The sequence below is a fragment of the Chryseobacterium aahli genome (assembly GCF_022699665.1).
Lineage (GTDB): Bacteria > Bacteroidota > Bacteroidia > Flavobacteriales > Weeksellaceae > Chryseobacterium > Chryseobacterium aahli.
This window is the reverse complement of record NZ_JALDNB010000014.1, coordinates 1-165,382: the sequence shown is the minus strand read 5'-3', so window position 1 is coordinate 165,382 and position 165,382 is coordinate 1. Positions and strand designations below refer to the sequence as shown.

At 33.9% G+C, this 165,382-nt stretch carries 158 protein-coding genes, 9 tRNA genes and 2 pseudogenes; 58 read left to right on the top strand and 111 right to left on the bottom strand.

Going from position 1 to position 165,382, the window contains the following annotated elements; translation table 11 throughout:
• On the top strand, positions 1 to 181 hold a 181-nt coding region (locus MQX03_RS18680), incomplete at its 5' end, for a hypothetical protein (RefSeq protein WP_242804891.1).
• A 531-nt stretch (positions 182 to 712) separates the two neighbouring features.
• Here MQX03_RS18680 and MQX03_RS18675 read toward each other — a convergent pair.
• The 19 genes from MQX03_RS18675 to MQX03_RS18585 form a co-directional block, all read right to left on the bottom strand.
• Positions 713 to 1,996 carry an ATP-binding protein gene (locus MQX03_RS18675; protein ID WP_242804889.1) on the bottom strand — a complete coding sequence of 428 codons (1,284 nt, stop codon included), beginning with the start codon at positions 1,994 to 1,996 and terminating at the stop codon, positions 713 to 715.
• Positions 1,997 to 2,038: 42 nt separating this feature from the next.
• Positions 2,039 to 3,682, bottom strand: a complete 1,644-nt coding sequence (locus tag MQX03_RS18670) for an eCIS core domain-containing protein (protein WP_242804887.1) — start codon at positions 3,680 to 3,682, stop codon at positions 2,039 to 2,041.
• A 9-nt stretch (positions 3,683 to 3,691) separates the two neighbouring features.
• Positions 3,692 to 5,092, bottom strand: coding sequence for an eCIS core domain-containing protein (locus MQX03_RS18665; RefSeq protein ID WP_242804885.1), 1,401 nt, complete (start codon positions 5,090 to 5,092; stop codon positions 3,692 to 3,694).
• Positions 5,093 to 5,098: 6 nt separating this feature from the next.
• Entirely contained in the window at positions 5,099 to 5,773 is a 675-nt protein-coding gene (locus tag MQX03_RS18660; protein ID WP_242804883.1) for a chitosanase, read from the bottom strand.
• A gap of 13 nt (positions 5,774 to 5,786) precedes the next feature.
• Complete coding sequence (locus tag MQX03_RS18655; protein WP_242804881.1) at positions 5,787 to 7,211, bottom strand: contractile injection system tape measure protein; 1,425 nt, start codon at positions 7,209 to 7,211, stop codon at positions 5,787 to 5,789.
• Positions 7,212 to 7,214: 3 nt separating this feature from the next.
• Entirely contained in the window at positions 7,215 to 7,763 is a 549-nt protein-coding gene (locus tag MQX03_RS18650) for a hypothetical protein (protein ID WP_242804879.1), read from the bottom strand.
• A 4-nt stretch (positions 7,764 to 7,767) separates the two neighbouring features.
• Positions 7,768 to 10,764 carry a hypothetical protein gene (locus tag MQX03_RS18645; protein WP_242804877.1) on the bottom strand — a complete coding sequence of 999 codons (2,997 nt, stop codon included), beginning with the start codon at positions 10,762 to 10,764 and terminating at the stop codon, positions 7,768 to 7,770.
• A gap of 11 nt (positions 10,765 to 10,775) precedes the next feature.
• Positions 10,776 to 13,817 (bottom strand): hypothetical protein, encoded by a 3,042-nt coding sequence (locus MQX03_RS18640; protein ID WP_242804875.1) that lies wholly within the window; start codon positions 13,815 to 13,817, stop codon positions 10,776 to 10,778.
• A 2-nt stretch (positions 13,818 to 13,819) separates the two neighbouring features.
• Positions 13,820 to 17,131 carry a hypothetical protein gene (locus MQX03_RS18635; RefSeq protein ID WP_242804872.1) on the bottom strand — a complete coding sequence of 1,104 codons (3,312 nt, stop codon included), beginning with the start codon at positions 17,129 to 17,131 and terminating at the stop codon, positions 13,820 to 13,822.
• 4 nt (positions 17,132 to 17,135) lie between these two features.
• Positions 17,136 to 17,552 (bottom strand): GPW/gp25 family protein, encoded by a 417-nt coding sequence (locus tag MQX03_RS18630; protein WP_242804870.1) that lies wholly within the window; start codon positions 17,550 to 17,552, stop codon positions 17,136 to 17,138.
• A 12-nt stretch (positions 17,553 to 17,564) separates the two neighbouring features.
• On the bottom strand, positions 17,565 to 17,855 hold the full coding sequence (locus MQX03_RS18625) for a PAAR domain-containing protein (RefSeq protein WP_242804868.1): 291 nt from the start codon (positions 17,853 to 17,855) through the stop codon (positions 17,565 to 17,567).
• Position 17,856: 1 nt separating this feature from the next.
• Positions 17,857 to 19,554: a phage baseplate assembly protein V gene (locus MQX03_RS18620; RefSeq protein ID WP_242804866.1), complete on the bottom strand. Its 1,698-nt coding sequence runs from the start codon at positions 19,552 to 19,554 to the stop codon at positions 17,857 to 17,859.
• A 6-nt stretch (positions 19,555 to 19,560) separates the two neighbouring features.
• Positions 19,561 to 20,331: a CIS tube protein gene (locus MQX03_RS18615; RefSeq protein ID WP_242804864.1), complete on the bottom strand. Its 771-nt coding sequence runs from the start codon at positions 20,329 to 20,331 to the stop codon at positions 19,561 to 19,563.
• Positions 20,328 to 20,501: a DUF5908 family protein gene (locus tag MQX03_RS18610; RefSeq protein WP_242804862.1), complete on the bottom strand. Its 174-nt coding sequence runs from the start codon at positions 20,499 to 20,501 to the stop codon at positions 20,328 to 20,330. The genes MQX03_RS18615 and MQX03_RS18610 overlap by 4 nt, the downstream gene beginning before the upstream one ends.
• Before the next feature lie 11 nt (positions 20,502 to 20,512).
• Positions 20,513 to 20,971, bottom strand: a complete 459-nt coding sequence (locus tag MQX03_RS18605; protein WP_242804860.1) for a phage tail protein — start codon at positions 20,969 to 20,971, stop codon at positions 20,513 to 20,515.
• A gap of 12 nt (positions 20,972 to 20,983) precedes the next feature.
• Positions 20,984 to 21,421, bottom strand: a complete 438-nt coding sequence (locus tag MQX03_RS18600) for a phage tail protein (protein WP_242804858.1) — start codon at positions 21,419 to 21,421, stop codon at positions 20,984 to 20,986.
• A gap of 24 nt (positions 21,422 to 21,445) precedes the next feature.
• Positions 21,446 to 23,452: a phage tail sheath C-terminal domain-containing protein gene (locus MQX03_RS18595; protein WP_242804856.1), complete on the bottom strand. Its 2,007-nt coding sequence runs from the start codon at positions 23,450 to 23,452 to the stop codon at positions 21,446 to 21,448.
• A 28-nt stretch (positions 23,453 to 23,480) separates the two neighbouring features.
• On the bottom strand, positions 23,481 to 24,179 hold the full coding sequence (locus MQX03_RS18590) for a DUF4255 domain-containing protein (protein WP_242804854.1): 699 nt from the start codon (positions 24,177 to 24,179) through the stop codon (positions 23,481 to 23,483).
• A gap of 187 nt (positions 24,180 to 24,366) precedes the next feature.
• Positions 24,367 to 25,026, bottom strand: a complete 660-nt coding sequence (locus MQX03_RS18585; RefSeq protein WP_242804852.1) for a 4'-phosphopantetheinyl transferase family protein — start codon at positions 25,024 to 25,026, stop codon at positions 24,367 to 24,369.
• Between the two features lie 238 nt (positions 25,027 to 25,264).
• Here MQX03_RS18585 and MQX03_RS18580 point away from each other — a divergent pair, with 238 nt between their 5' ends.
• From MQX03_RS18580 to MQX03_RS18560, 5 genes and pseudogenes are all read left to right on the top strand, one after another.
• Positions 25,265 to 28,333: an amino acid adenylation domain-containing protein gene (locus MQX03_RS18580; RefSeq protein WP_242804850.1), complete on the top strand. Its 3,069-nt coding sequence runs from the start codon at positions 25,265 to 25,267 to the stop codon at positions 28,331 to 28,333.
• Positions 28,334 to 28,935: 602 nt separating this feature from the next.
• Positions 28,936 to 29,142, top strand: coding sequence for a hypothetical protein (locus MQX03_RS18575; RefSeq protein ID WP_242804848.1), 207 nt, complete (start codon positions 28,936 to 28,938; stop codon positions 29,140 to 29,142).
• Complete coding sequence (locus MQX03_RS18570; protein WP_242804846.1) at positions 29,118 to 29,279, top strand: hypothetical protein; 162 nt, start codon at positions 29,118 to 29,120, stop codon at positions 29,277 to 29,279. The genes MQX03_RS18575 and MQX03_RS18570 overlap by 25 nt, the downstream gene beginning before the upstream one ends.
• A 20-nt stretch (positions 29,280 to 29,299) precedes the next feature.
• Positions 29,300 to 29,536 (top strand): hypothetical protein, encoded by a 237-nt coding sequence (locus MQX03_RS18565; protein ID WP_242804844.1) that lies wholly within the window; start codon positions 29,300 to 29,302, stop codon positions 29,534 to 29,536.
• 389 nt (positions 29,537 to 29,925) lie between these two features.
• Positions 29,926 to 31,128: pseudogene (locus tag MQX03_RS18560) on the top strand (IS256 family transposase).
• A gap of 45 nt (positions 31,129 to 31,173) precedes the next feature.
• Here the strand turns inward: MQX03_RS18560 and MQX03_RS20610 are convergent.
• From MQX03_RS20610 to MQX03_RS18345, 46 genes are all read right to left on the bottom strand, one after another.
• Complete coding sequence (locus tag MQX03_RS20610; RefSeq protein ID WP_394801758.1) at positions 31,174 to 31,440, bottom strand: IS1 family transposase; 267 nt, start codon at positions 31,438 to 31,440, stop codon at positions 31,174 to 31,176.
• Positions 31,441 to 31,444: 4 nt separating this feature from the next.
• A complete protein-coding gene (locus MQX03_RS20640) occupies positions 31,445 to 31,651 on the bottom strand; it encodes an IS1/IS1595 family N-terminal zinc-binding domain-containing protein (RefSeq protein WP_449508583.1) in 207 nt (68 codons plus the stop codon).
• A complete protein-coding gene (locus MQX03_RS18555; RefSeq protein ID WP_242804842.1) occupies positions 31,644 to 31,913 on the bottom strand; it encodes a hypothetical protein in 270 nt (89 codons plus the stop codon). The genes MQX03_RS20640 and MQX03_RS18555 overlap by 8 nt, the downstream gene beginning before the upstream one ends.
• A gap of 21 nt (positions 31,914 to 31,934) precedes the next feature.
• Positions 31,935 to 32,660 carry a hypothetical protein gene (locus MQX03_RS18550; RefSeq protein WP_242804840.1) on the bottom strand — a complete coding sequence of 242 codons (726 nt, stop codon included), beginning with the start codon at positions 32,658 to 32,660 and terminating at the stop codon, positions 31,935 to 31,937.
• Between the two features lie 2 nt (positions 32,661 to 32,662).
• Positions 32,663 to 34,054: a peptidoglycan recognition protein family protein gene (locus tag MQX03_RS18545; RefSeq protein ID WP_242804838.1), complete on the bottom strand. Its 1,392-nt coding sequence runs from the start codon at positions 34,052 to 34,054 to the stop codon at positions 32,663 to 32,665.
• Positions 34,041 to 34,772: a hypothetical protein gene (locus MQX03_RS18540; RefSeq protein WP_242804836.1), complete on the bottom strand. Its 732-nt coding sequence runs from the start codon at positions 34,770 to 34,772 to the stop codon at positions 34,041 to 34,043. The genes MQX03_RS18545 and MQX03_RS18540 overlap by 14 nt, the downstream gene beginning before the upstream one ends.
• A 154-nt stretch (positions 34,773 to 34,926) precedes the next feature.
• Positions 34,927 to 35,949, bottom strand: a complete 1,023-nt coding sequence (locus MQX03_RS18535; protein WP_242804834.1) for a hypothetical protein — start codon at positions 35,947 to 35,949, stop codon at positions 34,927 to 34,929.
• A gap of 9 nt (positions 35,950 to 35,958) precedes the next feature.
• A complete protein-coding gene (locus MQX03_RS18530) occupies positions 35,959 to 37,392 on the bottom strand; it encodes a C40 family peptidase (protein ID WP_242804832.1) in 1,434 nt (477 codons plus the stop codon).
• A gap of 9 nt (positions 37,393 to 37,401) precedes the next feature.
• Positions 37,402 to 37,743: a hypothetical protein gene (locus MQX03_RS18525; protein ID WP_242804830.1), complete on the bottom strand. Its 342-nt coding sequence runs from the start codon at positions 37,741 to 37,743 to the stop codon at positions 37,402 to 37,404.
• A complete protein-coding gene (locus tag MQX03_RS18520) occupies positions 37,733 to 38,905 on the bottom strand; it encodes a DUF6402 family protein (RefSeq protein ID WP_242804828.1) in 1,173 nt (390 codons plus the stop codon). Before MQX03_RS18520 ends, MQX03_RS18525 begins: the two co-directional genes overlap by 11 nt.
• Before the next feature lie 4 nt (positions 38,906 to 38,909).
• Positions 38,910 to 39,512: a PAAR-like protein gene (locus MQX03_RS18515; RefSeq protein WP_242804826.1), complete on the bottom strand. Its 603-nt coding sequence runs from the start codon at positions 39,510 to 39,512 to the stop codon at positions 38,910 to 38,912.
• Positions 39,513 to 39,523: 11 nt separating this feature from the next.
• On the bottom strand, positions 39,524 to 41,446 hold the full coding sequence (locus tag MQX03_RS18510; RefSeq protein ID WP_242804824.1) for a type VI secretion system Vgr family protein: 1,923 nt from the start codon (positions 41,444 to 41,446) through the stop codon (positions 39,524 to 39,526).
• A gap of 85 nt (positions 41,447 to 41,531) precedes the next feature.
• A complete protein-coding gene (gene tssD, locus MQX03_RS18505) occupies positions 41,532 to 41,918 on the bottom strand; it encodes a type VI secretion system tube protein TssD (protein ID WP_242804822.1) in 387 nt (128 codons plus the stop codon).
• Positions 41,919 to 42,125: 207 nt separating this feature from the next.
• Positions 42,126 to 42,521: a type VI secretion system tube protein TssD gene (gene tssD / locus MQX03_RS18500; RefSeq protein WP_242804820.1), complete on the bottom strand. Its 396-nt coding sequence runs from the start codon at positions 42,519 to 42,521 to the stop codon at positions 42,126 to 42,128.
• Between the two features lie 179 nt (positions 42,522 to 42,700).
• Positions 42,701 to 43,087, bottom strand: a complete 387-nt coding sequence (gene tssD, locus MQX03_RS18495) for a type VI secretion system tube protein TssD (RefSeq protein WP_242804818.1) — start codon at positions 43,085 to 43,087, stop codon at positions 42,701 to 42,703.
• Positions 43,088 to 43,689: 602 nt separating this feature from the next.
• On the bottom strand, positions 43,690 to 45,057 hold the full coding sequence (locus tag MQX03_RS18490; RefSeq protein ID WP_242804816.1) for a DUF5458 family protein: 1,368 nt from the start codon (positions 45,055 to 45,057) through the stop codon (positions 43,690 to 43,692).
• A gap of 11 nt (positions 45,058 to 45,068) precedes the next feature.
• The gene (locus MQX03_RS18485; RefSeq protein WP_242804814.1) at positions 45,069 to 45,533 is read right to left on the bottom strand and encodes a hypothetical protein; all 465 of its coding nucleotides are present in this window, start codon (positions 45,531 to 45,533) and stop codon (positions 45,069 to 45,071) included.
• Between the two features lie 64 nt (positions 45,534 to 45,597).
• Positions 45,598 to 47,424 (bottom strand): type VI secretion system baseplate subunit TssF, encoded by a 1,827-nt coding sequence (locus MQX03_RS18480; protein ID WP_242804812.1) that lies wholly within the window; start codon positions 47,422 to 47,424, stop codon positions 45,598 to 45,600.
• 17 nt (positions 47,425 to 47,441) lie between these two features.
• Positions 47,442 to 47,870, bottom strand: coding sequence for a GPW/gp25 family protein (locus MQX03_RS18475; protein ID WP_242804810.1), 429 nt, complete (start codon positions 47,868 to 47,870; stop codon positions 47,442 to 47,444).
• Between the two features lie 5 nt (positions 47,871 to 47,875).
• Positions 47,876 to 48,565 (bottom strand): hypothetical protein, encoded by a 690-nt coding sequence (locus tag MQX03_RS18470; RefSeq protein ID WP_242804808.1) that lies wholly within the window; start codon positions 48,563 to 48,565, stop codon positions 47,876 to 47,878.
• Entirely contained in the window at positions 48,543 to 49,136 is a 594-nt protein-coding gene (locus MQX03_RS18465; protein ID WP_242804806.1) for a hypothetical protein, read from the bottom strand. Before MQX03_RS18465 ends, MQX03_RS18470 begins: the two co-directional genes overlap by 23 nt.
• Before the next feature lie 8 nt (positions 49,137 to 49,144).
• The gene (gene tssO, locus MQX03_RS18460) at positions 49,145 to 49,657 is read right to left on the bottom strand and encodes a type VI secretion system TssO (protein WP_229986058.1); all 513 of its coding nucleotides are present in this window, start codon (positions 49,655 to 49,657) and stop codon (positions 49,145 to 49,147) included.
• A 31-nt stretch (positions 49,658 to 49,688) separates the two neighbouring features.
• A complete protein-coding gene (locus MQX03_RS18455) occupies positions 49,689 to 50,720 on the bottom strand; it encodes a type VI secretion system baseplate subunit TssK (protein WP_242804804.1) in 1,032 nt (343 codons plus the stop codon).
• Positions 50,721 to 50,767: 47 nt separating this feature from the next.
• Positions 50,768 to 51,097 carry a site-specific integrase gene (locus MQX03_RS20565; protein WP_394801759.1) on the bottom strand — a complete coding sequence of 110 codons (330 nt, stop codon included), beginning with the start codon at positions 51,095 to 51,097 and terminating at the stop codon, positions 50,768 to 50,770.
• 120 nt (positions 51,098 to 51,217) lie between these two features.
• Positions 51,218 to 51,865, bottom strand: a complete 648-nt coding sequence (locus MQX03_RS20560; protein ID WP_317225045.1) for a phage integrase SAM-like domain-containing protein — start codon at positions 51,863 to 51,865, stop codon at positions 51,218 to 51,220.
• 369 nt (positions 51,866 to 52,234) lie between these two features.
• A tRNA-Asp gene (locus MQX03_RS18445) sits at positions 52,235 to 52,308 on the bottom strand.
• 34 nt (positions 52,309 to 52,342) lie between these two features.
• Positions 52,343 to 52,416 (bottom strand) — tRNA-Asp (locus MQX03_RS18440).
• A 37-nt stretch (positions 52,417 to 52,453) separates the two neighbouring features.
• A tRNA-Asp gene (locus tag MQX03_RS18435) sits at positions 52,454 to 52,527 on the bottom strand.
• Positions 52,528 to 52,659: 132 nt separating this feature from the next.
• Positions 52,660 to 52,977 carry a thioredoxin gene (gene trxA / locus MQX03_RS18430; RefSeq protein ID WP_047445614.1) on the bottom strand — a complete coding sequence of 106 codons (318 nt, stop codon included), beginning with the start codon at positions 52,975 to 52,977 and terminating at the stop codon, positions 52,660 to 52,662.
• 70 nt (positions 52,978 to 53,047) lie between these two features.
• Positions 53,048 to 54,223 (bottom strand): cysteine desulfurase family protein, encoded by a 1,176-nt coding sequence (locus tag MQX03_RS18425; RefSeq protein ID WP_242804802.1) that lies wholly within the window; start codon positions 54,221 to 54,223, stop codon positions 53,048 to 53,050.
• Positions 54,224 to 54,226: 3 nt separating this feature from the next.
• Positions 54,227 to 54,685, bottom strand: a complete 459-nt coding sequence (locus MQX03_RS18420; protein ID WP_242804800.1) for a hypothetical protein — start codon at positions 54,683 to 54,685, stop codon at positions 54,227 to 54,229.
• Between the two features lie 24 nt (positions 54,686 to 54,709).
• Positions 54,710 to 55,297, bottom strand: a complete 588-nt coding sequence (locus MQX03_RS18415) for an HAD family hydrolase (RefSeq protein ID WP_242804798.1) — start codon at positions 55,295 to 55,297, stop codon at positions 54,710 to 54,712.
• A 6-nt stretch (positions 55,298 to 55,303) separates the two neighbouring features.
• A complete protein-coding gene (locus tag MQX03_RS18410; RefSeq protein WP_242804796.1) occupies positions 55,304 to 56,029 on the bottom strand; it encodes an SDR family NAD(P)-dependent oxidoreductase in 726 nt (241 codons plus the stop codon).
• A 1-nt stretch (position 56,030) separates the two neighbouring features.
• Positions 56,031 to 57,347 (bottom strand): FAD-binding oxidoreductase, encoded by a 1,317-nt coding sequence (locus MQX03_RS18405; RefSeq protein ID WP_242804794.1) that lies wholly within the window; start codon positions 57,345 to 57,347, stop codon positions 56,031 to 56,033.
• Positions 57,348 to 57,432: 85 nt separating this feature from the next.
• Positions 57,433 to 58,317 (bottom strand): decaprenyl-phosphate phosphoribosyltransferase, encoded by an 885-nt coding sequence (locus tag MQX03_RS18400; RefSeq protein ID WP_242804792.1) that lies wholly within the window; start codon positions 58,315 to 58,317, stop codon positions 57,433 to 57,435.
• A gap of 113 nt (positions 58,318 to 58,430) precedes the next feature.
• Positions 58,431 to 59,120: an OmpA family protein gene (locus tag MQX03_RS18395; protein WP_242804790.1), complete on the bottom strand. Its 690-nt coding sequence runs from the start codon at positions 59,118 to 59,120 to the stop codon at positions 58,431 to 58,433.
• Positions 59,121 to 59,143: 23 nt separating this feature from the next.
• Positions 59,144 to 59,635: a lipocalin family protein gene (locus MQX03_RS18390; protein ID WP_242804788.1), complete on the bottom strand. Its 492-nt coding sequence runs from the start codon at positions 59,633 to 59,635 to the stop codon at positions 59,144 to 59,146.
• Positions 59,636 to 59,796: 161 nt separating this feature from the next.
• Positions 59,797 to 61,470 (bottom strand): S8 family serine peptidase, encoded by a 1,674-nt coding sequence (locus MQX03_RS18385; protein ID WP_242804786.1) that lies wholly within the window; start codon positions 61,468 to 61,470, stop codon positions 59,797 to 59,799.
• Between the two features lie 10 nt (positions 61,471 to 61,480).
• Positions 61,481 to 62,089, bottom strand: a complete 609-nt coding sequence (locus MQX03_RS18380; RefSeq protein WP_242804784.1) for a WbqC family protein — start codon at positions 62,087 to 62,089, stop codon at positions 61,481 to 61,483.
• A gap of 66 nt (positions 62,090 to 62,155) precedes the next feature.
• Positions 62,156 to 63,802 carry a signal peptidase I gene (gene lepB / locus MQX03_RS18375; RefSeq protein WP_242804782.1) on the bottom strand — a complete coding sequence of 549 codons (1,647 nt, stop codon included), beginning with the start codon at positions 63,800 to 63,802 and terminating at the stop codon, positions 62,156 to 62,158.
• Between the two features lie 98 nt (positions 63,803 to 63,900).
• Positions 63,901 to 64,602, bottom strand: a complete 702-nt coding sequence (dapB, locus tag MQX03_RS18370; protein WP_242804780.1) for a 4-hydroxy-tetrahydrodipicolinate reductase — start codon at positions 64,600 to 64,602, stop codon at positions 63,901 to 63,903.
• 12 nt (positions 64,603 to 64,614) lie between these two features.
• Positions 64,615 to 65,250 (bottom strand): DUF5683 domain-containing protein, encoded by a 636-nt coding sequence (locus tag MQX03_RS18365; RefSeq protein WP_242804778.1) that lies wholly within the window; start codon positions 65,248 to 65,250, stop codon positions 64,615 to 64,617.
• Positions 65,251 to 66,141 (bottom strand): ParB/RepB/Spo0J family partition protein, encoded by an 891-nt coding sequence (locus tag MQX03_RS18360; RefSeq protein WP_129536435.1) that lies wholly within the window; start codon positions 66,139 to 66,141, stop codon positions 65,251 to 65,253.
• 65 nt (positions 66,142 to 66,206) lie between these two features.
• Positions 66,207 to 66,980, bottom strand: a complete 774-nt coding sequence (locus MQX03_RS18355; RefSeq protein ID WP_129536434.1) for a ParA family protein — start codon at positions 66,978 to 66,980, stop codon at positions 66,207 to 66,209.
• A gap of 166 nt (positions 66,981 to 67,146) precedes the next feature.
• On the bottom strand, positions 67,147 to 67,980 hold the full coding sequence (locus MQX03_RS18350) for an energy transducer TonB (protein WP_242804777.1): 834 nt from the start codon (positions 67,978 to 67,980) through the stop codon (positions 67,147 to 67,149).
• 584 nt (positions 67,981 to 68,564) lie between these two features.
• Complete coding sequence (locus MQX03_RS18345; RefSeq protein ID WP_242804775.1) at positions 68,565 to 69,851, bottom strand: adenylosuccinate synthase; 1,287 nt, start codon at positions 69,849 to 69,851, stop codon at positions 68,565 to 68,567.
• Positions 69,852 to 70,009: 158 nt separating this feature from the next.
• Here MQX03_RS18345 and MQX03_RS18340 point away from each other — a divergent pair, with 158 nt between their 5' ends.
• Positions 70,010 to 70,798 (top strand): GIY-YIG nuclease family protein, encoded by a 789-nt coding sequence (locus tag MQX03_RS18340; RefSeq protein ID WP_242804773.1) that lies wholly within the window; start codon positions 70,010 to 70,012, stop codon positions 70,796 to 70,798.
• A gap of 128 nt (positions 70,799 to 70,926) precedes the next feature.
• Here MQX03_RS18340 and MQX03_RS18335 read toward each other — a convergent pair whose 3' ends face one another.
• Positions 70,927 to 72,513, bottom strand: coding sequence for an ABC-F family ATP-binding cassette domain-containing protein (locus MQX03_RS18335; protein ID WP_242804771.1), 1,587 nt, complete (start codon positions 72,511 to 72,513; stop codon positions 70,927 to 70,929).
• A 489-nt stretch (positions 72,514 to 73,002) separates the two neighbouring features.
• Between MQX03_RS18335 and hpt the strand changes: the two genes are divergently transcribed.
• The 6 genes from hpt (at position 73,003) to MQX03_RS18305 (ending at position 78,042) form a co-directional block, all read left to right on the top strand.
• The gene (hpt, locus tag MQX03_RS18330) at positions 73,003 to 73,557 is read left to right on the top strand and encodes a hypoxanthine phosphoribosyltransferase (RefSeq protein WP_129536427.1); all 555 of its coding nucleotides are present in this window, start codon (positions 73,003 to 73,005) and stop codon (positions 73,555 to 73,557) included.
• 123 nt (positions 73,558 to 73,680) lie between these two features.
• A complete protein-coding gene (locus MQX03_RS18325; protein ID WP_242804770.1) occupies positions 73,681 to 74,259 on the top strand; it encodes an adenylate kinase in 579 nt (192 codons plus the stop codon).
• Between the two features lie 79 nt (positions 74,260 to 74,338).
• Entirely contained in the window at positions 74,339 to 75,322 is a 984-nt protein-coding gene (obgE, locus tag MQX03_RS18320) for a GTPase ObgE (RefSeq protein WP_129536425.1), read from the top strand.
• A gap of 84 nt (positions 75,323 to 75,406) precedes the next feature.
• Positions 75,407 to 76,045 carry a porin family protein gene (locus tag MQX03_RS18315; protein ID WP_242804768.1) on the top strand — a complete coding sequence of 213 codons (639 nt, stop codon included), beginning with the start codon at positions 75,407 to 75,409 and terminating at the stop codon, positions 76,043 to 76,045.
• Positions 76,046 to 76,122: 77 nt separating this feature from the next.
• Positions 76,123 to 76,611 (top strand): DUF6438 domain-containing protein, encoded by a 489-nt coding sequence (locus MQX03_RS18310; RefSeq protein ID WP_242804766.1) that lies wholly within the window; start codon positions 76,123 to 76,125, stop codon positions 76,609 to 76,611.
• Between the two features lie 162 nt (positions 76,612 to 76,773).
• Positions 76,774 to 78,042, top strand: coding sequence for a DEAD/DEAH box helicase (locus MQX03_RS18305; protein WP_242804764.1), 1,269 nt, complete (start codon positions 76,774 to 76,776; stop codon positions 78,040 to 78,042).
• A 36-nt stretch (positions 78,043 to 78,078) separates the two neighbouring features.
• On the opposite strand, the gene MQX03_RS18300 is transcribed toward MQX03_RS18305, so the two are convergent.
• The 8 genes from MQX03_RS18300 to MQX03_RS18265 form a co-directional block, all read right to left on the bottom strand.
• Entirely contained in the window at positions 78,079 to 78,876 is a 798-nt protein-coding gene (locus MQX03_RS18300; protein ID WP_242804761.1) for a class I SAM-dependent methyltransferase, read from the bottom strand.
• Between the two features lie 3 nt (positions 78,877 to 78,879).
• Complete coding sequence (locus MQX03_RS18295; protein WP_242804759.1) at positions 78,880 to 79,644, bottom strand: TatD family hydrolase; 765 nt, start codon at positions 79,642 to 79,644, stop codon at positions 78,880 to 78,882.
• 5 nt (positions 79,645 to 79,649) lie between these two features.
• On the bottom strand, positions 79,650 to 80,177 hold the full coding sequence (locus MQX03_RS18290; RefSeq protein WP_242804757.1) for a DUF4269 domain-containing protein: 528 nt from the start codon (positions 80,175 to 80,177) through the stop codon (positions 79,650 to 79,652).
• Between the two features lie 6 nt (positions 80,178 to 80,183).
• A complete protein-coding gene (locus MQX03_RS18285; protein ID WP_242804755.1) occupies positions 80,184 to 81,134 on the bottom strand; it encodes a GSCFA domain-containing protein in 951 nt (316 codons plus the stop codon).
• 75 nt (positions 81,135 to 81,209) lie between these two features.
• The gene (locus tag MQX03_RS18280; RefSeq protein ID WP_242804753.1) at positions 81,210 to 82,181 is read right to left on the bottom strand and encodes a polyprenyl synthetase family protein; all 972 of its coding nucleotides are present in this window, start codon (positions 82,179 to 82,181) and stop codon (positions 81,210 to 81,212) included.
• A 106-nt stretch (positions 82,182 to 82,287) separates the two neighbouring features.
• Positions 82,288 to 83,430, bottom strand: coding sequence for an inorganic phosphate transporter (locus tag MQX03_RS18275; RefSeq protein WP_242804751.1), 1,143 nt, complete (start codon positions 83,428 to 83,430; stop codon positions 82,288 to 82,290).
• Positions 83,431 to 83,452: 22 nt separating this feature from the next.
• Positions 83,453 to 84,091 (bottom strand): DUF47 domain-containing protein, encoded by a 639-nt coding sequence (locus MQX03_RS18270; protein ID WP_129536417.1) that lies wholly within the window; start codon positions 84,089 to 84,091, stop codon positions 83,453 to 83,455.
• A gap of 244 nt (positions 84,092 to 84,335) precedes the next feature.
• On the bottom strand, positions 84,336 to 86,060 hold the full coding sequence (locus MQX03_RS18265; RefSeq protein ID WP_129536416.1) for a DEAD/DEAH box helicase: 1,725 nt from the start codon (positions 86,058 to 86,060) through the stop codon (positions 84,336 to 84,338).
• 279 nt (positions 86,061 to 86,339) lie between these two features.
• Between MQX03_RS18265 and MQX03_RS18260 the strand changes: the two genes are divergently transcribed.
• The 3 genes from MQX03_RS18260 (at position 86,340) to MQX03_RS18250 (ending at position 89,411) form a co-directional block, all read left to right on the top strand.
• Complete coding sequence (locus tag MQX03_RS18260) at positions 86,340 to 87,017, top strand: DUF2461 domain-containing protein (RefSeq protein ID WP_242804749.1); 678 nt, start codon at positions 86,340 to 86,342, stop codon at positions 87,015 to 87,017.
• 117 nt (positions 87,018 to 87,134) lie between these two features.
• Entirely contained in the window at positions 87,135 to 87,929 is a 795-nt protein-coding gene (locus tag MQX03_RS18255; RefSeq protein ID WP_242804747.1) for an FkbM family methyltransferase, read from the top strand.
• Positions 87,930 to 87,935: 6 nt separating this feature from the next.
• Positions 87,936 to 89,411 (top strand): lipopolysaccharide biosynthesis protein, encoded by a 1,476-nt coding sequence (locus MQX03_RS18250; protein ID WP_242804745.1) that lies wholly within the window; start codon positions 87,936 to 87,938, stop codon positions 89,409 to 89,411.
• Here the strand turns inward: MQX03_RS18250 and MQX03_RS18245 are convergent.
• The 4 genes from MQX03_RS18245 to MQX03_RS18230 form a co-directional block, all read right to left on the bottom strand.
• On the bottom strand, positions 89,404 to 90,474 hold the full coding sequence (locus tag MQX03_RS18245) for a hypothetical protein (RefSeq protein WP_242804743.1): 1,071 nt from the start codon (positions 90,472 to 90,474) through the stop codon (positions 89,404 to 89,406). The genes MQX03_RS18250 and MQX03_RS18245 overlap by 8 nt on opposite strands.
• A gap of 79 nt (positions 90,475 to 90,553) precedes the next feature.
• The gene (locus MQX03_RS18240) at positions 90,554 to 91,408 is read right to left on the bottom strand and encodes a glycosyltransferase (protein ID WP_242804741.1); all 855 of its coding nucleotides are present in this window, start codon (positions 91,406 to 91,408) and stop codon (positions 90,554 to 90,556) included.
• A gap of 79 nt (positions 91,409 to 91,487) precedes the next feature.
• Positions 91,488 to 92,888 carry an aspartate ammonia-lyase gene (gene aspA / locus MQX03_RS18235; RefSeq protein ID WP_242804739.1) on the bottom strand — a complete coding sequence of 467 codons (1,401 nt, stop codon included), beginning with the start codon at positions 92,886 to 92,888 and terminating at the stop codon, positions 91,488 to 91,490.
• A 74-nt stretch (positions 92,889 to 92,962) separates the two neighbouring features.
• Positions 92,963 to 93,988 carry an N-acetylmuramoyl-L-alanine amidase gene (locus MQX03_RS18230; protein WP_242804737.1) on the bottom strand — a complete coding sequence of 342 codons (1,026 nt, stop codon included), beginning with the start codon at positions 93,986 to 93,988 and terminating at the stop codon, positions 92,963 to 92,965.
• Positions 93,989 to 94,122: 134 nt separating this feature from the next.
• On the opposite strand from MQX03_RS18230, the gene MQX03_RS18225 reads away from it, so the two are divergent.
• The 7 genes from MQX03_RS18225 to MQX03_RS18195 all read left to right on the top strand — a co-directional run bounded on the left by MQX03_RS18225 (position 94,123) and on the right by MQX03_RS18195 (position 95,721).
• Positions 94,123 to 94,209, top strand: a tRNA-Ser gene (locus MQX03_RS18225).
• 15 nt (positions 94,210 to 94,224) lie between these two features.
• A tRNA-Pro gene (locus MQX03_RS18220) sits at positions 94,225 to 94,299 on the top strand.
• A gap of 31 nt (positions 94,300 to 94,330) precedes the next feature.
• Positions 94,331 to 94,404: transfer RNA gene (locus MQX03_RS18215), tRNA-Arg, on the top strand.
• Between the two features lie 51 nt (positions 94,405 to 94,455).
• Positions 94,456 to 94,710: a GIY-YIG nuclease family protein gene (locus tag MQX03_RS18210; protein ID WP_242804735.1), complete on the top strand. Its 255-nt coding sequence runs from the start codon at positions 94,456 to 94,458 to the stop codon at positions 94,708 to 94,710.
• Positions 94,693 to 94,763, top strand: a tRNA-Lys gene (locus tag MQX03_RS18205). The genes MQX03_RS18210 and MQX03_RS18205 overlap by 18 nt, the downstream gene beginning before the upstream one ends.
• A 313-nt stretch (positions 94,764 to 95,076) precedes the next feature.
• Positions 95,077 to 95,280 (top strand): hypothetical protein, encoded by a 204-nt coding sequence (locus tag MQX03_RS18200; protein WP_129536408.1) that lies wholly within the window; start codon positions 95,077 to 95,079, stop codon positions 95,278 to 95,280.
• Between the two features lie 138 nt (positions 95,281 to 95,418).
• Positions 95,419 to 95,721 (top strand): hypothetical protein, encoded by a 303-nt coding sequence (locus tag MQX03_RS18195; RefSeq protein WP_129536407.1) that lies wholly within the window; start codon positions 95,419 to 95,421, stop codon positions 95,719 to 95,721.
• 18 nt (positions 95,722 to 95,739) lie between these two features.
• Here the strand turns inward: MQX03_RS18195 and MQX03_RS18190 are convergent, their stop codons facing one another.
• Complete coding sequence (locus MQX03_RS18190) at positions 95,740 to 97,023, bottom strand: cryptochrome/photolyase family protein (protein WP_242804733.1); 1,284 nt, start codon at positions 97,021 to 97,023, stop codon at positions 95,740 to 95,742.
• A gap of 337 nt (positions 97,024 to 97,360) precedes the next feature.
• On the opposite strand from MQX03_RS18190, the gene MQX03_RS18185 reads away from it, so the two are divergent.
• Complete coding sequence (locus MQX03_RS18185) at positions 97,361 to 98,416, top strand: 3-oxoacyl-ACP synthase III family protein (RefSeq protein ID WP_242804898.1); 1,056 nt, start codon at positions 97,361 to 97,363, stop codon at positions 98,414 to 98,416.
• A 61-nt stretch (positions 98,417 to 98,477) separates the two neighbouring features.
• Here MQX03_RS18185 and MQX03_RS18180 read toward each other — a convergent pair whose 3' ends face one another.
• Positions 98,478 to 99,170 carry a phosphatase PAP2 family protein gene (locus MQX03_RS18180; protein WP_242804731.1) on the bottom strand — a complete coding sequence of 231 codons (693 nt, stop codon included), beginning with the start codon at positions 99,168 to 99,170 and terminating at the stop codon, positions 98,478 to 98,480.
• Between the two features lie 164 nt (positions 99,171 to 99,334).
• Between MQX03_RS18180 and MQX03_RS18175 the strand changes: the two genes are divergently transcribed.
• Positions 99,335 to 99,538 carry a hypothetical protein gene (locus tag MQX03_RS18175; protein ID WP_242804729.1) on the top strand — a complete coding sequence of 68 codons (204 nt, stop codon included), beginning with the start codon at positions 99,335 to 99,337 and terminating at the stop codon, positions 99,536 to 99,538.
• A 256-nt stretch (positions 99,539 to 99,794) separates the two neighbouring features.
• Complete coding sequence (locus tag MQX03_RS18170; RefSeq protein WP_242804727.1) at positions 99,795 to 100,493, top strand: DUF1826 domain-containing protein; 699 nt, start codon at positions 99,795 to 99,797, stop codon at positions 100,491 to 100,493.
• A gap of 184 nt (positions 100,494 to 100,677) precedes the next feature.
• Here the strand turns inward: MQX03_RS18170 and MQX03_RS18165 are convergent, their stop codons facing one another.
• The gene (locus MQX03_RS18165; RefSeq protein ID WP_242804725.1) at positions 100,678 to 102,027 is read right to left on the bottom strand and encodes a serine hydrolase domain-containing protein; all 1,350 of its coding nucleotides are present in this window, start codon (positions 102,025 to 102,027) and stop codon (positions 100,678 to 100,680) included.
• A gap of 662 nt (positions 102,028 to 102,689) precedes the next feature.
• On the opposite strand from MQX03_RS18165, the pseudogene MQX03_RS18160 reads away from it, so the two are divergent.
• From MQX03_RS18160 to MQX03_RS18150, 3 genes and pseudogenes are all read left to right on the top strand, one after another.
• Positions 102,690 to 102,980, top strand: a pseudogene (locus MQX03_RS18160) (DUF1826 domain-containing protein); the annotation flags it as partial.
• Between the two features lie 279 nt (positions 102,981 to 103,259).
• On the top strand, positions 103,260 to 104,693 hold the full coding sequence (locus MQX03_RS18155; protein ID WP_242804723.1) for an MBOAT family O-acyltransferase: 1,434 nt from the start codon (positions 103,260 to 103,262) through the stop codon (positions 104,691 to 104,693).
• An 11-nt stretch (positions 104,694 to 104,704) separates the two neighbouring features.
• A complete protein-coding gene (locus tag MQX03_RS18150) occupies positions 104,705 to 105,742 on the top strand; it encodes an alginate O-acetyltransferase AlgX-related protein (RefSeq protein ID WP_242804721.1) in 1,038 nt (345 codons plus the stop codon).
• A gap of 149 nt (positions 105,743 to 105,891) precedes the next feature.
• Here the strand turns inward: MQX03_RS18150 and mnmE are convergent, their stop codons facing one another.
• Positions 105,892 to 107,277, bottom strand: a complete 1,386-nt coding sequence (gene mnmE / locus MQX03_RS18145) for a tRNA uridine-5-carboxymethylaminomethyl(34) synthesis GTPase MnmE (protein ID WP_242804719.1) — start codon at positions 107,275 to 107,277, stop codon at positions 105,892 to 105,894.
• A 494-nt stretch (positions 107,278 to 107,771) separates the two neighbouring features.
• On the opposite strand from mnmE, the gene MQX03_RS18140 reads away from it, so the two are divergent.
• The 3 genes from MQX03_RS18140 to MQX03_RS18130 are packed head-to-tail and all read left to right on the top strand — an operon-like array spanning position 107,772 to position 109,710.
• On the top strand, positions 107,772 to 108,023 hold the full coding sequence (locus MQX03_RS18140; RefSeq protein WP_242804717.1) for a hypothetical protein: 252 nt from the start codon (positions 107,772 to 107,774) through the stop codon (positions 108,021 to 108,023).
• Positions 107,968 to 108,507 carry a hypothetical protein gene (locus tag MQX03_RS18135; RefSeq protein ID WP_242804715.1) on the top strand — a complete coding sequence of 180 codons (540 nt, stop codon included), beginning with the start codon at positions 107,968 to 107,970 and terminating at the stop codon, positions 108,505 to 108,507. Before MQX03_RS18140 ends, MQX03_RS18135 begins: the two co-directional genes overlap by 56 nt.
• 39 nt (positions 108,508 to 108,546) lie before the next feature.
• The gene (locus MQX03_RS18130) at positions 108,547 to 109,710 is read left to right on the top strand and encodes a hypothetical protein (protein ID WP_242804714.1); all 1,164 of its coding nucleotides are present in this window, start codon (positions 108,547 to 108,549) and stop codon (positions 109,708 to 109,710) included.
• Between the two features lie 89 nt (positions 109,711 to 109,799).
• On the opposite strand, the gene MQX03_RS18125 is transcribed toward MQX03_RS18130, so the two are convergent.
• Complete coding sequence (locus MQX03_RS18125) at positions 109,800 to 110,330, bottom strand: NAD(P)H-dependent oxidoreductase (RefSeq protein ID WP_242804712.1); 531 nt, start codon at positions 110,328 to 110,330, stop codon at positions 109,800 to 109,802.
• Between the two features lie 90 nt (positions 110,331 to 110,420).
• Here MQX03_RS18125 and MQX03_RS18120 point away from each other — a divergent pair, with 90 nt between their 5' ends.
• Positions 110,421 to 110,804, top strand: coding sequence for a winged helix-turn-helix transcriptional regulator (locus MQX03_RS18120; RefSeq protein ID WP_242804710.1), 384 nt, complete (start codon positions 110,421 to 110,423; stop codon positions 110,802 to 110,804).
• 20 nt (positions 110,805 to 110,824) lie between these two features.
• On the opposite strand, the gene MQX03_RS18115 is transcribed toward MQX03_RS18120, so the two are convergent.
• The 5 genes from MQX03_RS18115 to MQX03_RS18095 all read right to left on the bottom strand — a co-directional run bounded on the left by MQX03_RS18115 (position 110,825) and on the right by MQX03_RS18095 (position 117,066).
• The gene (locus tag MQX03_RS18115) at positions 110,825 to 112,402 is read right to left on the bottom strand and encodes a DHA2 family efflux MFS transporter permease subunit (RefSeq protein WP_242804708.1); all 1,578 of its coding nucleotides are present in this window, start codon (positions 112,400 to 112,402) and stop codon (positions 110,825 to 110,827) included.
• A 269-nt stretch (positions 112,403 to 112,671) separates the two neighbouring features.
• The gene (locus MQX03_RS18110) at positions 112,672 to 113,775 is read right to left on the bottom strand and encodes an HlyD family secretion protein (protein WP_242804706.1); all 1,104 of its coding nucleotides are present in this window, start codon (positions 113,773 to 113,775) and stop codon (positions 112,672 to 112,674) included.
• A gap of 19 nt (positions 113,776 to 113,794) precedes the next feature.
• Complete coding sequence (locus tag MQX03_RS18105) at positions 113,795 to 115,108, bottom strand: TolC family protein (protein ID WP_242804704.1); 1,314 nt, start codon at positions 115,106 to 115,108, stop codon at positions 113,795 to 113,797.
• Positions 115,092 to 115,718 carry a TetR/AcrR family transcriptional regulator gene (locus MQX03_RS18100; protein WP_242804702.1) on the bottom strand — a complete coding sequence of 209 codons (627 nt, stop codon included), beginning with the start codon at positions 115,716 to 115,718 and terminating at the stop codon, positions 115,092 to 115,094. Before MQX03_RS18100 ends, MQX03_RS18105 begins: the two co-directional genes overlap by 17 nt.
• Positions 115,719 to 115,947: 229 nt before the next feature.
• Positions 115,948 to 117,066, bottom strand: coding sequence for a DNA polymerase III subunit (locus MQX03_RS18095; protein ID WP_242804700.1), 1,119 nt, complete (start codon positions 117,064 to 117,066; stop codon positions 115,948 to 115,950).
• Positions 117,067 to 117,287: 221 nt separating this feature from the next.
• Between MQX03_RS18095 and MQX03_RS18090 the strand changes: the two genes are divergently transcribed.
• Genes MQX03_RS18090 through MQX03_RS18080 form a run of 3 tightly spaced genes read left to right on the top strand, consistent with a single transcriptional unit; the run spans position 117,288 to position 120,219 of the window.
• Complete coding sequence (locus MQX03_RS18090; RefSeq protein ID WP_129536390.1) at positions 117,288 to 118,565, top strand: hypothetical protein; 1,278 nt, start codon at positions 117,288 to 117,290, stop codon at positions 118,563 to 118,565.
• A gap of 1 nt (position 118,566) precedes the next feature.
• Complete coding sequence (gene lptC / locus MQX03_RS18085; RefSeq protein WP_242804698.1) at positions 118,567 to 119,160, top strand: LPS export ABC transporter periplasmic protein LptC; 594 nt, start codon at positions 118,567 to 118,569, stop codon at positions 119,158 to 119,160.
• Positions 119,161 to 119,172: 12 nt separating this feature from the next.
• On the top strand, positions 119,173 to 120,219 hold the full coding sequence (locus MQX03_RS18080) for an anhydro-N-acetylmuramic acid kinase (protein ID WP_242804696.1): 1,047 nt from the start codon (positions 119,173 to 119,175) through the stop codon (positions 120,217 to 120,219).
• 29 nt (positions 120,220 to 120,248) lie between these two features.
• On the opposite strand, the gene MQX03_RS18075 is transcribed toward MQX03_RS18080, so the two are convergent.
• Entirely contained in the window at positions 120,249 to 120,638 is a 390-nt protein-coding gene (locus MQX03_RS18075) for an SRPBCC family protein (protein WP_129536387.1), read from the bottom strand.
• A gap of 31 nt (positions 120,639 to 120,669) precedes the next feature.
• Here MQX03_RS18075 and MQX03_RS18070 point away from each other — a divergent pair, with 31 nt between their 5' ends.
• Positions 120,670 to 121,281: an NUDIX hydrolase gene (locus MQX03_RS18070; RefSeq protein WP_129536386.1), complete on the top strand. Its 612-nt coding sequence runs from the start codon at positions 120,670 to 120,672 to the stop codon at positions 121,279 to 121,281.
• On the opposite strand, the gene MQX03_RS18065 is transcribed toward MQX03_RS18070, so the two are convergent.
• Positions 121,274 to 122,545, bottom strand: a complete 1,272-nt coding sequence (locus MQX03_RS18065) for a UDP-N-acetylmuramoyl-tripeptide--D-alanyl-D-alanine ligase (protein WP_242804694.1) — start codon at positions 122,543 to 122,545, stop codon at positions 121,274 to 121,276. The genes MQX03_RS18070 and MQX03_RS18065 overlap by 8 nt on opposite strands.
• A gap of 138 nt (positions 122,546 to 122,683) precedes the next feature.
• Positions 122,684 to 124,285 carry a gliding motility lipoprotein GldJ gene (gldJ, locus tag MQX03_RS18060; RefSeq protein WP_129536384.1) on the bottom strand — a complete coding sequence of 534 codons (1,602 nt, stop codon included), beginning with the start codon at positions 124,283 to 124,285 and terminating at the stop codon, positions 122,684 to 122,686.
• Between the two features lie 165 nt (positions 124,286 to 124,450).
• Between gldJ and porU the strand changes: the two genes are divergently transcribed.
• From porU to MQX03_RS18045, 3 genes are all read left to right on the top strand, one after another.
• On the top strand, positions 124,451 to 128,347 hold the full coding sequence (gene porU, locus MQX03_RS18055) for a type IX secretion system sortase PorU (RefSeq protein ID WP_242804692.1): 3,897 nt from the start codon (positions 124,451 to 124,453) through the stop codon (positions 128,345 to 128,347).
• 56 nt (positions 128,348 to 128,403) lie between these two features.
• Entirely contained in the window at positions 128,404 to 129,564 is a 1,161-nt protein-coding gene (gene porV, locus MQX03_RS18050; RefSeq protein ID WP_129536382.1) for a type IX secretion system outer membrane channel protein PorV, read from the top strand.
• Positions 129,565 to 129,762: 198 nt separating this feature from the next.
• The gene (locus MQX03_RS18045; RefSeq protein ID WP_242804690.1) at positions 129,763 to 132,024 is read left to right on the top strand and encodes an FUSC family protein; all 2,262 of its coding nucleotides are present in this window, start codon (positions 129,763 to 129,765) and stop codon (positions 132,022 to 132,024) included.
• On the opposite strand, the gene MQX03_RS18040 is transcribed toward MQX03_RS18045, so the two are convergent.
• Together MQX03_RS18040 and MQX03_RS18035 are read right to left on the bottom strand one after the other, a co-directional pair.
• A complete protein-coding gene (locus tag MQX03_RS18040) occupies positions 132,005 to 132,619 on the bottom strand; it encodes a 4'-phosphopantetheinyl transferase family protein (protein WP_242804688.1) in 615 nt (204 codons plus the stop codon). The genes MQX03_RS18045 and MQX03_RS18040 overlap by 20 nt on opposite strands.
• 235 nt (positions 132,620 to 132,854) lie before the next feature.
• Entirely contained in the window at positions 132,855 to 133,379 is a 525-nt protein-coding gene (locus tag MQX03_RS18035) for a HugZ family pyridoxamine 5'-phosphate oxidase (RefSeq protein ID WP_242804687.1), read from the bottom strand.
• A 164-nt stretch (positions 133,380 to 133,543) separates the two neighbouring features.
• Between MQX03_RS18035 and ahcY the strand changes: the two genes are divergently transcribed.
• The 3 genes from ahcY (at position 133,544) to yiaA (ending at position 136,384) form a co-directional block, all read left to right on the top strand.
• On the top strand, positions 133,544 to 134,860 hold the full coding sequence (gene ahcY / locus MQX03_RS18030) for an adenosylhomocysteinase (protein ID WP_242804686.1): 1,317 nt from the start codon (positions 133,544 to 133,546) through the stop codon (positions 134,858 to 134,860).
• A gap of 112 nt (positions 134,861 to 134,972) precedes the next feature.
• Positions 134,973 to 135,779, top strand: a complete 807-nt coding sequence (locus MQX03_RS18025) for a hypothetical protein (protein WP_242804684.1) — start codon at positions 134,973 to 134,975, stop codon at positions 135,777 to 135,779.
• Positions 135,780 to 135,991: 212 nt separating this feature from the next.
• Positions 135,992 to 136,384 carry an inner membrane protein YiaA gene (yiaA, locus tag MQX03_RS18020; RefSeq protein WP_129536377.1) on the top strand — a complete coding sequence of 131 codons (393 nt, stop codon included), beginning with the start codon at positions 135,992 to 135,994 and terminating at the stop codon, positions 136,382 to 136,384.
• Between the two features lie 80 nt (positions 136,385 to 136,464).
• On the opposite strand, the gene purE is transcribed toward yiaA, so the two are convergent.
• Complete coding sequence (purE, locus tag MQX03_RS18015) at positions 136,465 to 136,968, bottom strand: 5-(carboxyamino)imidazole ribonucleotide mutase (protein WP_242804682.1); 504 nt, start codon at positions 136,966 to 136,968, stop codon at positions 136,465 to 136,467.
• Positions 136,969 to 137,110: 142 nt separating this feature from the next.
• On the opposite strand from purE, the gene MQX03_RS18010 reads away from it, so the two are divergent.
• The 4 genes from MQX03_RS18010 to MQX03_RS17995 all read left to right on the top strand — a co-directional run bounded on the left by MQX03_RS18010 (position 137,111) and on the right by MQX03_RS17995 (position 141,403).
• Positions 137,111 to 138,019, top strand: coding sequence for a DMT family transporter (locus tag MQX03_RS18010; protein WP_129536373.1), 909 nt, complete (start codon positions 137,111 to 137,113; stop codon positions 138,017 to 138,019).
• A 109-nt stretch (positions 138,020 to 138,128) separates the two neighbouring features.
• Positions 138,129 to 138,698 (top strand): hypothetical protein, encoded by a 570-nt coding sequence (locus tag MQX03_RS18005; protein WP_242804680.1) that lies wholly within the window; start codon positions 138,129 to 138,131, stop codon positions 138,696 to 138,698.
• A 6-nt stretch (positions 138,699 to 138,704) separates the two neighbouring features.
• The gene (locus tag MQX03_RS18000; RefSeq protein WP_242804678.1) at positions 138,705 to 140,825 is read left to right on the top strand and encodes a cation:proton antiporter; all 2,121 of its coding nucleotides are present in this window, start codon (positions 138,705 to 138,707) and stop codon (positions 140,823 to 140,825) included.
• Between the two features lie 65 nt (positions 140,826 to 140,890).
• Entirely contained in the window at positions 140,891 to 141,403 is a 513-nt protein-coding gene (locus MQX03_RS17995) for a hypothetical protein (RefSeq protein ID WP_242804676.1), read from the top strand.
• Positions 141,404 to 141,446: 43 nt separating this feature from the next.
• Here MQX03_RS17995 and MQX03_RS17990 read toward each other — a convergent pair whose 3' ends face one another.
• Positions 141,447 to 142,556 (bottom strand): 5-(carboxyamino)imidazole ribonucleotide synthase, encoded by a 1,110-nt coding sequence (locus MQX03_RS17990; RefSeq protein ID WP_242804674.1) that lies wholly within the window; start codon positions 142,554 to 142,556, stop codon positions 141,447 to 141,449.
• A 30-nt stretch (positions 142,557 to 142,586) separates the two neighbouring features.
• Positions 142,587 to 143,138, bottom strand: coding sequence for a DUF1543 domain-containing protein (locus MQX03_RS17985; protein ID WP_242804672.1), 552 nt, complete (start codon positions 143,136 to 143,138; stop codon positions 142,587 to 142,589).
• 87 nt (positions 143,139 to 143,225) lie between these two features.
• Between MQX03_RS17985 and MQX03_RS17980 the strand changes: the two genes are divergently transcribed.
• Positions 143,226 to 144,056, top strand: a complete 831-nt coding sequence (locus MQX03_RS17980; protein ID WP_076450442.1) for a sulfite exporter TauE/SafE family protein — start codon at positions 143,226 to 143,228, stop codon at positions 144,054 to 144,056.
• On the top strand, positions 144,053 to 144,436 hold the full coding sequence (locus MQX03_RS17975) for a DUF1634 domain-containing protein (RefSeq protein WP_242804670.1): 384 nt from the start codon (positions 144,053 to 144,055) through the stop codon (positions 144,434 to 144,436). The genes MQX03_RS17980 and MQX03_RS17975 overlap by 4 nt, the downstream gene beginning before the upstream one ends.
• A gap of 35 nt (positions 144,437 to 144,471) precedes the next feature.
• Here the strand turns inward: MQX03_RS17975 and gloA2 are convergent, their stop codons facing one another.
• The 5 genes from gloA2 to MQX03_RS17950 all read right to left on the bottom strand — a co-directional run bounded on the left by gloA2 (position 144,472) and on the right by MQX03_RS17950 (position 147,795).
• Positions 144,472 to 144,849: an SMU1112c/YaeR family gloxylase I-like metalloprotein gene (gene gloA2, locus MQX03_RS17970; protein WP_242804668.1), complete on the bottom strand. Its 378-nt coding sequence runs from the start codon at positions 144,847 to 144,849 to the stop codon at positions 144,472 to 144,474.
• Between the two features lie 8 nt (positions 144,850 to 144,857).
• Positions 144,858 to 145,295 carry a nuclear transport factor 2 family protein gene (locus tag MQX03_RS17965; RefSeq protein ID WP_242804666.1) on the bottom strand — a complete coding sequence of 146 codons (438 nt, stop codon included), beginning with the start codon at positions 145,293 to 145,295 and terminating at the stop codon, positions 144,858 to 144,860.
• A 271-nt stretch (positions 145,296 to 145,566) separates the two neighbouring features.
• Positions 145,567 to 146,145 carry an NAD(P)H-dependent oxidoreductase gene (locus MQX03_RS17960; RefSeq protein ID WP_242804664.1) on the bottom strand — a complete coding sequence of 193 codons (579 nt, stop codon included), beginning with the start codon at positions 146,143 to 146,145 and terminating at the stop codon, positions 145,567 to 145,569.
• A complete protein-coding gene (locus MQX03_RS17955) occupies positions 146,142 to 147,170 on the bottom strand; it encodes a saccharopine dehydrogenase family protein (RefSeq protein ID WP_242804662.1) in 1,029 nt (342 codons plus the stop codon). Before MQX03_RS17955 ends, MQX03_RS17960 begins: the two co-directional genes overlap by 4 nt.
• A gap of 58 nt (positions 147,171 to 147,228) precedes the next feature.
• Positions 147,229 to 147,795 (bottom strand): Crp/Fnr family transcriptional regulator, encoded by a 567-nt coding sequence (locus MQX03_RS17950; RefSeq protein WP_242804660.1) that lies wholly within the window; start codon positions 147,793 to 147,795, stop codon positions 147,229 to 147,231.
• A 424-nt stretch (positions 147,796 to 148,219) separates the two neighbouring features.
• Between MQX03_RS17950 and MQX03_RS17945 the strand changes: the two genes are divergently transcribed.
• On the top strand, positions 148,220 to 149,302 hold the full coding sequence (locus MQX03_RS17945) for an endonuclease/exonuclease/phosphatase family protein (RefSeq protein WP_242804658.1): 1,083 nt from the start codon (positions 148,220 to 148,222) through the stop codon (positions 149,300 to 149,302).
• Positions 149,303 to 149,458: 156 nt separating this feature from the next.
• On the opposite strand, the gene MQX03_RS17940 is transcribed toward MQX03_RS17945, so the two are convergent.
• From MQX03_RS17940 to MQX03_RS17905, 8 genes are all read right to left on the bottom strand, one after another.
• Positions 149,459 to 150,514 carry a diphosphomevalonate/mevalonate 3,5-bisphosphate decarboxylase family protein gene (locus MQX03_RS17940; RefSeq protein WP_242804896.1) on the bottom strand — a complete coding sequence of 352 codons (1,056 nt, stop codon included), beginning with the start codon at positions 150,512 to 150,514 and terminating at the stop codon, positions 149,459 to 149,461.
• Entirely contained in the window at positions 150,514 to 151,224 is a 711-nt protein-coding gene (locus tag MQX03_RS17935; RefSeq protein WP_242804656.1) for a hypothetical protein, read from the bottom strand. The genes MQX03_RS17940 and MQX03_RS17935 overlap by 1 nt, the downstream gene beginning before the upstream one ends.
• A 36-nt stretch (positions 151,225 to 151,260) precedes the next feature.
• Entirely contained in the window at positions 151,261 to 153,021 is a 1,761-nt protein-coding gene (locus MQX03_RS17930; protein ID WP_242804654.1) for an AMP-dependent synthetase/ligase, read from the bottom strand.
• A complete protein-coding gene (locus tag MQX03_RS17925; RefSeq protein ID WP_242804652.1) occupies positions 153,021 to 154,037 on the bottom strand; it encodes an NAD-dependent epimerase/dehydratase family protein in 1,017 nt (338 codons plus the stop codon). Before MQX03_RS17925 ends, MQX03_RS17930 begins: the two co-directional genes overlap by 1 nt.
• Before the next feature lie 218 nt (positions 154,038 to 154,255).
• Positions 154,256 to 155,044: an alpha/beta fold hydrolase gene (locus tag MQX03_RS17920; RefSeq protein WP_242804650.1), complete on the bottom strand. Its 789-nt coding sequence runs from the start codon at positions 155,042 to 155,044 to the stop codon at positions 154,256 to 154,258.
• A 91-nt stretch (positions 155,045 to 155,135) separates the two neighbouring features.
• The gene (locus tag MQX03_RS17915) at positions 155,136 to 155,855 is read right to left on the bottom strand and encodes a pyridoxine 5'-phosphate synthase (RefSeq protein WP_242804648.1); all 720 of its coding nucleotides are present in this window, start codon (positions 155,853 to 155,855) and stop codon (positions 155,136 to 155,138) included.
• Complete coding sequence (locus MQX03_RS17910) at positions 155,852 to 156,772, bottom strand: hypothetical protein (RefSeq protein WP_242804646.1); 921 nt, start codon at positions 156,770 to 156,772, stop codon at positions 155,852 to 155,854. The genes MQX03_RS17915 and MQX03_RS17910 overlap by 4 nt, the downstream gene beginning before the upstream one ends.
• A 75-nt stretch (positions 156,773 to 156,847) precedes the next feature.
• Complete coding sequence (locus MQX03_RS17905; protein ID WP_242804893.1) at positions 156,848 to 158,110, bottom strand: mechanosensitive ion channel family protein; 1,263 nt, start codon at positions 158,108 to 158,110, stop codon at positions 156,848 to 156,850.
• Positions 158,111 to 158,274: 164 nt separating this feature from the next.
• On the opposite strand from MQX03_RS17905, the gene MQX03_RS17900 reads away from it, so the two are divergent.
• From MQX03_RS17900 to MQX03_RS17890, 3 genes are all read left to right on the top strand, one after another.
• A complete protein-coding gene (locus tag MQX03_RS17900; protein WP_242804644.1) occupies positions 158,275 to 159,447 on the top strand; it encodes a carboxypeptidase regulatory-like domain-containing protein in 1,173 nt (390 codons plus the stop codon).
• A gap of 74 nt (positions 159,448 to 159,521) precedes the next feature.
• On the top strand, positions 159,522 to 160,016 hold the full coding sequence (locus MQX03_RS17895) for a DUF456 domain-containing protein (RefSeq protein ID WP_129536354.1): 495 nt from the start codon (positions 159,522 to 159,524) through the stop codon (positions 160,014 to 160,016).
• Positions 160,017 to 160,022: 6 nt separating this feature from the next.
• Positions 160,023 to 160,514, top strand: coding sequence for a hypothetical protein (locus MQX03_RS17890; RefSeq protein ID WP_242804642.1), 492 nt, complete (start codon positions 160,023 to 160,025; stop codon positions 160,512 to 160,514).
• Here the strand turns inward: MQX03_RS17890 and MQX03_RS17885 are convergent.
• Positions 160,501 to 161,142: a uracil-DNA glycosylase gene (locus MQX03_RS17885; protein WP_242804640.1), complete on the bottom strand. Its 642-nt coding sequence runs from the start codon at positions 161,140 to 161,142 to the stop codon at positions 160,501 to 160,503. The genes MQX03_RS17890 and MQX03_RS17885 overlap by 14 nt on opposite strands.
• A gap of 54 nt (positions 161,143 to 161,196) precedes the next feature.
• A complete protein-coding gene (locus MQX03_RS17880; RefSeq protein ID WP_242804638.1) occupies positions 161,197 to 161,709 on the bottom strand; it encodes a GNAT family N-acetyltransferase in 513 nt (170 codons plus the stop codon).
• Positions 161,710 to 161,939: 230 nt separating this feature from the next.
• Here MQX03_RS17880 and MQX03_RS17875 point away from each other — a divergent pair, with 230 nt between their 5' ends.
• From MQX03_RS17875 to MQX03_RS17855, 5 genes are all read left to right on the top strand, one after another.
• Positions 161,940 to 164,087 carry an endonuclease MutS2 gene (locus MQX03_RS17875; RefSeq protein ID WP_242804636.1) on the top strand — a complete coding sequence of 716 codons (2,148 nt, stop codon included), beginning with the start codon at positions 161,940 to 161,942 and terminating at the stop codon, positions 164,085 to 164,087.
• Between the two features lie 68 nt (positions 164,088 to 164,155).
• Positions 164,156 to 164,581, top strand: a complete 426-nt coding sequence (locus MQX03_RS17870; protein WP_242804634.1) for a YcxB family protein — start codon at positions 164,156 to 164,158, stop codon at positions 164,579 to 164,581.
• Between the two features lie 185 nt (positions 164,582 to 164,766).
• A tRNA-Pro gene (locus MQX03_RS17865) sits at positions 164,767 to 164,841 on the top strand.
• 139 nt (positions 164,842 to 164,980) lie between these two features.
• Positions 164,981 to 165,054: transfer RNA gene (locus MQX03_RS17860), tRNA-Arg, on the top strand.
• Between the two features lie 51 nt (positions 165,055 to 165,105).
• Positions 165,106 to 165,360, top strand: coding sequence for a GIY-YIG nuclease family protein (locus MQX03_RS17855; RefSeq protein ID WP_129536348.1), 255 nt, complete (start codon positions 165,106 to 165,108; stop codon positions 165,358 to 165,360).
• Positions 165,361 to 165,382: the final 22 nt, after the last annotated feature.

Below are 165,382 nucleotides of genomic sequence, written 5' to 3'. Positions count from 1 at the left end.
GGATGGGGGGCGGGGTTTTGTGTTGGGAAGAGTTGATGTGTCGAGGGAGCGGAGCGGTCGGGAGGGGGTTGAAAGGTGGTGTGAATGTTTGAAAAAGACATGGGTTGAGCAGCAGGGAGGGATTATGGAATTTATATATCTACTAAAGTATAAGGTTTTTGATGGGGCTTCATTGTTGTAATGTCATGTTGCGCTCCTACGGAGCTCATGCTCTTTATTGTAAATTACACTACAAACAGGGTGCTCCTACGGAGTTCTGCTTTATCCGCTATACTTTATACTACAAACATCACGCTCCTACGGAGCCTAAGATTTAATGTTTGAACGTGATGCTATAAACATAGAGCTCCTAATGGAGCTTATGAGTGATTCGGGATTTTTTTTAATTTGTTTCTTTAAGAGTATACAATTTTTTAAATTTTGGAAGAATAAGTCTTACAGGATACAAAAACATTCTTCATTTAGAAATGTAAGTTTTACTTTGACAAGTTTTGATATAAGGACAGCCATCCTAGCCCCGATAAGAGCGGCATCCTTTTTCTGAAATGGCTTTGAAAAAAAAGCGCTGGAGAAAAAGATACAGCGGTGAGCGGGATTAAGCTACTCAAGATAAAACTCTTCCTTATATAATAAAGAAAGATAGTTGTACTATAATATAATACTAATCAGCTTTTATCAATTTAAAAATATCTGTCCACTGAAGAATACAATATTATATATGATTAAATGTTTTTTCTTCTTTCTGATATTCAGTTTCTATACCTTTTAATAGGAAAGCATTTTTGAGAACCGAATCTTTTTCTTCAATTGCCTGTAGGCAAGCGTAAGTAATGACGGAAACAATTTGAGCTCCGGTTAAATCATAATTTATAGCAATTTTACGTAAAATATCAGAATCTTCTAAAGTTATATTTGCCGGAATCATTTTTTGCCATAATAGAAATCTGTCGTCAGCATCAGGTTTACTATAACTGACTAAGCAATTGAATCGTCTGAGAAAAGCATCATCAATATTATTTTTAAAATTTGTAGTAAGAATAATTAATCCATTGAAATTTTCTACCCTTTGAAGCAAATAACTCACTTCCTGATTCGCATAACGATCATTTGAAGATTTGGTTTGGGTACGTTTTCCAAAAAGTGCATCTGCTTCGTCGAAAATCAATATCCAATTTTTGTTTTCTGCATGAGTAAAGATTTTTTCAAGATTTTTTTCTGTTTCTCCGATATATTTAGAAACAACCTGTGACAAATCGACACGATACACTTCGCGTTGAAATTCTTTCCCTAATAAATTCGCTGTCAATGTTTTCCCCGTTCCTGAAGGACCATAAAATAATGCTCTGTATCCCGGAAGAAGATGTTTACCGATTCCCCAGTTTTCCCGCAATGTCTGATGATGCTTTACCCAAAGTCTCATTTGATGAATTTGGTTCTGAACGGTAGCATTTACCACCAAATCCTGCCATTCTAATTGGGTAGAAACTTCTTTAGCCGGAAAATCAGGACTAAATTTTGGCTTTAGCTTTTCTCCGTATAACAATAAATGTACGATTTCAGGTTTTAAAATAAGCCTTCCGCTCATTAAAGGTTCGCCTTCTTTTACAGAATCTATGGTAATTATCTGTTCTTTGAAAAACCAATGGGATGTTTCGAAGAATTTCTGAATTTTTAAACGCTGTTCAATATTTTCTTTTGCTAAAATATATTGTGCAGTTTCGCCTGTTGGTAACATTCCTCTATGATTTTCTAAACGAATGCCTCCCAATTCGGGAAATTCTCCTCCTTCTGGGTGTACTTCTCTAATTATATCATCGAAAAAATTTGGCAATACATGAGGAACTAATGCTAATAATAAAATCACAGCTTCTTCATGTGTTGTTTCTCTTTGCAAGATTTCTGAAAAAGTATTTTGGAAATTGTGGGTTTCTTGTACTTCTTCGGTTTGAGGAGTAAGAGAATTTATAATGAAAGATTTTATGTTTTGGAAAAGCATAATTGATTTGCTATTGTATTTAAGGCATTCTTATTATTACAACTATTTTGTTGCTTTTATCAATTTAAAATGTTTTACAATCCCAGCTATATAAAGAGTTTTTATTTTAGGCCAATAATTTGTCTCCCAATAGTTGTTTATGATTTTTGCGACTTCTATTGGGTGATTTGGAGTGGCTTCCGCTAAATTTCTTTCATTATATTTCAATTTATCATTTGCTTGAGCATAACATCTATAAAAATATTTACGGAGATTTTTAAATTGATAGCTTGTTAATTTTGCAACATCAATAACCGTAGAATCAAACCCATCAGTTGTCAATTGCTTTATAACTTCCTGTCTTATTAAATATTCATCATACGACGTAAAAACATGTTCACTTACATAAGATAATCCTTCTGTACCTTTTGCATCTGATTTAAAATACCGGAGAGCAAAATTGGTTGTCACATGTCCAACAGTTGTATGCCCCCAAACCTTACCTGATGTTATTTTTTGATCAAATAGTTCATCTCTAACACCCGCAGCCATTGAATCTTTTCCGCCTGCGTCCATAGTACCTTTATCCCAATCATCATGAGTCGCAGAAGGAGAATTAGCTACGCTACAAGCATATATAATAATATTAACATCATTTTTAAGTGATCCTGCAATATTTTTTACTAATTTTTTTCCTTCATTACCTGATATAGGAGTGATACTGCACCACCCTTCTGTGCCATGTGCAAAAAAAGCTAACGTCTTAATTTTATATTGATCTCCTGATGTTACTCCACTAAGTTTATTTGCTTTATCAACGCAGGTTTTTGCGATAGTAGAAATTGCGTTTATAGTTTTCCCACTATCATTTTCATCAGAAATTGCTTTTCCGAAAACAAGATTAGTTAGTTTAATGGACGGTTTTACTCCTTCAAACCCGATAGCATTTTCTACCAATGCCCAATCATTTGACTTACGTTTCATTTCTCCTTCATTATGATCATAAATGCCAATTTTTAATCCATCTGGAGCAGAAGTAATAATTTTTTTTCCCATTTCGGTTTCGGGATCAAGGGTGTTTTTATCATCATCTTTTTGCATTATTAAATTACGTTGTTGCAAAGTATGCGTTAATTCATGAGCCAATAAATGTTTTCCCGAATCAGAGGTTGGATTGTATTTTCCTTCATTAAAATAAATATCATTTCCAACAGCAAAAGCCTGCGCATTAAGCTCCCGGCTCATTTGTACAGCTTCATTTCCCGTATGTATTTTCACGTTTGAAAAATCAGTTCCAAAGCGATTTTCCATGAAGTTCTTAGTTCCGTCATCCATAATATTGCCGTTTCCTCTGCTTGAATTAATCTTACTTTCTATATGGCTTGGAGCATTAGATTCTCCTGCATTTTCTAATGAGGAACGCTGAATTAACGGAGTTATGCTTTCTGATAAAGGTTTCATCTGAAGTTTTTCATCCTGTTCACAAGCTGCACATTTTCTTTGTACCAAAGACCCTGTATGTGTAACTACTTGTGGGGATGGTTCGGACATTTTCATTACTTTGTCTGCCACTCTATCTGCTTCTACCTCGTAGGAATCGTTGGCAGAACCAACGCTTAATTTTTTTTGAATGATGGGTTTGAAAAAAGGAGTATTATTCTTTTTTGATGATATTTTTTGCTCTTTTTGTAATATTATAGTTTCCATTATTTTAATTTATCTAAATAATGAATTAATCCATCCTATTACTCCACCACCGCCAGAAGATTGCGTTGTTGGAGAAGGAGAAGGAGAAGGACTGGTAGAAGATGGTAGTGTTGCGGTAACAGTTGCATCAGCCATTGAAACTACATTTGTATTATTCCAAACAGGAGTATTTATCTTAAAATGCCTAGCTCTACCTGCATTTTCGAGACAGCATAAATCATTATCTGTTGCACCTGGAACACCAATTCCTTTACCTGGATCCCAGTTATAACAATCGAAAGCTTGAACACTCCAATTTGTAAAATGAAGGGTAAACCTGTCTCCTCCTAACGCTACTGCACTAACTGTTACTTTAGAACATATAGTGTATCCTCCTACTGCGATACCCAAATCTGTTCTGTTAAAAATACTAAAAGCATTTGCTGTATTTGTAAATACCATATCTACAGTACCTCCTGGAGTTAGCCTGCCGTCTCCTAAGCGTCTTGTTGCACCGTCAATAAATCTCTGGCGATGCCTATTTAATGCCGTATTTGTTTCTGGTTCTGAAATGAAAATTGCACTACCCATAGTTAATTCAGTACCAGTCCCATCTAAAAAATGGTTTAGATTAACTGCCGCTTGTGGATAAGCTGCTGCTTGTGCTACTGCTCCTGCTATTGCATTGCTATATAACGTATTCATTGCATTAGTATCTGGATAATTGGAAGAACAATATCCTGCCACACTTTGACATGTATTTGCTGCACCATTACACTCCCTTTCTATATGAGCCGTATCGCAGTCTAATTTTTGCACCTTCCTCCCTACACCTCCATTTTGTTGCACCGTATGCGTTAACTCATGCGCTAATAAATGTTTTCCTGAATTAGAATTGGGACTATACTTTCCTTCATTAAAATAAATGTCATTTCCAACAGCAAAAGCCTGTGCGTTAAGTTCTCTGCTCATTTGTACGGCTTCACTTCCTATATGGATTTTCACATTTGAAAAATCAGTTCCGAAACGGTTTTCCATGAAGTTTTTGGTTCCGCTGTCCATGCTGCTTCCGCTTCCTTTGCTGGAGTTTATTTGGTTTTCTACATGATTTGGAGCGTGAGATTCTCCACCGTTTTCTGGTGATGAACGCTGAATTAATGGAGAAATTGTTTCCGCCAAAGGTTTCATTTGAAGTTTTTCTTCCTGCTCACAATGGGCACATTTTCTTTGAATTAATGCTCCGCTGTGAGTAATGGGTGAAGCAGGCTCAGGCATTTTCATCACTTTATCTGCAACACGGTCTGCTTCTAATTCATAAGCATCATTGGCAGAACCTACACTCAATTTCTTTTGAATGACAGGCTTGAAGAAACTTGAATTATTTTTTTTAGGCTGTATTTTTTGCTCTTTTTGAGCTTTTAATGTTTCCATGATGTGCTAATTTATTTTTATACCATTAGCTATGATCTCTTTGGATAAATCCCAATTATTATTCGTAATCTGATTTTTAAAACATTCTGTTCTATAAATTGTATTTCGCAATATTTTTCTGGAATGGTTGGCCAGCCAGAGATGTCTAGTATTGACATACTGTGTAATCCATTTTTTTTCATCGCCTCCGTTTACAGGTATTTTTTCAGCAAATCTTTCTCTTAAAAAAGAAGGAACACCTCCGGAATGTATAAAACTGTCATAGATTACCAACAGACTCAGAGCAGTGGTAAATCGATTGCTTTGAAAAAACTGGAAAGCCGGTTTGTAATACAAAATGTCAAAAAAATCATCCTGACAGGTTCTCATAATAATGTCTTCACGAGCCGATCTTCTGAGTAAATTTTTGAAAGCCGTATTATCTACCAGACTTTCTTGTCCTATTTTATTTACAAATACTTTCAGTTGTGTAGCAAAAATTCCGTTTCTGGTAATGTACATTTGTATGAGAGCCTTTAGATTGCCTTGTTCTGTAGTCTGGCTTCTTCCATATGTAATTTGTCGGCTTCCGTTTTTACCGTCGGCATAGATTACCAACGTATCATATTTTCCGTCTTTACTTCCTGTTTCAAAAACATTAATAACTTGTAATATTTTTGTTTTCTGTTTATTTGTTATCATGATAATTAGTTTTTTAGTTCCAATAACAATGTAAAAAATTGTTCATCCAAGGTGTTTGTACTAAGCCTATTCCCCAAGGCAAACTGGCTAATAAGACATCTACTCCCTTTTCCTCTACCCAAAGTTCCGAAGGATGAGTTTCTGAAAGTGATAATTTTCCCGCTCTTTGTAAAAAAGTTTCCCTGAGAGCTTCTACTGATGAATTTTTCATGACCGACCAATATTCTAAAACGACTAAGAGCAGATCATTACAGATTTCTTTTTCTTCTTTGCTGATTTTTTGCTTGGTATTGATCACACTTTCAATCGGAAAGCCGCATATAAGTTTATTTAAAATCAATTCATTTTCAAAAAATACTTCCTGACCTGTGACTAAATATTGAGTCAACAATACAGCTTTGTGCTGACTTTCTTTATCAATCCAAACTTCATTATTACATAAATTTAGTTTTTGAAAAAGATTTAAAAGAAACGGGTGCAGAATGACAAGACCTGCATTGTCAATGTAAAGTGATGAAATTTGCAATTCTGAAGTATTTGTTTTTAAATTTTCATGAATATTTTTATCATTCACTTCATTAAAATTAACACTATTTTCCATTTCTCTTTCAGGGTTTTTCCCCTTTTTTATAGAAAGTTTTTTTTCCTCAACTTCATTGGAATTTTCTTGATTTAAAACATTTTTATCAGATTTAGAAAGCTTTCTTTTTGGATAATTTTCATTAAAATCATCTCGTTGGTTATCTCTACTTTGCAAATCTTTATTTTCAGGAAAAACATTCTGATTTTCTAACCAGTTTTTCAAATCTTCAATAGAATTAAATTTAATTTTAGAATTAAAAAAAGCTTTTACCAATTGAGAAATCGGTTGACTTAAGGTTGAAATTTTTAGGATTTCAGAATTTATTTGTTGTTTAAAAGATTCCTCGCAATTAAAATAAAATCTGATTAACGCAATTGTGCTTTCATTAAAAATAGTAATGATTTTTTCGATAAAAACTTCTGTAATTTCTATTGCTTCATTTATTTCATCTATATTTTTCGAGTATGAATTTTCTGCAATAATTCCTGTTTTTAAATATTCAAAAAATAACTTTTCTGCAAATTTTGCTTGTGATTCAAAACCGAAATCCTCTAATTTTTCTTTGTTTTTATTTAATTCTAAAACTGGAAAATGATCTTTCAAATACTCTTCAATTTTGAGCAATGTCTGATTTACAAACTCTTTTTTCCAGTCTTTTTGAGAAATTTCCGGTAAATCAATCAACAGATTTTCAATTTCCCATTGGTAATTTTCTATTGAATATTGATCTAAAATGAGTTCCAATTTCGTATAAAAATCTTTCTCCAAAACATCAGACAATGTATTTTGTATCTCTTTTCCCAAAAGCTGAGAAGAGCAATGAACATCGACAATATGTTGCTGGAGAAGATGCATGGTTTATTTTTTATCAAAATTAAACGGTGGACAATGGAACTGAATAGATGTAAAAATTTCATCATCTACTCTTATTGTATCATTTGTTATTCCTCCTTCTTTTTTCAACATTACCCTTAAAGCATTATCTCTAAGCTGAAGACTCATAATCCAGACTCTTGGTACTTTTTTTCCAAAATCTGTTACAGCGACAACAAAAGACATTAATGCATTGTCATATTGCTGAAAAAAACTATTCAACGTTTCGGAAATTTTAGGATCTATTCTAAATATAAAACTTGTAACATTTGCTTCTCTAATAACTAGTCTGAAAGTAAAGTTTACAGAAGTCTTTTCAATACCACGAAATGAATACCATAAATTTCCCGTGTCTTTTTCAGATAAAAGAGCACCTTCTTCCCAGAATTCAAATAGTGGTAACTGCACGTTGACATCCGTATTCTCTGTATAATCTAATAAGTCAGTGAGTACATCACGCATTTCTGCCGCGGAATTGTTTCCTCCGTCACTAATTTCATTTATTTTTTTCTCTATTACATCTCTTGTTGCCATGATATTAAGGTTTTATTGGGTTATTATTTTGAGCATCAAAGTCATTTCCATCAAAATCAGGATTATTAAAATCTCCGACTCTCACGATGATTTTCTGTGTATTTTGACAGATTCCAGCTAACTGTTTTATATTTACAGTAAATGATTTCACTTTTTCATTGAATGGGAAAGCATGTCTGATTGATTTTTTATCAGTGATGATTTTTTCAGATTTATCTCCAAAATCAATTTCATATTCACTTTTATCTTCCTGATTAGAATTGATAAATTCAAAGGCAGTAATATCTCTGGAATTTCTCACAGCGCTCCAATTAGAAATTTCTTTCGGTTCGGAAGTTTCAAATTCTAAAGTATTGCTCAATTCGCCTTCACTTTCATATTGTAAAGTATATTTTCCAGCTTTTTTAACGGATGCGTGATTTGGTTTTAAGAAATATTTATCACTTTTCTGAACGATTGCATCTTTCGCCGTTCCCGAAAAAGTTCCGCCGGATTTTCCTTTTATAACGACTTCATATTCTTTATCATCGGTATTGCAATATTGTAAAGTTTTCAGTGCAATAGACAAAGGTTCGGCTTTTTCTATTTTGATTTCAATTGTATTTCCTTCGCCACAACATAAATAAGGAAGGAAAAAATCTGCGATAACTAATTGCTGATTAGGAATATCGGTCACTGTACTCACCTGAAATTGCATAGCCTGAGAAAGATTTCCCAACAAATAAGATTTCATTTCTTTGGTATACGTCGGAGACATATTAAAATCTGCTAGTTTCAGGATGTTTGCTTTGATGTTTTCTGTTTCCTGTTTGCATTTATCAAGTTCTTCGATCGGCGGAGTGATAATTTGTGTTGTATAATCTTTAAAATTTATACTTGCTTCAATATCCTGTTTTACGCTTACCGGAACCTGAGTAAAATTATTCTGATAATTCGTAAGTAAAGTCAAGATTTGAGTGTAAGGTAAAAGTGGTTTTACGGCTTTAAAAATCGTAGAATCTACATACACTAAAATAAATGTTCCGCCTTTGGTAACGCCCGCTTTATGCTCTATTCCGGGATGTTTTTGGATAAAAGTCGAAAAGAAAATATCTTTGTAAATCTTCTGCCAACGAATCTGAGTTTCCTCATAAATTACCGCAAACGGATCTTCCAAAAAGAGTTCATTAATATCATCAAATCTGTCTATCAAATCTTCGGCAGTCGTTGACAACTGAGGTTTTGTAAACTGAATACACCATCTGTGAATCAGAAAAGTTTGATTTAATTGTTTGAAAACCTGATTGAAACTAACGAAATTCGGAAGAAACTCTTTCAAATCATTCGGCAATAAGTTTTTGATTTGGCTTAGAATATTTTTTAAATTATCAATACTTTCCGCTGCTAATAAATTTTGCTTAACGATCTCTGCTTTATTATTTGTAATCCAGTTCACTACAAATTCAGTGATGTTGTATAATCTTTTTCTTGCTAAATCGTAATCGGTTTCCAAATCGTCCCATCTTCCTTCAAATTTTGAGATATCCAGTACTTTTCCTACAAAATTGGTTGCATTCAGAGCGGTGATTTTAAACGGAAGATTGTAACTGTTTTTTATAATATTCAGCTCTTCAACCACATCTGTGTATTTTTTGCCTAAATGCCCTTCAATATTAAAGAAATTAAACTTTTCAATATCATACAGCAAAGGTTTTTTCACCACATCTAAATTTGTATAATTGGCTGTTTCTGAATGATAAGAAAGGATTTCGTTATTTTTATTTTTTCCTGTTTTTTTAGGATTCCATTTTCTGTTCAATTCTAAAATCTGATCATAATAATAAGGAATCGATTTTTTAGAAAGCGGAACATCTCCGTAAACAGAAGGTGTTACTTTGATGCCATTATTCTGCACTTTCCAGAATTTAATCAGATGAACCAGTCTTTCAAACAACAAAGACAGTTCATTTCTTTTCTGATTGTTTTTTAACGAACTATTTTGAGTGGAGAAAAACGGAGTTCTGTAATTAATATCATTGTCATCCACTTTTCCTAAAACGACGTGAAAAGGGAACATCGTTTCATCAACACAGCACAAAGAAGGATTTCGCTCATTAAATTCTATAATTTCGTTGTAAGCGGAAGAAATATCCGACATCCAATCCCATAAATATTGTACATTAATACTGTTTTTATTGGCATTAATCACTGTTTCAAGAGCTATTTTCGGATTATTCAATACATTAAAATCAACAGTATTGCTGATAATCGATTTATAACTTTTGTAAGCCAGACTTATTTTCTCTGAAACATTACTGATAACAGAATCCGACAAATTCTTTTTAAATTCATTTAAAACATCAGAACCTGTTATCAATTGATTATGAGGAACATTATATCTCGGTAACGAAATTTTTTCAAAATTCACCACTTTCGGATATTCCGGAAACAGATAAGAATTTAACTGATTTACGGAAATCAATAACGGTCTTATTTTAAACTCAATTCTTTTCCCTTTATCATCGCAATTGGTTGTTACACAGTTTTTTTCGTCAATTAACGAAGTTTCCAACAGCAGAATGACGATTTTATCTTTGAAAAAATTATTCGGGATCGCAATTCGGTCAACTTCCAGCGTATTGGTCGTTAAAAGCTCAATGGAATTTTTTAACGGCTCATATTTTTTGGAGTGAGGTAAAGTAAGGTCAAGATATTCGCCATCGATAAATTTCGGAGCGAGAAAATCAGCAGATAATTCGATCTGATGATAATAACTGAACGTTTTTTCTTCCCAATTGATCTGATAACCCAAAGAAGTAATGGCCGTTCCACAGCTTATGGTAATCTGGTTCGGCTGCGGATGAGAAATTTCCAAACCACAGACAATACCAATGCCGATGCCTCCGACACGGGTAAGCCGATCTTGCTCTTCAAGGTAACTTATAGCGCGGTTCAGATGTTTCTGACTTAAAACCTGATCGGCTTCAAAAACAGGATATTTGGATGGATTTTGAGTTTTCATGGTTGTAAATTTTAAAGAGTTCCTAATGAGGTGTTACCTAGTACAATCGGATTGGTGGTTTCGCTGAGCTGACAATCGTATAAATTTCCTTCAGGATAAATCGTGTTGAGTTCTTCGAGCCTTTTTATCAGTTCTTTATGATACTGACTAAAAGTTGTACAATCTTTTTTAATTAAAGTTTTACTGCAATATTTAAGTCTGAAATGTCTGTAGTTTTCCAGCCAGTTTTTATAAGCATTTTGGAAATTCATAATATCTTCATATCCTACCCAGCAAATTTTCAGTAAAACGTGAGCCGGAGCTTCCTGACGGAAAATCTGCTCTGCATATCTTCTGAAAGTAATATTTTTGAATCTTGATAAATATCCCGGTAAAACGATGGTTGCTTTAAAGGAATAAGGATCATTATTCGCTCCGTCTTTGCAGTCATCCTTGAGACAAACCGTTAACAAATCTTCTGTATCATTGTCAAAAGGTGGAAAAGGTCTGATTAAAATATGTTCCAGACAGTAGAAGTTTTCATACGCTTCATTTAATAATTGAATCAGTTGATACAAAAATTCTGAGGCTTCTTCATAGCTTTTGAAATTTTTATCTATTGTTGATATTTTTTTAGGATTTTCGCCTAAATAAATGAAAAACTTACTGCCTTGTTTATGAATGAAATACACACTTGGATTGAGTAAATTTTGCTGAGTCCATTTCCATTTTTCGCCCAAATCAATTAAAGGCTGCACAATTTTGCAGATAACAGATTGATTATTAATCTTTACAGGCAACGTCCATTGTGTCTGAACCTCATCTTCTGTTACAATATCTCTTAAACCGATATTGTTGATTCCCAATAATTTTGCGGTTCTTTTTTCGTAACCTCCTCTGTGATCTGTTTCCCAGAAATCCTGAAAATCAAACTTATTATTGTTGATTTTTGTGTTGAGATAATCTATTCCTAAACCTCTTTCCAAGCTTATTTCTGCATAATTTTTTAAAAATGCTTCTTTATCATGAATCAGATCATGAGGCTGAAAAGTCATCTCTCCCAAACCTCCGGAATCCTGACTTACTTTGTACATCATAAAGACATAATCGTTAAAACTTTCGCTGAAACGAGCCATCAGATGATCTAAAGCCCGATTTCGTCTGTCATTGAAAACAGATTGTGATTCCTCCAGAGAAACATCAAATTCTGATTCGCCGTTTAATAATGCATTTTTAAAGTCGTTTCTGTAAATTTCTTTTGAATAAAAGTCTTTTCCTGTTTTCGGGTTTTTATCCAGATAATTAGGGAAATAGGTATATTTTACAGGTTCAATATCAAGAATATTTTTAGCGTTATATAATTGACTGAAAAAATCTGCTAGCAACTGATCGTAAAAATGCAGATACGCTTTCAGTTGTTTCACCTGAGCTTTTCTTTTTTCGGAAGCTTTATCAGAAATTTCGTTAGCTCCTAATCCATAATTCACAGGAAATTCTTCCTGAACGCTGTAATATTCATCCAACTGATAAAATTGACCTTTCGGAACAGGCAAATCACTTTGAACTGAATATAATTTGTAATTTTTTATCTGAGCTTTAAGCTGCTGAACTTTCTGATCCACCAGCATTTGGCTATTTTCAGACAAAAGGAAAGGAATGTTTTTCTGAAACAGTAATATTTTTGATTTTTCAGCAGAAAACAAAGGTTTTTCTTCGCCGGATAAATGCAGACACCATTTTTGGTTCATACTTCCTGTGATCGGTTGTCCCAAAGAATTATAAGCCGTCATCAGAAGATTTTCAACAGAAACAATTCCTTTAATTTCCATAATCGCAGCAATAATATCTGAAGCATGAATGCTATTTGGAAGCTGTGCTTTTTCAAGTTCTTCGTCATTCAGAAAACCGTGTTTTAGTTTTGGTCCTAAAAATATTTCTGTAGACCTTAAACCCTGCTCCAATAATTGTGAAAGAGTATAAAAACGAACCGGAGGATTCAGGATTTTTTCAATCGCCATTTGAATCTGCGCCATTGCTTCTACAGAATCGGTTTCAGGTGCTAATTCTACCTCGACGCAGAAACTTATTTCTACACTTTGGATGGTTTCCACACAAAGAAAATCTTCGGTAAGATTTCTGTTTTGATGCAATTTTTGCTGAACGGTTCTGAAAATCTTTTCAATTCTTATTTTTTTATTTTTTTCTTCTGTGCTTTTATCTTTTAATAATCTAATAATATCACAAATCGGTTTTTCTGTACTAAAATGATCTTTTACCTGTTGAAGTTCGTTCTTATCAGAAGGTTCAATGATAAATTTTAAAGTATCATTGATCTGAGTGGTTCTTTCAACAACAATAACCACTGTATTATCTTTTATCTCTACTTTTTTATTTTTTATTTTAGAAGGCTTATCCATTTTACTCAGAAGAAGGACTTTAGGATCGTTCCATGAAGAAAATTCAGGAATAATTTTCACTTTTACCCATCTTCCAAGAGTTAAGAATAGAAATTCTAGTTTTGTTGTAGAATCTTCAACAAGATCTTCATCCAGTTCGATGATAATTTTATTCAACCCCCTTACAGAAAGCTTTTCTAATGATGTATTATTTTTATCTTTAGAATCAAAACTCAATTTATCTTCTAAAACATTGATGTATAATTTTTGTTCTGCGGGATGTGGTGTATTGTAATCAATTTTGGTGGGTGCTTTTTGGGTTGCTAAGTACCAAGCATTTGTAACGCCCTCAATATCAATTAAAATTTTTCTGTAATCCAGTTCTGTCAAAGCAGCATTCGTCATTATATCTCTTGCAGTGAAAAATGAACCGTTCAGGATTTGTCCGTTTGCGTTGGTCAAAAGATCTTTAGTCTCAAAATCTGTTCTGTATCCCAATTCTGTAATCACATAAGAAAGTGCTTCCAGGGTTGTAATTCCAGGATCGTGAGCATTGTAATCTGTCCAGAAAGTGTTTCCTAGTTTCTCGATATATTTTAAACCTTCTTTTCGCAAAAAATTATAATCCTGCGAAGGCTTCAATATTCTTTCTGACGGTATGTAATATTCGGGATTCATGGTTAACAGTTGTTTTTGAGTTCTTCAATTTCATGAGTATCATTAGGAATAAACAAAGTGTAATCTGTCTGCGGAACAATTTCCCTTACATCTGCCATTGTTTTTACGACTGTATTTTCTTCATCATCCAGAATAAGCTGATTGACTTTAAAATCAATAATATAATCTACAAAAGACTGATTATCGATCAACTGAATCAATGACGACAATTCTATTTTCTTTGCAAAATCAATATCAAGATCGCTGTAAGCCCACGGACTGATATATCGGTTGATCGTTTCTTTTAAAAAATCTGCATACAAACGAGTATCTGCACCGGGAATTTCTCTGTATTTTACTTTACAGGTGATCTGTATTTTCTCTAAAACAGGAGGTTTTATACATAAACGAACATGCGGAGAACACAATCCCATGATTCTGTTTTTGATGCGTTGTAAAGTACTTAAGCTTAACAATGGTTTCCATTCCCGAACAGTGGATGAACTGAGCGATTTTGCAACCGGAATCAGCGTTACATATCCCGCAGAAACATTCGAAACACTTCCCGAATCGTATCGGTAATGGTTTAAACATTTTACTCTGTATACTTCCGGAAATTCCTGTAAAATCAGTCTTTCATAATCCCACGAAGTGATCGCTCTTTGTTTGTGTCTCAGTCTTTCGCTGCTTCGTTGGTACAATTGCGTATCTTCTTCCAGTTTTCTTCCTCCAAAAGAAGGATACGGCTGTTTTACTTTTTTAACAAAAGAATTAGGTTGATATAGTTTTGAAACGGTTTCTTTTGGCGTAACCTCCAGAAAACCGTTTCCGTTATTTTCAAAATCAAATAAAACGGCTTTTAAAGCCTGTTCGTGAATGCCTACAAAATAGCAGATTCTGTCTAGTTCATCCACTGAAATTCTTAACCAGAAAAGATTTTTAGGTAATACAACAGTTTGCCTATTATCAAATTCGGGAACGGTTACATTGATGATTCCGGATTGCAATAAACCAAGCGTTTCATCTCCTATATCGTGTGAATCTATTGATGTCCATTGATTTCCGGATAAATATTCCCATGAAATCTTTGCCGGCTCTTTTCTCGGATTCGCTGTTCCTTCTGCCATTTGAAAAAGGATACTTAATCCGTTTCCGGGTTGTGCATTTTCAAATCCGATATAAATTTCTCCTTTTTGTGGTAAATCGGGAATTAATGATAAAGAAGATTTCGGACTTAATTTTTCATATCCAAAAGGCAAAAGATGGTAATATTCCAAAACATTAAGAGTATCATCTGAAGCATTGAAATTATATTTTTGAGTGACAGAATAATCCATCACCAAAGACTGAATAACTGGAATTTTCGGCAAAACCGGAGACTCTAATTTCGCTGCTTTTATATAATCCTGCAAAAATTTTTCACCTTCATATTTAGGATCTTCCAACTGAATTCTGATATATCCGGAAACAGTTTCCTTGTTAGGAATTTCGTCTTCCAAATATTCTTTTACAGGATTATTGTTGGTGTAAACAGAATCAAAAATTTTATTTCCTTCATTACTAAATTTTCCATTCTTCATTTCAAATAACAAAGAATTGTCTAAAAGATCACGATGAGAATAAGCTGAAACATTGATTCCCTGAATATTCAGATTTTGAAATAACGAAGCTGTATTTATGTCTGTAAATGATGGAATTGCTGAAACTTTATTAGAAATTTGAGCGCTGTTCGATGTTATATTTGAATTTACCAAGCTTGAATTTACCGTACCTGTAAACAAAGAAGACGACAGCGCATCCGATTCGATTGAAAATTTTGCGGTTGCCCCTTTTTTCAGAAAAAATTCGTTGCATCCGATGATAAATCCGTTTCCGTTTTTAGGAAAATCTCCGAAAGGTTTGAAAGGTTTATTGATGTCTACAACTCCAGTATCTGTTGCAACAATCAGGTTTTTCAGTCCGTTTACAGTGATTCCGATTTCGAGAGTTTTACAGTCAATTTTTTCTGTATTGTTTTTAGGAATTATTTTAAGAACAGGATGTATTGTTGCAATAATTTCTCCCGTATGAATTTCTTTATTAAACGGAACAATCGCTTTTTCAGAAGCTGGAATGGTAAGTTTAATATATTTATCCTGAGTTAATTCTTTATTTTCCTCAGTAATTTCTACCCATTTTTTTTCTCCTGTAATCCAAAAATCAAATGCATTCGGATCTAAAATCTGAGGATCAAATTTCAATGTAATGGTTCTTGTTCCGCCTTTCATGTAAAATAACGGACTTGCCAAAAGCAGACCTGTTTCCGTATTTTCTGAGAAAGATGGGAATGCGAAAAAAGGGGTATTTGTAGCATTTAGAGGAAATAAATCTGTTTTTTTCCAGCTATTCCGATCAATGTGATGGCTTAGAAATGATTTAATTTTTACAGAATTAATCGCCTGATCTGAAGTAGAAGCGTAAAATTTATTTTTCCCCAACGAATTTTTCCCTGCTGAGAAAATAGTGTTTTTTGGTAACAGAAATGAATGTTTGTTGGCAGCAGGCTCTATCAATACATGAACAAAATCCGGTTGCGCTTTTTGAGGAAGCAATTGTAAAATATCTTTGTAATAAAAATCGAGATGTCTTTTGGTAAATTCATTCAGGTGATTTTTTGCGATACCCAAAAGCTTTAAAAAAGCCAGAAACAAAGCATAATGCGGAGTGTGAGAAGGATAGCTTTCTAACTGTTGTGTGAATGCTTTTTCGGTACTGTTTTTCCAATACAAAAGCAATCCGAAAAGATTCTGAATATTTTTATTAAATTGATAACTTTGTAATAAAGTTATGATTGAATCTTCGTGTGAAATCTTTGAAATAATTGCATTCAATTGATTTTCAATCGCTGTTTTAGAACTTAGCAAAAATTCCTTTATAGAGATGCTATTATCTAAACTCGCTACTTTATCTCTAAGTTTAATAAAATCATCTTGAATTTTTTCAAAGACTTCTTTTATGATTTTTTTCTGCTCTCCATTATCACTGGTTAATGCAATATATTTTTTATCATTTTCGTATTTTTTCTCGTAATCTTTGATATTCCATTTGAAGATCTGAGCTAAAATTGCTGTAGATTCCCAAGCAAAAAATGGCGACCAATCGCTTTGTGCATTATGAGAATCTGATTCATTAAAATGGTTTAAGTATTGAGACATTTTCTGAGCCAATACAACATAATCTATCTCTTCTCTTTCGTCCAGGAGAAAATAAGAGGGTTGTAAGGCAGATAAAAACCTTGCATTTTGGGTTGTTCCCATTCCCTGGTGGATTGATATTTTTGAAGAACAATTTTCCATGATGTCAGATTTTAATATGAGTTCCTTCTTCTAAATAATACGGGAATACATAATTAAGCCTTGAGTTGGTTGCACGAATGGTGTATTCAATCTCAATTCTAATAATTCCCTGTGTATCATTGGTTTCTGAGCCAAAATAAATATCGTTTACATCTATTCTTGGTTCATACGTTAAAATGGCGTTTTCAATAATGCCTTTAATTTTTGTGAGGAGCGTTACGGTTACACTTTCAAACAGAAGCGGTGTGAGATCACAGCCGAAGTCGGAACGCATGATTCTTTCCGTAAGTTGTGTACTCAGTAAAATCTGCAGACTTTCCTGAATATCTTTCTCACCGGAAACCGTTTCAACCGTTCTTGTAACCGTATTGAAAGTCGGAGGAAATCCCCATCCTTTTCCTAAAAAGTCATCTGTTTTCATAATTTTTAGTTTTTACCCTCCAATGATCACTGTCGGACAACCTAAAACGATCGTTCCTCCATGTGCTGTAGAATCTCCCATTCTTGCGGCGGGAGTTCCGCCAATGAGTACCGTCGCTGAACCTTTTACAATCGCATCTGGCGGTCCTGTACAAACACAACTGTCTCCTACTACCGAAGCCGGCATTCCGCCGATTAATACGGTAGAATTTCCTCCAGGTAAAATAGGGCCACCTACATGGGGTACTGTTCCTGTAACTATCGGACAAACGTGCATATCGCTAGTTCTTGCTGCTGCAGGCATATTAATTGAGTTTTATGATTGATCCTTTTACATCCATTGTTGCAGACGCCGTAAGCGCCGCTTTTGCTGAATCCATTTTGAAATCCATTTTGGCTTTAAGAATAAGATCTTTGCTGCTGTCTAATGTGATTCCGTCTGCATTCATCAATATTTTATTTCCATTTTCGTCTTCGAGTACAAAGCCTTTTTCATCATCACTTATCAAAAGTTTATTTCCTTTCTTTGTACTGAGCTCAATAGATTTTTTCTCGTCGTCTAGCTGTATTTTTGTACCTTCTTTGGTTACAAAAGCTTTCGTATAATTTTCTTTTTCAATAGGAAACGGCATCGCATTTTGTGAACTGTAAAGACTTCCCAAAATAATTGGCGTATCGGGATTATTTCCCAGACATCCTACAATCACCTCATCATTTACATTGGGAATAAAAAAGCTTCCCATCTCGTTTCCTGAAAATACATTGGCTAATCTTGCCCAGACCCCTTCTCCGCTTTCAGAAAGTGTAGGTATTCTTACTTTTATTCTGAATTGATTATCAGGATCTTCTTCGATTTGAGTCACAACACCAATCTGTAATCCGCTCACCGAATTGGTTTGTCCGGTTTGCGCCTGTTGAGCAGGAATGGAGGGCGAATTAGCTTCAGTAAAAGATTGTTCTGTTTCTACACCCAAGGTATACTCGGTTTTCCAGCAGGCATTTTCGAAGATGTGATATTCTTTGCTGATTAATAATTTCTTTTTATCAATTTCCTTATTGACTTTATTACAGCTCAAAAAATCTCCTGCTTTCGCTTCCAGATTCCCGAAGGTTGAAAGTTCCCCTTGAATGACAGCGTGGTTACTTCTTTTAAGAAATGTCTTTGCAATTCTTGTCATTGTGGAAGTTAAAAGACGGCTTTCGTTAAGCGTCAATGTTTTTATATTTTTTTCAGCTTCTTGTTCGGCTTCTATTTTTTCCATCGACTGAGAAGATGGATTCCAATATTCGATTGAAGCTTTGCTTAATTTTTTTGATTCGTCTTCTCTGCCTGAAAATGCGAATACATTGATTCCGTTTTCTGCTGTATATTTTTCTTCCGGAACGGCTTCTAAAATATCCAAAGTATTGAATTCTCCGTTTCTTACATTCACCATCATCCCGATTGAGTCTAAAAATCCGACCAGATAATCCCACGGAATTGTATGAAGATTGCGGGTGATGTATTCTTCTTCCCAGCTTTGTTCTTTTGGTTGTTCTTTTTTCGGTTGTTCTTTTGATTTGATATTATTGATAATATTAGCCTTGGTCAAAAATCCATCTAATTTTGCTTTGAATGTTTCGGTACTGTCATCAGATTCCTCAGATGGTGTCGTGAGTTTAAAAGCCTGATCTTTACATTCTATTTTTACAGTAGTACAGTTTTCGCTGATGCTTTTTTCAATTGATTTAATAAATCCTTTGAACAAAGTCTGAGGTTTTTTATTTACCGTTACTTTTACTTCTATTTCCTGCCCTTTCTTAAGCAAATCTGTTGGTAAATCTGCTTTTGCATCTACATCAGGATTTGAAGCAATAAAAGTAAATTTGGCAAAAGGTATTTTATTAAGCTCAAAAGTAACCTGTGCTTCTTTAAGTAAAGCATCGAGACCATTATCTTTTTCGTCTGTTAAAAATTCCAGCTTTAGAAGATCATCAGTCGATATATAAGGTTGAACAGGCATATCATTTTATTTAATAGGCGGAAACGAAATGTTTTGCCCGGTTTCTATTTTTCTGAAACTTAATAATTGATTGGTTTGAGCTACATCAATGTAATATGAAGGGTTTTCATAAATATTTTCTGCCATTAAAGCCAGCTTGTCATTCATATTAACCGTTCTGAGATGAGTTAAATCAGGAGACATTTTATTTTGTTTGGCTACCATCACATCATACGTCGCGGTACCTTTAAAAATACATTTTGCCTTTGCTCTAATCGGTCTTCCATCTTTCCTGAAAAGCATATACTCTATATCCATACTTTTTAGGCGACATTGCAACTTGTAACCTCCCCAAAGAATCTGTAAATAGGCAGTCTGATGGGTTTTCCCGTTATAGCCCATTACAAGATTTTTAAACTCTTCTACGTCTTTTTCCACCGTTTTAATTTCTGCAAAAGGATTTACGATTGCAGGCGATAAAGCATCAAGAACATCTCCTGCTTTATCTAGCAAAGACATTTCTCCTTTTCCGTCTTTTATTTTTCCCGGAGGCACAACTCCCGAACTGTCAAAAACAAAATCAAAAGTGACTTCTTCCCCTTCTATTCTGTTAAAACTTAAATTATTAGAAGAAGCTCCCATCGGCTGCCCATCACAAAACATTACATTATGTTTAAGACTGTATTTTTCGGGATTAAGCTGAACAAAAATGGTTTTTTTAGGAGTCTTTTTATAGTCGTTGGTTTCATATACTTCTATCCGCATTTTGTCTATAATCCCTAATGCTGCTTGTATCATCTTTCTTTTCTTTCTTTAAGTTTTTCCAATACTTCACGGGTACACTCTTTAATGAGCTGCGATTTTAGTTCCTGTATTTTTGAAGGATCTATTTGCTGAGAACGGGCAGAATTTACCGGCTCTTCTTCAATCTTTACTTTGATGTGTAATTCTTTAATCTGAATAGCCATTTTTTCAATTATTAAAAATTAGGAACTAGAAGTTCTTTAAAAAAGTTATATTTCAGCGTTATAGTTTCGATAACAATTTTATTCTGTTCGGCATCAAAATCACTGAATTCATAACTCAACGGAATGGCGTGTGATACATACCAGACTTTCAGAGGGTTTCCTTTTTCGTTTAATAAAGAAATAATCAGATTGGCAGGATAAAAAACAAAATCTTCCAACGCCTGACTGCACCACATCGACAAACCAGACATATCTGAAGTTAATCCTCTTTTCAGAACCAAATCCTGATATCCGGAACGTAAGGGCAAATTATGCTTGAATTTATTTTGCCCGCCTTCCGTGTAAGGTTCGGTTTCCATGGTAACTTTCAGTCCGTTAACGCTTTGAAATTTTGTATCGACACTAAATTGCGGCAATAGTTCAAAGATTACAGAAAAGTGAAAACCTGGGATGGGATTGCTGTCAGACATAATGTTTTAGATTTATACGTGTTCCATTGTAAATCCGTGATTGGCTATTTCTACCGTGTCTATAGCTGCTTCATTCGCATCAGATTTCATATCTGTACATTTTAAAGAAACTATAAAACAGTCTTTTACTTTCCAGACCACTTTTGGTTCGTGGTTTTCGTCTAATAAAGAGATGGTAATATTTCGACGTTCAACGGTATTTAATGCAACCGTATTGTACCATTCATAGAACTCATTATCTCCTGCAAAGACTCCTCTTTTGAGCGTAATATTGCTAAGTTTCAGCATTCCGGGCATTTTCTTTTTAAAGAATTCGGGACTTGATCCTACGCGATGTTCAATAACATCCATTTCTTTATTTAATCCGGAAACTTCTGTAAAAGCCATTTTGCTACCGCCCCATTCTACACTGAAGTGAAACTTTGGTAGTGGAAAATCTGTATTTGGCATGATGTATAGTTTTAGAGTTAATAATTAAGATTTTTGTTGCATTTGTTTGAATTCCAAAATGATAAATTCTGCGGGTCTTGAAGGAGCGTATCCTATTTTCACAATCATTTTACCATCCAGAATATCCTGTGCAGACATGGTTTGGTTTAATCCGACTGCTACAAAAAATGCGTGTTCTGGTTTTGCTCCTGCCAAAGCACCATCGTTCCAAAGAGTGGTAAGGTAGTTTTCTATCATCCCTTTTACATTTACCCATGTCTGTGCAACATTAGGCTCAAACACAAACTGCATACAGGCTTTTTTCACAGATTCTTCAATCATATTGGCTAATCGTCTTACATTAACGTATCGCCAATCGTTGCTGTTTCCTGCTAAAGTTCTTGCTCCCCAAACAAGAGTACCTCTTCCTGTAAATTTTCGGATTGCATTGATGGATTTTCCTGTTTCATGGATGTTCATTTCCTGTTGATCTTTATCGTTGAGATCGTCTGTTAAACCTACAATTCCGTTTACGCTTACATTAGCCGGAGCTTTCCAAACGCCTCTTGTAGCGTCTGTTTGTGCATAAATTCCTGCAATAGCTCCCGAAGGTGGAACAGTGTTCAGTTTTTGGGAAAGTTTGGAAATAACTGCTGGGTATATTGGAATATTGGAGGTTAAAGTGTTTTCAGTTTCCAATACATAATTTTCAATAGATTTTAAAACCAATTCCATAGATTGGATGATACCAGATTGAATTTTTTGTACTATTGACTGAACTAAAGCATAATCTGCCTCTTTATGTTGTGGTATCTCGTCTACAGGATCTGGTCCAACTACTTCATCTACTTTTGGGACATTTTTTATGATATGCAAATAAGGATTAGGATTATTTTCTGCCAAATCTCCAATATCTTCCCAAGGAGCTTTATAGGTAACGCTATTATAAATAGGAGGTAGAGCAACCACATCTTCGAGGGTTGGGTGTTCTGGATCCGAATTATCAACAAACTCTAAATCTGACTCTTCGTAAACTTTCTTTAAATCAAATAAATTCTGAACAGATTTTTTAAGATTAACGGATATTAAATTATTAATAAACGCTTCTTGATTGCCGTTTTTTATAGTGGTTGTATCTGCAAGTATTGCTAACAGATTCCAACATTTTACTATATTATCATTCAAGTTTATACGAGTGATAGGCAATGTAAGACTTTTATTAGCATAAAATGGATCTGGTTCATCGGGATTCCATTTATTTACAATTGTATCATAATCACTTTGTATACCTTCAGAATCTTCAATTAAGGAAACAATTGCAGCATCTCCTGAATAAATAGATTTAAAATTAACTTTCCCATCTGCTGTTCCATTAATATTTTTGAATCTGAATTTACTTGGGAAATTAGCTTGCAAATAAGGATAATAAGCTGCTCCGTATTTTAGGAATTGATTTCCAACAGCCGTTCTGAATTCTTCGCTATCGGAATCTAGATTTCCAGCATTGTTTTGATTTTCGGTTTGTTTTACATCCATAATGGTAAACCTATCCATAAGATCGTTACATTGCGCTAATGCCGCTTTTTGTACTTCGCTTAGATCCGCAGCAGATAAACTTACTGCATCTGGGAAAAGTAATAAAGTAGGCTCATCTTTTTTTTCTAATTCTTTTAAACCATCCGTAAACAATTTTTTTGTGATAGCTTCTCCGTACAAACCAACAGAAACGATGTAACTAATTCCGCCACCATTGGCATAAAAAAGTCGTAAACTATTGTAGAGTTTATAATCGCTTTCTGTAATCTTACATTCGTCGGTGGCTTGATTGTTTGCGTCTAGAACTACTGTCACGCTCTTGGGTTCTGCTGCTCCTCCAAAAACTTGTTCGTACTCCAGCATAGAGGTTATCTTGATGGGATTATTTTTCTTTGGATATTTTTCTGTAAATCCTACAAAAGCAGGTATGGCGGTTGCCACATTGGCAATGGATGGAGGAAATGCATCAATCTCGTTAATGTACACTCCAGGCGTTTTAATTGAGCTAATATTCATGATACAGTATTTATTGGTTTACATTTATTTATTTTTCTACAGGAACTATTTTCCAATCTTTTTTGGGTAACTTTTCATCTTCTATTTTATATTCTCCGCTTTCTAATAATCCTGCTAAATCTTCTTTGTCATTTTCCCACAATTGAACTTTAGAGATTTTAATAACTTCTTTATCCTTAAGACTTTCTTCATTCTGGATAGGGATCATTCTCACCTGATACAAAACTGAAGGCATGTATTTTGACCCGAGATAAGACCACATTTGGTTCAGTTGGTCGATTTTTAGGCTTACTATTTCAAAAATGAACTTTTCATAATCGTGTTTTGGTTCGTTTTTCAATAAATTATCATTGGGAGGTTGCCAATAAAAAACTCGGTTGTTTTGAAGGTATTTAATTACCACTTCTAGTTTTTCGATTCCTGTAGCGTAATCGGATTGTTTTATATTATAAGATGTGAACAGAAGTGATAAAATTAAATTCTGAGTAGGATTTTTGTATTTTGCTATGGTATTGCTTGGTTGAATATAATTTTTATATAAGGTCTGATTTTTAAGTATTTTATCTTCTTCTATATTTACAATGGATAAAATTATGGTAGATTTGGAAGTCAGAAATTCATCTCCATCGTTCAAAGTAGCTACATTGGCTAATTCGACAATTGATGTTCCTGCTATTTCCGCATTTATAGCAGCAACAAGTTTCGAAAGGAACTCTGTGATTTTCATGGCTTCAGTTTATACCAACAAAGTTGTGTAATAATAATATTACATACCACAGGGAAAACACTGTTTGTCGCATAGGAAAAACACTGAAAATTAAAATTTTTCTAAATAAACATTTGAGAAATCTATGCAGATAATGCTTTAAGTTTAATTTGGCTAAAAATTGAATTCATTTATAATGATAACAACATTATAGGAGCCTTTTTAAATATTCATTTAATAATTCTATATCAACAGTTTGCAGAAAATCACCTTTAATAGCCAAATGACATTTATATTTTTGATTGATATATATATCTTTTACTGAGTAAATATTATTATCTATGACAGTTGTATTATCATTTTCTATTTCAAATGATGCGAGATTTAAACTAAGACCGTAGCCTGTAGCCTTAATTACAGATTCTTTTTGTGTCCAAAGAGAGATAAAACTATCCATAGCATTTTGAGAATTATTTAAAGTTTCCCATTCATGTCTGGTTAAAAAATTTTTAAAATTATTTATATTGATATTTTGTAATTTTTCAATATCAATGCCTATCTCATTTATATCTGTTATTACGCAAACAACAATATCTTCTGTATGAGAAACATTAAAGAAGATATTAGTGTTTTCAAAATAGGGCTTTTGATTTGAATTGTACACTAATTTTTCAATACTTAAATTTAAATCAAATGTTTTTATGAGATTATCTAATAATAAACGTCCGATTATTGACGCTTGTACATTCTGCCATTTTTTATATCTCGAAACTCTCTGTTGAAAATCTAAGGGCATTTCAACAAGTTTTTCGTGTAATAAATAATTATGTTTATTCTTATCAATATATGAATATAATATTTTTAACATTTTTTAAATCTTTAGTGTTCAAAACAAGACAGTTTCTCATTATTAAGTGATTTGATTATTTAAAAATAATGTAAAAATTTGGGTTCACAAAATTTCGCAAATATTTACAAATCAGAAAACTACATGTTAATTTTTATTAACGCTTAAAAATTTATTTGTTCACTATAATTTCGGATATATTTTTTTTCTAATTTTATGTTAAATACTGATACCAAATTTTAACATAAAATTTTAAACCATGAAAAAAGAACTAGACACGGTAAATTTTTATTCGAATAATTTTTTGGAAAGCAATTCCCAGAATAATGCAGTCGATATTGTAAAACAAATTGAGAAAATCTCAAAAGAGTATTCTGAAAAAATTGCCATTATCAATGGCTCTGAAAAAACGACTTATGAAAAACTTAATGCAAAAGCCAATCAATTAGCGCACTATTTACAAACTCAAAAGATTGAAAAAGGAGCATTGATCGGAGTTTGTATTCCTCAATCAACAACCCGTATTATTGCTTTCTTAGCTATTTTAAAAACTGGCGCGACTTATTTACCTATTGACGGTGAATTACCACAAGCCAGAATTCAAATGATGATTGATGATTCAAAAATCAAACTGATGCTCAGCGTAGATCAATATTTAGATAAAGTCAGTAATGATCATATCCAAAGTATTGCACTAGATTCTTTAGTTTCTGACGAAAGTTTTCAAAATAGGTCGACTGAAAACCTTTTAATTGATATTGTTCCTGAAAATCCGGCTTATGTAATTTACACTTCCGGCAGCACAGGAATGCCAAAAGGAGTGATTATTTCACATCATTCATTTTATAATTTTGTACAATATCAGGCAAAAGTTTTAGACTTATCGGCTGATAATATAACCCTGCAATTTGCTTCTCCGAGCTTTGATGCTGCCATCATAGATATCTGGACGCCATTAATCAAAGCGGCTAAGATGCATTTATATCCAAATAATAAAATCGTGGGCGAACCACTTTTAGATTTTATTGTTACCCATAATATTGATACCATTCCTTTGATGCCGCCGATGGTTTTGGCTTCGTTACCTTTAAACAAACCTATCGGAAATCTACAAACAATAGCTATCGGAGGTGAAGCTTGTACTGAAAACACTATAAAATCATGGTACAAAAAGATACGACTGATCAATAGTTACGGACCAACCGAAGCTACCGTTGCGGTGAGTAATTTTGAATTTAAAGAAGAAATTAATCCAAAAATTATTGGAACTGCAATGCCATTTGTCGATGTATTTCTATTAGACGAGAATTTGAAACCAGTAACAGATGGTACAGTTGGAGAAATTTATATCGGAGGTTCTCAACTGGCGTTAGGATATTTACATCGTGAAGAAGACACTCAAAAATCTTTTATTCAGGCTCCAGAATGGCTTTTGGATCAATTAAATAATGGTAGAACGCTTTATAAAACCGGAGACATGGCTCTGCGCAGAGAAGACGGAAATCTTGAGTTTTTCGGAAGAAAAGACGATCAGGTTAAGATCCGAGGATATAGAATCGAACTTGCCGAGATTGAATATAATATCTCAAAATTGCCACAGATCACTCAAAGTGCGGTTAAAGTTCAAAGAAAAGAAAATGGTTTGCCGGCTTTAATTGCTTTTATTCAGCTTGCAACAGATGAAGATCAGGCAAAAGTTTTACAGAATATAAAGGCGAAATTACAACAGGTAATGCCTGCTTATATGCTTCCTGACAAGATTTTTATTGTAGATCAAATGCCTTTGAACCATGCCGGAAAAATAGATAAAAAATTGTTGGAAATTCCTGAAAATCAAGCGAAAAATAGCAATTTACCGAAATGGAAAGAAGATAATTTAACCCAAATCGTAACGCATATCTGGAAAGATCTTCTCTCGCTGGAAGATGTTAATGAAAAAGATGATTTTTTTGAATTAGGAGGGCATTCATTGTTGCTTGCTCAAATGCATATGTTGCTTCCAGAGCCCGTCAGAAATCTGATCAGTCTGCCGGAACTTTATATTTACACCACTATTTCAGCTTTAGTTAAGGAGGTTGAAAATAGAATGATAAAAACAGAAATTTCGCAAAAAAGTAAAGCTGAAATGATGATCAGCGAATTGATAAAAGATTCGGAATTACATATTGATTTTACTATAAATGAATCACCAAATCCGGAGATCTTAAAGAATCCTAAAAGTATTTTTTTAACAGGTACAACAGGTTTTGTAGGATCTCATTTATTAGAAGAACTTTTAAAGCAAACTTCAGCAAATATTTACTGTTTGGTACGTGCTTCGTCTTCGGAAGAAGGGTTGGAGCGTATTAAAAACACTTTTGAAAAATTTAAATTATCATGGTCGTCTGATTATGATAGCCGGATTATTGCGATGACAGGAGATTTATCCTTGCCTCATTTCGGGATGGAAAATGAAAACTACAACTTCATCACCAATCATATTGAAGTCATTTATCATTCGGGAAGTTCGGTGAGTTATGTACAGCCTTATTCTTTAATTAAAAAATCGAATATTGACGGTTTGCATAATATCATTGATCTTGCGGTGACAGGAAAAATAAAATTTCTGATGTTGTTGTCTTCTATGGGCGTATTTAGCTGGGGCAGACCATTCACAAAGAAAACATGGATGTATGAAGATGATTCTATCGATCAAAATATGGCAGCAGTCTCCAGAGATCTGGGATATATAAAAAGCAAATGGGTAATGGAAAGCATTGCTGAAAAAGTACGGCAAAAAGGACTTCCTATTACTAATTTCAGGTTAGGTTTTGCGGTTTGTCACAGTACTTCCGGGGCAACCGTGATGAATCAATGGTGGGGATCGCTGATCAGAAGCTGTGTTGAGCTTAATTCTTTTCCACTTGTGATGGGATTAAAGGACGAACTGACAACAGTAGATTATATGTGTAAAGCAATTATGCACATTAGTAAAAAGAAAGAAGCAGTCGGGCTCAATTTCCACCTTTCTCCTTTGCCTGAAAATGATGTTTCGCTCACTGATTTCTGTGCCAAAATAAATGAATATTACGATATCAATTTAAAAGGAATGGAATATCATCAATGGCTTAATCAATGGAAATATAACAGTAATTTACCAATTTATCCTTTACTGAGCTTGTTCACAGAAGATGTACACGAAGGAAAATCATTAGTAGAAGCTTACGAAAACACCTATTATTATGACAGAAGTAATACGCAGCAGTTCTTATCGGATACCAATTTAGCACCTCCTGTTTTTGATAAAAAGCTGATGACTCCTTATCTGGAATTTATGGGAGTGCTTTAAAGATTAGTTCTTTTTTATTATATATGTTTGATAGGCTAACTATGGATGTTTATGTTAAATTATATTTGGAATAATTGGGACAAATTCCGGTGTCAGTAACTCTGGAACATCTGTTATGATTTTCAATCATTTGTAATATGTTTTATTTACAAAAATAAACGAGAGCAAGGTTACTTTACTCTCATTTTTAAAAATTAAATTCTAATGAATAATGATAATTAATCTATTGAAATTTCAAAATTACCTATCACGGATCAATCCTTTTTCTTGAGACTGAGCCACTAAATCTGAACCATACAATACATAAAAAAAGCTTTAAAACGTATGTTTTAAAGCTTTTTGTACTACTCTGAAATTGTAGTTGCGATCCGGACGGGACTTGTTATTTTTTCAAAAAAGCCCTATCCATAAGCTTTATGCTATTCTCTTGTTTTTTAGGTCACCGAATAGGTCACTTTGATAAACAATATAGAGAGCGTCGTTTTTACTGGTGCAACAATATGGCTTTTTTCGTTTAATACAAGTTGTAAATCGTCATCAAAAAGTGGACATTAGATATTAAAAAGTTAAGGAGTGTTTTCATAAAAAGAGTAATTTTAATTATGGCAACACCGAAAAAGAAACCGACCGAGAAATTCGTAAAAGATATTCGCCAGAACACCCGCAGAATATTTACTGCAGAGCAAAAGATTTTAATCGTGATGGAAGGTCTTCGAGCGGAGACTTTCGTAGCCGAACTTATAACATTGCACAGTCACAGTTTTATGCCTGAAACAATGAGTTTATGGAAGCAGGAAAGAAGCGCTTAAATGGAGATGTCGCTCGAGAAGCTACGAGTGATGAAGTATCAGATCTGAAGAAGGAAAACGCACGTTTGAAAGAGATCGTGGCTGATCTGGTTGTTCGTTATGACATTGTAAAAAAAAGTTTAGACAGGCTGGATTAATCGATAAATACAAGAAATATATGAGATTATCAGCAGCCGAGAAATACGAGATCATTCAAACTGTGACGACAAGTGAAACCAGGGTAAGGAAAACACTGGAAAGTTTTGGAATTGCCAGAAGCAGCTTTTACAAATGGTATCAAAGCTACTTGGAAAACGGCTATGATGGCTTGGAAGCTACAAAAAGAATGAACAACAGACAATGGAACAGTATTCCTGAGAAACAGAAAGATTTGGTAGTAGAAATTGCTCTGTAGTAGTGAAACTAAATCATTTTTATCACCCCGAGGAACTCATCCAAGCATTGGAAAAATTTGTGGAAAACTAAAATAACAAGCGCTATCACGAGTCGATAAATAACCTCACTCCCGCGGATATGTTCTTCGGAAGATCAGAACAGATTTTGAAAAAAAGAAAGCAGATAAAAGCCGAATCCATCCTGAAAAGAAGACAAATGTATAACCAACAAAAATTAGTAAGTTTATAAACCGAAAATCCTCCTTAAGGATTTAAATTAAAATGTCTAAGTTCGTTTGATGACCACTAACTGTGTAAGTTAAAAAGTTATTCTGGAAAATTTTGAGCCCTTATAGCTCAAAAAATTTTACGGAAATAACTTTTTATTATTTTTAACCATTACATAGTTATGATCGACAAAGAAGATTTACTAAACAATAAGGATTTCTACAAATCCTTTAAGAACGGGGAAGATTTAACCTCATTCTTTAAAGAGCTGCACAAAAAAGCAGTAGAACATATGTTAGATGTTGAACTTGACAGCCATTTGGATAATTCAAAACACGAAAAAACCATTAATGGAAACTATCGGAACGGACACGCAACCAAGAAGATAAAGTCCTCATTCGGCGAATCAGAAATAAAAGTTCCCAGAGATAGGGAAGGCAGTTTTGAACCAGCATTAGTTCCAAAGAGACACAATATCATCGATGGTTTGGAGAACATTATCATCTCATTTTATGCTAAAGGGATGAGTGTAAGTGATATTGAAGAGCAAATCAAAGAAATGTATGATTTTGACGTTTCGACTTCTACCATCTCACGAATCACCAATGCTGTTGCCAGTGAAGTGGTTGCCTGGCAGAACCGACCATTGGATGAAGTATATCTGATTGTCTGGATGGACGGGATTGTTTTCAAGGTTCGTGAAAACTCCAAGGTCATCAACAAAACCATTTATTTAGCCGTAGGACTCAATCGTGAAGGTAAAAAAGAAGTTCTCGGGATGTGGCTCGGAAAGAACGAAAGCTCCAGCTTTTGGATGAATGTTCTGACCGATTTAAAAGCCCGTGGCGTAGAAGATATTCTCATCACTGCTACCGATAATCTGAATGGATTTACCCAGACCATTCGCTCGGTTTTTCCGCAATCTCAAACCCAAATCTGCGTAGTTCACCAAATTAGAAATGCATGTAAATATGTTGTCTGGAAAGATAGGAAAGAATGTTCTGCAGATATGAAACACATTTATATTGCTCCCACAAAAGAAGCGGCAAAAGCAGCTTTGGACGACTTTGCAACCAAATGGGAAAGTAAATATCTCTATGCAATACAATCCTAGAGAACTCATTGGGACGAATTAACCGTCTTTTTTGAGTTTCCAATCGAGATTAGAAAAATAATTTACACGACCAATTTAATTGAAAATCTAAACGGGAAAATCCGAAAATACACCAAAAATAAAATGTCTTTCCCTACAGATGATGCAGTTATAAAATCTGTTTATTTAGCATTGAAAGAAGCAACTAAAAAATGGACCATGCCCATCCAAAATTTGGGATTGATTTTAAACCAATTTATGCTTATTTTTGAAAATAGGTTCAGATTATAAATCTAAGCCCTAACTTTTTAACTTACACGCTTAATGGGACAGTGTCTATATATTTTTTGGATTTGCATAAAGTAAAGTATCTATAATACATTGTAGCGTCTTAGTCGTTCTTCTACCAAGCTTATAATCAATTACTTTCTTTGTCTCCCTGCAATAAGCTGCAACTACCCATCGTTCATTGGTTTTACTTTTAGTATATGTTTTTAACTCGTCAATTTCGATTGTAATATTCTTAGGGATTGGTGGCTTAACAACTTTAGTAGCGATTTTTAAAATCTTTTTTAGTACAGTCGTCTTGCTGACATTAAGCAATCTGCTAATGCCATTTATTCCGACTCCCTTCTTTTATTAGTCGTTGAATATTATGATTATTGCCCTTATGATATGCATTATAAGAATAGTTCATAATGAACTTTTTTCTGCATCTTTTACACTGGTAGCGTTGTTTATTTTGTGATGTTATTCCTGCCTTGATACAGTAACTGTAATTACAGTGAATACATTGATTCCAACGTTTATTCATAATGTTTAAAAGAAAAGTAACAACTCCACATCTGCACCATTAGGTGTAAAAACATATATGCTGGAATCGCTATTTTGCTTTTTTTAGTCGGCAAAAATAAAAAACGATATATTATAATACATCGTTTTTTTAATTTTATATCAAAATAGTATTGATTATCAATGAAGTTAAATAAAAACTCCATATCTGAACCATTACCCTCTACAGGTTTGCATCCTAAAAGTAGAATCGATGTAATTATTATTAATATTATGTCTTTCATAAACATTCATTTAATTAATTGCTATACACTACAATCAGTTGAAACAAAATCTATTATTGAAAGATACCACCTCCCTTCTATTTCGGTTACGTAAAAAATAAAAGTATTTCCAAAATAATTATCTTCAGTCTTATATGAAAGAACTATTCTTCTACTATCTCTTTCCCAATTTTGAATTGGTTTTATTTCTTGCTTGAATTTAGCAATATCTTTTTTAGATTCTTCTGTATTATCATAAGATATGGAAATTATATAATTTTCTATTGTGTTTGATAATAATTCTGCTGCTTTTTTATTATTTACAAAAAATAACCCTTTTTTACTTATAGAGTCGCATTCTATAACAACATCCGTTTTAACGGTATCTAGTTTAAAGTTATGTCCAGTTTTTTGTTTTGAAATTGCTTCCCTATACCAATATGGAACACTTATTTCATTTTTACAAGACGAACTTACACATATCTGCTTATCATTCTTCCACAAATCCACAGTTCCAATTCTATATATGAAGTAAATCCCTAGATTGGGATTAATTAATTTATTTAATTTTGTAAAATCTTTTGCATTATAATATTTTACAATTTGGTAAATAGTTTCTTGGAAATTAGTTTGATTAATTTTGATTTCAACTTTATCATTCTTGTATGAAACTTTATCTTTTAATTTTTCAGATTTTTTTATTCTATTTTCACTTTTGTAGCAGGATAATAGAATAAATATTAGTAAAAATGTTAATAATTGTTTCATAATTATAGTTTTGAAATTATAGCATCATATACAGCTTGACCTTCTCCACCAGTTTTTTGCTGAATACCCTCATGAAGTAAAATATCTGACTTGTTTAAATTATATTTTTCAAGTAATTTTTTAACGATACAAACTACTGAATTAATTTGTTTTAATGAAAGTTCGTCCCAATGATGTTCCCCATCGTAATCTTTATATCCTTTAGTAATCTTTTTATCAGCAGATGGCTGATTTATCCAAACGCCTTTTTTATCCTTGCTATAATTCAAGCCAATAACTTCAATGCCTATTGAGTTGTTATTTTCTATATCTTTTCTTGCAATTCTGGTTTTATCAGTACTACTTCTAATATGGCTACTGCTTTTATCCAATCCGAAAGGTTGAAATATTTCACCATCATTTCCTCTTGGGCCATCCACATAAAAATGTGTTCCTTTAGTATGACCAACAGCACTAATCGTAGTATAACCTGCTGTACGATGTAAAACAATTGCTTTAACAGTTTGCATTGCTCCTGTCGATTTTACCTTGCTTCCTGCTTTCGTATGAATTACATTAGGTCCGTTTAGTAAATTATTTTCTATTTTATAAGATACACATTCACAAGTTTTTACTTCAAACCATTTATTAGGTTGATCCAGCCAAACTCCGTCTTTTGGAATACCTTCTCCCAAATCCATATTATCGCTACAATACACTACTTTGTCTTTCAAACTTGGAACTTCTACATATATACAAAGTTTTAATTTTTTGTCTTTATCGGAAGTTATTTTACTGATCCAGTCTTGCGTAATTTTGTCGTCTATATTGTTTAGATTGATTGTGAAAACTGCGAGCATCTCTCCATCTCCGTCAGTATCATAATAGTCTATTTTTGCTGTAAAAATCCCTTGAACATCTTTTTTATCCTGCAAAAAAGAAACTTCTTTGTATTCGTCTTTATTTATTATTCCTTTCTCTAAAATTTTTACCTTTACTTCGGTTCCAATAGGAATGTTAAGCGTATCTACTACAATATGAACTTCATCTTTTATAGATGCCGATTTTATTTGCTCATAAGTTACTTTTTTATCTTTCTCTTCTACTTTTTTTGCAAAATAAGCGTCTTTAATAACAGGTGTATCTCCATAAATTTCTTTCAATTCATTATTTGTAACTGTTTGCTTAGTATCAGTAATTGTAATTTTTATGGGAGGTTGTGGTTTTTCAGGTGTTTCCACTTTTTCATGAGTTGGAAAGTTGGGAACTTTTGCATCCTTTCCACCACAAGACGTAAGACTTAAACACCCAAATAACAATGCAATTAAAGCAGCATTATATAAGTTTTTTCCAAATTTGATGTCTAACTTATGTTGTAGCTCCGTAAGCCAAGATATTTTTTTATACTTCGTCATAGCTTATTTCTTTTAATTCGTATATAAATTTCTTTTGATAGTTTTCTCCCAAGGAAAAATCTATAGAGAGGTTATGCTTTAAAACTTCCTTCGTTTTAGAATCTAAAAGAATAATTCCTTCATAGATATTCAATGTGGGGAAGTCTTTTTCTTTATTGTATGAAATTTCCTTTCTGTCCATTTCTTCATAAAATTGTTCCCAATTTTTAACGGAAGATAATTTGCCAGTATAAATTAAAGTAATTAACTGTTCTTTTTCATCTATGCTTTGTAGCTGTGCCTGTTCTTCAATATCTGCTACTGTATTATTCATCAAGTTTCTGTAACGTGCAATATGGCTTGGGTTATTTTCCTTATCGTATTTGCAGTAAAACTTATGAAGGATTAGCCCGAATTGGTTATTCTTCATTAAGTCATCACAAACTATACTTCCGTTATTATAGAATGCTTTAAGAAATTTGAAGCTATTTTCTGCATGTCTTCCTACATAAGACCCGGAAAGTTTTTTAGTAATTTCTTTTACCTTTTCCTGTAATAAGAGAAGGTCTTTCAGTGTTTTAAGTTTTGCATACTTATCTGCTACTACTTTTATTTCATCATTTATTTTTGCTACATAACTTAAGAAATCTTTTTCGGACAGAGATAATTTTTTATCTCTGAGTTCTCTGTCAAAGGTTTCAATATGAAATTCAAATCTACCATTCTCAATTTTTTGCAATGTTATATGCAATATTTTGTTTAGTTCGCTTCTATGTAGTTTCCCATTTATGACAGTATATTCATTATAGGAATAACGATAAAATTTTCTCTCAAAGGAAAGTTGGAGAGAAATATCTACTGGGAAATGTATATGAGAATCCATTCTTTTGAAACTATTCTATAATAGGTTTTATGGCTAAAATAATTTTATCTTTCTCTTCATGAGTTAGATGATTTAATTCTGTTATTTTGTTACCACTCAAATATGTTATATAATTTTTAATATCCTTTTTTATGGTTTCTTTATTGGTAGAATCTGCTTTAAATAGCTTGATAGTATTGTTGTGAATAGTAAGTTTCCCGTCACAGGATTTTGTCCATAATATTCTGCCGTATTCTTGAGGGTCATTTTCTTTGTATACTGTTTTTCCCACAACCCATTTTAAAAGTTCTCGATCTTTAGTATATCCAAATACTTTCACCAAGCTTTCCATGAAATATTCATCATTCTCTGTAAGCCACACAAAATAGGACTTATCATCATTAAACAAATATTTATTGCGTGCAACTAGTTTCTGAATATTCTTTTTGCGATTCTCAGCTAGATTTGGAACATCTTTCCATCTTATAACCTGTACAACTTCTTTATCAATTATCTTTTCTCTTTTAATTTTATCTTCTTTAATGAATAAGTCCGGATATAAAGTTTCATAATTTATTAATTCAGGGATGAAAAGTGCTTCAAAAAGAATATTATTTTTAAAATCAATAAAAATGGGGTTATTGTTACTAGTAATGTAGTTTATATCCAATTGGTAAGCTACTTTTTTTAATTGACAAGGATATTCAATTAAAAAATTTACATTTTTATTTACATTTTTAAATCCAAAAATAATTGATACTTTATTCTTGAATTTTTTTTCATTTATTATTTTATAATTATGTTTTTTTAAAATATTATTTGACACGGATTTTATAACTTCGTAATCTTCTTTTTTATAATTATAATTATTTTCTATATCCAATCCTTTTTCTTTTATACCATATCCATGCATTACTTGTTGTTTGATAATTTTTTTTATTGAATCGTTGGACTCGATAGTGGTTTCATCCGTATCATTTATTCTAACATTCTTTTTCTCTCCATTTTGAAATGAAAAAAAAACAACCATTAGTGATATAAAAATTTTTTTCATGTTTTAATTTTAACCAGTTTCACCTTCAACATATTTTATTGCATTTGAACTTAAATCAGAAGGTTCAACTTCTTCAAGAGGTATTAACTCTCCTTTATAATCAATTGGAAAAATACAATATGGATGTACTTTTGTTTTAGGGGCTGTCCAAAATCGTACACCATTTGTTTGATTACCTCCCAGTACAATATAATTTTGGGGGTTACTCTTATCAATACCTACAATAATAGTTGTATGACCATCATTATGCCATTCAACTATCCCCCCAATATACATTTCTGTATATTTTATTCCCCATTTTTCTGTTGTTTCATAGGGGGCTCCATCCTTTCTTTTAACCAAACTTACTTTACCATGCCAAATCGCACCTGGGTCTGGTTGGTACTTATAACCGGATGTTTTTAAACAATATGCAACAAATGACCCACACCAAGCAGAATTAGCACGAGTAGCATCTTTTTCGCTTCCACATCTCTTCATATGTGCATTATCTGTACTTGCATGATATGTATCTTTAATGTATTCACAATGAGTAGATTCTCTAATTATTTTAGCTTCTTCAACTATTGCAATATCAACCCATGGAGGTAATTTAACCACATCAATTTCCAACCTTTCTCCATCCTTATTTAAAAATTCATGAGTGTCATCAGGAAATTTTACTTCGTCCTGGGTTTCGGTAACTTCGGCTTTAAAATATAGAAAAGCATTTTTATCTTTTCTTTTATCAAATTTTTCAATCAGTTTTTTTAGATCATCCTCACTTTTGGGGCGTAGAGTGATTTCTTTTGAATAAGTTATTAAACCTTTAATCTGAAACTCAATTTTATCTTTTTCTTCTTGACCAATTAAAAACTTAATTGGATTCTCATATATCTGATCTTCATTTTCAAGCTTATTCTCATTAATTTGAATGGTAAGTTTTCCTGTTGTTCCTTCACAGTTTGCTACAACCCACACTTTTTTCTTAATTGATATTTTGTTTATCTGTGAATATTCAAAAGCAGGTTTTCCTTCAGCATCTTTTTGACGTACATTTTCTTCCCATTTAATTTTGACAGATTCAGCTTTCTTTAATTTTGTAATATCAGAAAGCACTTTAGTATCATCTGCAGAATCTAATACTTGAATATTCTTAATCTCTTTTTTTAGTTTTTTCAGATCACCTTCTTTTTTATCTTTTATTGCTTTTGCCGTTGCTCCATTTACACTTTGTACGGTGTAGGGTTCTTCTTTGTTTTCCCATTTCATTTTGGGCTTTTGCTCTGCAAAATAGATTTTCACCACATTTACTTCATGATCAAGCTGATGTGGCATATCATATACTTTCTGATTAGGGTTTACAGAATATTCATCTTTTTCTTGAGAAGAAGATTCTACATTTTTTTCCTGCAATCCAGGACTATTTTCAACATATTGATGAGAAATTAAACTATCTGACATTTTTTTATTTTAATCTAAAGAAAGAAAATCAAATTTTGTATAGTATACTTTATTTTCAGTAAAGTCCCACTCAATATTCAAATCGCCCAATAAAAAAGTTTGACGGTTATAAAATGGAGGGTTATATATAACTTTACCGTTATTATCTTCTAAAACAGCATATGCTTTTTTGTAATCAGCCTCACTTGTTAAAGAAAGATGATACGTGTTTTTCTTAACAAAAATCTTCATTACATACTTATTATTGGGGCTTTTGTAAATTGCATATTCATTATATTTAGGTCGAAAAAAATATAGAATTGTAAAAACTATAAGTATTATTGCAAAAATCCAAAAAAAATTAGCTTTCATAATCAAATGTTATATTAACGTTTTCTTCATGTAAAGTAGAATACAGATAGTAGTCATATCCTTTCTTATGATCATCTCTGTAATTTCTGTAATCCTTATTTGTAACTTCAAAGTATTCTTTCAATAAGTTGGAGTCAGGTGCATCTTTTAACACTTCAACAGTACTCCCATCATCAGATATTTTCCAATATCCCAAAGGTTGAGATGGTTCATTCGGGTCATCATCTACAAAATCAAACCCATCTTTAACGTAGTAGTGTAATTTTTCAACCTTAATTCGAATGTAGTCATCCATTAGGTACCTTTCTATATATTCTAATTTTCCAGTAGCAAAAACATGATAATTAAAATTAGCTATTGCTGCAATGAAATCATCTATTCCGTCATAAAAATAATGCACACCCAAATCAAAAGCCCCATTAAATGATTGAGAGCTAAAATAGTATTTTTCATATAGAGGAATTTTTTCACCTTTAAGGTCTAGTATGTTTGTACTAGTTACTCCAAATGTTGTTGTCTTATTTCCTTTTGTTGGTTTGGTTACTAGACCATCATTTGCCATTTTCTTAATCTCACCTTGTAAAGATTCCTGAATTTTGTTACTCCATGCACTATTTGATTCTTTTAATTTAGTCGTTGTATCTTTATGGAAATCATCAAACTCACTTTTTACCTCTGATGATTCTTGGGTTATCCATTCCCATGTTATAGCATCAAGTTTTGGATCAACAAGTTTTTTATTTGGATTATTTCCACTTGTAAACCATATCTTTTGCAACTTTTCGCCATTTACCCAACCTTTAATATTCAATAATTTGGGTATATATCTGACAAAATGAATTATAAAGCTATTATTAGCTACAAGTTCATTTTCATTCATTACAACACTAAAAAACAATTCAATCTTATTAGGTAGATATTGTTTCTTTTGTATTTTTTTGGCAACTTGGTTATAAAACACATAATTTATTGTAAAATCATGGGAATTCTCTACATCCTTTTTTAAATCCCAATCTTTAGATGTGTATACATGAACTTTTTCTAATTTTTCACTTAAATTTTTTGCATAGATTTTTACTTTATATTTTTTTGCTTTACTTTTTGGCACTGGATGAAAAGTCATATTGATTTTATCGTTTTCAAAATCTAAAAAAAGAACCATATTATTATTTTTTTAAAAAGGCGTATAGTATTCCATCTTTAGGGGATGCTTCATCATTTGTATTTTCCATTTTTCTTTCTTGCTTTTTTACAACAGCTACATTTGGTGTTGGCTCACAAGTGATAAAAGATTCTTTTATCAAAACTTTCTGTTCCTGTACAATAGAAGTCCCCAAGTTCTGCCAAGGGCTTAATTTTATAACACTCATACAAGGGGGAGGAGTTTGCCCAGACCATTTAGGATGTCCACAAGTTCCTTTAAATTGTAGGTTTATCATATTATTACCATCACCCTCTGTTGCCCATAACTGATCTTGAAGATTGATTTCATTCGAAGTAACTTTTAACTCTCCCTGAGTTTGAGCATAAGGACATTTGAGCTTTGCTCCGTTCATAACAACTTCTCTCTTTTCAAGAGGAGAGTCTTCTGTCGATTTTTTCTGCTTTTCCTCTCTCTTTTTATTAAGTTTTGCATTATGTTCTGAACTGCTTTTCCCCTTTTTAGAACTAACGGAGCCTTTAGATTCCCCGATAATTGTTAAATCCGGATCTTTGTTGAGATTAGAATCATGTTCATCGGCAACAAATGAAAATTTATTATTTCTCATAATATTTCATTTCATCCTTTACTAACTTTCACATCTTTTCCTCCTTGAAACACTGCCAAAGAAGATCCTCTCAATTTTAAATTCCCTATAGAGGTCTGTATATCTGCTTCTCCAGACACGCTCTTAAATTTATTTCCGGTATTTTCTGTTTGATCTTGTTTAACAGTAACATTTTTGTTTTCAGATACCTGAGTATACATTTTTGTAATTGCTTCAGTATGATCATTTCCAACATATATGGTACTATTCTTCCCTATATTAGTTGACATGTTTCTTCCAGCAGAAATATTAATATCTTTCCCCGCCGTAAACGTCATATCATTCGGTGCATTGACATTAATATTTCCAGCACCATCCATCAAATAAGTATTCCCACTCGGATCTTCTATAAAAACACTGCCTTCCGCATCATTCAGAATAATTTTAGTTCCACTTCTCGTGTGAATCACCTTCTTATCATTTCCGCTCGTGTGGTACGAACTCGTTTCACTCCCATTATACTGCGTACCCGCCACAAAAGGCTTCTCCGCATTCCCACTTTCAAAATCGACCAATACCTCTTCCCCGATCTCCGGGATAAAATGAAAACCTTTTCCGCTTCCCGAATGAGGCTGTATCAATCTGATCCAGGGTGTTTTCTCTCCCTTCTTCTCCTGCCACGGATACTGCACCCGTACTCTTCCCATTCCAGAAGGATCATTGTTGTCCAAAACTCTTGCAGACTGTTTTTCTCCAAAAGGAACAGCTTCGTCATCCTGATAAGGCGCATTGAACAGATCCGGAATACCCACAAATTCATTATAATACGTATTGCCATCGTGGTAATGTTTGATTTCCGTGATGCGGTAAGTTTCCATTGCCCTGCCGTTGATGTCGATCAGTTTGGCTCTGCCACCTATTTTAAGTTCGGGATCTTTGCTTTTGCCTTTTACGGTAACCAGATTCTCCCTGTTTTCTCTTTCCTTTCTTATTGCTTCTTTCAGTTCATGGTCGGTGCTGACGGAGATTCCGGTGTGGTTGAAAAGCATTTCGGGCTTCTTCTTGTACACGTTTTTGGATGCTGTAATGGCAATCGCCTGAAAAGGATTTTCTTTATACTGAACCTGTGCGGATGAAGAATCTTTGTCGGTTTTACTTCCGCCTTGCACATCAAATACCGAATAACTAAAGTCTTGCGGTTTAATATTCATTTCAACTTCAACCTCGATAAGGTCAATATTTTCTTCAAGATTAACAATTGGCTGTACTTTATTGCCGAAAACCATACTCTGGCCGTTGTAGTAAAAATATTCTCCGTAGCGAGTTGCCAGTCTTTTGATAAACTGATAATCCGATTCTTTATATTGTACCGTGTAAGGCAAAGCATATTTCGTATTCGGGTTTTCTACCAATACTTTACAGTTTTCGGGATATTCTGCAGTGGCCGATTTTATGATTTCATCCAACGTTTTATTCTCAAAACTCTGACAGTCTTTTCCGTTTTCAAGCAGGATGCTTGGTGAATAACCGCTGATATAGAGTTTTCCGTAGCCGTTTTCTTTCTTGTTTTTCACATTGGCAACAATGCCGCTGAACATTTGGCGTACATCACCAAAACGATGTAGATTGATCGTGATGTTCTTTCCTAAAATATTCTTGGAATTCTCCATCACATAACCCTGAAAACTGTCTAAAGCATCATCAGGAACGATAATGGTGAAGTTGTCGTGATCATTCGTATTCTGATTCAGGTTAATTGAAAAACCCGATTTATCCAAAAAAGGTTTCCCGTCTAAACTCAATGTGCAATAAACCAGAGGACTGGTTTTATCAGCGAGGAAATCCTTGAACATTTTGGAAGAAAAGTATTTTTTGAGATCATCGGGATGATTCAGTCGCATATTGCTTCCTAGATTGCCCTGGCCGAAACCGTTTTCATCATCTAAATATGACATAATTTTCTATATTTATTTGGATTTGTGTTTTTAAAATAAACTTCACAAGATTTTATTTAAATCTAAAAAAAATTTGGAAAGTATATTACTTCCATGTTTTTTCGTGAATCGCTCCGTTGACCTCAAATTTCTTGGCGATCAATTGCATTTCGATTTGTAGAGGTTCTGCATTCACCGAGTTAAAATGTTCAGTGAATTTGACACAGTATGCTTTTTCAAAATCAAGCTCCTGAAGTTTGCTCATTGCATCCCTTCTGAAAAAAGTGATTTTTCCGTTTTTGGTCTGGTTATGATCGAGCATCCATCCCAGAAGTTCAGGATTTCCGGTGCTTTCGATACGGATAAAGATCTCTCCGCCTTGAGGCATCCCCTGCGGTTTTCCCGTTCCGTCCGTTGCCTGTGTAAAGCTGTATTTACACTCTAAAATATTGTAAACGTTGCCGTCTAATTCTAATTTGGATAAAAAAGACATAGTTGTAGTTGTTAGTTGGTGGTTGTCGGTTGACAGTTATTTGGTTGATAATTCTTGGTTTCAGGATAACAGTTCTCACTATCCAGTTATTGATATAAAAACTAAATCTGATCCTGAATATTAATTATCTACATTTCTGGTAAAACAACACTTTTTACTCTGAAAAACTAAAAAATGGGCAATGCTTTATTGCCCATTCTTATTAATTTACATAGAACCAGGCCATTCATTTTCGTAAAAACCGCCTCCAAGTTCAATTTTTCTAGCTGAGATAGTAAACGTTTCAGTCAATGGATTTTCACCTGTAGAATCGAAGTTCTCTTTGTGTTTTACCAAATATCCTTCAGTAAATTTCAATTCCTTTAAGGTAGCATCGCTGTCTCTCTTATAAAAAACAATACTTCCGTCCTTTCTTTCAAATGAGTTGGTCATCCACTCAAAAAGTTCTGTTGAGTTGGTACCTTCTACTACAACATCAATCTTACCTCCTCTTGTTACAGTAGACGGTCTTCCTGTTGCATCTGTTTCCTGAAATAAGCCGTAGGTTACGTTAAGCGCAGTGAACTCCTTTCCTGCTACTTTGAATTTTGCTTTAAATGACATAATTTTCTTTTTTTTGTGTTAATTAATTGTAATTGACTGGTTTTTAAATCAATTTATTCATCGGTGTTAAGGATTGAAAATAATCATTTCACATGAATATCTTAATCCCTAACTGAACAATATGGAATTGTTTAGAAAAAATAAAACCGATGAAAATAAATGATTTTAAGAGTTGTAGATTACACCCACTCGTTTCTGTGAGAAGCATTACCCATTTCGATTTCTTTGGCAGAAAGTACGAAAGATTCCGTCAACGGATTTTCTCCTGTAGAATCGAAATCCTCAGTGTATTTCACAATGTAAGCTTCTTTGAACTTCAGTTCTTTCAGCGTTGCATCACTGTCTCTTTTGACAAATGTAACGGTCCCGTCTTTTCTCTCAAATGAATTGGTCATCCATTCAAAAAGATCGGTTGCTCCTGTCCCTTCAACTGTTAAGTGTATTTTACCGCCTCTTGCGATGGAAGATGGTCTTCCCGTTGGGTCGGTTTGCTGTAACATTCCGAAGTCTACAGCTAAGATGTTGCGCTCGATTCCGGCGGCTTTGAATTTTGCTTTAAATGACATAATAAAAATATATTTTAGGTTTAAAATTTCAATAATACCAATGATGGAAATATACCCTTTTGCATTTTGTTATATATCTTTTACAATCACCAACAAGGGAATATATCTTCGTCAAATGTATAAATTATTTCCAATAACACAAATAAATTTTTAATAAATTTTAATCTATTTTACTATTTAAAATTTATCAAAAAATAACAATTTAACAATATAAAATAACTTATTACAACAATTAATTCCGATTTAATCAATTTAAAAAATCAATACATATTTTGTTTATTTTTATCAATAATTGTCAAATAATTGATTTTAATTATCATTTAAATACCCATTGTATTTTATAGACAATCTAACCAAAATTATATATCTCAAAATAGAGAAATGAAAATTTAAGATAAATACTCAATAATACCATATCGTTGAAAAATTTAAATTCAATATTTCTTTTAAATAATGTCCAAATAAACCTATAAAAAAACGCGGGAAATAATTTCCCGCGTACCAAATCACAAATGACGAACAACAAATAGGAAAAAATAATTTAAAATTATTACGAAAACAGCCTTACTATCTTCTATTCCCTTGTTTGAAATCCAGTTTTTTTACTTCTGTTCGTATTCTGTTTCCCACTCATTTCCGTCGTCACCTTTATGACCATCCATTTTGATTAGGAAGTTTTTAGCCGGGAAATATGGTTTCATATGAATATCAAGATGAATTCTGTCTTTTTGTATAGGATCCTGCTCAAATTTTCTGATTTCAAAATTTTCAATAAGCTTACCAGGACCTGTAATTCCGTCAAGGAAACGAACGATTTGGTTCATAATTTCTTTTCTGGTAACAGCCGTGAAGTTTTCAAATGCTCTTCTGTTCAGGAAATCCATCAAAACTTTGGTCACATAATCGAAAACTCTTACCACAGAATAAGTCTGAAGTCCTAAGTTATCTCCGTTGAATAATGTTTTACCAGAGAATGCCATTACCTTCCCATATTCATTTACCATCGGGATAAGTCCTAAGTTTTCAAGGTTGGCAATTTCACTTTTCTTCAAATCGAATTTAACACCATCAACTTCGTTGATTCCTCCGAACTTTTTACCCGCAGTAACCTGAGACATTAGTGTATGGTAAATTTTTCCTGCTAAAGCTGCAGAAGGCGGGATAAATAGATCTTCAGTTTCGTTGATATCTTCGAATCTTCCTCTTCCAACCAACCAATTACAAGTCATCAAAACATTCGCTCTGTAAACATCACCACCCGTCAAATAAGCCTGATCGAACATTTCCATTACATCATCCGGTTCATCAAGGTGCTCGAAATCTGTCACCAACATCACTTTGTTTTCGTGAGCCAGTTTTGCCCATTTTTCAACAACTTTATTCGACCCCAAATACCCTGGAATAACAAGAATTCCATAGTTGCTTTTAAGATCCAATCTGTCATAGTTGTCAGAAAGTTCAGCGTGAATTGTATCAATAAATCTTGTATTATCAATATCTTTCAACTGCTCAAGATTCGCATTCACAATCGTGATATTTTTTACTTTATCAGATTCTGTATTTTTGTAGAATAATGCTGCAGTTCTGTAATTAGCTTCCAATTCTCTTGTGATATCAACCGCTTTCGACAAGTTTTTAGAAAGTAGATCTTCAGAAGATTTTCTTTGATCTTCGCAATTCGCAACCATATCTGTTAACGAATCGTTTTTACTGATAACATTTGCCCAAAGTTCAAGAGTTTTCTTAAGCGTTTCTCTCTCTTTTTCTTTTGCCAACTCTGTAAGGAAGATTTTTCTTCTTGCCTTTCTGTCCGGGTTGATATTTTGTACGCCTTCAATGGAAGTTTCCAAAAGATCGAAACCACCATAACGTGCTAATTTATTAAGGCTGCTTTCTAAGGATGCAGATCCTTTTTTCTGCTCCAATACCGGAGCACCAGTTGCTTGTACTGATTCTTCTTGCTTTGCCATAGTTTGTGTTTTTAGTTGTTGTGTGTTGTATTGTTATTTTCCAATTCTTTGATCAATGACTGAAGGGTATCCAATAATCCTTTTTTAGCATCCGGATCTTCAAGGGCCGCCTTAAGAATTTTGTTGGTTTTTAATTGCTTGATGATCTTTTGATACTGGTCTTTTTCAGTTTCCAATCCACTTAAAAATCCACTTTGACCTGTGATTCCTTTTGTACCGAAATCGCCTAAGTTTTTGAATTTTAAGTTTTCCATTTTCACAGATCCTTCAGAATCTTCGAAATCTACTTTAATTTCTGGCTTGAAATGCTCAAAAACCTTGTCAATCGTATTCAATCCTTCTACCAACTCAGGTTTTACAGGATCATCTGCCGTCAGTTTTTGTGCTAAAAGCGTTCTGTTTTGAGGGATCTCGAAAATCGCCTCGCTTGCGTCTAGTGGAACTTCATTCCCACCAATTCCTTTGTTTGTTAACATAGTGTTTTTTTTAAAGGGGTTAATAAATGTGTTTAGTTAATATCTTAAAGTTTTTAAGTGATATTTATTTTTCAAAAATCCTATAGGGATATATATTTGCAGAAGCATTTTTTAGTTTCAGCAGAAAGCTTTCGCATAAATATTCCCATTCCGAATCTTTAATCGAATCTTTTACATCTGGGTTTCTGACTAAAAAAATGTCAATAGTTCTGCTAAATCCTCCTTTGAGTGAAACTTCTTTTTTTGTTCCTTTAGAAACTTCCACATCTTTTATCGTGCTTTTAAAATGATTTAATCCAAAAATTCTGATATCTGCCACAGTCACAATTCTGCCTCTTGTCAGCAATGAATTTCTGTATTCTAAAATTTTATCTTGTGGCGACAAGCTTTTCCTTCCTCCGGTTGAAGGTTTAATCATTACCGCTGTTTTGTCTAATGCTAAAGCATTTGAGCCTTCTACCGTTAATATGGTTGCAGGCTTTATCTCGCTCCCTTCCTGTGCAAGTGTCAACCAATATGAAACATTACAAGCAACTTCTGAATCCTGAGAATCTGAAGTAATGACCAAATACGGATTATTGGCTTGTGAGAAACTTTTTTCTTTTGCTAATTGATGCAATGCTGCAACGTTTTGATTAATTTGTCTCAAAGTTTCCTTTACAGAATCTCCGCCGATTCCCGAAAAAGCGGCCGTTTCATCTTTTATTAATTCCAAAAGATATTGTAACAGCTCTGAAGCTCCACGCTGGTCAAATCTTGAAACTCCGCCTTTTCTTAAAACTGCTGAAATTCCACTATTTTCTGCCTCATAATTTTTCACATCAAATCGTCGCCCTCTGTCATCTGAAACATAATCAAGATCCATAAAATAATCATCAGACTTTATCGGAATGATATTAAGTCTTCCAGTAACTCTGTGATAAGATTTTACATTGTGAACATTCACAACCGGAATGCAGTTCAGCGTAACACTCACATTTTCCAATACTTCGCTCACAACTGCTTCTGAAAATTTAAATTTCAGCCAAATAATATCTTTATCTTCTGAAAGTTTATTGTTATTAAAATACTTTTCAAATAACTCTTCATTTTGAGGCTTATCAGAATGAGATAATTTCTCTTTTAAAGTGAAAAAATTGGAAAAGTAATACTGATTGACATCCGTATAAATATGTTCAAGATCCGAGTAATTCTTTGTAATAATATTTTCAAGATTAATGCTTCCCTGATCTACATTATAACCTTCGCTCAGTGAAAATTCTTTTTCGCCGAAATAAATCTTCGCCTGTTTTAGATAATAAAAAAATAATTCCTTTTGATAATTATTATTGATATCAATATAAAGCATCAAATTTTCAAGGTCTGTCTTGTCTTTGCAATGGATTCCCACCCACATTTCACCTGACGGAATATGATGCTCTCCTTTTGACAAATGATCTGTAAAGAAAAAACTCTCAACCCGATTCAAAATGTTTCCGTAAGCGATGTATTCTACTTTTGCCGTGGTCAATTTCGCCTCAATAGTCGGACAAAAAAAGACATCTTTGCTCCCACTTTCAACGGGATTGAATACATTATGAATGCGTTTGCTTGTTTTAAAATGATTGTACAAAGATATTTTTGATTGATTTTCTAAAGGGAAAACCTGAATCAGAGACCTTGAAGGAATCACGCCGGAAACTTCTTCCGGAAACATAATTTCAAGAATCCTTTCTATGATTCTTGAACGTGAACTCTCAAGCTCAAAACCTAATTTTTCAAGTTCTGAAGCGGTTGCAGAAAGAAGCAAGCTTACAATCGGATCAAAGGAAGTTTCTGCTTCCAGCTCATTGTAGCCCCAAAGTCTTGCTGCTCTTCTTAATATTCTATCTTTTATTCTTTCCTGATTCATTTTGTGATTTGTGTTTTTTAATACGAAAGAGGTCCTACAAAAAATGAATTTTGAAAAAGAAAAGGTCTGTTGGTTTCCAAAACCTGTCCTTTTACAGAGATTACTACTCTTTTTTTCATTCTTCTCTTTCCAATGGTACCCAGATTGTGGTCTTTTACAGAAACCTCTACATCTTCCAAAAGCAATCTTTTTTCGTGCATTACAATTGATTTTTTCATAGAACCAACAATGAATTCTTTTAAACTATTGTCAGTTTTAAGAAGATCAAAATCCATTTCCCAAATCTCTGTACCAAAGGTTTCATCAAACTTACATTCTCCTAAAGCCGTTGTAGAAATCAAAAAAATCTGCTGACTTATGGAATTATCAATAGAGATTTTCTCAGCGTCTTTTTTGTTGACGATTGACTCGAAATCCATTGGTATTTTATAGTATATTCCTCTCATTATTTCTAAAAATAAATCGTTCTCTTAATATTTCCCTTATCATCATATTCAAAATTCTTCGCCACTTTGCTTCTTCTGATGATTTGCAATTCTACTTTTGGTGTCAGTTTTAAAAATTTCTCACGATACAAAATATCTCCGATAAAACTTTGACCATCATTATTATCAACAATGATAAAGTATTGAGTAATTTCATCCGGTTTTTCAAATTCATTGATGTTCCCCGAATACAACATTATACTTTGTCCGTTACCTGAAAGCTGGTAAATAAGCTTCTCCTGATTAAGACTTCGATGTCTGGAAATATCAAATTTTTCAATATTCTCACGCAACGGTTCGTACGCTATATTTTCATATAAAAAAGAAGTTTTGTCAAAACGTTTAATTCCTAAGAAAGAAAAAATACTTTTTTTAGTGGTCGTTTTTACAAAATTCAATGTATCTCTTGTCACCTGATAAGCTTCTGTTTCATTGGTTTTATCATCAGTAACTGTCAATTTATAAGTAGGAATTTCAACTTCCTTATTATTTATTTTTAAATGAACTTTTCCCACTTCCTCATCCGAAATAATCATCGAAATAGTATGCTTACGAAATCCTGAATCGGTTCGCACCACAATTTCTTCTCTTTTATCTGTTGATGAAGAGCTTTTGGACATTCCAAGATTGAGATTAAGTTCCGGAAGCGGGCTCATTTTTTTTCTTCTTTTTGATTTTTACTTCGTCAGTCTTCTTGATTTTATAGGCAGATAAGCAATCCAGCTGATTATCGATATCGCTGTTCTGAACTTCGCTCACGTACAATTCGTAGTTCTTTTTGTAAGTGTATAATTTGATTAAATCGATATCATTAAACCTCAATTTTTCAAATTCTTTTTTACTAAGCTGTTTTGCAAAAAAACCATCACAATTCAATGAAAAACCATTTTTGTAAGTGACAACCTCTCCTGTTTTGAAAAAAACATCTAAAACCTTATCTTTTTTCACACATACATTTTTATCTAAAATCTGGATGTACAGAAAGACTTTATTTTTCCTTTTACCTAATTGTAATGTTGCGTACACATAGTCGCTGTTGTTCACTCTCAGATGCAAAGGCGTTGTACTTGCAAATGGTTTTTTATCTAGTTTCTGTTTAGTCTGCACTATTCCACAGTCAAAACTTGCATAGGATGAATCTGTACTGTCGGCAACAGATTTCTCCTGAGCATCCACACGGAACATTCCAAAGAGAACAATAAAAAGAATGAATATTGAATTTCTCATTTTCATCATTATTGAGCCTGATACAATTGACGACAAACATCAAGATCTGTTCTTATCTTGTCATACTCATCCTTCAATGTTTTGTTAATAGTTTGAAGACTATCCATTGTCATTTGATTTCCAGACAATTGTTTGATTTGTTTTTTAGCATCCACAAGATCTTTAAAGGTCATAATGGTATTGTTATACATCACTTTATTCTTCAGTGTGTCTTTCGGAAGCTGCTTGTACATATCTGCAAGAATTGATAATGATAATTTTTCGTTAAAGAAATCATTTTGCCCCGGAACACCTATTGAATCTACCGCCGACTTTACTTTCTCCAATTGGAAAGAGAACTTATCCTGAGTTTCCATTTCTCTTTTCATTTTGGAATTTTCGGCTTTCAATAAACTGTTTTCTTTAAAAGGAAAATAGGCATTGAAAAACACGGCAATAAGCAATACAATGACAGTAATAACGAAAAACAGGATGAAAAATGAAAAAGCTCTTGATCGTTCTTTTTTATTAAGGACTTCCATATAATAAGTAATATTTGTGTTTTAATTAATTTTAATCTGCAAGAAAAGTTCTGCTACGTTTTGCGTGAATCACAGAATCTCTGTCATCTGTATTTTCTGAAACGAAGATGCTTCCGTCTCGTTTTTTACCGATGTAATCTAGTCTGTTGAGAACTGAATAAAGATCTTCAAGCGTTTTCATAAATATTTTCACTTTTGCAATGGTTACATCCATATGATTATGATTGTAATCTGTATTGATAACGTCTGTGAAAATAGTTTCAAAATGCCCCTGACTTACATTACACCATTCGGCAAAATAATTCAGTAATTCTTCCTTTCCGGCTCCTGATCTTGCATCAATAAAGTTTTTCAGCACCCTTGCCAAAGCAACAACCGACAACAACATATTTGCAGGAGGCGTGTGTGGAGAAAGCCATCTGAATCTGTTGATCTCCTGACCAAGATAGTTAAGCGTTTTATCTGCCATCAGTCCCATCATCACTGCTAAAGAATTGTTCTGTTTCTTAACGTGAATTTTTTGTTCAATTTGTACGGCATAAAGTTCAATCTGTCCATAAAAACGGTCGATTTCCACATATAAATCCTGCAATTTTTTTGAACTTGTAATACTCACACAAGGCGGAATATAATCTTCATCAATTCTTGATTCACCTGCATTGACCAATATTTTCCCAATTGTTAGATAACCCGTACCAAATCCTAAAGTATTTTTAAGTTCATTTTGAGGAACAAGATTTAGTGAATATTCTGGTTGTGTGTAAGGATATCTTGGTGGATTTTCTTCCGGATCAGGTTCTCCAAAAGGTGTTCTTTTAAAATGGTTCACCGAAAGGCAAGCCATTAAAACTACGCTCTCATTATCTTTTATTTCATAAGCCGCCTCCGGATATGGAATCGATAAATTAATCGCTTCAGAACTTCCGGCTCCTATGTCAATTCTTGACCCACTTGGAGTGATCGCGTGACATTCTTCAACTTTTATTCTGAGTAGTTTATGATTATCAATGATTAAGCTTAATTTGATGGAGTCATTAACTGGCAATAATCCGTAATTGATCATTGAAGTATGAATTCCAACCGCATCTATATTAACCTTTCATTATCAAATTATTCTTTTAGCTTTTCCTTTGCTTGGAGAACGCTTCTTAATATTGACATATCTTCACTCACTTTTTTATCAAGAATTTTTGCATAATGTTGAGTAGTTTTAATATTTTTATGTCCTAACATCTTACTTACACTTTCTATTGGAACTCCATTCGATAAAGTTATTGTAGCAGCGAAAGTATGGCGTGCAATATGATAAGTGAGATCTTTATTTATACCACACAGATCAGCAATTTCTTTAAGATAAGCATTCATTTTCTGATTGCTCAATACCGGAAGAAGTCTTCCATTGTTTAGACAAACAGGGTGATTTCTATATTTATTAATAATCTCTTCTGCTTTAGGAAGTAATGGTATATTAGATGTCGTTTTCGTTTTCTGGCGTATTGTATAAATCCATTTATTACCATCTAGCCAATATTAATAATATCCTGTGTCAGTTTTTGTGTATCAATATAAGCTAAGCCTGTAAAAACAACTAAAAAGAAAGATGTATCTAACCTGCGATAGTCGTTCATTTTTGAAATTTTTATTAAACATTTTTTCTAATTCTTGTTCATTTAAAAACACTCTAGTTACCTCATTACAATTAGAGTTATAATTAAGAAAAGGGTTTCTTTCCATCCAACCATTAGCAAGACAACTACGAATAATTTTACCAAAGTTTTTAATATATTTTACTGCCGAGTTATTATTACAAGATTTCTCAGTTCTTAAAAAGAATTCAAAATCATTCAGAAAAGTATAATCAATTTTTTTTATATCAATATCCGACAGATTGAATTTCCATTTCAGAAATTCTTTGATATGACTAAGGCAAGTCTTATATCTTCCCAAAGTTCCAAGTGCAAATTCTTTTCCTATCAGTCTCTCCATCCTTTCATTATGATCTACAAAAATTGGAATTAAAGTCCTATTAAATTCGTCTTTTCCCAATAACCTATTTTTAAGAACTTCACAAGTAACATTCTCACTGTCCTTCATCAGGCTGTGATAAGTGTTGTAAACTTTTTGCTCAAATGTTTTTAAATAAAAATTAAGAGATTTGCTTTCTTCTGAGGAACCTATAACTTTTTGTATAACAGAACTCCATTTCAAAGGCTTTATTGTACGTTTTGTACTAATCTCAGTAATTCATTCGTAAATAAATTGGCACTTCTCCTGATGCATTAACCTTAGTTTTTCTTGCATAGAAAAGTAAATTAAATGTTTTGTTGATTTAGTGTAGCTTTTAAGATTTAAAATTAACCTTAGTAAAAACTTATCATAAGATATTCAGTTTCTGAACTACCTGATGAACAGGGTTTCTCTGAATTTCCAGTGACCTTTTTAAACCATTGTTGATAGGTCACTGAATAGGTCACTTTCAGATTGTGCATTTTTGCCTCTTTTTGAACAGTTATAAAACAAAAAAAGCTTTAAAACATACGTTTTAAAGCTTTTTGTACTACTTTGATTTAGTAGTTGCGATCCGGACGGGACTCGAACCCGCGACCTCCGCCGTGACAGGGCGGCATTCTAACCAGCTGAACTACCGGATCAATTTTTTTAAAGTAAATTGAGAAAAACTTTCTGCGATCCGGACGGGACTCGAACCCGCGACCTCCGCCGTGACAGGGCGGCATTCTAACCAGCTGAACTACCGGATCAATTTCTTTTAAAAGTAAATTGAATAAAAACTTTTTGCGATCCGGACGGGACTCGAACCCGCGACCTCCGCCGTGACAGGGCGGCATTCTAACCAGCTGAACTACCGGATCTCTTACAATAACTAAGCTTGTACCCTCTGTTATTGTGGTTGCAAAAATACAACATTTCTGGAAACCTGCAAGTATTTAGACAAAAAAAATGCTCCCCGACACGGAAAGCATTCATTATCAAAGCGATTTTTTTTATAAGTGTGCGCTCAATTTCTCAGCGATGATCTCTTTTGGAGTTACACCAACCAATTTATCAACTACTTCACCATTCTTAAAAATAAGAACTGTAGGGATATTTCTGATTCCGTACTGCATAGAAATTTCCTGATTGTTGTCTACATCTACTTTTCCTACGACAGCCTTTCCTTCAAAATCTGCTGCCACTTCTTCGATGATTGGTCCCAAAGTTCTGCACGGTCCGCACCATACTGCCCAAAAGTCTACCAATACTGGTTTATCAGATTTTAAAACTGTTTCTTGGAACGAGCTGTCCGTAATTTCTAAAGCCATTTTTTTATTTTTAATTATTAATATTCTATTTAAATTCTGAGATCAAAATTACCACTTTTAAGCGAATAGCTTATCTATGCTCAACATTTGTATTTTCTATGATTAAATCTTTCGAAATTTCTGCTAAAGCATCCACAAAAGTATCAATATCCTCTTTTGTCGTCATGTGACTAAATGATACACGCAAAGGTGTACATTCATCCATTTCATCCTCAGAAAGCACCATCATCATCACCATTGAAGGTTTTGAAGCTCCAGAAGAGCATGCGCTACCCTGAGAAACAGCAATTCCCTTCATATCCAACTGCAACCCGATTAAAGGATTTTTATATGGCAACAAAAGGCTTACAACGGTATACAAACTGTTTTCAGCTTCCGAACTTCTTCCGTTAAATTTAATTCCCGGAATCGCTTCAGAAACTCTATCGATCGTATATTTTTTAATATTCTGCATGTGTAGTGTGTATCCATCCATATTTTTAAGTGAAAGCTCTAAAGCTTTTCCTAAACCTGCAATACCACTCACATTTTCTGTACCTGCTCTCAAACTTCTTTCTTGAGGACCTCCCGTAATGATTCCTTTTAATCCGCTTGATTTTCTGATAAAAGCAAAACCAATTCCTTTCGGACCGTGAAATTTATGGGCGCTGCAAGAAGCAAAATCAACAGGAATATCAGACAAATCTAAATTCATGTGAGCCATCGTCTGCACCGTATCAGAATGAAATAAGGCATTATTTGCTTTACACAATTCTGCAATCTTTTTAATATCGACAATGTTTCCGATTTCGTTATTGGCATGCATCAAACTTACCAAAGTCTTTTTATCAGAAGCTTTCAGCAATTCTTCAAGCTTATTTAAATCAATATCTCCCTTTTCATTAGGACGAATGTAAGCAACCTCAACACCCTTCCTGTTTTTCATATCTAAAATACTCTCAGAAACACATTTATGCTCCAAAGGCGAACTGATGATTCTTTCAACGCCCAAATGTGAAACACTTGACTTGATAATCATATTGTTGGATTCTGTTCCGCAAGACGTAAAAATAATCTCTGCCGGACTCACGTGAAGATATTCTGCAACCTGCCTTCTTACATTTTCAATTAAAATCTTAGCATCCTGTCCGAAACTATGTGTAGAAGACGGATTCCCAAAATTCATTTTCATGGTTTCTACCATGGCATCAATAACTTCTTCTGAAAGCGGCGTAGTGGCAGCGTTATCTAAATATATTTTATTCATTTTTTATTTTGAATATTTTAATTCTACTGAATTGAACTGATAATTTGAAGGAACAGAAAATATAAACCAAGGGTTTGACATTACCTGAATTGCCATACCGCCCGATTGATATTCCGGAACTTCTACGTATAAAATATTATTCTTCACAGAAATACTTTTAATTGTTGAAACCTTGTGATCTCCAGAATTGAAAGTTCCTAAATTGTACAAAACAACTTTTTGATCTTTAGGAAAAACAGGAATTTGCATGACTGGCTCCATACCTGAAGCGGCAAAGTTTTCCGTGATCTCTTTTTCGAGTTGCTGTTGATCTTTGATGATTGTAAAACCAGCCTGCTCTGCTCCACCTTGAGTTTCGGAAGCGAGAATTTCTCCTTTAGTTTGCATACCGTCAGATTTTTGTGCAGTCGTGCTTGTACAACTCATGATGAATGCAAAACATACAATTAGCAACTTATTCATTTTATTTTTATTAACCTTTCAAAATTAGTGAAAAAATTGGTAATGTCCCTCATTCGCCCATTTCAGCATTGGCTTATCACCTGAGGTATCTCCAAAAGCTATGATTTTATCGTATTTATCGTCTGAAATTTCTTTCTTAATTCTTTCTAATTTCTCTTTTCCATTGCAGTTTTTACCTACAAAATTTCCGGTGAAAACTCCATTTTTAAACTCTGCTTTTGTGGAAACAAGATTCATCTGCAATTTTTCAGCAAATGGTTTAGTCCATATATCCAGGGAAGCAGTCACCATAAGGCTTTCGGTATTTTCTCGGTCAATATTTTCAATGAAATCTAAGGCATTTTCTCTTACTATTTTCGGATAGTTTTCTTCAAAAAACTGTTTAGATTTTTCTTCGATTTTAGTCTGAAGCTGACCTTTTAAAATAGAACCGATAAAGCTTTTCTTTACTTTTTCAGTCTCAGCCAATTTTAATTTTAATAAAATAAAAAGCGGAATATGTTTTACAAACTGTACCCGAAATTTTGATAGATTATAAAATTTAAGATACAAAAACATCGTATCCTTATAAGTCAAAGTGCCGTCAAAATCAAAGCAATACAATTTTTTCATACTCAATTAAAGTTTTAATTTCTTAAAAATAAATTCAGGAATATTTCTAATGATTAACATAATAACGCCCCAAATCGGTAAAACGTATGCCACGTTTTTTTGTTTTTTGAATGCTTTATAAATACACTCTGCCGCCTGCTTCGGTGTTGCCGTTAATTTCGGATTCAAAGGTAAGCCTTCTGTCATTTTTGTTGCCATAAATCCTGGCTTTACGGTCATTACATGTACCTTTTTATCAAAAAGATAATTTCTCAAACCACTTAAATAAGCTGTGAATGCTGCTTTTGCACTTCCATAGATAAAATTACTCTGTCTTCCTCTGTCACCCGCAACCGATGATAGTCCGATGATAGTTCCCGATCTTCTGCTTTCAAATTTCTGAGCAAAATAATTCATTACCGGAACTAATTTTGAGTAATTGATATCTATAATTCTCTCTGTATTTTTATTGTCGTACAAGCCTTCTTCTGTACCTTCTCCCAAATAACCCGTTGCACAAAAAAGCAGACTGGAGTTGATTTGGTCAAACTCAGAATAATTGATTGCTTTCGTTAAATCTAATTCGATAATTTCCGATTGTTGCAAAAATTTAACATCAATATGCCTTGCAAATCTCTCTGTGGTTTCTCTATTTGAGGTAAAAAGATAAATCCGTTCAAACTTTTCGCCTTCCTGCAAAGCCTTTTCTACAAATGCCTGCGCTACTTCCGATGTACTTCCAAGAACTATCATTCTACTTATTATTTAAAATTCTTTTGTGCTGTAAAGACACAAATTTTGAACTGTTGACATTTTTCAGATAATCTGTAAGGGAAGATCTGCTCATACTGTCTTTCGTTAAATAAATTCTTCCGCCAAACTCCTGAACGATCTGATCTAACTGATCAACCAATTTTTTCAGTTTTGAATTCACTTTAAAATCCAAAGCTAAAGTATAGCCTTCGGTCGGGAAAGAATTGTATGCTTCAGGATTATTTTCTCCAAAAAGCTTTAAAACCGCCAAGAAAGAACCGTTTCCGCTATTGGCAATGGTTTCAAGGATTTTTTTCATTCCTTCTTTTCCCGTTTCTTTTGGGATCACCATTTGATATTGGATAAATCCTGACTTTCCGTAGATTTTATTCCAATCGGTTACGGCATCCAAAGGGTAGAAAAATGTTTCGTAATCGATAAAATTCTTCAACTCTTTTTTAGATTGCTTTTTATAATAAAGAAAATTAAAAATCTTCACCGTCAAAGCATTTAAGACAAAATTCGGAAAATAAAAAGGTACTGTCGGAGAGAATTTCTTCTTTAAAACTAAAGGATTTTTAGCATCATTTCCTGTCAGTTCATGTCTGAAGGCGTGTTCGCCGCGCATCAGAATACTTCTTCCTATATTTTTCCCTTTCTGAAGACAATCGATCCAAGCAACTGTATATGTCCAGCTTTCACTTTCTTCAAAAAGTCTGAATATTTCATCTAAATTTTCTGCTTTGATGCTTTCCTGACGAATGTAAGCGGTCTCAATATTTTTAAGCTTAAATTTTGCTGAAAGAATAATTCCGGTGAGCCCCATTCCGCCGATGGTTGCCCAAAATCTATCTGAATTTTCTTCTCGTGAACAGATGATAATATCACCATTTTCGGTCATTAATTTAAATTCGGTAACATATTCTGAAAAACATCCTTCGGCATGATGATTTTTACCATGAACGTCTGACGCAATTGCGCCACCTACAGAAATAAATTTTGTTCCCGGAGTTACGTATAAAAAATAACCCTGCGGCACAGAAATTTCTAAAACCTCGGAAAGTAAAACTCCGGATTCGCATTCGATAATTCCGTTGAGACGGTCGAAGTTGATAAATTTATTTAATTTTTTGGTAGAGAAAATGTTTTCGCCCAAAGAAGCGTCACCATAGCATCTGCCATTTCCTCTTGCAATAACTTCATTGTGATTAAGTACAAATTCTTTTATTTTTTCGAAGCTGTCTTCAGACCTCATTTCTTTTTCCACGATTGGAAAGTTGCCCCAATTTGTAACTTTTTGTGTGAAATTTGGTTTCATCTGTGATTAATTTTTTTTTTGGTTTCAGATGCAATCACCATAAATTTTTCATTATTGTTTATACTATTTAGTCTGCGCAATTTCATTATTTAAAATAAATTAGAATTAAAAATGCGGCAACCCATAATAATAATGTAACCTGAATATATCTGTCTCTGTAAACAATTTTTGTAGGAGATTCGGTCCTGTTGTAGACCAAAGTTTGTTGTAAATATCTTAGAAAAGCGAAAACAACAAAAATTACTGTGTAAAATACGGCTTTATGTAATTTAAGCTGAATTTCTGGAGATAATGTAAACATCAGATAACAAACAATCGCCAATGTTACCGAAATGGAAAGTGCAATATCTGCAAACTGTACATTGTAACCATCAAGCGCTCTTCTAGTTTTTCCGGAAACCTGAGCATTAATCAGCTCGCCACGTCTTTTTCCGATTGCTAGAACCAACGCTAAAACGAAAGTCAATAAAGTTGCCCACTGAGAAATAAAAATTCCGGTGATGTATCCGCCCGCCTGAACTCTTAGTACAAATCCTGTGGCAATGATGAAAATATCAATAATCGGAACATGCTTCAGTTTAAATGTATAGGCAAGATTCATTACAAAATAAATCCCGATAATGGCTGCAAACTTCCACAAACTTTCATGGAAATTAAATTGTGCAAAGAATATCAAAGCGATATCCAAAATAATCAAACCTGTAAGGATAGTCAGTGCTTTTCTTTTTGAGATCGCACCGCTTGCGAGAGGTCGTCTTCTTTTTTCCGGATGTTGTCGATCTGCTTCAATATCGTTGTAGTCATTCAGGATGTAAACAACACTCGCCGCCAGAGAGAAAATGACAAATGCAAAGATACTTTTTGTAAGCAGGTCTACATTCTGAATACTTCCCGAAAAAAACAAGGGCACAAAAACAAATAGATTTTTCACCCATTGCTCTACACGAAGCAGTTTTAAATATTTTTTCATTTATGTAATTTCGTTTGCAAAAATAGTGATTTTAAACCAAAAAAAAATGCCGTTTAAAAATACAAAAAAAACCGCCAAGGCGGTCTTTTATGATAATATTTATATGTTAACGATTATTGCCCTTGCTTAGCGTCATTAATCATTTTTTCGTTTGCCGTAATCGCAAACTCTACTCTTCTGTTTTTAGCTCTACCAGCGTCTGTATCATTTGATGCTACCGGCATTGCTTCACCTTCACCTAAAGCGAAAAGTCTGTTTGAAGAAATTCCTTTTGACATCAAATAAGATCTCACAGAATTAGCTCTTCTTTCAGAAAGCTTTTGATTGTAATCATCAGCACCTTTACTGTCTGTGTGACCGTAAATATTGATGTTTGTGTCAGGGTTATTTACTAAAACCTGAGTTAACTTATCTAAGTTTGTTTTTGCTAATGATGTAAGATCAGAAGAATCAAATGCGAAAGTAACAATGCTTTCATTCATCGTGATTTTAATACCGTCACCTACTCTTTCTACTTCAGCACCAGGTAAAGTTTCTTTAATGTCTTTAGCCTGCTTATCCATTTTATTACCGATAACATTACCTGCAACACCACCGATAATACCTCCAAGAACAGCACCTAATGCTGCGTTTTTACCTTTACCTACATTGTTCCCAAGAACACCACCGATAACAGCTCCGGAAGCAACACCTACTGCGGTACCTCTTTGCTGGTGATTAGAATTCTGTACAGCCTCACAGCTTGTAAGCAATAATGCTGATGATAAGAAAAATGCTCCTATATATGTTTTATTAAATTTCATTATGTTTATTTTAAATAGTTAAATTATTTCATTCCAGCTCTTTCGAAGTTGTAAACAACTCTTATCGTACTGCCATCAAATGGTACATTTTGCTCTAACGAAAACTGATCTGTTGTCATATTGATTACATTAAGTGTGTACCCTACAGTATTTTGTTTAGCTTTTGTTCCATCCTGAATTTTTTTGAATAAGAAGGTGTTGCCGTCTTTTACTTCAAATTTAATCGGCTGAGTCAATGCAGGGCAATTTCCGCCGCCGTTTAATGTATATGCACCTGTATAGTTATTTGGAATAAATCTCCAGTGACTTCCAACGAAACATTGTGCATCTGCGCCTTCATCAAAAGGCTTGATTTTATATTGCTTGTCGTAATCGATGCTTACAATTTGGAAATCTCCTTTCATTTTAAGAAATTCTGATCTGTTGCTTTGTGCATCTGCTCCTTTTTTAACGGTGGAACAAGACACTGCAAAAAGTGATGTTCCCAAAATTCCCGCAAGTAATAACTTTTTCATATGTTTTTTTTTACGTAAGATAAAACCGAAAAGCGATTTTATCTTTTAGTTTATTATTCATAAAGTTACTACAAAAAACCGTGCCAAAACAAATTTGTTAAAAAAATAAAAGCCCGAAAAAATCGGGCTCTGATTAATATTATAAAATAAGTATTTGATTATTATTTCCTTACAGCTTTCTTAGCTTTTGCAGGTTTTTTCACTGAAGAAGTTTTTCCGTTGTAGAAATTATTGAAAGCATATTCTGCTGCTTTTTTCACATCGATTACCCCACCAGCCTGAGATTTTTCTCCAAACTCATTTTCTGTACTTGCGTTGCTTGTTTTTACTAAAGCTTCGATGATCTGTGCTGGTTTTAGATTTGGCATATAAGCCAATAACACTGCCGCAGCACCTGCCACTACCGGTGAAGCCATTGAAGTTCCTTGTTGGTAACTGTACTCATTATTTGGAACTGTAGAATAAATTTCTTCACCTGGAGCAAATACATTGACCATATTTTTATTATAGTTTGAGAAACTAGCTCTCAACTCATTATTTCTATTCGTACTTGCACCGACAACCAAAACGTTATCTACGAAAGGAGCCGCATCAGTAACATTTTTAAAATTGGTAGGATATGCTAAATGCTCAGCAACATCTTCGTTTTCGTTCCCAGCAGCTTTTACTAAAAGAACTCCTTTATCATCAGCATATTTGAATGCATCCCAAACCACATTTTTACCCGGAGAAACCGGTTTACCAAAGCTCATATTCAAAACTTTAGCACCATTATCTACAGCATATCTGATGGCGTTTGCAACGTCTTTATCTCTTTCGTCACCATTAGGAACCGTTCTTACGACCATGATTTTAGCCACTTTTGAAGCTACACCATATTGCACTTCCTTTCCTTGTGGCAAACCTGCAATAATACCTGAAACATGAGTTCCATGCTCTGCATCCGGACCTTGATAATGGTTATTTCCATATTTTTTTTCAGAATAGTCATCGTAGTTGTCCCCTACAATTTCTGCTCTAGGATCAAATGCAAGATCATACTGTTGAGCCATTGGACCAAAATGATCTAGCGCACTTTTAATTTCTTTGTTTAAAAACGCCTCGACATCAGAAGGAGATTTACCAGCTAATTCAGGATTTTGAACCAAATTATTCAAAATTTGTAACCCCATAGACTCTTTCTGGTCTGCTGGTTTTGCCAATGCAAGATTTTCTTTAGTAAAAGGCTTCCCTCCAAGCAACTTCACCATAGAAGGAATTGCTTCATTAATCATGGTAAACTGCTTGAAACTTTGACTTGCGTCTACACTCTTTTTAGTAAAAAGCTCTTTAGACTTCATGTACATTGCAAATTCTTCAGGCATTTTTGCTTGATTTGCTTTGTTTTTTGCAGAGTCATCGCCTTCGAAAACTGGCTTGTATTTAGCAACAACTCTTGTTACTTCCATATTATCTACGCCAATGTCTCCGTTTTTACCACCGATGAAATTCCATCCGTGAACGTCGTCAATGTATCCGTTTCCGTCATCATCTTTTCCGTTGTTGGGAACTTCATTTGGGTTTGACCAAATATTTTTCACCAATCCCGGATGATCAACCTGAACACCACTGTCTAAAACTCCTACAACAACTGTTTTAGGTTTAAGACCTTTTGATTCAAGATATTTGTATGCATTTTCGGTATTTACACCATATACTTTAGAAGTGGCAAAATCTTTATGATACCACGTCATTAAATCTTTATCTTCTTTTGGATCAACAGCCGCTTTTGCGCCTTGAGCATAAGAATAACTAAAACCTGCTAAAAAGACAGCAGCTAATACTATTTTCTTCATTTTACTAGAATTATTTAATATTTTTAAGATAAGTCACAGATTCTGGCCCTTTGTTACATATAAGATCTAAAATTGATAAATCTTTCAAAAAACCATATTTATCTGTGAATGTTTGATAATATTCTTCCATCTCAAATTGTGTTTCAACTTTCGTAGAAAATTTTTCACGAAAATTAATCTCAGACGGATTTTTGATATATTCTTGATTCAAAGATTGTGCCTTTTCTGTCTTTAGTATTTTCTGAATGATGTCGATACTTTTTAAATTAAAATCTAGCAAGAATTTTTCTTTCTTCTCATAAAGCACTTCAAATTTGTCTTCATAATATTCAAAGTAAGCCGAACCTTGGTAAACATTTTTGATCGATCTCCAGTGAATCTTTAACCAATCTTCTCTGTAAGAAATTTCAGTATCCTTCATTTCTCTTTTCCCTGTATGATTGATAGGAATAACAAGGGATAGTTTCCCATTTGCGCCATAGATATTGGTTCTATTTCTATAGGTCTGTTTTGGAAAGCTTTCATATTGCTCAAAAGTCACTTCATTTTCAGGATCTAAAAACACTGAAAACCATGAGATAGGTGGTAGATAAAATACCGGTAATAATACGTTCTTCATTATCATTATATATAAAAATGAAGTACTTTTTCAAATACTTCATTTTATTTTAGTTTACAAATTTAGTTATAATTCGTCTTCTGTTTTTTTCTTTCCAAAAAGTTTAACAATATACTCCCAGCCAAAGAAAAGCACAAGAATCAGAGCAGCAATCCACCAATAAGAAGTTTTATTGGCTTCTCCTGTGTTTGTTGCTTTGAACATTCTGTCCCAACGAACTCTCATTCCGTCGGCTTGGTAAGAAGATTGCGAATCTTTGAAAGCTCCTTCCACACTCATCCAGGTAAACATTGGTTTCCCAACGATATTTTCTTCCGGAACAAAACCAAAGAACCTTGCATCTAATGATGCGTCTCTGTTATCCCCAATCATCATGTAGTAATCCTGCTGAATCGTATATTGATTGGTTTCTTTTCCGTTGATAAAAATTTTACCATTTTTATTTTCAAGAGTGTTGTGCTCGTAGTTTTTGATGATCCACTGATATTCCGGTAAAGTTTTATCATTGATGGCTACAACATCCCCTTTTTTAGGAATCTTTAGAGGCCCGTATTGATCCTGATTCCATCCGCTGTTAATTGGGAAGATTGAATTAGTGGTATCAATTTTCATTTTGGCCTCATCACGATAAGCAACTGCAGACTCGCCCTTTGGCTGAATATGCTCCTGCATATCAATCACCTGTGGAAGCTTTTTAATTTCGCCAGCCATCTTTTTAGTCAGACCCTGGAAATAATACACAAATCCACCTTGTTGATTTTGGCCTTCCTGAACAGGTAAAAATCCGAAAATTTTATATAAACCTGGAATATCAAGCTGACTTCCGGTATTTACAATATATCTGTGCTGAACCTCCTGATCACCAAGAAATACTTCAGGCTTACCATTGATAAACATTTTACCGTCACGCATTTCGAAAGTATCACCAGCAACAGCAACACATCTTTTCACATACGGATCAGCACGGTCAAGGGAAACATGTACAGAATCTCGAGGATAATTAAAAACTACAATATCCGTTTTCTGAGGTTTGCTGAACTGGAAAATTCTTTCGTAAGGCAATTTCACAGCTTCCACATAAGATTTTGGATCATCTTTCGGGTTTCCTTTTTCTCCTGTATCAAGAATAGTTCCTTGTAAAAATGGGATCGCCAAAGGACGCATCGGTAATCTGTAACCGTAGCTCCATTTATTGACAAAAAGGAAATCTCCAACCAAAAGTGTACGCTCCATCGATCCTGTGGGAATTCCGAAAGGTTGCGTGAAAAATACGTGAATAATAGTAGCAAATACGACAGCAAAAGTGATAGATCCTATAAATGTATCTTTTTTCTTAGATGCTTTTTCTTCATCCGTAAGGTATAAATCATTCTCGTCTTCCAGCTCTACATCTTTAGAATAATTGACAGTCGCCATGTAGATGAAAGGCAAAATAACCGTCAGAACCTGATGCTGAACAAGACTTTTTCCAAATTTTTTCATTAAATAAATATGGAAAACAGACATCATGATTGGTCCTACGATTGGCAAATAGGATAAAATCGCCCACCATTTCGGATGTTTTGTTTCTTTTAGTATAATGAAATAATTGTAAAAAGGAACAAATGCCAATAAAGGACTATACCCCATTTTCTTGAACAGCTTCCAAGTGGAAATCCCCATCAATACTGATAAAATGAGAACATAAACTGTGTACGTTAAAAAATAATTCATAAATTTCAAATATGAGTAATGAGCAATTTGTAATCAGTAATTGATGATGAGTACAAATTTCTATGATTAGTTTACGAAAGTCTGGTTTTGTTACAAAATTAAAGTCCCAAAACGTCTTTCATTGTAAAATTTCCTTTTTTATCTTTAATCCATTCTGCAGCAACGACAGCGCCTAACGCAAAACCATTTCTGTTGAATGCGGTATGTTTTATTTCGATTTCATCCACTTCACTTCTGTAGAAAACGCTATGTGTTCCCGGTACTTCATCTTCACGGATGGCGAATATCCCCAATTGCTTATTCTGAGTTTCTTCAAGTTTCCAGGCATTATATTTCTGATTGTTCTTGAAAATTCCTTCAGCTAAAGAAATTGCTGTTCCGCTTGGTGCATCTAATTTGTGAATGTGATGAATTTCTTCCAATTGGCAAGAATATTCATCCACACTTTTCATTAAATCTGCCAACTTTTCGTTTAAAGCAAAAAATAAATTAACCCCTAAACTGAAATTAGAACCGTATAAAAATGCGGTTCCGTTTTCTATGGCTAAATTTTCTACCTCAGATTTTCTTTCTAACCAACCAGTAGTTCCGCAGATGACAGGAACTTTATTTTCCAGACACGCTTTAATATTGTCAAAAGCTACTTCGGGTAAAGAAAATTCAATAACAACATCAGGATTATTCAAATTTTCAGCAGTTGGAGTTTCTTTTAAGCGGGCGACAACTTCGTGTCCTCTTTTTGTGGCAATTTCATCAATGATTTTGCCCATTTTCCCATATCCAACTAATGCTATTTTCATATCTAAAAGTTTTTAAAACTTGAAATTTAAACTCAATCCTGTTTTTGGCGGATTGTTTCCGAACTCATCATAAATAATGGCAGGTGTGAACGTCAAATCAGGATCTTTACGACCTTCATACAAATGCGCATCAACAACAGCATCAACGATGTTTAAAATATAAATAAGTCCGGTAATCGCAATGGCGTAATCTCTCTGTCTCTTTGATCTGTCCTGCGCATTAGCCAAAGCAATTTTATCTAATCTCGGATTGCTGTCGACAAATTCATTGGGAGTTCCGTTAAGCTTTGCGATGTAATATTCTCTGTATTCTAAGTATCTGTTTTGATTCCAGATTGCGATTCCTGCTCCTACACCCACCGCTCCCCAAACCACAGGGATTTTCCAGTATTTTTTATTATAAAACTGTCCTAATCCGGGTAAAACTGCAGAATACAAACCTGCTTTTGTAGGATTGAGTTTTTTAACGATTACTTTCGCCGGAGCATTTGCTTTTTCTATGCTTTCAACAACCGATGTTTTGGGAGTTTCTTTTACAGAAACACTGTCCATTGGAGCAGTTTCCCGACGGATGGTATCGTTGCGGGTAACCTGTGAAAAAGTAATCACAGATAAACATAAAAAAAGTGTGAAAAAGATTTTTTTCATCTATTTAATATGAGATAAAATATATTCCAGCTCATCTTCATTTTTAAAATCCAAAACAATTTTCCCTTTTTTACCGGTTCCGACTGTTTTGATCTCCACTTTTACCTCAAGAATATCAGCAATTGTTTTTTGCGCTCTCTTATAATTATTAGAAAGTTCAACCTTTGCTTTTTTAGCGGCCGGAGATTTTGGATTTTTAAATGCGATTGCTGCCTGCTCGGTTTGACGAACATTCAGTTTTTCTTTGATGATTAATTCAAACAAAGCCTGCTGATGCTCTTCATTTTCAAGACTGATGATGGCTCTACCGTGTCCTGCAGAGATTTCACCGCTTCTGATGGCATTTTGAATATCCGGATTTAGTCTTAATAATCTTATTGAGTTGGTAATAGTACTTCTGTCCTTCCCTACTCTTTGGCTTAAATTTTCCTGAGTCATCCCAATTTCTTCCATCAACCTTTGGTAAGTCAATGCTATTTCGATAGAATCAAGATCTTCACGCTGAATATTTTCAACAAGAGCCATTTCCAATAGCTCCTGATCATTCACCAAACGAATATAGGCCGGAACAGATGTTAAACCAGCAATTTTACTTGCTCTGAAACGTCTTTCTCCGGATATGATTTCAAACTTCTCACCGTCTTTTCTTAAAGTAATCGGCTGAATTACTCCAAGATTTTTAATCGACTGCGCAAGTTCATTTAATGCTTTTTCGTCAAAATAAGTTCTTGGCTGAGTGGGATTAGGATAAATATCTTCAATAGAAACTTCCATGATATTTCCTACAAAGTTTTCTGCTCCTTCATCCGTTGCAGAATTTACCGTAGCCTTTGATTCAGCGCTCAAAATAGCACCCAAACCACGTCCCATCGCTCTTTTCTTGTCTTTCATATTTTGCATATGGCTATTTGCTTTTGCACTTCAACGAGTTCAGTGTTACAGCTTTTAACTTTTATTTAATTCTTTACTAAATTTTCGTTTTTCAACAGAACCTCTTCTGCTAACTGAAGATATTGAATCGCTCCTTTGCTTTCTGCATCGTAGTTTAAGATACTTTCACCGAAACTTGGTGCTTCGCTCAATCTCACATTTCTGCTGATGATGGTTTCAAAAACCATTTCCGGAAAGTGAGCATGTACTTCTTCTACAACCTGATTTGACAATCTTAAACGGCTGTCATACATTGTTAACAACAAACCTTCGATATCTAAATCTTTATTATGAATTTTCTGAACGTTTTTGATGGTGTTCAAAAGCTTCCCTAAACCTTCCAAAGCAAAATATTCACACTGAATCGGGATAATTACAGAATCTGCCGCTGTTAAAGCGTTTACAGTAATCAAACCTAAACTTGGTGCACAGTCGATGATGATATAATCGTAGTCATCTCTAACCGTTGCTAAAGCCTTTTTCAGCATGTACTCACGGTTATCTTTGTCTACCAATTCAATTTCTGCGGCAACCAAATCAATATGAGAAGGCACAATATCTAAATTCGGAGTTGTCGTTCTCTGGATACAGTTTCTCGTCTCAACACTATGTTCCAAAAGGTTATATGTAGAATACTGAACCTCTTCTACCCCAAGACCAGACGTCGCATTAGCCTGCGGATCTGCATCAATGATTAATATTTTCTTTTCTAATACCCCTAATGCTGCGGCTAAATTGACGGCGGTAGTAGTTTTTCCTACACCCCCTTTTTGATTAGCGATACCTATGATTTTTGCCATTGCTTGAACTTTAAGTTTCAAAAATACACTTTTTTCTCTGCTTTCAAGGAACGACTAAAACGAAAGTTGAGTTAAAATATTGTTAATAAGGATTTTAGACATAAAAAAAATTATCCACAAAAAATAGTATTTTGTGGATAAGTGAAAAGATTTGTTTTGAATAATCTTAATTATCGAACTTCATGGAAATGGGAAACTTAAAGTAGCTTCTTACCGCTTCCCCTTTTTTATTTTTACCAGGAATCCATTTGCCTTTTACAGCTTTGATGCTTCTTATTGCTTCTGCATTGAAAGATGCATCTTTTCCGTTGGTTTTGATATCTGAAATAGTCCCGTTGGTTTCTACAATAAATGTAACCACTGTGGCTACGCTGTTTTGCTCTTCAAATGCTGAAGTATCAAATTTATTTATTACTTTATTTCTAAAAGAATCAATACCACCTTCAAAATCCGCCGGTATAGCAGCAATTTCAATAACATTTTTATCTTTAACAACTTCAATTGTTGGAGGTTGCACATGATTAATAACTGGTCCCGTTCCAGGAATGGTAGTTGGTGGCACATGAACATTTGGTGGTGCCACTATACCATCCGGATTGTTTTTTACTCCGGCAATCGCCCCTTCAATCTTTTCTACAACTTGTTCGTTGGTAGGATTTGCTGTCGGCTCAGGAAGTCTATCATCAAAAGTTTTCACAGGAGCAGGAGCTGGTTGAGGAGGCACAACTGCAGCAGGTGGTTTAACAGTAGGATCATCTGGAATAATCATTGGTGGAGGAAGTACAAATCCGCCGTCTGTCACTGGTTCAACTGTTTTAAATGCCGAAATAATCATTGGCGTAATAGAGATTGCTGCCAGAAGACTCACCCCTATAAAAAGTGATTTCGTTAGAATTCTGTCTGATTCATTTCTTAAAACATAAGCACCGTATTGTTTGTTACGGTTTTCAAATAGGATTTCATTCAGTCGAAATTCCTGGTTTTCTAGTAGGTGTTTCATCACGATAAAAATTAAAATTGTTAATATATTGCGATTATTAGTTTTCTATATTCTTTGAATTAATTATCGAAACAATATCAAAATATTTGCCAAAAATTTATCAAAACAGAATCATTTTGCTAAAATGTATGATGAATTATAAAATTAACTATTTATTGAATAGGATTTTGAGGTTGCAAATAATTGGAACTTATTGATGATGAACTGTATAAGTCATGATACATTGAATTTCTTGACATTCGAGTTTTTTCAAAAAGAAATTTTCTTTTGCCCAGTCCTAAAGGGAGGAAAATTTCTTACAGATCCGTACAAGGCAGGAACAAAAAGAAAATATTCAATGACGAAACATTGAATCTATGTCAAAAACCCTAGCCCCGATGGGAACGGCATCCTTTTTTGTTTTTTGGTGATGGAAATTAGCATTGGGAAAAACAAAAAAGATATAGTGGACAGCGGGAAATAGCTCCCGAAAATATGAGTAATAAGTAATGTGCAATAAATAATTTATAAGAGTTCCATTATTTGTAACAAAAAAAAGAGACTATCAGTTGACAGTCTCTTTTTTTTATATAAAAATTATTTTCTTAGAATAATTCTTTTCTGATGATGTTTTGGCTTCTTTCCGGTCCTACAGAAACTAAGTAAACATTGATTCCTAAATACTTTTCGATAAACTCGATATATTCCTGAGCAGTATCAGGAAGTTCGTCGTAGCTTCTTACTTTTGTAAGATCTTCTTTCCAACCCGGCAAATCTTGGTAGATTGGCTCGTAGTTGTATAATTTTTCTGTTGAAGAAGTGAAATAATCGATGATTTTTCCGTCTTCAGTTTTGTAATGCGTAACGATTTTCAGGTTTTCAATTCCTGTAAGAACGTCTAGTTTCGTAATCACTAAATTATTGATTCCGTTTATCATACAAGCGTGCTTCAAAGAAACAAGGTCTAACCAACCTGTTCTTCTTGGTCTACCTGTAGTCGCTCCAAACTCACCACCGATCTGTCTGATGCTTTCTCCTAACTCATTGTCCAATTCAGAAGGGAAAGGCCCGTTTCCTACTCTAGTGCAATATGCTTTGGCAACACCAATCAGGTTTTTCAATGAAGTTGGCGGAACACCAGCTCCTGTACAAACTCCTCCTGTTGACGGAGAAGATGAGGTAACGTAAGGATAAGTTCCAAAGTCAATATCAAGCATCAAAGCCTGAGCTCCTTCAAACAATACGTTTTTACCGTCTCTGATCGCTTCGTTTAACTCCAATTCAGTATCAACGATTCTTTCCTGAAGCTGTTTTCCGATTTCTAAATATTCGTTGTAGATTTCTTCAACGTCTAAAGTCGGTTTTCCGTAATATTTTTCGAAAAGTGAGTTTTTAACTTTTAAGTTTTTCTCAATTTTATCTCTTAAAATCTCAGGATTCAAAAGGTCTACCATTCTGATCCCGATTCTTGCAATTTTATCTTCATAGCAAGGTCCGATTCCTTTTTTGGTGGTTCCGATCTGAGTTCCTCCGTGCTCTTCCTCACGGTAAGTATCCAAAAGAATGTGGTAAGGCATGATGACATGCGCTCTTCTGCTTATAAAGATGTGATCTGTTCTCAAGCCTTTGCTTTCGATCTGACCCACTTCTTTAATGAAAGATTTAGGATTTACCACTACTCCATTGGCAATGATACATTTTCCTTTACACTGCAAAACTCCTGAAGGAAGAAGGTGCAAAACAAATTTCTCTTCACCCACATAAACCGTGTGACCAGCGTTGTCCCCTCCTTGGAAACGTACAACGTAATCAGATTTTGCCGATAAAACATCAGTGATTTTTCCTTTACCTTCATCTCCATACTGAAGACCTACAACTACGTAAGTTGACATATTTTACTTTTATTTTAGATTCGTACAAAATTACTTTTAAAAAATTGGGTGGGCAAATTTGAGGGGAATTTTATTTTTGGGTGGGTGGAAATCATGTGGATAAATCTTAAAAAAAATTGACCATTTGTCTGATTTATTTTTAAATTTAAGAAAAAAACATGGAGGAATTAAAAATAATTAATGATGAATTTAATAACGGCTATTTTGAACTAAATGAAGAATTAATTCATTTACTTAACCAAGACGACTTAAATGGAAGTATCAATAATGTACTTATTGGAATTAATCAGGAATGTTTTGGTGTAAGATTATTTGATGAAGAAGAAATTATCATTGAATTATTTTATATAACTTATAACCAAAAACCAGAAGGAGATCTTATTAGGATAAATCTCAATAGCAAATTTTACGCTTTAATTTTACTGAGATTCTGCTCAATTTTAGAAACGAAATATAAACTCATTAAAGAAATAGACACTTTTAACACCTTTCAACAGTATTTAAGAACAGCATTAGAAAAGGATAAACATTTTACTATAACGAATCTTGAATTGAAAGAGTGGATGGAAGAGGGAACTATCATAAACACATTTTACAAATCAATTAAAGTAATCGAAATGATTCCGAAAGTTGAGTTTTTAAGATCAATTTTCAACAACAACTATAATATTTTTAATGCAGAGCACAAAAGTGAATACATTTATTTAATGGTAAATAAAGAAACCTCTTTAATAAAGATCGGCTTTAGCAAACAGCCAATTTTTAGAGAAAAAACTTTACAATCCAAAGAACCAGAAATTTTTAGAATTGCTTGTTGGAAAGCACAACGTTCTGTGGAAACTGAATTACATAGAAAATATAAAGAAAAGAGAGTCAGAGGAGAATACTTTAAATTGAACTTAAAAGATTTACATGAAATAAATAGATTTATGGAAAATTACAATTAAATAATTTGTTAGAAATCTTAGTTTGTCATTCTGAATGCAGTAAAGCAAAATGAAGAATCTCAAAAAAGATGAGATCCTTCACTCCATTTCATTTCGTTCTGAATGACAACTTGAAAAAATTTAAATTTTCAAAGCAAAACCTCATTCATAACCCCAATCTCCTCCAAAAACACCCCATCATGCGAAATCACTACCAAAGTCCCATGATAATCCTTAATAGAATTCGTCAGAATTTCCACATTTTGAAGGTCTAAATTATTCGTCGGTTCATCGAGAATGATCATATCCGGAGCTTTATTGCTAATGGAAAGTCCACACAGTAGAAGTCGTAATCGCTCTCCTCCACTTAGAACATAACATTTTTTGTCCCAGCTTTCTTTTCCGAATAAAAATCTTGACAGTAACATTTTCACTTCAGATTCCTGCATTGCGTTGTCATTGAACTGTTGGGCAAAATCATAAACTGTTGCATTTCTGTCAATCAAAGAATATTCCTGATCAATATAAATCGTCTGAAAATCTGATTTAGAAATGTTTCCAACAGAAGGTTTCAAATCTCCCAACAACAGCTTGATTAAACTCGTTTTTCCCGAACCATTCGAGCCTTTGATGGAAATTCTGTAACCATTTCGGATTTCAAGATTGAGATTTTCTTTCCAAAGATTTTCATCATTGTATTTAAAATTAATTTCCTCTGCTGAAATCAAAATTTTCCCCGAATGCAGATTTGAATCATTAAAATTCACTTTCATCTGATCCGCATTTCTCACAGAAGAACGCAAATCCCGCAAGTCACCGGAAATATCATTGATTTTCTCGGTGTGAATTGATTTTAATTTTGAAGAATTTTTCTCGGCATTATTCCGCAGCGCATTCATCATAATTCTCGCTACACCCGATTTTTCCTGCTTTCCTTTTCCTCTTGCATCGAGTTTCTGTTTTCGTTCCAACGTTTCTCTTTCCTTTTCTTTGGCTTTTTTCAGCGCCCGTTCTTTCGAATGAATATCGTTTTGCAGAGCTTCATTTTCAATTACTTTTTGTTCGGCATAAAAATCATAATTTCCACCATACGTCGAAATTCCCTGATTACTCAATTCGAAAATCGTATCCACTAAATTCAGCAAAGCTCGGTCATGACTGACGATAACAACTGTTGAACTAGTTTTTTCGATAAAATTGTACAGGAGATTTCTTCCTTCCAGATCGAGATGATTCGTCGGTTCGTCCAATAAAATAATTTCAGGTTGGTTAATCTGAATTCCGGCAAGAAAAACTTTTGTTTTTTGTCCGCCACTCAGACTTTCTAAGGTTTGATTTAAATCTAAATTCTCCAATCTCCAGTGTTGCAAAGCGATTTGACAGCGTTCTTCAATGTCCCAGTCGTCATTTAAAATTTCAAAATAAATTTCATCCACTTTCCCACTCGTAATTTTTTGAAGAGCTTCTAATTTTTTGTCAATTTTTAAACATTGCGCAATCGTCAGATCATTAAAATTTCCGAACATCTGCGGAACATAGAGCATATCACCCTGAATATTGACGCTTCCATCCAATGGTTCAATTTCGTGGGCAATAATTTTCAGCAAAGTTGATTTTCCTGTACCGTTGCTTCCGACCAAAGCCGATTTTGTTTGAGAAGGTATCGTTAAATTGATAGAATTAAAAAGCGGATCACCCGCAGGAAACCCAAAGGATATATTCTGTAGAAAAAGCATAATTTCTTTATTTAATTAAGTCGAACTTCAATAACTTTTTGGGTTATTGTTGATTAAATCTGAAAGAAATTAAATTCTACATGCGGGTTGTTTTGGGTTTTGTGAGTTGCAAAGATAAGGAATTTAATAATTTAAATTTTCAACTCATTGATAGTCATTTCGCCAAAGGATATTTTTTTAGTATTGTTATTAATGATGATTAGTTTTTAGAAGCTATTTCCAGCTATCCACTCATACTCCTCGTTCCCGCTGCATGACCCAACGCTTACTGTGGAGTAACAGTTACTATCTGGGCTAGGAAGATCTTACTGTTGAAAACCACCCCGTCTCAATTTTCTCTGAAAATTGATCCACCCCCTCAAAAGGAGGGGAATTTAAATTCGTAAATATTTTGCTAATTACTGTTATAAAACAAGTTTTGTAAACCTGACAGACCTCACAAAAAACTTTCATCAAAAATCCGTAACTTTGCCGCCTACTAAAAATTTTATGGAAAGTATACAAGTTCACGACAAAACTTTTGTTCCTTATTTAGAGGACGCCGAAATTCAGGAAATCGTAAAAGCGACCGCTTTAAAAATTTATGAAGATTACAAGGATGAAGTTCCTGTTTTCATTGGTGTTTTGAACGGAGTAATCATGTTCTTCTCAGACCTTCTGAAGCATTATCCGGGGGAATGTGAAATTGCATTTATCCAGATGAGTTCTTACGCAGGAACAGAATCTACAGGAATCGTTTACCAGAAAATGGAACTGACGAAAGACGTAAAAGACCGTCACATCATCTTAGTAGAAGATATTGTTGACACAGGAAACACCGTTGAAAGTTTATTTAAATATTTCAACGAAACACAACGTCCGAAATCTGTAAAAATAGCTTCATTCTTATTAAAGCCTGAAGTGTATAAGAAAGATTTTAAATTAGATTATATCGGAAAAGAAATTCCAAACAAATTTGTTTTGGGTTATGGTCTTGACTATGATGAATTGGGAAGAAACCTTCCGAATTTGTATCAGTTGGAAGAAGGAACCATTAACCATTAAACAGCTTTTAGCTATTTGATGATGGCTTTAGCTTTAAAAATTAAAAAGAAATAAATTTAATAATAACTAAATATAGCTAAAGGTAAGAGGCCACACACCAATTACCAAAAGCTCCTCAACGCTATGATAAACATTGTTCTGTTCGGCCCTCCAGGAAGTGGAAAAGGGACTCAAGCTCAAAATCTGATTGAGAAATTTAATTTAAAACAAATCTCAACAGGTGATCTTTTCAGATTCAACATGAAAAATGATACTGAACTTGGAAAACTGGCAAAATCTTACATTGATAAAGGAGAATTGGTTCCGGATCAGGTAACGATTGATATGCTGATTGACGAATTAAGAAAGCCGACCGATGCTGCAGGATTTATTTTCGATGGATATCCTAGAACTGCTGTACAAACAGAAGCTTTGGAAAAAATTGTAAAAGATGAACTGAATGACAACATTGATATTTGTCTTTCATTGATCGTCGAAGATAAAATTTTGGTTGAAAGATTGTTGAAAAGAGGTGAAACCAGCGGTAGAACTGATGACAGCAATGTAGAAATCATTGAAAACAGAATAAAAGAATATTACACAAAAACTGCAGAAGTTGCAGAATTATATAAGCAGCAAGGTAAGTACATTGAGATCAACGGTGTAGGAGAAATCAATGAGATTTCTGAAAAGCTTTTTGCTGAAGTAGAAAAAATAAAATAGTTTAAAGTTGTGAGTGATGAGTTATAAGTTAATACAATTCATTCTCATAATTCATAACTCATAACTCAAATTGTAAGAAATGTCAAATTTTGTAGATTACGTAAAGATTCATTGTAAAAGCGGTCATGGTGGCGCAGGTTCTGCCCATCTTCGCCGTGAAAAATATATTCCCAAAGGTGGTCCTGATGGTGGAGACGGTGGCCGTGGTGGCCACGTTATCATGAAGGGGAATTCACAAGAATGGACTTTACTTCCACTTCGTTACACACGTCACGTAAAAGCGGAACGTGGACAAAACGGAGCAAAAAACCAGTTAACCGGAGCATACGGAGAAGATACTTACATCGAAGTTCCAGTAGGAACGATTGCTAAAAATGAAGAAGGTGAAATTGTAGGTGAAATCTTAGAGCACGGTCAGGAAATCATCCTGATGGAAGGTGGAAAAGGTGGAAAAGGAAATGAGCACTTCAAATCATCAACACACCAAACTCCTCGTTATGCACAACCTGGAATGGACGGACAGGAAGGTTACATTGTTTTCGAACTTAAAATCTTGGCTGATGTCGGTTTGGTAGGCTTCCCTAATGCAGGAAAATCTACGCTTTTAGCTTCTGTTTCGGCGGCAAGACCTAAAATCGCTAATTATGCTTTTACAACTTTAACTCCCAATTTAGGAATTGTAGATTACAGAAATTATAAATCTTTTGTAATGGCAGATATTCCCGGAATTATCGAAGGAGCGGCTGAAGGAAAAGGTTTGGGACACAGATTCTTAAGACATATTGAAAGAAATTCAATTTTATTGTTTTTAATTCCTGCAGATTCTGAACATCATTTTCAAGAGTTTAAAATTCTGGAGAACGAATTGAAAGAATATAATCCTGAATTATTGGATAAAGATTTCGTTATTTCCGTTTCAAAAGCAGACCTTTTGGATGACGAATTGAAAAAAGAAATCTCAGCAGAATTTCCGGAGCACAGAAAACCATTATTCTTCTCAGGAGTTACTGGCGAAGGCTTGATGGAACTGAAAGACGCCATCTGGAAACAGCTACACGGATAAAATATTAAATTGTGCTGTAACTCCCATTACAGCACAATTTCTTTATACTTCCTACGTTTAATCAGGAATAAACTTTTTAAAAAAATGAAAAAAAACTTTTTTTTTGCTTTAGCAATCACTATTTCGGGATTTATAAGCGCTCAGGATTCGAAATCGGATTCCGACACAAATTTTAAATTTGGAGTAAAAGCAGGATACAATCTGTCTAGCATGAAATTTTTTGATAATACATTGGATTCAAAATCTTATTTCTACGCAGGACTTGTTGGTGAACAGCCCATTTCTTCAAAAGTGGGAATCCAGGCGGAAGTTCTGTATACACAATTGGGTGGTACAGAATCTATGCCGCTTATGTCACTTGTTGGTACCGATATGACGTATAATGGTACTGTAGATTTTAACTATCAATTAAATCAAATTCAAGTTCCGGTTTCTGTAAAATATTATTTTATTCCCAACTTTTCGGCTTCTGCTGGTATGAATTTCGGGTTTAATATTTCTGAGAAATTAAAAACTGACGGAATTGTCAACGGAGGTACCTCAATGAACTATGATGGAATTAAAAGTCTCAATCTATTTCCTTTTCTTGGAACAGAATACAAAATCACAGACCAGTTCTTTATAGATGCCCGATATAATTTTAATTTTATTGAAATCAACAAAGGAGGTTTGCCTACAAAAGTAGGTTTTCTACAAGCTGGTGTAGGGTACAGATTTAACTAATAACAAAAAAGAGAAACTCACAAGGTTTCTCTTTTTTTGGAACACTTATTGAGAGACTCCACACAAATTTAAAAACAATGAAATATTTATTAGGTCTTTTTGCAATCATAGTTTTATTCTCTTGCCAATCTCAGAAAGTAGAATCAAAATATTCAACAATAGAATATGAAGCAGGAGCTTGTTTTGGGTTTTGCCCGATTTACAAAATGACGATTCAGGCAGACCGAACTGCAGTTCTGGAGGCAGAACATTTTAATTTTTCTAAAGGAACTTCAAAAGACGAATTTTCAAAACCAAGAGAAGGAACTTTCACCACAACCATCAAAGAAGCCGACTACAATAAACTGGTAGCTTCATTGAATAATCTGGATGTAAAAAGTCTTCAGGATAAATATGGAAAACGTAACGTGAGCGATATGCCGACTTCATATTTAAGAATTAAACTAGCAGACGGAACTTCAAAAAACACAGAAGATTACGGTAAAAGAGGTTCTGAAAAACTGATGAAAGTCTACCAGATTTTTGAGGATTTAAAGCAAAATCAGCAGTGGACGAAAGTAAAATAATTGCTTTTCATTAATTTAGTCTATCTTTGCAGTATATTTCGCGGCATTCTCAGCCAGTAAAGTAATTTTTTACTCAAAATTCTGTTAAAAGTTTTTAGCAGATCTGCTAAAAATGATGAAGTATACTGCTTCACCCGCACTATTTTAATACACAATACAATTTTGTTATTTACAGACTTAAACATTATCAAGCCCATCTTGGATGCGCTTCAAAAGCAAGGTTATGAAAAACCTACCCCTATTCAGGAACAAGCAATTCCTTCAATTTTAGAACACAGAGATGTACTGGGAACTGCACAGACAGGAACCGGAAAAACAGCAGCATTTGCTATCCCTATCTTACAAAACCTTACCGAAAGAAAAGGTCCTAAGAACAATCATATCAAAGCATTAATTCTTACTCCAACGAGAGAATTAGCGATACAGATCGAAGAAAGTTTCGATGCATACGGAAAAAATTTACCGCTTAGAAAATTGGTAGTTTTCGGCGGTGTAAAGCAAGGAAGCCAAGAAACAGCTTTGAGAAGAGGTGTTGACATTTTGGTGGCAACTCCCGGAAGACTATTAGATTTTATCGCTCAGGGAATTATCAGTTTAAAAAATCTTGAAATCTTTGTATTAGACGAAGCCGACAGAATGTTGGACATGGGTTTTGTACACGATGTGAAAAGAATCATTAAACTTTTACCTCAAAAAAGACAGACTCTTTTCTTCTCGGCAACAATGCCTACAGAAATTCAGAAATTGGCAGATTCTATTTTGAATACGCCGATTAAAGTTTCTGTAACTCCTATTTCCTCAACTGCTGAAACAATTAAGCAAGCAGTTTACTTTGTTGATAAAGACAATAAATTGGAATTGTTGACGCATATCCTGCAGAACGACATTCAAGGATCTGTGTTGGTATTCTCTAGAACGAAACATGGAGCTGATAAAATTGCAAGAAAACTACAATCTGCAAACATCTCCGCAGAAGCTATCCACGGGAACAAATCTCAAAATGCAAGACAGAATGCTTTAAGTAATTTTAAAGGAGGAAGAACACGTGTTTTGGTAGCAACAGACATCGCCGCAAGAGGAATTGATATCGACGAACTGAAATATGTGGTAAACTACGAACTTTCAGACGTTGCAGAAACTTACGTTCACAGAATTGGTAGAACGGGTCGTGCAGGTTCGGAAGGATCTTCAATTTCATTCGTAGATGGTTTAGATTTATTAAACCTAAAGGATACAGAAAAATTGATTGGAATGAAAATTCCGGTTGAAAAAAATCATCCTTTCCACACTGATAATCTGGTGGTTGAAAAAAGAGATTCAAACAATAAACCTTTTACACCAAGACCAAGACCTGCAGGTGGTGGTCAGCAACAAAAATCGGATCACAGTAAGAAGCCAAAAAACAAGAGTAATTTTTCTAGAAAGAAATAATAAAGAAGCCTTCCAAATTTTGGAAGGCTTTACTTTTTATATTTTTTTTAGAACCCAAATATCTTGTTGTAATTTACTGTCTTTGATGTAGGATTCTGTATGCTCTAGAATCTCATAATCTGAAAAAAGTTTTCGCACAAAATCATCCGGTTGAAATGCGGAATATGTCCTGTGGCCTTCTTTTACATTCCCTCTTACAATAAGATTTCCTTTATTGAACTCATTTGCTTCAGATTGTGTAAGAATTGTTTTGAATAAATTCCCTTGCAAAGATAGAATCAAAATACCATCTTTTCTGATTATTCTTGTAAGCTCATTTTTCCATGTATGATGAAGTTCCTCAGACAGATGAGTGAAAATTGAAATTCCATAAATAATATCAAAACAGCTATCTTGATAAGGCAATTTTGCTTCCAAAGAGTTTAAATTAAAACTTACATTTTTGATATTTTTCTTATTCCATTCAATTGAATTCTTATTATAATCAGTTCCGAAAACCGAACAAGTTTCCGGTAATATATCAGGTAGATGTCTGATAATTCTAGCTGGACCGCAACCCCAATCTAAAATCTTAAGAGATTCTAAATTTTTATATTTCTCAACAATACTCAATAACCAATGCGCAGCAGATAGACCACTTTTATAGTAGCTTTCATAGTTGATCTGAAATGACTCATACATCAAATAATCCGGTGGAAATTTAAAAGTAGGATGATTCTTTTGAAAGCTAATGTTCTTATTACGATTTTTAAACTTATAAAAATAGAATCTTAATTGATCTGCCCGAAATAATAGACTTTTTTCTCTCAAAAATTTAGAAATTATTACCTTCATATTCTAATTATTAAACATTCTCTTCGCATTCTCATTTGTAATTCTATCAATCTCAGCAAAATCTTTATTGTAGATATCGACCAACTTCCCTGCAACCAGATCAAGATAAGAACTTTCATTTCTTTTTCCTCTGAATGGAACTGGTGCCAAATAAGGTGAGTCAGTTTCCAAAACGATTTTATCTAAAGGAATTTCGTTTAAAAACTGATCGATCTTTCCGTTTTTAAAAGTTACTACTCCACCGATTCCTAAAATGAAATTTAAATCTATGGCGTGTTTTGCTTGTTCGAGATTTCCCGAAAAACAATGGAAAATCCCTCTTAATTTTGGGTGTCTTTTTCTTTCTAAAACTTCAAAAGTTTCGTCAAAACTTTCTCTGGTATGAATCACAATTGGTAAGTCTTTTTCAATTGCCCAATCAATTTGTTGCTCAAAAGCTTTTATCTGAATATCCAAAGTGGATTTATCCCAATACAAATCAATCCCAATTTCTCCGATGGCGGGAAAACTTCTTTCATCCAGATATTTCTTTACAATTCCCAATTCAGTTTCCCAAGACTCCGGTTTTACGTAACACGGATGAAGTCCCATCATTGAAAATATCTGATTCGGATAATCGCTTTCTAACTGAAGCATTTTCTGATGAGATTCTGAATCAATTGCCGGAAGATAAAACTCTGTAATTCCTTTATCTAAAGCTCTTTGAATAGCTTCTTTTCTGTCTTCATCAAACTCTTCCGAATATAAATGGGTATGCGTATCAATCATTATTTTTAAAGTTTTAATAGATCTTCGTAAGGATTCTCTAAATTCAGCAACATTCCGAAAGCGGGTTCTGTTTTGATTCCTTTTTTCTTTAACTCTATTATTTTTTGTGTAAAATCTTCTCCTTTTTCCTGTAATATTTTGTGTTCTGCAATCATGTGAAGATAGGCGTTTTGCTGAGTTGTTGGTTTGTTTTGTCCAAAAATTTCAATGGGAAACTCTTCCAACATAAAATTTATAACGATACATTTTTCGTCATTTAAAATAATATTTTCAACGGTCGCCATATTCTCAAGAGGAATTAATTTACTGAACATTATTTCATCTAAAAAACCTTCTTCAAATCTGAGATCAACTTCACAAATAATATCTAAATCGCTTCCATCAATGTCAATTCCAATTGGAATCGTTCCCGCTAAAATCGGAGAAAAATTAGAAAGCTTTTCAAACACTTTGTACTTTGTAATAACTTCAAAAGCTCTTTTCTGTCTTTCATTTCCGTCTTTCAGATAATCAATTTTGGTAAAATCAATCATTCGAAATCAGAATATTTTGTGTTTAGTTTTTTTTCTCTGGTTTTCAATCCTTTGATTCAGCTTTTCCCGAAATTCTATATACTTCGGATCTTTTTCATCGTCAGATCTGTGTTCTAAAGCTTTATTAATTTTAAAATTTTCTTTAATAAAATCTTTAGTTTCGTCTGAAAAATAAGCGTTTCCAAATTTCTCAAAAATATAATTGACAGCCTGAGAATTTGGGTGAATCATATCATCTTTGTAGAATCTATAATCCCGAAGATCATCCATCAAAATCTCGTAAACAGGCAGATAATGGCAGTTTTCGATTTCAGAAATCACCTCATGAATGCCCGTAATCAGTTTTGATTTGCTCAGCTGATTTTCAATCATTCCGTCTTTTGTATGACGAACAGGCGAAACGGTGAACAAAATCTGAAGATCGTCTTTGCAGATGTCTTTCAGATTTAAAATCGTATCGTAAATAGAATCTGTAAGTTCTTGATGTGTCAGCAATCTTTTTTCAAAAAACTTCTGTGGAATTTTATGACAGTTTGCCACCAGCTTTTTTTTAGGTTCAAATTCATAAATAAATGAAGTTCCATAAGTGATAATTACCCAATTTGAATCCTGCAGAAACTGATTTCCAACAACAATTTTTGAATTAATTTTCTCTAAAGTCTGATGGATAAACCTCGTATCAAAACTTGAATGATGATCTAATGAAATAAATTCATCATTAAAAACAATTAATTCTTCTTCATGGTAAAACTCAGAATCATGAAGCCTTTTAATCGAATTATTAATTGAAAAAGGATTAAACAACGTTCCAAACGGGTTGTTCACGGACTGTAACTGACCTTGCTGAAACAATTCAGACATCTCAGAAGCAAAACACGATCCTATCGAAAATATTTTATCTTCAATTTCAATCTTTTTATAAGATTCTGTAAGGTTTACTTCAGTCCGGAATTTCATTCTATAGGTAAAAGGCTGCAGATATTAGGTTGCAGGTAAAGTACACCTTACAACCTATTATCTACAACCTAAAAATTAGCTTTCTCTTCTTAAAAGGTAATTTGCCAATTCAGCAAACGGTTTTTTCTTGTCTTCTGCTATGTCGATTTTAGCAAGATAACTTTGACCGATTTCGTTATGTTTTTCGATCAGACGTAATGCTTTCTCGTCAACTTTTGTTCTTCTGAAAATTTTCTCAACACCGTAGACTTTATCAATATTATCGGTCTTTTTAGAATACCAGTAATCCAGTTCTTTTTTCTCTTCTTCGGTACCATGTTCTTTGGCTAATAGATAAAGAACGGTCTTTTTATTTTCGTAAATATCACCTGCGTGTTTCTTACCAAACTGCGCCTGATCACCGAATACATCCAAATAATCATCCATAATCTGGAAGGCAATTCCGATGTGTTTTCCGAAGTTGAAAATGGCTTTTGCATCTTTAAACTGGGCTTTAGCAATCAACGCACCGATCTCAAACGAAGATGCGCTTAAAACTCCAGTTTTATAAGTAATCATTCTGATATAATCATCAAAAGTTACATTTCCCTGCGTTTCAAAATTGATATCATACTGCTGGCCTTCACATAAAAGCAAACCCGTATGGGTGAATATTCTGATACACGCTTTGAAAATTTCAGGCTCAAGATCTTCAAAAAACTTGTAGGCTTTCAGCATCAATCCGTCTCCAGAAAGAATTCCGACGTTGATTCCGTGTAAAGTATGAATGGTAGGCTTGTTTCTTCTTAGTGGCGCTTCATCCATAATATCATCATGAATCAAGGTGAAATTATGGAAAAACTCAATGGCCAGAGCAGGCTTTATCGCCTGCTTCATGTCACCACCAAACAAATCGCACGCCATAAGAACCATAATCGGACGAAGGCGCTTGCCACCGTGCGAGATGATATAATTCATGGGTTCATACAATTCTGCAGGTTTATCTTTGAACGTATATTTATTAATGGCGTCAGCAACAATCTGTTGGTAGGTGTCTAAGAATTCCATAAAGTTTTTAATTTTAACAAAAATACGATTTTTCAAGTGTTTCAAAACAAAAAACTTTGCCTATTAAGACAAAGTTTAGTGAGATATTATTGATTTTTTTTTAAAATTAAGTTAAATACGTCACTGCAAGATAAGTCAATGCAGCAACAATTGCCGAAATAGGGATGGTTAAAACCCAAGCCCAAAGCAAGCTTACTGTAATTCCCCAACGTACTGCAGAAACTCTTTTCGTTAATCCAACTCCGATAATTGAACCGGTAATGGTATGTGTCGTAGAAACAGGAATACCAAAGTGATCAGTAATGAACAATGTGATTGCACCAGCAGTTTCAGCACTTACGCCTTCTAATGGAGTTACTTTCGTAATCTTCGTACCCATTGTTTTGATGATCTTCCAACCTCCACTCATTGTACCTAAAGCGATCGCAACAAACGAAACTAAAGGAACCCACATATAATGCTCTGCAAAATAATTAAAACGTTCAGCAGATTCAATATTTAAATAAACAGGATCCTGAAGCATATTTACATGGTAGTAGATCAATGCTGCCCCGATGATCCCCATTACTTTTTGAGCGTCATTAAGACCGTGTCCTAAACTAAACAAAGCCGAAGAAACCAACTGTAATCTCTTGAAAGATTTATCAGCTTTATGCGGATTTGATTTTTTATAAAGATGTACGATAATTAAGGTAATGATAATGGAAATAATCATCCCAATAACCGGAGCAAGGAAAATAAACAGGAAAATAGGAATTACTTTACTGAATTTCACAACATCCTGACTTGCTACTTTAGTAATGGTCTGTTTTAAAGTATCAAATATTCCCAAATCTGGAGTGGCAGCCACAACTTCACGGTAATCCATCAAGAAAGCGTGCATCAATGCTGCTCCCAAGAAACCACCAATCAAAGTGTGAGATGATGATGAAGGAATTCCGAACCACCATGTCAAAAGATTCCAAGCGATCGCAGCGATCAATCCTGAAAAGATAACTTCCAAGGTAATAAAGTTCTCATTGACGGTTTTTGCAATCGTGTTACCGATTTTAAACTCACCAATGATGTAAGCTGCGATAAAGAAAGCTGCAAAATTCCAAACTGCTGCCCAAAGTACCGCCTGAAACGGAGTTAAAACTTTTGTTGAAACAATTGTCGCAATAGAGTTGGCAGCGTCATGAAAACCATTAATATAATCGAAGATTAAAGCCAAAGCAATAATAACCGTAAGTAAAATAGGAAAATCCATTTTTTGTTATGTATTGTTTTTTTTAAGCGTATTTAATCATGATGTTCTCAATCGTATTGGCAACATCTTCTGCTTTGTCGGTTACGATCTCAAGATAGTTAAGAACTGATGATATTTTGATGATATTGATGGCATCATTCGTTTCGAAAAGCTCTACCATAGAGTTTGAAAGAAGATCATCAGCAATGTTCTCGATAGAATTTACTTTAATACAAGCTTCTTTTACCTGCTCCATGTTTTTAAAACCTTTAAGGTTTTTCATCGCATTCTGAATTTCAAGACAAGCCTTGTGAATCAATAGTGAGAAGTCTGCATAAGCCTTCATCATCGGAGACTTGTACAAGAAAATATATTTTGTAGAAGCGTAGATATAATCTGCAATATCATCTAAACCAGTTGCCAGTGTGTGAATATCTTCACGGTCGAAAGGTGTGATGAAGTTTTTCCCCAATTCAATAAAGATCTCATGAGTAAGTTCGTCATTTTTGTGCTCGTAGTCGCTCATCAGTTTCAACATTGCATCGTCATTAAGATCGAAATCCTTTACTCCGTTGTTGAAATCATTAGACATTGCAACTAAATTTTCTGTTACTTTTTCGAAAAGCACAAAGAAGATTTTGTCTTTTGGCTGAAATGCGTGGAAAATATTACCAATTGCCATTTGTAAATTGTATTTAATTTATTCGTGTGCAAATTTCCTAAAAAAGCACCTTAACAAAAAGCATCCAGCATTAATTTTTGTTAATATTGGGTTAATATTTGTTCACATCAGAGGCTAACAACAAATCAAATCCCCCATCGTACTTATAATCAATATTTTAAGCTTAAATCTTACACCATTTTTAATTTAAAAAACAAAAAAAGCCGACAAAATTGCCGGCTCAAAATATATTTTAGGTTTAAGATCAGTTCGCCTCTTCAGCTCTCATGTCTTTACCTTTAAACTTCATAGATTGAAGATTTCCTATAAGCTCATTGCTAAAAGATTTTTCAACTTCAAAGAAAGAGAATTTCTCAAGAATTTCGATGTTTCCAATCTCAGCTCTTTTGCTTCCTTTGCTTGATGTAGCTTTGTTGATGATTTCCAATACATCTAGTTTTTTCAATTGGTCTTTTTTACCAAGGTTGAAGAAAAATCTAGTCATATTCTCGTCTCTCTGTCTTGGCTTACCACCACGATCTCCTCTTCTTTCACCTCTGTCGCTACGTTCGTTACGATCTCCTCTATCACGATCTCTTCCTCTGTCACGGTCTCTACCGCCTCTGCTGTCTCTGTCTCTTCCACCTCTGTCATCATCTCTGTTGTTGAACTTCTGATCCACAAGATCCTGCTTGTCTTTATAGTACAAAGCAAAGTCTTTCAACTGGAACTGTAGCAACTGAACAACCAATTCTTCTTTAGTGAAATTACTCAAATCAGGAACAAGACTTTGATCAAATTCAAAGATAGTTTCGTGCTCTGTCATTAGTTTTTCAAAAACTCCTTTTACCTGAGCCGAAATTACTTCGTCACCAGTAGGAATTTTCTTCTCAACGATATCAATTTTCGTCGTAGATTTTATCTGCTTCAGCTTTCTGCTTTCTTCAGGCTTGATCAATGACATAGAAATACCGTCTTTTCCTGCTCTACCTGTTCTTCCGCTTCTGTGTACAAAAACTTCAGGATCATCCGGTAAAGAGAAGTGAATAACGTGCGTCAATGAATCAACATCCAAACCTCTTGCAGCAACGTCAGTCGCCACCAAGATATCGATGTTTTTCAATCTGAATTTCTTCATTACCGTATCTCTCTGCGCTTGAGAAAGATCACCATGAAGAGCATCAGCTGCATAACCGTTTTGCATTAAAAAGTCTGCAACCTCCTGAGTTTCCATTCTTGTTCTACAGAAAATAATAGAATACTGATTCGGGTTTGCATCAATTAGTCTTTTCAGAGCTTCTTTTTTGTTACGGTAACCCACAACATAGAATTCATGCTTGATGTTCTTTTTAACTTCGTTAATAGAACCCACAGAAATACGGTGAGGAGTTGTAAGGTAACTTTTAGAAATTCTTTCTACTTCTTTGCTCATCGTTGCCGAGAACAAGAAAGTTTGTTTTGTTTCAGGAGTTTCTCTCAAAATTGTTTCCAATTCGTCTTTGAAACCCATAGATAGCATCTCATCTGCCTCATCCAAAACCAACCAGTGGATTTCAGAGAAATCAAGAGCTTTTCTGTTGATCAAGTCGATCACCCTTCCTGGAGTACCCACAATCACTTGTGGCTTATCTCTCAAAGAACGCATTTGATCCGTAATACTGCTTCCACCATAAACTGCTGTAGTTTTGATGTTTTTCATGTACTTCGAATAGTTGTTAATGTCTTTTGAAATCTGTAGACATAGTTCTCGTGTCGGGCAAAGCACCAAAAATTGGATTTTGCGACTCGTATCGTCAATCATGTCCAAAATCGGAAGCGAAAACGCTGCTGTTTTGCCTGTCCCTGTCTGCGCAAGTGCGATAAGATCGCGAATATCTGATTGAATAAAAGGGATAGTCTGTTTTTGGATTTCTGTCGGGCTTTCGTAACCCAGTTCGCCAATGGCCTTAAGGATATCAGGACTTAAATTGGTCTCCGTAAATAAATTCATTAATTAATATAAAATTTTTGCAAAGATACAACTAATTATTGGATAATGCTTTATATAATATTAACGAATTGATAATTTTAATTTAGAAAACTCTAAGTATTTTCGAATTTATACAAAAAAAGGACAAAAATTTTATTTTAAATTTAAAAAACCCTCAAATTCCTTTTATTTTATCGATTTATTTGAATTTTTCATTAATACTTATGAATTATTTAAATGAAAGATAAAAACTGCAAGTCTGATTAGATTTCTTTAATTTTGATTAAAATAATACAGAAAATGACGGCTACACTTTCAAAAAAAATATTTGACTATCTGAAACAGCTCGATGAAAACAACAATCGAGAGTGGTTTAACGACAATAAAAATCTTTTCACTGAGGCTCAGGAAGAATTTGAAAATTTTGTAGAACAACTTATTCAGGAAGTCGGAAAATCTGATGAAAAAGTAGCGAAACTCAATGCTAAAAAATCATTGCTCAGAATTTATAGAGACATTCGTTTTTCTAAAGATAAAACGCCTTACAAAAATTATTTCGGTGCATCACTCGGAATGGGAAAAAGCAACGAAAAATCGGGTCACTACCTTCATATTCAACCCAGAAAATCATTTATCGCCAGTGGAATTTACCTGCCTGAAGCACCTGTTTTAAAAGAAATCAGAAAAGAAATATCAGTCTTTAAAGATGAATTTTTAAAAGCAATTGATCACAAAGATTTCAAAAAATACTATGGTGAATTAGACCGTGAGCATGAGTTGAAAAAAATTCCTCAAGGTTTTGAAAAAGAAGATCCAATGGCGGAATATCTTAGACTTAAAAGTTTTATCGGAGTTTATAACCTGACAAATAAAGATGCCATGGATAAAAACGCTGTACAAAAACTAACTGATATTATGAATTCTGCAAAACCTTTTAATGATTTTTTAAATGCGCCTTTTTCAAATGCTTCTGAGTAATCCACAGCTTCCAAACAACATAAATAACTCATAAACAAGGTTTTACATTTGTGATATTTTAACATCGTTTTAACATTTTTCACTATCTTTGTCGGTCGTCATAAAAAAAAGAAAGCAATGTCTTTATATCAGCAACTCGCAGAAAAACTACAGTACATCAGTCCAGGTTTTTACAAACAGAGATATTTTAAAAGTTTACATCAATTAACTAAAGAAAATTTTTCAAAGCGTAATGTAGAACCCGAATTGGTCTGGATTAAAGAATTTCTGCCTAAAAGTGCAGTCATTTTAGATATTGGCGCCAACGTGGGAACGTTTCTCTATCAATTAGAAAACACTCTTTCGCATTCCAATATTTACGCCTTTGAACCAAACAAAAAGCTGAATTCGAGACTGAAAAGGTTATTTCCGGCGATGCATGTTCTACCTTTGGCACTTTCTGACGAAAATACGACCGCTGAATTTAAAGTTCCCATCATCAATGGAAAGATGGTCGCCTCAAGAGGAACTCTTAATACTTCTTACAAAGAAAAAGGCGAAGAAAAAAGCTATACCGAACAGGTAAAAGTAATTAAACTAGACGATTGGGCAGCGATCGAGAATTTCAACAAAATCGATTTCATCAAAATTGATGTTGAAGGAAACGAAATGAAAACACTGCACGGCGGAAAAAACATCATCAAAAAATTCAAACCCACTTTAATGGTTGAGATGGAACAGAGACATCATGACCAACCAATCTGGAACGAAATTTCAGAAGTGGAAAGCTGGGGTTTTGATGTCAATTATTTAAACAGAAAAAATTTCCAAATCGAAAGACTGACCGAAGAAATCCTTATTAAAAATACCACTGACGAAAAAAATAAGACCGACTACATCAACAATATCATTTTTATTCCAAAAAACTATTAAAATTTTATGAGTGTAGTTGAAAGGCAGGGATTTAAGTATTCCGTGATTGGTTACATTGCGACGTTGATCGGGATGTTCTCCATTTTTATTTTTACGAATAATCTTTTTTTTTACGGAACTTTAAGATACATCATGTCTGCAGCAGAAATGTTGGTTCCTTTCGTCGTTTTGGGAATTTCTTATTCTAATGTGAAGTTTTTTGGGAAAGCTCACGAAGATGGTAAAAATCAAAACATGCTTTCTCTCTCTTTAGCATTAGTCTGTATCAACTTTTTACTTTTTCTGATTATTTTTCTCCTCATCCCTTTTTTATTTCCTGAATTTACAAAAATGAAAATCTGGGAAAGTAAGAAATACATTCTTCCACTTGTCTTAACTCTCTCACTTTGCGCAGTTTTTAACCGATATATTTCCAATTATAAAAGAATAGTAGTTTCGAATATTTTTGATAATCTTTTACCAAAATTAGCGAATCTGGGATCTTTCTGCCTCTTCTTTTATTTTCAGTTTTCAGAACAAATTGCGCTAGCTTTTTTCTTCGGAATGTTTGCATTGATGCTCACCGGATATATTTACTACACTAATAAGCTTGAAAAAGTAAAGCTTGATTTCAGCAGAGATTATTTTAAGAAAGATCATTTTTACAAGGAGTTTGCCGCTTATAGTTTTTTCGGATTTTTAGGGACTTTCGGAAATCATATGGCAATCAACAACTACATGATCGGTGAATTTATCGGGGAAGAAGAAATCGCTGTTTACAGTATTTTACTTGCTCTTATTTCTTTGATATCCATTCCGCAATTAGGATTGTTTAATATTTCTGCGCCAATTATCAGAAAAAATTTGGCCGATGGAGATATGGAAGAGCTCGACAGATTTCACAAAAAAACCTCATTAACCATCTACTTTTTGGGAGCTGTTTTGTTTGGCTGCATTATGGTTGGATTTCCTTATCTGACACATTTTATGCCTAAAAAAGGAGACTTACTGAGAATGTACGAACCCGTTATCTGGATTTGGGGATCTGCCGTTTTAATGGATTTAGCGACCGGTTTCAACGGAAATATCATCTCGCTTTCAAAATATTACAAATTCAATATTATCGTGATGCTTTTATTGGCGGGTTTAACGATAAGTTTAAACTGGTATTTCATCAATCACACCGACCTTTCGTTAATTGGTATTGCCCTATCTACTGCAATTTCAGTAACCATTTATAATGTGATTAAAGTCGTATTCAATTATTTCATGTTTAAAGTCTCGCCTTTTTCGATTGAGATGATTTTCGTATCGATTATCTGTACTCTGGCGATTACGGTAGCGATTGTATTGCCTGTTTTTGACAATAATTTCATCAATCTTGTTTATAAACCTGCGGTCGTTTTAATTCTGATTTTTATTGGAAATCATTTCACCAAAATCTTCCCAATCGAGGATTATCTGAATATGAAATTCATTAAAAGTGTCTTGAAATTTAAATAGAAACCAACTGATTCAGAACTTCTTCTATGCCTTTTTGAATTTTTTCACGGCTAAAATCTTTCAAAAAATCAAATTTTGAATCTTTTAATCTAAAAAATTGTTCGATCACATTTTCTTCTTCAGGAATGATAAACTCAAGTTTTGACGAATAATTTTTAGGGAAAACCGCAAACTTTCCATATTTGATGGCGTCTCCTAAATTCCCAGTCATTTTTGTTTTGCCATAAATTTCTTTATTGCTGAAAAATTCCGTTTCTTCTTGAATCGGGCACCAGAGAACATCTGCTTTTTTCATCCATTGATCGAAGATTTCAGAAGAAACCCTTTGTGGGAAATAGGTGATATTGATATTTTCAAGAAAACGCTCAAGATTTATAATTTGTTTTAGTTCATCTCCTTTCGCTTTTCCAAGGAAAACAAATTCAATGAGTTTATTTTTTAAATCTAATCCATTTCTGATATCGATCTCAAGATTGTAAATTGTTTGAATAACCTTTTCGTAATCTCTTCTTTTCTGAGAAACTCCACCCGGAATAACGATTGTTAGAATTTCACTTTTTATTTTTTCAAATGATTTGGTATAAAAAAGAGGCAGGAATTTAAGCTTATCAGAAGACAATTCCTGATCGAGAACCAAATGATGATGAGCTTTTCCGTAAGCTTTATTTGCGTAAAAAAGACCTTCTTTCCACCATAATTTTAGACGATAAATCAAATCATTTTTAAAAATGTTTTTAAGTAAATTAGCCTTTGAAATTTTTGAAAAATTGAGATTATGAACAATAACCGAAGTGTTGTATTTCTGACTAATCGCTAAAAAAGTATTGAAATAACGGTGAACCGTTCCGATAATAACCAAATCATATTTTTTCGTCGACAACTGATCCAAAATCATCGAAGAATCTGACACATGAACAGATTCGTCACTTTCTTTGATTTGATTTTTAATCTTCTCTGAAAAATAATAATCCACAGAAAATGCTTTTGAATCATGCAGTAAATCCATAAAATCCTGAGCAATTTCTGCGTGGGTATCGATTTCTATGTAGGCTATTTTTTTCAATGAATTATTTGTAAGTTTTGACTAAAGCCGATCGCATGATTTTTTTTTGTAAACGGGTTAAAGCCCATTCATATTGAATTTAAATTTTAAACCATTTCTTTTTAAATAGGCCCCAACGGTGTTCATTAATTACTTTTTGCTCATCTTTCGAAATCTTCAATTCAAGATTTTGAGATTTGCATTTTTCGTAAGCATTGATAATTTGGAACAGAAATGAAGGCGACTTTATTTTCATGGCTTCTTTCGCTGCCGCCACGTAAGTGAGAAATCGGTTTAAACCTAAAAAATAAAAATATCTTCCGTAATAATCTGCAGGTTTTATCGTATAATCTGCTCCTTTTGCTTTGATTAATTTCACTTGCAATTCAGGCAAAACAATTTCTTCCCAACCTAAATTTTTAAGCAAAATAGAATCAATATTATCCCAACCTAAAGTCTCCCTTAAACCGCCGATGGCTTCAAAACATTCTTTTCTATAAGCTTTCATTGGACCGCGAACATGATGTTTATTTGAGTTACCTTCATACACCCAATCTCCATTTTTTTCAACATACAGTAAACCGCCAACTAAACCGTATTCTGGATGATTAGCAAATGCTTTTTGTACTTCAAAAAGATAGTTACTTTCTAAAATAATGTCGGCATCAAACTTACAGATGATATCAAAATCATCGATGTTTTGAGTTTTTAACCCATTTTTAAAAGCATTCACCACTTTTGAACCCGGCTGATGAGCAGACTTCGCCAAATCAATGGTCGCAAAACGAGAATCTGCAGCTGTGTATTTTCTGATGACTTCAGTAGTTTTATCCGTAGAACCATCGTTCACGATAACCACTTTAAAATCTTTAAAACTTTGCTGCTGTAAAGAATCTAAGGTGAACGGAAGATTTCCCTGTTCGTTGTGTGCGGGAATGATGATTAAAAATTTCAAATCTATTTTTGAATTATTGAGTTATTAAATTGATTAAGAAATAATTAAAAATCACTCATTACCAATTATTTATTACCCATTATTTATTGTGCGGTTTCAACATATTTCTTGGATCAAGAATTTCGTCTAACTGTTCTTGAGAAAGTAGATGTTTTTCCAATACCAAATTGTATACACTTTGTCCTGTTGCAAGAGCTTCTTTTGCAATCTGTGTAGATTGTTTGTAGCCAATATATGGATTAAGCGCAGTCACAATTCCGATGCTGTGTTTGACCATATTGAGACAAACTTCCTTATTTGCAGTAATTCCCACCACACATTTTTCACGAAGCGTATCAAGTGCGTTACATAGAAAATGAATGTTTTCCATAATGGCATGCGAAAGAACGGGCTCCATTACATTTAACTGCAATTGTCCGGCTTCTGCTGCAAAAGTTACCGTTAAATCATTTCCAATCACTTTAAAGCAAACCTGATTCACCACTTCAGGGATGACAGGATTTACCTTTCCAGGCATAATGGATGATCCGGGCTGCATTGGTGGCAAATTGATTTCAGACAAACCAGCTCTCGGTCCTGAAGACAGTAATCTTAAATCATTACAGATTTTGGAAAGTTTTAAAGCCAAACGCTTCATCGCTGAAGAGTAAATAACATACGAACCTGTGTCCGGAGTTGCTTCAACCAAATCTGGTGCTGAAACCACGGGATAGCCTGTAATCTCTGCTAAATTTTTAGCACAAAGCGTTGCATACCCTATCGGAGCATTGATTCCTGTACCAATTGCGGTTGCGCCCATGTTGACCTCAACAAATAAATTAGCGTTGTTATTTAATTTAGAAATATCTTCTTCCAAAGTTGCAGCAAACGCTTCAAACTCCTGCCCCATTGTCATCGGAACGGCATCCTGAAGCTGTGTTCGCCCCATTTTAATCACATCTTGAAATTCCACGCCTTTTGCACGGAAAGCTTCAACAATTTTCTTTAATTTTTCAACTAAAGTTTCATTCATCTGCAACAATCCCATTTTGATTGCCGTGGGATACGCATCATTGGTCGATTGCGAGAGATTGATATGATCGTTTGGTGAACAAAATTCGTATTCACCTTTATTTTTTTCTAATTTTTCTAAAACTCTGTTGGCGATCACTTCATTCGCATTCATATTGATAGAAGTTCCCGCACCTCCCTGAATCATGTCAACAGGGAATTCAGTATGGAATAATCCACCAATCAATTCGTCACAGGTTTCAGCAATTTTAAAATATAAATCCTGATCGAGTAAACCTAACTCGTAATTGGTTTTAGCTGCTGCTTTTTTTACGAAAGCCAACCCTTTTATAAATTCATGATAAGATGAAAGAAGCTGACCCGAAATTTTGAAATTATCAATCGCTCTCTGCGTCTGAACCCCGTAATAGGCGTTAACCGGAACATTCAGTTCGCCTAACAAATCACTTTCTTGTCTGAAGTTTTCCATTAAAATATTTTTTTTAACAGTTTAAATTAATTTAAATGATAAAAAACACACCGTTGAAGATGCGCTTTTTTAATTTATTTTGTTGGATATTTTTGATTCAAAGACTGTAAAATAGCCCATGTTTCAGCGTCTAAAACACCGCTATAATTTTGTGGTCTGAAGTGATATTGTAAAGCTTCTATAGTTTTTTTTGTAACATCATCCCATTTTCCGTTTGGCAACAGATCATAACCAAATTTTTGTAAAGCAGTCTGAACTAAAAAAACAAATGACGGCTCATTATACTTTGTTTCAATATCTGTTTGAGCTAACAATAATAGGTTCTGTTTTGCCATTTCATCATACCACATCCCGATTTGATATTCATCATAAAGTTTCTTCCAAGGAAAAAGTGGCCCCGGATCTTGCTTTCTTGTCGGAGCAATATCTGAATGCGCCAAAACATTGGTTGCCGGAATATTGTATCTCGTCACAATATCTTTCGCCAATGCAGCAACTTTTTTAATCTGATCATCACTGAATGGTTCAAAAGTTTTTGCTCCGGTTGCATCCGCTTTATAACCCAAGTTCACGATTTCAATCCCAATTGAAGTATCATTAAGGTTTTTATCGGTGCGCCAAGCGCTTACACCAGCGTGATATGAACGTTTGTTCTCATCAACTAATTGGTAAATTTCGTTATCACCCAAATTATTCACTAAATAATGTGCGCTTACAGACTGCTTTGTAAGAACCTCAATCGATTTATCATCAGGTAAAACCGTGTAATGTAAAATCAAATATTTTTGTCTGAAATTCTGAGCAATTGCTGGAAAATGTGTTTTCACAACTTTATATCCTGCAGGTTTTGCAGAGACGATAGACCCGTAACTTGTAGTGTTATCATTTTTAGTGATATCTGCAATATTTGTTCTGAAAAATTCAACACCATGTTCGGTTGCAACTTCAGGTTTATTTTTTTCTAAATTTTGAGAGTTAACCGCCGTTTTTGGTTGTATCACAGTAGTTCTCGGCTTGTAAGTACTTTTCTTTACATTTTTTTGCGAAGTACAAGAAAAAACAAGAGTACTTAAGCCGATGATATATAATGTTTTACGCATTAGTTTAGATTTTTAACCGATTATTCCTTCAAAAATACACAATTTTTTTCTGAAAATTATTTGGTAAATAAAGAAATCTATTCTATATTTGCACTCGCAATAACGGAATAGAAGTCATTCAAAAACGTTGTTTAGGAGAGTTGCCTGAGAGGCCGAAAGGACATGTTTGCTAAACATGCGTACTGGTAACGGTACCAAGGGTTCGAATCCCTTACTCTCCGCAGCAAAGACTAATTCGGGGCGTAGCGTAGTCCGGTCATCGCGCCTGGTTTGGGACCAGGAGGTCGCAGGTTCGAATCCTGCCGCCCCGACTGTTTTAGTAATTTTCTCAAAATTACAAATGGGTGCGTAGCTCAGCTGGATAGAGCATCTGCCTTCTAAGCAGACGGTCTCAGGTTCGAATCCTGACGCGCTCACTAAAAAAGAGAAATCAATATTTGGTTTCTCTTTTTTATTTATATTTACTCATGTGTTTCTGTTATATCCTCTATTCAGCATCAACTGACAAATATTATATTGGACATTCTTGTGAAGATTTGCAGGAAAGATTAAGAAAGCACCTTTCAAATCACAGCGGTTTTACTTCAAAAGCGAAAGATTGGATTATTGTATTCTCTGAAACCTTTGAAGACAAATCTCAAGCCTATAAAAGAGAAATTGAAATAAAAGCTTGGAAAAGTAAATCGAAAATTAAAAAATTAATAGAGAGTCACTTTGGATAGAGCATCCCGATTTTTAATCGGGACGGTCTCAGGTTCGAATCCTGACGCGCTCACTAAAAAAGAGAAATCAATATTTGGTTTCTCTTTTTTAGTTTCTATACAAATCCTCTCATCAAAAACTTATCTAAAAATCTACTGGATAGTGCATCCCCATTTCTATCTACTGCATTCAAAACTTTCTTAGCTTAAAAAATCCCTATTCTAAAAACAATCTTTAATTTACCTATTATAATCAAAATTTGTTTTTTAAAAAAATAAGCATCGAAAGATATTATTCTCATCACATTTTCGGAAAAAAAGTAATTTTTAATTAAAAATTTAAACTTGATTCATCTAAATTGTAAATTAAATTTCTACTTTTACAACATGGAAAAACAGGATTTACTTATACTTAAACATTTATCTAAGGGTGTGAAAATTGCTGAGATGGCTGAGCTTATGAAATCAAAACCAGAAACGGTAATGAGTACAAGCTCTATTGAAAAAAGACTGAATACTATCAGAAAACAGTACAAAGCGAAAACATTATTTCATTTAGCTGTTATTCTGAAAAACGAAAATATTATTTAATCATACAAATAAGAGTGAATCAAGCCATTTGATGAAGAAGTTTACAATGAATAGATTCTGAAGAATTTCCTGGTATTGGGCGTCATTATATTTAATTTTTATAAATTCGTGCCTTATTTACAAAGTCTTAGATCAAGAATGAAAATCAAACCAAATTTCACCGCATTGCTCACGTATTTACCCGCAAAAGACGGCGTAAAAACAACGCCGGTTTCCTCAGGATACAGATCGTCTATCAAATTTCCGTTTGATTTGGAATTGTATATTGGAGTGCAGACATTTGCAGAAACTGATTTGGTGTTTCCGGGAGATACGGTTACTGCAGAAATAGCTCTATTAAAGAGCGACTACGTTACCGGAAAAATTTATGAGGGATTAGATTTTGATTTTTTTGAAGGAGAAAATTTAATCGGTCATGGTGTTGTAACCAAAGTTATCTAATAATTTCAGAATTATATTTTATTCTAACCCTTTTTTATAGGTTGCTAAAGCTCTTTCTCGGGCAGATTTATGTTCTACTATTGGCTGAATGTCATAATTTCTCGGAAGCCATTGATTTATATATTTTGAATTTTTATCAAACTTTTGCGTTTGTGCATCAGGACTGAACACTCTAAAATATGGAGCTGCATCACAACCGCAACCTGCTGCCCACTGCCAGTTTCCGTTATTGGAAGACAACTCATAATCTAAAAGTTTTTCTGCAAAATAAGCCTCACCCCACCGCCAGTCGACCAATAAATGTTTGGTGAGAAAACTTGCCGTAATCATCCTTACTCTATTGTGCATAAAGCCTGTTTCATTAAGCTGTCTCATTCCCGCGTCTACGATTGGATAACCTGTTTTTCCTTCGCACCACAATTTAAATTCTTTTTCGTCATTTCGCCATTCAATATTTTCATATTTTTTCTTGAAGCAACCTTTTACCACATACGGAAAGTGAAACAATATCTGCATAAAAAATTCTCTCCAGATCAATTCATTAAGCCATGTTTCGTTGTGTTTTATAGCAAACTCCACACATTTTCTCACGGAAATTGTACCGAAACGAAGTGCAATTCCCAAACGAGTCGTATGATCTAAAGCAGGAAAATCTCTGTGCTTATCATAAGAATCAATGATTTTTTTCTCTAAAGCAGGCTTTTTAAATTCAAAATCAGTTTTTTCAAATCCTATTTCTTTTAAACTGATTATATTTTCATGACTTATTGGAAGAAAATTTTTAAAATCGCCATCGTATTTCTCAATTTTAATATCGTTGAAATTTTCTTTCCATTTTTTTGAATAGGGGGTGAAAACCGTGTAAGGTGTATTATCACTTTTAAGAACATCATTTTTCTCAAAAATAATCTGATCTTTAAAATCAGAGAACTGAATATTATTTTTATTTAAAAAATCGGCTACTTCAATATCTCTTTTTATAGCCTGAGGCTCATAATCTCTGTTGCAGAAAACCGCATTAATCTCAAAATCTTCAGCAAGCTGTTTAAAAACATCTAAAGGGTTGCCGTAAAAAGTTTTTAGAGTGGTTTTATAATCTTTAAATTCATTATTAATTTCCGTCAATGCCTGATGAATATAATCTACCCTTCTGTCTGATTTATCGCTCAATTGATCGAGAATTTCTTTATCAAAAATAAAGATTGGCAAAACTTTCAAATCAGATTGTAAAGCATGAAATAATGCGGCATTATCTTCAAGTCTTAAATCTCTCCGGAACCAAAAAACATTAATTTTACTCATTTTACAATATAATCATTATAATTACAATTATTAAAGAATTCGCTGTTTCCAATCTTCTGAACTTTCAATTCTGAATGCAAAAGTACAAATCTTAAACCATGAATTTTAACTTAAGATAAATGATCTGTAATCCAAGCGACGTGCTTTGAGGACACCATATTCGAGTAAAATTAAATGACTGAAAATCAATACATTTTAAATTTACTATGTGAAGAATTTAAAATATTTTTATAATAATCCTCTTAAATTAGGAATAAGACATGGATTTATCCTAATTTTGATTAATAATCCGTAAAATAAATATGTACAGCGGTATATTACTACAAAGATATTTATGATGAATATAAGAATTAAAGGTTCCGGCAGCTATACTCCTGAAAACGTGATGAAAAATGCCGATTTTACCGATCACGTATTTTTGAATGAAGATGGTTTGGCAATCAAATTTCCTGAGTCTATTATTGGAAAATTTAAAGATATTACCGGGATTGAAGAGCGCAGATATGCCGATTCTCAGCATGTAACATCAGATTTGGCTTATTTCGCAGCCGAAAAAGCAATCGAAGATGCAGGTATTGACAGAGAAACGATTGATTATATCATTGTAGCACACAATTACGGAGACATTCAGAAAGGTAAAATTCAGTCTGACACGGTTCCTAGTATTGCAACCCGTGTGAAAAATAAATTACGCATAAAAAACCCAAGTTGTGTTGCTTATGACTTGTTGTTTGGCTGTCCGGGTTGGAACGAAGCGATGATTCACGCAAGCTCATTTGTAAAAGCAGGTATTGCAAAGCGTTGCCTGGTTATTGGTGCAGAAACTTTATCCAGAGTTACCGATCCTTACGATCGTGATTCTATGATCTATGCTGACGGTGCAGGTGCCGTTATTGTAGAAGCTACAGATGAAAATAACGGAATCCTTTCTCATGAAAGTGCTACTTATTCTTATGACGAAGCTAATTTTTTGTTTTTCGGAACTTCTTATAAGCAGGATGACGAGTCTGACATCCGATATATAAAGATGAAAGGCAGAAAGATCTATGAATTTGCTTTAACGAAAGTTCCTTTAGCCATGAAATCTTGTCTTGAAAAGGCAGGAATTGACATAAAAGATTTAAAAAAGATCCTAATTCATCAGGCAAACGAAAAAATGGATGAAGCAATTATTGAAAGGTTCTACAGTCTGTATGATTTGGAAGTGCCTTCAGATATTATGCCGATGTCTATTCACAAGTTTGGAAACAGTAGTGTGGCAACAATCCCGACATTGTATGATCTGATTATGAAAGGTGAAATGGATGAGCATTCCTTCACTGAAGGAGATATTATTCTTTTCGCATCTGTTGGTGCAGGGATGAACATTAATGCATTTACTTACAGAGTTTAATTTCAACTCTTTTAATTAAAATAAATTATTCATTATCAAAACTTTTGGTAATGAATTTTTTTTATGCCAGCACACTCCTCTTCTTACTTCTGAGATAAATACTTCCCGTGACCATCACGAACAAAACTCCAACAATAAAGCCGCCAATCACATCTGTAAACCAATGTGCTCCCAAGTATATCCTAGAAACCGCTCCCAAAACAATCATTGCCAGACAAACCAAGCTAATTATAATTTTTAAGGATAATTTCAAAATATTAGAGTATAAAGCAATCACAATCAGAGTTCCAAAAAAGGCTGTATAAAACAAAACATGGCCACTGGGAAAGCTCTGATGATGCGTTTCTTCTACAATTCTCACAAAATCTGTAGTTGGTCTCGGACGATCTATCAATATTTTTAAAACATAACTTACACCACCAGATAATAAGCAAGAAAATGTAAAAAGTGCTTCTTTTTTATAACTAAACAGTAAGAATATCAACGCAAACGCTGGCACTATTGCTGCTGCTACGTAAACCGTTCCGAGCCAGCTAAAGCCTTTCATCATGACATCCAAAATCTCACTCTGATCTTCCTGAAGTTCCTGAGAAACCAAAAGATCCCAAGATTTTGGAGAAGAATCGACAACATAAAAGCTTAAAAGGAGAAATACAATGATAAAAAACAGAGTAAAACACAAAAAGAGTTTCGTCTTTTTATCATTGAAAAATTTTGAGAAACTACTTTGAGCGCTATCACTGTTACTTTCCATGTTTTTGCTGAATTTTAATTGAAATAATGAGAATTTTGAATTGCAAATTTGATGCAAATCTTTACAAACTAATACATTTTGAGACTCAATATCAATTTAATGATAAGATTAGTGTTTTTTAGATTATTAAAAAGAGAAAATTAAAGTATATTTAAAATCTTAAAATGAAAAAACCAATTGCTAAAATTATAGGTTCAGGTATTCTTGCTAGTTTTTTAGCCGGAACAATTTTCATGATTGGATTTTTGATCTTCATAGATATGCAGACCCCAGATCATTATGAAGACGGCACACCTAAAATGAATTGTTTTGGAGGATTGCAATATGGCATTGCGATGGGAAATTCAAATTCTCATAATTTTAGCTAATTTACCCGCCTTTTTAAATCTATTTAAACCCATCAGAGAAAATAAATATTTATCATTTCTTGCATTCTTCGGCATTCATTTTTTGTATCTGATTCTTATCATCGGAAGTCTTTCCGAATTTTCAGGCGAAGAGTTTTTAATTATTATCCCTTGGGTTAATTGGCTGGTTTGGGGATATTATTATTTTAAATTCAGAAAAATGATATCTATCAAATTTTAAGATTCTAAAGTTTTTTTTACAGCTCTACATTTCTACATGGATAATACATTTTTTGACAACAATCAAATCGGAGTAGTTTCTACTTTTTCTGAGCTTGTAAATACTAATTTTCAAGGGATTGTGAATGCGATTTGTTGGGAAAGAAATTTAGTCGGGGATTTTAAAGAAATTGTTTCTAAGCTTCAACTAAAAGACAATATTACAGAAGTTTACCCTGAAGATCTTTTAGCATTACAATTGACAGAAAATGGTTGTATTGCAAGAGAAATTATTCTAAATGATTTACAATTACTAACAGATTTTGGAGCATTACCTTCACTCAATTTATTGAAAAATTATGAGCGAGATGATGAGTTTGATTTCATTCCGACAGACGTTTATTCTTTTCATGTAGATCGTTCTCCTATTGGCACCAGCACTTTTTTATGCACTTATCATGGAGCTTCAAGTGATATTTTACCCAATGATCAGGCTACACAAAAAATCCTGATTCCTGAAATTCGGAAAAAGCTTAAAAAATTACATGATGGTTCGGATGCAGAATTTGAAGCCTTTTTGAAAGAAAACTATTTTGATTTGCATTATCAACCCAGACCTGATGCTCAGCCAACAAATTTAGGTTTGGGTCATCTGTGGAGATTATCAGTTGATCATCCTGAACAGCAAGTTTTACCATGTATTCATCGTGCACCTATGGAAAATGATGCTGAATATCGGTTGCTTTTGATTTGTTAAATGATTTTTTCTAGCTTAAATTCAACTCAAACTTTAATTGATTTAAGCTTAATTAATGTGAAGTATTTCTCTTTAGATAAATTAAAAAAATCCTCAAAGATTCGTTTAAAATAAAATCATTGAGGATTGATAATTGAAAAATGTATACTATTGTTTGTGCCTTAAAATTCTATATTTCTTTACATTATATATTTTGAGTATATACTTCTATCTTATTATCCTGAAATATTTGAAATTGATGTTTTTGTGGATCAAACACTACCTTAATACCCTGGTATTCAAATGTGTTTTTCGTTGTAAATTTAAGTGGAATATAATCCTGTCCTGATTCTGAACCCTGAAAGATTAAACTGTTACCGTTTGAAGAAATCGTTACCGATTCTTTTTTATCTTTTGTAAAGTATGTTCCTCTAATCGCAGCAAATTCTTTATCAGAAAGCTCTTCTATTTTATTAAAATCAGGTAACTCCGGTTCGTTATTGTAGGCAAACTCCGTAAGGGTAATCAAGATCTGTTCAAGATCAATATTTACTGCATTAGTAAGCACCACAATTCCTAAATTTTCTTTAGGGAAATACCAGTAATCTGAATAGTAATTTTCTACTCTGCCTCCATGTTCATAAACTTCATTTTTACCTAATGCAAGTTTCATGATACCCATTCCATATTCTTCTGTAGTCTTAGGAAGCATCATTTTCAGGCTTTCAGCAGAAATCAATTTATTGTTAAATAAGGCAAAAAGAAATTTATTAACGTCACTCGGTGTAGAAGAAATTCCGCCACTAGCCGGATGGTTGGAGAAATTTACAGCTGCATTTCTCAAAAACTTATCCTGAATATTGTAAGAGAGCGCTTCATTCTGTTTGCTGTCGGTTTCAAACGAATAGTAGGTATTTTTTAGATGAAGCGGTTTGCAAATTTTTTCATCAAGAATCTCTGCAAAAGGTTTTTGATATAGTTTTTCAAGGATGAAACCAAGCAACGCATAGTTGGTATTGCTATATTCAAACTTAGAACCTGGCTCAAAATTACTTTTCTCATTAACAAAGAAATCAATAAAGTCTTTTTGAGAATGCAATGTTTTTTCCCAAGTATTTTCGCCTTCAATCTCTGTAAAATTGATTATTCCTGAACGTTGGTTAAGCAAGTGCTTTATTGTTATCTTATCAGCATTTTTAACCTCAGGATAATATGCAGAAAGCTTGTCGCCAAGCGTTAGTTTCTTTTCCTCCACAGCTTTTAATATGAGTGCACCGGTAAAGGTTTTTGTTAAAGAAGCAATACGAAATTTTGTATTGTTATTATTTAGCAATTTTGAGTCTGCATCCGCATACCCTATGGCTTTTGCATAAATAATACTGTCCTTATATGAAACTGCAACACTGCCCATCATCTTTTTCTGTATGAACAGATGGTCGAAATAAGTATCTATTTTTTTCTGTGCTGAGAGATTGCTACTGAAAGCTGCTACAGTAAAAACAGCAACCGCAGATGACTTTTTTAAAACTGAAAAAGTATTAGTAATGATATTCATAAGACTATATTAAAGGAAATAAATAAAATTAAGTCCACAAATATAATATTAATTCTCAATAATGTGATATTAAAATTAAAAGCTATTTTCTCTTCTTCCAAGAATATCATGATCTCTTGAAAAAAGATTAGAAAAAATAGGATGCGTTGTTTGAAATGATTTGCTATGGTTATTTCCCCGATACATATCTAAATAAGTGTTTATTAATGGTGGTTTACGTAGCTTAAGGTGTACAAAAGTGGCACATGATTAAGATGTTGCAACATCTTTTTTTTCTACTTTTCCGCACCAATATCGTCTTAGCAAACACCGATAAATAAAGGGTTTTATCGATTTTATAGCTAAAATAAAAATAGCATCTGTACTACTTTCGTACACCTCAAACCTTATAATATTCTTAAAATCAATTAAATAATAATTCCCGATTACACCTGTGATAATTGATACATTTCGCCTGTACACCTCAATTTTATTCTATTTTTTAGGACGAAAATAATTTACAATTCTAACAATTATCGCTCAAATCTTCTATTAAAATGTTTTAAGTAATCTACTTATTATATCTCTATTAGATTCTTTTGCAATTGTCTTTTACGGGAATTATAAAATAGTTTCTTCTGAGTTTCGGACAAAGAAACAAATAATACTATTATATTGTAAATTCCAGTGATATTTCACCCAATGATCAGGCTACACAAAAAAATCCTGATTCCTGAAATTCGGAAAAAGCTTAAAGAATTACATGATGGTCCGGATGCAGAATTTGAAGGCTTTTTGAAAGAAAACTATTTTGATTTGCATTATCAACCCAGACCTGATGCTCAGTCAATAAATTTAGGTTTGGTCATCTGTGGAGATTATCGGTTGATCATCCTGAGCAGCAAGTTTTACCATGTATTCATCGGGCACCTATGGAAAATGATGGTGAATATCGGTTGCTTTTGATTTGTTAAATGATTCTATTTTCGAGAAAGATTCCAAAATATTATAATATCCTTTTTTATTATTATTTTAATTATTTTTGCAGTGGTATTAAATATACTATATTATTGGTTATATTATTATTGAAGAATCGTGATACTTTAGAATGAATTTGTGATGTAAAATCCCTTTATAACCTTGTTCATCTCTATGTATTTAATAAAAAAATTGCGTTGATTTTATACAGTTTGCACAACATTTTTTAAGATGAATATTATAAAAATATAACACAAAAGAAATTATTTATAAATATGCTTTTTAATTCCATTGAATTTGTTGCCTTTTTACCAATTGTATATGCTTTATATTGGCTAATAACAAATAAAAAATTAAGTACCCAAAACGTATTACTTTTATTAGCTAGTTATTTTTTCTACTCTTGTTGGGATTGGCGATTTGTATTTTTATTAATGTTTTCAACATTTTTAGATTATTTTAGTGGAATACAGATTGATAAAGAAAAAAATCCTTTAAAAAGGAAAATATGGCTTTTTGTTTGTATAGGCATCAATCTGGGATTCTTAGGAGTATTTAAATACTATAATTTCTTCATTGACAATTTTGTACACCTATTAAATACAGTAGGAATACAGGCCAATCTTACTTCATTACAAGTTATTTTGCCTGTCGGAATTTCATTTTACACCTTTCATGGTTTGTCTTATGTTATCGACATTTATAAAAGGCGTATTCCTTCGGAGAAAAATTTCGTTCAATATGCCCTATTTGTCAGCTATTTCCCTTTATTAGTTGCTGGTCCTATTGAAAGAGCAACGCATCTATTGCCACAAATAAAGAAACCTAGAATATTTAGTAGAGCACAATCTGTTGACGGTTTAAAACAAATACTTTGGGGATTCTTTAAAAAAGTAGTTATTGCAGATAACTGTGCAACATATGTTAATCAGATTTTTGATAATTCAGCAGATTATAATGGAAGTACCTTATTTTTAGGAGCCATTCTCTTTGCATTTCAAATTTATGGAGATTTCTCCGGATATTCGGATATAGCAACGGGTACTTCTAAATTGTTTGGAATTGAGTTACTAAAAAACTTTAATTACCCTTATTTTTCAAGAAATATTTCAGAATTCTGGAGACGTTGGCATATCTCATTATCCTCTTGGTTTAGAGATTATCTGTACATTCCTCTTGGCGGAAGTAAAGGCGGTACATTAATGAAAGTCAGGAATACCTTCATCATATTTATAGTAAGCGGTTTTTGGCACGGTGCCAATTGGACATTTATTGTCTGGGGTGCTTTAAACGCCTTACTGATGATGCCTTCTGTGATATTAGGTACCAACAGAAATCATTTAGACATTGTCGCAAAAGGTAAGATATGGCCTACATTGAGAGATGCCTTAAGTGTTTTCTTAACTTTTATATTAACTACTTTTGTATGGATTTTCTTTAGGGCTAAGGATATCCACCATGCTTTAAGCTACATTGCAGGTATTTTTTCTGAAAACTTTTTTACAAATCCCAGATTGATAAAAGGTAACATTTTGATACTCATTATATTCTTTATGATTGTTGAGTGGTTTGGAAGAGAAAATGATTTTGCAATAGACAAATTATTTTTGCAAAAAAAATGGATACGATATACGTTTTACTATCTATTGATTATTTTAATATTTTGGTTTGGTACCGATAAACAACAATTTATTTATTTCCAATTCTAATCTAAAGTCACATGAAAAATTTTATAAAAAAGACATTAGTTTTTTTGTCTCCTTTCATAATATTACAAAGCTTTACGTTGATAATGTACACCACAGATAAAGGTGATTTAATGCGTATGGCCGAAGTATACGACTTCTTTCCTAATTATAGATCTGGATTGGTAAATGAAATTGCCGGCAAAAAATATTTCAATATAATTGATGATATTAATGTAAAAAATCAAAAAATCGATTATTTTTTGATTGGAGATTCTTTTACAAATGATGACAATGGATATAAAAACTATTTAGGATACTTAAGTAATGAAAAAGTCTCTAATCTAAATTCTGAATTAGTCATAAATATTAATCCTTTTGAATCTTTATCAGCATTAGCCGAAACCAATTTCTTTAAAAATAACAATGTAAAATATGTAATTCTAGAAAGTGTCGAAAGATATCTTTTTGATAGAGTGAATAACTTTAACAAGAATATAAAATATACAAAAACTGAAGTAATAGAAGATAATAGAGTCGATCATCATTTACGATTAACAGATACAGAATTTCCAAATAAGACTATTTTCACATTTCCTTATCATACAATAAGCTATATTCTAAATAAAGAAAAGATTGATAAAGTATGCCGCCTAGATACAAACAAAGAGTTATTTTCTATTAACAAAAAAGAAATTTTACTCTATCAGGATGATGTTTCTTCTTCATCCGAAAATAATAAACCCGAAATAGCAACAAAACTAAACGATTTATTAAATAAAATTGATGCAGAACTAAAAAAGCAAAATGTAAAGTTAATATTTTTACCCGCGCCAGATAAGTTAAACGCTTATTACGATAATATAATAAACAAAAATCATTTTGAGAAACCCATTATTTTAGAAAAGTTAGAAAAACTTCCAAAAAATTATATTTACGTCAATCCAATACAAACAATTAAAGAATATAATAAGAATACCAAAAATGTGGATTTTTATTATTATGATGACACACATTGGTCTTATAATGGCGCAAAAGAAGTAGCAAAACAAATAATAAATGCAGTTAAATAAAGATTAACTCAGAGTATTTTACTTTTGGGTTTTCTGTAAATCTGTTCTTTTCTATCTAATTTTCATTATTTAAAATTCTCATTCTAAGTTATCTTTTTTTTGAATGAAGGTAATATAAAAGTGTATTTATTATAGTTTAAATAGATAGACTACTTCCCTATACAAAACTTAGAAAAAATATTCCCCAACACCTCATCATTAGTTACTTCACCTGAAATTTCGCCAAGATGTTCTAAAGCGTTTCTCAGTTCATAAGCCAAAAGCTCAGTAGAAATTTGAGTTGTAATTGCATCCTTTACTTTATCAACTGCTTCCAATGATTTTCCTAAAGCCTCATAGTGACGCTGATTGGTAATCACAACATTACCTTCTTCAGATTGTAATTGTTCAACGTAGGAAGATAATTCGTCTTTCAAATCTTGGATATTTTGATTTTCTACTGCTGAGATCGTAATAAAATCAAAATCTTGTGAAATTTCAGCTCTGAAAATACTTTCAACCAATTCATATTGATTAGGTAAAACTTCATCAATTTTTGTGGCGCAGATAATCAATTTCAAATCATCTCTTTGCAAAGATTTAATCATCTCAATATCTTCAGAAAAATTTTCTGTGGCAGCATCTGCGAGGTATATCAGAATATTGGCATTCTGCACCTTTTCTTTCGCTTTTTTCACACCAATCGCTTCAATTTCATCAACTGTTTCACGTAAACCGGCAGTATCAATCAAACGGAACGCATGACCTTTAATATGAAGAATTTCTTCAATTGTATCTCGCGTTGTACCCGCAATATTGCTTACAATCGCCCTTTCCTCTTTCAGTAAAGCATTTAGTAAAGTAGATTTTCCGGCATTTGGCTTACCGATAATGGCAACCGCAGTTCCGTTTTTGATGGCGTTCCCGTATTGGAAACTTTCAATTAGAGAGCTTAGTTTAGCTTCAATTTTATCGAGTAATTGATTCAGAGCAGTTCTGTCTGCAAATTCAACGTCCTCCTCTGCAAAATCTAATTCCAACTCAATTAATGAAACAAAATTTAGTAAGTCTGTTCTTAAGAATGAAATTTCATTGGTAATTCCCCCTTTCAGTTGATTCAAAGCTACTTTTCTCGAAGCTTCATTTTCAGAAGCAATCAAATCAGCAATAGATTCTGCCTGACTTAGGTCAATTCTGCCATTCATGAAGGCACGCATCGTAAATTCACCAGCTTTTGCCATTCTTGCTCCGTTTTTAATCAAAACTTCAAGAATTTTCTTAGCAATATGGGTTGATCCGTGAAAGGAAATTTCCACAGAATCTTCTGCTGTAAATGTTTTCGGAGCTTTAAAAACAGAAACCATTACCTCATCTATTACCTCATCACCATCTTTGATAAAACCGTAATGAACAGTGTGCGACTGAGCTTGTTCAAGATTTTTACCTTCAAAAATTTTTGCTGAAACCGAAATAGCATCATCCCCGGAAATTCTGATAATTCCGATAGCTCCGATTCCGTTGGCAGTGGCAAGTGCGCAGATAGTGTCATGATTCATTTTGCAAAATTACGGAAATTTAGCAGGCTAAAAAATGCAAAATATTCAAAGTTCAAAGTCTCGAATTCAATATTGAAAAAGTCAAAATTTCAACAACCAAAACACTATTTTGCTTTTTTAAGAGCCGGGAACCTGCTGTCCGCTATATCTTTTTTGTCATTGCGGGCAAAGTGAAGCAATCTGTTGAACTTTTAGTCAGTCGCAATGACAAAAAAGGATGCCGCTTCCATCAGGGCTAAACTTCAGTGGGTTATTAAAACGTTGGTTTCAGTAAAAATATTCAACATTTTTTGTAGCTTAATTATACAAAAAGATTTCTGAACTTTTCAAGATTCGACGAAATCATCAATATTTAATAAAAACTTGATTTTATATCTTATTAATTACAATTTAGACATCTGTATTAGTTTTTCTAACTTCTATGAATAATAATTTGTACTTTTTCATTTGTTTAATTAATTATAATATCTTAAACAATTTATTTAAATCATAATATGGGGATTACCGCTATACTTATAGTTCTATTGATTATTACGATATTTCTTGTATCTAAGATTCCAAAACTTACCCTTTTCAAGAGAGTGCTTATTGTACTTGCTGTTCTGTTGCTTTTTATAGGTGGTGTAACAGGTTTTGAAAGTGGAAGGCGGCCAAATCTTCAGGAAGTTAAAATAGCTCAGGAAATTCAGAATGAAAACAAAGGCAATTCTGAAAAGGAAAATAGGATCAAAAGACTCTTTAAATGAAGTGATGTCGGAAAAAGATATATTGTTCAATGGGAAACTCCCGAGGTATTTTACGGTTAAAGAATTTGAAAAGACTTTCGGAAAGGTCGACAGCACTAAGTTATTGGCTGAAGAAGAACCTTGCACGTTTATCTTTGATACAGAAACGCAAACCGGCAGTATGAATGACAATAAATATTTTTACAAAGACGGTTCGCGATTTGAAAATTTTAAAGAAAAAGTAGCCGTGGATGAATTTCGATTTGTTAAAAACAATTTTATCCTGTTCAAAGGAAAAAAATTAAGTGCTTTAACTACCGTTAGTGAGCTTCAGAAAATATTTCCAAACGCAGTCAAAAATATTGGAACAATGGATGTTTACGGTGAAGGTAATTTACAGGTCATTCAGTTGAGAGAAGATGAAAACAATGTTTCTGATGGTCACCTCAATATATTTCTCAAAAACGGAAAATTATATTTTATGCATTGGTGGTTTCCTTGTTAAAGAGACTAAAGAACCTATATAAATTTTGAAAAAATATCAATGAAAAACATCATAATAATTGCCTTCCTCACATTATGCACAAGCTGTGAAGGAAAAAAACAGACCAACGAATCCATCCAAAATTCTTCGGCTGAAATCGAAAAAACATCATTGGAAGTAACGAAGACCGATTCTATAAAAGCAAAAGAGATTTTTCAAATCCCCACTATTCGATATTCTAATGTGGAGAATGGCTACACATTTAATCTACCTTTTAATAACAGAATTACATATATTCCATCTCAAAACACCCAAAATAGCTATTACAAATTTCAATGGAAAGTGACCGACGATTTTGCAATTGACAGCAATGATGAAGGTTTTAAACGTTTTTCTGTTTCCAATTTCATTCCTTATCTTTCATCTTCTTCGTCTGAGGAAGGCGATTTTTTAATCGTAAAAAGTAACAATAAAATTAAACTAACTACTGCAGATTTTCTAAAGTCTGTAGACGAAGTTTTCTATCAGGATGAAAACAGTGCCATTTTCAGTGATTATGGTAAATTGAAAGCGTTCTATTTTGAATATCTTCCCAAAACATCTGAGTATTTGGTTTATTTAAGCGACACACCTTTTCAAAATAAACGTCCGGAAGCAAAACCTGATGAAATAACGAATCAGTTGCTTCATCAGATTCGAATGGCAAAAAACATTTTTAAACCTATTACAAATCAAGATAAAGGCTGGAATTCCTACGAGAAACAGCTTTCAATTTTAGAAAGAGACTTTTTCAACAAACTAAATTCTGAGGTGAAAAAAGCATTTACTTCTGAGCAAAATTTAAAATCATTTTCGCCCGCTGACCAAGGCAATATTCGGTATTACACTGTATTTAGTATGAATCTGGATGTCGATGCAATCTGGAAAAAGTTATCTTCAGTAAAAAACAACGGTACGATTGCTATCATAGAAGCAGATAAAATATTCAACTACTTAAGGGATGAAAATTTCAGATTCTTCTATAATGCAGAGTATCAACAAACTTTAAAAACAAACAATAGTGTGGTTTTTCAAAGGAAATCCCAAAATTCATTTTGTTTGATTACAAAAACGAAAAATGAGTTTGTTGCAATGAAAGAATTCCCTGCTTTGGAGCAAATGACTGCGGATTATTATAAGAATGAGATTGAATTTTACAGAGAATTGTTTGAAAATTATAATTAATTTTTTAACGAATTATAATTACCTAAAACACTATTTATAATTTCTTTAATCCAACAAAAAACCTCTGAAAATTTTCAGAGGTTAATAATTTACAGTTTTTCAAGAAAATCCAAGTACAGAGGAACACTTCTTTCAATCCATTCTGGAGAGGTATTATGCTCCATTCCGTAATAAACAAATGGTTTTTGATAATCTGCTTTTACATATTCAAAACTGAGCTCAAAAGGTCTTGTAAATTCAATGATGGTGTGTCTATATCTTCCATAAGCACTAAAGTCTTCATCATCTACCCCTGCCGATATTGCCAGAGCGATCTTTTTCCCCCCAACTTTATATCCGCTTTTGCTTCCATAAGCCCAACCGTGCAAAAGAACTTCATCAAACCATTTTTTTAACAAAGACGGACTGCTAAACCAATAAAAAGGAAACTGAAAAACAATTTTATCGTAAGCTTCTATTAATTCCTGTTCTTTTTTTATATCTAATATTTCATCCGGATAAGTTTTGTACAGATCATGAACAACATACTTTTCGGGAAATTTATTCAATTCTTCCACCCATCTTTTGTTAATTAAAGATTCTTCCATTTTAGGATGTGTAACTATTACTAATGTTTTCATATTTTAAAATTTCTTTTACAAAAATAATAGGTGTAACTTACATTTCCGATATTAGCCACCAATTGTATGGTACTATAAAAAATGTAAGTAATGACTAAAATAAAAGAAACCTCAACCAACTTTGCTAATAAAAAAGCACTCATAGACGACTGTCCGGAATTGTATGCGTCCAAATTAATTGGCGGACAATGGTCTCTCGCAATCTGTAGTTATTTAATTAACGGAAAACTGAGATTCGGAGAATTAAGAAAAAGTTTGGGAAATATTACAGAAAGAATGCTCACCCTTCAACTTCGAAGACTGGAAGAAGACAAAATTATCACAAGAACCGTCTTTGCTGAAGTTCCGCCAAGAGTGGAATATGAGCTGACTGAAATTGGGTATCAACTAAAACCAGTGATTCAAGAATTGGATAAATGGGGAACGATGCATAAAGCAAGTCTGGGAGATGTAGAGAAAACAAAAAACCTCTGAAATTTTCAGAGGTTTATATTTTAGTGCATTGCTTCACTTAAATCAATCTTTTCTTTGCTTTTCCGCTCCCTGATAAACAAGATAAACGGAATACAAACCAAGAAGGCTATTCCCAAATATAGAAACACATCCATATAAGAAAGCACGGTTGCCTGTTTGGTAACGGTCATATCTAAAACTTTATAAGCAGCGTTCATTGCATTATCAGGCGTCATTCCTTTCGCAATGAAGTTGGCTTTTAAACCTGCTAATCTTTGCTGAACATCTAAACTATCACCATCCAGATGGGAAATTAAATTCACCCTGTATTTCTGACTTGCGTTGGCAATAAATGTGGTAATGGCAGCAATCCCGAAAGAACCACCCAACTGTCTCATCATTCCTGTAAAGGCAGCTCCCTGACCAATCTCCTGTCCTTTCAATGTACTCAATGAAAGTGAAGTAATTGGAATAAACAATAAACCTAATCCCATTCCTCTTACAATCAGCATCCAGAAAAAGGCTTCTTTGCTCGTGTCAGGCGTTAATATTTTGTAACCCCAGAAACTGTAAACGAAGAAAATGAATAATCCTAATGAAACCAAAATCTGCTGTTTTGCTCCTTTAGAAAGCAATCTTCCGATAATCGGCATCATAAAAGCAGTCGTTAAAGCTGCCGGAATCATTAATGCTCCTGACTGAAGTGCCGTCCAACCTAAAATACTCTGAGTATACAATGGAACAATAAACGTCGATCCATATAAACCAAATCCTAATACGAAAGACATCACCGTTCCGATTCTTAAATTTCCATTTTTTAAAACCCGAAGTTCTACGATTGGATATTTAAATGTCAGTTCACGCCAAAGGAAACAGATAAAACCTAAAACAGCAGTTGTAGTAAAGGTAACAATCATTCCACTTTCAAACCAGTCTTCTTCGTGACCTCTTTCCAAGATAAACTGTAAAGAACCTACTGTTAGTGCCAACAACATAATTCCCAGCCAGTCAACGTCTGAAGCTTTACGTTTTTCAGAGAATTTCGGACTTTTTACAAACTGTAAAGTCATCATCGTTGCAGCAATCCCAATCGGAATATTGATATAAAAAATATATGGCCAACTGTAATTATCCACTATATAACCTCCCAATGGCGGGCCTAATGTTGGCCCAATAATGACTCCCAAACCATAAATAGCCTGAGCCATACTTCTCTTTTCGGCCGGATAAGATTCCGTGATAATGGTTTGTGAGGTTACCAGCAATGCTCCACCTCCAATTCCCTGACAGAGTCTGAAAAACACAAGTTCCCAGATATTATCGGCATTTCCACATAAAAATGAGAAAACGGTAAAGATGATAATAGAGGCTGCAAAGTAGTTTCTTCTCCCGAACTGCTGAGAAAGCCAACTCGTCATTGGCACTACAATTACGTTACCGATTGCATATGCTGTAATCACCCAGCCCACTTCAGAAAGCGTGGCTCCCATGTTCCCCTTCATTTCGTTGAGGGCAACGTTCACAATCGTGGAATCCACAATTTCAAGCAAAGCACAAAGAATCGCTGTGATCGTGATGATCACTCTTCGGGCTCCATATTCTACTAATGAATCTTGCATTAATTTATTTGTGTATTTAAAGAAGGTTGAGGTTGAGATTTAGGGTAAGAAAAAATTCCTCTGAAACCCAACATCATTGTTCCTCATCTTTAAGAATTATAAAAAGTGAATCGCCAATCATCAATCAACATCGTTATCAATCTGTACTCCATCATTTCCAATCTGTCATCAATCTTTTCCAAAAAATCCTCATCAAAACTCCTGCATTTAATTCTTCAGCATTCATAATTGACTTCTTCAGCAAAATTGACAATCCACTTATTTCAATATTATTTCAAAGAAACTTCTGCTTTCACATTCATTCCTGTTCTCAATCTTTTGGCAATATTTGGATCCAATTTTACGAAATCGATTTTTATTGGAAGTCTCTGCACAACTTTCACAAAGTTTCCACTTGCGTTATCTGGAGGCAAAATTGAGAATGTAGATCCTGTCGCAGGAGAGAATGAACTTACAACACCTTCAAAATCTGTATCTGGAAAAGCATCGATCTCGATTTTCACTTTCTGTCCTTCCACCATTTTAGCGACCTGAGTTTCTTTGAAGTTGGCAATTACCCATTTCTGATCGTTTTTAACTAAACTGAATAACTGAGAACCTGCCTGCAAAAACTGTCCTGCCTGAATAGGAATTTTTCCTACAAAACCATCTTCCGGTGCTGTGATTATGGTGTAAGAAAGATTTAATCTTGCACTTTCTACATCCACTTCTCTCTGTTTCGCTACCGAACCGGCAACTGAAATCTGCTGCGAACTTGCTTCAGTTTGTGAAGATGCAATTCCTGTTTGTTGTGCAATCTGATTTCTTGTATCTACTAAAACTTGTAATTGCTTATCTGCAGACTGTTTCGCAGCCAAAGCTTGCTCATATTGCTGTTCTGTAATCGAGTGATCTTTTACTAAAACTGAATATCTTTTTAAATCCTGAGAAGTTTTCCAAACGTTCACTTTTGCTGCTTCAATTTGTGCATTTGCCGTTGCTACTGCAGCTTGCGAACTGCTGATGTTTTTTGAAGTAGCGTTGGTAGAAGACTGAGCAGATGAAATATTGCTTTTAGCTGTTGATAAAGCTGCCTGAGCTTGTTCCAAAGCCATTTTCTGATCTTTATTATCTAAAATCACCAAAGTATCACCTTTTTTCACAAACTGGTTGTCTTTTACTTTCACTTCTGCCACATACCCTGAAATTTTAGAAATTACAGGATTCATATTAGAAGCAATTTGAGCGTCATCGGTCTCTTCGTGGATCTGTCCGTAAGAATACGTTCTGTATCCGTAGATTCCGCCTACGACGATGATGACCGCTAAAATAATGGGGAAAACTAAACTTTTTTTCTTTTTAGGTTCAGTTGCTTGAGTATTGTTATTTTCCATTTTGGATATCGTTCTGTTTTTATTTGATTGTTAAAGTTCCTGTAGTCTGTAATAGTTTTCTGTAAGCTAAGGCTGCATCCGCTTTTGCATTGATTACTCCAACGTTGGCTGCAATTTGTGCTGCATCAGCATCTAAAAGTTCGGTCATCGTTGCCAAACCGTTGTCGTATTTATTTTTCGTGATTCTGTAGTTTTCATTGGCCTGAACAGCTGCTTTTTCGAAAACAGCGATTCTCTTTTTAGAATAATCTGAATTCTGATATTCTCGGTTGACTTCCAATTTAATATTGTCACTCATCAATTCATTCGTTGCAGACAACTGCATTTCTCTCGCTTTTGATTGCTTTAAAGCTGAATTTTCTTTCCAAAGATTAGATAAATTGTAAGAAACTCCTACTCCAACGTTAACCGCATTATAAATCGTTAAAAATTTAGGAATATCTGCTGCTACATAACCGCTGGTGAAAGCAATAGAAGGTAGATTTTCTGCCTTTGCAGATTTAGTTCCCAGTGCTGCCGCTTTTCTTTGTTGATCTAAAGCTTGCAAATCCTTACGGTTTTCTCTTGCTTCATTTAAATAAAAATCAACAGGTTTCACATCATCAGATTCATCAATATAATTTTGGTCTACTTCAATTTCCGTATTATCAGGAAGCCCAAGTAACAAATCCATATTGATATTGGCGATGTTATAATTGTTTTTTGCTTCTAATAATTGTAATTCAAGGTTTGAAGTCTGAAGGTTTGCCTTTAAACGGTCGTTTCTTGCAATGACTCCATTATTTTCAAGCTTGAGAAAAGTTTCATCTCTTTTTTGAGAAGCAGAAAGGTTTTCTTCTAAAACTTTGATTGACTGATTGGCTTTAAATAAATTATTATAAGCCTGTGCAACATTATAAGCAATGGCAACTTTATCATTTTCAGTGCTCAATTTTGATGCTTCTACCAGATATTTTGCAGACTGAATTCCGTATTTAATTCTTCCACCACTGTAAATCGGCACACTTAAATTTGCTGAACCGTATGCGACCTGATGAACTTCCGGACCTCCTGCAGATGAAACTCCAGGAATTTTTAAGTCAATAGTAGGTTTGATCGGAAGGTAAAGATAACTTGCCGAAACACTCAGTTCCGGAAGCTGTCTGTTCTTTGCAGCCAAAAGGTCGGCAGTTGCTTCTTCTATTTTGGCGGCATCTATTTTTAAACTTTTACTGTTCTGGATTCCCAGCTGTACGGCTTCATCGAGGCTGAGCTGTTTTTTCTCCTGAGCGTGTGTGTACATCATTCCTGCGAAAAGGGACAGTACAAGAACTGAGTTATTTATTCTCTTCATAACCTAAAAGGTCTTTTAAAATGTATTTTATATGTTTATTAAGTTCCGTGTAATATTTTTCCTCAAAAATCTCTTCATCTTCTGTATTATTCAAAAATTCTTTATACATCTCTTTTCCATTAGACGCATAAAATAAGGTACCGCTCACGGTAGAATGCAAAAGATAAATCGGTGGATTTTTAGTAAAAATTCCTTTCTGAAGACCACTTTCCAGAATTTTTGAATACATGGAGATAAAACTAAGTTTTGTCTGCTTCAGAAATTCTACAATCTGTGGATTTTCTGTGTGAAGCTGCTCTCTTTGCATGATCCTGTAGAAACATTTATGATGCCTTATTCTACCTGAAAACTGATCTATAATCTTCTCTATTTTTTCCCATTCGTTGATGTCTGTTCTTTCTAAAATATCTTTTGAGAAGAACTGACTTTCGTTCATTCTATACTCAACTAATTTCTCATACAACTTTTCTTTTGAGCCGAAATAGTAAGAAATCATAGAAATATTTACATTTGCCGCTTTCGAGATTTCTCTTGTAGAAGTTCCCTGAAAACCATGCTCAGCAAAAAGCTTCTCAGCAGCAAACAATATATTTTCTTCTTTTGAAATCATAATGTGATGTTTTTCGGGTGCAAATGTACATCGAATTTCAACAAAAATCAAACGTTTGATTGAATTTTAATTTAGATTTTAAATATCAGTTAAATAGATTCTGATTATCAAACAAATAATTTGTGAATTTGCAGAATAGTACAATAGGCTCTAGCAGATTGAGCAGAGTTATTAAATTATCTAAAATCTGCGAGATTAAAAGAAAAAATTCAGACCGAAGTCTGAATTTCTATGAGTTTTTATGAATGTATCTTGAGAGTTTTATTCCTAAATCTGTCCAGACGATTTTAGGATTTCCGTTTCGGGTTAAATGTAAATCTGCAGTGTTGATTTCATCTAAAATACTGATGATATTCGCACCACTGATAAATTTAGAAAAACCTGCCCAATTAAATCCGTTGGCATCTATTTTTTTGTAAACTAATTCTTCAGACTGATAATTTTGTAATAGAGCCAATCTGAAAATTTCGGAAGCATAATTGAGAAAGTTTTTCTGCTTTTCCCTATTCCATCCGGCAATTTCTCTTGCCCAAATGATTATATTTTTTAGAAATTCCGGTTTCTTTTTAACCATAAATGCATCACGAACCCATTGCACGAAAAGTTTTTCGAACTCAGGATTTTTAATTTCTGAATTTAAAAGCTTTATGGCTTCATTTAAATTCCCTTGTGCTTCGTGAGTAATAGCTTTAGCCTGATCTTCTGAAGAGTTCAGTTTATTTTTTAGATAACTTTTTAAATCTTCATCTGCAATTCTGGGAACTTCGACAATCTGTGTACGGGAAAGTATTGTTGGCAAAATATCATCGGCATTTTCAGCTGTCAATAGAATAATGGTTTTTGCAGGTGGTTCTTCCAGAAATTTAAGAAATTTGTTGGAAGCTGCAATATTCATTTTATCAGCACGCCAAACGATGAGGATTTTAGTTCCGCCTTCGAAACTTTTTAAAGCAAACTTCTGGTTTTGGTCATCAATTTCGTCTGCAGAAATAAAAAGTTGTTTGTTTTCAGAATCTAAAAAAGCCGTCCAATCATCATAACTTGCGTAAGGCGACTCAAGAATCATCTCTCTGAACTGATCAAATTTATTTTTACTTAAAGAATTTTTGTTGTCGGTAAATACAGGAAAACAGAAATGAAGATCTAAGTGATTTAGATGTTCCACTTTTGAAGCAGCATGTTCATTTTCACCTTTCAGGATTTCTCTTGCATACGCCAAAACCAGCGGCATCGTGCCATAACCTTCTTTCCCGATGAAAAGCTGGGCGTGGCTCACTCTGTTTTCGGTGATGCTGTCCTGAAGAAGTTTTTTAAGATTTTCCTGTCCGGCGATGTTTTCCCAATTCATGTTTCAAAGATAAAAGATTTTTATGGAAAAGGAAATTGGTGAAATGTGAATTTTGCTGCACAAATGAATTGTGAATTTATTACTAATGATAAAAAATTAATGACAAAGCCAATTCACGATTGACAATTCATCATAAAAACCCCTTAACAAACTTTAACCTCAGTAAATTTTTACAATTCATTAATATTTAAGATATTTGCGCATTATTTTAAAAATCTAGAATGAAAAAAATTTTTGTACTATCATTCATTTCGGTTGGGTATTTCCTTAACGCGCAGAGTTTGAGCAATTCACCTTATGCAACTTATGGAATTGGTGATGTAAAATATGATAATACGATTGAAACTACCTCAATGGGAGGTATTTCGACTGCTTTTATAAGTGACTTCAGCAGTAACTTCAACTTCGGAAACCCTGCTAATAACAGTAATTTCGATTTAACAAGCATTAAGCTTGAAGCTACCAACGAAAACAATTACTTCAAAACTGATTATAATAATACAAAGTCTACAAAACATTCTACGTATTTATCTAATATCTCATTGGCTTTTCCTATTTCTTCGAAAGTAAAAATGGGACTTTTGTATCAGCCATACAGTTCAAAAAGTTATGACATCGTTCATACAGAAACAATGGCAGACGGAACGGTTTACGGAAATCGTTTCACAGGTAGCGGAACTTTGAACACTGCGCAGCTGGCTCTTTCATATAAAATAAATTCAGAATTTGCAGTGGGTGCCCGTGCCAACTTGTATTTTGGAAGTTTATATGACACCAATGAATTCACAACTTCTACCGCTGAGCTAATCAACGGCTACGAAACTAAAAACAAAATCAAAAACCTAAATTTCACTTTAGGAACAAGCTATCAAAAGCTAAATACAAGTACAGACCGTAAGTTGACTTTAGGTGCTACAGCTACTTTTGGTAATACTAGCGATATGTCTTCAGAATATCTGAACAGCACATATTACTATACTGACGGAAATGTAAAAGCAGGGCAAACTACAATCGAATCTAAAAGTACAAGTTCTAAAAACCTTTTACCTTTACAAGCATCTTTGGGTGCAGGTTACGGAAGCGAGAATCAATGGTTTGTTTCTGCGCAGTTAGATTATAAAAAAGGAGAAACAGTTAGTTACTTCGGAAATACTTTTGATTTTAATGATTCTTACAGAGTTTCTGCGGGTGGTTGGTATCTTCCAAACTACAATAACTTCAGAAGTTATTTCTCAAGAATAGTTTACCGTTACGGTGCTTTCTATGAAAAAGGAAATCTGGAAATTGCCGGAAACAACATCAATAAATTTGGGGTTTCTGCCGGAGTAATGCTTCCATTCAAAACCAGCAGCATCACCAGAATGAGTGGTCTTGAAATTGGGGTTGAACTTGGAAAAAGAGGAACTGTAAAAGACAATCTGATTAATCAGAATTTTATTAACCTAAGAGTAGGATTCAATTTTGCTGATAGATGGTTTAGAAAAAATCTTTATAACTAAAATGAAATTGAATTTCAATAAATATAAAAATATAGCATACCTTTTTAGTTGTGCTATATTTTTTGTATTCACATCTTGCGAAGAGGACATGACAAAGCAAAACGAAAATCTGAGCAAGAATTTCCCTTCTCAGATTATTAATAATGCCAAAATCGTTCAGAGAGATTCAGGGTTTGTGACATTGAAAGCAACAGCTCCTATCATCGAGCAATATCAATTAATTGACAGTCCTTATACCATAGCAAGACGAGGAATGAAAATAGAGTTCTTTGATAAGAAAAACCCTAAAAAACCAGGAAATATCACTGCAAAGTATGCCAAAATCTACGAATACAAGCAGTTTTATGAAGCAAGAGGTGATGTGAAAATCTTAACGAGTGACGGACAGAGATTTGCCACACAAAGTGTTTTTTGGAACAAAAAAAAGAATAGAATCTACACAAAAGACACTGTTTACACAACCACTGCAGACGGTTCTGTTTTGGTAGGTGCCAATGGGATGACCGCAAAAGATGATTTCTCAGAATACACATTCTACAACAATTCCGGTGATCTTGATATCAGCAAGAGTAAAATCGCCGAGTCTAAAAAATAAATTTCTATAATCATGATTTTTCAAGCAATAGGATTGATGTCCGGAACAAGCTTAGACGGTTTGGATATCTGCCTGGCAAAGTTTGAAAAACAAAATTCTGTTTGGGAATTTGAAATCTTACAAGCCGAAACCCTTCTCTACTCTGAAAAATGGGAAAATAAGCTTAGAAACTCAATCCATTTATCCGCAGAAGAGCTTCTCGAACTTCATTCTGAATACGGATTTTACTTAGGAAAATCTGTAAAAAGTTTTATCGAAAAATATAATCTTGAAAACATTGATTTCATCGCATCACATGGCCATACCGTATTTCATCAGCCTCAGAAGAAATTCACTTTACAGATTGGTGACGGACGGGCAATTAAAATTGAGACAGGTTTACCCGTAGTTTACGATTTTCGCTCTCAGGATGTTTTAATGGGTGGAAATGGAGCTCCATTAGTTCCGATTGGTGATGAATTCCTATTTTCAGAATACAATGCGTGTCTTAACCTTGGAGGCTTCTCTAATATTTCATTAAAATTAAACGACAAAAGAATCGCTTTTGATATCGCTCCCGTTAATATTGTTTTAAATAAATTAGCTCAAAACTTCAATCAGAATTTCGATATAAACGGAGATTTAGCGAAGCAAGGAAAAATAGATACGGAATTACTGAACAAACTTAATTCATTAGATTTCTACAGCCAATCTCACCCAAAATCATTGGGAATTGAATGGTGTAACGAAAATATATTTCCATTATTTGAAGGTTTAGATTCAAAAGATATTTTAGCAACATTTACAGGACATGCGGCAGAACAAATCTCAATAGTTCTCAATCAGTATCAATTAAAGAAAGTTCTATTTACTGGCGGCGGAACGTACAATTCTTATTTAATTGAAAAAATTAAAGAAAAAACCAATTCAGAAATCATTATCCCCGAAAAGGAGATTATCGATTTTAAAGAAGCTTTAATTTTTGCTTTTATGGGAGTTTTAAGAATGAGTGGGGAGATTAATGTTCTCTCTTCTGCAACTGGGAGCAATTCTGATCATAGCTCTGGAATGATTGCATAAAAAAACCTTCATTTCTGAAGGTTTTAATCTTATTTATAAGCCTCAATCTTATCCGTTAAGGTATTGATGAAATTCTGAAGCGGTTTCTCAACCATCATTTTGATGAAAGGATTGAATTTTCCTTCAAAAAGCATCTGAACTTCCGTCTGATTTTCATTCAGCGCTTTTAAAGTTGCCAGCAATGTAAAATCTAAACTTGAACTTGCAGATTTTAAAACTGCCTTTTCTTCGGTCACTTCGTCAATCTTTAAAGCGATTTCGGGCATGCCCTGAAGTCCGAATTTGAACCCATCTTCTCTGCTTTCAAACTTCTGAAGACCGTCTGGCATAAAATCTTTGTAATTTTCTGGTGTTTTTAGCAACTCAGATAACTCTTTAGATGATTTATTGACAACAATTTTTCGTCCTTCTAAATTCATTTTTTTTATTTTTGTATTTAAATTCCTACAAATGTATAAAGTTTTTGTGAACGAAAAAAAATTATTACTCTCTAAGCAGTCTGAAGCCTTAGAAAAAACTCTGAAATATGAAAGTTTCACAACTTTAGAGATAGCGCTTGACCTTCTTCAAAATACTTCGGTGAAAGAACTGAATGTTTACGGAGAACAGATTGACGAAATTTGGAAAGAATTTAAAAAACTTTTCAGAATTATTGAAGCTGCTGGTGGCATTGTCAACAGACCGAATGGAGATATCCTTTTCATCAAAAGATTAGGAAAATGGGATCTGCCAAAAGGTAAAATGGAAAAAGGTGAATCTCGTGAAGAATCTGCCGTGCGTGAAATTGAAGAAGAAACCAATTTACAAAATGTTGAACTTCTGGATTTCATCAATACCACTTACCATATTTATATCGAAAGAAATGGTGACAGAGTTCTAAAGTACACGCATTGGTTCGAAATGAACTTCGATGGTGAAGATACCTCAAAACCACAATTGGAAGAAGGTATCACAGAAGTTGCCTGGAAAAACACTTCACAGATTGAAGCGGAAGTCTTTCCAAGCACATTTAAAAATATCAAATTGATTATTAAAGAATTCTGGGAAACGAAAACTAAATAAAGTCAATCGCTTTTTCTAAAGAAATTCCTCGTGAAGCCTTTAATAAAACATTTTCTGACTGAATTTTGTTTGAACTAAGGTATTCTATCAACTCAGCAATATTTTCAAAAGATTTTGATGAATCATTTACTGCTTTAAAATGTTTCCCCACGGTAATAATTTCGTTAAAACCTAAATCGTGAGCCGTTTTCAGAATGTTGATATGCTCTACAACACTTTCTTCACCCAACTCAAGCATATCACCAATAACAATCGTTTTCGTCCCTTCAAAAGTGATAAAATTATAAAGGGAAGCCGTCATCGAACTCGGGTTGGCATTATAAGTATCTAAAACTAAAGTTTTATCATTCTTTTTCACCACCTGAGAACGCATATTGGTTGGCGTATAAGCTTCTATCGCTTCTTTTATCTGATTGATTTCTAGTCCGAAATGAAGTCCGAAACTCGCTGCAGCACAAAGATTAGTAAAATTGTAATCTCCGGTAAGTTGCGACAAAGCTTTCGTATCCTGATAATTTAACCCAACGAAGTGATCATTTGAAAATATTTCGAAAAAATAATCTGAAGTTCGTTTTCCAAAAGTTATTTTAGCTTGATAATCTGAAGTTTTTTCAACCTGAATCTGATCATTTTCATTAATTAAAATAGTCTGTTGATTATTTTTAAGGTATTCATAGAGTTCTGATTTCCCTTTAATGACTCCTTCAAAACCTCCAAAACCTTCTAAATGAGCTTTCCCAAAATTGGTAATATATCCGAAATTTGGTTGAGCTAAGGCACATAACAATTCAATCTCTTTCTGATGATTGGCTCCCATTTCTATAACAGCCATTTCATGCTCTGGCTTTATCGATAAAATGGTAAGTGGAACACCAATGTGATTGTTTAAATTTCCGAAAGTATATTGAACATTATATTTTTGAGAAAGCACGGCATGAATCAGCTCTTTCGTTGTCGTTTTACCATTACTTCCCGTAAGCCCAATAATAGGAATTTGTAATTGATTTCTGTGATGTACAGCCAAGTTCTGAAGAAATTCCAAAGTTGATGGTACAAAGAATATATTCTTTTCTGTATTTTCAAAACTTTCATCTTCAACAATTGCTGCTAAAGCTCCATCATTGATTGCTTTTTCAGCTAAACTTGCAGCATTGAAATTATCTCCGGAAAAAGCGAAGAAAATATCATTGATACTGATTTTTCGGCTGTCAATCGTTACTTTTTCAGCTTTTAAGTATAATGGATAAAACTGTTCTATATTCATTTTAAAATGTATCTTTTCAATAAAAGTCGTTTGGAATTTTAATTAATTTTTTAATATGAAATTATTTGAAATTCGATTCTTCAAAAATAAAAAAACCTCCCGAAAATTCGAGAGGTTTTTTATAAGTATTTTGAAATATTATCTTCTTGTTCTAGCTTTATCGCTAACTCTAGCATCTTGAGCTACACGGAAACCGATCCAACCATAACCAGAATTCTGGGTTTTGTATCTTCTTTGTCCCGGATCCAACCAATATGCTGAATCTTGCCAAGAACCACCTTTTACTACTCTAATATCATTAGTCATAGCAGATGTTCTCTCTTTAGTATCTTTTTGTAATATTACTTTACCGTTTCCATCAACTACAAATCTTGATGTAGGAGCGTTGTACATGTTGAAAGAAGAAGCAGAATCACTAGCATTTCTATATTCTAATGAAGACATTCTGTCACCATCTCTATAGTTTCTGTAATCAGCGATTGTTTCTCTTTCAAACTGACCCGGAAGGTTTTTGTAAACCAATCTACCGTCAGCTAAAGTATCATATTTAATTGTACCTTCATCTACCATTTTGTAAGTTCCGTCTCCGTTTCTTACGATAGCCTGAGGCACGTTTCCTCTATAATAATTGAAGTCGTTTGCATCTTCATCAATGATTGGTCTGTAAACATCAGCTGTCCATTCAGACACGTTTCCAACCATACCGTAGATACCGATATTATTTGAAGGGAATTGTCTTACATCAGAAGTTTGAGCAGCACCATCATTTTTCCAACCTGCAGGTCCAGAATAATCTCCTCTACCTTGCTTGAAGTTAGCCAAAATCATCCCTCTATCTTTACCCTTAGTACCTCTAAGCATATCGATTTCTGGTTTCTTTTCTGTATAGCTGTTGTATTCTCTATTTTTCTCCATTCCAAGAGCAGCGTACTCCCATTCTACTTCTGTAGGAAGTCTGAACTTGGTAACCATTGCTGAACTAGGAGATCTGTTAGCAGCCAATAATCTTTGGTTTGTAGTTTTCATACCAGATTTTTGTGCCAATCTCTGCTCGTTGATGTACCCTTGCATTTCAGGATCATTCGATTTGAATTTATCCATATTGAATGCAGTTCCACCTTGGTTATTAGATTCGTTGATGTACAAATCTTTTGCAATAATACCTGCTTGCATTAGAGCTTTCTCATTTGCTCTATCTGTCAACCATTCACAGTATCTGTTTGCTTGTGTCCAAGAAACACCTACTACCGGATAGTAATCATAGTTCTGATCTCTGAAATAAGTTTCATTAAGATCATTTCTAGATAATTTGTTATCCCATAATAAAGTATCAGGCAACGCACCGTTGTAGATTTCCTTAAAACTTGGATCACTAGGTGGGAATACATACTTCAACCATGTAAGGTATTCGCGGTATTCGTAGTTAGTAATTTCTGTTTCACCGATGAAGAAAGAGCTTACCTGCATTCTGCGAGGTGAGTTATTCCAATCGTGCATTACATCATCTTTCACTAATCCCATGGTAAAAGTTCCACCTTCAACATATACCATTCCTGGCCAACCCTTCTGCTTTTGTTGCTTTCCTGCAAAAAACCAACCTTGTTTTTCGTTTGGTTTCCAACCTGTCTTGCTGACAAATTTTTTAGTACCGCCTCCTTTGCTAGTACCGGACCCTCCACAGCTGGTTAATGCAAGTGTAGAACTTAATGCTATTAATGAAAACAACTTTAGTTTTTTCATAGTCGATATAAATATTATTCAAAGTACAAAGAAAAAATAAATTATTCAATAAATCAAGTAAAGATTTGATTTTTTTTGAAAACGTTAACAAATTAATTTTATTGTATCACTGTTTAATTCTAAAATTTTCATTTATTTTGTAATTTAGAAATTTCAAAAACTAACATGAGACTAAAAACGACTCTATTCTTTCTATTCGCTTTTATATCAACGACTTGGGCTCAAAGAATCTCCATAGAATGGGATGGAGCAAAAATCGAAGATTTTGGCGATGCAAAAAAGAATCTTCCAAATTTTAAAAATGAAGGTTTTTCTTTCAGCCAAAATAATATTTTTATCCAAAACAAGCAAAAAATTGGTGAAAATCAACTGAAAGTTTCTAATCTCGTTTGGGAAGCAGTTTCAAATAGAGATTTATTCGATATCAACAAAGATCTTCTACCCGATTACGACATTGCTGATATCAATTACACGTATATCGAAGGGGAAAGATATGCTAATATCAACGTCGGATTATTTAAAAATGTAAAAGGAAGAGTACAAAGACTTTCATCTTTTGAACTCTTGCCTTCTGCAACACCGGTCAACTTTAGTGCTTTGAAAGTAGGAACCACTGTAAATCCTTTATCATCAGGCGGTTTTTATAAAATCAAAGTCGATAAATCAGGAATTTTTAAAATTACCGCACAGTTTCTAAGAGACATAGGAATCAATCCCGCAAACGTAAATCCTAAGAATTTCAGAATTTATGGTAACGGCGGTATTATGCTTCCTGAATATAATCAGGATGTAAAATACAGCGCTCTTCAGGAAAACTCAATTCAGGTTGTAGGTGAAGATGATAGTGTTTGGAATGATGGTGACTATGCTTTATTTTATGCACAAGGGCCAAACGGTTATAATTTATATAATACCGCAAATGGTAATGGTATTAAAAGAAATGACACAAGAAATGACCGGAGCGAAAATGTAAAAAATATTTATGAAGATTTTTCTTATTATTATATTAACTATGATAAAGGCGCAGGAAAAAGAGTTCAGAATGTTGATTTGAATTTACCACCGACACCGCTAATTACCAGATATGATGATTATCAGGTTATCAATACAGATCAGAAAAACTTATTAAAAGTAGGAAGAATCTGGGTAGAAGACCAGCCTTTTTCTACTGAAAAAACAATTACATTTAATTTAAACTCACCCATTCAGGGAGGTGATGCTATTCGCTACAGAACGCAAGTTATTGGTTACAAATCTCAGCAAAACAATGTGGGTTTCACTATCAATAATCAAAATTCTTCAACGATAAGTGTGCCACCCAATGGATCAAATTATGTTTATGATTTTTTCCCTCTGAGATATACCGGCACAATTTCTAATTTAAGCGGAAACCAAATCAGCTTTAAATACACCCCAAATATTGCCACGAATCCTAACGGAACCTTTTATTTAGACTATGTAGAAGTACAATATAAAGAAGATTTAAAATTTAACGGAACTCAAATGAGCTTCCGTGATTATTCTTTATTGAGTGGTTCTAATACAAACTATGGTTTCAGCATCTCTACAGCAACTAATGTGGAGCAAGTTTGGGATGTTACAGATATCACCAATGCAAACAGAAGAGTAAACAAAGCTGCGGGAACAGGAGCTTTTAATTTCGCATACAATAGTTCAAATACTTCTTTCAATAATGAGTTTGTTGCTTTCCGAGCTGATGCTGCTTTTTCGCCACAATTTGTTGAAAGAATAAATAATCAGAATCTTTCTGCTTTACAAAATGTAGACTATTTGATTATCACAACACCTGAGATGATGTCTCAGGCTCAGAGACTTGCAAATTACCATCAGACAAAAAACAACTATTCTGTACAAATTATAGATCCTGCTAAAATTTATAATGAATTTGGAAGCGGAAGCAGAGATCTTACAGCAATAAGAGATTTCGTAACAAAACTAAACACGCCACTCGGAAGTTTAAAGTATGTTTTCATTTTAGGTGATGGATCTTATGATTACAAAAACAGAGTTGCAAATAACTCTAATGTAGTGTCCAGTTATGAGAGTGAAGAATCAGCAGATTTTATCAGCTCTTTTGTTACTGACGATTATATTGTAATGACCAAGCCACAAACTTCGTCATTTCTATCAAATAATTTACCCGATCTTCCCGTTGGGAGAATTCCAGCAGCTAATCCTTCGGAAGCAGCTAGCATGATGGACAAAACATTGGCGTATTACAATTCTTTATCTGGCCAGTCAACTCCTTTTGGTGAATGGAGAATGAAATTAGACTTCGTAGTAGATGATGACAATGACGGTGGTCCACCCTTCCATACTGTAATGAATAATACGTTGGCAAGTACATTTGAGTTACCATTAAGTAATTTGCTTAAAGAATATAACGTTAGAAAATTATATTTAGATGCATTCCAAGCACAGAGTTCTGCTGGTGGACAAAGATATCCACAAGTAAACCAAGCGATTTCAAATGACCTAGGGAACAGTTTATACCTTTTCTATTTCGGACATGGTGGTATCAATGGTTGGGCTCAGGAGAGAGTATTTACTTTAGATGAAATTCAAAATGCCAATAACTTCTCAAATGTGTACAGCAGATTCCCCTTTGTTTCTACAATTACTTGTGAATTTACCCTTTGGGATGAACCGGCGACAGCATCTGCAGGAGAACAGTTATTAAAATTAAAACAAGGTGGGGCTGCAGCAATGATTACTTCTAGCCGTGCAGTAGGTGTAGGATATGGTGTTGATTTCACCAATCTTTATACAAAAGATATTTTCAAATTGGTTAATGATGATTTCATACCTCTGGGTGATGCCCATTTAAATGCTAAAAAATTAAGAGGCTCTGATCCCAATCACTTAAAAGTAAATCTATTAGGAGATCCTGCAATGAAATTAAGCAGACCTCAAAGATTATTGGTGATTGATAATATTGAAACGCCAGTTCCAGGGTTAATCAGAGGATTAGATTTCGTGAAAATTAAAGGTCACATCAATAATTCAAATGGTTCTACAAACACGACATTCAACGGAAGAGTGGTTATTAATATTTTTGATAAAAGATTAAATAAAACAACATTAAATAATGACAGCGGTTTAACTCCTATTTTACAATATACAGAAGAAGGAAGTGCTATTGTAAAAGCTTCCGGAACTGCTGTAAATGGAGTATTCACCGTAGAATTCTATGTTCCGAAAGACATCAATTATGCAGTAGGTGAAGGAAGATTATTAGGTTATGCTGATAATAAATCTATTGATGTGTTCAACAATCAACCTGTTCAGGTAGGTGATATCAATCCTAACGGAATCAACGATAACGAACCGCCAAGAGTAAAGCTTTATATGAACAATACAAACTTTGCAAACGGAGGAATTACAGACCAAAACCCAATGCTTCTTGCTTGTGTAACAGACGATACAGGAATAAATTCTACAGGATCTGGTATTGGTCACGATATTACTGTATATTTGGACGGTCAAATTATAAACACCATCGTTTTAAATGATTTCTTTGCTTCTGGAGAAGGAAATGGATGTCTTAATCCTGGCCTAGCAGATTATCAAAAAGGGAATGTATCTTATCCTTTTAGAAATTTGCCGATAGGGCAGCATCAGCTTACATTTAAAGTTTGGGACATAAACAATAATTCGACGACTGAAACGTTAAACTTTGAAGTTAAAGACGAGGCAGATCAGCATTTGGTGATCAACAGACCATTAAACTGGCCAAACCCTTTTACAAACAAAACATACATTCACTTTGAGCATAACTGTGATGATATTTTAGATGTAAACGTTCAAATTTATACGATTACAGGAAAATTAGTAAGAACTTTGAGTCAGCCGGTAGTTGCAGAACCGTTCCTACAAGGCTTTAGAACGCCTCGTCAGGCAATAGAATGGGACGGAAAAGATGATTTTGGTGATACCGTAGCAAAAGGTACGTATATTTTTAAGATATTTGCAAAAAGTCAAAATCAAGAAAAATGCAAAGGAAGTGCTACAGCTGTAGAAAAAATGGTACTTTTGAAGTAAAATAATAAATAATTAAGAATATCAATAAAAAACTGATAATATATAAAAGACAACATATGAATTTAACTACTAAATTGCTTTTGGGGATTGGTTTGAGTGCTGGGTTTATAGGCTATGCGCAAGATTTGAATCAGGTAAGACCTGTATTAACCGGAGCTCCATTCTTGAGAATTGCGCCAGATGCAAGATCAGGAGGTATGGGAGACCAAGGGGTCGTTACTTCCCCGGATGCTTTTTCTCAATTCTGGAATGCAGCAAAATATCCTTTTAGCAGAACGAGTTCTTCTGTGGGTATCAACTATACGCCTTACATGGGGAAACTTACAAATGATGTATTTTTACTATACGGAGCGTTCCATAAATTCTTAGGTCAGGAAGAAAGATCTACGATATCAGCAAGTATTTATTATTTCAATATGGGTGAGGTAGACCTTACTTCATTGGTAGGTAATGACGTAACTTCTAACGGTACTTCTAAGCCAAACGAATTCTCAATTGATGTTGCTTATGGTCTGAAGCTTTCTGATTCTTTCTCTGCGGCTGTTACTGGTAGATTTATTCGTTCAGATTTGGCCGGTGGATTCAACACAGATACTACACTGAAGCCAGCAAACAGTTTTGCTGTAGACGTTTCAGCATATTATACTTCTCCTAAATTTTCAAGCTTTGGAGGTTACGATGGTAAATTGAATGGTGGTTTTGCAATAACCAATGTGGGTCCAAAATTGGATTATACAGGAAACGAGGAATCAAGATCTTATCTTCCGACTATGGCAAGATTAGGTATTGGTTATGATATGTATCTGGATGATGTAAACAGAGTTGGATTGAGCGTTGAAGGTTCAAAAATCTTGGTACCTGGATCTGAATTTATTGGAAATGACCCAAGAGGAATTCCTCAGTATGCAGTGCCAAATGTAGGTCCTATAGCAGGAATTGGAAAATCTTTCAAAAATCCTGAATCAATCATGTACAGTGGTGCTTTAGAATATTCTTATGACAATGCATTTGCTGTAAGAGGTGGTTACTTCCACGAAAGTGAAGTACAGGGAGCAAGACAGTTTGCAACTGCCGGTATCGGTTTAAAATATCGTTCTTTCGGATTAGATATTTCTTACCTGATCAATATGTCTAAAATCAATACTGCTTTAGATAACACTCTACGTTTCGGTCTTACCTGGAACATCGGTGAAGAAACTTCTAATGTAGATAATTAAGAAACATATAATCAATAGTGAATTCACTATCGGTAAAACTTAAAAAGTCTCATGCTTCATGAGACTTTTTTTATGCAAAAAATTTAAATTTAATCATCAATCCATATTCCTTGACGAACTTGATTAATTTTAAATAAAATTCAAAATTCGCTGACTAACTAAAACAATCAATTCACATTTAACTCTTATTTTTGCACAATGAACTATTCTTTGGAGCTAAAAAAAATCGTCACCAGCCAGTATGTCTATTCTTCCATAAGAATTACATTGGCAACGGTTATTCCGTGTTTGATTCTCTCCTATTTTGGTTTGCTTAAAGAATATTTTCTTTTTCCTTTAGGTACAAGCTTCGTGGCACTCACTGATCAACCCGGACCCTTTATCAGAAGAAGAAATTCATTAACCTTTGCCATTTTCTGTTTCGTGATTGTTTCAGCGATTGCAAGTTTGGTGAAAGGCATTATTCCATTGGTCATTTTAGAAATTGTCGCTTTCGGAATGTTCTTTTCGTTAATTGGTGTGTATGGACAAAGACTTGCCGCTGTAGGATCATTAGCATTGGTTGTTCTCGCCATCTTTATTGACGGGCATTTAACGGGTGTCAATATTCTTAAAAGTCTTTTAATTTTTGCCTCAGGATGTATCTGGTTTTTATTGATTTTCTTAATTGTAACAACCATTCAGCCTTATAAACTCGCTAGTCAGATGATTGGTGAAAACTATCTTCAACTCGCAGAATTCCTAAAAATAAAAGCAAATTATTATCAGAAAAATCCTGATTTCGACAAGTTAAGTTTACAGATCATTGCTAAACAAATTGAGATTAAAAATCTACAGGAAGAAACACGAGAAACTGTTTTCAAAACAAGAACTATCGTCAACGAATCTACTACCATCAGCAGATTACTGATGCTGACGTTTTTGAATTCAATGGACTTGCACGAGAAATTAATGACCTCGGAAAGTGATTACAAAAAGCTCCAGCAAAGTTTCGAAGATTCTACGATTTTGGTTAAAATTCATGATTATCTAAATATACTCTCTGAAGAAATAGCCAACATCGGAATTTCTTTACAAAGCAGCACACGTGCAAAACCTGTTTTTAATTTGGAAGCTCGGTCACAAGATTTGAATGTTCATTATTTTGAATTAAGAAATAAAGAAATGAATCCCGATACGCTTGAAAACTTTATGATTTTGAGACAGATCATGATGCGTATCAATGAAATCACAAAAGAGATCAACGAAATATATAAAGTGTTTGCTCAAAACGTAAAATTGGCAAAAAGTCTTTCTACAGGTTTAGATTTGAAAAAGTTTATGCCGAATGAAGAAAAGATTAATTTTAAAGTTTTAAGAAGCAATATTTCTCTAACCTCATCGCATTTTCGTCATGCGATCAGAATTACCATTGCCTTGTTGCTGGGATATCTGGTTTCTCAACTTCCATTTTTAGTAATCGGGCATACGTATTGGATTTTAATCACGATTGTGGCAATTTTAAAACCCGCCTACTCGATTACCAAACAAAGAAACCTCCTACGTTTTTACGGCACAGTCGCAGGTGCAGTAATAGCTTATGTCATTTTATACTACGTTCACATTAATGCCATACTTTTTGCGATTCTTTTAGTGAGCATGATTTTATGTTTCAGCTTTCTGAAAGGACGATATTTTTGGGCAGTTCTTTTCATGACGATGTATGTTTTTATGAGTTTTAATTTTTTAAACCCAGGAAACGTCAATGTTATTTTTAAAGATAGAATTGTAGATACCATTATCGCAGGAATTATCGCTTTTTTGGTATCCTATATTGTGCTTCCGGTTTGGGAACATACCCAGAATTTAGATTTAATGAAGAAATCTGCGGAATCTAATCTTACCTATTTCCACAGTGTAATGTCTAAATTTCTGAATGAAAATTTTGATATTGAAGACTATAAAGTGAAAAGAAAAAATGCAATTATCTCACTCGCAAATTTGTCTGATAATTTTCAGCGAATGATTTCTGATCCTAAAAATCAGCAGAAAAAACTGGAAGTCGTACATCAGTTCGTTGCAACTTCACATTTGATTACGGCTTACACCGCTTCATTGTCACAATATGCAAAAGGTAATCAGGATTATCCTGAAATTGATTCTGAAAGCTGGAGCAAAAAAATAGAATCCGAAATGAATCAGGTGTCGGCCATTCTAAACGGCGATAAGATTACAGAAACTCTGAGAATGGACAGCCGCCTCGAACCTGAAGATTCTTCTATAGAAAATCTTCTTCTTCAGAGAAAAACTGAACTTTTGGAAAACGAACATTTCGATACAAGAGATCCGAATAAAATTTCTCATTTAACTGAGTTGAAAAACATTCATGATGTGCTGGAACTGATCTATGACGTCGCCAAAGAACAGAGAAAAGTAATTGAAAAATACAGAAAAGAAGAAATTACTCCTCCACAATCGTAAAGCAATAATCGTCAAAGAATTTCACGCGGGCTTTCAATTCATCAGAAAACTTATCGTCATGCACTCTGCAGCTGATATCAAAAAGATATTTAAGCTCAAAAGGTTTCACCTCGTAATGTTTTTTCAGCGACCAGTGTTTTGAATGGTGAATTTTGTACATACTTTCTTTCACGCTCCAGATAATCGTATAAAAAGTCACTTCATTATCGAAAGGAATAAACCCTCTTTCATTTTCGTAGGTGAATTTATCGATAACCCTTAAAATTTTAGGATTAAATTTTTCAATATCAATTCCTATTTTATTTTTTGAAATGGCGATCGCCGCAAACGGAAACGAATGGGTAATTGAAATTTCAGCATCTTTTGGGGAAAGAAAAGGCTCTCTTTCTTTGTATAGGATTTTCGAATTTGGTTTTAAACTTTTCAAAAGTTTTCTCACCATCAAAACTTCCAACAACTTTTTCGGATGATAATCTTTTACTTTTTCGGCATTTTCAGGCTCCAGAAGTTCATCAATATTCAATTCTTCACCGTCCTCATATTTCCAGATAAGAATAGTTGCAGCGTCGTCGGAAAAATCTCGATAAAGAGGCATGGCTTGATTTATTGGGTAAAAGTAAGAATTTTTTTTGGGCTGGAAGTTAGGTGATGAATAGTAGAATTTTTTAGAGTTTATGATTTGAACATTCAGTTTTCATTGAAATTAAAATATAATTCTTTAAAACAAAAAAATTCACTTAAATTTAAAACTTAAGTGAATTTATATATTATTTAAAAGCTGAAATTAAAGACAAAGATTAAAAATATCTGAAATCCAGCTTCCAGCAAATTTATTTAGGCTGATGATTCTGATCATTTCTGTGTTCCATGATTTCAAGATTTTCATCTACGAAATATGCACTTCCAAAACCATTTACATAAGCACCTTTCACAGGAGTTAAAGCAATTAAAATAAAATCTTTCATTTCAGAAATTACCTCTACTACTTTGCCATGAGTTTCTTTTAATTGACCAACCACTGTATTCCAAGTTTCAGAATCTCTTTTAATTTGAGAAGTTGAGGCTTCGATAGTTAATCTCTCACGAGCATAGATTTGCTTTGTAGCAGACTCATCTTCGATAAACATGATTGAAGTTTTTCTTCCTTCAGAAAGGTTTTTCGTGTGCTTCGCCATGAAAGATACTAATATATAAAAAGAGTTGTCAACTTGTACAAATGGTGCATAACTTGAGTTTGGAGTTCCTTCTGCATCTACAGTTGCCAAAATGATACTTTGGGTTCTTGCAATCAATTCTTTCACTTTTGGAGCAAGAGGTTTAGCCTGTCTTTGAGCTTCTTCCTGTGTATGATTCATAATATAGATTTATTTTATGCAAAAATACATTATTTAGAATTAAAACAAATAAAATTAAGGGTGTAAAATCTCATATTTGTGAAGTTAGGGGCTTGTTTTTTTATCTAAATTATATGTTGTAATTTTGCACTGTAATAATTTGAATTTAAAATCATTCATTATATATGAGTACTACAACACAATACGTTCCTTATAAAGTTAAGGATATCACCCTTGCAGAATGGGGAAGAAAAGAAATTACCCTTGCAGAAGCAGAAATGCCAGGTTTGATGTCAATCCGTGAAGAATTCGGATCATCTCAGCCATTGAAAGGAGCAAGAATCGCAGGATGTCTTCACATGACGATCCAGACTGCAGTTTTGATCGAAACATTAGTTGCTCTTGGAGCTGAAGTTACTTGGTCTTCTTGTAATATTTTCTCTACTCAGGATCACGCTGCTGCTGCAATTGCTGCTGCCGGAATTCCTGTTTACGCTTGGAAGGGTCTTAACGAAGAAGAATTTGACTGGTGTATTGAGCAAACTTTATTCTTCGGTGAAGACAGAAAGCCATTAAACATGATTTTGGATGATGGTGGAGATTTGACGAACATGGTTTTCGACAGATACCCTGAATTTACAAAAGACATCAAAGGACTTTCTGAAGAAACTACTACAGGTGTTCACAGATTGTACGAAAGAATGAAAAACGGAACTTTGGTAATGCCTGCAATCAACGTAAATGATTCGGTTACTAAATCTAAGTTTGATAACAAATATGGTTGTAAAGAATCTGCTGTAGATGCAGTAAGAAGAGCTACAGACATTATGTTGGCTGGTAAGAGAGTGGTAGTTTGCGGTTACGGTGATGTTGGTAAAGGTACTGCTGCTTCTTTCAGAGGTGCAGGTTCTATCGTTACGGTTACTGAAATCGATCCTATCTGTGCTTTACAAGCTGCAATGGACGGTTTTGAAGTAAAAAGATTAGATACTGTAGTAGATAACGCAGATATCGTAATCACTACAACTGGTAACTTCAACATCGTAAGAAAAGAACATTTCTTAAAATTAAAAGATAAAGCTATCGTTTGTAACATCGGCCACTTCGATAACGAAATCGATATGGCTTGGTTAAACGAAAACTACGGTCACACAAAATCTGAGGTGAAGCCACAAGTTGACATCTATACTTTGGAAGAAGGTAAAGAAGTGATCATCCTTGCAGAAGGTAGATTGGTAAACCTTGGTTGTGCAACTGGTCACCCAAGTTTTGTAATGTCTAACTCTTTCTCTAACCAAACTTTAGCTCAAATCGAACTTTGGACTAATTCTGAGGCTTACGGAAACGAAGTTTATATGTTGCCTAAACATTTAGATGAAAAAGTAGCAGCTCTTCACCTTAAGAAATTAAGCGTTGAGCTAGAAGTTCTTTCTACTGAGCAAGCTGAATATATTGGTGTAGATGTGAAAGGACCTTATAAGCCTGAGTATTACAGATATTAATCTGTTTTAAATATAAAGAAAATCCCATTATTCAAAATAGTGGGATTTTTTTGTTTATAATCCTTTTAAACCCTGCAAGGAATTCTTACTTTTGAAAAATTAAAATTTGAAAATGAGAAAGTATATTGTCCTGAGCTTAATGAGCTCTGTTTTATTCCTAAACAGTTGTGAAAGTGAGGATGAGATTGAACTTATTACTGATCCTGTGGAACAAAGGATATTATTGAGCAAAGTCACTACAGTTTATTATGATAATCCTGCAAATCCTGAGACTAGCATATCAACGTTGGATTATAATAGTCAGGGACAATTAATTAAAAGTGTATCTGCAGGGAGATCTTCAACTGTAGAATATAATACAGCAGGAAAACCTGTAAAAACGAATTATTATAACACTGACGGAACGATAGAATATTTCTCGCTATATAGCTACAACGGTGAAGAACTTACAAACGTCAAAGCAATCTACAGTAATGCTGATTTTAACAGAACTATCAATTACACATACAATAATGGTAAAGTTGCAACCTCAACTCTTTGCCAAACAGCAGATTGCAGCAACCCGATTACATCTTCCTATACTTACAACGGAGAAAATATTACTGTAGAAACTTCTGAAATTGGAAGCACTTTTTCTTCATCCAGCAAGCGTGAATATTTATACGACAATCAACTGAATCCTTTTACTTTTACTAACAAATATTTCAGAATAATGATGGGTGGAGCGTATGCTATAAGTAAAAATAATTATGCCTCAGAAAGAATTAGTTATAAAGACAGTTCAGGCAATTGGGTACAGAATCAGCAAGTCATTTATGAAATTCAGTATAACAGCGCGCAATTACCTATTCAAGTTGTTGGAAAAACCACAACCGGCGCTAATTATGTAAAATATAATTATGAGTACATTGTTCAATAATTGTTGTTGAAATTTTAATATTTCTTCCCCCTTCTAAAATAAGGGTAATTTCACATGCTTATTTAATTAATCAGTTAATTTCTTTCTAAATTTCTTCGGAAAGTAATTTTAACTCATAATTTTCCAAATAGAGTGACAAAGTTTATATTTAATTAACAGTCATTCACAAAAAAATAATATATTTGGACGAACTAAAATTAAAAACATAAACAATGAAAAAACAGGGAGTTTCAAATGCGTTTGTCGCAGCTTCGTGGGTCGCTTTGGGTGCCGGAATGATAGGCTACATTGTAGGTCTCGTAAGAGCAGAGATGCAGCTTAATGAGAAAGGATATTATTTTGTAATTCTCCTGTACGGATTATTTGCAGTAGTATCTTTACAAAAAGCTGTACGAGACAGAATGGAAAACATCAAAGTAACCGATATCTACTACGGAATCTGTTGGTTTGCTACTCTATCATCGATTGTTTTGTTAACTGTAGGTTTGTTTAATGCCACCATTCTGCCTAGTGAAAAAGGCTTTTATGCTTTTGCATTTTTATTGGCTCTTTTTGGAGCAATTGCTGTACAAAAGAATACGCGGGATAATATGATGGAAGATTAAGCATATAAACTCAAAAATATCTTTTATAAAAATTGCCTCGTAAATTACGAGGCAATTTTTATATGTAATATGGTAATTAACTATAAATCATACAAATTAGGATGTTTAGCTTTGATATCATCCACTGTTCCTAAAACCTTATCTTTCAAAGTATCCTGATAAATCTGAAGCTTTTCTGCTATACTTTCATCACCTGTTCCTAATATTTTCGCAGCTAAAATTCCGGCATTTAAAGCACCATTCAAAGCTACAGTCGCTACAGGAATTCCGCCCGGCATTTGAAGAATTGATAAAACAGAATCCCAGCCATCAATAGAATTGCTTGATAAAATAGGAACTCCGATTACGGGTAAAGTCGTACAACTTGCCACCATTCCTGGAAGATGGGCTGCTCCACCAGCTCCTGCAATGATAACTTTCAACCCTCTTTTCTTAGCGTGTTTAGCATAATCAAACATTCTTTCGGGAGTTCTGTGTGCCGAAACTACAGTCAGCTCGTAAGGAATGTCTAAACTTTTCAAAAAATTTGCTGCCAGTTCCATGATTGGCAAGTCGCTCTGACTTCCCATGATAATTCCTACCATTTCTTCAATTTTATTAGATGCTTCAAAGATAAGGATTTTAAAGAAGGTGAAAAGTGAATTTTGCTTCGCAAGTGAATAAGTGAAATTGGTCTATTTTTCATTCTAAAATAAATATCTTTGTCATTTGATTTCCCCCACTCCATTGAAAAATTACAAACTTACTTTTGCTATTCTAACTGTCGCTATCGTGTGGGGAACCACTTTTTTATCCATTCGTGTGGCAGTAGAAACTATTCCGGCTTGGTTTGTTGCAGGAATTCGTCAGCTTTTGGCAGGAATTATTATGTTGATGATCCTACTCTACCGAAAGGAATTCAAATGGATAGGCTGGAAAAACTTGAAATATCAATTAATATTTTCTACATTAATGCTCATCATCGCCAACGGAATGACCACTGTTGCGGAAGAATCTGTGACAAGTAGTTTGGCATCTTTAATGAGTGCCTGTTCGCCCATTGTGGTTTTTCTTGGAAGTGTGGCAATTGGTTTACAGAAATTCAGTTTTCGGGCTTTAATAGGGATTATTCTTTGTTTCAGCGGGATACTTTTTATTTTTTGGGACGGCTTGAACGATTTGGCAAATCCCGATTATCTGATGGGAATTATTTTCCTTTTTGTGGCAATTTTAGGATGGGCTTCAGGAACTATTTTCACTAAAAAATTAAATCTTCAAAGCAAAAATATCACCCTGAATCTTTTCTACCAATTTATGTTTGCAGGAATTATTCAGCTTATTTTTGCCTTTCTTTTCTCAGAAAATTACAATTTTGAAAACTGGAGTGCAGTTAGTATTTCTGCTACGCTATATTTGGCAGTTTTCGGTTCTGTCGCTGCATTTTTTGCTTTCCATTATGCGCTGACAAAAATTTCTCCGGTGCAGGTCTCCATTTTAGCCTACATCAACACCATTATTTCCATATTTCTAAGTTGGTTGATTTTAAATGAAACAATTTCGGCTAAATTTATCATTGCAGCCGTTTTAATTATTCTAGGAGTTTTCATTACTAATTATAATCCGGAACTCTTTAAAAGAAAGAGAGTTGAAGAATAATTTCACACAAAATATTTCTACAAAAGCATAAAAATTCTCTTCTAAAAAACGTTCATTCATTTTTCTTTGTCACAATTTTTGCCTATATTTTTAGAATAATTCGTGCATTATGACAAAAAAATCTCCCTTTATATTTCTCGTTCTATTTGCAATTTTCCAAAGCTGTGATGATAAAGAAAAAAATCAGCAACTTACTGACCGTGAAAATGTACTTTTAGAAAAAGAAAAACTATTCGCAAAAAAAGAATCTGAATACCAATCTCTTATCAAACTGAGAGACAGTATTTTCAGTAAAAAAAATTCTGTAGAAACCGTACAAAAATGGCCTGTAGAAATTCTAGGAGAATGGACAGGTAAAGTTATCTGTACAGAATCTTCTTGTAGCGACTACGTCATTGGAGATCAACGAATTGACACCTGGGAATTTGACAGTGATTCTACTCAATTATTTTCTAAAATTGTGAACAATAATAAATTGGTTAGATTATATTCCGGAAAATTTGAAAATAATGAAGTTAAGCTGAATTACAAAACAGATTCTACCACCGAGAAAAACGTAGAAATGAATGTTCTTTTAAATGAAATATCAGCAAACAAAATTCGGGGAACACGTACCGTAAGCGTTGATAACAAATGTACGGCAAAGTTTTCTGTGGAACTGACACGTCTTTCAAAATAAACACATATGATTTTAAGCATACACAACCTTAGCCTTCCCTTTGAAGACCCTGTTCTGAAATTTTTGCTGGTTTTGATTATAATTTTAGCGGCGCCACTTTTACTGAACAAAATTAAAGTTCCCCATCTTTTAGGGTTGATTATCGCCGGAGCCATCATTGGTCCCAACGGATTTAATGTCTTGGCAAGAGACAGCAGCATAGTTGTTACAGGAACTACGGGACTACTTTATATCATGTTTCTCGCCGGGCTCGAAATCGACATGGGAGATTTCAAGAAAAACAAATGGAAAAGTCTCACATTCGGGCTCTATACCTTCATTGTGCCTTTTGTTTTAGGATTTTTGGGAGGTCATTATATTTTAAATTTCTCTGTACTGACTTCTGTACTTTTTGCAAGTTTATTTTCTTCACATACACTCATCGCTTATCCGTTAGTGAGCAAATTAGGAATTGCAAAAAACCTGTCTGTCAACATCACAGTCGGCGGAACGATGATTACGGATGTTCTAGCCCTTTTGGTTTTAGCTATTATTGTCGGAATGTCACAAGGTGATGTGGGAACAGCTTTTTGGGTAAAACTTTCGGTTTCATTTATTGTTTTCGGACTGATTGTTTTACTGGTTTTTCCGATAATTGGAAGATGGTTTTTCAAAAAAGTGGATGATAAAATTTCGCAGTATATTTTTGTATTGGTAATGATATATCTTGCTGCGTTATTGGCAGAATTGGCAGGTGTAGAAGCGATTATCGGAGCGTTCTTTGCCGGCTTGGCTTTAAACAGACTGATTCCTCATACTTCGTCATTGATGAATCGTGTTGAATTTGTCGGAAATGCGATTTTTATTCCGTTTTTCCTGATTAGTGTAGGAATGCTGATTGATTTTAAAGTATTTTTTAAAAGCTGGGAAACATTGGAAGTAGCAGCTGTCATGTTGGTCGCATCCATTGTAGGGAAATATGTTTCTGCAGTGGCTACGCAGAAAACTTTTAAACTCACAAAAGAAGAAGGAAAACTAATTTTTGGTTTAAGTTCGGCTTCTGCAGCAGCCACTTTAGCAGCCGTAATGGTCGGTTACAATATTATTCTTTCTGAAAGCGAAACCGGCGAACCCGTAAGATTATTAAACGAACACGTTCTGAACGGAAGTATTTTATTGATTTTAATTTCATGTACCGTTTCTTCTTTCGTATCCATGTCGAGCGCACAGAAAATTGCTGAAAGCGACCAAGAAGACACCGTTTCAGGGAATAATCATGAGGAGGAAAACATTCTTTTAGCTTTAAATTACGAAAAAACGGTAGAAAGAATGGTTAATTTGGGAATTTTGATTAAAGCCCATTCCAATATTGAAGATTTTTTTGCTTTGAATGTCATTAATGAAGATAAAAATGAATCTTCTGTAAAAAATGCAGAGAAACTTCTGCACCAGGCAACTGATACTGCAGCTTCTGCTGACATAAAATTGCAGGCCTTAAAAAGATATGACAATGACGTTATCAACGGCGTCAACAATGTAATCAAAGAACAAAAAATAACAGATCTGATTATTGGTTTGGAAGATGAAAAAGGCTTTTCCACTTCGTTTGCACATAATCTTTATAACGGATATTTGCAGAATGATGATGTAAACGTTTTTGTATATCATGCTGCCCAACCGCTTTCTACCATTAAAAAATACGCAGTAATGATTCCTGAAAACGCACATAAAGAAGCAGGATTTTTTCACGCGCTCGTTCGTGTTTGGAATATTGCAAGGAATTCGGGCGCCACGATTGTATTTTATGCTCCAGAAAATATTCTCAATATTTTACAGAAAATTATTAAAAAAGCCAATATTGAAGCTGAATTTATCATCCTGAACACATGGAAAGATGGCGAAGAAACGGCAGCTCAAATTAAAGAAGATGAGGGTCTGATTATTTTCATGGCCAAAAGAGGTATGCAGTCTTATATTCCGAGGATGAGAATGATTCCTGAGCTTTTAAACGGAAGGCTTCACGATAATAATTATTTGCTGATTTTCCCCTACTCAGAATTTAAACAGGAAAATATTGAAAGACGTTCTGTAGGAAATCATGATGATTTTATGGAAATCGGGAATGTGATTAAGAAGATTTTTAAGTAGTTATTAATTTTCCTGTAACAAATAATTCAATTAAATTCCTGATTTTTGCACAAAGTAAAAATTTAATGAAAAAGGGAGGAATATTACTATTATTGATTTTTATATCATCATGCAACTTATTAACAGCGCAGACAAATGATAAAAATTTAAATTCACAGTTACAGTTGATGAGAAAATATTTCCTTGAAGAAAATTATACAAAATTTTCTAATTTCATACACCCTGAAGTTTCAAAAATAATGGGTGGGAAAACAAAATTAATTAAGGCTACAGAAGATGCAATCAATAAAATGAAAAAAGATGGATTCACTTTTATAGATTTAAAAGTTAAAAATCCTTCAAAATTTATAAGAATAGGAAAGGAAACACAATTTACAATTACTCAGGAAATTTTGATGAATACTCCAAAAGGAAAAACTCTCGCTGAATATACATTAATTGGAATTTCTAACGATAACCAAAAAAATTGGAAGTTTATTGATACATCAGGTAAAACCAAAGAAACAATGAGAAAATATTTTCCCTTTTTAAGTAAAGATTTGATTATAAAACCTAAAACGCAAAAATTTATAAAATAAAAGACTGCCAAAAAGCAGTCTTTCTCAATATATCTTAAAAATCTCAAGCAATCACTCTTACCATCGCTTTCACTTCCACCAATTTCTCCATCAGCTCTTCTCTGGAATCTGCCAGAACATTGATGTGTCCCATTTTTCTGCCGGGTTTGGTTTCCGTTTTTCCGTAAAGGTGAATGTATGTTTCAGGAAGCTTTAAAACCTCTTCCATTCCTTCATAAATTACTTTCCCGGAAAATCCTTCTGCGCCTACCAAATTCAGCATTCCGCTGTAAATAATGGCATCGGTATCAGCTAAAGGTAAGTTTTTCACTACGCGATACATTTGTTCGAACTGCGAATTGGCATTCCCTTCCTGACTTTGATGACCAGAATTGTGAAGTCTCGGAGCCGTTTCATTCACCCAAACTTTTCCTTCTTTATCTAAAAATAATTCAATAGCAAACAATCCCGGAGAATTGACAGCCTTCAAAAATTTCTCTGTAATTGAATCAATCTGATTTTCAACCTCTTCACTTAAAAAAACCGGACAAATATTAAAATCAAGCAAGTTTAATTTAGGATCGGCAACCATTTCTGTTACAGGGAACGTTTTCGTCTCTCCATTTTCATTGATGGCAACAATCACAGAAAGCTCTTTATCAATATCTACCAGATTTTCCAGAACTGAATCTTCAGTCCATAAATTTCTCAAATCTTCAGAAGAACGGATAATCTGTACACCTTTTCCGTCGTACCCGCCGGTATTGAGTTTCTGTACAAATGGGAAAGCGATCTTTATTTCGTCTGAACTTCCGTCCATAATTTCAAAATCCGGACTTGGAATATTATGTTCTTTATAGAATTCTTTCTGGAGAATTTTTTGCTGAATGGTTTTAATAATCTGAGCATTCGGAACCACTTTTACCCCTTGATTTTCAAGTTCTGCCAAAGCATCTGCGTTGACGTGTTCAATTTCAATCGTAACAACATCTTTATCTTTTCCGAAATCTAAAACCGTCTCATAATCATTAAAACTTCCTTGTGTAAAATATGAAATATTGTGACAAGGCGCATCTGAAGCCGGATCTAAAGTGTAAAATTCATCATCATACTTCAGCGCTTCCTGAATGAGCATTCTTCCGAGCTGTCCGCCTCCTAAAATTCCTATTTTCATTTTTTAATTTAATTTTTATTAGATTTAAATTTATTGAATCTTGTCAATTTTCAAATACCCCAATCCCATTGGATTTTCCTGATTTTCTTCCGCAGATTTAATTAAAACAATCGAATACTTTTCTTTCATTTTTTCCGGAAGAATATCATTCACGTTAAAAACATCATCAATATCAACCCCATGCTTATCATCGATATGACTGACTGCTCCTTCAAAACCCATCGTTTTATAAAACTCCGTTTGCTTGGCTTTTTTCACAATCTCAGCCATTGAATTTCCGACCATTAAATGCTGCTCATGAAACTCTTCAAAATGTCCTTTTTTATATCCGCCTAAGTTGATAAAATACAGTTGATTTTCTGAAACTTCTTCTCCTTTTTCTACAATCTTCACTTTAAAACCATCAGCAAACTTCACTTCCTGATAACAATCTAGATGAATTTTCCCTTCAGCCTCTTTCCAGAAATCTTTTATATCAGGAACCAAATCCTTGAGGCTTTCAGCGATACCAAAAAAAACATCATGTTGTTCTATATTTCTGCCTTTTGGAGTTGCTCCGAGAATCATATAAAATAACTTCATTTTGAATTTTATTTTTGCAAAAATACGGCAAAAAATAATCTTGGATGAATGTTTGCCTGAAAACCGCAATAGTTTTATATTTGTAGCATGTCGGAGATTATTATTCTTTTTCTTGGCGCTATCTCAGCAGGTCTTTTGGGTTCACTTACCGGTTTAGGAGGAGGTGTTATCATCATCCCTTTACTGACGCTGGGTTTTGGCGTGCCGATGCATTATGCAATCGGAGCTTCACTGATTTCGGTAATCGGAACTTCTTCCGGAGCTGCCGTAGCTTTTGTAAAAGAGGGCTTTACCAATATGAGAATCGGGATGTTTCTGGAGATTGCCACAACTGCCGGTGCCATCGTTGGTGCTTTGGTTTCCGGAATGCTGAATCCTAATACGATCGGAATTATCTTCGCAAGTATACTTTTGCTTACCGTTATCTTAAATCTTAAAGGAAAGCCTGATCATCAGGAACCCCGAATTAAAGGGTCTTTAGAAGATAAATTAAAACTCTATGGAACTTTTCCCGACAAAGGAATTCTAAAAAGTTATTCAGCAAGAAATACCGTTCCTGGTTTTTTTATGATGATGTTTGCGGGCGCAATGTCCGGACTTTTAGGAATTGGTTCTGGCGCTTTGAAAGTTTTGGCAATGGATAATATGATGAGGTTACCGTTCAAGGTTTCTACCACGACAAGTAACTTTATGATTGGCGTAACTGCCGTTGCAAGTTCACTGATTTATTTCCAGAGAGGTGAAATTATCCCTGTAATTGTTGCTCCTGTTTTGGTAGGCGTTGTCGTTGGAAGTTTCATCGGATCTAAAACTTTAATGGTTTCAAAAACTAAGAAGCTCAAGACATTTTTTGCCATCGTGATTACGATTCTTTCAGTGTATATGATGTATAACGGAATTAGAAGCAACTTCTCATGAGAAAGCATTTCACTGACGTAGACTTGAACCGTTCTGTTGGAAATCTCCTTCGTTTGGGCGTTATTTTATCGGTTATTACTTCATTGATTGGTTTTGTTAAACTTTTCATGGAAGGTTTTAAAATGCCCCGAAAATACAAGCTTCTCGACATGGGAACATCTTCAGAAAAAGTCTGGAGCCATTTCTGGGAAACCCTTTGCAAAGGAGAAGGTATGGCCATCATTCAATTAGGAATTCTGATGTTGATTTTCACGCCTTTGATGAGAATTATTTTTGCTTTAATCGGTTATCTGAAAGAAAAAGATTACACTTACGTTATTATTTCTTCAATTGTTTTGGCGATTATGGCGGTGAGTTTCTTTACGGGTTATGCTCACTGATTATCACTGATGATTGATAAAATATTTTCTTAAATTTAATTTTCATAAAATTCTAATGGAAGCTGATCTGGATCCTGAGTAAAGAAAAATTCTTTTCCGGTGAATTCATCAATTCGGATTTCTTCACAATTTAAACCTTTTTGAATTAATTCTTCACGCTTTTCCTTCACATTTTCAACCGAGAAAGCCAAATGTCTTAAGCCGCAAGATTCAGGTCTTGAAGGTCGTTGTGGTGGATTGGGGAATGAAAATAATTCAATAACATAATGTTCTCCGATGGCCAAATCAAGCTTGTAAGATTGCCTTTCCTCACGATACACTTCACGGATAATATTTAAACCTAAAATTTCGGTATAAAACTTTTTTGAAACTTTGTAATCTGAGCAGATAATGGCAATATGATGAATTTTCATTTTTAAAATTATTTATTACAGTTTGTTCTTCGTGTATCGATTAAATATTGAATTTTCCAGACATCATTTTGTTTGATCAACTGAAAACTATTGGCTCCACAGTGGGAAAATTTTCCTTTGAAATAAAATTCATAAGGCGTAAAAACACTCGCCAGACTCCCATCAATGTGAATAGCTTCAAATCTAATCTTCTCGTCAGCATCATTCTTTGATAGCTTAGATATTGAATTTACAAAATCTTCAACTTTATCCGTTTTTACAGTATTATTTTTTGTAATAGTTTGCAGAATTGCATCGTCTGCAAAAACAGATTTTATCATTATAGTATCAGTATTTTTCATTCCTGTAAAAAGCTTTTCTACGCTTTCTTTTACTGCATCTTTGTCTGTTTTTTGGGCGAAACAAAACGAACTTAGAAATAATAGAACGATAAAAATTTTCCTCATGATTTAGTTTTAAATTTTAGAGCCTTTTTAAAAATTAAATGTAAAAATTCGTACAGAATATTTTCATTAAAGAAAATAAATATAGCAAATTGATTGTCAGTATTTTGTCTTATTATCTTTCATAACTTTTTGGTGACATTAATTAAGTTAAATGAAAAATTATTCTACAACATTTCTGACAATCAATGGCAATTTATAAAAAAGTCTTTACAAATCGACAGCAGAAAACTAAAATTTGGAAACAATACAGTAAATAAAACAGCAATTCAAATTATTTCAGTTTCATTCCGGATATTCTCACTTTATCCATCCACTTTCTGCGTTGTTTTTCGTCTGAAGTTTTAATAATTCCGATAATGGTCACTTTTACAGGCTTCACGCCGCAAAATTCTAATATTGATTTCTTGAGCTGGTTAATACTCGGACGACCAAAAAACATTCGGTAATACCATCCCGGTTGATCCATTGTTGTTATAATATGTGCTGTTTTCCCTGCAAGCAACTTATCCCACCAAACAGAGTTCTCCCGGTATTTGAAAGCCAATCCGGGAAGAAAAAGCCTATCTATAAACCCTTTCATTATAGCCGGAAAACCACCCCACCAAACAGGATGCACCCACACGAGGTGGTCAGCCCAAAGAATTTTTTCCCAGGCTTCAAGTAGATCAGGTTCAAGATCTGTTCTTTTCTGATAGCCATATTTTAAATTCGGATCAAACTGAAGATCTGCAATAATAATCTGTTGAACCTTTGCGCCCGCTTTTTCTGCACCTTCTCTATAGGCATTCATAATGCCAAAATTGAAAGATTCACGGTTGGGGTGACCGTTGATGATCAGTATATTTTTCATATTCTTGTTTCAATAGTTATACCTTCATATTCAGCCAATGACTGATAAAGTTTTTTAGGATCATGAAGTTGATGGGCAAAATATATTTTGTTTTTAAAATCGCCATGAAGTAGCATTTCAGCATGCAAAACAGCCGCAAGCGCCGTAAGCTCAGCCTGTCCTTTTTTGCTTTGAAGACTTAGTTTTTTTTCTCCCTGATCATCTTTGATTACAATTTCAAATACAGACTGGTCTCCATTTCCACTCGAACCGAAAATGACCCGACGTGCCTTTAATGATAAAATACTGAAAATCCTTAATTTTTGGAATGTTCCCAAAAGCCAGGTGATGAATTTTGAATCATAGGTCATTTTAACATTGACTGTAGGTATTTTTTCAATCTTATTTAAAATGTAAAGATCCGGAACATCAAAGTTATAAGCCTGCCGCTTTCCGATTCCGAAAGAAAACTTAAAATCTTCAGAATTAAGAAAATGTCTTACAGATATCTGCCGGTTATTCTGATAGCTGATAAATGGTCTGGCTACATTCTCAGCCATAAAGTGAGCGGAACTTTCTCCTGCCAGATCCTTTACAGAATAGTATATATACAATTTTACTTCCCGGATGTTTTCGGGATTATGAGATAGAATATTCATAAGTCCGCCGACGAGCCCTCCCATCCATCCTGAACTGAATACGATTCTGCTGTTGATATTTTGAGTAGTTTTTGCTATAGCCAGAGCTTTTACAAGATCAGGTGTCGGTTTTGTAATGTCAATGTAATCAATACTGTTATCAATAGCAAACCTAAGAATATGATCGTCTTTATCATTGACGGCAAGAATGATAAGATCAATATTTCTGTCTACGACAACCTTGAAAGTTTCAGGCTTATTGACATCAATCATTACATCATATTTGGTAGTCCCTTCTTTCCGGCTGCCGATATATATAATATACTCTTGATTTCTGGAGCTCAGAATCCTGTGTATCGTTTTTCCAACTATTCCTTTTCCTCCGACAATTAAAATATTTGAACCCATACTGTTTTATTTTTTTACAAAACTACAGGAACACACATTCCGGACACAGGACAAATGTCTAAAAAGAAATGTCTTTTCTGAGACGGCTTAAATGCCGTTGGGTAATTCCCAGATATGTAGCCAGATACTGAAGCGGAATCTGTTGAATGAAATTCGGCTGATTTTTCAGAAGCTTCTCATATCTTTGTGAGGCATTATTTCTCTGAAGCTGAAAATACCGTTCTTCCAGTTCCATATATTCCTGTTCCGCAATTATTTTCAGAAAAAGAATCCATCTTGGATTTTCGTGGAAAAGAGCTTCCACTTTATCTTTATTGAGTACAAAAATATCTGCATCTGCAATTGCCTGTATAGTTTCTTTGCTGGGTTTTCCTGAAATAAACGAAGAATAGGAAGCCACAAACTCATTGGGAAACCTGAAACAGTAGGTTATATCTTTGCCTTCCGCAGTTGTATAAAAGGTGCGGAATATTCCGTTCTGAACAAAGGCGATTTCTTTACAGCTGTCATTTTCCTGTACAAAATATTCATTTTTCAAGAGTTTTCGGGTCTCAATCAGTTGGGCAAAATTTTCAATTTCTTTGTCTGAAAATATTTTAAAACTTTGAATGTAACTGAGAATCATAGTCCACTAAGTTTATTGGAATTATTAGTCAAATATAAAGCTTTGTCGGCTCCTTTAAGTTGAAAATGATCATGATATTACTCACCATTAATAGAATTTAATTCATATGAAAACTCGTGGCGCATGATAAAAAAGGTTATTCCCAATATGAAAAACAAAAATAATTAATTCATTACCAATACATTACACTCATAAAATTCCGTTTCAAGCATATTTCAAAGCTTGATATTTCCACAGAAAGTATTCATAACATCAACTTATACAGGATACGAAGCATCAAATGAATAATATTAAAATATCTCTAATTCTATAATGCACTAAGGGTAATATATGATTCAACTCAGCTTTGTTAACAAATTTTAAATACAGACTGGCACGAAATTACCTGAAAATAACTTACTTTTATTTGTTTATTTTAAGAAATATGTGGGAAACTTACCTTGTTTTAAGTGCTTTATTACTGATTTTAACTGTGTTGCCAAAAATTCCAAGTCCGCATTGGATTTTTCGCTTTCCCGATTTTGGTAAAATTCAAATCACTTATTTTACCATTGTTACTTTTGCTTTGGGATTCATCATCGAAAAAACCGAATATTTCTGGTACATACAGGGGTTGTTACTGGTCATGATTATTTATCACGGCTTTACGTTGATTAAATACACTAAGTTTTACAAGATAAAAAGGCATCAACAAACAAAAAACTCATCTAAAAAGCACCATTTTATTTCTGCAAATGTTTATCAATTCAATAAAGATTATCATAAATTTATTGACCTTATAAAAAAACATCAACCTGATGTCTTTTTAACGATGGAAAGCAACGGAGATTGGGAGAATGCTTTAAAGGTTTTGGAAAAAGATTATCCTTACCAGCATAAAGTAACGCTTGAGAATACCTACGGAATGCATTTTTATTCTAAGCTTAAAGTGGATGATGCAAAAACTCATTATTTTGTAGCTGATGATATCCCAAGCATTGAAGCACATTTGAAAACTGAAGACGGTTTTGAATTTGTCTTTTTTGGTGTACATCCGCCACCTCCAAGTCCGACCGAAGAAGAAACCTCAAAAGAAAGAGACGCTGATCTTTTGAGTGTTGCAAAACGTGTGAAAGACTTCACAAAGCCCGTGATAGTAGTTGGAGATTTTAATAATGTAGCTTGGTCAAAATCATCTATCCTTTTCAGAAAAACAAGTCACTTAATTGACCCGAGAGAGGGTCATGCTTTTGTATCTACATTTCACGCAAAATCACGTTTATTGAGATTTCCGATTGATCTGATGTTCCACAGTGAAGATATTTTCATTAAAGATTTAAAAACTTTGGAAAATTTCGGCTCAGATCATCTTCCAGTGTATTGTGAATTCTTCATTGACCATCACAATGACGACCAGGAAGAGCGTGTAGAACAGGCAGATTCTGAAGAAATCGCCGAAGCCGAGGAAATTATTGAGGAAGGGAAAAAAGAGGACGGAGAACGTGATGCAGTGGTGACTGAGGATTGATTTCTTTTACTCTTTTTTAATTCCCCTCCTTTGGAGGGGTGGCTAAAATTCGATAAAATTTTTGACGGGGTGGTTTGTTATACGTTTTGGCTAAAGCCATAATATTCACTACATAAAAAAGCGGACTAAAGTCCGCTCTTATTGATATTATTTCTATTAAAACTTCATCACATCCTTCACCACGCCATTTTTCTGAGTGTGCTGCAGCAATTCAGCCTCAATAAAAGTTTTTATCTTTTCTTCTGAGCCATCATTTGGAAATAAAAGATGAACATTTGCTCCGGCATCTAAGGTAAAAAATAATGGCAATTCTGTTTCCCTCCTGAAATCCCAGATTTTATTGATGACTTCTAAAGTTCCGGTTTTCATCAAAATAAAAGCAGGATCGCTTATCATCATCATTGCGTGAAGCGTTAAAGCTTCGTGCTCAACCAATTTAATGAAAGCATTCATGTCACCATTTTTCAGAATTTCTTTCATCGGAATGAAGTTTTCTCTTGCTTCCTGAAACCTTCTTTCTGCGTAAGGATTGGTATTCATCAAACCGTGACCGACGGTCGAGGAAACACTTTTTACACCTTCATGAATCAGTAAAACCCAATCATTAAAATCTTTAAAAACTGGATGAATTTCATCGTCAGAATATTTAACAGCAAACAAATCTGAACTTCCCTCAACCACATCACTTTCACCCCAAACAACCAATCCGTTGTAGAGGCTTCTGCATGCGCTTCCGCTTCCTAATCTGGCTAAAAACGATGCTTTCCGTAGAGATTCTTCGTCAGAATTTTTTCCTGAAAAAACTTCATCTAATTTCATCAGACATTTGGCAATTGCCCCAAAACCTGAAGCCGAACTCGCAATTCCCGAGCTGTGAGGAAATGTATTTTCCGTATTGATGATGTATTTTCCTTTTAAAATCCAGGGAAGATATTTCTCGATATTTTTAAAATATTTTTCGATTTTCTCAGCAAATTTCACTTCTTCATTTCCCAACAAAAAAGTCTGAACTGAAAAAGATTCATCAGCCAGAAATTCTATTGTGGTATTTGTTTTACAATGATTTAAAGTATAGCTGATGCTGGGATTTGCAGGAACCTGATCTTTGTATTTCCCCCAATATTTGATTAAGGCAATATTTGACGGGCAGCTTTCTGAAACTGTTGTAGATTGTATATCAAAATTTTCTTTTCCTAAAAAGTTTTCCATAATTATTTTTCGTGCTTTTTAATATATTGATTCAGTGAAAATTGAACATGCCATATTCCTATAAAAAATGTCCAAACTGAATTGATATCTATTCCTTTGAATTTTTCCATAATCTGTTTTCGGAGAGAAAAAATACAAACTAAGAAACATATAGAATAACCAACTTGCCCCACCCAATACAAAATCATTAAAACAACCTTATTTGCGCTAGAAGAAGGGCTAAATACATCAATTAAACCTACATGAATACACGAAAGGAAAAATATTAACAGAATAATCCATACATTAAGTTTTGCATTAAATTTAATATCTTTTTTAATAAACCAATATGGAACAAAAAGTCCAAAACTTAAAATAGAATATACAATGAGAAGAAAAATATTTTCTCTTTTTATTTCATTTTTAAGAATCTCAAATTTCAGCAAATAAACGATTATACCATAGAAAATAAGCTTATAACCAAAACCTCCAATCAAACTGATTAGAGAATACCATTTCATAATTTCTGATGAAGCATTATAATCCGCTGCTAAACGTTTATTTACATAATATTGTAATATATGGCTTAAAATAGTAAAAACAAGCCCTATCAATAAATAAGAATTCACTTTATCTTTTGAAATTTTATCCGAAAAATAAAGATAAAAAATAATAACGATAAGACTTAGAACAGGAAAATAGGTTAATAAATCCGGAATAATTTTTTCCATCATAAAATTTTAATTTAAATGAAAATTAATATCAATAATCTAATACATTTTTTCAATAATCTCAGCATATTTTTTCAAAACTACTGCTCTTTTTACTTTCAACGTCGGGGTGATTTCTCCGCTGCTGATTTCAAATTCAGAAGGCATTAAAGTAAACTTTTTCACCTTTTCATAATCTGAAAGTTCGTGCTGCAATTCTTTTATTTTATCCTTATATAGATCATTTACTTCTTTCTTTTGTACCAATTCTTCACGATTACTGAACGAAAAATTATTTTTCTTCGCATAATCTTCTAAAAATTCAAAATTCGGAACAATCAATGCTGAAACAAACTGTCGTCCTTCGGCAATCAAAACAATCTGACTGATAAAATTATTATTCGTCAGAATATTTTCAATCTGCTGTGGTGCAATATATTTTCCGTTGGAAGTCTTCATTAAATCTTTGATACGGTCTGTGATGAAGAGATTTCCGTTTTCATCAAACTTTCCGGCATCACCGGTTTTGAACCAACCGTCTTGTGTGAAAACTTTTTCCGTCTCTTCAGGTTTTTGGTAATAGCCTTTCATTACGCCATTTCCTTTTGCCTGAATTTCGTCATTTTCACCAATTCTAATTTCAACGCCGGGTAAAGGTTTTCCGCAACTTCCATGCTCAAAATGAGTAAATGGAAACGCTGTCAAAGTCGCAGTAGTTTCGGTAAGACCATAACCAACAGTGATATGTAGTCCCATTGCTTCAAACAATTGGGTCACATCAGGTGAAACAGAAGCACCACCGCAAGGCATAAACCAAAGTCTTCCACCCATTTTTTGTTTCACTTTATTGAAAACTAAAGCATTCGCCACTGAATGTTTTAGCATCAATCCAAAAGAAACTGGTTTTTCTACTCTTTTCAATTCTGCGGTTTGCTTTCCTACTTCAATAGCCCAGTCGAAGATTTTTAATTTAAATGATGAACCTTCTTTGGCTTTTTCTAAAACTCCTGCATACACTTTTTGGAAAAACCTTGGTACAGCGCACATCATCGTAGGTTTTACCTCGACCAATGCCTGGGCAATATCTTTCGGATCTTCAAGAAAATACACTCTTGCACCCCCATATAGACACAATAAACTCCAGCATCTTTCGAAAACGTGAGTCAACGGTAAAAACGCTAATGAGAGTTCTTCTTCGAAATTTTTAAATTTAAAAAACTCAAAATGTGCATCAAAAGATTTAATGAAATTCCCGTGGGTCAGCATGACACCTTTTGGCGTTCCGGTAGTTCCTGAGGTATAAATAATCGTCGCAAGGTCATCAAATTCCTTTTTGATAATCTCTAATTTTGGGGAAGATTTAGCAATAAAATCTTCAAGATAGAAAGTGTTTTCTTTTTTTACCCAAACTGCTTTTTTAGATACAATAATGGTTTGAAGGCTGTTTTCATTTTGAACAATTTCAAAAGACGCATCGTACTGCTTCTGATTTCCGACTAAAATAATTTTTGCCTGAGAATCTTTGATGATATATTCTGCCTGTTCAGCGTTGTTGGTAGAATAAATAGGAACCGTAATCGCTCCGATTGACATTGCTGCCAGATCAAAAATAAACCATTCTGCAGAGTTGTCTGCGTAGATGGCTACTTTGTCGTTTTCTTCTACTCCGTTGCTTTTTAAAGCGTTTGCGGTTTTATAAATAATTTCGCTGAATTTTTTCCAGCTCAATTCTTTCCATCCTTCTTTTTTTTTAAAACCAACAGCTGATTTATACGGATGTTTTTCAGCATTTTTACTGATAATTGCCTCTGCAAGATTCATTATAATTTGTTCAGCTTTTTGTCATTAATATAATTATTGAGATGGAAATCTACACTTTCCTGCACCGGAATAAATTCAAAATTTAAACCTTCTTTCACTTTTTGGTTTGAAATGATACTTGTAGAAGTTACCGATTCGATATTGGTTTTGGTTGCCATTTTCAGTTGAGGAATCAACCAGCCAAAAAAGGCATTGAGCCATCTTCCGGTATTAAGAATTCCTTTTGAAAGAATGCTCGCATCTTTCAAACCTAATTTTCTTCTGATTTGGTTTCCGATTTCTGCATATTTTTTGCTTTCGGAAATGATAATAAATCGTTCTCCGAATTGATCTTTCTCCATCAAATCAACTGCAATTTTTGCGACATCACGCACATCAACATACGCTGAGTTTCCTGAAAATGTAAAACTATTTTTTTCAAAAGTCGGAAAAATATCACCACTGCTTTTACCCCAATTTCCGGTTCCGACAATCATTCCGGGATTGATGATGATGGTATTCAAACCTTCTGCAGAAGCTCTCCAAACTTCCATTTCAGAAAGATGTTTTGTAATTGCATAAGCAGAATGTTCAATTTTAGGATTAAAATCTGATTCTTCATCTAATTCTCCTTTTTCATTAAAACTGTCTAAAACGGCAATCGAACTTACATGAAGAAATTTCTGAACACTTGAGCCTTCGCAGGCAAACAAAAGGTTTTCTGTACCTTTTATGTTGGTATGATACATTTCTTTCTCATCTTTCGGATGAAAACTCACTTTTGCAGCACAATGATAAACTTCGGTAACTCCGTTCAAAGCGTTTTGTAGAGAATGGATATCGTCAAAATCAACATTCACCCATTCAATTTCATTAAAAAAAATTTCCGAATGTTCAGTATAAAACTTGTAAGAATGTCTTACTTCGTCAATATCACTTGCAGGCCTTTTTGCAGCACGAACGTTTTTACCTCTTTTCAAAAGTTCCAAAACGATGATTCTGCCTAAAATTCCTGTTGCTCCTGTTACAAAAACCATGAATTTATTTCCTGCTTGATTAGTGAATTACAAATTCCTGCAAATTTGCAAATTTTATGTGGTTATTTGATTGAATTTGTATGAGATGATTAATTAATTTTAACGCAAGTTCGCAAAGATTTTTTAACTACTAACTGTTTTTAAGATTTGCAAAGGCGTTCCACTTAGCAAAGAACACAAAGTTTTAATTTCACTCAGATGTTCATTTAAATTATAGATTAATTTAATGCTAAAAAATTTCTTACCACTTCACTGAATTCCACCGGATTATCAGCCTGCACCCAATGTGCTGCATTTTTCACAGTTACAATCTGAGCTTTCGGAAATTGCTGCTTGATTGTGAATGCGTCCTGCGGTAAAATATAGTTTGACTTTTCACCTGCAATAAATAATGTTTCGCCTTCAAAAACGCCAAATTTAATAGCATTTGAAACAAACTGATTGTATTTTTCGGAAAGCGTTTTCAGATTAAACCTCCAATTAAGCTTTTTGGTATCTCCTGTTTCTTCCCAATATAGATTTTTAGTTAAAAACTGAATCGTAGACTTCTCGGGAATATACTGAGTGAGAACTGCTTCCACCTCGTTTCTTGATTTCACCGTTTCGAAATCAACAGTTTCAAGAGCTTTTATAATCCCCTGATGATGTGGCGGATATGCTTTTGGCGCAATATCTACTACGATTAATTTTTCAACTTTTTCAGGATAATTCAATGCAAACTGCATCACAGCTTTTCCGCCTAAAGAATGTCCTAAAACGTGAGCTTTCTCGATTCCGAAATGATTCATATAATTGGCAATATCGTTTGCCAAATCATCATGAGACATTTCTTCAGAATGAAAGCTTCTTCCGTGATTTCGTAAATCAATTAAATGAACCGGCAAAAATTCACCCAATTCTTTTCCGAAACTTCCCCAATTATCAAGCATTCCAAATAAACCGTGAAATACTAAAAGCGGTGTTGACGAAAGATTTTCGCCAAATATTTTTGAGTGTAAAATTTCCATAATTATTCTGAGATTTTAGAAACTAGAAGTTAGAGATTAGTATTTCAAACTGTTTTACTAATTTCTAATATCTAACTTCTAGTTTCTATTGTTACCATTTTGCCAATCTTTTCAAATACGCCTGAACTGTGTTTTCCATTCCCATGTACAAGGCTTCAGAAACTAAAGCATGACCGATGGAAACTTCCAATAAATTCGGGATATGGTCTGCGAAATATTTTAAATTTTCTAAGCTTAAATCGTGCCCCGCATTGATTCCCAAACCAAATTCATTGGCAACAACTGCTGTATCGTAATAAGGTTTGATTGCCTGTTCTTTGTTTTTTAAATAATCTTTAGCATAAGCCTCGGTGTACAGTTCAATTCTGTCTGCTCCGGTTTTTGCTGCATATTCTACCAACTCAGGTGTTGGGTCAAGGAAAACAGAAGTTCTGATTCCTGCATTTTTAAATTCTGCGATGATTTCCTTTAAAAAATCGAAATGTTTTTTGGTATCCCAACCTGCATTTGAAGTGATAGCGTCGTCAGCATCCGGAACCAACGTCACTTGTTCAGGTTTCACCTCCAAAACCATATCAATAAAATCTCTATGCGGATTTCCTTCAATATTAAACTCTGTCGTCACTAAAGGTTTCAGATCATAGACATCTTTTCTTGTAATATGTCTCTCGTCTGGTCGTGGATGAATGGTAATTCCGTGGGCACCAAATTCCTGAATTTTTATTGCAGCTTCTGTTACGCTTGGTGTTTCTCCGCCTCTTGCGTTTCTGATGGTTGCAATTTTATTAATGTTTACGCTTAGTTTAGTCATTTACTAATAAGTTTTTGAAATATAGTTTTGATGGATAAAACATTGAGTGGAAATTCTGCGAGGACGTGTATCATACTTAGAATAAACAAAACCATCAATCCTGTTTGATAATTATAAAGGTACAAAGCTATAGATAAAATCCAGATTCCTAAAACAAGAATCATTTTTTTAAGTTCTAAAGTTTTTGCCCATCCTATTACTGACGTTTTAGAAAACCAGTTTAAATAATGATAAGTATAAGCAAAGGCGATGAAAATCTGAGCTTTAAAGATTATTACTGTGTTAGCTTCTTTATTGTCACCAAATATGAGTGCAAGCCAATCATTTATTATTTTAAAACCTGTTGAATTATATATTTTTTGTGAACTAAAATTAGATTTAATCAAATTTTCTAAAGGAAAAAAATAAATAAGTAATGGGACTGAAATAAGCATTAAAATACCCATCAATGCAAATCTGTTTGGAAATTTCATATACCCTACAATCATGAAAAAGAAAGTAAAAACATAGACATGTATAATTGTTGGTAAAAACAAACCTAACATGATGATTAAAACAGGTTTTACAAAATATAAAATACCCAAAAGCAAAATAAATCCTACTATAAATATTCTGGCTCGATTTGAATTCACCAATAAAATAAAACTAAAGCAAAGGGCAAAAAATGACGACAAAATCACGCCCACCAAAATTTCTGTTTTCTGAATAAAAAAGATATAATAATTTAAAAACAAAAGCACTGTAATCAAGGTAGAAAGAATGACAAACATCAAAGTTTTCGTTTTGGGAATGAAGAAATCTTTCTTATTAAGCCACTGCAATTCTGTAAGATAATGCAAAGGTCCAAGTACGGCATAAGAAAATAAAAAAGTCTCAAACGGCAAAAAGCAAGCCGCAATGATTGATAACACAAGCATTATACAGTTTACTATTTCGACTTTATTCTGAGTGACCATATTTATTTAAAACAACTTCAAATCTCAATTTAGAATTTATTTCGGTAGACCTATCTGCATAATCTGCAAATCAAATTCTTTGGAAGCAACCAAAAGATGGTCAAAAATATCTGCCTGAATCTGCTCAAATTTTTCCCATTTAGAATCGTTTGCAAAACAGTACACCTCCATAGGAAGTCCTTGCGTAGTAATTTCAAGCTGACGAACCATGATCGGGCTCTCTTTATCAATTTCAGGATCGTTTTCAAGATATTTCTGAGCGTAATATCTAAAAACACCAATATTCGTCAACTGTCTTCCGTTGATAATTTTATCTCGGTGCTCTATTTTTTCTTTTTCTAGATTAATTTCTGAAGTTTTTTCATTCAAATAATCCTCAATCAAATTAATATCTTTTAATTTTTCAATTTCTTCATTATTCAAAAATTTAAATGAATTGATATTAAAAAATATAGATTTTTTGATTCTTCTCGTGTTAGATTCCGACATTACCTGAAGATTTTTAATCTCTGTCGTCAATAAATCGTAAGTAGGAATTGATGAAATCGTTTTATCAAAATTCGTGATTTTCGTCGTCAGCAAATTGATTTCCAAAATATTTCCTTCGATGCTGTATTTTGGAATTCCGATCCAGTCGCCTACTTTCAGACTACGTGATGTTGCTACGTGAAGACCTGTGACAAAACCTAAAATAGTATCTCTGAAAACCAAAACCAAAACTGCGGTGATTGCTCCCAAACTTCCTAAAACAGTAGCACCTTTAATACCAAATACAGTACAAATTCCTATAACCGTCAGAATAAAAATACCAAAAATCTTCACCGATTCGGAAATAGCGTTAAGAGCCATTATTTTATAAAAATCTTGTTTTATTACAAAATAATTCCTGAATGTATTTAATACTCTAAACAACATTCCTGCGATTACAAAGATAATTGCCAGATTGACAATGATTTCCAACAAATTAAAACTTTTAGGATGTCTGTAAAACACAGAAAAAAGAGCCGAACCCGCAAAACTCAAAGCTGTTAAATGAGCAATAGAGTTTGTAATTCTTGATTGATAAATTGATTTAAAAACCGGGTATTTCTCTTTATCAAAAAACTTTTTGAATATCAAATTGACGATAAGCTTGAAAACAAAATCCAGCATATAAATAAGCCCAGCCAAAAACACAAACTTAAGTAAAATTTGAATTGTAAGAACAAGGTCTGAATACACATTATCCTTTACAAAATAATGTATTTGGTCACTTATGTTCTGCAAAAAATCTTTTGTATCTTTTAACTCGTCTTTCATTATCGCAAATTTAATAAAATTAGAATCAGCAAAACCTTTACCATAACAGATTTTCATAATTATTTTGAAAATTGATTGCAAATTCAATAAATTAAACTTAAAAATAAAACACATTTAACAATAAATTCATTAATTTAGTAGTCCAAACCACAAAACTAATTATTATGAGAAAACTTAACTTTTTTTTAATTTTTATCATTCTACTATCTCTGGGAGCATGCCGCTCCGAATCTGAAACTCCCGCTGAGATTACAGAAACTGTATTGAAAACCGGAAAACTATCCGGGAAGGTCATGTCTCAAAACGGAAGCAAACCTATTGGAGGTGCATCAGTTTTTACTTTTGACGATAAATATAAAATTTACTACACGACGTCTGACGCAGATGGAAATTTCACTTTAGAAGCTCCGGCGGGAGATCACACGATTCACATTCAAACCGGTGATGGTAGTAATTTCCGTACACAGATTTCCGCAACTGTGAAAAATAATGAAACCGTGAATCTGAACGCAAGCCAGACCAAACTGAATCAGGTTGCAAAAATTGCTTATGTAAAAGGTTCTTATGATAAAATAGAAGATATTATTCAGACGTTAGGATACACCGCTACAGAAATTACAAATACTGATCTTGCCAACATCAATAGCATTGCTCAGTACGATATTATTTTCCTGAATTGCGGATCTAGAAACCACACTGTTAATCAGTCACTTTTTCCAGCAATTGATGCCAACTTAGCTACATTTGTTGCAAACGGTGGCAGTATCTACGCATCAGATTGGGATGTTGCATATTTAGTGGGAGGAACCAATAATACTACAAGTTGTGCACCAGCAGGAGGATTTGTTCCGGATGCAAAATTATGCTCTACAAACACAGGATCTTCAGGTATCGTTCCGGCAACAGTAAGCAATGCAGGATTAGCGACAGCTTTAGGATTTAACACTCTTAATATTGATTTTGATTTGGGGGCATGGCAAAGAATCATCAACTATGATCCGGCTTATTGGGAAGTTTTGGTGAAGACTCCGGCAAACGAGGCCTTAATGATCAGAACAAATCATTTTGCTACGACAGGAATTCCAACTACACCTATCGGAAATGCTCCAAATACAGCATTCACCACCGTATGTATTACCCTTCCCGGAAACATTCAGATCAGTCTTTCTGTTCCTACAGTAACAGTTCCTTTTTTAGTAGCTTTAGGAGCAACAGTGGGACCTTGTTCTGGCTCTGCAAACAGTGGATATATTTACTATACAAGTTTCCATAATCATGCTACAGGAAATATCGGAAATGCAGGTGTAATTTTACAGTATGTCATTCTTAATCTCTAAAAAATCGGCTTGAAAATTGATACAAAGAAAAAGTGACTTTAAGCAGTCACTTTTTTTTATTAAAAACTAATTTTATGGATCATGCTTTAATCTCAATTATCAGTATTATTTTACTCGTTTTGGGAATACTCGGAACTTTCTTACCCGTTTTACCGGGACTTGTTCTAAGTCTTGCCGGGTTATTAATTTATAAATACGGTACAGATTCTGACATGTCGATGATCTACATTTGGGCATTTGTGGTTCTTACGCTGGCTTCGGCAGTTTTAAATTATGTAATTCCTGCAAAAACGAATAGAAAATACGGAGGAACACGCTGGGGAAGTATAGGCTCGATTATCGGAACAATTGTCGGAATTTTCATCCCGATTCCTTTAGGATTTTTAGTGGGGATGTTTGCCGGAGTTTTTATCGGAGAATTATTACACGACAGCAAAGACATGAACAAAGCTTTGCAATCTACAAAAGGTGCTTTCATTGGTTTCATCTACGGAACAGGTTTTAGCATGGTGGTCGGGTTGGCAATGTTATTTGTTGTAGTTTTGGATATGACAACTGATTTAATTTAAAAAACTATGTTTTACAAAATTATACTATCAAGTTTTGCTTTCTTATTTTTAGCAAACTGCAATGCACAAAAAGACACAAAAAATCCTGAAAAATTGACGATGAAAGAATCTAAAAACCAGAAGATTGAAGGAAAAGTCATTTATTTCAATGAAGGAGAAAATAAATTTCTGAGCGAATACCAAATGAATGTTACCTTTAAAAATATTTCTGAAGACAGCCGCTGTCCGGAAGGTGTGACTTGTGTCTGGCAGGGAGCAGCCGTCGCAAATATAGAATTTATGGGAACTTACACAAGACCCGCGACGATTCCTTTAGCAACTACAGAAAATGCAGGACGAAACTATCATCAGTCGACCATTTTTAACGGATACAAGATTTCATTAGTTGAAGTAAATCCTACTCCGACAGCTGAAGCCGGAGCAAAAACTCTGGGTGGAAAATACAGAATCGGAATTATCATCAATAAAGAAGGCGGAAATTCTTCTACCAACCGATAGGTTTCTTGCCTTTTGAAACTAAATATTCATTAATTTTTGAGAAAGGCTTGCTTCCGAAAAACCCTTTAAAAACCGAAAATGGTGACGGATGCGCCGATTTTAAAATAAAATGCTTAGCCGGATCAATGAGTTCGGCTTTTTTTTGTGCAAAAGCGCCCCACAAAACGAAAACCACATTTTCTTTCTTATCTGAAATTTCTTTGATGATATAATTGGTGAACGTTTCCCAACCTAAATCTTTGTGAGAATTTGGCGAATGCGCACGAACGGTTAACGTTGCATTAAGCATCAAAACACCCTGTTTCCCCCAATCGTCTAATTCTTTTGAAGTTCTTTCGATTCCCAAATCACTTTTTAATTCGATAAAAATATTTTTAAGAGACGGCGGCGCAATCACCTGTTCGGAAACCGAAAAACACAAACCATTTGCCTGAAAGTCATTATGATAAGGATCTTGCCCGATAATCACAACTTCAATATCATCAAAAGGAGTAATTTCCAACGCTCTGAAAATCTGATTTTTTGGTGGAAAAACTTTTGTGGTTACGTATTCTTGCTTTACCTTTTCCCAAAGATTGGTAAAGTAAGGTGTGTTTTTTATCGGGGCTAGAATTTCGGTCCAGGTCATGGTGTTAATTTGAAAATTTGAGAATGAGTTAATTTGATAATTTATAATTACAATTTAAATACCATTATTTTTTTTGCTAAAAACCAAATTCTCCGGAAAACCTTCATCAGTTCTCCCCTCTTGCAAAACAAAATCATGTTTTACTAAAAGACCTTTTGAATTTTCATTAAACTTATTGGTAAAAGCTAAAATATCCAGCAAATTTAATTCATTAAAACCATAATTTAAAACTGCTGACAAAGCTTCAGACATGATTCCTTTTCGGTGATGACCAGGCAATAATTCGTAACCAACTTCTGCTTCTGTTCGATCATCTGAAAACTTCCAGAGACAAATGGTTCCGATAAGGTTTTGTTGATTTTTATAAGAGATTCCCCAATTCAAAGATTCATTATTCTGAACTCTTTTTTTGATGGTTAGAATATAATCCAGCGCATCATAATTTGTTTTTGGCGGAATTCTTCTCACAAACTGATTGACAACTTCATTGCTTCGAATCTTTAAAATGTCTTCGACGTGACTTTCGTCAATGGGTTTTAAAATTAATCTTTCGGTTTCTAGTTTCATATTTCAAATGTAATAAAACCATTTCGAAATTAATTTAAATTGAAACATTAAGGTAATTTAAAAGATAAGATTGATTAAGCAAAAATCAAATAGATTTTTTTTAAGCAAGCAGCTTAAAGCGAAGCTCAGCTTAAGAACTCTTACTTCTTAACAAAGACTTAATGGTAAAAAATCAAATTCATTTTCAAATTTCCAAATTATCTCATTTTCAAATTAATTATCTTTGCACTGTGTATATAAATAAAGCAGATTTAAACGAATTAGAGTTTCCGCAATTGCTCGCGGAAATTGCACCTTTTGCCTATTCTCCGAAAACGAGAGAAAAAATTCTTGAGCTTCGTCCGATGAAAATTGACGAGGCAGAAATTTCATTGAAAAAAACTTCAGAATATCAATCGAGTTTTGAGAGTTCAAATGCAATTCCATTTGATGAATACGAAGATATTGAAAGCGAGCTAAAGCTGATGCTGATTGAGAATTACCGTCTTGAAAACGTCGCTTTCATCAAAATAAAAACCCTTACCGAACAAATAGGAAAACTACAAAAGTTTTTCCCGACGATGCCGGATACTTTTCCAAATCTGATGCAGGACGCCTCTGCTTTGGAATTTAAAAAAGAAATCATCGATAAAGTTGACAAGGTTTTCAACCGTTTTGGAGAAGTAAAAAGCGAAGCTTCCCCGATCCTGAAAACATTGAGAGCTGAAATTCAGGTGGCTAAAAAAGCCATTCAGGAGAATTTCAACAGAGTTTTATTCAATTACAGTCAGAGTGATTTTCTGGATGACATCCGTGAAAGTATAATTGAAGACCAAAGAGTTTTAGCGGTAAAATCGGCGTATAAAAAAAGAGTTCCGGGAAGAGTTTTAGGACTTTCAAAAACAGGTTCTATTACTTTTATTCAACCGGATAGTGTGGTGAAGCATTATTTTAAACTTCGTGAAGATCAGGAAGAAGAAAAGAAAGAAATTGATAAAATCCTGAGACAGCTTACGGCAGAATTAGCAGTTTTCCAACCACAGCTTTGGAGATATCAGGTGTATATTTTTGATTTAGACTTAACGAGAGCTAAAGCTAAATTTGGTGAAATGGTGAACGGAGTTTTACCTAAAATTAACCGTCATAAAACTTTAAAGTTAAGAGATGCCTTTCATCCGTTGTTATGGTTGAGAAATAAGGCTGAAAATAAAACAATTTTCCCGCAAACATTAAGTTTAACGGAGCATAACAGAATCATCTGTATTTCCGGACCGAATGCGGGCGGAAAATCGATTACTCTGAAAACGGTCGGATTACTTCAGTTGATGATTCAGAGCGGAATTTTAGTTCCTGTACATCCAAAATCTGAAATGTTTTTCTTTGAAAAAATCATGACCGATATTGGAGACAACCAGTCGATCGAAAACCATCTTTCGACGTACTCTTCAAGATTAAAGAAAATGGGCGGAATCATCCGTGAATCTAACCCTGACACCCTTTTACTCATTGACGAATTCGGAACCGGTTCTGACCCGGAATTAGGTGGTGCTTTGGCTGAAAGTTTCCTTGAGTTTTTCTATGACAAAAAGAGTTTTGCAATTATAACAACGCATTATACCAACATCAAACTGGTGATTGAAGGACTTCCGAATGCGGAAAATGCGGCAATGCTTTTTGATGAAGAAACATTGGAACCGATGTACAAACTGGAAGTCGGACAAGCCGGAAGTTCATTCACCTTTGAAGTTGCTGAAAAGAATAAAATCCCAAGATTTATCATTCATTCTGCGAAGAAAAAAGTGGAACATGACATTGTTAATTTAGATAAAACTATCGTCAAGCTTCAGCAGGAAAAATTTGAGGTTGAAAAACTGAAAACCGACCTTGCTGAAAGAAAAGGTTCTGTAGAAGATAAGCGTGATAACCTTCAGAAACTGAACGAACAGCTTCAGCAGAAGCTCTTCAACTTCCAGAAATTGTATGAAGATGAGCACAGAAAACTGCAGTTTGGAAATAAAATTGAAGGTTTTATCGACAGTTACATTAAGGGGAAATCCCGAAAAGATGTTGTGAAAGATTTCGTGAAAATTCTGGAGCAGGAAAAATTTAGAAAAATCGGAGCTGACAAAGACGAAACCAAACGTATGCAAGTTGTTAAAAGAAAAATCACGCAACAGCTGAAAAAAGAAGACGTCATCGAAAAAATAAGCGAAACCAACGATAAAATTGAGGAAAAACGTAAAACTGACCGTGCAGTCTGGATGAAAATCGGGCAGCGTGTAAGAATTACCGGAAGCACAAGCGTGGGGACGATAGAAACGATCTCTAAAAATAAAGTGACGGTAAATTATGGAAGCTTTAAAACTGTGATCAGTGCTGAAGAGTTGGAAAGAATTTAGTCAAGATGATAACGATAAAAACTCTCATAACATTTAAGGATTTTTTGAATTTCAATCTTAAAAATTCATTGTCAAGAATTATTATTTTCTCTCTGATCATTTTTCTGTTTTTTGGTCTGAATTTTTATAATGCTGAAAATGATACAAAGGAAATTTTCAAATCTGCAGCGCTTTGGTTTGTTGCTATCATTGTTTTCATTATTGTGCGTTCCTACTTCCGTCTGAAAAATGCTTTTTATTCTAACAAGAAAATTCAGGAAGAAATCATTTATACTTTTACTGATGAAAAAGTTCAGACGAAGGGAGAAACTTTCGAAGGAGACTTCACCTGGAATACCGTTTTTAAAGTGAAAGAAACCGCAGATTGGTTTTTAATATATCAAAGTAAGCTTACAATGAATATGGTTCCGAAAAAAGACTTTTCCGACAGTCAGATTTCAGAGTTGAGAAACATGATTAAAAATGCGGGAGTGAAAGCAAAATTGCTCAAATAATTAACATCACAACAATAGATAATTCCTGCCTATTTTGTTTTTTTTAATCTTCAATTTAGAGTCTAAAATATGTTCTTCAAAGATATTTTTCAAATTAATCCAATATTAATTTTGACTTATCAAAAAAATTCATATATTTGCACCCACAAAAAACAAGGTAAAACTTGTAGAAGATGACCTTTAATCGGGGCGTAGCGTAGTCCGGTCATCGCGCCTGGTTTGGGACCAGGAGGTCGCAGGTTCGAATCCTGCCGCCCCGACTGTTTTAGTAGTTTTTTTTTAAAATTGCAAAATGGGTGCGTAGCTCAGCTGGATAGAGCATCCCGATTCATCGGGACGGTATCAGGTTCAAAATCTACCGCTCAAAAGTTTTTAGTAATTTTCACAAAATTGCAAAATGGGTGCGTAGCTCAGCTGGATAGAGCATCTGCCTTCTAAGCAGACGGTCTCAGGTTCGAATCCTGACGCGCTCACTAAAAAAGAGAAATCAATATTTGGTTTCTCTTTTTTATTTATATTTACTCATGTGTTTCTGCTATATACTTTACTCTAAATCGATTGATAAATATTATATCGGTCATTCTTGTGAAGATTTGCAGGAACGATTAAGAAAACATCTTGCACATCATAAAGGATTCACTTCAAAAGCAAAAGATTGGATAATTGTCTATTTTGAAACTTTCAAAAATAAATCAGTGGCTTACAAACGAGAGATCGAAATAAAAGCTTGGAAAAGCAAAGCAAAAATTAAAAAATTAATCGAAGGTCAATCCAGATAGAGCATCCCGATTTTTTAATCGG

Coding starts and splice junctions, on each gene's coding strand:
- MQX03_RS18675 (WP_242804889.1), bottom strand. CDS start 1,996: ATGCTTTTCCAAAACATAAAATCTTTCATTATAAATTCTCTTACTCCT.
- MQX03_RS18670 (WP_242804887.1), bottom strand. CDS start 3,682: ATGGAAACTATAATATTACAAAAAGAGCAAAAAATATCATCAAAAAAG.
- MQX03_RS18665 (WP_242804885.1), bottom strand. CDS start 5,092: ATGGAAACATTAAAAGCTCAAAAAGAGCAAAAAATACAGCCTAAAAAA.
- MQX03_RS18660 (WP_242804883.1), bottom strand. CDS start 5,773: ATGATAACAAATAAACAGAAAACAAAAATATTACAAGTTATTAATGTT.
- MQX03_RS18655 (WP_242804881.1), bottom strand. CDS start 7,211: ATGCATCTTCTCCAGCAACATATTGTCGATGTTCATTGCTCTTCTCAG.
- MQX03_RS18650 (WP_242804879.1), bottom strand. CDS start 7,763: ATGGCAACAAGAGATGTAATAGAGAAAAAAATAAATGAAATTAGTGAC.
- MQX03_RS18645 (WP_242804877.1), bottom strand. CDS start 10,764: ATGAAAACTCAAAATCCATCCAAATATCCTGTTTTTGAAGCCGATCAG.
- MQX03_RS18640 (WP_242804875.1), bottom strand. CDS start 13,817: ATGAATCCCGAATATTACATACCGTCAGAAAGAATATTGAAGCCTTCG.
- MQX03_RS18635 (WP_242804872.1), bottom strand. CDS start 17,131: ATGGAAAATTGTTCTTCAAAAATATCAATCCACCAGGGAATGGGAACA.
- MQX03_RS18630 (WP_242804870.1), bottom strand. CDS start 17,552: ATGAAAACAGATGACTTTTTAGGAAAAGGATGGGGATTTCCTCCGACT.
- MQX03_RS18625 (WP_242804868.1), bottom strand. CDS start 17,855: ATGCCTGCAGCAGCAAGAACTAGCGATATGCACGTTTGTCCGATAGTT.
- MQX03_RS18620 (WP_242804866.1), bottom strand. CDS start 19,554: ATGCCTGTTCAACCTTATATATCGACTGATGATCTTCTAAAGCTGGAA.
- MQX03_RS18615 (WP_242804864.1), bottom strand. CDS start 20,331: ATGATACAAGCAGCATTAGGGATTATAGACAAAATGCGGATAGAAGTA.
- MQX03_RS18610 (WP_242804862.1), bottom strand. CDS start 20,501: ATGGCTATTCAGATTAAAGAATTACACATCAAAGTAAAGATTGAAGAA.
- MQX03_RS18605 (WP_242804860.1), bottom strand. CDS start 20,971: ATGTCTGACAGCAATCCCATCCCAGGTTTTCACTTTTCTGTAATCTTT.
- MQX03_RS18600 (WP_242804858.1), bottom strand. CDS start 21,421: ATGCCAAATACAGATTTTCCACTACCAAAGTTTCACTTCAGTGTAGAA.
- MQX03_RS18595 (WP_242804856.1), bottom strand. CDS start 23,452: ATGAATATTAGCTCAATTAAAACGCCTGGAGTGTACATTAACGAGATT.
- MQX03_RS18590 (WP_242804854.1), bottom strand. CDS start 24,179: ATGAAAATCACAGAGTTCCTTTCGAAACTTGTTGCTGCTATAAATGCG.
- MQX03_RS18585 (WP_242804852.1), bottom strand. CDS start 25,026: ATGTTAAAAATATTATATTCATATATTGATAAGAATAAACATAATTAT.
- MQX03_RS18580 (WP_242804850.1), top strand. CDS start 25,265: ATGAAAAAAGAACTAGACACGGTAAATTTTTATTCGAATAATTTTTTG.
- MQX03_RS18575 (WP_242804848.1), top strand. CDS start 28,936: ATGGCAACACCGAAAAAGAAACCGACCGAGAAATTCGTAAAAGATATT.
- MQX03_RS18570 (WP_242804846.1), top strand. CDS start 29,118: ATGGAAGCAGGAAAGAAGCGCTTAAATGGAGATGTCGCTCGAGAAGCT.
- MQX03_RS18565 (WP_242804844.1), top strand. CDS start 29,300: ATGAGATTATCAGCAGCCGAGAAATACGAGATCATTCAAACTGTGACG.
- MQX03_RS20640 (WP_449508583.1), bottom strand. CDS start 31,651: ATGAATAAACGTTGGAATCAATGTATTCACTGTAATTACAGTTACTGT.
- MQX03_RS18555 (WP_242804842.1), bottom strand. CDS start 31,913: ATGAAAGACATAATATTAATAATAATTACATCGATTCTACTTTTAGGA.
- MQX03_RS18550 (WP_242804840.1), bottom strand. CDS start 32,660: ATGAAACAATTATTAACATTTTTACTAATATTTATTCTATTATCCTGC.
- MQX03_RS18545 (WP_242804838.1), bottom strand. CDS start 34,054: ATGACGAAGTATAAAAAAATATCTTGGCTTACGGAGCTACAACATAAG.
- MQX03_RS18535 (WP_242804834.1), bottom strand. CDS start 35,949: ATGAAAAAAATTTTTATATCACTAATGGTTGTTTTTTTTTCATTTCAA.
- MQX03_RS18530 (WP_242804832.1), bottom strand. CDS start 37,392: ATGTCAGATAGTTTAATTTCTCATCAATATGTTGAAAATAGTCCTGGA.
- MQX03_RS18525 (WP_242804830.1), bottom strand. CDS start 37,743: ATGAAAGCTAATTTTTTTTGGATTTTTGCAATAATACTTATAGTTTTT.
- MQX03_RS18520 (WP_242804828.1), bottom strand. CDS start 38,905: ATGGTTCTTTTTTTAGATTTTGAAAACGATAAAATCAATATGACTTTT.
- MQX03_RS18515 (WP_242804826.1), bottom strand. CDS start 39,512: ATGAGAAATAATAAATTTTCATTTGTTGCCGATGAACATGATTCTAAT.
- MQX03_RS18510 (WP_242804824.1), bottom strand. CDS start 41,446: ATGTCATATTTAGATGATGAAAACGGTTTCGGCCAGGGCAATCTAGGA.
- tssD (WP_242804822.1), bottom strand. CDS start 41,918: ATGTCTTTTTTATCCAAATTAGAATTAGACGGCAACGTTTACAATATT.
- tssD (WP_242804820.1), bottom strand. CDS start 42,521: ATGTCATTTAAAGCAAAATTCAAAGTAGCAGGAAAGGAGTTCACTGCG.
- tssD (WP_242804818.1), bottom strand. CDS start 43,087: ATGTCATTTAAAGCAAAATTCAAAGCCGCCGGAATCGAGCGCAACATC.
- MQX03_RS18490 (WP_242804816.1), bottom strand. CDS start 45,057: ATGGCAAAGCAAGAAGAATCAGTACAAGCAACTGGTGCTCCGGTATTG.
- MQX03_RS18485 (WP_242804814.1), bottom strand. CDS start 45,533: ATGTTAACAAACAAAGGAATTGGTGGGAATGAAGTTCCACTAGACGCA.
- MQX03_RS18480 (WP_242804812.1), bottom strand. CDS start 47,424: ATGAATCAGGAAAGAATAAAAGATAGAATATTAAGAAGAGCAGCAAGA.
- MQX03_RS18475 (WP_242804810.1), bottom strand. CDS start 47,870: ATGAGAGGAATATACTATAAAATACCAATGGATTTCGAGTCAATCGTC.
- MQX03_RS18470 (WP_242804808.1), bottom strand. CDS start 48,565: ATGAGCCCGCTTCCGGAACTTAATCTCAATCTTGGAATGTCCAAAAGC.
- MQX03_RS18465 (WP_242804806.1), bottom strand. CDS start 49,136: ATGAGAAATTCAATATTCATTCTTTTTATTGTTCTCTTTGGAATGTTC.
- tssO (WP_229986058.1), bottom strand. CDS start 49,657: ATGGAAGTCCTTAATAAAAAAGAACGATCAAGAGCTTTTTCATTTTTC.
- MQX03_RS18455 (WP_242804804.1), bottom strand. CDS start 50,720: ATGATCAATTACGGATTATTGCCAGTTAATGACTCCATCAAATTAAGC.
- trxA (WP_047445614.1), bottom strand. CDS start 52,977: ATGGCTTTAGAAATTACGGACAGCTCGTTCCAAGAAACAGTTTTAAAA.
- MQX03_RS18425 (WP_242804802.1), bottom strand. CDS start 54,223: ATGAATAAAATATATTTAGATAACGCTGCCACTACGCCGCTTTCAGAA.
- MQX03_RS18420 (WP_242804800.1), bottom strand. CDS start 54,685: ATGAATAAGTTGCTAATTGTATGTTTTGCATTCATCATGAGTTGTACA.
- MQX03_RS18415 (WP_242804798.1), bottom strand. CDS start 55,297: ATGAAAAAATTGTATTGCTTTGATTTTGACGGCACTTTGACTTATAAG.
- MQX03_RS18410 (WP_242804796.1), bottom strand. CDS start 56,029: ATGATAGTTCTTGGAAGTACATCGGAAGTAGCGCAGGCATTTGTAGAA.
- MQX03_RS18405 (WP_242804794.1), bottom strand. CDS start 57,347: ATGAAACCAAATTTCACACAAAAAGTTACAAATTGGGGCAACTTTCCA.
- MQX03_RS18400 (WP_242804792.1), bottom strand. CDS start 58,317: ATGAAAAAATATTTAAAACTGCTTCGTGTAGAGCAATGGGTGAAAAAT.
- MQX03_RS18395 (WP_242804790.1), bottom strand. CDS start 59,120: ATGAAATTTAATAAAACATATATAGGAGCATTTTTCTTATCATCAGCA.
- MQX03_RS18390 (WP_242804788.1), bottom strand. CDS start 59,635: ATGAAAAAGTTATTACTTGCGGGAATTTTGGGAACATCACTTTTTGCA.
- MQX03_RS18385 (WP_242804786.1), bottom strand. CDS start 61,470: ATGAAGAAAATAGTATTAGCTGCTGTCTTTTTAGCAGGTTTTAGTTAT.
- MQX03_RS18380 (WP_242804784.1), bottom strand. CDS start 62,089: ATGAAGAACGTATTATTACCGGTATTTTATCTACCACCTATCTCATGG.
- lepB (WP_242804782.1), bottom strand. CDS start 63,802: ATGAATTATTTTTTAACGTACACAGTTTATGTTCTCATTTTATCAGTA.
- dapB (WP_242804780.1), bottom strand. CDS start 64,602: ATGAAAATAGCATTAGTTGGATATGGGAAAATGGGCAAAATCATTGAT.
- MQX03_RS18365 (WP_242804778.1), bottom strand. CDS start 65,250: ATGAAAAAAATCTTTTTCACACTTTTTTTATGTTTATCTGTGATTACT.
- MQX03_RS18360 (WP_129536435.1), bottom strand. CDS start 66,141: ATGAAAGACAAGAAAAGAGCGATGGGACGTGGTTTGGGTGCTATTTTG.
- MQX03_RS18355 (WP_129536434.1), bottom strand. CDS start 66,980: ATGGCAAAAATCATAGGTATCGCTAATCAAAAAGGGGGTGTAGGAAAA.
- MQX03_RS18350 (WP_242804777.1), bottom strand. CDS start 67,980: ATGAAACACCTACTAGAAAACCAGGAATTTCGACTGAATGAAATCCTA.
- MQX03_RS18345 (WP_242804775.1), bottom strand. CDS start 69,851: ATGTCAACTTACGTAGTTGTAGGTCTTCAGTATGGAGATGAAGGTAAA.
- MQX03_RS18340 (WP_242804773.1), top strand. CDS start 70,010: ATGGAGGAATTAAAAATAATTAATGATGAATTTAATAACGGCTATTTT.
- MQX03_RS18335 (WP_242804771.1), bottom strand. CDS start 72,513: ATGCTTTTTCTACAGAATATATCCTTTGGGTTTCCTGCGGGTGATCCG.
- hpt (WP_129536427.1), top strand. CDS start 73,003: ATGGAAAGTATACAAGTTCACGACAAAACTTTTGTTCCTTATTTAGAG.
- MQX03_RS18325 (WP_242804770.1), top strand. CDS start 73,681: ATGATAAACATTGTTCTGTTCGGCCCTCCAGGAAGTGGAAAAGGGACT.
- obgE (WP_129536425.1), top strand. CDS start 74,339: ATGTCAAATTTTGTAGATTACGTAAAGATTCATTGTAAAAGCGGTCAT.
- MQX03_RS18315 (WP_242804768.1), top strand. CDS start 75,407: ATGAAAAAAAACTTTTTTTTTGCTTTAGCAATCACTATTTCGGGATTT.
- MQX03_RS18310 (WP_242804766.1), top strand. CDS start 76,123: ATGAAATATTTATTAGGTCTTTTTGCAATCATAGTTTTATTCTCTTGC.
- MQX03_RS18300 (WP_242804761.1), bottom strand. CDS start 78,876: ATGAAGGTAATAATTTCTAAATTTTTGAGAGAAAAAAGTCTATTATTT.
- MQX03_RS18295 (WP_242804759.1), bottom strand. CDS start 79,644: ATGATTGATACGCATACCCATTTATATTCGGAAGAGTTTGATGAAGAC.
- MQX03_RS18290 (WP_242804757.1), bottom strand. CDS start 80,177: ATGATTGATTTTACCAAAATTGATTATCTGAAAGACGGAAATGAAAGA.
- MQX03_RS18285 (WP_242804755.1), bottom strand. CDS start 81,134: ATGAAATTCCGGACTGAAGTAAACCTTACAGAATCTTATAAAAAGATT.
- MQX03_RS18280 (WP_242804753.1), bottom strand. CDS start 82,181: ATGGAATTCTTAGACACCTACCAACAGATTGTTGCTGACGCCATTAAT.
- MQX03_RS18275 (WP_242804751.1), bottom strand. CDS start 83,430: ATGGATTTTCCTATTTTACTTACGGTTATTATTGCTTTGGCTTTAATC.
- MQX03_RS18270 (WP_129536417.1), bottom strand. CDS start 84,091: ATGGCAATTGGTAATATTTTCCACGCATTTCAGCCAAAAGACAAAATC.
- MQX03_RS18265 (WP_129536416.1), bottom strand. CDS start 86,060: ATGAATTTATTTACGGAGACCAATTTAAGTCCTGATATCCTTAAGGCC.
- MQX03_RS18260 (WP_242804749.1), top strand. CDS start 86,340: ATGACGGCTACACTTTCAAAAAAAATATTTGACTATCTGAAACAGCTC.
- MQX03_RS18255 (WP_242804747.1), top strand. CDS start 87,135: ATGTCTTTATATCAGCAACTCGCAGAAAAACTACAGTACATCAGTCCA.
- MQX03_RS18250 (WP_242804745.1), top strand. CDS start 87,936: ATGAGTGTAGTTGAAAGGCAGGGATTTAAGTATTCCGTGATTGGTTAC.
- aspA (WP_242804739.1), bottom strand. CDS start 92,888: ATGGAAAACTTCAGACAAGAAAGTGATTTGTTAGGCGAACTGAATGTT.
- MQX03_RS18230 (WP_242804737.1), bottom strand. CDS start 93,988: ATGCGTAAAACATTATATATCATCGGCTTAAGTACTCTTGTTTTTTCT.
- MQX03_RS18210 (WP_242804735.1), top strand. CDS start 94,456: ATGTGTTTCTGTTATATCCTCTATTCAGCATCAACTGACAAATATTAT.
- MQX03_RS18200 (WP_129536408.1), top strand. CDS start 95,077: ATGGAAAAACAGGATTTACTTATACTTAAACATTTATCTAAGGGTGTG.
- MQX03_RS18195 (WP_129536407.1), top strand. CDS start 95,419: ATGAAAATCAAACCAAATTTCACCGCATTGCTCACGTATTTACCCGCA.
- MQX03_RS18190 (WP_242804733.1), bottom strand. CDS start 97,023: ATGAGTAAAATTAATGTTTTTTGGTTCCGGAGAGATTTAAGACTTGAA.
- MQX03_RS18185 (WP_242804898.1), top strand. CDS start 97,361: ATGAATATAAGAATTAAAGGTTCCGGCAGCTATACTCCTGAAAACGTG.
- MQX03_RS18180 (WP_242804731.1), bottom strand. CDS start 99,170: ATGGAAAGTAACAGTGATAGCGCTCAAAGTAGTTTCTCAAAATTTTTC.
- MQX03_RS18175 (WP_242804729.1), top strand. CDS start 99,335: ATGAAAAAACCAATTGCTAAAATTATAGGTTCAGGTATTCTTGCTAGT.
- MQX03_RS18170 (WP_242804727.1), top strand. CDS start 99,795: ATGGATAATACATTTTTTGACAACAATCAAATCGGAGTAGTTTCTACT.
- MQX03_RS18165 (WP_242804725.1), bottom strand. CDS start 102,027: ATGAATATCATTACTAATACTTTTTCAGTTTTAAAAAAGTCATCTGCG.
- MQX03_RS18155 (WP_242804723.1), top strand. CDS start 103,260: ATGCTTTTTAATTCCATTGAATTTGTTGCCTTTTTACCAATTGTATAT.
- MQX03_RS18150 (WP_242804721.1), top strand. CDS start 104,705: ATGAAAAATTTTATAAAAAAGACATTAGTTTTTTTGTCTCCTTTCATA.
- mnmE (WP_242804719.1), bottom strand. CDS start 107,277: ATGAATCATGACACTATCTGCGCACTTGCCACTGCCAACGGAATCGGA.
- MQX03_RS18140 (WP_242804717.1), top strand. CDS start 107,772: ATGGGGATTACCGCTATACTTATAGTTCTATTGATTATTACGATATTT.
- MQX03_RS18135 (WP_242804715.1), top strand. CDS start 107,968: ATGAAAACAAAGGCAATTCTGAAAAGGAAAATAGGATCAAAAGACTCT.
- MQX03_RS18130 (WP_242804714.1), top strand. CDS start 108,547: ATGAAAAACATCATAATAATTGCCTTCCTCACATTATGCACAAGCTGT.
- MQX03_RS18125 (WP_242804712.1), bottom strand. CDS start 110,330: ATGAAAACATTAGTAATAGTTACACATCCTAAAATGGAAGAATCTTTA.
- MQX03_RS18120 (WP_242804710.1), top strand. CDS start 110,421: ATGACTAAAATAAAAGAAACCTCAACCAACTTTGCTAATAAAAAAGCA.
- MQX03_RS18115 (WP_242804708.1), bottom strand. CDS start 112,402: ATGCAAGATTCATTAGTAGAATATGGAGCCCGAAGAGTGATCATCACG.
- MQX03_RS18110 (WP_242804706.1), bottom strand. CDS start 113,775: ATGGAAAATAACAATACTCAAGCAACTGAACCTAAAAAGAAAAAAAGT.
- MQX03_RS18105 (WP_242804704.1), bottom strand. CDS start 115,108: ATGAAGAGAATAAATAACTCAGTTCTTGTACTGTCCCTTTTCGCAGGA.
- MQX03_RS18100 (WP_242804702.1), bottom strand. CDS start 115,718: ATGATTTCAAAAGAAGAAAATATATTGTTTGCTGCTGAGAAGCTTTTT.
- MQX03_RS18095 (WP_242804700.1), bottom strand. CDS start 117,066: ATGAATTGGGAAAACATCGCCGGACAGGAAAATCTTAAAAAACTTCTT.
- MQX03_RS18090 (WP_129536390.1), top strand. CDS start 117,288: ATGAAAAAAATTTTTGTACTATCATTCATTTCGGTTGGGTATTTCCTT.
- lptC (WP_242804698.1), top strand. CDS start 118,567: ATGAAATTGAATTTCAATAAATATAAAAATATAGCATACCTTTTTAGT.
- MQX03_RS18080 (WP_242804696.1), top strand. CDS start 119,173: ATGATTTTTCAAGCAATAGGATTGATGTCCGGAACAAGCTTAGACGGT.
- MQX03_RS18075 (WP_129536387.1), bottom strand. CDS start 120,638: ATGAATTTAGAAGGACGAAAAATTGTTGTCAATAAATCATCTAAAGAG.
- MQX03_RS18070 (WP_129536386.1), top strand. CDS start 120,670: ATGTATAAAGTTTTTGTGAACGAAAAAAAATTATTACTCTCTAAGCAG.
- MQX03_RS18065 (WP_242804694.1), bottom strand. CDS start 122,545: ATGAATATAGAACAGTTTTATCCATTATACTTAAAAGCTGAAAAAGTA.
- gldJ (WP_129536384.1), bottom strand. CDS start 124,285: ATGAAAAAACTAAAGTTGTTTTCATTAATAGCATTAAGTTCTACACTT.
- porU (WP_242804692.1), top strand. CDS start 124,451: ATGAGACTAAAAACGACTCTATTCTTTCTATTCGCTTTTATATCAACG.
- porV (WP_129536382.1), top strand. CDS start 128,404: ATGAATTTAACTACTAAATTGCTTTTGGGGATTGGTTTGAGTGCTGGG.
- MQX03_RS18045 (WP_242804690.1), top strand. CDS start 129,763: ATGAACTATTCTTTGGAGCTAAAAAAAATCGTCACCAGCCAGTATGTC.
- MQX03_RS18040 (WP_242804688.1), bottom strand. CDS start 132,619: ATGCCTCTTTATCGAGATTTTTCCGACGACGCTGCAACTATTCTTATC.
- MQX03_RS18035 (WP_242804687.1), bottom strand. CDS start 133,379: ATGAATCATACACAGGAAGAAGCTCAAAGACAGGCTAAACCTCTTGCT.
- ahcY (WP_242804686.1), top strand. CDS start 133,544: ATGAGTACTACAACACAATACGTTCCTTATAAAGTTAAGGATATCACC.
- MQX03_RS18025 (WP_242804684.1), top strand. CDS start 134,973: ATGAGAAAGTATATTGTCCTGAGCTTAATGAGCTCTGTTTTATTCCTA.
- yiaA (WP_129536377.1), top strand. CDS start 135,992: ATGAAAAAACAGGGAGTTTCAAATGCGTTTGTCGCAGCTTCGTGGGTC.
- purE (WP_242804682.1), bottom strand. CDS start 136,968: ATGGTAGGAATTATCATGGGAAGTCAGAGCGACTTGCCAATCATGGAA.
- MQX03_RS18005 (WP_242804680.1), top strand. CDS start 138,129: ATGACAAAAAAATCTCCCTTTATATTTCTCGTTCTATTTGCAATTTTC.
- MQX03_RS18000 (WP_242804678.1), top strand. CDS start 138,705: ATGATTTTAAGCATACACAACCTTAGCCTTCCCTTTGAAGACCCTGTT.
- MQX03_RS17995 (WP_242804676.1), top strand. CDS start 140,891: ATGAAAAAGGGAGGAATATTACTATTATTGATTTTTATATCATCATGC.
- MQX03_RS17990 (WP_242804674.1), bottom strand. CDS start 142,556: ATGAAAATAGGAATTTTAGGAGGCGGACAGCTCGGAAGAATGCTCATT.
- MQX03_RS17985 (WP_242804672.1), bottom strand. CDS start 143,138: ATGAAGTTATTTTATATGATTCTCGGAGCAACTCCAAAAGGCAGAAAT.
- MQX03_RS17980 (WP_076450442.1), top strand. CDS start 143,226: ATGTCGGAGATTATTATTCTTTTTCTTGGCGCTATCTCAGCAGGTCTT.
- MQX03_RS17975 (WP_242804670.1), top strand. CDS start 144,053: ATGAGAAAGCATTTCACTGACGTAGACTTGAACCGTTCTGTTGGAAAT.
- gloA2 (WP_242804668.1), bottom strand. CDS start 144,849: ATGAAAATTCATCATATTGCCATTATCTGCTCAGATTACAAAGTTTCA.
- MQX03_RS17965 (WP_242804666.1), bottom strand. CDS start 145,295: ATGAGGAAAATTTTTATCGTTCTATTATTTCTAAGTTCGTTTTGTTTC.
- MQX03_RS17960 (WP_242804664.1), bottom strand. CDS start 146,145: ATGAAAAATATACTGATCATCAACGGTCACCCCAACCGTGAATCTTTC.
- MQX03_RS17955 (WP_242804662.1), bottom strand. CDS start 147,170: ATGGGTTCAAATATTTTAATTGTCGGAGGAAAAGGAATAGTTGGAAAA.
- MQX03_RS17950 (WP_242804660.1), bottom strand. CDS start 147,795: ATGATTCTCAGTTACATTCAAAGTTTTAAAATATTTTCAGACAAAGAA.
- MQX03_RS17945 (WP_242804658.1), top strand. CDS start 148,220: ATGTGGGAAACTTACCTTGTTTTAAGTGCTTTATTACTGATTTTAACT.
- MQX03_RS17935 (WP_242804656.1), bottom strand. CDS start 151,224: ATGATGGAAAAAATTATTCCGGATTTATTAACCTATTTTCCTGTTCTA.
- MQX03_RS17930 (WP_242804654.1), bottom strand. CDS start 153,021: ATGAATCTTGCAGAGGCAATTATCAGTAAAAATGCTGAAAAACATCCG.
- MQX03_RS17925 (WP_242804652.1), bottom strand. CDS start 154,037: ATGGTTTTTGTAACAGGAGCAACAGGAATTTTAGGCAGAATCATCGTT.
- MQX03_RS17920 (WP_242804650.1), bottom strand. CDS start 155,044: ATGGAAATTTTACACTCAAAAATATTTGGCGAAAATCTTTCGTCAACA.
- MQX03_RS17915 (WP_242804648.1), bottom strand. CDS start 155,855: ATGACTAAACTAAGCGTAAACATTAATAAAATTGCAACCATCAGAAAC.
- MQX03_RS17910 (WP_242804646.1), bottom strand. CDS start 156,772: ATGCTTGTGTTATCAATCATTGCGGCTTGCTTTTTGCCGTTTGAGACT.
- MQX03_RS17905 (WP_242804893.1), bottom strand. CDS start 158,110: ATGAAAGACGAGTTAAAAGATACAAAAGATTTTTTGCAGAACATAAGT.
- MQX03_RS17900 (WP_242804644.1), top strand. CDS start 158,275: ATGAGAAAACTTAACTTTTTTTTAATTTTTATCATTCTACTATCTCTG.
- MQX03_RS17895 (WP_129536354.1), top strand. CDS start 159,522: ATGGATCATGCTTTAATCTCAATTATCAGTATTATTTTACTCGTTTTG.
- MQX03_RS17890 (WP_242804642.1), top strand. CDS start 160,023: ATGTTTTACAAAATTATACTATCAAGTTTTGCTTTCTTATTTTTAGCA.
- MQX03_RS17885 (WP_242804640.1), bottom strand. CDS start 161,142: ATGACCTGGACCGAAATTCTAGCCCCGATAAAAAACACACCTTACTTT.
- MQX03_RS17880 (WP_242804638.1), bottom strand. CDS start 161,709: ATGAAACTAGAAACCGAAAGATTAATTTTAAAACCCATTGACGAAAGT.
- MQX03_RS17855 (WP_129536348.1), top strand. CDS start 165,106: ATGTGTTTCTGCTATATACTTTACTCTAAATCGATTGATAAATATTAT.